Source organism: Ruegeria atlantica (assembly GCF_013032005.1).
GTDB classification, from domain to species: domain Bacteria; phylum Pseudomonadota; class Alphaproteobacteria; order Rhodobacterales; family Rhodobacteraceae; genus Ruegeria; species Ruegeria atlantica_A.
In genome coordinates, this window is the sequence record NZ_WQBE01000003.1 from 1 (window position 1) to 230686 (window position 230686).

General features: G+C 56.5%; 183 protein-coding genes and 1 tRNA gene (1 of these 184 cut by a window edge). 101 read left to right on the forward strand and 83 right to left on the reverse strand.

Annotated elements, in window-relative coordinates:
• Positions 1–191: 191 nt before the first annotated feature.
• From GOX21_RS07725 to GOX21_RS07740, 4 genes are all read left to right on the forward strand, one after another.
• Positions 192–788 carry a hypothetical protein gene (locus GOX21_RS07725; protein WP_170350128.1) on the forward strand — a complete coding sequence of 199 codons (597 nt, stop codon included), beginning with the start codon at positions 192–194 and terminating at the stop codon, positions 786–788.
• A 135-nt stretch (positions 789–923) separates the two neighbouring features.
• Positions 924–1715 (forward strand): sulfotransferase family 2 domain-containing protein, encoded by a 792-nt coding sequence (locus tag GOX21_RS07730; RefSeq protein WP_170376725.1) that lies wholly within the window; start codon positions 924–926, stop codon positions 1713–1715.
• Positions 1716–1870: 155 nt separating this feature from the next.
• Positions 1871–3202, forward strand: coding sequence for a hypothetical protein (locus tag GOX21_RS07735; protein ID WP_170376727.1), 1332 nt, complete (start codon positions 1871–1873; stop codon positions 3200–3202).
• A 223-nt stretch (positions 3203–3425) separates the two neighbouring features.
• Positions 3426–4196 carry a sulfotransferase domain-containing protein gene (locus GOX21_RS07740; protein ID WP_170376729.1) on the forward strand — a complete coding sequence of 257 codons (771 nt, stop codon included), beginning with the start codon at positions 3426–3428 and terminating at the stop codon, positions 4194–4196.
• A 7-nt stretch (positions 4197–4203) separates the two neighbouring features.
• Here the strand turns inward: GOX21_RS07740 and GOX21_RS07745 are convergent, their stop codons facing one another.
• From GOX21_RS07745 to GOX21_RS07760, 4 genes are read right to left on the reverse strand one after another with little or no spacing between them, the layout of a single operon-like run.
• Positions 4204–4884, reverse strand: a complete 681-nt coding sequence (locus GOX21_RS07745; protein ID WP_170376731.1) for a polysaccharide deacetylase family protein — start codon at positions 4882–4884, stop codon at positions 4204–4206.
• 1 nt (position 4885) lies between these two features.
• Complete coding sequence (locus tag GOX21_RS07750) at positions 4886–5905, reverse strand: lipid II:glycine glycyltransferase FemX (protein WP_170376733.1); 1020 nt, start codon at positions 5903–5905, stop codon at positions 4886–4888.
• Entirely contained in the window at positions 5902–7116 is a 1215-nt protein-coding gene (locus GOX21_RS07755; protein ID WP_170376735.1) for a GNAT family N-acetyltransferase, read from the reverse strand. The genes GOX21_RS07750 and GOX21_RS07755 overlap by 4 nt, the downstream gene beginning before the upstream one ends.
• Entirely contained in the window at positions 7116–8069 is a 954-nt protein-coding gene (locus tag GOX21_RS07760) for a glycosyltransferase family 2 protein (protein ID WP_170376737.1), read from the reverse strand. Before GOX21_RS07760 ends, GOX21_RS07755 begins: the two co-directional genes overlap by 1 nt.
• 220 nt (positions 8070–8289) lie before the next feature.
• Here GOX21_RS07760 and GOX21_RS07765 point away from each other — a divergent pair, with 220 nt between their 5' ends.
• Genes GOX21_RS07765 through GOX21_RS07775 form a run of 3 tightly spaced genes read left to right on the forward strand, consistent with a single transcriptional unit; the run spans position 8290 to position 11209 of the window.
• Positions 8290–9381, forward strand: coding sequence for a lipid II:glycine glycyltransferase FemX (locus GOX21_RS07765; protein WP_170376739.1), 1092 nt, complete (start codon positions 8290–8292; stop codon positions 9379–9381).
• A gap of 29 nt (positions 9382–9410) precedes the next feature.
• Positions 9411–10052 carry a GNAT family N-acetyltransferase gene (locus GOX21_RS21705; protein ID WP_170376741.1) on the forward strand — a complete coding sequence of 214 codons (642 nt, stop codon included), beginning with the start codon at positions 9411–9413 and terminating at the stop codon, positions 10050–10052.
• Positions 10049–11209 (forward strand): DegT/DnrJ/EryC1/StrS family aminotransferase, encoded by a 1161-nt coding sequence (locus GOX21_RS07775; protein ID WP_170376743.1) that lies wholly within the window; start codon positions 10049–10051, stop codon positions 11207–11209. Before GOX21_RS21705 ends, GOX21_RS07775 begins: the two co-directional genes overlap by 4 nt.
• A gap of 44 nt (positions 11210–11253) precedes the next feature.
• Here the strand turns inward: GOX21_RS07775 and GOX21_RS07780 are convergent, their stop codons facing one another.
• Positions 11254–12798 carry an oligosaccharide flippase family protein gene (locus GOX21_RS07780; protein ID WP_170376745.1) on the reverse strand — a complete coding sequence of 515 codons (1545 nt, stop codon included), beginning with the start codon at positions 12796–12798 and terminating at the stop codon, positions 11254–11256.
• Between the two features lie 356 nt (positions 12799–13154).
• Here GOX21_RS07780 and GOX21_RS07785 point away from each other — a divergent pair, with 356 nt between their 5' ends.
• From GOX21_RS07785 to GOX21_RS07795, 3 genes are all read left to right on the forward strand, one after another.
• On the forward strand, positions 13155–14417 hold the full coding sequence (locus GOX21_RS07785; RefSeq protein WP_170376747.1) for a nucleotide sugar dehydrogenase: 1263 nt from the start codon (positions 13155–13157) through the stop codon (positions 14415–14417).
• Positions 14404–15660 carry a glycosyltransferase family 4 protein gene (locus GOX21_RS07790; protein WP_254428488.1) on the forward strand — a complete coding sequence of 419 codons (1257 nt, stop codon included), beginning with the start codon at positions 14404–14406 and terminating at the stop codon, positions 15658–15660. Before GOX21_RS07785 ends, GOX21_RS07790 begins: the two co-directional genes overlap by 14 nt.
• Positions 15661–15803: 143 nt before the next feature.
• Positions 15804–16856, forward strand: coding sequence for an acyltransferase family protein (locus GOX21_RS07795; RefSeq protein ID WP_170376749.1), 1053 nt, complete (start codon positions 15804–15806; stop codon positions 16854–16856).
• A gap of 935 nt (positions 16857–17791) precedes the next feature.
• Here GOX21_RS07795 and GOX21_RS07800 read toward each other — a convergent pair.
• From GOX21_RS07800 to GOX21_RS07815, 4 genes are all read right to left on the reverse strand, one after another.
• A complete protein-coding gene (locus GOX21_RS07800) occupies positions 17792–19381 on the reverse strand; it encodes a hypothetical protein (RefSeq protein WP_170376751.1) in 1590 nt (529 codons plus the stop codon).
• Between the two features lie 12 nt (positions 19382–19393).
• On the reverse strand, positions 19394–20023 hold the full coding sequence (locus GOX21_RS07805; RefSeq protein WP_368039997.1) for a polysaccharide biosynthesis/export family protein: 630 nt from the start codon (positions 20021–20023) through the stop codon (positions 19394–19396).
• A 98-nt stretch (positions 20024–20121) separates the two neighbouring features.
• Positions 20122–22539: a tetratricopeptide repeat protein gene (locus GOX21_RS07810; RefSeq protein ID WP_170376753.1), complete on the reverse strand. Its 2418-nt coding sequence runs from the start codon at positions 22537–22539 to the stop codon at positions 20122–20124.
• An 87-nt stretch (positions 22540–22626) separates the two neighbouring features.
• Positions 22627–23310, reverse strand: coding sequence for a sugar transferase (locus tag GOX21_RS07815; protein WP_170350112.1), 684 nt, complete (start codon positions 23308–23310; stop codon positions 22627–22629).
• 665 nt (positions 23311–23975) lie between these two features.
• Here GOX21_RS07815 and GOX21_RS07820 point away from each other — a divergent pair.
• The 10 genes from GOX21_RS07820 to GOX21_RS07865 all read left to right on the forward strand — a co-directional run bounded on the left by GOX21_RS07820 (position 23976) and on the right by GOX21_RS07865 (position 36598).
• Positions 23976–24833: an ExeA family protein gene (locus GOX21_RS07820; protein WP_170376755.1), complete on the forward strand. Its 858-nt coding sequence runs from the start codon at positions 23976–23978 to the stop codon at positions 24831–24833.
• Between the two features lies 1 nt (position 24834).
• A complete protein-coding gene (locus GOX21_RS07825) occupies positions 24835–26376 on the forward strand; it encodes a GumC family protein (RefSeq protein ID WP_170376757.1) in 1542 nt (513 codons plus the stop codon).
• A gap of 31 nt (positions 26377–26407) precedes the next feature.
• The gene (locus tag GOX21_RS07830; RefSeq protein WP_170376759.1) at positions 26408–27232 is read left to right on the forward strand and encodes a CpsD/CapB family tyrosine-protein kinase; all 825 of its coding nucleotides are present in this window, start codon (positions 26408–26410) and stop codon (positions 27230–27232) included.
• Positions 27213–28097 carry a glycosyltransferase family 2 protein gene (locus GOX21_RS07835; RefSeq protein WP_170376761.1) on the forward strand — a complete coding sequence of 295 codons (885 nt, stop codon included), beginning with the start codon at positions 27213–27215 and terminating at the stop codon, positions 28095–28097. The genes GOX21_RS07830 and GOX21_RS07835 overlap by 20 nt, the downstream gene beginning before the upstream one ends.
• A gap of 410 nt (positions 28098–28507) precedes the next feature.
• Positions 28508–29512 carry a UDP-glucuronic acid decarboxylase family protein gene (locus tag GOX21_RS07840; RefSeq protein ID WP_438826466.1) on the forward strand — a complete coding sequence of 335 codons (1005 nt, stop codon included), beginning with the start codon at positions 28508–28510 and terminating at the stop codon, positions 29510–29512.
• Between the two features lie 77 nt (positions 29513–29589).
• Positions 29590–31002: a hypothetical protein gene (locus GOX21_RS07845; protein WP_170376763.1), complete on the forward strand. Its 1413-nt coding sequence runs from the start codon at positions 29590–29592 to the stop codon at positions 31000–31002.
• Positions 31002–32024: a glycosyltransferase family 2 protein gene (locus tag GOX21_RS07850; protein ID WP_170376765.1), complete on the forward strand. Its 1023-nt coding sequence runs from the start codon at positions 31002–31004 to the stop codon at positions 32022–32024. Before GOX21_RS07845 ends, GOX21_RS07850 begins: the two co-directional genes overlap by 1 nt.
• The gene (locus GOX21_RS07855) at positions 32008–32940 is read left to right on the forward strand and encodes a sulfotransferase domain-containing protein (RefSeq protein ID WP_170376767.1); all 933 of its coding nucleotides are present in this window, start codon (positions 32008–32010) and stop codon (positions 32938–32940) included. Before GOX21_RS07850 ends, GOX21_RS07855 begins: the two co-directional genes overlap by 17 nt.
• Positions 32941–33140: 200 nt before the next feature.
• Positions 33141–34484: a glycosyltransferase family 87 protein gene (locus GOX21_RS07860; protein ID WP_170376769.1), complete on the forward strand. Its 1344-nt coding sequence runs from the start codon at positions 33141–33143 to the stop codon at positions 34482–34484.
• Entirely contained in the window at positions 34481–36598 is a 2118-nt protein-coding gene (locus GOX21_RS07865; RefSeq protein ID WP_170376771.1) for a glycosyltransferase family 39 protein, read from the forward strand. Before GOX21_RS07860 ends, GOX21_RS07865 begins: the two co-directional genes overlap by 4 nt.
• Positions 36599–36622: 24 nt before the next feature.
• Here GOX21_RS07865 and GOX21_RS07870 read toward each other — a convergent pair whose 3' ends face one another.
• Both GOX21_RS07870 and GOX21_RS07875 read right to left on the reverse strand, forming a co-directional pair.
• Positions 36623–38590 carry a hypothetical protein gene (locus GOX21_RS07870; RefSeq protein ID WP_170376773.1) on the reverse strand — a complete coding sequence of 656 codons (1968 nt, stop codon included), beginning with the start codon at positions 38588–38590 and terminating at the stop codon, positions 36623–36625.
• A 79-nt stretch (positions 38591–38669) separates the two neighbouring features.
• Positions 38670–40163, reverse strand: coding sequence for an NAD(P)/FAD-dependent oxidoreductase (locus tag GOX21_RS07875; RefSeq protein ID WP_170376775.1), 1494 nt, complete (start codon positions 40161–40163; stop codon positions 38670–38672).
• Positions 40164–40850: 687 nt separating this feature from the next.
• Between GOX21_RS07875 and rfbF the strand changes: the two genes are divergently transcribed.
• From rfbF to GOX21_RS07900, 5 genes are read left to right on the forward strand one after another with little or no spacing between them, the layout of a single operon-like run.
• Complete coding sequence (gene rfbF, locus GOX21_RS07880) at positions 40851–41624, forward strand: glucose-1-phosphate cytidylyltransferase (protein WP_170350100.1); 774 nt, start codon at positions 40851–40853, stop codon at positions 41622–41624.
• Positions 41606–42691 carry an NAD-dependent epimerase/dehydratase family protein gene (locus GOX21_RS07885; RefSeq protein ID WP_217353358.1) on the forward strand — a complete coding sequence of 362 codons (1086 nt, stop codon included), beginning with the start codon at positions 41606–41608 and terminating at the stop codon, positions 42689–42691. Before rfbF ends, GOX21_RS07885 begins: the two co-directional genes overlap by 19 nt.
• Positions 42688–43920 carry a class I SAM-dependent methyltransferase gene (locus GOX21_RS07890; RefSeq protein WP_170376779.1) on the forward strand — a complete coding sequence of 411 codons (1233 nt, stop codon included), beginning with the start codon at positions 42688–42690 and terminating at the stop codon, positions 43918–43920. Before GOX21_RS07885 ends, GOX21_RS07890 begins: the two co-directional genes overlap by 4 nt.
• Positions 43920–44798: an NAD-dependent epimerase/dehydratase family protein gene (locus tag GOX21_RS07895; protein ID WP_170376781.1), complete on the forward strand. Its 879-nt coding sequence runs from the start codon at positions 43920–43922 to the stop codon at positions 44796–44798. The genes GOX21_RS07890 and GOX21_RS07895 overlap by 1 nt, the downstream gene beginning before the upstream one ends.
• A complete protein-coding gene (locus tag GOX21_RS07900) occupies positions 44795–45196 on the forward strand; it encodes a GtrA family protein (protein ID WP_170376783.1) in 402 nt (133 codons plus the stop codon). Before GOX21_RS07895 ends, GOX21_RS07900 begins: the two co-directional genes overlap by 4 nt.
• 714 nt (positions 45197–45910) lie before the next feature.
• Here the strand turns inward: GOX21_RS07900 and GOX21_RS07905 are convergent.
• On the reverse strand, positions 45911–46894 hold the full coding sequence (locus GOX21_RS07905; RefSeq protein WP_170376785.1) for a glycosyltransferase: 984 nt from the start codon (positions 46892–46894) through the stop codon (positions 45911–45913).
• A gap of 214 nt (positions 46895–47108) precedes the next feature.
• Here GOX21_RS07905 and GOX21_RS07910 point away from each other — a divergent pair, with 214 nt between their 5' ends.
• Positions 47109–47288, forward strand: coding sequence for a hypothetical protein (locus GOX21_RS07910; RefSeq protein WP_170350094.1), 180 nt, complete (start codon positions 47109–47111; stop codon positions 47286–47288).
• A 305-nt stretch (positions 47289–47593) separates the two neighbouring features.
• Positions 47594–49099: a PepSY-associated TM helix domain-containing protein gene (locus GOX21_RS07915; RefSeq protein ID WP_170376787.1), complete on the forward strand. Its 1506-nt coding sequence runs from the start codon at positions 47594–47596 to the stop codon at positions 49097–49099.
• A gap of 2 nt (positions 49100–49101) precedes the next feature.
• On the opposite strand, the gene GOX21_RS07920 is transcribed toward GOX21_RS07915, so the two are convergent.
• Positions 49102–50535, reverse strand: coding sequence for a lipopolysaccharide biosynthesis protein (locus GOX21_RS07920; protein ID WP_170376789.1), 1434 nt, complete (start codon positions 50533–50535; stop codon positions 49102–49104).
• 595 nt (positions 50536–51130) lie between these two features.
• On the opposite strand from GOX21_RS07920, the gene GOX21_RS07925 reads away from it, so the two are divergent.
• From GOX21_RS07925 to GOX21_RS07950, 6 genes are all read left to right on the forward strand, one after another.
• Positions 51131–52048, forward strand: coding sequence for a glycosyltransferase family 2 protein (locus tag GOX21_RS07925; RefSeq protein WP_170376792.1), 918 nt, complete (start codon positions 51131–51133; stop codon positions 52046–52048).
• Between the two features lies 1 nt (position 52049).
• On the forward strand, positions 52050–53024 hold the full coding sequence (locus GOX21_RS07930; protein WP_170376794.1) for a lysylphosphatidylglycerol synthase transmembrane domain-containing protein: 975 nt from the start codon (positions 52050–52052) through the stop codon (positions 53022–53024).
• On the forward strand, positions 53021–54460 hold the full coding sequence (locus GOX21_RS07935) for a protoporphyrinogen/coproporphyrinogen oxidase (RefSeq protein ID WP_170376796.1): 1440 nt from the start codon (positions 53021–53023) through the stop codon (positions 54458–54460). The genes GOX21_RS07930 and GOX21_RS07935 overlap by 4 nt, the downstream gene beginning before the upstream one ends.
• Positions 54461–54462: 2 nt before the next feature.
• On the forward strand, positions 54463–55206 hold the full coding sequence (locus GOX21_RS07940; RefSeq protein ID WP_170376798.1) for a polysaccharide deacetylase family protein: 744 nt from the start codon (positions 54463–54465) through the stop codon (positions 55204–55206).
• A gap of 94 nt (positions 55207–55300) precedes the next feature.
• Positions 55301–56272, forward strand: coding sequence for an NAD-dependent epimerase/dehydratase family protein (locus GOX21_RS07945; RefSeq protein WP_170376800.1), 972 nt, complete (start codon positions 55301–55303; stop codon positions 56270–56272).
• 18 nt (positions 56273–56290) lie between these two features.
• Complete coding sequence (locus GOX21_RS07950; protein WP_170376802.1) at positions 56291–57820, forward strand: GMC oxidoreductase; 1530 nt, start codon at positions 56291–56293, stop codon at positions 57818–57820.
• An 8-nt stretch (positions 57821–57828) separates the two neighbouring features.
• Here GOX21_RS07950 and GOX21_RS07955 read toward each other — a convergent pair whose 3' ends face one another.
• Positions 57829–59109: a glycosyltransferase family 4 protein gene (locus GOX21_RS07955; RefSeq protein WP_170376804.1), complete on the reverse strand. Its 1281-nt coding sequence runs from the start codon at positions 59107–59109 to the stop codon at positions 57829–57831.
• Positions 59110–59370: 261 nt separating this feature from the next.
• Between GOX21_RS07955 and GOX21_RS07960 the strand changes: the two genes are divergently transcribed.
• Complete coding sequence (locus GOX21_RS07960; protein ID WP_170376806.1) at positions 59371–60471, forward strand: glycosyltransferase family 4 protein; 1101 nt, start codon at positions 59371–59373, stop codon at positions 60469–60471.
• Between the two features lie 7 nt (positions 60472–60478).
• Here the strand turns inward: GOX21_RS07960 and GOX21_RS07965 are convergent, their stop codons facing one another.
• Together GOX21_RS07965 and GOX21_RS07970 are read right to left on the reverse strand one after the other, a co-directional pair.
• On the reverse strand, positions 60479–61399 hold the full coding sequence (locus GOX21_RS07965) for a glycosyltransferase (RefSeq protein WP_170350083.1): 921 nt from the start codon (positions 61397–61399) through the stop codon (positions 60479–60481).
• Positions 61396–62451, reverse strand: a complete 1056-nt coding sequence (locus GOX21_RS07970; RefSeq protein WP_170376808.1) for a Gfo/Idh/MocA family protein — start codon at positions 62449–62451, stop codon at positions 61396–61398. Before GOX21_RS07970 ends, GOX21_RS07965 begins: the two co-directional genes overlap by 4 nt.
• Positions 62452–62609: 158 nt before the next feature.
• Between GOX21_RS07970 and GOX21_RS07975 the strand changes: the two genes are divergently transcribed.
• From GOX21_RS07975 to GOX21_RS08000, 6 genes are all read left to right on the forward strand, one after another.
• Entirely contained in the window at positions 62610–63695 is a 1086-nt protein-coding gene (locus tag GOX21_RS07975) for an NAD-dependent epimerase/dehydratase family protein (RefSeq protein ID WP_170376810.1), read from the forward strand.
• Between the two features lie 44 nt (positions 63696–63739).
• Complete coding sequence (locus tag GOX21_RS07980; RefSeq protein ID WP_170376811.1) at positions 63740–64915, forward strand: glycosyltransferase family 4 protein; 1176 nt, start codon at positions 63740–63742, stop codon at positions 64913–64915.
• A gap of 221 nt (positions 64916–65136) precedes the next feature.
• Positions 65137–66507, forward strand: a complete 1371-nt coding sequence (locus GOX21_RS07985; RefSeq protein ID WP_170350079.1) for a nucleotide sugar dehydrogenase — start codon at positions 65137–65139, stop codon at positions 66505–66507.
• A 104-nt stretch (positions 66508–66611) separates the two neighbouring features.
• The gene (locus GOX21_RS07990; RefSeq protein ID WP_170376814.1) at positions 66612–68048 is read left to right on the forward strand and encodes a UbiA family prenyltransferase; all 1437 of its coding nucleotides are present in this window, start codon (positions 66612–66614) and stop codon (positions 68046–68048) included.
• 29 nt (positions 68049–68077) lie between these two features.
• Positions 68078–68434 carry a DMT family transporter gene (locus GOX21_RS07995; protein ID WP_170376816.1) on the forward strand — a complete coding sequence of 119 codons (357 nt, stop codon included), beginning with the start codon at positions 68078–68080 and terminating at the stop codon, positions 68432–68434.
• Between the two features lie 349 nt (positions 68435–68783).
• On the forward strand, positions 68784–68987 hold the full coding sequence (locus GOX21_RS08000) for a hypothetical protein (protein WP_170350076.1): 204 nt from the start codon (positions 68784–68786) through the stop codon (positions 68985–68987).
• Positions 68988–69122: 135 nt separating this feature from the next.
• Here the strand turns inward: GOX21_RS08000 and GOX21_RS08005 are convergent, their stop codons facing one another.
• Together GOX21_RS08005 and GOX21_RS08010 are read right to left on the reverse strand one after the other, a co-directional pair.
• Positions 69123–70055, reverse strand: coding sequence for a DMT family transporter (locus tag GOX21_RS08005; RefSeq protein ID WP_254428489.1), 933 nt, complete (start codon positions 70053–70055; stop codon positions 69123–69125).
• 308 nt (positions 70056–70363) lie between these two features.
• Positions 70364–71467, reverse strand: coding sequence for a Hint domain-containing protein (locus GOX21_RS08010; RefSeq protein ID WP_170376818.1), 1104 nt, complete (start codon positions 71465–71467; stop codon positions 70364–70366).
• A 434-nt stretch (positions 71468–71901) separates the two neighbouring features.
• On the opposite strand from GOX21_RS08010, the gene GOX21_RS08015 reads away from it, so the two are divergent.
• From GOX21_RS08015 to GOX21_RS08045, 7 genes are all read left to right on the forward strand, one after another.
• Positions 71902–72837: an ABC transporter substrate-binding protein gene (locus tag GOX21_RS08015; RefSeq protein ID WP_170361707.1), complete on the forward strand. Its 936-nt coding sequence runs from the start codon at positions 71902–71904 to the stop codon at positions 72835–72837.
• 60 nt (positions 72838–72897) lie between these two features.
• Complete coding sequence (locus tag GOX21_RS08020) at positions 72898–73977, forward strand: quaternary amine ABC transporter ATP-binding protein (RefSeq protein ID WP_170376820.1); 1080 nt, start codon at positions 72898–72900, stop codon at positions 73975–73977.
• 4 nt (positions 73978–73981) lie between these two features.
• Complete coding sequence (locus GOX21_RS08025) at positions 73982–76045, forward strand: ABC transporter permease (protein WP_170376822.1); 2064 nt, start codon at positions 73982–73984, stop codon at positions 76043–76045.
• A gap of 177 nt (positions 76046–76222) precedes the next feature.
• Positions 76223–77428 (forward strand): YcaO-like family protein, encoded by a 1206-nt coding sequence (locus GOX21_RS08030; protein WP_170376824.1) that lies wholly within the window; start codon positions 76223–76225, stop codon positions 77426–77428.
• Positions 77425–78735 carry a TfuA-like protein gene (locus tag GOX21_RS08035; protein WP_170376826.1) on the forward strand — a complete coding sequence of 437 codons (1311 nt, stop codon included), beginning with the start codon at positions 77425–77427 and terminating at the stop codon, positions 78733–78735. The genes GOX21_RS08030 and GOX21_RS08035 overlap by 4 nt, the downstream gene beginning before the upstream one ends.
• Before the next feature lie 44 nt (positions 78736–78779).
• Positions 78780–80075, forward strand: a complete 1296-nt coding sequence (locus GOX21_RS08040; protein WP_170376828.1) for a hypothetical protein — start codon at positions 78780–78782, stop codon at positions 80073–80075.
• 153 nt (positions 80076–80228) lie between these two features.
• A complete protein-coding gene (locus tag GOX21_RS08045) occupies positions 80229–81122 on the forward strand; it encodes a hypothetical protein (protein ID WP_170376830.1) in 894 nt (297 codons plus the stop codon).
• 71 nt (positions 81123–81193) lie between these two features.
• Here the strand turns inward: GOX21_RS08045 and GOX21_RS08050 are convergent, their stop codons facing one another.
• On the reverse strand, positions 81194–82912 hold the full coding sequence (locus tag GOX21_RS08050; protein ID WP_254428490.1) for an adenylate/guanylate cyclase domain-containing protein: 1719 nt from the start codon (positions 82910–82912) through the stop codon (positions 81194–81196).
• 143 nt (positions 82913–83055) lie between these two features.
• Positions 83056–83700 (reverse strand): GNAT family N-acetyltransferase, encoded by a 645-nt coding sequence (locus GOX21_RS08055; RefSeq protein WP_170350067.1) that lies wholly within the window; start codon positions 83698–83700, stop codon positions 83056–83058.
• 288 nt (positions 83701–83988) lie between these two features.
• Between GOX21_RS08055 and GOX21_RS08060 the strand changes: the two genes are divergently transcribed.
• Entirely contained in the window at positions 83989–84831 is an 843-nt protein-coding gene (locus GOX21_RS08060) for a fumarylacetoacetate hydrolase family protein (protein WP_170376832.1), read from the forward strand.
• A gap of 6 nt (positions 84832–84837) precedes the next feature.
• Here the strand turns inward: GOX21_RS08060 and phnY are convergent, their stop codons facing one another.
• Positions 84838–86286: a phosphonoacetaldehyde dehydrogenase gene (gene phnY / locus GOX21_RS08065; protein WP_170376834.1), complete on the reverse strand. Its 1449-nt coding sequence runs from the start codon at positions 86284–86286 to the stop codon at positions 84838–84840.
• 231 nt (positions 86287–86517) lie between these two features.
• Here phnY and GOX21_RS08070 point away from each other — a divergent pair, with 231 nt between their 5' ends.
• Positions 86518–87192, forward strand: coding sequence for a GntR family transcriptional regulator (locus tag GOX21_RS08070; RefSeq protein ID WP_170350064.1), 675 nt, complete (start codon positions 86518–86520; stop codon positions 87190–87192).
• Between the two features lie 6 nt (positions 87193–87198).
• On the opposite strand, the gene GOX21_RS08075 is transcribed toward GOX21_RS08070, so the two are convergent.
• The 7 genes from GOX21_RS08075 to GOX21_RS08105 all read right to left on the reverse strand — a co-directional run bounded on the left by GOX21_RS08075 (position 87199) and on the right by GOX21_RS08105 (position 95014).
• Positions 87199–88155, reverse strand: coding sequence for an ABC transporter ATP-binding protein (locus tag GOX21_RS08075; RefSeq protein WP_170376836.1), 957 nt, complete (start codon positions 88153–88155; stop codon positions 87199–87201).
• On the reverse strand, positions 88152–89129 hold the full coding sequence (locus tag GOX21_RS08080) for an ABC transporter ATP-binding protein (RefSeq protein ID WP_170350062.1): 978 nt from the start codon (positions 89127–89129) through the stop codon (positions 88152–88154). The genes GOX21_RS08075 and GOX21_RS08080 overlap by 4 nt, the downstream gene beginning before the upstream one ends.
• A gap of 4 nt (positions 89130–89133) precedes the next feature.
• A complete protein-coding gene (locus tag GOX21_RS08085) occupies positions 89134–90036 on the reverse strand; it encodes an ABC transporter permease subunit (protein WP_170350061.1) in 903 nt (300 codons plus the stop codon).
• The gene (locus GOX21_RS08090) at positions 90036–91043 is read right to left on the reverse strand and encodes an ABC transporter permease subunit (RefSeq protein WP_170376837.1); all 1008 of its coding nucleotides are present in this window, start codon (positions 91041–91043) and stop codon (positions 90036–90038) included. The genes GOX21_RS08085 and GOX21_RS08090 overlap by 1 nt, the downstream gene beginning before the upstream one ends.
• Positions 91043–92137 carry a M24 family metallopeptidase gene (locus GOX21_RS08095; RefSeq protein WP_170376839.1) on the reverse strand — a complete coding sequence of 365 codons (1095 nt, stop codon included), beginning with the start codon at positions 92135–92137 and terminating at the stop codon, positions 91043–91045. The genes GOX21_RS08090 and GOX21_RS08095 overlap by 1 nt, the downstream gene beginning before the upstream one ends.
• Before the next feature lie 69 nt (positions 92138–92206).
• The gene (locus GOX21_RS08100) at positions 92207–93790 is read right to left on the reverse strand and encodes an ABC transporter substrate-binding protein (RefSeq protein WP_170350058.1); all 1584 of its coding nucleotides are present in this window, start codon (positions 93788–93790) and stop codon (positions 92207–92209) included.
• Between the two features lie 303 nt (positions 93791–94093).
• Positions 94094–95014, reverse strand: coding sequence for a LysR family transcriptional regulator (locus tag GOX21_RS08105; RefSeq protein ID WP_170350057.1), 921 nt, complete (start codon positions 95012–95014; stop codon positions 94094–94096).
• Between the two features lie 339 nt (positions 95015–95353).
• On the opposite strand from GOX21_RS08105, the gene GOX21_RS08110 reads away from it, so the two are divergent.
• The 3 genes from GOX21_RS08110 to GOX21_RS08120 all read left to right on the forward strand — a co-directional run bounded on the left by GOX21_RS08110 (position 95354) and on the right by GOX21_RS08120 (position 101728).
• The gene (locus GOX21_RS08110) at positions 95354–98557 is read left to right on the forward strand and encodes a beta strand repeat-containing protein (protein ID WP_170376841.1); all 3204 of its coding nucleotides are present in this window, start codon (positions 95354–95356) and stop codon (positions 98555–98557) included.
• A 61-nt stretch (positions 98558–98618) separates the two neighbouring features.
• Complete coding sequence (locus tag GOX21_RS08115; protein ID WP_170376843.1) at positions 98619–100361, forward strand: type I secretion system permease/ATPase; 1743 nt, start codon at positions 98619–98621, stop codon at positions 100359–100361.
• Entirely contained in the window at positions 100358–101728 is a 1371-nt protein-coding gene (locus tag GOX21_RS08120; RefSeq protein ID WP_170376845.1) for an HlyD family type I secretion periplasmic adaptor subunit, read from the forward strand. The genes GOX21_RS08115 and GOX21_RS08120 overlap by 4 nt, the downstream gene beginning before the upstream one ends.
• Positions 101729–101814: 86 nt before the next feature.
• Here the strand turns inward: GOX21_RS08120 and GOX21_RS08125 are convergent, their stop codons facing one another.
• Positions 101815–102432, reverse strand: a complete 618-nt coding sequence (locus GOX21_RS08125; RefSeq protein WP_170350053.1) for a TetR/AcrR family transcriptional regulator — start codon at positions 102430–102432, stop codon at positions 101815–101817.
• Positions 102433–102614: 182 nt separating this feature from the next.
• On the opposite strand from GOX21_RS08125, the gene GOX21_RS08130 reads away from it, so the two are divergent.
• The 5 genes from GOX21_RS08130 (at position 102615) to GOX21_RS08150 (ending at position 107158) form a co-directional block, all read left to right on the forward strand.
• Entirely contained in the window at positions 102615–103544 is a 930-nt protein-coding gene (locus GOX21_RS08130; protein ID WP_170376847.1) for an AEC family transporter, read from the forward strand.
• 101 nt (positions 103545–103645) lie between these two features.
• Positions 103646–104479, forward strand: a complete 834-nt coding sequence (gene fghA, locus GOX21_RS08135) for an S-formylglutathione hydrolase (RefSeq protein WP_170376849.1) — start codon at positions 103646–103648, stop codon at positions 104477–104479.
• 3 nt (positions 104480–104482) lie between these two features.
• A complete protein-coding gene (sthA, locus tag GOX21_RS08140) occupies positions 104483–105940 on the forward strand; it encodes a Si-specific NAD(P)(+) transhydrogenase (protein ID WP_170376851.1) in 1458 nt (485 codons plus the stop codon).
• Positions 105937–106392, forward strand: coding sequence for a YaiI/YqxD family protein (locus GOX21_RS08145; protein ID WP_170376853.1), 456 nt, complete (start codon positions 105937–105939; stop codon positions 106390–106392). Before sthA ends, GOX21_RS08145 begins: the two co-directional genes overlap by 4 nt.
• Before the next feature lie 145 nt (positions 106393–106537).
• Positions 106538–107158 (forward strand): HAD family hydrolase, encoded by a 621-nt coding sequence (locus GOX21_RS08150; protein WP_170376855.1) that lies wholly within the window; start codon positions 106538–106540, stop codon positions 107156–107158.
• 1 nt (position 107159) lies between these two features.
• On the opposite strand, the gene GOX21_RS08155 is transcribed toward GOX21_RS08150, so the two are convergent.
• The gene (locus GOX21_RS08155; protein ID WP_170376857.1) at positions 107160–108401 is read right to left on the reverse strand and encodes an MFS transporter; all 1242 of its coding nucleotides are present in this window, start codon (positions 108399–108401) and stop codon (positions 107160–107162) included.
• Between the two features lie 150 nt (positions 108402–108551).
• Here GOX21_RS08155 and zapE point away from each other — a divergent pair, with 150 nt between their 5' ends.
• Entirely contained in the window at positions 108552–109610 is a 1059-nt protein-coding gene (gene zapE / locus GOX21_RS08160) for a cell division protein ZapE (protein ID WP_170376859.1), read from the forward strand.
• A 78-nt stretch (positions 109611–109688) separates the two neighbouring features.
• Here the strand turns inward: zapE and GOX21_RS08165 are convergent, their stop codons facing one another.
• From GOX21_RS08165 to GOX21_RS08180, 4 genes are read right to left on the reverse strand one after another with little or no spacing between them, the layout of a single operon-like run.
• Positions 109689–110963 carry a bifunctional folylpolyglutamate synthase/dihydrofolate synthase gene (locus GOX21_RS08165; protein WP_170376860.1) on the reverse strand — a complete coding sequence of 425 codons (1275 nt, stop codon included), beginning with the start codon at positions 110961–110963 and terminating at the stop codon, positions 109689–109691.
• Entirely contained in the window at positions 110960–111892 is a 933-nt protein-coding gene (accD, locus tag GOX21_RS08170) for an acetyl-CoA carboxylase, carboxyltransferase subunit beta (protein ID WP_170361659.1), read from the reverse strand. The genes GOX21_RS08165 and accD overlap by 4 nt, the downstream gene beginning before the upstream one ends.
• Positions 111893–111950: 58 nt before the next feature.
• A complete protein-coding gene (locus GOX21_RS08175) occupies positions 111951–112841 on the reverse strand; it encodes a CPBP family intramembrane glutamic endopeptidase (protein WP_170376862.1) in 891 nt (296 codons plus the stop codon).
• Entirely contained in the window at positions 112834–115941 is a 3108-nt protein-coding gene (locus GOX21_RS08180; RefSeq protein WP_170376864.1) for an ABC transporter transmembrane domain-containing protein, read from the reverse strand. Before GOX21_RS08180 ends, GOX21_RS08175 begins: the two co-directional genes overlap by 8 nt.
• A 241-nt stretch (positions 115942–116182) precedes the next feature.
• Between GOX21_RS08180 and GOX21_RS08185 the strand changes: the two genes are divergently transcribed.
• The 3 genes from GOX21_RS08185 (at position 116183) to GOX21_RS08195 (ending at position 118915) form a co-directional block, all read left to right on the forward strand.
• On the forward strand, positions 116183–116944 hold the full coding sequence (locus GOX21_RS08185) for a DUF6478 family protein (protein ID WP_170376866.1): 762 nt from the start codon (positions 116183–116185) through the stop codon (positions 116942–116944).
• 11 nt (positions 116945–116955) lie between these two features.
• On the forward strand, positions 116956–117309 hold the full coding sequence (locus tag GOX21_RS08190; RefSeq protein WP_170376868.1) for a hypothetical protein: 354 nt from the start codon (positions 116956–116958) through the stop codon (positions 117307–117309).
• 79 nt (positions 117310–117388) lie between these two features.
• Positions 117389–118915: an MFS transporter gene (locus GOX21_RS08195; RefSeq protein ID WP_170376870.1), complete on the forward strand. Its 1527-nt coding sequence runs from the start codon at positions 117389–117391 to the stop codon at positions 118913–118915.
• Between the two features lie 43 nt (positions 118916–118958).
• On the opposite strand, the gene GOX21_RS08200 is transcribed toward GOX21_RS08195, so the two are convergent.
• From GOX21_RS08200 to GOX21_RS08230, 7 genes are all read right to left on the reverse strand, one after another.
• Positions 118959–120299 (reverse strand): S41 family peptidase, encoded by a 1341-nt coding sequence (locus tag GOX21_RS08200; RefSeq protein WP_170350038.1) that lies wholly within the window; start codon positions 120297–120299, stop codon positions 118959–118961.
• 6 nt (positions 120300–120305) lie between these two features.
• On the reverse strand, positions 120306–121436 hold the full coding sequence (locus GOX21_RS08205) for a murein hydrolase activator EnvC family protein (protein WP_170376872.1): 1131 nt from the start codon (positions 121434–121436) through the stop codon (positions 120306–120308).
• Complete coding sequence (gene gpmI, locus GOX21_RS08210) at positions 121433–122950, reverse strand: 2,3-bisphosphoglycerate-independent phosphoglycerate mutase (RefSeq protein ID WP_170376874.1); 1518 nt, start codon at positions 122948–122950, stop codon at positions 121433–121435. The genes GOX21_RS08205 and gpmI overlap by 4 nt, the downstream gene beginning before the upstream one ends.
• Before the next feature lie 88 nt (positions 122951–123038).
• Positions 123039–124727, reverse strand: coding sequence for a sulfatase-like hydrolase/transferase (locus tag GOX21_RS08215; protein ID WP_170376876.1), 1689 nt, complete (start codon positions 124725–124727; stop codon positions 123039–123041).
• A 64-nt stretch (positions 124728–124791) separates the two neighbouring features.
• Complete coding sequence (nqrM, locus tag GOX21_RS08220) at positions 124792–125034, reverse strand: (Na+)-NQR maturation NqrM (RefSeq protein WP_170350034.1); 243 nt, start codon at positions 125032–125034, stop codon at positions 124792–124794.
• Positions 125035–125049: 15 nt separating this feature from the next.
• Positions 125050–126075, reverse strand: a complete 1026-nt coding sequence (locus GOX21_RS08225; protein ID WP_170376877.1) for an FAD:protein FMN transferase — start codon at positions 126073–126075, stop codon at positions 125050–125052.
• Positions 126076–126141: 66 nt separating this feature from the next.
• Positions 126142–126327, reverse strand: a complete 186-nt coding sequence (locus GOX21_RS08230; protein ID WP_170361640.1) for a hypothetical protein — start codon at positions 126325–126327, stop codon at positions 126142–126144.
• A 125-nt stretch (positions 126328–126452) separates the two neighbouring features.
• Here GOX21_RS08230 and GOX21_RS08235 point away from each other — a divergent pair, with 125 nt between their 5' ends.
• Entirely contained in the window at positions 126453–126977 is a 525-nt protein-coding gene (locus tag GOX21_RS08235; RefSeq protein WP_170350031.1) for a CBS domain-containing protein, read from the forward strand.
• 74 nt (positions 126978–127051) lie between these two features.
• Here the strand turns inward: GOX21_RS08235 and nqrF are convergent, their stop codons facing one another.
• Genes nqrF through GOX21_RS08265 form a run of 6 tightly spaced genes read right to left on the reverse strand, consistent with a single transcriptional unit; the run spans position 127052 to position 132924 of the window.
• Entirely contained in the window at positions 127052–128275 is a 1224-nt protein-coding gene (nqrF, locus tag GOX21_RS08240) for an NADH:ubiquinone reductase (Na(+)-transporting) subunit F (protein WP_170350030.1), read from the reverse strand.
• Between the two features lie 10 nt (positions 128276–128285).
• Positions 128286–128894, reverse strand: coding sequence for an NADH:ubiquinone reductase (Na(+)-transporting) subunit E (gene nqrE / locus GOX21_RS08245; protein ID WP_170350029.1), 609 nt, complete (start codon positions 128892–128894; stop codon positions 128286–128288).
• Positions 128894–129547: an NADH:ubiquinone reductase (Na(+)-transporting) subunit D gene (locus tag GOX21_RS08250; RefSeq protein WP_170350028.1), complete on the reverse strand. Its 654-nt coding sequence runs from the start codon at positions 129545–129547 to the stop codon at positions 128894–128896. The genes nqrE and GOX21_RS08250 overlap by 1 nt, the downstream gene beginning before the upstream one ends.
• The gene (locus GOX21_RS08255) at positions 129547–130374 is read right to left on the reverse strand and encodes a Na(+)-translocating NADH-quinone reductase subunit C (RefSeq protein WP_170376879.1); all 828 of its coding nucleotides are present in this window, start codon (positions 130372–130374) and stop codon (positions 129547–129549) included. The genes GOX21_RS08250 and GOX21_RS08255 overlap by 1 nt, the downstream gene beginning before the upstream one ends.
• Complete coding sequence (locus tag GOX21_RS08260) at positions 130367–131575, reverse strand: NADH:ubiquinone reductase (Na(+)-transporting) subunit B (protein WP_170350026.1); 1209 nt, start codon at positions 131573–131575, stop codon at positions 130367–130369. Before GOX21_RS08260 ends, GOX21_RS08255 begins: the two co-directional genes overlap by 8 nt.
• A gap of 5 nt (positions 131576–131580) precedes the next feature.
• Positions 131581–132924: a Na(+)-translocating NADH-quinone reductase subunit A gene (locus tag GOX21_RS08265; protein ID WP_170376882.1), complete on the reverse strand. Its 1344-nt coding sequence runs from the start codon at positions 132922–132924 to the stop codon at positions 131581–131583.
• A 288-nt stretch (positions 132925–133212) separates the two neighbouring features.
• Between GOX21_RS08265 and GOX21_RS08270 the strand changes: the two genes are divergently transcribed.
• Both GOX21_RS08270 and GOX21_RS08275 read left to right on the forward strand, forming a co-directional pair.
• Positions 133213–134328, forward strand: a complete 1116-nt coding sequence (locus tag GOX21_RS08270; RefSeq protein WP_170376884.1) for a THUMP domain-containing class I SAM-dependent RNA methyltransferase — start codon at positions 133213–133215, stop codon at positions 134326–134328.
• 114 nt (positions 134329–134442) lie between these two features.
• A tRNA-Pro gene (locus GOX21_RS08275) sits at positions 134443–134519 on the forward strand.
• Between the two features lie 818 nt (positions 134520–135337).
• On the opposite strand, the gene GOX21_RS08280 is transcribed toward GOX21_RS08275, so the two are convergent.
• The 3 genes from GOX21_RS08280 to GOX21_RS08290 form a co-directional block, all read right to left on the reverse strand.
• Positions 135338–136234, reverse strand: coding sequence for an EamA family transporter (locus GOX21_RS08280; RefSeq protein WP_170376885.1), 897 nt, complete (start codon positions 136232–136234; stop codon positions 135338–135340).
• A gap of 58 nt (positions 136235–136292) precedes the next feature.
• On the reverse strand, positions 136293–136916 hold the full coding sequence (gene wrbA / locus GOX21_RS08285) for an NAD(P)H:quinone oxidoreductase (RefSeq protein WP_170376888.1): 624 nt from the start codon (positions 136914–136916) through the stop codon (positions 136293–136295).
• Between the two features lie 106 nt (positions 136917–137022).
• Positions 137023–137910, reverse strand: coding sequence for a LysR family transcriptional regulator (locus GOX21_RS08290; RefSeq protein ID WP_170376890.1), 888 nt, complete (start codon positions 137908–137910; stop codon positions 137023–137025).
• An 817-nt stretch (positions 137911–138727) separates the two neighbouring features.
• Here GOX21_RS08290 and GOX21_RS08295 point away from each other — a divergent pair.
• A complete protein-coding gene (locus GOX21_RS08295) occupies positions 138728–143845 on the forward strand; it encodes a RecQ family ATP-dependent DNA helicase (RefSeq protein WP_170376892.1) in 5118 nt (1705 codons plus the stop codon).
• Positions 143846–144086: 241 nt separating this feature from the next.
• Here the strand turns inward: GOX21_RS08295 and GOX21_RS08300 are convergent, their stop codons facing one another.
• Positions 144087–144488, reverse strand: a complete 402-nt coding sequence (locus GOX21_RS08300) for an XRE family transcriptional regulator (RefSeq protein ID WP_170376894.1) — start codon at positions 144486–144488, stop codon at positions 144087–144089.
• A 141-nt stretch (positions 144489–144629) separates the two neighbouring features.
• Positions 144630–145118: an Lrp/AsnC family transcriptional regulator gene (locus GOX21_RS08305; RefSeq protein WP_174818857.1), complete on the reverse strand. Its 489-nt coding sequence runs from the start codon at positions 145116–145118 to the stop codon at positions 144630–144632.
• Positions 145119–145200: 82 nt separating this feature from the next.
• On the opposite strand from GOX21_RS08305, the gene GOX21_RS08310 reads away from it, so the two are divergent.
• Complete coding sequence (locus GOX21_RS08310; RefSeq protein WP_170376897.1) at positions 145201–146400, forward strand: methionine gamma-lyase; 1200 nt, start codon at positions 145201–145203, stop codon at positions 146398–146400.
• A 14-nt stretch (positions 146401–146414) separates the two neighbouring features.
• Positions 146415–148787, forward strand: coding sequence for a 1-deoxy-D-xylulose-5-phosphate synthase N-terminal domain-containing protein (locus GOX21_RS08315; RefSeq protein WP_170376899.1), 2373 nt, complete (start codon positions 146415–146417; stop codon positions 148785–148787).
• A gap of 291 nt (positions 148788–149078) precedes the next feature.
• Here GOX21_RS08315 and GOX21_RS08320 read toward each other — a convergent pair whose 3' ends face one another.
• The 4 genes from GOX21_RS08320 to GOX21_RS08335 form a co-directional block, all read right to left on the reverse strand.
• Complete coding sequence (locus GOX21_RS08320) at positions 149079–150185, reverse strand: lyase family protein (protein WP_170376901.1); 1107 nt, start codon at positions 150183–150185, stop codon at positions 149079–149081.
• Positions 150178–151692, reverse strand: coding sequence for a tripartite tricarboxylate transporter permease (locus GOX21_RS08325; RefSeq protein ID WP_170376903.1), 1515 nt, complete (start codon positions 151690–151692; stop codon positions 150178–150180). The genes GOX21_RS08320 and GOX21_RS08325 overlap by 8 nt, the downstream gene beginning before the upstream one ends.
• Before the next feature lie 6 nt (positions 151693–151698).
• Positions 151699–152166: a tripartite tricarboxylate transporter TctB family protein gene (locus GOX21_RS08330; RefSeq protein WP_170376906.1), complete on the reverse strand. Its 468-nt coding sequence runs from the start codon at positions 152164–152166 to the stop codon at positions 151699–151701.
• 65 nt (positions 152167–152231) lie between these two features.
• A complete protein-coding gene (locus GOX21_RS08335) occupies positions 152232–153191 on the reverse strand; it encodes a tripartite tricarboxylate transporter substrate binding protein (RefSeq protein WP_170376908.1) in 960 nt (319 codons plus the stop codon).
• 103 nt (positions 153192–153294) lie between these two features.
• On the opposite strand from GOX21_RS08335, the gene GOX21_RS08340 reads away from it, so the two are divergent.
• The 3 genes from GOX21_RS08340 to GOX21_RS08350 all read left to right on the forward strand — a co-directional run bounded on the left by GOX21_RS08340 (position 153295) and on the right by GOX21_RS08350 (position 157573).
• Entirely contained in the window at positions 153295–154212 is a 918-nt protein-coding gene (locus GOX21_RS08340) for a LysR family transcriptional regulator (protein WP_170376910.1), read from the forward strand.
• 324 nt (positions 154213–154536) lie between these two features.
• Positions 154537–156267 carry a type I secretion system permease/ATPase gene (locus tag GOX21_RS08345; RefSeq protein ID WP_170350011.1) on the forward strand — a complete coding sequence of 577 codons (1731 nt, stop codon included), beginning with the start codon at positions 154537–154539 and terminating at the stop codon, positions 156265–156267.
• The gene (locus tag GOX21_RS08350; RefSeq protein ID WP_170376912.1) at positions 156257–157573 is read left to right on the forward strand and encodes an HlyD family type I secretion periplasmic adaptor subunit; all 1317 of its coding nucleotides are present in this window, start codon (positions 156257–156259) and stop codon (positions 157571–157573) included. The genes GOX21_RS08345 and GOX21_RS08350 overlap by 11 nt, the downstream gene beginning before the upstream one ends.
• Positions 157574–157585: 12 nt before the next feature.
• On the opposite strand, the gene GOX21_RS08355 is transcribed toward GOX21_RS08350, so the two are convergent.
• Positions 157586–159625, reverse strand: a complete 2040-nt coding sequence (locus GOX21_RS08355) for a beta-propeller fold lactonase family protein (protein WP_170376914.1) — start codon at positions 159623–159625, stop codon at positions 157586–157588.
• A 156-nt stretch (positions 159626–159781) separates the two neighbouring features.
• Here GOX21_RS08355 and GOX21_RS08360 point away from each other — a divergent pair, with 156 nt between their 5' ends.
• The 5 genes from GOX21_RS08360 to GOX21_RS08380 all read left to right on the forward strand — a co-directional run bounded on the left by GOX21_RS08360 (position 159782) and on the right by GOX21_RS08380 (position 169342).
• The gene (locus tag GOX21_RS08360; RefSeq protein ID WP_170376916.1) at positions 159782–163678 is read left to right on the forward strand and encodes a beta strand repeat-containing protein; all 3897 of its coding nucleotides are present in this window, start codon (positions 159782–159784) and stop codon (positions 163676–163678) included.
• Positions 163679–163734: 56 nt separating this feature from the next.
• Complete coding sequence (locus GOX21_RS08365; RefSeq protein ID WP_170376918.1) at positions 163735–164553, forward strand: SapC family protein; 819 nt, start codon at positions 163735–163737, stop codon at positions 164551–164553.
• Between the two features lie 106 nt (positions 164554–164659).
• The gene (locus tag GOX21_RS08370; protein WP_170376920.1) at positions 164660–165904 is read left to right on the forward strand and encodes a TolC family protein; all 1245 of its coding nucleotides are present in this window, start codon (positions 164660–164662) and stop codon (positions 165902–165904) included.
• Positions 165901–168048, forward strand: a complete 2148-nt coding sequence (locus GOX21_RS08375) for a type I secretion system permease/ATPase (RefSeq protein ID WP_170376922.1) — start codon at positions 165901–165903, stop codon at positions 168046–168048. The genes GOX21_RS08370 and GOX21_RS08375 overlap by 4 nt, the downstream gene beginning before the upstream one ends.
• Complete coding sequence (locus tag GOX21_RS08380; RefSeq protein WP_170376924.1) at positions 168032–169342, forward strand: HlyD family type I secretion periplasmic adaptor subunit; 1311 nt, start codon at positions 168032–168034, stop codon at positions 169340–169342. The genes GOX21_RS08375 and GOX21_RS08380 overlap by 17 nt, the downstream gene beginning before the upstream one ends.
• 66 nt (positions 169343–169408) lie before the next feature.
• On the opposite strand, the gene GOX21_RS08385 is transcribed toward GOX21_RS08380, so the two are convergent.
• The 4 genes from GOX21_RS08385 to GOX21_RS08400 form a co-directional block, all read right to left on the reverse strand.
• Positions 169409–171175: an ABC transporter ATP-binding protein gene (locus GOX21_RS08385; protein WP_170376926.1), complete on the reverse strand. Its 1767-nt coding sequence runs from the start codon at positions 171173–171175 to the stop codon at positions 169409–169411.
• A 270-nt stretch (positions 171176–171445) separates the two neighbouring features.
• Positions 171446–172147 carry a response regulator transcription factor gene (locus GOX21_RS08390; protein WP_170376928.1) on the reverse strand — a complete coding sequence of 234 codons (702 nt, stop codon included), beginning with the start codon at positions 172145–172147 and terminating at the stop codon, positions 171446–171448.
• Complete coding sequence (locus tag GOX21_RS08395) at positions 172147–174012, reverse strand: hybrid sensor histidine kinase/response regulator (RefSeq protein WP_254428491.1); 1866 nt, start codon at positions 174010–174012, stop codon at positions 172147–172149. The genes GOX21_RS08390 and GOX21_RS08395 overlap by 1 nt, the downstream gene beginning before the upstream one ends.
• Positions 174013–174106: 94 nt before the next feature.
• A complete protein-coding gene (locus GOX21_RS08400; protein WP_170376932.1) occupies positions 174107–175639 on the reverse strand; it encodes a sulfatase-like hydrolase/transferase in 1533 nt (510 codons plus the stop codon).
• A gap of 274 nt (positions 175640–175913) precedes the next feature.
• Here GOX21_RS08400 and GOX21_RS08405 point away from each other — a divergent pair, with 274 nt between their 5' ends.
• The 4 genes from GOX21_RS08405 to GOX21_RS08420 all read left to right on the forward strand — a co-directional run bounded on the left by GOX21_RS08405 (position 175914) and on the right by GOX21_RS08420 (position 179812).
• On the forward strand, positions 175914–177026 hold the full coding sequence (locus tag GOX21_RS08405) for an ABC transporter permease (protein ID WP_254428492.1): 1113 nt from the start codon (positions 175914–175916) through the stop codon (positions 177024–177026).
• A gap of 1 nt (position 177027) precedes the next feature.
• Positions 177028–177843 carry an ABC transporter ATP-binding protein gene (locus GOX21_RS08410; protein WP_170349998.1) on the forward strand — a complete coding sequence of 272 codons (816 nt, stop codon included), beginning with the start codon at positions 177028–177030 and terminating at the stop codon, positions 177841–177843.
• Between the two features lie 5 nt (positions 177844–177848).
• Complete coding sequence (locus tag GOX21_RS08415; RefSeq protein WP_170349997.1) at positions 177849–179165, forward strand: MlaD family protein; 1317 nt, start codon at positions 177849–177851, stop codon at positions 179163–179165.
• Positions 179166–179260: 95 nt separating this feature from the next.
• Positions 179261–179812: an ABC-type transport auxiliary lipoprotein family protein gene (locus tag GOX21_RS08420; protein WP_254428493.1), complete on the forward strand. Its 552-nt coding sequence runs from the start codon at positions 179261–179263 to the stop codon at positions 179810–179812.
• A gap of 46 nt (positions 179813–179858) precedes the next feature.
• Here the strand turns inward: GOX21_RS08420 and GOX21_RS08425 are convergent, their stop codons facing one another.
• The 3 genes from GOX21_RS08425 to GOX21_RS08435 form a co-directional block, all read right to left on the reverse strand.
• Positions 179859–181808 carry a vWA domain-containing protein gene (locus GOX21_RS08425; RefSeq protein ID WP_170376934.1) on the reverse strand — a complete coding sequence of 650 codons (1950 nt, stop codon included), beginning with the start codon at positions 181806–181808 and terminating at the stop codon, positions 179859–179861.
• Positions 181805–182344, reverse strand: coding sequence for an RNA polymerase sigma factor (locus GOX21_RS08430; protein ID WP_170349994.1), 540 nt, complete (start codon positions 182342–182344; stop codon positions 181805–181807). The genes GOX21_RS08425 and GOX21_RS08430 overlap by 4 nt, the downstream gene beginning before the upstream one ends.
• 61 nt (positions 182345–182405) lie before the next feature.
• Positions 182406–183986, reverse strand: coding sequence for an FMN-binding glutamate synthase family protein (locus GOX21_RS08435; protein WP_170376936.1), 1581 nt, complete (start codon positions 183984–183986; stop codon positions 182406–182408).
• Between the two features lie 197 nt (positions 183987–184183).
• Here GOX21_RS08435 and GOX21_RS08440 point away from each other — a divergent pair, with 197 nt between their 5' ends.
• Positions 184184–184591, forward strand: coding sequence for a CrcB family protein (locus GOX21_RS08440; protein WP_368039999.1), 408 nt, complete (start codon positions 184184–184186; stop codon positions 184589–184591).
• Positions 184588–184950, forward strand: coding sequence for a fluoride efflux transporter FluC (locus GOX21_RS08445; RefSeq protein ID WP_170349992.1), 363 nt, complete (start codon positions 184588–184590; stop codon positions 184948–184950). The genes GOX21_RS08440 and GOX21_RS08445 overlap by 4 nt, the downstream gene beginning before the upstream one ends.
• Here GOX21_RS08445 and GOX21_RS08450 read toward each other — a convergent pair.
• Genes GOX21_RS08450 through GOX21_RS08475 form a run of 6 tightly spaced genes read right to left on the reverse strand, consistent with a single transcriptional unit; the run spans position 184947 to position 191452 of the window.
• A complete protein-coding gene (locus tag GOX21_RS08450; RefSeq protein WP_170376938.1) occupies positions 184947–186470 on the reverse strand; it encodes a DHA2 family efflux MFS transporter permease subunit in 1524 nt (507 codons plus the stop codon). The two genes, GOX21_RS08445 and GOX21_RS08450, sit on opposite strands and share 4 nt — an antisense overlap.
• On the reverse strand, positions 186467–187450 hold the full coding sequence (locus tag GOX21_RS08455) for an HlyD family secretion protein (protein WP_170376940.1): 984 nt from the start codon (positions 187448–187450) through the stop codon (positions 186467–186469). The genes GOX21_RS08450 and GOX21_RS08455 overlap by 4 nt, the downstream gene beginning before the upstream one ends.
• A gap of 22 nt (positions 187451–187472) precedes the next feature.
• Complete coding sequence (locus GOX21_RS08460) at positions 187473–187799, reverse strand: cytochrome o ubiquinol oxidase subunit IV (RefSeq protein WP_170376942.1); 327 nt, start codon at positions 187797–187799, stop codon at positions 187473–187475.
• Positions 187792–188424, reverse strand: a complete 633-nt coding sequence (locus GOX21_RS08465) for a cytochrome c oxidase subunit 3 (RefSeq protein WP_170349988.1) — start codon at positions 188422–188424, stop codon at positions 187792–187794. Before GOX21_RS08465 ends, GOX21_RS08460 begins: the two co-directional genes overlap by 8 nt.
• On the reverse strand, positions 188421–190505 hold the full coding sequence (locus GOX21_RS08470; protein ID WP_170376944.1) for a cbb3-type cytochrome c oxidase subunit I: 2085 nt from the start codon (positions 190503–190505) through the stop codon (positions 188421–188423). Before GOX21_RS08470 ends, GOX21_RS08465 begins: the two co-directional genes overlap by 4 nt.
• Entirely contained in the window at positions 190502–191452 is a 951-nt protein-coding gene (locus GOX21_RS08475) for a cytochrome ubiquinol oxidase subunit II (RefSeq protein WP_368040000.1), read from the reverse strand. The genes GOX21_RS08470 and GOX21_RS08475 overlap by 4 nt, the downstream gene beginning before the upstream one ends.
• A gap of 186 nt (positions 191453–191638) precedes the next feature.
• Between GOX21_RS08475 and GOX21_RS08480 the strand changes: the two genes are divergently transcribed.
• From GOX21_RS08480 to GOX21_RS08510, 7 genes are all read left to right on the forward strand, one after another.
• Positions 191639–192874, forward strand: a complete 1236-nt coding sequence (locus GOX21_RS08480; protein ID WP_170376946.1) for a lytic murein transglycosylase — start codon at positions 191639–191641, stop codon at positions 192872–192874.
• 391 nt (positions 192875–193265) lie between these two features.
• A complete protein-coding gene (locus tag GOX21_RS08485; protein WP_170376949.1) occupies positions 193266–194894 on the forward strand; it encodes a peptide ABC transporter substrate-binding protein in 1629 nt (542 codons plus the stop codon).
• Between the two features lie 66 nt (positions 194895–194960).
• A complete protein-coding gene (gene oppB, locus GOX21_RS08490; RefSeq protein ID WP_170349984.1) occupies positions 194961–195884 on the forward strand; it encodes an oligopeptide ABC transporter permease OppB in 924 nt (307 codons plus the stop codon).
• A gap of 10 nt (positions 195885–195894) precedes the next feature.
• A complete protein-coding gene (locus tag GOX21_RS08495; RefSeq protein WP_170376951.1) occupies positions 195895–196824 on the forward strand; it encodes an ABC transporter permease subunit in 930 nt (309 codons plus the stop codon).
• Between the two features lies 1 nt (position 196825).
• Positions 196826–198631: an ABC transporter ATP-binding protein gene (locus tag GOX21_RS08500; RefSeq protein WP_170376953.1), complete on the forward strand. Its 1806-nt coding sequence runs from the start codon at positions 196826–196828 to the stop codon at positions 198629–198631.
• A 305-nt stretch (positions 198632–198936) separates the two neighbouring features.
• Complete coding sequence (gene galU, locus GOX21_RS08505; protein ID WP_170349981.1) at positions 198937–199830, forward strand: UTP--glucose-1-phosphate uridylyltransferase GalU; 894 nt, start codon at positions 198937–198939, stop codon at positions 199828–199830.
• Between the two features lie 206 nt (positions 199831–200036).
• Complete coding sequence (locus GOX21_RS08510; protein WP_170376955.1) at positions 200037–201113, forward strand: DUF2793 domain-containing protein; 1077 nt, start codon at positions 200037–200039, stop codon at positions 201111–201113.
• A 33-nt stretch (positions 201114–201146) separates the two neighbouring features.
• Here the strand turns inward: GOX21_RS08510 and fcl are convergent, their stop codons facing one another.
• The 3 genes from fcl to GOX21_RS08525 form a co-directional block, all read right to left on the reverse strand.
• Positions 201147–202124, reverse strand: coding sequence for a GDP-L-fucose synthase (gene fcl, locus GOX21_RS08515; RefSeq protein WP_170376957.1), 978 nt, complete (start codon positions 202122–202124; stop codon positions 201147–201149).
• A gap of 10 nt (positions 202125–202134) precedes the next feature.
• A complete protein-coding gene (gene gmd, locus GOX21_RS08520) occupies positions 202135–203259 on the reverse strand; it encodes a GDP-mannose 4,6-dehydratase (RefSeq protein WP_170376959.1) in 1125 nt (374 codons plus the stop codon).
• A 141-nt stretch (positions 203260–203400) separates the two neighbouring features.
• Positions 203401–204282, reverse strand: a complete 882-nt coding sequence (locus tag GOX21_RS08525; protein ID WP_170376961.1) for a phytanoyl-CoA dioxygenase family protein — start codon at positions 204280–204282, stop codon at positions 203401–203403.
• 103 nt (positions 204283–204385) lie between these two features.
• Between GOX21_RS08525 and GOX21_RS08530 the strand changes: the two genes are divergently transcribed.
• Entirely contained in the window at positions 204386–205276 is an 891-nt protein-coding gene (locus GOX21_RS08530) for a LysR family transcriptional regulator (protein WP_170376963.1), read from the forward strand.
• Here GOX21_RS08530 and GOX21_RS08535 read toward each other — a convergent pair.
• The 3 genes from GOX21_RS08535 to GOX21_RS08545 form a co-directional block, all read right to left on the reverse strand.
• Positions 205249–206310: a helix-turn-helix domain-containing protein gene (locus GOX21_RS08535; protein WP_254428495.1), complete on the reverse strand. Its 1062-nt coding sequence runs from the start codon at positions 206308–206310 to the stop codon at positions 205249–205251. The genes GOX21_RS08530 and GOX21_RS08535 overlap by 28 nt on opposite strands.
• Positions 206311–206386: 76 nt before the next feature.
• A complete protein-coding gene (locus GOX21_RS08540; RefSeq protein WP_170376965.1) occupies positions 206387–207127 on the reverse strand; it encodes a hypothetical protein in 741 nt (246 codons plus the stop codon).
• The gene (locus GOX21_RS08545; protein WP_226689425.1) at positions 207124–207696 is read right to left on the reverse strand and encodes an RNA polymerase sigma factor; all 573 of its coding nucleotides are present in this window, start codon (positions 207694–207696) and stop codon (positions 207124–207126) included. Before GOX21_RS08545 ends, GOX21_RS08540 begins: the two co-directional genes overlap by 4 nt.
• Before the next feature lie 48 nt (positions 207697–207744).
• On the opposite strand from GOX21_RS08545, the gene GOX21_RS08550 reads away from it, so the two are divergent.
• The 3 genes from GOX21_RS08550 (at position 207745) to GOX21_RS08560 (ending at position 212171) form a co-directional block, all read left to right on the forward strand.
• Entirely contained in the window at positions 207745–208683 is a 939-nt protein-coding gene (locus tag GOX21_RS08550; protein WP_170376967.1) for a c-type cytochrome, read from the forward strand.
• An 85-nt stretch (positions 208684–208768) separates the two neighbouring features.
• Positions 208769–209800, forward strand: a complete 1032-nt coding sequence (locus GOX21_RS08555; protein WP_170376969.1) for an Ldh family oxidoreductase — start codon at positions 208769–208771, stop codon at positions 209798–209800.
• Positions 209801–209864: 64 nt separating this feature from the next.
• Positions 209865–212171, forward strand: coding sequence for a Tex family protein (locus GOX21_RS08560; RefSeq protein WP_254428496.1), 2307 nt, complete (start codon positions 209865–209867; stop codon positions 212169–212171).
• Between the two features lie 38 nt (positions 212172–212209).
• On the opposite strand, the gene GOX21_RS08565 is transcribed toward GOX21_RS08560, so the two are convergent.
• Entirely contained in the window at positions 212210–213469 is a 1260-nt protein-coding gene (locus GOX21_RS08565; protein ID WP_170376973.1) for a replication initiation protein, read from the reverse strand.
• Positions 213470–214049: 580 nt separating this feature from the next.
• On the opposite strand from GOX21_RS08565, the gene GOX21_RS08570 reads away from it, so the two are divergent.
• Both GOX21_RS08570 and GOX21_RS08575 read left to right on the forward strand, forming a co-directional pair.
• Complete coding sequence (locus GOX21_RS08570; protein ID WP_170349970.1) at positions 214050–215435, forward strand: AAA family ATPase; 1386 nt, start codon at positions 214050–214052, stop codon at positions 215433–215435.
• Entirely contained in the window at positions 215428–216513 is a 1086-nt protein-coding gene (locus tag GOX21_RS08575; RefSeq protein ID WP_170376975.1) for a ParB/RepB/Spo0J family partition protein, read from the forward strand. Before GOX21_RS08570 ends, GOX21_RS08575 begins: the two co-directional genes overlap by 8 nt.
• Positions 216514–216688: 175 nt before the next feature.
• On the opposite strand, the gene GOX21_RS08580 is transcribed toward GOX21_RS08575, so the two are convergent.
• The gene (locus GOX21_RS08580; protein WP_170349968.1) at positions 216689–217672 is read right to left on the reverse strand and encodes a LacI family DNA-binding transcriptional regulator; all 984 of its coding nucleotides are present in this window, start codon (positions 217670–217672) and stop codon (positions 216689–216691) included.
• Positions 217673–217824: 152 nt separating this feature from the next.
• Between GOX21_RS08580 and GOX21_RS08585 the strand changes: the two genes are divergently transcribed.
• The 4 genes from GOX21_RS08585 to GOX21_RS08600 all read left to right on the forward strand — a co-directional run bounded on the left by GOX21_RS08585 (position 217825) and on the right by GOX21_RS08600 (position 223791).
• Complete coding sequence (locus GOX21_RS08585; protein ID WP_170376977.1) at positions 217825–220146, forward strand: DUF1989 domain-containing protein; 2322 nt, start codon at positions 217825–217827, stop codon at positions 220144–220146.
• A gap of 35 nt (positions 220147–220181) precedes the next feature.
• Positions 220182–221150, forward strand: coding sequence for an ABC transporter substrate-binding protein (locus GOX21_RS08590; RefSeq protein ID WP_170376978.1), 969 nt, complete (start codon positions 220182–220184; stop codon positions 221148–221150).
• A gap of 63 nt (positions 221151–221213) precedes the next feature.
• Positions 221214–222263 carry a quaternary amine ABC transporter ATP-binding protein gene (locus tag GOX21_RS08595; protein WP_170349965.1) on the forward strand — a complete coding sequence of 350 codons (1050 nt, stop codon included), beginning with the start codon at positions 221214–221216 and terminating at the stop codon, positions 222261–222263.
• 10 nt (positions 222264–222273) lie between these two features.
• Positions 222274–223791: an ABC transporter permease gene (locus GOX21_RS08600; RefSeq protein WP_170376980.1), complete on the forward strand. Its 1518-nt coding sequence runs from the start codon at positions 222274–222276 to the stop codon at positions 223789–223791.
• A 59-nt stretch (positions 223792–223850) separates the two neighbouring features.
• Here the strand turns inward: GOX21_RS08600 and GOX21_RS08605 are convergent, their stop codons facing one another.
• From GOX21_RS08605 to GOX21_RS08625, 5 genes are all read right to left on the reverse strand, one after another.
• On the reverse strand, positions 223851–224357 hold the full coding sequence (locus GOX21_RS08605; RefSeq protein ID WP_254428497.1) for a hypothetical protein: 507 nt from the start codon (positions 224355–224357) through the stop codon (positions 223851–223853).
• A gap of 162 nt (positions 224358–224519) precedes the next feature.
• Positions 224520–225083: a TetR/AcrR family transcriptional regulator gene (locus GOX21_RS08610; RefSeq protein WP_170376982.1), complete on the reverse strand. Its 564-nt coding sequence runs from the start codon at positions 225081–225083 to the stop codon at positions 224520–224522.
• A gap of 116 nt (positions 225084–225199) precedes the next feature.
• Positions 225200–225868: a cupin domain-containing protein gene (locus GOX21_RS08615; RefSeq protein ID WP_170376984.1), complete on the reverse strand. Its 669-nt coding sequence runs from the start codon at positions 225866–225868 to the stop codon at positions 225200–225202.
• A 38-nt stretch (positions 225869–225906) separates the two neighbouring features.
• Positions 225907–226527, reverse strand: a complete 621-nt coding sequence (locus GOX21_RS08620) for a glutathione S-transferase family protein (RefSeq protein ID WP_170361783.1) — start codon at positions 226525–226527, stop codon at positions 225907–225909.
• Positions 226528–226647: 120 nt separating this feature from the next.
• Positions 226648–227535, reverse strand: a complete 888-nt coding sequence (locus GOX21_RS08625) for a LysR family transcriptional regulator (protein ID WP_170376986.1) — start codon at positions 227533–227535, stop codon at positions 226648–226650.
• A 126-nt stretch (positions 227536–227661) separates the two neighbouring features.
• Between GOX21_RS08625 and GOX21_RS08630 the strand changes: the two genes are divergently transcribed.
• From GOX21_RS08630 to GOX21_RS08640, 3 genes are all read left to right on the forward strand, one after another.
• Positions 227662–228285 (forward strand): glutathione S-transferase family protein, encoded by a 624-nt coding sequence (locus tag GOX21_RS08630; protein WP_170376988.1) that lies wholly within the window; start codon positions 227662–227664, stop codon positions 228283–228285.
• A 64-nt stretch (positions 228286–228349) separates the two neighbouring features.
• Positions 228350–230407 carry an FAD-binding oxidoreductase gene (locus tag GOX21_RS08635; protein ID WP_170376991.1) on the forward strand — a complete coding sequence of 686 codons (2058 nt, stop codon included), beginning with the start codon at positions 228350–228352 and terminating at the stop codon, positions 230405–230407.
• A 79-nt stretch (positions 230408–230486) separates the two neighbouring features.
• Positions 230487–230686: the 5' portion of a PLP-dependent cysteine synthase family protein gene (locus tag GOX21_RS08640; RefSeq protein WP_170376994.1), read on the forward strand. It continues 880 nt past the right edge of the window; 200 of the gene's 1080 nt are visible here — the first part of the coding sequence; the start codon lies at positions 230487–230489; the stop codon falls past the right edge of the window.

The following is a 230686-nucleotide window of genomic DNA, read 5'->3' on the forward strand; positions in this document are numbered from 1 at the left end:
CCGATAGCGGGACGACCCAACCTGACAGTGGTACAACCCAGCCTGACAGTGGGACAACTCAACCTGACAGCGGGAAGACCCAGCCTGACAGCGGGACGACTCTGCCTGACAGCGGTACAACTCAACCTGATAGCGGGACAACCCAACCTGACAACGGGGTCACGCAACCAGATTCAAGCCAATCGTCTCAGATGATGTTCGATGACTTTGTTCTCGATATTGGAGGTTTGCTGAATCAAGACGACATCGGACTGAAGGGTGACACGACCGTCGTGAATACCGGATCCGGCCCCGTTGTAGAATTCGATGGAAAGGACGACTACATAAACTTGGGTCGACTCGAAGAATTCAGTGGTTCAAGTGAGCTTGGGTTTACGGTCGAATTTGCCCGGGACGAAGCCGATGGAAGCGCGCAGCGCCTTGTTTGGAATCACCAGAAAATTGGCTTGATTCTCAAAGACGATGGGTTGGTCGTGAAAGTCGCCAATAATGACGCCAAATTCCACAAAGGCTTCAAAGCAAAGGACATTGGCCTGAACGATCTCGAAAAACATGAGATCACCGTTCTGGTGGATGAAGACGAGGACCGTTTGCAGGTTCTTGTTGATGATCAGGTTGTCATTGATGAAACCGGCGTGGACTTCGACTTTAGCGATGTAAACAACCGGAATTGGACGATTGGATCACAATGGCGGGCCGATATCGATGGTGAGGTCAGCTCCTTTGCGATCGATGATGAGGTCGAGTTTGTTGATACCACTGTTTTCGACAACGCGCTGATTGCCTGACGCCGCTATATTCAGCCAGCAGGCAAAGTGAAACATCTTGGACGGGGCGCAAAATTGCGCCCCGTCGCTGATTGCGATACCTGTATTTTCACATAACGCTATGTAAGTTCTGTATTCTGTCTATGATCGTGATTTATGATTTTGTCTGATCGCTATCGTTTCATTTTCATTCATGTTCCCAAATGCGCGGGAACATCGGTTCGAAACGCTGTCTTACCATTTCATGACGCCGACAGCCGGTTCTTGAAAGCTGTAGAGAACCATCCGAAACTGGGTGAGATTGATTTTCGCCACTTGCCGTTGCTCTTATTGCGAGACCTGGACCCCGAAGCGTTCAGCAAGCTTGAGACCTATGAAAGCTACGCGCTTTTGCGCGATCCGTTTCAACGGTTCCGGTCTGCCATGGCCCAACGTGCGAAGATGTATCTGGGCAAAGAGTTCGCGCAGCTTGAGGATCGAGAGATACGCGACGAGATCGGCAAGGTTGTCACCTATCTACAATCAGAACCTGCCGTGATTGCGCCGGAATATATCCATTTCAGCCGGCAATCGGGCTTCATCGAGGTCGAAGGAAAACGGCTGGTCAGGAACCTATACCCTGTCGAACGGATGGATTGTTTCGTTTCTGATCTAGCCCGCCATATCGGGACAGACGCGCTGGAAATTGGTCATATCAACCAGACTACGGTGTTTCGTTACCAGGGGTTGAGCCGCGTCATGTACGCAGGCAGCGCAGTTGCCAAGCGAGTATTGCCCGACCCGATACATGAGAAGCTGCGCGTTTCAGCCCGAAAAATATTAATGAAGCCAAGTGGTTCCGTCTTGCCTTCTGTTTTTGAGGAACCCGAATTGCGTAATTTCGTGAAAGACTATTATGCGGCAGATTTTGCTTTTCACCAAAAAGCGCTCGAGGATGTTGCAGCATAACTAAATCCAACGCTGCTATGATTTAAACCGGGTGAAAGCCACTGCCTTTGTGATATTCATCAAGAAATGGATTTTTTTCTGCGTTCTGTAGTGGGGATAACAGACAGGTCAGAGGTATTTCTGGTATCATAAGAGCAAAGTGGTGGTGAGTTTCATTGGTAGCATCGACAGGTACAAGAGGGGCTTTGCAGGCGACGGGTGACAGTACCGGCCGCTCGTCTGGGTCGTTTATCCTACCATTGCTATTTCTAAGCTTCATTTTACCGCTGTATTTTCAGGTTGCGGGGCTGCAACTCAGCGGCTATCGCATGGTTTTGTTGATTTTCTTTGTACCGGCAATGATCCGTTGGTTTGATGGGTCCGGAGGGTACTATGCGCCGGACTACCTGATTTTAGGATTTGCATTCTGGACAGTGTTGGCGATCGTGTTCCACCACGGGTTTTCGAGATGGGAATATAACGGTATCGCATTTGTCGAGGCGACGGGTCCGTATTTCATAGCGCGCTGGTTGATACGGGACGAGCATGCATTCCGTGCCTTTGTGCGCTGGATGTTCATTGCGGTACTGCTCATGCTGCCGTTTAGCCTCAATCAGTTCATTTCGAACAATTCTGTGCTTCTCGATTTGTTCAGCAAGGTGGGGAACGTATATCCTACAATTCCACTCGAACCGCGCTTGGGCTTTTTCCGGGCACAGGGGCCGATGCCGCACCCGATCCTTTACGGTGTTTTCTGCAGCGTAGCCTTTTCTTTGGTTTGGTACGTCCTGGGGAATGACAGGGGTTTCACATACAAAGTTAGCAGGTCAGGAGGCGTCTTTCTGGCCACTTTTGTGTCTTTGTCAGCAGGGGCATGGCTTGCGATCATGGTGCAGCTTGGTTTGATGACCTGGAAGAACGTATTCGCTTTTTTACAGAAAAAGTGGAACATGTTGTTGTATATGCTTGGCGGGCTGTACTTGTTCCTCGAAATCGCCGCGGATCGACCTCCTGCCCAGCTGTTTGCAGCCTACCTGACGTTTAAGAAGTCAACAGCTTTTAACCGGATTAATATTTTTATTTATGCGTCAGATGATGTGATGAGAAATCCAATATTCGGGCTTGGGTTCAATCCCTGGACACGTCCGCGATGGATGCTTGGAAGCGTTGACAATTTTTGGCTCGTTATCGCCTTGCGCTATGGGTTGCCAGCACTCATATTTTTGGTGTCTGCCATAATTGTGATCTATGTGATTTTAGGCCGAGCCCAATTGCCCAGCAGGTTGGAAAATTTCCGACTGGGGTACCTTTTTTCTCTGACCGGGTTTTGCATTGCAGCCGTTACCGTGCACGTCTGGGATGCAACATTGTGTCTTTTGATGTTTTTGCTGGGCGCAGGTCTTTGGATGGTCAATGCCAAAGAAGAAAGCGATCAGCCACAATCTGAGATGAAACAAAGCGGAAGGCGGCGAATAAGATATACTCGATTTGGGTCGGAAGACACGTGAATGGGCCAATGTTGGCGGCGGCACAGACGCGTGTTCGGTGAACGATGCAAGAGGATTTCGACAAGTGTCAGTTCAGCAAAGTAAAATTACGACGGATGCCGGAATTGGCCGAAAGCCGAAGCGATCGGCGCTGCAAAAGAAACTGACACAGGTTCCCATCTCGTTTCGCAAAAACTATGGGCTTTTGAAAAACCCTGAGTTTTGGCAAATTCTGCCACTTTTAATGTCCAACAAGTGGCGCGCGCGCGTTGGCGAAAAAGATCAACCCAGAATTTTTGTCGCGACTCACCACAAAGCCATGACCACCTATTTCAAAGCTGTGCTAAAGCTTCTGGCTTTTGGTTTGGATGCCCGATTTGAGGAGCTTTCGAAACTGGCGCCTCAGCCTGAAACCAGGGTCTTTCTATCGGCCCATAGCCGGACGCCTTGGTCTGAAGTTGGCCCCTATCGGGGGATACATATCATGCGTGATCCGCGCGACATAATCGTATCCTCTTATCACTATCATCTGTGGACCAATGAGCTTTGGGCCCATATCCCGGATGAAAACGGGCAGACATATCAGGAAAAGCTACAGGCCGTGGACAAAACCGAAGGCCTGTTCATGACAATCCGTCATTTCATCTTTTTTAACCGCGAAATTCTTGAGACCTGGGATTTGGATGATCCGAATATTCTTGAGGTGTCATACGACGATCTGATGGGGGATCAGCGTGATGCAGTCTATTCCGAGATGTTCAATTTCTTGGGGTTGCAGGGGCAAGAGCATGAATTGGGCGTCCGCCTGATGCGTCTGTTTGAGGCCGGAAAGCGCAGTAAGGTCTCTGCCACGAAAACCAATGAGGGCGCGCATATCCGCAGCAGCCGCAGCGGGCAGTGGAAAGACGAGTTGGAGCCCGAGCATGTGGCATATATTGAACAGGAACTGGGCCATGTTCTGGAAAAATTCGGATATGCCCGAACCCCTGTCACAGGTTCGTCGGGCGCTATCTAAGGGTTGTCTATCGCAGGGGTAGAAACTGTTTTCCAACCATGCCCACCGCGCGGCGCATTCGTCTGCTGACAGGCATCCGGCCGGCGAGGATCGCATCAATCTCAGCCGGTGTCATATCCCCGCGCAGGGATGTGCGCGGGCGCAGAAAGGCTGTGTCGCTCATATATCCCGCATCGCTGGAAAACGCGGTTTTGTAACCAGTGCGGCGCAGGGCACGCAGGACGCGGGCGTTGTATCTGCCAAAGGGTATTCCCGCCTTGGTCACCGCAGCACCGCTTAGTTCTTGCAGCACTTCGCGAGAGCCGGTCAGCTCTTGCTCAAGTGCGGCTGTTCCTAACATATTCCAGGCGACATGCGCGATCCCGTGGCTGCCAACACTCATTCCGGCAGACATCAGTGCTTTGACGTGATCGCGGGTCAGGGAGCCGGGCTCGTCCAATCGTCCCGTCAAAACAAAGAACGTCGCAGTTAGCCCCCGCTGCTTTAGGGCGGGCAGGGCGATCTTGTAATCCGAGAGGTTGCCGTCATCAAAAGTCAAGCAGTAGGTCGACGGGGTGAGGCTGTCTGCAACCCGGTCTAGAACGTCAAAAAACTGTGCCTCAGACAGCCAGTAGGGTGCCTCGCCTTCTTCAAGGTCGTGGGCCGGTGTGCCTATGCCGTGGAAGTTGAGACCAATCAATCGGGCCATGTCAGGATTTCAGCTTTCTGTGCAGTGTTTCAGCAAGATTGATTAGACCTGTGCCAAGCCCACTTTGTCGGGCCTCAAACGGACCCGCCGCCATAGTGTCCACACCACCGGTGCGGAGTTTGAAGCGGGTGACACTTGGATTGGTGTCCTGATCAATGCCCCCCAGATCAAACCACTTGAGTCCTCGGTCCTGGCAATAAAGCACGGCCTGCCACATTAAAAAATGCCCTGTATTAAGCCTCCGTCCTGCATCCGATGTCGCCCCGAACAGATAAGTGGCGTTGTGGCGGGTATATCCGATCGTCATCGCGCCGATATCCACGTTGTCTTTGCGTGCAATTAAAATGTCATGCTCGAAATCCGACCCAGACAGGGCGTAATAGAATTCCGGTGGGATGTCCGGCTGAAACCCTTTGGCGGCCTGCACTTGTTCATAGAGCTTGGAAAAGCGCCCGAACAGGTTCGCTATCGGACCGGTTTCAAGTTCCATCCCCGCCTTGAGCGCATTGCGCAGAGGATTGCGCCATTTGCCGTGCAAAGCGCGCATCAAGGTGTCTTCATCCTGCTCACAATCGACGATCACCGTCCTGTAGTGAGACGCCCGATCCGTTGGCACAAAGCCAGCCCCAGCGGCAACCTGATCTACCGACGGGACGTTGCGCGCCGATAACGCAGATAGTCGGAACCGCAGGATATGTCCGCTTTGCTCAGCATAGGTGCGCAGGGCAGTAAACACGGCCTCTAGTGTCTGCGGCGTGGTCTCGTGATGTACAAGCGGACCAGCCGGGATCCAGACGATGCCTCGCCCCAGGCCCGGCACCAATTTCAGGCGCAGGCAGGCCGCAGCAACGGGTCTGCCTGTCTGATCTGACAGGGTGACAAATTGCGCCTGGGCCCCGATCCGCCGTGCCGCCGCTTGCGCATAGGTTAGGGTTTGCTCATAGGTCAGGTCGCGAAATTCGGCACTGATCCGGGGCCAGTCTTCGGCAGCAACGGTTTGCAGTGTCAGAGAACCGGTCATAGTCGTGTCCGTATCCAGCTGGCCCAGAGCTTGCCGGGTTTCAGCCCCAGTCGGGTTCGAATTTTCAGAAACCAGGCGCGGTAGTAAAACAGGTGCAGCGCATCCGCCCAACACAGCAAAGCCCGCGCTCTCAGCCGCGCCGCAGGACGGTTCGCGGCCAGCACGATGTTATGGATCGGCACCAGCGTACCGCCGTAACTCAGTTTGTATTCGTATTCCCCGGCTCCGGCCTCGACCAGCTGGATACCATCCGTAATCAGCCTCTCTACCCGTTCGATCAGCCCCACACGCCCCAGCCCGACTTTTGCAAATTCAGGATCTGTTTCACGGGCATTCAGCCACCAATAGGCCTTGTCGCCCTGAGTATAGCGCAGTTGGCTCGACAACAGCCTGTCGCCTTGCCATTGCTCATCAATCGTGGCCCGGCCACTGGGGGCCAGCCGGTGCAGCAGGTCGCGATAGAACCCGGCGGCTACGGACCAATCCGAGAAATGCCCGCCTTTCCCAGCGGCCCGCCATTGTTTTGTGTGCAGCGCGATGAACCGGTCCATCATTGGATCGACCATATCCGGGCTTGAGCTGGTGTTGTTTAAAGGCGCTATTTCATTCAAGCGCTTGATATCCCGCCGTACCTCGCGCCGCCGACTTTTTGATAGCGCCTTCATGAACCCATCAAAGCTGTCGGGCAGGTCCATCAAAGTGTGTCCGCGCGGGCTGTCGTCGCGCAAGAGCGACACGTTTTGCACATCCATGGAGCGGAGGATTTTCAGCGATACCGACCGCTCTGACATCGGGGAAAGACTGATGGCGGCGCAGTTCAGTTGTTGGGTCAGATGCGTGAAGACGGCGCGCAGGGCGGCCTCTTCGTGACCGGTAGCAATAGGCAAGGCCATGACCGCGAAATTGGGATCGACCCCGGCCAACCGAGCGATGCGTACGGGAACTGGTCCGGCCCAGATCGTTTCGATGCAAAAAGGCAAGGCACCGATCAACTCGGGCCCGTCCCGTAGAATGAAACACACAGGACAGCGGCTGGAAGCAAAGCTCATGCCATAGTGGTCCCACCAGGCGACCTGCCAATCGCTCAGGAAATAGATATCGGCGCCGGTTGCCGTGACCAGATCATCCCATTCAGCCTTTATGGAAAGGGCCTGGGCCGGTGCCTGTAGGCATTCGAGCGCCTCTTGTGATCTGGTGGAAACCGCATCCATCACGTGGCCGGTTCCTGCCCAAACAGATGATACCGGATTGCGGCTCCCGACAGCCGCAACCGGGCCGAGCGGTCAGGTGTGGCACGCACCAGACCCAGCAGGCCAAAGGCGGTGCCCCGCAGCAGCGCGCTGGTGACGAAGATACTGCGCGTTATCAGCTCTCCGACCCGGCCATAGTGTTTTCGTGCATAGATCGTCTTGCTCTTTTGCTTTTGCACATACATGCGGGACTTGATCTGTGCGGTGCTTTTCGATCCGCCCTCAAGATGCAGAATCCGGGCTTCGGGGGCGAAGACGCAGCGCCAGCCGGCCTCTCGGATACGTCGGCACCAGTCGGCCTCTTCCGAATAGATGAAAAAGGCGTCGTCCAGCAGCCCGACCTTTTCGAACACCGGGCGCGGGACCATCATGAACATGCCCGAGACCACATCCACGTCGCGCTGTGTGGTCCGGTCCCAACCGCCGTATTCCGGCCAGGGGAGCAGCCGTTTCAGCCCAAACTCGATCACCGCCATGCTTAGCGGTCCGGGATCGGCAAAGCAGGTCAGCTGTATGGTTTCGGGGTCTTCGAACACCTGGCATCCAACGCACCCAACATCCGGATGCGTGTCGAGCCATCCGCTCATGACGTCGATCGCATGGTCCAGGATGATCGTATCGGGATTGAGTAGCAAAAGCTTGTCGCCTTTGGCAATCTCCAACCCCTGATTGTTGGCCGCAGCAAAGCCGCGATTACTGGGGTTGGCGATCAGTTTTACGTTGGGAAAATTTTCACTGACCATTTCGGCCGAGCCATCGCCCGAGGCGTTATCCACTACAATGACTTCATGAGGCAGGCGGGTCTGATTTTCTATGGATTGAAGACAATCGCGCAAAATATCGCGCGTATTCCAGTTTACGATAACAATCGAAACAGCGCATCCCGAGCTCTCTGATTCAGATAAAACACTCATGTAACTCTCGATTCCGAGGAAACACACATCGCAACAGGCGCTTAATTCCCCAATACACAGGCCAATGATCCGCATTTCTGCGCGCGAAACCACCGAGGCGGTGAATTATTTTTACATTTCGTGGCATATACCTTCTATATTTTTGAAAAGGATGGCGATTTTAACAGGTTTTGTACTTTTGGCTGACGGTTTGTGGTCGCGCCAGGAAAGTGAGTGGTTAATGGATATCGAATGTTACGATGACCTGACCGGTGAACAAATACATGAATGGCGTGAATTTGTGGCCAGCTGCCAGCATCAGCACCCCAGACAGGACCCTCGGTTTGCCGATGTCGAGCGTGCAATCGGCGGAACTGTGGTTTTTGCGATCGCGCGTCGACAGGGGGAAATTTGCGCCGTAGGCCTGTTTTCGCTGTACCGCAGCCGAATATTGGTGGGCAGATATTCGGTAGCCCTGGCGCTGAGCGGGCCGATCTGCGACGATCCCGAGACGCTGACTGAATTTGTGGTCGCCGTGTCAGGTCACACTCGTTTTGCAAAGGTCGATGCCATCAAGGTCACGCCCTATTGGCTGGATGATGACGCCGATCAGCTGCATCAGAGATTTACGCAAGCTGGGTTGGAGATAACCGATCCAGCGCCCCATCGTGATACCGGGCTGATTGACCTCGACCGTTCTTTGGATGAGTTGCGCAGCTCGTTTTCAAGAAGTGCGCGTCGAAATCTGCGAAATATCGAGGCAACAGATGTCGAAATCCGTCACATCACGTCGCCTGATCAGATCGCGGTTTTTTTTGATTGCCTAAACGCGCTGGTGATCAAGCCCAACAACCTGACCCCGGTCACACGCCCCGAATACGAAGCCGGATTTCAAAATGTATATAACGACCCCGAGGCCGGGGTTCTGTTCACCGCTTATCACCAGGACACATTCTTGGGCGGGTTTTTGTTATATCGTAGTCGGATTACGGCCTTTGCCCGGCGTTTTGTGGCGGACCCCGCCGCGGCCAGCCTGATTGGTAATCTGCGCATTGCTCCATTGCTTTGGCTCAGGGGGATGAAGTGGGCGATGGAGCAGGGATGCACAAACTTGGATGTCGAAGGGTATCTGCCCGATATCGACCGCAGCCATCCTGATTTCAGCGTTCTTGAATATAAAACCTATTTCAAGCCACGCCCGGTCAGACGCGTGGCAGAACATACATTGGTCACTCATCGTCTGTTCCACCAGGCAAATGTGGTTCCGTCACAGTTGAAACAGGTCGCACGGCGCGGTGTCAGGGCGGCGCAGGCCCTGACCAAATCGGGGTAGGGGCCACGGCGCTGCAGGAGGTGTGACGCGTGTTTGGATTAGGACAGAGAAAAAAGCTGATCCTGCTTCGTAGTGCGGCCCATCGCGGCGCCGGCGCTTTTCTGCATCAAGCTTGGGCAACCGTTGCAGATATCGGATTGCGTCGAAGAAATCTGGTGTTTCAGCTTGATGGGGATGACTTTCTGAAAAGCCAGCCTGCGGATGATCCAACACTTGAAGTTAGCAGGGTTTCAGGCTGGCACGATCTGCCCGAGACCCTGCGGCGGCGACTGGAATCCGGCGAGGAAAACCTGGAATGGGGCGACAAGAGTTGGTTCGACAAAGATCGCTGGCTATGGGCGGCAACCCTCGACGGAGAGGTCTGTTGCCTTGCCTGGATTTTGGGTCCCGATGAAGATGAACACTTCTTCTGCGCGGTGCCGTCAGATGCAGAAATACTTTTTCAGATCGTTGTCCTGCCTGAATTCAGGGGGCGTAGCTTGCAGGTCAGGGTACATCGGACCATGATGGCCGAAAGGTTGCAGGCGGGAACGCGGCGCTTTTTTATCGCCTGTCACGAATACAATTACACGTCACGGAGAAACATAGAAAAACTTGGCTTCAGGTTGATCGGATTTCACAATGAATCGCGCTTTACGTCCCGCCAAAGCTGGAAGCCGCTGACAAGATGACGCGGAACCGAATTGCCGACGCCGTTGCGAACATGCCCATGAGGGCAGGCAGTTTTTGGAAGCAGGATGCGCAGGGTGGTATTCTCGCACTATTTGCGAACCGGAAGGTGCATTATGCATTTCAGACACGGGTCGCGATACATGCTGCGTGTGATGTGCTGGGGCTGCAGGACGGGGACGAAATTCTGGCACCGGCTTATAACTGCGGATCAGAGGTTGACCCGCTTGTGCAGGCCGGACTGAAGGTGCGGCTTTATCCGGTCGGTAAAGACCTGCGTACTGATCCAGCGCGGATCGAGCCGCTGATTTCGGATCGGACACGGGCAATCTATGTCACGCATTATTTTGGAATTCTTCAGCCTGAACTGACAGCCCTGCGCGCGCTTTGCAACAACTATGGGCTGCGGATGATCGAAGATTGTGCGCTGAGCCTTCTGAGCGGAAAAAGCCCGGCAGAAGGGCGCACCGGCGATATCTCGGTTTTTTGCTTTCACAAATTCGTACCGGTGCCGGAAGGCGGGGCGTTGGTCGTGAACGCCCCCGATCTGACCGCGGCTGCGCCGTTTCCACGCCCGGCACCGGGAAAAGTGGTCGCGAAGATAGTGGCACGGTCAACCTTGGTAAATGTGCTGGGATCTACCCGGGCCCGAATCCTGAAACGTGCTTTGTCCGGCGGGTCTGGGATGACAGAACCGGACCATGTAACAACCGACGAGATAGACGATATTCCCGGGCACTATTACTTTGATCCAGATTTGCAGAGGCGCCGTATCAGCGTCGTTGCGTCTCGGCAGCTTCGTTCGTTTTCGGTGTCTGATACCATCAAAATCCGACGAGCCAACTGGCATCGATATCGCGAGCGTCTCGAAAAGGTACAGGGCGTTGAGATGTTGAAGTCGGAACTCGAAACCGAGACTTGCCCACTGATCATGCCGCTTGTGGTGAACGGGCGCGACCGGGCAGCGCGTGATTTGCAGGCGCGTGGTATCGGTGCCACGCCTTGGTGGGCTGGGTTCCATCGAAATCTGGATTGGACCGGTCAGGATGAGGCAATAGCGCTAAAGAACCAAGTTCTGTCCTTGCCGCTGCATCAATATCTTTCAGAGGATCATATCGATCACATTGTATCCGCTCTGCAAGAAGTGCTTTCGAGCTGAGGTGCGGGACATGTCCTGAGTAAGGCGAAGTCCAATGCAGAACCTTAATGCGCCGTGACGAGTCTGGATCTTATTTTGGCCACCAACTCCAATGTCATGCTTTCGACGCCTTTGGGTTTACCGCTTAGCTTCCAAAGCAGGAAATGCGTACCGATGTAGGTCAAGATCCCGACCAGAACCTTGATCGCAAATCGAAAGCGCAGCAATGGCAGGTCTTCCTCTGTTTCATAGGCCCAACCCACCGCGTCGCCGCTGCCAAAGGCGCTGCTGACGAACAGAACAACAGAAACCATCGCCAGAGTGGACACAAATGACCGCCAGGCAACAGTTATTGGCCCAAAAAACGTGCGGGTTCCATAACGTTTCGCAATCATCAGAGTTGTAAAGATTGTGACCAAGCTGGCGATGCCTGCTGCGATCAGCGCGCCTGAGAAACCGAATTCCACCCCTTCGCGCATCAGCAGGCAGACGAACACCAAAAGGAACGTGTTCCGGATAAACAGTATCCTGGTAGAGCCTTCAATATAGGCGGCGGACCGCACGTTTTCGTGCAGCGTTTCAAGCGCCTTGAGCGGGGCCAGAATCCATATGACCTGTACGATGCCCAACCACTGCCAGCCGATCACGACCACGACGATATGATTGGCCACTAATGCCATCCCAAGGGAAACCGGTAACACGATCGCAAGAAGCAATTCGTTCAGCCGATTAAACGCCTCATCTTGGCGGTCGGTGTTGCGCGATATATCTGCAAGCCCGGGATAAAGCACACGTTGCAACGGGGCGAACAGCTGTGTTGTGACAAGTGTACTCAACCTGTTCCCAAGCCGGAATACACCCGCATCGGCCAGCCCCAGGGTGGCACCGATGATAAGTTGCGGCATGTTGTTCGAGAAAAACAATGAGACTTGGGCGCCCGTGGTCCAGACCGAAAAGGACAAACAATCGCGCCAGCGTGCCAATGACAATCGTATGGTCATGGGGGCCATGCTGTAGGTCCAGATACTGCGCGTTATCAGCGCACAGACACTGGCGACGATAATTGACCAGAAATCACCCCAAAGCCACGCCAGACTGATTGCAATGATCGAATACACGATCCGGCTTATCGTTTCTTCGGCGGCGGCGAAACTGAACCGTAGTTTGCGTTCAAAAAGGACGAAGCGGGGGCTTTTCAGAGCTATAATCAGTGAAAGGGCACAAAGAATGGGTGCCAGTTGGATCAGCTCGGGTATTTCGAGCAGGGCAAGCAATGGCTGGGTAACGTAGAAAAACAGCGCAGCGACGACGCCAAGGATTACCTGAAAGGTGAAAACGGTTTTGAGATGCTCAAGAGTGACATCGTCCAGTCGGATCAGAACTGTTGCGATCTGCCGCTGCATCATTTCCAAAAAGGCCGTGGCGACCAGGAAATAGGCGGCGATACCGAAATCTTTTGGTGCAAGCAGCCGGGCGGTTACGATCAGTGTGATCAATCCAAGCGCTTGCCGAAACAGGCTGGAGGCAAGCAATGTGGTTGCCCCCACCGCAAGAGCGGACGTGCGGGCAGACGTGCTTTTATCCACAACAGGATCGGACGGCTGCTTCAAACTGTTAACTTCCCAAACTCATAACAAACGACGCATATCTGCATTAATGTTTCCATATTCGCGATCCATTGTGAGGTCCTTAGACGTGTGAGATCGCGATTCTGGTGTTCTGACCAGACGACTGATAAGTGTCAGCATAGTGCTACTTTGTATGTGCCTCGCAACGGTTTTGTCTTATTTGTCAAATGATACTCGTATCTCGTACCCGTACGTTGAATTCTGTTTCAAAGTACATTCTCAATTGGTGTCATGAATTGGACACCAAATGCAGAAAGAAGCCAAGCACGACGGTTTACATGTCTTTTGTCGCGGCAGGATAGATAATTGGGTGCTGAGTTTTAGAGCGGTATTGCGGTATGAAAATTGCAATTTTCGGGCTGGGTTATGTGGGCTTCACGGCGGCGTGCTGTTTGACCCGCGAAGGGCACGCGGTAATCGGCATCGACGTGAACGCCGATAAGGTTGCTGAAATCAATGCTGGTCAGCCCCCGATTAAAGAACCCAAAGTGGCTGAACTGCTGACCGAAGCGCTTAGCAAGAACCTGATACATGCGGTGGTGGAAACACCGGATCTGTCTGATGCAGATTTGGCCATTGTCTGTGTTGGCACCCCTAGCGCGACTGACGGGTCGCATAACATGGATTTTGTGGCTGAGGTGACGCGCCAGATTGCCGAGACCGTGTCGCCTGATCGGGTGCGACCGTTGACGGTTGCGTATCGGTCGACCTTCCGGCCCGGCACGGTGCGCCAACTGATCGAGCCGATCTTCCGGAGCCAACTGGGGGATCAGACGGCGCAGGCCGTCGAAATCATCTACAACCCGGAATTCCTGCGCGAAGTGTCGGCGGTGGACGATTACTTCAACCCGCCCAAGATCGTCGTCGGCACAGCGAATGGAAATCGCTCTGACGTGATGGACGCCCTGCACGAAAATCTGGACGCCCCGGTGTTCTATACCGCCTTCGAAGAGGCCGAGATCACGAAATTCGTCGACAACACCTGGCACGCGACCAAGGTGGCATTCGCCAATGAGATCGGTCGCATCTGTCACCGGATGGGCGTGTCGGCGAAAACCATGCATGAGATTTTTGTCTCGGACACCAAGCTCAACATCTCGGCTTACTACACCCGTCCCGGGGGCGCGTTCGGGGGGTCTTGCCTGCCCAAAGATGTCCGTGCGCTGCAGCATATCGCCAGCGAGGTCGGGGCGCATACGCATCTGATCGATAGCCTTTTGCAGACCAATCAGGCGCACAAGACCTATCAGGCGCAGGACATCATGGCTCGCTTGCCCGAGGGGGGCAGGGTGCTGATGGCGGGGCTGGCCTTCAAGGCCGGAACCGATGATTTGCGCGAAAGTCCCAATGTCGATATCGCCCGGCGGCTGCTGGACGCAGGCTATCAACTGTCGATCTATGATCCGGCCATCGAACCTGCTGATCTGCGGGGACAGAACCTGGGCTATGCCTTCACCCATTTGCCCAATGTGGGCAGCCTGCTGGTGAACCGAGCCACGGCCGAGGCCGGGCCCTGGGATCTGGTGATTGGATCGAACCGGATTATCAATGATCTGAACCTTGGCGATACAGAGGTGGTGCGGACCTATGAATATGACTAGCCCGCCGCCTGCCGTTCAACCGATCTCGTTTGAGGAACTGCGCCAGACCCAACCCCTGAAGGGGTTGAAAGTTCTGATCGTGGTCGAAAACCTGCCCGTGCCTTTCGACCGCCGGGTCTGGATGGAGGCGCGCACGCTGGCGGCCGCCGGCGCGCTGGTGTCGGTCATCTGCCCCACCGGCAAAGGCCATGAGGCACGCGTGTGGGAAGACGAGGGGATCAAAGTCTATCGCCACCCTCTGCCTTTGGATGCCAGCGGGGCACTGGGCTACCTGCTGGAATACGGCGCGGCGCTGTTCTGGGAAAGCTGGCTGGCGTTGCGGATCAAGCTGACGCGCGGTTTCCATGTCATACATGGCTGCAACCCGCCCGATCTGATCTTTCTGGTGGCGCTGCCGTTCAAACTGTTCGGGGTGCGCTATCTGTTTGACCACCACGACATCAACCCCGAGCTGTACGAGGCCAAATTCAACAAGCGGGGTTTCTTCTGGAAACTGATGAAGAAATTCGAGAGGCTGACCTTTGCCTCGGCGCGGGTGTCGATCGCGACCAACGAAAGCTATCGTAAGATCGCCATCGAGCGCGGTGGCATGGCGCCCGAAGATGTCTTTGTTGTCCGCTCAGGCCCGGACCTCAGCCGCCTACAGCACCTGCCCCCGAACCCCGATTGGCGCAACGGGCGCAAGTATATGGTGGGTTATGTCGGCGTGATGGGCGATCAGGAGGGGATCGATCTGCTGCTGGAGTCGGTGGCGCATCTGGTGCAGGTTCAGGGGCGTGACGATATCCAGTTCTGCCTTGTGGGCGGTGGTCCCAGTCTGGACAAACTGCGCCAGCAATCGGTGGATATGGGGCTGTCGGATTATGTCACCTTCACTGGCCGTGCCCCGGATCACGATCTGTTCGAAATCCTGTCAACCGCCGATGTCTGCGTGAACCCGGACCGGGTGAACGAGATGAATGACAAATCCACCATGAACAAGATTCTGGAATACATGGCGTTCAAGAAGCCCATCGTTCAGTTCGACGTGACCGAAGGGCGCTTTTCCGCGCAGGAGGCATCGCTTTATGCAAAAGCCAACGATCCAGTGGATATGGCGGACAAGATCACTGAATTGCTGGCGGATGACGAACGTCGCGCCACCATGGGCCGGTATGGCCGTGCGCGGGTTGAGGCGGAAATGGCCTGGCCCCATCAGATACCCGCTCTGATCGCGGCGTATCAGCGTATTTGGAAAGGGTAGGGGCCGCCCTGGCTATTTAACGATTTTCAGGAAACAGTTCTCGCATGAGAAGGCATGCAAACAAGTGAATCCAGGCACTTTGCTTGACGTATTACCAATTCATGTCATAGTTTTTCTCCCTTTTCGGCAAATGGAATGTTGTATTGCTATATTCTATTCAAGCGCTCAGGGCGATTGCCGCGTCTGCCGTTGCATTGCGTCACAGTGTGTATTTTGTTGATATTTCAAGCACTGACGCTTTTCCGGTAAGCAACTACATTTCGGGCTTGGGTTCTGCCGGTGTTCATATCTTTTTTGTTGTCAGTGGCTTCATCATGATGTGGACCAACCAAGACAGCAGCAGCAACTGGCGTTCCTTTCTAAGAAAACGCTTTTCGCGCATCTACCCGTCCTACTGGTTAATTGCGGCGCTGAGCATTCCGGCAGCCCTCTATCTGGGTGCACAACTGCCTGACACCGCAGAAAAATGGTTTGGCGCCTTTTTCCTGCTGCCAGAAGGTGCAAGCTCATTGATCTTTGTGGGTTGGACACTGGCCTACGAAGTTTACTTTTATCTGCTGTTTGCCTTGGCACTGGCACTGGGTCTGCCAGCGTTTTACCGGGTTCTGTGGTTGACCGTGTTTTTTGTAGCCAGCATCTTTGTGGGAGTCTTCTTGATCCCTCCCAGCATGGGGTTCATGGGGCTTCCCAAATTGGTCACCAGTGTTTTACTTCTTGAATTTGCAGCCGGTGCTTGGATCGGGTGGATGGCAACACGTGGGTTAAAGGCGACCGTCAGCTCAGCAAGCGCCATGATCCTGATAGCTGCGGCTGGGTTTGGCCTAAGCCTTTGGTTGGGTTACAAACAATACCCTTCGGTAATTTTATGGGGTATCCCAAGTATATTGCTGGTCATTGGATGCATTTCGTTGGAGGCGCGTGGCGTTGGACAGCGATTTTTTCGTTGGCTCAGCCCGCTTGGGGATTCCTCTTACGCGCTGTATCTCATCCATGCGATTCTCATTCCGCTTCTAATGGCGTTCATCCCACAATTGGACGATTTGAGCCTTTTCGTGTTTCTCACCCTCTCATTTGCGATTTTTTTGATCAACATTCTGATCTCACATCTTTACTTCCTTTACGTAGAGCGGCGATTGGTGCGGTTGTCTAATCAGTTACTCGCCGAGAAAACGAGTGCAAGGCACAGATCACAATAGCAGAGCAGACGGGCTCTATTTGCGCGTAAGATAGTTTATTGGGCTGCTATGCGTTGATACAGCGTCCACGGTTTGGCTGCGGCCAATACCCTGAACCCATCGATCTTCTGCTGCAAAAGAATCCATCGCACAGATTACGACGGTATCCGCTATTGCTTGAGGCAAAACAGCTGAAGCTGAAGCGCCGTGCGATCAGTATCCTCGCTGATCTTTCAAGTGTAGCCTGTAAATCGCCTAGTGATCCGGCCACCCGATTGGGCTGTTGTGTGGGGTTGCCAATTGTCGGCACTGGGGTTTCGTTGAAGATCATAAGAGAAGACAAGGGTATGCAATGGGGCCATAAGACTTGGGGTCTGTGGTACTCTCCAAAAAAAGCAACGACCCCACGGGCGTTGCGATCACGGATCGCCATTAAGAGTGTTTTCAAAGACAGGATTGAAGCCAGAAGCGTTAGCAAAAAAGAAGGGGACGCGCACTTAGATGCCCGACGCCAAATAAGTTTGGGGGTGTGATCAGATCCAGCACTGCACGGAGTAATACGGCAAGCTTCTTGCGACTATCGATTCGTAAACCCTATTAGAAGACCTCTTATCGCCCCCCCCCCACAGGACAATGCCAAATCTCTGGTCTAGCGTGTGCCACGTAGAATCCGCCACCTGCAGTTGCCGTATGCAGGAATAACAAGGCGGAAACGAAGCTAAAAGAAGCTAACCATGCGTCGAATCTATTTCCCTTGAATACGATGGGCTGACGCGGGTGAACAAGTGGTCCGATCACTTGTCTTTGGCCCGGCGTTGTTGCCAGCAGGATTTAGGTGGCAAAGCACACCAATGTCTTGCCGATCCAAGGACGGATCGGGTTGCTCAAAATCCCGATGATCACGGCCACGCTCGGCCTGCGTCAAGGGGCCGGTGAGCATTCAATTTTAATGCGGCTCAGGGTTTAAGAGTGAATCGCCGCCCAAGTGTCAAAAACGCCGTGCTTGAGCTGGCAGTAAAGTTATTTTGGTCATCCCTTTCGTATTGGTAGCCAATATTCATCGCCCAGTCCTTTGTGATTGCACGACTGTAAGAGGCGCTGATCGTGCCCCGGGTGCGTGGGTTTGATGGACCTGAACCTTCTGTTTGCTGATCAAGAACATCGACACTGAAAGAGAGCGCCGAAACAGGATTAATGAAATAGTCATATGTCAGAAAGGCTAATGTCTGGCGTGTTTCCAAGCTGTCGGTACTGGTACCAACCCGTCGTTGAATCGTTGCACCGATCCGGGAACTAAGCAGCCGGTACGAATAGTTGAGCTGGCCGATCGGGGTTATCTCGTCAAAAGGCCCCCGGGTGAAACCAATATCAAAATTCAACGTTCCGTTTGTTAGCTGGTAGTTGCGTCCGGCAGTTGCATTCAGCCTAGTGCCGTTCACGCCGAATGTTTGATTGATCCGTACGTCGGCGTTTCCATCTGACAGCGCCTTGTTCCAAGCAAAGTTCCAGACGAAGCTTTCAGTGGTGTTACTCGTATTTGTCGCACGTTGCGTATCGTCGACCTGGCTGTATCCGGCATCCAACGAGACGAATGTCGTGGAAGAGAGGTTATATGCTCCACCCGCTGAAACAGTTGTAGTCTGCGTTTCAGTTCGCACGTTGTCTTCGGCCGTAAAATCTTCGTAACCGACGCTCAAATTTCCCTGTAAAACCGGAGAAATCTGGAACAACAGTGCTGAATCAAAAATATCTGATCTGTTTTCGATCAGACTCGGGTCGAATGTGTCCTTATAGCGGCGTTCGCGGTGGCTGTAGTCGAACTGGAATCCCACAGGGGCATTCAGACCCACGGCCCAGCTCAGGTTCGCAAGGGTGTTGATCTGATCTCCGGCGGTTCCGAGTACGTCGGCGGAATCGATGATGCCATCCAGGTTGGTGTCTGTCAGCGACCGGTTAAAGGCCAAATCCCGTTCGGTATAATCCAACAGCAGGTCAAGGCTGCTGTTCAATCGGGTACGCTGATAAGCCAATTGCGCGGATGGATCAGAAAACGATGATTCAGTCCCTATGATCGGTTCGTTGGCGATCCGGTATAAGCCCGATAAATCGATAGCCAAAGTGGAATCGTTTGCTTGCTTCAGGATATTCAGGGCGAGCTCGTTTTCCCACCAAGTGGTTGATCCGAGAGACGGATCTGTCAGTCTGAGATTGTTATCATGCCGCAGTGAGGACAGGTAATCTAGCGTGACAATCAAGTCAGACCCCGTACCGGCTGACTGGACAATTGTGGGTGAGCCAACCTGCCGGGCTGGGTTCTGCAGAGCCTGTTGTGCAATCAGCTGTTGGCTGGGCGTTTGCTGAACAACCGTTGATTGGGCGGTCGACTGCTGCAGCGGTGTCTGCGTTGCAGCAGTGGTCTGTGCCGTCGTCTGCTGTATCGGCGGTTGTGGGATTGGGCTTTGTTGACCAACTGCTGGCGTCAATGATGCAGCAAAAGCTACCCCGCACCCCAGCGAAGCGGACAGCCTGTTCCTAAATTTTCCCACCTGTATAAGCCCCTATTCGAACAAGCGGCGTGCTGGAACAACAACAACGTCTCCGGGTTTGAGCAAAGTATTTCCCTGGATGCCGCCGCCCGTGCCTTTGTAGTTGTAGGTGTATCTGTTCATCACGCCTGTTTTAGTGTCGGGCCGCCGCAATTCGATGCGTTTTCTGGCCGCAAAATTGGTCAAGCCGCCAGCCTGAGCCAAAATCTGAAGAATGGTCGTACCCTCTGTCGCAATATGTTTCCCAGGTGCGTTGACCTCACCCATTATGAAAACGTCGATCGTCGGACCGGTTGGAGCGAGCGCGCCCTGCAACGGGGGCGGTGCAAGCGATGCCACCGAAATAAATACAGTCGGCGGTGCATTGAAGTTGGAAGACAGCGCCGACGAGAGCGACGAGCTTAGCCCATTGGTGGATTGCCCGGCTGCGCGAAGCGAGCCAGCAAGCGGGAAGTTAATGGAGCCGTCCGGCAGAACCAATATGGTTCGGTTCAACGTGGGGTCTTCCAGAACTTCGACCTGAAGCGCATCACCCGGTTGGATTTGATACGAGCCTTGCGCCCACGATGCTGATGCTGCGACCATGGCGAAGACTAGAGAAATCAATGCTCTTATAACTGTACGCATATATAAATCTTTCACTTTTCCCTCCCTTTTTACCTTTATGTTATTTTCAAAACAATCTGTTGGTTTTTTGACAGGGGCATGGTGCGGCAGAAATGCAGCGTTCCGTCCCCGCATTATTGTCCAGCGATATTTGCTGCGTTCAATTGCTTTATTTCATCCTCTAATGTTGGAGATACATTTAATGTAACCCCAGTTTCTTGTGCGGCCCTAAAGGCGTGCAACGCCGCTTGTGGCTGGTTAATTGCAGCATAGGTTTTGCCCAGATGGTAAAGTACCAAGGGTTGGTCCGGCAAAGCCCTGGCCGCTGGCTCAAGGTATATGAGCGCTTCTTGATAGCGGCCCAGCTGATAGGCAACCCAGCCATAAGTATCCTGAAATTCGGGTATTCTTGTCCCATGCAACCGTCGCGCCAGATGGGCCGCTTGTTGCAGGCTTTCGTCGTCGTTGCGGTGACTCGTCAGAAGGCTTGCCAATTTGTTGGCCACGATCTGAGACTGGTTGCTGAGAGGGTACAGCTTTTCATAGACCGCAATCGCCAAGTCTAGTTCCCGGGCGCGTTCGTGTTCTGTCGCCTGCAGCAATAAAAGATCTGGATTCTCCGGCAGAGTTGATAGCGCTTCATCCAATATGGCTTGGGCCTGTTCAAGCTGTTCGCGCTGAATATGCAATGAAAACAAGCTGGCCCAGACACGGGCCGCGTCCGGGTGATCTTTGAGGATCGCGCGGTGAAGTTGCTCGGCCTCGTCGAGCTTACCTTCACCCGTCAGAACGCGAGCTTTCATAAAGCGCAGGTTCAGCGATCCCGGGTCTTCCGCCAGCAATTCATCAAGTCGGTTGGCGGCACCGGTCACGTCGCCCTGTATTAACATCTGCCGGATAAGCGCAATGTCGGCTGACAGGCCAAATTCAGGATCGTTTGCCAGTTCGTCCAAGAAAGCCGTCATTTCATCCTTGCGTTGCTGGGTCGACAGCATTTGTGATCTGAGGTCGTCTAACCGTTGACGCGCGCCTGGGTCGTCCAGATTGCGGAGTTTGTTCAACACCACATCGAGTCGTTCCCAGTTTTGCAGGTTTAGGTACACATTGCCGAGAGCCAATAACAGTTCAGGGTTCTCGGGAAGCCGGTACAAAGCGTCGTTCAATACGCGTTCGGCAACTACTAGATTGTCCTCTTCAAGAAGGAACCGGGCATAGTTCAGTGTCTCTTTTTGTGCATTCCGGGACGCCTCTGTCGCGAGTGCCAACATTTTACCCATCACAACCCGATCATCGTTGCGCTCGTGGGCGCGCGCCATCAAGGTCATAAGCTGTGAATCCCGAGGTGTGACATCCAGCGTTTTGCGCAACAGCACGATTGTGTCGTTGATTTTATTTTCTTCTATCAACCACGCTGCCTTCAATTTTACAGCTTCAATGTGTGTTGGGTCTTCGACAAGGACGCGCTCAATCAAAGCTCGGCCTTCCTTGGTCTCGCCGACATCCAATAGCATCCGGGCGAATTCCACTTCGCTGTCGCGGGTTTGCGTGGTCCGCTTTGCGTTCGCAAGCAACTCCCGCATCTCGCCAAGTGCGGTTTGCGTGTCCCCGATCTGGAATTTTAGCACTGCCCGTGTGGTTTTGAATCGCGGCGTATCGATTGTGTCCAAAGCAATAATCTGATCCAACTCGGCAATCGCCAGGTCAGGGCCACGGTACTCTGCCAGAAACGCGATGAGTTTTTGCGTCGAAAGGGGGTCCTGTGCCTCCTGCTCTGATTGTTCCCGCAGAAGGCCTTCGGCGGCATCCAGTTTCTTATAGCTAATATAATGTTCGAAAAGACTTTGCTGAATGCTTGTGTCCTCGGGGAAGACCTGCTGCATCTGCCTCAGCTGTTTTTCGATTTCCTCGGGCTTTTGCAGTTCCTGCAACGCGCCGAGCCGAATGGTATGCAACTTGGCCTGCTGCGGCGCAAAGCTTAGAGCAATATCGGTTTCGCTTAACACAGTTTCCCAATCCTGAGAGCGGACCAGATCGTCGATGACGATCTGTCGCGCGGACAACAGGTCGGGGCGGTCCTTTAGGAAATCATGGGCGATGGCGACGGTGAGTTCTGCCTCGGCTGTTTTCTTGGTGTTGACGGCCTCGGTATAGGTCAGCGAGTTGTTGAGGGATTTGATCTCGATGTCATCGGGGGCAAGTTCTTTTGCAACACCCGCATAGCGGCGCAGATCTTCCCAGTTCTCAGTTTCCAAAGCCATCTCAGCCAACGCGCGATGTCCTTCGAGGTTGTCCGGGTATTGCTCGACCAGTAACAGAAACTGGCTGTAAGCGATCGAGGCATTGCCGCGTTCACGTTCCAGCCGGGCATAGATCAGGCGGGCTTCTTTGTGTTTGCTATTCAGTTTGAAGACGTTTTTGAATTCGTACAGCGCGCTCTCGACATCATCCTTTTCAAGGAGGGCTAGACCAGCCTGAAAATGTGCCTCGGCCCGTTCTTCGGCTGTGTCACATGCGCTCAACACCAGAACTGCCGCCAAAAAAACAGCCGCCAATCTGTTGCCAAAGGATAAAAAAGTTACACGCAACGCTATACTCCCGCAGAATCTACGAAAGGTGCCCACCTTGTGGCGTGCCCTGCCTCAGCAGCCGGTGCCGCGCAAAACAACGGAAACCGTCCTGATCAGGATGGAAAGATCAGTGCCGAACGACATACTCTTCCAATACTCAGTATCATGAAATGCACGCTCGGCAAAAGTAGACTGGTTGCGTTTGGAAACCTGCCACGGCCCAGAGATGCCCGGCCGCATGGAATTGTAGAAATCGCCAGGATACAGTTTTTGCTGGTTCACCATCATAGGGCGGGGGCCGACCATGGACATCTCGCCTGTGAAAACGTTCCAGAACTGCGGTAGCTCATCCATCGAGGATTTGCGCAGAAACGACCCGAACTTGATGATGCGCGGATCATTGAGGAGCTTTTGATTGCGATCCCACTCTTCCCGTGCGCCCGGGTTGTTTGCCAGATGCTTTTTGAGAACTGTCTCGGCGTCATGCACCATGGTGCGCAGCTTGAGCATTTTGAAAATCTTGCCGTCTTTGCCGACCCGTTCCTGCCGATAAAAAGGCGTCACACCCTGGCAGGCCAGAAATACGGCCAAGAACAAAACCATGGGCACAACAAACGGCGCTGCAAGCAGCACAAAGACGATATCAAAGATGCGTTTTCCTACACTTCTGTAAATCCCTGGGTAGGTCGCCAGGGCAGGTGCAACAGAAATATTAGAGTAGCCAGTATCGGCTACGTCCTTCGAATGACTTGTCACTATTTAAACCCCCAGCACAAACAAAAAACCAAGAACCACTTACCCAACTCAGAAACTGACTACGCTCAACCTCGTCACGTATTTAAGAAATATTGTTTTATTATATTTCAGAGCATTGCCGTTTACACACACGATACCAGCCTGCTCCACTCGCAAAGATTAACAAATTCTGGTCATCTTGCAAAACATTAATCATGACAGCTTTGTGCGCAGAACCTGAAAAGAGTGGGTATTTCAGGGTTGTTTGGAGCTGGGATGCGCCAGACCTGATTGAGGGTCTTGTGAGATTCTGTATCCAATACTGCAACAATTTGCATAAAACTTAGTTTTTGGTGCTTAATACTGCATTGTGCGGCGGGGCGGGAATTTTCTTTGTGAGGCTAGTCTTTGGTCTCTTTGCCGCTTTTCTGCACAGTCTTCTCAAGTGTTTGATGGGCATTACGACGGATACCACCAGGGATTGAGGTGGGCGAGCGCCAAATCACCAAGTGTGAAATTTAGTGCTGATTGCTAGTGTGATTTTGTGGCAGAGTAGTCCCCAGCTGCATTTGATTTATGTAATATGTGTATCGTGTAAGAGGTTTCTGGTGGTTCAGGGTATGAGTGTGGGTAATCTCCGGGGGGCCAGTACGAGGTTTGACAAGGCGGAAGGCAACCGTGGTGCAATGGCGTCCAGTGACGGGTTTTATTTAGAATTCTTCGGGCTGGACCGGCGCCCCTTTACGCTGCTTCCGGACCCTGGGTTCATGTATTGGTCACCGCTGCATAAACGCGGTTATTCGGTGCTGCAATTTGGGATCATGAGCTGCGCACCGATTACGCTGTTGACTGGTGAGATCGGGGCCGGCAAGACGACCCTGGTTCAGCAACTTCTGAGCGAAATGGAGCAGCAGATCACCGTCGGGCTGATCTCCAACGCACAGGGCGGGCGAGGAGAGCTGCTGCAATGGGTGCTTCATGCGCTGGGTTTGCCGATTAATAAAGACGCCACCTACGTGCAGCTGTTCAGGGCGCTGCAGGATTTTCTGGTCTCGGAATATGCCGCTGGGCGGCGGGTGGCTCTGATTTTCGATGAAGCGCAGAACCTGACAGTCGAAGGGCTTGAAGAAATCCGCATGCTGACAAACATCAATGCCAACACGGATGAGTTGATCCAGCTTGTTCTGGTCGGACAGCCCGAACTACGTGATTTGGTTCTGGACCCGAAAATGCGCCAGTTGACGCAAAGGGTGGCTGCAAGTTTCCATCTGGAGCGGATGGATGAAGCTTCGGTCGAAGCCTACATCCGGCACCGGATGAAGACGGCGGGTGGCTCAGGCGAGGAGTTCACGGATGACGCCTGCGCACTGATTTTTCAGCAGACCCGCGGCGTTCCGCGCCTGGTGAATCAGTTTTGCGATTTCGCCCTGATGTACGCTTGGACCAACGAAGCTGACAAAGTTGATGAAGATGTTGTCAATCAAGTGGTCGAAGATGGTGTATTCTTCGGGGGGAATTCACTAGAAAAGGAGGCAATAGTCTGAAATGGGCCCGGTTCGTTACTATTCTTCCATTTTTCTGAGGCGGCTCCCGTATTTCCTTGCTGTGTCTTTGGTTGTTTCGGTGGCTTCCGTCATCATAGCGATAACGTTGCCTCCGTCATACGAGGCTCAAATGCGGCTAATCGTTGAATCTCCTCAGATTTCTGGGCACCTGGCGTCCAGTACTGTCAATACTCCTGCTTTCGAACAGATGCAGATCGTTGAGCAGCGCCTGCTCACACGGCCGGTTCTTCTGGAAATAGCGCGAAAGCAGTTGGTTCTGGAAAACATAGACAATGCAAGCCCCGATCAGATTGTTGGTGTCATGCGCAACAACACGACGATTCAAATCAGCTCTGGTCAGGGCCAAGCCAACCTAATGACAATTTTCTTCAATGCGCGATCGGGTCAGATCGCTGCCGGGGTGTTGAATGAATACCTGACCGAGATTCAGAAGCTCGACGTGACCTATCGCAAGAACCGCGCGTCAGATACGCTTAGTTTTTTTGAAAAAGAAGTCGAGCGTCTTGGGAAGGAGCTTGATATACGAAGTTCCCGGATATTGGAATTCGAGAGAGAAAATTCCGACGCATTGCCAAGTAACCTTCAGTTCCGAACCGCGCAGCAAGCGGCATTGCAGACCAATCTAGAACAAACGGATCAGCAGATTTTCTCGCTTAAAAGCCAACGCGAGAAACTTTTGGAGATTTATGGTTCAACCGGCCAGATCGTGGGCGTAGCACAGCAAAACAGAACACCTGCGCAGGCGCAGCTGGATCAGTTGCTGAACGAACTCGACTCTAAGCTCGCGATCTATTCGGAAACCAATCCGCAGATAAGGCTTCTGCGTGCCAGAATTTCCAAATTGGAAGAAACTGTAGTTGCCGAACAGGCAGCCAATACAGCAGCGACTAACCCTCAGACGGGCAACTCGACGCTGGATCTACAACTGGCCCAATTTGATTCTCAGATTTCGGCCCTTGAGGATCAAAGGATTTCAATTGTGGACCGCTTGGCCAAGCTGACGCTGACGATTGATCAAACCCCGGCCAACGCGATTGCGCTTGCAGAGCTGCAGCGGGATCATGACAACATCCAGGCCCAGTATAACAGTGTGGTCGATCGATTGGCGGCGGCATCGACCGGTGAACGGATTGAAGTGACAGCACAGGGTCAGCGCATATCGGTAATCGAATATCCTGTCGCGCCAGCTGCGCCGACAAAACCCGACCGCATGATGGTAGCGGCAGGGGGAACTGCCTTTGGCATTTCGCTTGGCCTGGCTTTGGTTGTTCTGCTGGAACTTCTCAACCGTACGGTGCGTCGTCCAGAGGATTTGATCAACAAGCTCGAAGTGTGGCCGATCGCAACCATTCCCTATTTGCCCTCACGAGGAGAGATGATTAGGCGCCGGATTGGCTGGAGCATGGTTGTCCTGGCTATTCTGATTGGTGTGCCCGCGGCAGTTTGGGCTTTTCATACGTATTACTTGCCGCTGGATTTGATTGCAGAACAAGTGATCGAAAAGTTGGAGGTCTATTGGTGACTTTTGTATCTACAAGATTGGACAGGGTGTGATGGACCGTCTTCAACAGGCAATTCGCAAAGCTCGCAATGAACGCGAAAGCCGCCAAGCGGAACCTATTCTGCAACCCGAGGCTCCGCAGCCTGTTCCAGCTGATGACAGCCAAGATGCCTGGAGTTCTCTGCCCGAGTTGCAGATTGATCAGAACTTGATCGCTCGTAATCGTCTGATTGCCTATCACGGCGGGCCTGAAGCTGCCCCCTACGATATGTTGCGGACAAAGATGATTCAGCAACTTCAGTCCAACGGCTGGCGGCGCATCGCCCTGACATCCCCGTACAGCGGATGTGGTAAAAGCACGGCGGCCGCAAATCTTGCCTTTAGTCTGAGCCGACAGAAGGACCTGCGTACAATCGTCATTGATTTTGATATGCGACGCAGAGGGTTGGCCGAAATCCTGCGGCAGACCGGCAATCACAGCATGTCCGATGTTATTAATGGAAACATTTCGTTTGAACAGCATGCGCTGCGCCATGGTGAAAATGTAATCTTTGGATTGAACTATTCGTCAACACGCAATCCAGCCGAGATTCTGCAAAGCCGGGCCATGATTGAAACACTGGAACAAATCGAAGCAGAGTACCAGCCGGATATCATGCTGTTCGATACTCCGCCGTTGATGGCCAGCGACGACAGCCACGGGTTCCTGAAGAACGTTGACTGTGCCCTGCTATTGGGTGCCGCCGAAGAAACCAGCGTGGACCATGTTGACCTGGCCGAACAGCAACTGGCAGAGCTGACGAAGGTCATGGGCATCGTGCTGAACAAATGTCGCTATATCAGCGAGGCTTTCGGCTATGAGTACGGCTCGTACTGATCCGGCTCCGACGGATGCGGTCATTATTCCCCATTACAACGACCCTGATAGACTGGAACGATGCCTGCGGGCGTTGATGGAGAACGACACCACCGATACAGAAATCGTGGTTGTAGATAACGCGTCTCCGGTCTCGTTGGACGAGGTGAAGCTGGCCTTTCCTGATGTGCGGTTCATCACTGAAACCCAGAAGGGCGCAGCGCATGCACGAAACAAGGGTATTGCCGCAACCACAGCGCCAAGGTTGTTTTTCATAGATGCCGATTGCGTTCCAGCGCCTGACTGGCTGACGGTCGGCCGCGCAATCGCCAACCGGGCTGACCTTGTCGGGGGCCGAGTTGACGTGTTTGACGAAACCCCACCGCCGCGCAGTGGGGCCGAGGCATTCGAGGCCGTTTTTGCATTCAATTTCCGCAGATATATCGAGGTTCAGGGGTTTTCCGGTGCAGGCAATCTGCTGACGCGCCGCGACGTGTTCGACGCGATCGGCGGGTTTATAAACGGTATATCGGAAGATCAGGAATGGACCATGCGTGCTGTCGCGCGAGGTTATAGTCTGGTGTACGAGGATCGGTTTCGTGTCAAACATCCGTCAAGACAAGATTGGTCCGCGCTCAGGACGAAATGGCGACGCATGACGCAGGAAGCGTATCAGTTGAACGGAACCGGAGGCAAAGCACGCCTGAGATGGGCAATCCGGGGATTGGCAATGCCTGCCAGTGCCATGGTACATACGCCCAAGGTTCTGGCCAGCAGCAGACTGAATTCAACCGGTGAAACCTTGCGAGCTATTGCCACTCTTATCCGGCTCAGGTGTACACGAATGGTCTGGATGCTGCGCCAGGCCGCCGGTGGCTCCATCTGAACGAGGTCCGGTAAGTAAGCACGGCTTAAATTTACCATAACATTGATTCCACGTCTTGAAGCATGCGTTACACCCGCATTTGGTCCCCGCTTGGCTCCAAAAGGCTTAACGTGATTTTTTTTGACGTACTCGGAACAGTCTCGGTCTGAGCGCACAATTGTTTAGCCCAGCTTTGGTAACTGGTTCTGAAACATGGCTCATACAACCGGAAACCACAAAAACTGCAGAGCGCGCATATTTATCCTTCGTCCCCCTCCAAATTTCGTGTAGCCTCAACCGCGATGTACATACTGAGTGCAGGCGCTCAAATTTGCAGCCGAATTATTTGTTTTATTCGTTTGTAGTGCCTGATCGTTTTAGAAAACCGACGCGAAGCAATACCGGTCGGATTATAACTGCAGAGAGCGCTGATGAACGCGTCTGATTTTGATCCCAACGACATGCATCTAACCGCCAAGCGGATTCTGGTTACGGGTGGCGCAGGCTTTCTCGGCTCGCACCTGTGCGAGGCCCTGCTGAAACAAGGGCACGAGGTTTTGTGTGTCGACAATTTTTTCACGGGTCGGCGCGGGAACCTGCACCACCTGCTACAAAACCCCCGCTTCGAGGTCATGCGCCATGACGTGACCTTTCCGCTGTATGTTGAAGTGGATGAGATTTACAATCTGGCCTGCCCGGCCTCTCCGTTCCATTACCAGCACGATCCGGTCCAGACGACCAAGACGGCTGTGCATGGTGCGATCAATATGCTGGGGCTGGCCAAGCGGGTCGGCGCACGAATTCTGCAGGCTTCGACATCCGAGATCTACGGCGATCCGCAAATTCACCCGCAAACCGAAGATTACGTCGGCCACGTCAATCCGATCGGACCGCGTTCATGTTATGACGAGGGCAAACGCTGTGCCGAGACGTTGTTCTTTGACTATTACCGCCAGCACAACCTGCCGATCAAAGTGGCGCGGATCTTCAACACCTACGGGCCGAACATGCATCCCGATGATGGGCGTGTCGTATCCAATTTTATCATGCAAGCCCTGAATGGAGAGCCTATCACCATTTACGGTGACGGCAGTCAGACCCGGTCCTTCTGCTATGTATCCGATCTGATTGACGGGCTGATTAAGCTGATGGAATCCTCTGATGATGTCACCGGGCCGATTAACCTGGGCAACCCGGTGGAATTGAGCATTCGTGAGCTGGCCGAGTCCGTGATCCGCCAGACCGGCTCGAACTCTGAACTGGTGCAACGCCCGTTGCCGCCAGACGACCCAATCCAACGCCAGCCGGATATCACGCGAGCCCAGGAACAGCTGGCGTGGTCACCTCACGTACCGCTGGAAGAAGGGCTGGAAGCAACAATCGCCTATTTCCGGCGCATAGCTGTGGCGGCGGAGAGCGCTGTAGAACGGATATGAACGTATCGGTTTCCTCTAATAGGCCATCTTGGCGAATTGGAGGATTTCTGCTGCTTGCCGCAGCGGTGCTTGCCTGTTTGTCCGTGCTTTTAATCAATGGCGGGCCTCTCTACTACTTCGACACCGGCAGTTATATTCGACAGGGCAACGTGGCGCTGAACAGTTTGCTGCCAACAATAAGCGAGAGCGGCAGCGCAGGTGGAAGTAGCGCTGCGGATCAGGACAATACCGCAACCGGATCCCGGTCACTGATCTATGGCATTGTCATGGCCCTCTTTTTTCGCGCGGGCGCCCTTATTGCCGTTCCAATCTTTCATATGGCTGGCATATTTCTGGTTGTTTGGCTTCTGGCACGAACGACAAACCGGACTCTGGAAGAGGCCCGCAGCACATCTTTGCTGACCACAGTGCCGCTTCTGGCCGCAGCTCTTTCCTCATTGCCGTTTTACATCGCCTATATGATGCCGGACATATTTGCTCCGGTTTTGCTGATCGTGATTGCTGCGCTGACGGCGGTCGGTCGCACAATGCGAGGCTGGGAACTTTTTGTGATGTCAGGTCTGGCTGTGTTTTCCGTCATTTCACACCCGTCACATCTGGCAATCGCTGGGCTTATGGTGCCTTTTGTGATCCTGGCCGCCCTATTCATGAAAGCACGGGGGCGATGGCGGGCAGTGATATTGCTTGTGATCGTGCTTGCGATTGCAGTGGCCGAGCGCAAAGCCTTTCAGATCGCGGTGGAAACCAAAACAAACAAAGAAGTCGTCTATACACCCCACATCACCGCGCGGCTGATTGTAGATGGGCCGGGCATGGACTACCTGAACGACGCCTGCCCCGACACAAACATACCGACATGCGCCCTGCACGAGGCCCTTTCATGGTCTGATGATCCCTATCGGTTGACTGTGTCGCATATCATTTTCGAGCGCTCGCCCAAGCTTGGATCATTCCGGCTTATGTCAGCAGAAGACCAGAAGAAGGTTGCACGTTCCCAGCGTGACTTCGCCAAGGCTGTGTTTCTTTCCCGGCCCATTGCCACATCTTGGGCCCTGGCCAAGAATGGTTATCGCCAAATTTTGCGTGACAGCATTTGGATGACAATCCCGACAGAGCAGGCGCTAGACAACGCTCGCCATCTTGCACGGTTAGACGACTCTCAACTGCATCTGATTCAAGGCGGCCTGCTGTCCAAGGATCGCGGTTGGCTTGCGCCGGTTAATGCGCTGCACGGCTTTATCTATGCCATTTCGTTTGCTGTTATCGTGGTCTTTTTGCTGACCCCGCGCAGCGTGCCGCGCGATATCAAGCTATTTGCCCTATTCATCCTGATAGGAATTGCGGTCAATGCGCTGGTTTGTGGTGGGGTGTCACAGCCAGCGGACCGATATGGCGCTCGCGTGATGTGGTTGCTTCCGTTCACTGCAGCCTTTCTTCTTATCATAAGTTGGCCCCCTGCCCTGCGCGCCGCCACCAAAAGGGATTTGTGATGTCGGATCATTCATTGTCCATTAGTGTCGTTATGCCCGCCTACAATGCCGAGCATATGTTGCCCCGCGTTCTGACCCCGCTGATTGAATTGCTGAATACCGGACAGGTGCAGCAGGTTCTGGTTGTGGATGACCAGTCCCCAGACGGCACGGCCGCGCTTGCGCGCGAGATGGGAGCGTCGGTCCTGACAACGCCCGTCAATGGTGGGCCGGGCGCGGCACGCAACCTAGCCGCGCAGCACGCCACGGGCGACATACTATGGTTCGTCGATTCCGACGTCATCGCCTGGCCTGACGGTCCGGAACATATCCGCCGTGCCATGTCCGAGGATAATGTCGCGGCCGTCTTCGGCTCGTATGACGATGCGCCGGACGGGCAGTCGTGGTTTTCACGCTACAAAAACCTTTTGCACCGCTATCACCATCAGCGCGCGCGACGCGAGGCTCGAACCTTCTGGGCTGGATGCGGCGCAATCCGGCGCGACGTTTTCCTTGAGGTCGGCGGGTTCGACGTCAAAACCTATGAGGTCCCGTCGATTGAAGATATCGAGCTGGGGTATCGGATTGCCAATGCCGGATACCGTATTCTTGTTGAGCCGCAATTGCAGGGCAAGCATTTGAAGGTCTGGACCATGCGCAACAGCCTCAGCACGGACATCTATTGCCGCGCCCTGCCCTGGGCCCGGCTGATGATCTCGCGGGAAGGGCTGATAGACGATCTGAACACCTCGATGGCCGAACGGGCCCGAGCCGCGATTGCGGGTTTGCTGCTGCTGTCGGTTTTGGCCCTGCCCGCCTGGCCGGGCACTTGGCCCCTGCCCTTGCTGTTGCTTGCGGCCGCTTTGGTCGCCAATTTCGATCTGGTGCGCACGATGGCCGGGCATGGCGGGGCGTGGTTTGCCTTTAAATGCCTGCTGTATCACCAAGTCTACTACGTCTATTCGGCCGCGGTTTATGTCTGGTGCCTGTTCGAATATCACGTTCTGGGTCAAAAGCAGAAACTCCATGTCACCCGAAACTGAAACTTCGGGCCCTGCGGCACGGATGCCGGATTTCCTGATCCTTGGCGCCGCGCGGGCCGGTACAACGGCGCTGTACAGCCATCTGCGGCAAAACCCGAGTATCTTCATGCCGTCCGCCAAAGAGCCCAATTTCTTTGCTTTCGAGGGCGAAGCCTTGAATTTCTCTGGGCCGGGCGCGGACTATGTCAACAACTCGGTCACGCAGATCGCCGACTATCATTCCCTGTTTTCCGATGCGCCAGTGGGCGCGGTCTGCGGCGAAGCTTCTCCGCTTTATCTTTACGCACCCAAAGCGCCCGAACGCATACACCAGCGTATTCCCCGGGTGCGCATGGTGGTTATTCTGCGCAATCCAATTGACCAGGCCTTGTCCCATTACCTTTATGCGGTAAAGCAACGGATCGAACCGCTCGAAGATTTTTCCACCGCATTGGACGCCGAAGACGAACGGCTTGCCGCAGGTTGGCAGCCCCTGTTCGGATATTCGCGCTTTCCCCTATATGCACAGCAATTGTCGCGCTATTTCAAGCTGTTCGATCGCAATCAATTCCTGATCCGCACCTACGAAGAATTCCAAGACGCCCCCAAAGACGTCATCGACAGCATCACCAGTTTCATCGGTGCCGATACAAGTTTCCAACCCGATCTGTCATCGCGGGTAAATGCAGGTGGTGTGCCGCGCAGCCGCCTGTTTCAGGATTTTCTGATGAAACCCAACCCGATCACCGGAATGATCGCCCGGGTCATGTCACAGGAACTGCGCTGGAAAATCAGGGACCGCCTGTCCCAATTCAACCTCAAACGCGAGGTGGAAATGCCAGACCGGGCACGCGCGATCCTGCGTGAAAGGTTGCTGCCGGAAATCGAAGATTTGGAACATCTGTTGGACCGCGATCTAAGCTCCTGGCGAGCCTGATCGCACTTCTGCCAACAATTCCCCAAAATCCAACAGAATGTGCATGCCGTACTTGTCGTTTTGCATTTCTGCCAAGGTGCAACCATCAATACTTTGATTTTGAGCAGCATGCTTTAGAATAGCCCTGTGTTTTATGGGCCTGTTGTCTGGTTGATCGCAATTAACATCGGGCGACGGTGATTTAATGGTGACAATTTTTTATGGACGACATTGACAGAGCAACAGCTTCGTCGCGAATAACGCCGAACGGCAATGCGCGACGATTGTTCATCAGCCCCGTTATTGCACGGCGCGCTACTCTTTGTCTTTCGCTGCTTATGTGTGCCTTGGCGTTGGCTTATCTGCTGCTGAAGATCACGCAACTATCTGCCCTTCCCGCAGGGTATGATTTCCGGTTCATCTGGGTGGCGGGTGACATGTGGCACGGTGGCATAAACCCCTACGGCCCGACGTTTTTGGCGCATGGCGAAGCAAATATTGAGGTCGGACATGTCCCGGTTCTGTGGCCTTACCCACCGACTTGGTGGATTTTTGCCGCGCCTTTGGGGGCGCTGGATCTGAACACTGCGAGTGTCGTCTGGAATATCTTCGGTCTGGTGATCGTCATCGCAACTTGCGGCATGTTGACCAGCGCCTTTACCACCGCATTTCCGAGGCGCGCCCAGATGATCGACGAGTTCACGGGAGGTCAGGTTTTTTTCCCGCTTTTCAGTGTGGTGTTCTTTCTTTTGGCGATCCTCGAAGCTACCGCGATCCTGTTTTCCGTTGGTCAGACGACTCTGATCGCAGGGCTTGGCATTGCCGTTATGCTGTGGAGCCGCGTCGGCGGACGCCTCTTTTTCGAAGCCGTCGGATTAACGCTGGTACTGCTCAAACCGCAGATCGGAGCGCCATTTGTGGTCCTGTACCTGTTGTTTGATGCGCACTCTCGGAAAGTGGTTTTGATGGCCGTGCTTCTTTCCGCCCTGCTGACAGTGCCATCGCTTTTGGTCGCTCCAAGTACCATTTTGGATTTCTTTCGAAATCTGGCCGCTTATGACGGTTTTACAATTGCCAACCTTCCACAATCCATGACGGGTCTGCGGCTGATCATTTGGGAGGTTACGGATCGTGATATTGGTAGCTCTGTGGCCACGATCATCACGCTCGTGATCATTGTGGTGCTGTGTCATGGCTCTACCCGGCTGACGCGCGCCTGCGACGCCAACAAACATACCTGGCAGGTCTTCGGGTTGGCCTGCGCAGCTATCGTCGCGCTGGCGCCGCTGCATATTTATGATTTTGTGCTGTTGGCCGCCCCGCTGACGCTGCTGTTCAGGGGGCGGATCGTCAGCACTCTGTTCGCCGGGCTTGGCGCAATGCTGATCTGGCGATCGGAAAACCTTGTCGATATCTGGGCCTTCCATGTGGACGGGGTCGAGATCTTTCCAAGCTCGCGTTTGGCAACCATTGGCGCCCTGCTGTTTTTAATAGCGGTCGTTGATACAGTTCTGCAGCTGAACAGACAGAAGGCCAGCGCTTCAAACCAGTCTTCGCGCGCATGACTGTTTTTCTAAAATCATCGCCTGCGCCGTCTCGTCCGTGGCGCATTGCGCTTGCTGGGTTTGCCGGGCTGGTCGCAGTGCTGATACTTGTTTTTTCAGTACAGAGTGCCTTGCCCGGCATCCGCGATCTGGCGCAATGGTGGATGCTGATGGTCGCGCTGGCGCTGACCCTCTTTTCCGTTTTTGTTTTGTGGGATCTGACGCTATCGGGTTTGATGCTGCTGCTTTTGTTTGTGGGCGGGGCATCGCAGCTTTATGTGACCCAACCGCTTTGGTACCCGGCGCTACGCCTCCCGCCCAGAACGACCATCGAAATGGCGATGTATGCCATAATTTTCGGACAGGGCGCCCTTTCGGCTTTTGTGTTGTTTAGAAATTCTAGTGACAGCAAACTCTCTCAGGTTATCAGCGATTTGGGCGTAAAACGCACTGCTCTATTCCTTTTGCTCAGCGGTGCGTTCACCATACCGATCCTCGACCATCTTCGCCAAAACGAAATCGACGTCTATTTCATTCAGCTTGCGGCGGGGCTGATCCTTGTGGTCATCAACCTGGTGACGGTGATCGCATTGGCTGCCACCTTGCCCAGAGGGGTTACTCTGCCCGCGGGCTGGCGATGGGCAGGCTGCATGGCCACTGTTTTTCTGATTGCGACATTGGTGCTGGAATGGTTGGCCTTTGAACGGGTGCCGCATGTTCAGGATGAGCTTGCCTATATGTTTCAGGCCAAGACCTATGCGAGTGGCGCCCTTTATGTGCCGGCACTGCCGGAAGGTCCCCGCGCAGCTTTTGAGTTTTATCTGCTAGATCATCATGACGGGCGCTGGATATCGGTCTTCACGCCCGGATGGCCTGCATTTCTGGCGGTGGGAGTTTTTTTTGGAGTGCCCTGGTTGGTGAACCCAATTCTGGGCACCGCGTCCATCTTTCTGGCGCAGGGGGTGATGCAACGGTTAACAAATGCCCGTACGGCCAGCATCAGCACTCTGATCCTGGCGACCTCCCCCTGGTTCATCGCGATGTCGGCGTCACTGATGTCCCATACCTTCGCCCTGTTTCTTGTCTTGCTGGCCTGGCTTTTGATCCTTCGCGCCGAAGAAGGTGAATTGAAACGGGCCGTTCTACTGGTGTTTGTGGCCGGCTTGGCACTGGGTTGGTTGTTCCTGACCCGCAACCTTGACGGCCTGTTGCTTGGAATTCTGACGGGTCTGTTTCTGTTGTGGCGCGGAGGTGCCTTACGCCATCCCCTGACTGTACTCAGCTACAGCGTGGGATGCGTGGCAACCGGAAGCCTGATCTTTTTCTATAACTACTACTTCACTGGCGACCCGCTGTTGACAACATTATCAGACTATTATCAACGAATCTGGGTTGATGGATCCAACGCCTTTGGGTTTGGCCAAAACATAGGCTCCCCAGAAGGCTGGGGCCACATGGAACTGCGCCCGCATGAACATTCCCCGTTTGAAGGTCTGGTCAACACGCTGACCAATATCAGCGCGCTTCATACCGATTTCATGGGTTGGGGGATCGGGTCGCTCGTATTTGTCTGGATCTTGCTGATCTATGGCCGCATCAACGCCACGGACCGGATGATGCTTGCGATCATTATCGTCGTAGCGGGTGCACACGCCCTTTATTGGTTCGTAGCCAGCTTCTACGTGGGCCCACGATATTGGTTCATGATGATCGCTCCCCTGGTGTTCCTGAGTGCCAGAGGAGTTCTGGAAACTGGCATCCGATTGGAAACCATTGGCCTTTCGTCAGCTTCGGACAAACTTAACGCCGTGCTTCTTATTCTGTGTTTGTTTTCAGTGACAGTATTTTTGTCCTACCGAGGCGTCACAAGATATCACGAGCATCGTACCTATGATGACCACTATCGCTATCTGTCGCTGCCTGACACGGAAGGTGTTGTCCAACCGCTGGTCTTAATCAATCCGAAAAGCCAAATTGCTTCGGCACTGTTCTTCAATGATCCTTCGTTTCCCTTGGACGAGCCGGTTTTCGCAAAGGATCTGGGAGGCACAGCGAATGACGCCGTGACTAAGGCTTTTCCGGGACGCCCCGCCCTGTATTACGACGAGCGCGAAGAGACGTTTTCTCGGAAATAGACATTTCGCATGGGGCCGATTTGATTATCTTAGGCCCAATAGCTTTGCAATATCCCAGACCTGACGTGGAGAAGTTTGTGCTCCGCGACCGAAGATTGTTTCCCGAGGCACTTTGTAAATGGGTGCAATGCTCACCGGGACGTCTGCATTGCTAAAATCTTCTTCATAGGTGGGCAAATGATCAGTCACCAAAACCCTACCTTCCACGGCTTCGCCCAATCGAATTTCATCGGGCGCCAAAGCCTCAGTTTCCAAACGGACAAAATAAGTAGGCGTGACATTGGCTGGAACCGGCATCTGTGCATACACATAGACCGAGACAGTTCCCGCTAAGTATTGGTCCTGCAATTCGACATCTGACCAACCAGGGGGAAAGGCCTTCCTTATCAGAGCTGGCGTAATCCGGATCTCCTCAAGGTCAAAAAACGGGTCAGCGTCGATTTCAATCGCGATACGCTGCCCCAAATCGCGGGTCACTGTAAATGGGCGCAAAGTCGTAGGCCAACTCAGCCAAGTACTGACAGCAAGCCCTGCCAACGCCATCGCAAAGGCTGAGGCCGGCGCTGCCTGAACCGGGCGCAACCGCCAAAAGACAATCAGCGGCAACAGAACAGCCGGTGCAAAATGGTGCGGCAGAATACGATAAGCCTGAACATAGAAGAACAGAACGTACCCTACAGTCATGAGTGTCAGCGTTCTGGAAAACGTATCCTGCCAGCGCCAGGCCAAAAGCGCTAGTCCAGGCAAAAGCCCGCCGGGCAGAAGCCAGAACAGAAACCGCTGCGTATCGAATATAGTCACATAGCGCAGACGACGCAGAATTGACCCCGTGCTGAATTCACCGGATACCCCCGTCACACCCGTTTTTGCCAGTATGGCCAAAGAGAAAGAACCTAGGATCACAATCGCCAGGGCTATCAACACTCCTACGATCACCTGCTTAATGGGTTGAAACCAGTTCAAAAGCAGGTGCGCCAATAGAAAGAACCCTATCAGCAGAATACCGTTTGGTGCGGAGCAAAGAGCTAGCGTTGACACAACCGCCATCCAACCGAAATTCTGGTCGCGGAAGAACAAGATGTACCCCAGAACTCCCAATAAAATGGGCGGTTCGCGCGTCATTGGCATGGCAATATCGGCAAAATATGGATTGTAGGATGGATTAAACGCCATCACGAAAGAAAACAGAACCAAGGCTGCGCCCAATCCTAAAACAGACCAAACATCGGTGCGGTTATTTGGTGAACGGATAAAAGCCAGCATCACCCCGAATAAAATCGACACGCCAGGCAGGTAAGCAAACCGAAGAGCCGCTTCGGACGACCCAAAAACACGAAGGAAGCTGGTTTGCAGAAATACCTCGGTCATCATTTTCGGATTTGGGTAACCGGTCATTGAACCAGCATCCAAAGGCCAAAACGGCAGTCCCCGAGAAATGAACAGAATAGCGCTCAGCAAGCTGTGCGCCCCATCGTCATTGAGAGCTTCCCAATAGAATTTGGGTGACAGCAACAGCAGAACAAATAAGGGAAGCAGAACCATACCGGCCACGTCCCATCCCCGGCCCCGGAAGATGTCCTGCGCAGGCCGTTTGATGGTTAAGGCAGCCCCGGGCAGGCAAAGCAGAACGATCAGCACGAGGAAAGCTGTTCCTGTCATCGGGATACCGCTGACAGCCTGCACAATAGCCGCAATCGTAGGTACGCCAAAAAGGGAAAGCGTAAAACCTTTCAACAGAAAATGTTCAAAACGGTCTTCGGGTCGAGCAATACCCAGCGCTAATAGCAGACCGGGGGTGACAATAAGTATCGACGCCGACAATGCCACCAGAGGCGCCCAGACATACAAAAAAAACGCATCCTTGGCGATAAAATAGGGGGACGGCCCCTCTGCGAATGCAACTTTTGCTGCAATCTGACCTGCTATGTTCTGTCCCATCCAGACGATGCCGACCAGAATTGCCAGCAAACCAAGATAAAAAAATTGCTTCATAGTTCTGGTCATTCAATCATTTCGAACTCTAAGAATTGTTGGTCCAAAAAGTCCGGCACAAACCAAGCGGGCTCGAAGCTCATCCGCTCATTCGAGTGCGGTTTCCTTTCTCAAACGCGGTTTCAGACCCTTTATTTCGAGGCTTTGACTCGAATTCTTCGTGGTAGGACCGTTCGACATTAACATCCCAAACGTCGTTTTCCTCGCCCAAAATATTGCGCGCGGCATACATGGCGGACAACATCGAATGGTCCTGATTGTTGTAACGATGCAGGCCATTGCGGCCGACGGTCTGAAAATTCTCAAACGTCTTCAGCCAATCACTGACAATATCCAGCGCTTCTTTGTAGTCGCCATCATAAACCGGATAGGCCTTAGGTTGCCTGATCACTGTAAAATCGATGACATCGCTTGCCTTGGCCAAACCCAACTGTTCCAGTTCCTGACCGGCCAATTCTTTGAGGTCCGCGTCTGACGACGACCACAGCCCGTCACCCTTCTGGCAGAAATACTCCATTCCGATGGACGAAGTGTCCTGGTTGGGCAGCATTTCCTTGGACCAGGCGCGGAAATTCTGGATGCGCCCGACCTTTACCTTGGGACTATGGATATAAATCCAGTTGTCCGGGAAAGGATCGGCGTGATCGAGCATCAAAGTCACGATCAGGAAATCGCGGTATCTCAGGCGATCGGCGGCCTCGACAACCTCTGGCGGCGGCGGCGGATCAAATGCATGGATCAGATCGCGCACGGCCATCGAGTTGATGAACTCTTCGCCCTCTACCCGTTCGGTCGTTTTGTCGCCATTTTCGTCCCAATGACGCACATCAATCGACGTCACGCGGTTGCCGTCGCGATTGACCTGCACCACTTCGGAATGTGTCTCAACACTGCCGCCCCTTTCCCGGATCAGATCGCGGGTTTTTTCCCACATCATACCGGGGCCAAGGCGGGGATACTGAAATTCTTCAATCAAGCTGGCGGTGTCATTGGCACCGGAAATCGCGTTCCAGACCGCCTTGGGCAAAGACAGGTTCTTGATCCGCTGTGCAGCCCAGTCCGCCCGAATTTCTGACGGCGGAATTCCCCAGACCTTTTTGGTGTAGCTGTGGAAGAAATGTAAATATAACCGCCCGCCAAAGCGGTTGATGACCCATTCTTCAAAGGTATCTTCTTGTTTTTTAGGCCGGATTTTCCATTTCACGAAGCTGCCGATGATCTTATAGGTCTCATAGGGGCCTATATTGCCAAGGGCGTTGAAGATACGCAGCGGGTAATCATAAAACTTGCCGCGATAGAAAATGCGGCTCAGGCGTTGCACGGTGATGAAATCATCTCCCATCACATCGTGCCACATATCTTCAACCTCGCGCACCTTGGTAAAAAACCGGTGCCCTCCGATATCAAAACGGTAACCATTGAAAGTTTCAGTGCGTGAAATGCCGCCAACCATGTCCGAGGCCTCAAAGACCTGTGGAACATGCGTGTCACTAAGTTTCTGAAGCTCGTGGGCTGCAGTCAACCCGGCAGGCCCGCCACCGATAATTACGACAGGAACGGTATCTTTTTGCAAATGACTAACACCCGTATACTCGAAAAAAACTGACTACAAACTACTAGAGGTTATCACCATTTCATAACAAATTCCTAATGACTGGTCCAAATAATATGCCCAGGCCTTTCACGTACCCAATCCGTATCCGGCAAAATGCAATCTGTGCTGCCATGACTTTGGGCTGCCGATCCCACAGGCAGGCACTGCGCCAGATCGCGTGCATTAACAGCAGACCTCTCGGAAAAATGCTGCCCGATGTCGGGATGGACGTCGCAAAAAAAAGTTTCGACGCCACCAGCCAACAGGTTGAGTTACATGAACTATTTCGTCAGGCCCTGATCGGCACATGAATTTCTTTCGCCTGTGCTGGGAAAACTTTAGGTCTGGTCGCAATTAAGCGCGCCATCCTACGGCATCAAAAGAACAGCCCGAACGAAGAAAAGGACAAGAGTGGTGTTGTCGCAACTTCGCTTCCGTCCAAAATTCCGAATCAACAATACACCCCGTTTTCCTTCATTGTGTGCTTTTGAGGGTCAGTTGTGCTGCGATGGCCAAGTGCCGAACCTGACTATCCACTGAATCTTGACACGGGCAACGTGCTCCCGCCTACTGCATGTAGGTGTTTATTGAGAACAAGGTCGTCGCTGGCTGACGTTCGTGGTTAACGATTGATGGCTGACCCCTTATTGGAGAGGGAGCAATTTTATGAAGTGCGTTATTCTGGCTGGTGGTTTCGGAACAAGGCTCAGCGAAGAGACCGTCAGGATACCAAAGCCTATGGTCGAGATCGGAGACAAACCGATCATCTGGCATATCATGAAGATCTACGCTGCCCACGGGGTCACGGATTTCATCGTCTGTCTTGGCTACAAGGGTTATGTGATCAAGGAGTACTTTGCGAATTTCTTTCTGCACAGTTCGGACGTCACCATTGATCTGGCTAATGGCGGCCTTGAAATCGCGAACAGCAGATCGGAACCCTGGCGCGTGACGCTGGTCAATACCGGTCAGGACAGCCAGACCGGCGGGCGGCTTCGCCGGGTCATGCATCTGCTCAAGGATGAAGAGGCCTTTTGCATGACCTACGGGGACGGGGTCGGAAATGTCGATATTAGCGCACTGATCGCGTTCCACAAAAACCACGGCAGACGCGCAACGCTGACTGCGGTGGTCCCACCGGGACGCTTTGGGGCATTGGAACTGGACGGCGACCGGATCGACCGTTTCGCCGAAAAGCCGGGGGGCGATGGCGGGTTTATCAACGGCGGGTTCTTCGTATTGAATCCATCGGTCGGTGAATTGCTGCATGGAGATAGTGAGATTTGGGAGCGCGCCCCGCTTGAGTCCTTGGCTGCAGACGGTGATCTGATGGCGTTCCGCCACAGAGGGTTCTGGCAACCGATGGATACACTCCGCGATCGCCGCCAGCTTGAAGAGCGTTGGCAGGAAAACAACGCCCCATGGAAGGTCTGGGAATGAATCTGAGGTCTTCTCCGAAAATCATCCTGCTGGGCAATCTTGGCTATATCGGTCCGATTGTTGCTGCCACTTTGCGGAAATCCTGGCCCAACGCCAACTTAGTCGGGGTCGATCCCGGGTTTTTCTCGGACCGGCTGACCACACATAATGCGTGGCCCGAACGGTTTCTGAACCAGCAGATCATTGCTGATATCCGCGACATCGATTCCTCGTTGTTCCAAGGGGCCGACGCAGTTGTTGCATTGGCGGCGGTTTCAAATGATCCGATGGGTGCGCGGTTTGAAACCGTTACTACGGAAATCAATCAGGACGCCATTGTACAGGCCGCACATCTGGCTGCCGAAGCCGGGGTATCGCGGTTTGTCTTTGCCTCCAGCTGTTCCGTGTATGGGTTAGCCGAGGGCGATGCACGGTCCGAGGATGCGCCATTGAACCCACTGACCGCCTATGCCCGCAGTAAAATCGGAACCGAGCGGGCGCTAGAGGCCATGAACACGCCGGGAATGCTGCGCACTGCGCTGCGCTTTGCCACCGCTTGCGGGCCGTCGCCCCGGTTGCGGCTTGATTTGGTATTGAACGATTTTGCCGCCTGCGCTGTCACCGCTGGCAAGATCACTGTGCTAAGTGATGGCAGCCCATGGCGGCCGCTCATCGACGTGCGCGACATGGCCCGAGCCATCGAATGGGCAATCACCCGAACCGAAGATGCCGGGGGCCAATGGTTGGCAGTCAATGCGGGATCGGATGCGTGGAACTATCAGATCCGCGATCTGGCGCAGGCCGTGGCTGAAGCGGTGCCGGGCGCCAGCTATTCGATCAATCCCGATGCCGCCCCTGACAACCGTTCGTATAAGGTCGACTTTTCGCTGTATAAGCAACTGGCGCCTGAACATCAGCCCGTCCAAACGCTTACAGATACAATCGCTGATCTGCTGCATTTGCTGAATGAGATCCATTTCAAAGACCCCGATTTCAGATCCTCACCGCTGATGCGACTGAAAGCGCTGGAAGAACATATTCGCAATGGCGTGCTGAGCGAGGACCTGCGCTGGAGGATTCCGCAATGACACAACCTGCTTGCAGACACTGCGGCGCACCGCTGAGCCAAACACTCGTTGATCTCGGGCTGTCGCCACTGGCCAATTCCTATGTTCCGCCCGAACGCGCGAACATGGCCTGCCCGCGTTACCCGCTGCATGCCTGGGTTTGCAACGATTGCTATCTTGTGCAGGTTGAAGATGCGGTGCCCGCAGACGAGATATTTAATGGCGATTACGCGTATTTCTCTAGCTATTCAGACAGTTGGCTGGCCCATGCCAAATCTTATGTCGACAAAATGGTCGACCGCTTTCACATTGGAGCGGATGATCTGGTGATCGAAATCGCCTCGAATGACGGGTACCTGCTGCAGTATTTTGTCGAAAAGGGCATTCCGGTGCTGGGCATCGAACCTTCGGGCAGCGTGGCAGCCGCCGCCGAACAGAAAGGCGTGCGCACATTGGTCGATTATTTCGGCGAAACACTGGCCCAGAAGGTCGCCGCAGCCGAGAAACCGCCGTCGCTGATCGCCTCGGCCAATGTTCTGGCCCATGTGCCCGATATCAATGATTTTGTCGCCGGAATTGCCACTTTGCTAACCGGTGAGGCGGTTTATACGGTCGAATTTCCGCATCTTCTAAACCTGATCAACGAAGTGCAGTTCGACACGATCTATCACGAACACTATTCCTATCTGTCGCTGTTGGCGGTCGAAAAGATCTTCACCGAAGCCGGTCTGCGCGTGTTCGATGTCGAGGAACTGCCTACTCATGGAGGCTCGTTGCGGGTATTTGCCTGTCTTGAAGGGGCCAACCACCCTGAAGGACCGGGCCTTGCCAAGGTCCGCGCCGATGAGGCGGCGGCGCAGTTCGACCGCCCCGAAGGCTATATGAACTTTACCGGCCAGGTCGAGGCGGTGCGCGACGGGCTGCTTGCCTTCCTGCGCGAGGTCGCGGCCCGCGGTGATACCATCGCCGCGTATGGGGCGGCTGCCAAAGGCAATACATTACTGAACTATGCCGAGATCGGGCCCGACCTGATTTCATATTGTGTGGATCGCAACCCGGCCAAGCAGAACACGCTTTTGCCCGGCAGCCACATTCCTGTACACGGGGTCGAGGCGCTGCGCGAGACACCACCCAATTATGTTTTGATCCTGCCCTGGAACATCCGGGACGAAGTCATCGATCAATTGGCCGATCTCAAGGCCTGCGGCACCCGGTTCGCAACAGCCGTGCCAGAGGTCAGGATCAGCTAATGGCACGGGTTCTGCTGAGCGGAGCAACCGGTTTGATCGGCCGTGCGACAGCATCGGCTTTGGCAGGGGCAGGCCATGAAGTCGTGACACTGGGCCGGAACCCGGGCAGCGACATCATCTGCAATCTGCTGAACCCCATCGCCACAACAACAGCCCTTGAAACAGCCCAAGCCAGCCATCTGGTTCATCTGGCATGGCATGACGGGCCGCGCGATCGCTGGGTTTCTTCGGCCAATCTGAATTGGATGGCGGCCACGTTGCATCTTGTGCAGGAATTTGCACGCATAGGCGGCCAACGCGCGGTCTGCGCAGGAAGCTGTGCCGAATATGACTGGTCTGAGGCGACCCTGACAGAAACAAGCCCCTTGCGACCCCGCACGCTTTACGGGGCGGCCAAGGCCGGGACCAGTCTGGCGTTGTGCAAAGGGCAAGACGCGCTTGGCCTTTCGCTGGCCTGGGCCCGCATCTTTTTCGTTTACGGGCCGGGCGAGCCGCCAGGGCGGCTGCTTGGGGATCTGATTTCAAACCTTCGTGCGGGTCAGCCGGTGAAGTGTACCGATGGGCTGCAAAAGCGTGACTTTCTGCATGTCGACGATCTGGCCCGCGCGTTGTCGCGCCTATTGGACACCGATGAGGTCGGTGCGGTCAATGTTGCCAGCGGCACCGCAATCGCGGTGCGGGACCTGATTGCAGAGGTCGCAACCCAGATGCATCACACCGATCTGGTCCAATTGGGCGCAATTGCGCGAGCCCCGGACGATCCGGACCTGTTGGAGGCGGACGTGACCCGGTTGCGCAACAAGGTCGGTTTTATACCGCAGCATAACTTGAATTCGGGGGTGGCAGATATTCTGCGCGCCGAAGGGAGGGCATTGTGAAAAAATTGCTTGCCCCCCGACGAAATTCCTTCATGCGCTTTGTGTTGGTCGGAATATTGAACACCGCGTTCGGCTATATACTTTTTGCCATCCTCAGCCTGTCCGGCCTGCCGCCGCAGATCGCGCTGGTAATCTCATTTTCTGTTGGGGTTCTATGGAACTTCATTACCCATGCTCGGCTTGTATTCGACTCTAAGGGCCTGAATCGATTGCCTCACTATATTCTGTCCTATGTGATGGTTTACGCTTTCAATGCATTTTCGTTGGAAGGCCTGTTGTCACTTGGTTTGCAGCCGATCATAGCGCAGGGGCTGATTGTGTTGCCTGCGGCCGTTCTGGCATTCATAGCCATTTCTCGAGCGCTGACAGATCGCTTTCCTTGGCAACAGAAAGCCTGACAAATCCGCCCTGCGCCAGAGTTCCCAGCCTATAGCGAACGCTCCTTGTGAGCGCACCTAGGCCTAGTTGGCATCCCTCAGATAGATAAACTTCACGTCCGGCGAAGGTTTCGATCACAGCCGCGTTCTGCTTAGCCACAAATCTCGCAGGAAAATCGGTTTATCCAATGATCAATGAAACAAAGGATAGACCCTATGTTGTGTTGTGCGGACACAAGTACCAGCGCACTTCCAATATCTTCGGCCTGCGCCATCCACCTTATGTCGCAAGAATAATTGACATAATTCTCGTATTTCGAGACCCTACGCCAGCGGGCGAAACTGACAACTGAAATTGCGCCCAAAAACAGAAAAACATTACCAATGTTAGACTTTGTCAAACCGTTGCACCAGAGCAATGTCCCGCAGCGTCAACCCCGAGCCTGTTCGGAGCAAGCACCACAGGCCAGCTGGAACCATGAAAACCGTCGCGGAATACGCTATCAAGAATGCGCCGACAGCCAGAATCCAAAAAAGAGGTTGCCGTAAGCAAGACAATCAAATCGGCACGTTCCAGACTGACGGAACGCTGCAGAATGTCATGGGTCAGACAAACCGATGCCGTAGTCATAGCGGTATAACAGATACGCATCTTGGCTAGCGTGGTATTCGTAATCGCAGGCCCGCAACTCAAAGCGCGGCCCCAGCTCAGAAGACCAACCCGGAATGGACCCCTTATGCTCGATCTACATCATTGAGCATTGCTGGGTCCCTGGCAGGGCCTTCGATGTTGATACGTTCCTGTTCGGTAACAATAGGACCACCTCGGACCTGGTTGTGTATTGAAGTGATGTATTCTCCCAGCATACCGATAAACAGCATCTGTACACCCGAAAGAAAAAACAACGCCACGATAATAGTCGTGGTTCCGCGCGGTGCTTGATCCGGGTCGACGAAATAAAGCAGCGTAGAAATGATCGAGAACAGGATACAACTGATCGCGATCACCAGCCCGCTGAGCGTACAGAACCGCATTGGTGCCCGTGTAAATGAGAAGATCGCATTCAGCGCCTGATCGGTCAGTGCCATCAGGCTGTGTTTGGACATTCCTCTTTTCCGAGCCTTCCAAACGTATGGAAGGATAATCCTGCGGAAGCCGCAGCTTGCAATGATACCACGGATATAAGGGTAGTGATCGTTATGAGACAGCACGGCCTTCAAAACCTTGCGATCGATCAACTGAAACTCTCCTACCGAAGGTTCCAACCATACATCTGATAACCTATTGACAACAGAATAAAAAATTCCACGCGCGCTGCGCATGAGGAACCCTTCTTCTCGGGTACTGCGCGCGCCGGCCACCACGTCATAGCCACTTTCCCAAAGCTCGACAAATTCGGGGATCATTTCGGGCGGATCCTGTAGATCGACCGGCAGCATGACAACGATACCGTCGCCGCTGGCGTAACGCAGACCGTTGAACGTTGACCTAAACACCCCGAAATTGCGGGCATTCACAACGACCTTCACATCTTGATCTTTTTCGGCAATTTCCCGCAAAATTTCCACGGTTCGGTCACTTGAAGCATTGTCGATGAAAATGTGCTCTCGCTTGTAGCCAGGCAAATCCTTATCGAAAATCGCTTTAACGGTTTTGTAGCAATCCGCCACATTGCTTTCTTCATTAAAGCACGGTGAGATAATAGAAATGGTTTTCATATCATATCTTTGCTTGACAACTACAAACACCGGTTACCGACCGCCGGTTCGGTCACAATTATATCATCGTGCGCCCTTGCAGATTCGCGCAACAGGCAATCAGCGAAAATGTTTTAGAATGCAGTGTGTTTAGCGCCACAGCCCTAATTCCAACTCCTGGACCCAAGAAGGGGTAGATCCGGAAATCACGCATCCCTTTTCTTGGCCCAATTAGATGCTCGACTGTGAACTACGCTGGCACACACGCAAGGTTCAGGCCTGGCGCATCCCGAACACGACAGAGACCGACTTCTTCGTCGATGTGATGAAAGAAGCAATCCACCACTTCGGCCCTCCTGAGATCATGAACACCGATCAGGGCAGCCAGCCCCCCAAGTCGTGGTCCACCGGCTGAGAAAAGACGATACGCAACCCGATCAGCAGGCGCAGTTAGTGGTTTAAACTTGGCGTCGACCTGACCAATAATTGTAGAGCAACTCGACTAGCCCAGGCCATAGCAGATCACCTTGCTTTGGGACGCGGTCACGGTACTTCGTGGGTCCGGCCGAAGTTGCTGGGTTTTCAATAGAATATTATGTATCTCTGTTGATCAATGTCGCCAATGCTGGCGCTTTATAACGTGATATCAGAAGCTTGTATGCTGTTCAGAGCAGACCTATTGATCTATTATGATCGGGACTCATTGGAGTTTGACCTCATATGGCTCGTAAAATTCGTAACCGATTATTCAGGCTTCACACTTGGATTGGATTATATCTTTCCGCCTTTTTCACCTTCATGTTTCTGACAGGCACATTGCTTGTGGCCGGGTTGGAGATTGAATCCATAGGTCGGCCCGCGATCTGGACGACCCTAGAAGAAGACAAGCGCACAGCAAGTTTTGGCCAAATCTATGACGGGATCAAATCCGCCCATCCTGAAGGCGATGTTTTCGTGATCCTCAAGCAGCCAACCTCGTGGTTCGTGGACCGCACATACGGGCGCACAGGGTGGGGTGAGAACATCAATTACTGGACAAATCCCACTACGGGCACCGTCATTCATGAGACAAGGGACATAGGGTTCAACACCATTCTTGGTGGGCTTCACGATACGTTTCTGATCGATAAAAGAATTGTGTTCATTCTCATTAGTGCGATGTCCATCCCATTACTTTTCCAGATGGTCAGCGGGCTGATCACCTACCGGCGTTTCTGGAAAGGATTTTTCAGATGGCCCAGCAGCTCGGGCGGCTTCAGATCATGGGCAGGCGGCGCCCATCGGCTAGCAGCTCTTTGGGCGGCACCGCTGGTCTTTTTGATTGCTATAACAAGCTTCTTTTTTCTGCTGGGTGGACTTGGGATTGAGGGGGGAAAACTAAAGTTCCAACCCCCTGCACCGCGTGAAGCCGCGCTGCCGGACGGGTTTGACGGGTCCGTCATCGATGCAGCCGAAGCACACGCTCGGGCTGCGCTTCCAGGCTTTCAACCGGTCAACCTGGCAATCCCCGGTGGAAAGGCTGGCAGTCTGCGTTTCTTTGGGCTGCATCAGGATTTTTCGTATCTACGCGGAGAGATCACCGTAGCTGTTGATCCCCTCACATTAGAGGTTCTCAACATCTACACACCAGCTGACTTCAGGGGGCTTGCGCGCCTGAACCATTTGATGGAGCTGCTTCATTACGGAGTTTGGGGTGGAGCATATTCAATGGTGCTGTGGATTATTCTGGGGCTCGTGGCCACAGCTCTCGCTTTTACCGGCTCGCTTGTTTATGCTGCCCGTCTGGCACCGACTGTCTCAACCGGCAGTTCTAACCTGCGTTTCTGGCGTAGGATGGGGCCATTGCGTTGGGTATACCTGCTGGTGCTGCTGGCCACTCTTTTCGCCGTATCATGGCGCTTGCACTCGGATGCCTATATACCGTCCCGCGTGCATCCGGTTGATGCCAAAGGCGCTGTGGCACAGCTGGTCCTGCATGAACCGTTACGGCGCGGTACCCTGATCGAGATTGAATTGCGGATCGGCGCACCGGATGTCAGTGCGGCTTTGGTCGAAGTTAACGGAACTGCAGCACAGTCGGTTAATCTGGTCCGAGACGGAGACAAGGCTTTGGGCCGTTTTAGATTTGAGCCCCTCGAGACAGAAAACGAGGTCATCGCCTACTTGAAGAAACCCGATGGTACGGAACAGAAAGTCACCTTCCGAATGGGCAGCCCTATCTGGTGATCTCAGACCCGAGCGGCCAAATCCTTCAGCACCGCAAACCGGTCACGCATCGTTACAAATGCAAGGCAGGTGTAGATCGCCACACCTGTCACGACACCCACAATCAGACGCAAGATGTTTGCCTGATCCCCCAAAACCGCCTGACATCCCGCGACCCCCGCTGCCATGATCCCCGCCGAGACCAAAGGCAGGATATGCAGTGATGCCAATCTGGAAACAGGCTGGCCTGAGATCGCTGCCAGGTTGGCGAATTTGAACGGCCACATGATCAGAAAGACAGAGATAAAGGCGGCTGTTACGACTGGCACGCCATACGGGGCAGCGACCGTGATCGCAATGGCCGCAAGCACCACCTCGATCCATGACAGCACGGCTAACCTGCCTGGTTGGCCTGATGCCAGGCAAAATGTCTGCTGTACCCTTTCAGTACAGAGATACATTCCGAAAACGGACATCAGACTTAGAACCGGGGCTGCGGGGCTCCATTTCTCACCAAACAAAAGCACCAGTACCGGCTCGGACAGAACCGCCAATCCGGCAAAGGCCGGAAAGGTCACAAACCCGGTCAGGCGCATGACGTCCAAAAGCATCTCAGACGCGCGCCCTCCGCCGCGCGTTACCGCCGCAAAAGCGGGCTGCGAGACCATGCGCAGTGGCGTGATGGTCAGAAATGAGGCCGTCTCCACGACCCGCCAGGCAATCGCATAGTACCCGGCTGCAACCGGGCCCAGCATCGCGCCGATCAAAACCGCAGGTGACTGTACCGCCGCCAGTTCAGCCGCGCGCAGCCCGATGACCCGGTGACTGAAATGAAGAACCTGCCGCATCTGGTGACCCGACACGTGAAAGGTAGGTCTCCACGATACCGCACCCCAGGCCATCAGGATATTCGTGGCGGTCATCGCCACCCGCTGACCAACCAGGCTCCAGACTCCGTATCCCGCAAGGGCCATACCGATGCCGATAACCCCGCCAACTATTGCGCCAAGCACTGCGCGCAAGGCGAGAACCCGAAACCGCATTTCTCGCCGCAATAGCGCCACTGGCACCGCCGTGAGCGATATCATCAGCACCGTTGGCGACAAACCGATTAGCAATTGACCCGCGATCGCTTCGTCATAAAAGGTCGATACTGGCCCCGCGCCCAGAACAATCAACGCGGTCAGGCAAGCGCCCAGAAGCCCCAAAAGCCAAAAGACCGAATTCAGCCGTTCAGGTGTCAGCGTGTCCTGAGTCAGCAAAATCTCGGATATGGTTTCGCGCACCAGAAACTCGGAAAACAAAACAAAGGCAGCAGCCATTGCCAACAGGCCGAAGGCCTCGGCCCCAAGCAACCGCGCCAGAATGGCTATTATAATGAAATTGAATGCCTGTTCTGCCCAGACGCCGAAGGACATCCAAGCAACGCCGCTGGTGAAACGTCGCCCCCGCGACATCAAAACCCTTCCCACTGACTTATTGCCACGCGAAACCGCGGGCATTCTGAATCAAAGCGTAACGGTTTGGAAACACTGCTGTCGAGATCACCCGTCGCTTCTTGGTGCTGCGGCCAGCCTGCTTCCATTCTCAAAACCCCTCGGACAATAGTCGTGGACACTGGGCATATCCTGCCAACGTCTCAACATTCCGCCAAGGACGCATGTGTTGCATTGCATGAGTTTCCAAGCATTCTGAGATCAAAGCGCCGCATAGCTTTGCATAGGTTCCTATTTGGAAACACTCCAGACATTATGCCCCTCATCAAAAATGACCGAATATCATGGTAAACTTACACCGAGGCCTAAGGGCTCATCGGGGTATAATTGAAACCATCACTGGCTTTTTTACGTTACTGGGTAAGCGCATGCATAGGTGAATTCCGGCAACCAGACCCCGGAAAGACCGAAATTTGTCAAAATTATTGTCTATATCCAGCCTGTCTGTGTTTGAATACAATAAGCAGCGATGGGAATTGAGCCCGTCGCGCTCTGAACGGCATGCATGCCAAGCGGGGCAGAATATATATTAAGTACGCAAAGGGATTTCATTTTCATGAACAAGGTTGCCGAGCAGATCACCCCGGACAACATCCCAACCGGCACGCCGGACACTTCTGGCATGAGCCTGAGTGTGGTCATTCCTGCCTATAACGAAGAGAACGCCGTCCGTGGCACTGTCGAGGACGTGCGCACCCACCTTGAACCGCTGGGCATTCCGTACGAAATCATCGTGGTCGACGATGCCAGTCAGGACAACACCCGCGCCGAGGCCGAAGCCAGCGGTGCGACCGTCACCTTCAACGATGTCAATTCCGGATACGGTGCCAGCCTAAAACGGGGCGTGCGGATGGCACAGTATGAATATGTGGCCATCCTTGATGCTGACAGCACCTATCCGGCGCGTTACCTGCCGGGCATGCTGGCCATGTGCCGCGATCAGGACATGGTGGTGGGCGATCGGGGCGCCGCAATGAAGAACGTGCCGCTGCTGCGGCGGCCGGCCAAGAAGTTCCTGTTCGCCTTTGCCTCATTCCTGGCCGAGCGCAAGATTAACGACCTCAATTCCGGGCTGCGTGTGTTCCGCAAATCCGAGCTGATCCCGTTCCTGCCACTGCTGCCACAGAATTTCTCGTTCACCACCACGATCACGCTGTGCATGACCTCGAATGGCAAGCGGATGATCTATACGCCGATCGAGTACGGCAAACGGGTGGGCAAATCGAAAATCCGACCGATCGATTTTCTGAACTTCATCATCCTGATCCTGCGCATCAGCACGTTGTTTAACCCGCTGCGGGTGTTCATCCCGCTGGGTCTGGCGTTTTTCACTTTGGGCACGGTTAAGTTCATTATCGACATGTTCTACTGGAACCTCAGTGAAACGGCGGTGTTCTCATTCCTGGCGGCGATCATGATCTGGTCGTTGGGGTTGATTGCCGACATGATTTCGCGGCTGCATCTCAGACCTTGATATGAGCGGCAGCATGCTTTCCGATCCAACTCAACGGCGCTGGCTGATCCGGCTGGCCGGGTCGGCTTTGATGCTGGCGATCCTGTTCTGGATCCTTCCGGCCGAGGCCATCGTGGCGGCATTCAAGGCAATCCCGATCTGGGTGTTCCTGAGCGTACTGGTCCTGTTCCTGTTGGCCCATGTGGGTGCAGCGCTGAAATGGTGGCTGCTGCTGGGCCGCGGGCTTTCGCCCCTGCTGGCTGTCCGGGCGCATTTTGCCGGTCTGGCTGCCAATCTGTGCCTGCCGGGCGCGATTGGGGGCGATACGGTGCGCGCCGGGATGGCACAAGCGGCGATGAAAGACGGGGCACGGGTCGTCGCAGGTGCAACCGTGGATCGGCTGATCGACATGGTGGCCTTGTTGACCTTGTCCTGCCTTGGGCTTGTCCTGACATGGGAACGGGCCGAGGGCGGACATATGATCTGGCCTGTGGCGCTGGTCCTGCTTGCGGCGCTGGCGGGTATGGTCGCATTGCCGCGCCTGCTGCCCCTGCCCTGGCGCTATGTCCCGTCTCTGCCTGGTAAGGGCTTTGCGCATCGTCTGGCCGATGCGCTGACCGGGTTGGGCCGCAAGCCCGGCACACTGGCGGCGGCCTTTATCGCGTCGGTTTTGATCCAGTTGTTGCTGGTCATGCTGGCCTGGTGGCTGGCCATCGCAGCGGGTGTCAATGTGGCGGCTGGACCGTGGATATTTGCCTGGCCGCTGGCCAAGATTATCGCAGTTCTGCCGGTGTCGTTGAACGGGCTGGGCCTGCGCGAGGCCACGCTGGCGGGCTTTCTGGCCCCCTTTGGTGCCAGCGCGCCTGCCGTCGTGGCAGCGGGACTGGTCTGGCAGGTTGTTCTGTTTACAGCGGGCGGGTTTGGCGCGCTGGTTCTGACAATGTCCGGGATGCGGTTTAGCGCTCCGGCGAATTCCCAAAAGGAAGAGTGCAAGTGACGGATGTTTCCCGGCCAACAGGCGAGGATAAGCCTGAAATCATCATACTCGGTGCCGGACCCGCTGGTCTGGCCGCAGCATACGCCCTGACCGGGCAGGCAAAGGTGACCGTGATCGAACGCGCACCCATTGCAGGCGGCAATTCGGCCTCGTTCCCGGTCGAAGGCGTGATTTGCGATTATGGCTCGCACCGGTTTCACCCTGCGGCAGAGCCTGAGGTGCTGCAGGATGTGAAAACGCTGTTGGGTGACGATCTGCTGCTGCGCCCGCGCCATGGGCGCATCCGGCTGGGCGGCAAATGGATTCACTTCCCGCTGAAACTGACCGACGCGCTTATGCGCCTGCCCAAGCCCTTTGCCGCGTCACTGATCGGGGACATGGTGCTGAAACCCTTTCGCAAGAAAAGCACGGGCCCCGAGACATTCTCGACCGTGCTTTATGACGGGTTGGGGCCAACGATTTCGGACAATTTCTATTTCCCCTACGTGCGCAAACTCTGGGGGCTGGATCCGGAAAAGCTGGCCGTCAAGCTGGCCGAACGCCGGGTCGGCAGCGGATCGGTCGGCAAGATCCTGATGAAGATGCTGCGCCTGGTGCCGGGGCTGCGCAGCGAAACCGCCGGGCGGTTTTTCTATCCGCGCAAAGGGTTCGGACAAATCTCGGACGCAATGCTTGAAAGCGCGCGCATAAATGGCGCCACCTTCATGTTCAACACCGAAATCACTGGGATTGACCGCGACGGCGACCGTATCACCGGGTTGACGATCCGCGACGGCGACAGCGAGCGGCATGTGACCGGCGATCTGATCCTGTCGACCATTCCTCTGACCGGGTTGACGCGCCTGATCGACGCCCCTCCGCCGGAAGTGGTCGATGCCGCCCGCGCCATCCGATTTAGGGGCATGATCCTGCTTTATCTGGTACTCGAGACAGACCAGTTCACCGAGTTCGACGCGCATTACTTTCCGGAATTGTCGATCCCGATCAGCCGGATGTCAGAACCCAAGAACTATAACGCCAGTGGCGCGCCGAAGGGCGTGACCGTGCTGTGCGCCGAACTGCCCTGCGACCCGGATGAAAAGTGGTGGTCCATGTCCGACGAAGAACTGGGGCAGGAGTTCACCAAATGGCTGGACCAGTTGGGTCTGCCGGTTACAGTTCCCGTCCGCTGCTGCGAAACTCGGCGGCTAAGCCACGCCTATCCGGTTTACGACGTAGGGTACGAGGCGCGGTTTGATACGGTTGATCAGTGGCTTTCAAATCTGGACGGATTGCTTGTATTCGGGCGGCAGGGTTTGTTCGCCCATGACAACACGCATCACGCCTTTGCCATGGCCTATGGCGCGGCGGATTGCATCAACGGCAAAGGTCAGGTCGACCGCGCGAAATGGAATAAATATCGCGAAGTCTTTGCCACCCATGTGGTGGAAGACTGACCATGACCGCCTGGCAGGCCGATATCCTGATGTATCATTCGATCTCGGATGCGCCTGGACCGACCTCAATCGCGCCCGAAGTGTTCAAGGCTCAGGTGCAAGCGTTGGCGGACTCGGGCCTGCCGGTGGTCACACCCGATGCGCTGGTCAACCCGTCGGCCCCCCGCGTAGTCATCATCAGTTTCGACGACGGGTTTGAAGATTTCGCTGATACCGCCTGGCCCATTCTGCGCGATCATGGCTTCTGCCCCATCGTCTATCTGCCCTCGGGCCTGATGGGAGGGATGGACTACTGGGTCGGAGGCAACATCCCCCCCCGCCCCCTGATGGATTGGGACAGGATCGAAGCCCTGGCAGGGGAAGGGGTCTGTTTTGGCGCGCATAGTGTCAACCATCCCGATCTCACCACGCTGGATACGCTCATGCTGGAAGAGGAAGTAAGTGGCTCCGGTCAGGACATTGCCGCGCGGCTGGGCCAGCCTGTCCGGCATTTCGCACCGCCTTACGGCGCGTCGAACAACAGCGTACTCAGACAGATCGCTCAGCATTACGACACTTCGGTCGGCACCAGGCTGGGCGTGGCCAAGGCGGGGGACGATATCCACGATCTGCCCCGGCTCGAGATGTTTTACTTTACCGACATCGCCCGTTGGAAAGCGCATTTGGAAGGGCGCGGCAAAGCCTATCTGACGGCGCGCAAGACAATGCGAGGGGTGCGCGCGGCAATACGCGGGCAACCGTGGTGAACAGATATTTTCCGCCTGCGGCTATAGCCGGATACGCAGCGCGGGTTGTACGATCCGGGTATATTGGTTTTGAACAAGTAACAGGTACGAACAAATGCATATTCTGGTTACCGGTGGCGCCGGGTTTATTGGCTCTCATCTGACGGAACGGCTGATCCGGGATGGCCACACGGTCACGGTCTTTGATGATCTTTCGACCGGACGGCTGGCAAATCTGGCCTCGGTTGCGGACCACCCAAATTTCACATTCACGGAAGGCTCAATTCTGGATCGCCAGATGGTCACCGATCTAGTTCGCCCGGCTGACGTCGTTTTTCATCTGGCCGCCGCCGTTGGTGTCAAACTGATCATGGATGAACCCAGCCGCTCGATCCTGACCAATGTCGCCGGCACCGAGAATGTTCTGGATGCGGCCTTGCCGAGCAAGACCTATACATTTGTCGCCTCCACTTCCGAGGTTTACGGGAAAAGTACAAAATTCCCATTTCAGGAAGACGACGATCTGACCATCGGTGCCACGCGCAACCTGCGCTGGTCCTATGCCTGTGCCAAAACGCTGGATGAGTTTCTGGCGCTGGCCCATGCCCGTGAATCCGGCTTGCCAGTCACGGTTCTGCGGTTCTTCAACACCACCGGGCCGCGACAGACAGGGCGCTATGGCATGGTGTTGCCAAATTTCGTGAAAGCCGCGCTGGAGGGTGCGCCCCTGATGGTGCATGGCAGCGGCGAGCAGTCGCGTTGCTTCGGTCATGTGGCCGATGTCGTCAAGGCGTTGGGGTTGCTGATGAACGCACCACAGGCAAAAGGCGAGGTGTTTAATATCGGCTCGAACGAAGAAGTCACAATCCGCGCTTTGGCTGAAAAGGTCATTGAACTCACCGGGTCCAACTCGGAAATCCGCTATGTTCCCTATGACGCGGTATATCCCGAAGGGTTCGAGGATATGCAGCGCCGGCTGCCCGATGTGTCAAAGCTGGAGCGCGTCACTGGATTCCGCCCGATGCGCACGCTGCAGCAGACTATCGAAGATATCATAACCGAAATGCAGTCCCCGGTTTCCGCATGAGCCGTCAGGTTCCCATCTGTGACTGATCTGGTGATCGGCTCCGGGCCGTCCGGCGTGTCTGTGGCCATGGCTCTTCTGAACCGGGGGCGTCAGGTTCTGATGCTGGATCCGGGCGGCAGGCTGGAGGCCCCGGCGCAAGACCGCCGTGACAAGCTTGCGGCTTCGGATCCCGACACCTGGTCTGTTGATGACCAAAAAAAATGGCAGGCCCCTCAATTCGACACACCGCCCGGGCAGGTGCGCCGGTTCGGGTCGGATTTCGCCATGGTGCCGGGGGCCGACACGCTGGTGTCGCCCGAACGGATCGGGTTGCGGGCCTCACATGCGGTGGGCGGGCTGTCCAATCTCTGGGGTTCGGCGGTTCTGCCCAACCGCGCCGAGGACATCGCGGACTGGCCGATTGGAATTGACGATCTGGCTCCGCATTACCGCGCCGTCGCCGAATTTCTTCCCGTAAGCGGCCAGCAGGATGCATTGCAGACCCTGTTCCCCGCCCTTTCGATGCAGGACCGGGTGCCGCTGACCCCGTCCCCACAGGCGCAGCAGTTGTTGCAGCGTCTGGAGCATCAGAAAACCAGCCTGTCAGAACTGGGCGCCCATGCCGGACTGGCGCGTCTGGCCGTTGACCCCGGATGCCAATATTGCGGCCAGTGCCTACATGGATGCCCTTGGGGGTACATCTATTCAGCCCAAAAGACGTTCGATGATTTGCGCCATCACTCTGCGTTTCAGTACCGCACCGGTCTGGCCCGCCGGTTCGAGGAACATGCCGACCATGTCGCGGTGACGCTGGATAATGGGGAAACCCTGCAAGCGACTCGTGTCTTTGTCGCCGCCGGGGTTCTGGAAACAGCGCGTCTGTTCCTGGCCTCATCGCCGGACCCAACCACCGGTTTGCAATTGCAGGACAGTCAGCATTTCTTTCTACCCAGCCTGCACCGCTGGCTCGCTCCGCGCCGTCCGGATCAAAGGCCCTACCACACCTTGCCACAGATTTTCATCGAGCTCGACGATCCCGAAATCTCGCCCCATCTGGTCCATGCCCAGATTTATACCTGGAACGAATTTTTTGCGCATGATCTGATCAACAGCTACAGCTCTAAACTGCCCAGATCGGCCCCTTTGTGGCGGCGGCTGGCGCGGCGGCTGATCGTGGCACAGGCCTTTCTGCATTCCGCCCATTCCGCCTGGATCAATCTGACGCTGGCCGCTGACGGGCGGCTTGTCCCGACTGTGAAATCCAATGACGAAACCGCAACGGTCATGGAGCAGGCAACATCCCGGTTGGCACAGGTCATGAAGCTGGCGGGGCTTATCCCGCTGAGGTTCGCCCGCCGTCCGGGCGATGTGGGATCAAGCTTTCACGTCGGCGGCTCGGTTCCCATGGCCAAAGCGCCCAGTGCGGGGCAATCCGACATCCTCGGGCGACCCAAAGGGTTGTCACGGGTACATCTTGTTGACGCCTCAAGCCTGCCCAGCATCCCGGCCACAACCATCACCTTCTCGGTCATGGCCAATGCCCATCGCATCGGAACGCTGACACCCTAGCGCTCAATTCATGCAAGTGATGCTGCACGCGCTCCGTTCTCGAACGCACCGGACTCCAGAGCCGCAGAAAGCGCCCGATCACCTTTTCCATGCGCCGCACGCGCCAGCGCCGCACCATAGGCTTCAAGCACAGAGGTCTCATGCCAAATGTCCAGAAAGGCATTGCGCGCCGCAGTTACCTGCACCCCGCGCTGGTCCGGCTGGTGCTGCAATTCACGCATCGCCGCGATCAAATCATCCTCGGTTTCAAACAGCGACCCACCCCCGGCCCGCTCCACGATCTCGGGGAATGGGCCCAACCGACGGGCAATCACCGGCGTGCCCAGACGGAAGCTTTCAATCAGGATGATGCCGAACGTCTCATAGCAAACCGACGGAACGATTAACCCGATCGCACCGCGGTAATAGGCGTTAAGCTCCTCAAGGGTTTTGCGGCCCAGGAATTTAATCCGGTCATTGCCTGCGGCTTGGCTCTTTAACTCATCCGCATAGTCACCGTCGCCCAGGATCAGCAGATCGGCATCCGAATAGCGGTCAAAGGCCGGAAACACATCTTGCAACCCTTTAATCTTTTCCAGACGTCCGACGAACAGGAAATAGGGGCGCTCATGGGCCGCTGGTTCTGGCAGGTCGCTCTGATCGAGATCGGGCAGGAAATAGGGCAGCACCTGCATGTCTTGCCGCAGACCGAATTCGCGATGTTTGGCGCGGCTGAATTCGCTTTTTGCAATGATCAGATCCATATGATCCAGCGCCCGGTCCAGCGCGCCGGTATAGCGCCACAGCTGCGGCGGACGTTTGTGATTCAGCACGCAGCGTAGGCATTGGCGCGCGTCGCACAGCTCGCGCCCGTACCGCCACAGAACATGGGTGGGGCAGACCAGCCAATGCTCGTGCGCCTCATAAACTTTTAGCCCCTCACCCATCGGCAACAGGCCGGGTCCTCCGATCAGGGATGTATTGTTGTGCCAGATGATATCCGGTTTCCGTTCGGCCAGTATCTCGCGGATGCGGGCTGCGTGTACAACAGGTCGGCCCAGCTGCTGGGTCAGCAGGTTCGACATCATACCATTGCGGCTGCGCAGCCCGATCCGCCGCACCCCATCGGGGTCGCCCTCGGCCTGCGGCTTGCCGCCCAAGATCAAATAGCTGTCTTCGTCATGCACCACCGTCACATCGTGACCGCGCGCCACAAGCGCCCGGGCCATGCGCTGAATCCCTATGGCGTCACCGCCAAAGGAATAGGGCGGGTAAAATGTGGTGAACATCAGAATGCGCAGCGACTGCATGTGAATTGTACCAAACAACCAATAACTTTCAGGTATGAAACACGATCCCTGCGACAATCGAAAGGATCAAGCCATATGGACACTCAGATAGCCACCGGTGTTGCGGACATGCTGCAAACATACGCAGGCTGTCACGGGCCATGACCACAGCATGTGCAAATGCTGTGCGCATGCTATGATCGGGGAATAGTTCAGAAAATTGGCTCGATCCCGCTTCAGATGCAGACCTCTTCCTCTTCAGACCCCCTTCATGTTGTCGAAATGGGCACCCAGTTCGGTATGGGCGGCATCACCCGGCATATCCTAGGGCTGAGCGATTGGCTGCAGGCACACGATCATCGTGTCACGCTGGCCGGCACCGCCGATATCTGGGCCGGGCCTGACCAGCAGCCGGATTTTCTTGACCTGCCGACCCGCTATGTCGCGGGCGATGGCGGCAGCATCGCGAACCGGCTGCGTCATACGGCAGTCGCGGCCTGGCGGTTGCGGCGCTGGCTGGCGGACAATCCGGTCGATCTGATCCACTGCCATGAATCTGCCCCAGCCCTGGTCGCCAATCTGGCCCGCACTGGACGACGCATTCCGGTGGCCGTCACCTATCACGGGTCCGAGCCCGAGCGGATCGCCGCATTCGGCGGGATTGCCGCGAAATGCGATCTGGTGATCACGCCCAGTCATCGGTCCGCCGAGGATCTGGCCACCATCGGCAATGTGCCGCAGGACAAGCTGAAAGTCATCGGTCTGGGAGTCTCCCCTCCGCCTGAGGACAGCGCAGAAGACATTGCCAGCCTGCGCGCCGAGTTGCTTGGCGATGGTGACCGGGTGATCGTCACACTGGCCCGTCTGCTGCCGCAAAAGGGGATCGACATTCTGATCGACTGCGTCGCACGGATGAAAGACATCCATCCGGGCTATCGTTTCATCGTTGCAGGTGACGGACCGGATGAGGCGCAACTGCATGCGCTGGCGCAGGAAAAAGGGTTGGGTAAGCACCTGCGCTTCATTGGTCGCACCGACAAGCCGATCCGGCTCCTGCGGGCGGCGGATCTGTTCCTGTTGACCTCGCGATGGGAGGCGCTGCCCTTCACCATTGCCGAGGCGTTCCAGGCCGGAACCCCGGCGGTGGCCACCGCCTGTTCCGGCGTGGTCGAACTGATTGATGACAGTGTTGGCGCGGTCGTGCCCATCGCCGATATCGATGCGATCTGCGCTGCCGTGGCGGATGTCTTGTCAGACGAAGACCGCCGCCGAACCCTTGCGGAAAATGCTTTGAAACGCAGCCGCGAAGACCGGTTCGATCCGGATTGGGTGCACCAGCAATTCGAAAAGACTTATTACGATCTAGCAGGCCGCCAAAAGTGACCGCAGATCAGGGGCGTTTGGTGATGTAGCCCCAGACCTCGCCCAGCGTCCACGCCGTCGACAGCAGCATGACATAAGGCAGCGTCTTGAGGTACCGCATCCCCCGCCCCTTACTGGCTTGCAGCTTATAGTGACGCACCCAAAGCAGTGGCGGAATCAGTGGCCCCGCAAGGATCAACATCAGGCGCTTTGCGTTGCTTTGATTGCGCACCCGGATTTCACCGAACAGGCGGCCCCAATCGAACCGCTCGGGCAGCAATTCCCGAAATGTCGCCCTGGGCCGGTGGTGATGCACGACCACCTCGTTTGAGAGCCACAGCTCCTCGCCCTGTTCGATCAGGTGCCAGTGCACGATCGGCTCGTGATAGCGGTCTTTCCACAGGTGCTGCGTCTCATCCAGCGCCTTGCGGCTATAGGTCAGGTTCACGTCCGACACCCAATCCGCCGGGCCGGTCTCAAACGGTCGCCCATAGCGGCCGAAATCGGTGACGTAAAAGGCCCAGTTCAGCGGGCTGACCGGCTCCATGCATTCAATTGCACCGCCAATCACGTTCTTTCCGGTCTCTGCATACAACCGCACGATGGTGCGCGCCCAGTCGGATTGCGGCAGACCCCGGTCTTCGAGAATACCGATGATATCGCCCGTGGCCGCGGCCAGCCCGGCTGACCGGCGACGATCATAAAGCTCGTGCTTACCCGCCTCCGAGGTGATCGGGCGGATGGGGTCGATCACGCCAAGGTCCAGAAACCGCACCTCGGGGTAATCATCGGCGTATTGGGCGACATCGGCAACGCTGGCGTCATAGGGAATGATCACATCCAGCGGCGGCGGATCGTCGAAACTGCGCACCGCTTCAAGGAAATCCCGTACATAGCTGCCGCCTTGCACGATGGTCAGAACGATAGAAAGGGTCGGATCGCTGCTCATCGGATTGTCATGTCCCCAAGATTGTCCAGTTCAACCGGCTGACCGCTATGCGTGCTTTCCGGCACAGCGGCGGCGATTTCGACCGCGCGCAGGCCCGCATGACCGTCGGCGCAGTTCAGGCCGGTTTCACCGCGGGTCAGGCGGATGAAATCGGCCAGTTCGTCGCCAAAGGACAGGATCGCGGTCGATTTCCAGGATTTCAATTTCTCGCGCACCATGATTTCCGGATAAAACTTACGCACCCGTTTGGGCGCCCCACCGGGCTTGTCCATGGTGATGACAAGGTTCTGCATCGGCGCATAGGCCCCGCGCACCACACCGCGCGAGCCGTACACCTCGATCACGCTTTGATAGCCTTTCCAATCGTTCCAGCAGGCCTGATAGATCGCCGGAATACCATCGGGGTTCTTGAAGATTGCCACAGCGTTGTCCTCGGACCCCGGCACGTTCCAGACCGTGTTGGTGGCCACTCCATAAACGCTGGTAATCTCGCCCAGAATGAAACGCGCCATGTCGGTCATGTGAATACCCACATCCCACAACGCACCGCCGCCGGAAAATTCAGCCTGATATTCCCAATCATGAGTGAAATGGCCCAGCCCGTCATGGCCGCCATATACGCGGACATGGTCGATCTCTCCGATCTCGCCCGAGGATGCGACCTCTTTCACATGAGCGAAGGACGGGTAATAGCGCATGTTGAACCCGGCCCCCAAAGCCTTGCCCGCCTTTTTCGCCGCATCGACGATCCGCCTTGCCCCTTCCACGGTCGGAGACAGCGGCTTTTCGGTCAGCACATTCAGGCCTTCGGCAAAGGCCCGCAGGCAGAGCGGTTCACGTATATGCGCCGGGGTCGAGATCACCACCGCATCCATCTGTGTGGCAAAAAACCGGTCAAGATCGGTAAAGGCAGGCGCGCCATCCGCCACAGCCACAGCGCGATGAAATTCAAGATCCAGAACCGCCGCCAATTCAGCGTCAGGAGACTCAAGAATGTTCTGAACCCGCATTTGGCCGATCTTTCCGGCCGCACCGATCACACCGATCTTCATTCAATTCCTCATTAACAACCACGGGTGCGCAACAGCGCTACACCCGGCATCTTTAACAACAATTCACCTATGAGCGGAGTAGCACAGACGCTGCCTCCACGCTAGGTTTCTGAAGGATGACATTTGCCGACAAAACGAGATCACAGAGGATTTGAAGTGTGAGCATTACCGGATTGGACCGCCTGAATGGCAAATCGGTCTTCGTGACCGGGGCGACCGGTTTTGTCGGCAAACGGCTTGTGCCGGCCCTCCTGGACACCGGTGCCAAGGTCACCGTTCTGCTGCGCAGCCGCCATGGCGTGCGCGCGCTTGAGGCGATGGGGGCACATGTCGTAACCGGTGCGCTTGGCGACAGGGCCGCCATGGAAAACGCGCTACGCGATCAGGACGTACTGTTTCATCTGGCCTATGACATGCGCGCACCTGCAGCCGAAAACCTTGATACCTTCGACACCCTCAGACAGGCCGCTGACGCCGCCGGGGTCGGGCGGATCATCCATATCAGCTCGATCGTCGTCTATGACGGCTGGCCGCAGGAGGATCTGACTGAGGATAGCCCGTTATCCCAAGCCGGAGGCACACCGTACCGGCAGGCCAAAATGGCGATGGAACAGGCTCTGATACAGGGAAATTGTCCGATTGCGATCCTGCAACCCACGTTGGTTTATGGCCCGGGCAGCATGCTCTGGACGGACCGGTTGGCCGACTGGATGGCCGCAGGCAGTGTGGTGCTGCCCGAACCCGAGGGGCTGTGCAACGCAGTGTTCGTCGACGATCTGGTTCAGGCCATGCTGCGCGCCGCAGTGCTGGTGGGGCTTGGGCAAGAACGGTTCATCATTTCAGGCGCGCGTCCTTTTTCATGGTCCTCTCTGCTGACCGGCTATGCCAACATCATCGGTCGGGGCAGCATTCATTATGTTCCGCTGGCCGATCTCGCAGAACGGTTGCCACCCGAGGAACCCGGCACAATCCCGGACACACCGCCGCTGGCTGCCCGGATCAGCGCCGCTGCCCGAGGCTGGATCGGTCGCGAGAGGTTTGAGGGGATAGTGCAAATGGTGAAACAACGGTTGCCGCAACAGGGCGAGGTTTACCCGGACCGTTATATGTTGGAACTGTTCTCGACCAAGGGGCATTGCCAGATCGACCATGCGCGGGCCAGACTAGGTTATGCACCGGAATACGACCTCGACTCTGGGTTGGAGGCCACGCAGGATTATCTGCGCAACAGGTATGGAAAATAGTTTAATTGCAACCAGTTACTGCATGTTATCAGGGACCAAGACCTTTGACCCACATCGCCATTGACGCAACACCCTGGGATAACGAACGAGGCTTTGGCCGGTTCACCCGGAATCTGGTCGCTGCTCTGGCCGCCCGCGATACCGGCTTTCGATATACGCTCCTGTTTGATCAGGAACCGACACGACCCGTGCCGGAAGGTGTCGAAACCCGCATTGCAGGCTCTGAATTTTCGATGTCCGAGGCCTCATCGGGAGCCAAAGCCCGGGGCGGGGCCGATTTGTTGACAATGGCCAAGGCGGCCCGACGCATCGACTGCGACGTGTTCTTTTACCCGGCGGTTTATTCCTATTTTCCGCTGCCGGCCCGGCGCCCCACAGTAGTCTGCTATCACGACACGATCCCTGAACGCTTTCCCGAACTGATCTTTCCAAAGCGTCTGAATTTCCGACTTTGGCAGGCCAAATGCTGGTTGGCCAAAATGCAAGCGACACGGGTGATGACGATCTCGGACGCCTCGGCAAACGACCTGACACGTATTCTGCGCATTCCCCGCGCGCGAATTGACACGATCACCGAAGGGGCCGAGGACGTCTTTCAGCCTATTCAAGACAATCGGGTTTTGGTGAAAGCCCGAGAGGCCTATGGCATCCCCCCTGATGCACCGCTTTTGGTCTATCTGGGCGGGTTCAACCGACATAAAAACGTGCTGCGCCTAATTGAAGCCATGCCTCAGATTCTTCAGAAAGCACCGGACACACGCCTAGCTATTGTCGGGCGCACTACAGGGGCGCGGTTCTGGGACAATGTCGAGGACCTCAAGGCCAGTGCTGCCGCTGATGCCACCCGCTCCGAGCGCATCATTTTCACCGGTGAGATTGATGACCCCGAACTTGCCGCTTTGCTCAATTCGGCCAATGCGCTGGTCTTTCCCTCGCTTTGGGAGGGGTTCGGTCTGCCCGCGCTCGAGGCGATGTCATGCGGCACGCCCGTTCTGTCCTCGGATCGCGGCAGTCTGCCCGAGGTGGTGGGTGATGGCGGGCTTTATTTCGACCCCCTATCCAGCCAGGCCCTTGCGGATCAAACCATCCGCTTACTGACAGAACCCGGACTACGAAGTGACCTGTCGCAAAAAGCCATGGCGCAAGCCTCAAACTTTAGCTGGGACAAAGGTGCAGAACTGGCCGAGGCATCGTTTCGAACGGCGCTAAGCCCGAAGTAAAGAAATTTTTCCCAGGCGCGCCTTTTTCAAACTTCCCGCAACAATTCTGTGTCCGTCCAAGAATTGAACCCTTTTTGGAAACGCGGTACGGCAGTCTGGAACCAGGCTGACAAATTTGTTGGATTCGCACCCCCTTCCTCCTATCCGTGGAAAAGGTTAGAATTTCCGACAGCCATACCGTGAATTGATTTCAGTCTGACTTTGTAAGATCAGGGTAAATTATGAACTACGAAACCTCGCACCATCAGTCCCTCGGGCAGCTTATCGCGGCGCGCGACGCGCGGGTCGCGGTGGTGGGGTTGGGCTACGTCGGCCTGCCGCTGGCGCTGACCGCCTATGATGAGGGGTTCGACACGACCGGTGTTGACCTCAACCCCGATCGGGTGGCGCGGATCAATCAGGGCGATCAGGTCATCTCGTATCTGGCGTCGGATCGGATCGCGCAGGCTGTGGACAGTGGGCGTTTCCGCGCCACGCAGGACCCTGCCGCACTGGCCGAGGCCGATATCGTGCTGATCTGCGTTCCGACCCCGCTGACCGATGCGCAGGACCCGGACATGCGCTTTGTTGCTGCCGCAGCCCAAACCATCGCGCAGCATCTGCGCCCCGGTCAGATGGTGGTACTGGAAAGCAGCGTCTGGCCCGGAGCCACGACAACTCTGGTCCAGCCCATTCTTGAGGCCGGCGGTCTGCGTGCAGGTTCTGATTTCTTTCTGGCCTTCTCGCCGGAACGCGAAGACCCCGGCAATGACAAGTTCGACACGCACAGTATTCCCAAAGTGGTAGGTGCCGACGATCCGCTGTCGCGGCAACTGGTCGAGGATTTCTATCGCGCCATCGTCACCAGCGCGGTGCCGGTCAGCTCGGCCGCCACAGCCGAAGCGGTGAAACTGGTCGAAAACAGCTTTCGCACCGTCAATATTGCCTTGGTCAACGAGTTGAAAACTGCGCTTGAGGCGATGGATGTGGACGTCTGGGAGGTAATCGAGGCAGCGGCCACCAAGCCCTTTGGCTTTATGCCCTTCTATCCCGGCCCCGGCATTGGCGGGGCCTGCATTCCGGTGTCCCCCGCCTATCTGGCGTGGCGCGCCGCAGATGCGGGGTCGGATACGCCGATCATCAATCTGGCACGCTCCAGCAACGACGCCGTCCCGCAGATGCTGGCTGCGCGCATGGCTGCAGAGCTGACGGCACGCAACGGCTCGGCGCTGGCGGAAACCGGGCAGCCGCTGACCGGGCAGAATATTTTGCTGATGGGCATCGCCTATAAGCGCGATGTCGAAGACACCCGCCGCAGCCCGGCGTTGGTGCTGCTGGATGAGTTGGAGAAGCTGGGGGCCGAGGTGGATTATCACGACCCGTATTTCCCCCGACTGCCGGAAGGCGGTGAATACCCGCAGCTTGCGGGCCGGGAGTCTGTGCCGCTGGCGGCCGAGAACCTGAGACAATATGCGGCGGTGGCCGTCATCACCGATCACAGCGCCCCGGATTACGATCTGGTCGCGCGCACGGCGACGCTGATCTTCGACACACGCAACGTCTTTGAAAAAGCAGAAATTACCGTGACAAGCGGCAAGCTCGTCAAACTCTGAACACATCAGCCCTGTGCAACGCGTCCGGCAATTTTGAAACAGAAAAAAGGTTACTAAAATTACGTACTTTCAATGAGGTAAAAATCAAAAGTAGAATTCTTGTAATGAGTGAAAAGCCCGAGAAAATTTTTGTTGATCTGGACGGGACGCTGATCAGAACTGATCTTTTTGTCGAGGCCATTCTTCAATTCCTGAAAAGGAACCCGCTTAATATCTTTCCCCTCCTTTTATGGCTGTTCAAAGGTATTCCCTACGCCAAGGAACGCATTGCCCAGGAGGTCACCCTCAGAGCCGAGACGCTGCCATACGAAACCCCGCTTCTTGAATACCTGGAACAGCAGAAAGCGGATGGCAGGCAGTTGGTTCTCGCGACAGCTTCGCACCGCATATATGCCGATAAGGTTGCCGCACATCTGGGGATATTCGAGTCCGTGCTGGCAACGGATGCAGATCACAACCTGAAAGGCGCCAACAAGCTGACCGCGATACGCGCCGCCGCCCATGGTGATGCATTTGCATATGCCGGAGACAGCGCTGCCGACAACCCAATCTGGGCCGCCTCTGCGTCGGACATATTCGTAAATGCTCCTGAATCCGAGGTGGCAACGGCGCAGGCGGCGGGCACAGCCGAGAAAGTCATCACATCACGCCCGCCGCTGTGGCGCGCCTTTCTCAAATCAATGCGGCCGCATCAATATGCAAAGAACGCCCTGATCTTTGCGCCGATCTTCACCTCTCAGCAGTATCTGCCTTTTACATCGGTTCTTGCCTCTCTTCTGGCCTTTATCTGCTTCAGCCTCTGTGCGTCGGGTGTGTATTTCCTGAACGATCTGGTTGATCTGGCCGCTGATCGCCAGCACACAAGCAAACGGCACCGCCCTCTGCCATCGGGCGATCTGTCCCTGCATACAGGCATTGCCGGGGCCATCGCGCTGCCCGTTATCGCCTTTGCCCTCTCACTGACTTTCCTTCCACCCGTCTTTACGGTTGTGCTGATTGCCTATCTGATCATCACCATGGCCTATTCCTTCTGGCTCAAACAGATTGCAACAGCGGATGTCATGGTGCTGGCGTCGCTTTACACGCTGCGTGTCATCGCGGGGTCTGCGGCCACCGGAATTGTCCTGTCATCCTGGTTTCTGGCATTCTCGATGTTTGTCTTTGTCAGCCTCGGCTATCTGAAACGCTACATCGAAGTGGCCGCGGCACCTGAAGATGACGGCAATGTCCATGGCCGGGATTATTCCTATGCCGACAGCGAAACCATGTTCAGCCTGGGCGTGGCCAATATCACCGCAGCCGTTGTCATTCTGGCGCTTTATATCAACAGCCCCGAAGTGCAGGAGATTTACCGGACACCCGAAATCCTTTGGCTGCTGTGTCTGCTACTGCTGTACTGGGGCAACCGCATCTGGGTCGGTGCCCGGCGCGGACGGGTCGCGGACGATCCGGTCCTGTTTGCCCTGCGCGACAGGATCAGTCTTATGGTCGGTGGCGCGTTTGTTCTTGTGACCCTGGCTGCGAAATACCTGACCCTTTGATGATGGCCGCGAAAACGAAGGAGAATACTATGTCGTTATACTGGTCTGCGTTGCTATTTGCGGTCTGCGCGAACATTTGCACAAACGTCTCGTTCAAACTGGCTATGCAACAGCTTTCAGGACCTTTCGATATTCGTGCCCTTGTGGTTTCGCCCTGGGCCTGGGCCGGGTTGATCAGTGGTTTGCTGTTGCTGAGCAGCTTTATTGTCGCCATCCGCGGCCTTGAACTGAGTATCGCCTACCCGGCCGTCACCGGATTGGCGATGGTCGGCATTCTTGTCGTCGGATATTTCTTGTTTTCCGAGACACTGAACCTGCAAAAAATCGTTGGCATCGGGCTGGTCATCGCTGGTGTTTTTGTCCTGTCACAGGTGAAACAAGCCTGAGGCCTGGTCTAAACAAGCCCGGTGCGACTGGTCCAATCCCGCAACAGATCTATATGTTGGCAAGCAGACCTTCGCACATTTTTCCAAGTCTTTTTCAGAAAGCATTGCCGCAGGTCGGAATTTAAGGAATACTTGGGTCAGGCTTCTTTAGGCCTCAAAAAATACGCAGTGTCGAACGAGTAGTGGGGCGTTGCCCCGTCAGGTAACAATAATCAAATTTTAACCCAAGGTGGTTCACAGTTTTGCCATGATTTAGGCGCGGAATCATCGTGGGCGCTCGCTCCAAGGCATCACTCTTGCCAGTTTGGAGAGGGACACGACCAAGGTCACAGCCGGAGGGCCGAAAGAAATGATGGGAATTTTCGGAATAGCCATCCTTGTTGGCCTATGTGCTGGCGGTTTTGCCTTATATTCCGGTTCTTCTATCCTGATGGCATTGGGGGCCTATATTCTGTTTGGCTGGCTGTTCATTCTGGCAGCTCTCATCGTGATTGGGGTGGCCAAATTGTTGCACAATCGACTCCGCAAACACGATCACGCCTATTCCGGCTAAGCGCCGCTGGGCGGTTTCCATGTTGCTTAGTGTCCTGGTGCACTGAAACGTCCCTCATTCCATGTAAAAGTTATCCATATTCGAACTTCGTGTTGCTCGCGCCTGCCATTATGCCGTGAAATTCAAAGATGCGTCTCATTCCGCTTGTCTGGGCTTGCCTTTAGCGATGCGTGAAAAAAGTCGACCGTCGGTCACGGCAAAGCCCAAAGCAATGATGGCGAACCCAATCCACGCGCTCGGCTCCATCCTCTCACCAAGGAATGTCACGCCAAGACCGATAGCAAACGGTGGGATCAGCAGCGTCACCAAAAGAAGATTGGCCGCACCCGCACGCGCAAGAATTGCAAAGTAAAGAACATAGGCCAATGCCGTTGACAACGCGGCCATCCCAAGAAGCGCAGACCAAACGCCTAAAGACAAAGCAAAATTGGGGGCGCCATCCATCACAAGAACAATTGGGATCATAAGTACGGTGCTGCCAATCAGCATACCGAGCGCATTCACAAGCGGCGGTTGGCCTGAAAGGGCAGTTCTGCCCCAGACGCCGGCAAAAGCATAGGAAAGTGTGGCCCCAAGGATAGCCAACTGTGCCAGGTTGCTGGGATTGAACTCAGTCAACGCACTTGGCCCCATGATGAAGGCCACACCCAATATACCTAGCGCAGCACCTGCTATCTTCTTTGGCGTCAACGGCTCATCCTTGAGAAGCAAACCAGCCACAACTGCTGCGAACATTGCCGTCGTTGCGTTTAAAATTGACGCAAGTCCACTGTCGATCTGCGTTTGCCCCCAGAAGATCAGCGAGAATGGGATGGCATTGTTGAGCGCGCCCATAACAAGATAAGCGCCCCATATCCGAGGGGTGCGTGGCACGCTCAATCCTTTGAATATGACGATCAGGGCAAGAATAGGAACCGCCCAGATCACCCTGTGCAGCGTAATTGTCAGTGGCGGCACTTCGGTCAGGGCAACCTCACCGAAGAAAAACGAACCGCCCCAAACGGCCGCAAGCAACAGCAGCATGGCAGTGGCCTTCAAATCCATCGATGGCATGGGCTGCGGAGTCATTTGTTGCCGGTTCCTCGTTAATGCTTCTCCCAAAAAACTAGTCCGCGCGCCCCCAACACCGCGACCCGTTTCTTGCGGAAAGCTCTCTAATAATGGTCACTCGAACAACACCGCGACTGCCAAAAAGGCGATGGATCACCTTGTTGCGCATAGCCAGGCATTTGCGAGATATCGCACGTTCGCGCTTCTACTTCTCTACACGCCTGAAATTGAGAGATATTTCGGGGGTTTTTATCCTGATCCGCAAGACGCAGAGGCTTAAATTCCCCGATCCGTGCCATTCTAAAACAGGAAATTATTCCGCCGCCTCAAGCAATCTTTCTAAGGGCACCTGGATTTTCCGTTGAACGCCCTGCGGCCATCAACGACGCCTCATAAGATCTCAAAACCGGGCGCGCAGCCTCAAGACCCCGCCCTGATGGCAAATCAAGTTCTGGAAACAACGTCTGGATTTCCGAAACATCCTCTTCATCCAGCGCGGCTGTCCCCGCTTTGCCAAGAAGAAGGCTTTCTGACGCGACGCCATTGGCCCAGACAATCTGGTGATCATCAAGAAGCAGATGGAAATATTCGACTTCGCCACCGATGCGCACAGATATTCCGTCACCGTCAACCAGATACTTTGCTGCTGCCAAAACCTGTGGGCTGGCAAACTGCAACTCGATATCGGCGCCTTGTAACAGCAGGCGATGTTGCGGGCTGACCTCGAATGTGTCCTCAGCGCCCAAAACACCCGCGCGGATTCGGATGGGTGCGAATTTTCCAATAGCCGCCATTGTGCGTCGACCGATCCAACGAATTGGTTGTGCGCCGCTATCCATGGTCAGCACCTGATCTCCCGCTTTCAGGAACTCGATGGGCCTGGGCCCGTCCGGGCAGGCAATCAACGCCCCCCGCACAAAACACAACGGATCGGAATCGGCCCTGTCCCCGAACAGCGAGTATCCGGTATTGAAGCCGTTCGCATAGATCGGCGAGACCAATTGAATCGACTCGATCGCGCTTGCGTCGATCGCGTCCTGATCCGCGTTATCCTGAAATTCCGGTGCCCAATAGGTGTTGCCGTTGGTATCTTGAAAAACAACAGCTGTAATACTTACGGTCGAGCCATCGGTATATGTAATTACAGCATCGAATTGCATTGCTGCATCAAACGACTGCGGCGACCCACCGTCGATGCTGAACTGATCGTTCGAGACGTTGTTGTCCAGATCATAGGCCGTAGAATCCCCGCCGCTGAAACCAGACCCTGCCTCGGCGAAAGTCTGTCTACTGTCAAACAGAGGATTTCCCGCAGACCCATAGGTGCCAAGGGACGAATTCACTGCGCCGGTTGAAAGGGTTTGGTTGCCTTCAGCCGTGTCCCAGATTTGCTGGTTGCCAAGGGAAAAGACGGTAAATGTTGTCGGCATGGAAAACTCGTAAAAAACAAACAACGAACGTACAGCAGTCAAATAACCTTCGACTTCTTAACAATTCAAGAATTTTTATTTGTGGATCGGGTTTGGTGGTCAAAACAAATACCGAAACGTGTCTTATTGGTATCTGGGTCGGGCTGGTCAATCATCAGCAAAGTACAGATCTTTATCGTGTAGTGATGCGCAAAAGAACCGAACCCGTGTTGCGCATCAATTACTTAGGGTGCAAATCCTTGATGGTCTGTTTTCTCATGTTAGGATCGCGTTCATGCTCAACTTGGTGCAAGTGAAGATCGCATTCGAAAGAGCTAATAAAAACACTGTTGATAGAAAGCAGTCTGTTGGGCCAAATACCTGCAACTGTACTGTTTTTCGATACAGCAAACAATAAAGGCCAAAATGGCCAGTCCACCAACGGAGGTCACACTATGACTATTTCAAACTCTCTGAAGCCTGCTTTGCTGGCTTCAGCCGCGCTGCTTTTAAGCCAAGGCGCTGCTCTGGCCGATCCCATCAAGATTGCTGTCAACGAATGGACCGGTCAGCATATCTCGGCCCATTTTGCAGGGGCGCTGTTCGAACAGCTGGGCCACGAGGTCGAGTACGTGACCGCCGGTGCCGTGCCGCAGCTGGCCGCCATTGCCGAAGGCAGCCTGCATTATCAGCCGGAACTTTGGACCAACAATGTCGGCGACATCTACCCCAAGGCCGTTGAGGCCGGGGATATCATTGTTGTTGGCGGCCTTGGGCTTGAGCCGCAGGAAGGCTGGATTTATCCGCCATACATGGCCGAAAAATGCCCGGGCCTACCGGCCTATGAGGCGCTGTATGACTGCGCGCAGGCTTTTGCCGCCGCGGATACCTTCCCGGATGGTCGTCTGATCACCTACCCGGCAGACTGGGGAACCCGGTCAGCCGATCTGGTTGAGCTGATCGATCTGCCGTTCAAGCCGGTTCCGGGCGGTTCCGAAGGAGCGATGCTGGCCGAACTGAAAAGCGCCGTGGCCGCCGAGCAGCCTATCCTGATGATGATGTGGCAGCCGCACTGGGTCTTTGCCGAGACCGATGTGAACTGGGTCGAATGGGACACGCCGCATGGCACCTGCGACGAGGCCAGCCAGAAACGCGGCGAGGCGTGCGGCTTCCAGCAGGCGACTGTCGATAAGATCGTCTCGAAAGATTTCGCGTCGACCTATCCGGATGCGATGAAGATGGTTGAGCAGATGAACCTGACCAACGACGTACAGAACGTACTGATCCTGGAAGTGGATCAGAACGGGCGCGAAGTCAAAGAAGTCGTGGCCGAGTGGATGGGCGCAAACGAAGACGTGTGGCAGCCTTGGGTTGCAGCGGCAAAACAGTAACCCGTCTCTGACCATGGTGGAGCGCGACATTTGCGCTCCACCCTTTGTAAGGCTGCTAAAATGACTGCATCTTCCCCAACCAGCACCCCGAAACTGTCCTGCAAACATGTTTGGAAACTTTACGGTAAAGGGGCGGATCAACATCTGCGCAACATCGGTGTGGCAGGTCAGGACCCAAACGAGGCCAAGGCCCTGGCTCAACACATTCGCGATGACGGCGGCATTGTTGCCTCGACCGATGTCAGCTTTGATGTCATGCCGGGCGAGATTTTTGTGATCATGGGGCTTTCAGGTTCGGGTAAGTCCACCATTGTGCGCTGCCTGTCCCGTCTGGTCGAACCCACCGCCGGGGAAATATTGCTGGATGGTGAGGATCTGCTGAAGGTCTCGGCGAAGGAACTGATAGACATTCGCCGTCACAAGATGGGGATGGTGTTCCAAAGCTTTGGCCTGATGCCGCACCTGAACGTTCTGGAAAACGTGGCCTTTCCCCTGAAGTTGCAAGGGTTGGACGACAAAGAGCGTCTGGAGCGCGCCGAGCGCGTGATCTCATTGGTCGGCCTAGAAGGGCGCGAAAGCAGCTTTCCCAGCCAATTGTCGGGCGGGCAGCAACAGCGTGTCGGCATTGCACGGTCGCTGGCTGTAGAACCAGAGGTCTGGTTTCTGGACGAACCCTTCAGCGCGCTGGACCCATTGATCCGACGCCAGATGCAGGACGAGTTCCTGCGGCTACAGCAAGAGCTGCACAAATCTATCGTCTTCATAACCCATGATTTTCTTGAAGCACTGCGCATTGCCGATCGAATGGCAATCATGAAGGATGGCGCAGTGGTTCAGATCGGGCGCCCAGTCGATCTGATCCTGAACCCCGTCGACGATTATGTGCGTGAATTCACCAATGACGTCCCGTGGGAGCTGATCCTGACGGCGGGCGATGTGGCTTCGGACAACGTCCCGCCGAGCGGGATCAAAGAGGTTCCGGCCTCAACCAATGTGGCCGATCTGCTGCCCTATCTGGCCTCACACGACAACGGGGTGGCCGTGCGCAAGGACGACAATGCGCTGGTACACATGACCAGTCAGAACGTGATTGCCGCTTTGGCCAGCGGTGTATCAGACGCCTCAGCGGTCAAGGACTGACCTAATGGATGCAGTTTCGAACAGATCGCTGGTGGTCTGGCTTGCGGTCACAGTGCTTGTGGCCATTTGCGTCGTCTTTGCCAAAAGCCTTGGGCCACTGGTTACCTATCCTGATGCACTGGTTCTGCCGGTAACCGACCCGATGAATATCGCGATGCGGTGGTTTGTGGTGACCTTCGGCTGGTTTTTCAAAGCCATTTCTTGGCTGTTGGATTGGCCCATCCTTTTGGCCAAGACGGTTCTGCATGCGGTGCCATGGGTGGCGTGGTTTATGCTGTGGGTCTATCTGGCCCTTCGTGCAGGGGGTCGGGGGCTGGCGATCTTTACCGCCGTCAGCCTTTTATACATGGTCACGTTTGGGTTCTGGACACAGTCCATGAACTCTTTCGCGCTTGTGGTTGTTTCGATTCCAATGGCGGTGGCACTGGGCTTTGCGCTGGGAACCTGGGGGTTTCTGTCTGACCGAGCCTATCGGATCATCATGCCAGTCCTGGATCTGATGCAAACCGTTCCGGCCTTTGCCTATCTGCTGCCGATCCTGCTGTTGTTCGGATTTGGCACTACGGTCGGTTTGGTAGCTTCCATCCTGTTCGCCTTTCCTCCAATGGTGCGCAATACCATCGTTGGCCTGCGCGGTGTTCCGGACGAAGTGATCGAGTCCGGCCTGATGAGCGGTGCCACCCCATCCCAGCTTTTCTGGCGCGTGCGAGTTCCAACGGCGCAGCGGCAAGTCCTGCTGGGGGTTAACCAAACGACGATGGCATCATTGTCCATGGTGATCATTGCATCGATCATCGGCGGCACCAACGATATCGGCTGGGAGGTGCTATCGACCATGCGCAAAGCGCAGTTCGGTGAAAGCCTATTGGCAGGGATCGTGATCGCGTTGATGGCCATGGTGCTGGATCGGATCACCTGGGGGTTCGCGGTGCAGTCCAGTTCAGCTAAACGCGGGACTAAGGGCTGGATCATCTGCGCTGCGCTGTTTGGCGTTGCTTGGCTGCTGGCCATGGTTTTCCCACCCCTCAAAGACTGGCCCGAAGCGTGGGTGTTAAACCCCGCCCCGGCTATGAACGCGGGGCTTGAGTGGATCTTTGTCGAATTCCGCACCACGCTTGAAGCAATCAAACGTGTCGCGCTGTTCTACCTGATGCTGCCAATCAAGATCGGGCTGTCTCAGGCCGTCAGCCCGTTTACCTGGGGTTTTGCCATGACACCCGCCGTGACCACGGGGTATGCACTGATCGTCGCGGCAATAGCTGGGTATTTCGCGTTCAAAGGCAAGCAGTTGCAAGCTCTTTGGGTGATCCTGTTCGGGCTGGTTCTGTATTCCGGCCTGACCGGGCTGGCCTGGATTGCGCTTTGCGCCGTTATCTTGGCCCTGGCCTGGCAGGCCGGAGGGAAGAACCTTGCACTCTGGGCGCTGGCCGGGGTCGCTTTTTTGCTTCTGACCGGAATTTGGGAACCGTCAGTCATTTCTTTGTACCTCTGCGGCGTAGGCGTTCTGCTGTCATTTCTGTTCGGCAGCGCCATCGGCATCTGGGCGTCCGAGAATGACACTGTGTCCCGCATAGTAAGGCCCGTTATCGACACGTTGCAGACCATGCCGCTATTCGTGATCCTCATCCCCTTTGTGATGGTGTTCAAGATTGGTGAATTCACGGCTCTTCTGGCCATTATCGTCTATGCGATTGTTCCGGCGATCCGATACACCGAACATGGGCTTCGCAACCTGCCGCATGACGTGATCGAGGCGGCAACAGCCATCGGAACGACGCCCCGGCAGTTGCTGTGGCAGGTGAAATTGCCACTTGCGGTGCCATCAATCATGCTGGGCCTAAACCAGACAATCATGTTCGGGATTTCAATGTTGGTGATTACCGCCCTGGTGGGCACTGACGATCTGGGCCAGCAGATTTATATCGGCCTCGGAGATGGCGATTTCGGGGTTGGGATGACTGCCGGGATAGGCATGGCCATCATCGCAATGATCGCCGACCGCATCACGCAGGGGTTCAGCCAGCAAATTCAGGCGCGTCTGGGGGTGAAACTCAACGACGCCCTTTAATCTCCAACGGTACGACATACTGGACACACGGCCTGACAATATTACGAGACAGCTCCCGAAAGGTCCAAAGGCCGCAACGGTTGACCGATAGGGTATGATCCATCATCCTGCCCCGTAACGGACTGGCCCGGCGCAATTATTTTACGTTGAGCGAAAATTTCAAATAAGGCTCTCAACATGCCCGATGGATCGCAGAAGCAATATGTGCTGGACACGCATCGGCTGCGCGATCCTGAACACACTCTGCAAATTGTTAATCCTCATCTAAAGGACATGGGCATCACCCGGATTGCAAATCTGACCGGCCTGGACCGGATCGGATTGCCCACGGTGATGGTTGCCCGACCAAATTCCAGGTCGGTTGCGGTATCACTGGGCAAAGGGTTGTCACTGCGCGCAGCCGAAGCATCAGGCGTCATGGAGGCGATTGAATCCTGGCATGCTGAACGGGTGCATTTGCCTCAGCGTCTGGCCAGATATGCCGAATTGGTCCAGAACGCGACCGTTGTTGAAGTGGCGGAACTGCCGCGCGTGACCGGCGGGCATTTCGACCCGCATGCCAACATGCTGTGGGTTTTGGGTCGTGATCTGGGCACGGACAACGCATGCTGGGTCCCACTTGAGATGGTCGATACCGACTATACCACCGCGCCGGTTGGCGGTCAGGCTGCCTTTCCTCGCACGACCAACGGTCTGGCGTCGGGAAACAACGTGGCCGAGGCCAGCTGTCACGCCATCTGCGAGTTGATCGAACGGGACGCCACAACATTGTGGCATCACCGTGCGAGCGCCCCCCGCCTTGATACAGACACTGTGGATGACCCGCGCTGTAGTCAGGCCATCGAAATGATTGCCACCGCCGGGCTTGAGATCGGGTTGTGGAACACGACTTCAGATATAGGAATTGCCAGTTTCCGCTGTGTGATTTGCGAAGGCGGCGGACAGCCCGGCCATATCGGTATTGGTGATGGTTGCCACCCAGACCGTGCGATCGCCTTGCTGCGGGCCCTGACCGAGGCGGCACAGACGCGACTTACCTATATCTCTGGCGCGCGGGATGATCTGGATCCAGTGGAATTCACCGATCAGGCCAAGATGGATCGGGGGTGCTATGTGCGTGACCTAATTGATAGTACCGCAGCGGATCAAAGATTTGACGATTGTCCGTCTCATGTGACCGGGTCCTTTGACGAAGACCTGGAATTGCTGCTGCAACGGCTTGCCGCCGTGGGCATTTCACAGGTGGTGACGGTTGATCTGTCGCGGCCTGAAATTGATATCGCCGTGATCCGGGCTGTGATCCCCGGGCTTGAGGCTCCGCATGACGATCCAGATTACGTGCCCGGCCCCCGGGCACAGCGCATAGTGGATGGTTTGGCATGACGGCAGTTGTTTTTGTGGGACCTACCCTGACGTCTGACGCAGTGGCCGAACATCTGGATGCGACCATTCTGCCACCCGTTCGACAAGGCGACGTCTATCGCGTCGCGCGCGAAAAACCGACCGCAATCGGGATCATAGACGGATTTTTCGAAGGAGTTCCATCGGTATGGCACAAGGAAATCCTATGGGCGATCGAACAGGGTATTCCGGTCTTTGGCAGCGCCAGCATGGGCGCGTTGCGCGCGGCCGAGCTGGCTGATTTCGGAATGATCGGGGTTGGTCAGATCTTTCAGGACTATTACACCGATGTCCTGCAGGATGACGATGAGGTTGCCGTGCTACACAGCCCGGCCGAACTGGGGTTCCAACCTCTCAGCGAGCCGATGGTGTCGATCCGCGCAACTGTGGAGCAAGCGCAGGCTGAGGGTGTCCTGCCTACGGACACGGCGTCTGAGATGCTACATCTCGCCAAGGTCATGCACTATCGCCAGCGAATTTGGGCGGATATTATCTCTGCCGTGCAGGACTTGCCAGGAGTGGACGGTTTCGCGGATTGGCTGCCGACGGGTCGGGTCGACGCCAAGGCGGTTGACGCATACGCCATGCTGACCCGCATGTCGGACCACTTGAATGGTACACCTTTGCCCGCGACCGAGGTGACACGTACCGAACCAACCCTGATGTGGAAAGCTTTATGCGCAAGGGTAGATGGCGGTGAGCCGAAAGCTGATCGCGCCATTGTCGACGAATTGCGTCTGAACCCTGACTTATACGCGCAATTGAAAGATCGCGCCGCGTTGGCGCTGCTGTCGCGCGAAGATGCCTCTAGACGGGATCGTACCCCTGCACGCGCTGATCTGGTCCGGAAGATGGACGATCATAGGGCGGCAACAGGCTTGTCACGGCGGTCTGACCTGATGGCGTGGATTGAGGCGAACGATCTGAACCCCGAAAGCTATGAGGCTATGCTGGCAGACGCTGCGCGGATCGACGCCGCCGTTGCATCCCGCGCGAGCTATTTGGACACACAACTGCTGTCAGAATTGCGTCGCACGGGTCAATACACCCAGTTGCGGGATCGGGCCGCCAGCAAGGGACAGAACGCCATTCCGGCGGGCTCATCCGGAGTGGATCGTTTGCGGGTGCTGATGTGGTATTTTGAATCTCGTCTTGACCAAGAGGTGCCTGATGATCTTGACTCCTACGCAGTGGCGCTTGGTTTGGCCGGGCGCGACGCGTTTTATGACCTGATAGAAGCCGAGTTTTTATACTGCCATAAAAGTGCCGACACCGGAGCCGCCGAATAGCAGGTCACCGGAATTTACCGGGCACAACACGGGAGGGCATTCTTGTGAACTACCCCGAACAGATCGAAGACGAAGAACCCGGCACCCGATTCCTGCTGTACCCACAGTCGCCCTTTCTTGAGCCTGACGCCCCGCTGGAACTGGTCGAAATCTCTGCCCCTCAGGGTAGTGTTGGCCCGGGACCGTCTGGGCCGCGCATGTACACGGTAAACCCGGTGGGCAAAACCACGCCTTATGGGGCGATTGTACCGGGGCCGAACGGGCCCGGCATGTACCTGCCCCCTTGGGATGGCTATATCCAACCGCCCGCCATGCCGGATGAATTCGGAAATTTCATCCATATCGATCCTACCGACCCCTCCTTCGAAGCAGCGCATCTTTATGGTTCGGCCCATTTCACCATGGATGTTTGGCAGGGGTATTTCGACCGTCCGATCCCATGGCACTTTGCCCGCGACTTCGAACGTCTGGAACTGTCACTTCTGCCCAGCCTCGACAATGCGCATATCGGTTGGGGTTTTCTGGAAACTGGCGGCACCCATGAACACGGAGATGAATACCGTCCCTACAGCCTGAATTTCGACGTGGTCGCGCATGAAATCGGCCATGCCATTATCTATAGTGTGATCGGGATGCCGTCGGATGGAGATGCTTCAGGCGAGTATTACGGGTTTCATGAATCTGCCGCCGATCTGGTGGCCTTGTTGGCGTCACTGCATTTCGGTTCGGTGGTGGACACGTTACTCGAAAACACCCGGGGTAATCTCTATACTTTCAACCGTCTCAGCCGATTTGCAGAACTGTCGGACAACGCACAAATCCGGATCGCCGCCAATGACCGCTCTTTGTCGGAATTCGCTGCCGGTTGGTCCAGCGAGCATGCCCTGTCGGAACCCCTGACCGGCGCGATGTTTGATGTCTTTGTCGATATCTATCACGAGAGGTTGCTGATACACGGCCTGATCTCAGCCGAAGAGGAAAACCTGTCAGATCAACTGGAAGGCACACCCGAGTACAGCCGGGTGATGCAGGGAGTTTTTGACAAACGATACGCCCTAAACCCCGAAGGGTTCCGCATCGCCCTGATTGAGGCGCGCGATTATCTGGGCACCTATCTGGCCGACGCATGGGAGAGGCTGGACGCAGATATGCTGAGCTATTTTGGAGTGGAAAAGGCGCTCTTGGCCGTCGACCAAGAGATTACCGGTGGCGCCTTCCGCCGTATCATCGAAGGCAATTTCCGCATGCGCGATATCGGCCTGACAACGGCCGGTCCTCGCATGCCGGACCCCGATGAAGACAGTCATTCCCATTCAGTTCGCACGCAGGTGCCGGGTTAGCGCCTAAAATCCTTTATTTTTAAACGGTTTTATGGCATGCAATCTTGGGGTGATTATTGGAATGTATTTGCTCGAATTATTTGTTCGAGTCTAATTTAAAGGGGGGAGATGAGGGTTCAGACTCCGTCGATCCCATAGTTGGGAGAAAATGAGATGTCCGAATCTTTGCTCAGTTTTTCAGAAGTGTTGTTGTTTGGCCGTTTGTTGAATGATCTGAAGGTCGCAGCTTCGAAGAATGTGACGCCGGCTAAAACCGTAAAGCTTGTTGCGAAGAAAAAGGTCAAAGTGAACAAGACTTTGTCCGTCGCGGATGACACTATCGACGGTGAAGAAGTTGCAAATAACGACAAGGTTCTGATTACCGGAAATCGCCCCAAAAAGAACGGTATCTACACGGTTAAAGTAACGAGCCCTAACTATACACTAGAGAGTCAGACACGGGTGAAAGAGGGCGCTCTTGTTAAGGTCACCGATGGGGATAAATACGCAGACAGCTATTGGGAACAGACTTTGCCCACGCCGACTGGCTTCAATAAGCAAGAGTTTGTATTCCGTAAGGAACTTTCAGAAAAACTTGGAGCCAATCAGCAGCTCAAAGATCAATATGGCGATGACGCCAGATTGGCGCGTATCTATGGGTTCTCTTACGAGGGCACCTATTATGAGTTGCCGGAGCCCACTATTTTCCTGGTTCACGGTAAAGGTGAAAGCCCAACTGAAGGTAACAAACCCGGTAACCTTGCGTCCAGAGCCCCGAGTGATCCAACCCTCTCTGGCGTTGCCTCAGCTGATTATCAGATCGCCAATGACATTAAGGTTTGGGACTATGACAAGGCCGATTACACCGTCCGGATGGATGTAATGACTGGTCAGTTTGAACAGGTTCTGCTGGACATCTATTTCGGCTTCGACAGCCCAGCAATCAGCGGCGCACGCGTAAGTGGTGCTAGGGTTAGCGGCGCACGCGTGAGCGGAGCCAGAGTCAGCGGCGCACGCGTGAGTGGTGCCAGAGTCAGTGGCGCACGTGCACGGGGTTCAGAAGACTGACGCGGAATCGAACCCAAGGTTCACATCACTAAAGATTGCGACAGGTCCTGGTTCAACAGGGCCTGTCTTCTTTAGAAACCTGCCTTTTTCAAGCCCCCAACAAAATGTTGCGTGTCTTCTTCCAACTTGTCCGGCTGCACTGTTTCCCAACGTGCCAGTGAAAAATTAGGATGCGCGACACGGTGCTTATCCGCGATCTGACGCGCAATGTCGGTTTCACCTAGTTGTGCATAGCTTGCTGCCAGCAAACGTTGCCCTTCTGTAGGGTTGTTCATCTTGTTTACGGCGTCGATGGCGTCTTGATACTGCCTGAGATTGAAATAAGCCCCACCCAGATGCCATAAGTATTGGTCCGGGAAGTATGGATTCAACCGCATCGCCTGCTGCAGATGAGTGATTGCCGTTTCGTTGTCACCGTAGTGAGCCAGCGCGTCGGCATAATCTGAATGCATATCGGCGTCGTTGGGATTCAATGCCAACGCCCGCCTATACGACTGTAGGGCCGCATCATGTTCCTTGCGGTATAGGTGGACATACCCCAATTCACCAAAACCGCGCGCGTCCGTGGGATCCAGTTCAATCGCCCGCTGTGCGAAAGTCAGCGCCTGATCCAGTGCTTGCGTAGGATCTTCGGACCAGGAATAGCGCCAGTCGATATTCAGCGTTCGTGACAGGGCAGCCGCAGCGCGGGCATAACCCCCATCCCGGTCAAGCGCACTCTGATAGAAGTTTTGCGCCTTCCGGTTGTCATTCCTGGTGTATTTGAAGATGTGATACTGGCCCTGCAAAACAGAGCCATAAGCCTCGAGGTCGGATGGGACCGACTGGATCATCCGCTGCTTTTCATGCGACTCGATCATCACCGCGGTTGCGGCCACGATGCACTCGGTCACCTCATCCAGAATGTCGAAAATATCGTCGATATTACGATCAAACCGCTCACCCCAGATGGTGCGTTCGGTTGAGGCATCGATCAGTTCCGCCGTGATCCGAATGCGGCTGGCCGAGCGACGCACGCTGCCCCGCGCGATATACCGCACGTTGAGCTTTTGCGCGGCCTCTTTCGGTGGCATCCCCTGCGTCTTGAAGAAAAAGGACGAATTCCGCGCGATTACGAACAGATTGCGGAACTTGGACAGGTTCATGATGATGTCGTCGGTCAACCCTTCCGCAATCCAGCTGTCGGATTCGTCACCGCCATTACTGCTGAAGGGCAAAACCGCCACCGAGGGCGTATCGGGACGTTCCAGAATATTCCCGGGCATATCCGGTCGCATCGTTCCGGCCATTGTGGCGCCAGCGACTTCGCTGCGGACACAATAGGTCGAGACAGGCGCAAGGATGTTCTTCAGGTGTTGCGGACCGAGAAATTCATAGCCATAGCGCAGCCGGTTACAGACCTGATCATAAACGGCGGAACTGACGTAAACCCTTTCTGGTTCAGCAATTTCCTGAAGACGCGCCGCGATATTCACATTGTCGCCATGAATGCCGCGATCGTCGATCAGGATTTCGCCCAGATGGACGCCCGCGCGAAAGTTGATTCGTTGATTTTCGGCGCGATCCTGATTGTGCTGGCTGGCAATGCGGTGCAGTTCGACGCCGAACTCCACGGCACTGGTGGCAGTTTCGAACAAAGCCAGAATACCATCGCCGCGCACCTCGACCACCCGGCCCTGAAAACGGGCGCAGGTCTCTTCAAGATGAGAAATCAACGATTTCAATGCGTTATAGGTGTCCAGCTCGTTCTCACTCATCAGGCGGGAATACCCGACGACATCGGCAAACAAGACTGCACCCAGCTTCTGCGTTATGGAAGAGTTTGGACTCTTGGTGTTCACATTCATAACTCGTATTAGGGGCTGCGTTCGAACCCTATGGTCACCTTATAGCAAAATGTGCCTCTGCGCTTGCAGAGCAATTGCACACCCCGTTAGTCACACTTATCAACCTGTGGTGGCCAAGACCAGCTTGGGCACCCGTTCTCTCCGAAAGTCACAACTGTTTCTGAGCTAATGCTTTTTGCCAGGGTCGGACGAGTATTCATCCAATCCTGACGGAGAAGTCCAACAACAATCATGTCATGAAACGTTCCGTCTGCATACCAGGCTTGCCGCATGGTACCTTCGACCTGACATCCCAGTCTTTCCACAAGGTCGCGGCTGATATGATTATCCTGCCTGTAATACGAGGTCAGCCTGTTCAAACCCAGTTGACGGAATGCAAAATCCGCCACCAGTGCCGTCGCTCTGATGGCAAGGCCCAAACGCCGAACCGATTTTTCGACAAACATGGCGATGACCGCGTCCCGGTTTACCGGGGAAATCGCCTCGAGCCCAACAATCCCCACCACTTGTCCGCTATTGGAGACGACAACGAACCAGCACTTTCCGCTGCCGCCTGACGCGCTAAATGCATCGCGCCAGACGTCTTCGGTTTGCGCAAGGTTGAACGGAATCCGCGATGTACGATCAAATCGGCCGAGGTCCTCGATATCCTGAAACCAGGGTGTGATTACCTCCAGATCTGCTTTTTCAAGTGGGCGCAGTTTGAATACGCTGTCGGACTTGTCTGACAATGGACCAACTACCTTTAACTAATATCAGAAAATATACACCCCAGAGCCTAACATACATAGGCAGCAAATACGAAATGAGAAAAAAGCGGCCCGGCGATTATATACCTATGGTTGCGAAGATCAGACCCCGACGTGCCGAAGATCAACATGCCCTTGGTCGCACGACCCTGAAGTATGCACCGCTCCGGTTTGTCTATTGCACGCCCAAGGCGGCGGTGATTTGGTCACATCGAACAGCTTATTGCCGTCGTCGGCGGCTGGACCAACTGAGTTGAAAGGGAACAGGATATGAAGCTGTTACGCTATGGGCCGGTTGGCGCGGAAAAGCCCGGTATTCTGGATGAGGCCGGTAAAATCCGCGATCTGTCGGGGATTGTTGACGATGTAACTGGTGCGATGCTTGGCGATGAAAGCATGGCGCGGCTGCGTGGGCTCGACCTTGGAACATTGCCTGTCGTCGACGGTGATCCGCGGATTGGGGCGTGTGTCGGGAATGTTGGTAAATTCGCCTGCATCGGCCTGAACTATGCCGATCACGCAGCCGAAAGCGGTCTGGACCTGCCCGACGAGCCGGTGGTTTTCTTCAAGGCGACCTCTGCCATCGTAGGTCCGAATGACACTGTCGAAATCCCGCGCGGTTCGGTCAAGACCGATTGGGAGGTTGAACTGGGCGTCGTCATCGGCAAGCACACCAAATATATTTCCGAGGCCGAGGCGCTTGACCACGTAGCCGGATATTGTGTGATCAACGATTTGTCCGAACGGGATTTTCAACTCCACCGCTCGGGCCAGTGGGTCAAAGGTAAATCGGCCGACACGTTCGGCCCGATCGGACCCTGGCTGGTCACCCGGGACGAGATCGCCGATCCACAGAATCTGCAGATGTATCTTGAGGTGAACGGGCATCGCTATCAGGATGGTTCGACCAATACGATGCATTTCAGTGTGGCCACAGTCATTTCGCACCTGTCGCAGTTCATGTCACTGCAGCCGGGGGATGTGATTTCAACCGGAACACCACCGGGTGTGGGTATGGGACGGACCCCTCAGATCTATCTGAAACCCGGTGACAAGATGGAACTGGGCGTCCAAGGGCTGGGCGTACAACGACAGGACGTGGTGCAGGGCTGAACACCCTTACTCTGGCCAGGGCAAGGAGTAGGTCTTGACGTTGGTGAAGAATTTCATCGCCTCGATGACCCCTTCTTTGACCCCGTTGCCGCTGTCCTTGATGCCCCCAAAAGGCGACATTTCGATCCGGTACCCGGGCTGTTCCCAGATATTGCAGGTTCCGACATTCAGACCATTGATATAGGCAATCGCGCGGTTCAGATCGTTGGTGCAGACGCCCGAGGACAGGCCAAACGCAGTTCCGTTTGAGATTTCCATGACCTTGGCGTCATCATCCGGCACGCGGACGATGGGTATGATGGGACCGAAGGTTTCCTCCATCACCAGCTCGCTGGTGTGGGGAACCTTGTCGACGACAATCGGCGGCAAAAGCGCGCCCTGACGACCGGGGTGATAGAGAATCACCGCGCCCTCACCTTCAGCCATGTAAACACGTTTTTCGAACAGTTCCGCAGCCTCGGAATGGATCACGCAGCCCAGTTGCGTTTCAGGATCCTGCGGATCGCCAAAGCGAATGGCCTTGGCCTTTTCCAGAACCAACGGCACAAATCTATCCGCCACGCTGTCCTGTACGAGAATACGTTTGATTGCCGTGCATCGCTGCCCGGAATTGCCAGTGGCCCCGGCCACGGCGATGGCTGCGGCCCGGTCCAGATCGGCCTCGCTCAGATCGTTCAAGACGATCAGGGGATCGTTGCCGCCCAACTCTAGCGCTTGCCGTTTAAACCCCGCTTTTTCAGCAATCATTTTGCCCACCGGCACCCCACCCGTGAAGGTGATGATGTCGATGTTTTCATTGGTGACCATCTCATCACCAATGTCCTGTGGCCAGCCAGTGACCACCTGGAACATCTCGGGCGGCAACCCTGCCTCGTACAGGATGTCAGCCAGTGTCAGCGCTGTCAGCGGGGTCAATTCGGTCGGTTTGCAGACCATGCAATTGTTGGTGGCAATCGACGGGGCAACCTTGTGGCTGACCATGTTCAGGGGGTGGTTGAAGGGCGTGATCGCGCTGATGGCTTTGACCGGTTCGCGTTTAGTGAAAATCTTCCGCTGCTTGCCATTATGGGTCAGATCGCACGAGAACACCTCACCATCATCCTTCAGCGCTTCGGCTGCGGCGAACTGAAATACATCCTGCGCCCGCTTGGTTTCGTAAATCGCATGCTGGTGGCAGATGCCAAGTTCCAGCGTCAGCCACTTCGCCAGATCGTCGCGTTTTTCACCGATCAATTCACCTGCGCGCTGCAGAATCTGGCTGCGTTCGTACCGGGTAAGCTTGGGGGTATAACTTGCAGCGACCTCAAAAGCCTTGCGTGCGTGTTCGGCGGTGCCTGCTGGCACCGTGCCAATAACCTCGTTGGTATAGGGGTAGTGAACGGGAACCGTAGCCTCGGTAAAAACGATCTGCCCCCCGATGCGCATGCCTTCGTTGCGAATGTCGGATGTATTCATGATCCCGTCCATTTTTCTTAAGCGCCGCTTTTGTTTCATAGATAAATACGTCAATTATCCTGTAATTCGTCTCGTACCGTCAGAACGCCATTTTCGTACCAGAGAAATCCCTGCTCATGGTCCGTCAGAATCCGTGCGACACCTAATTGTTATCCTTAATGCAAAGGGCTTGGAAATTGTTCAGGCATTTTGTATTTTGGATACAAGTTTCCAGTACCCGAGACGAAGTGAATGCCCAGAACGCGTGCGATCCCCCGACAAAGCCTGCCCGACGTCATCACCAACGATCTGCGCGAGCGGATTCTGAGCGGTGAAATCGCCGAAGGTGAAACCATTCGTCAAGAGGCACTGGCTGAGGATTACGACGTCTCGCGCATGCCGATCCGCGAGGCGCTGAAACGGCTGGATGCCGAGGGCCTCGTGCAGCTAACCAACAACCGAGGTGCTGCGGTCACATCGCATTCCCTGTCCGAAATCGGAGAGATTTTCGACCTGCGGGTCTTGCTTGAGGTGGATCTTTTCAAACGCGCCATTCAGCAGATGACTGCCGCCGATTTCAACGAATGCGATCGGATTCTGGATGCGATGGAAAAGTCCTATGATGCATATGATGTGGGCCGCTGGGGCAGCTTGAACAATGAATATCACATGGCGCTTTACGCCGCTGCCGGTCGCGGGCTGAGCAACGAAATCCTTCAGCGGGTAAACGTGCAGTCCGACCGCTATGTTCGCATGCATCTGAGTGTCATGGAGCAACGCGAACCCGCCAAGAAAGACCACCGCGAGCTATTGTCGCTGGCCCGTGCGGGTCGGGTCGATGACGCCTGTGACCTGCTGACCCGGCATATCCAGCGCACCAAGGAACAATTGCTAGCCATGATTACGGCGACGCGTAAAACCGAATAAGCGGGTTTAGTCCAACGGGTGCAGGCAAGCGACCTGATGCCTGTCTCCGCTCAGCTCGGGCGGTGCGGCGCGGCATTCTTCGGTGGCCAGCCAGCACCGCTGCGCAAAGGCACAGCCCTTGGGAATATTCATCGGGGACGGCAATTCACCTTCCAGCTTGATCCGCTCTTTCCGGGCCTCAGGGTCAGCGCGGGGGGTAGTTGACAGCAGTGCCTTGGAATAGGGATGTCGAGGCGCGGCGAACAGCAGCTCTTTTGGGGCTTTTTCAACCGCGCGGCCCAAATACATGACGATCACATCATCTGCGAAATGTTTTACCACCGACAAGTCGTGCGAAATGAACAGATAGGCAAGGTTCAAACGCTCCTGCAACTCGACCAGCAGGTTCAGAATCTGCGATTGGATCGACACGTCCAGCGCCGAGACCGGTTCGTCCAACACCAGTACTTTGGGGTTCAGCATCAGCGCGCGGGCAATGGCGATGCGCTGGCGCTGCCCGCCTGAGAACATGTGCGGATAGCGGTCGTAGTGCTCGGGGCGCAAGCCGACAAGGTCTATCATCTCACGCGCACGGGCCTCGCGGTCGGCGGCGGACATGTCGGGGCGGTTGATGATCAGCGGTTCCTGCAGGATCTGCCCGATCCGCTGACGCGGGTTGAGCGAACCATAGGGGTCTTGAAACACGATCTGCACCGTCTCGCGCATTTGCGCCCATTTCGACGGGGTAATATCGACCCCATCAATGGTCAAGCTGCCCGAGGTCGGTTCTTCGATCATCGTTACCACGCGCGCCAGCGTGGATTTTCCGCAGCCGGATTCTCCGACAATCGCCAGTGTTTTGCCGGGTTGCAGGTCAAAATCCACACCTGACAGCGCCTTGACCGTTGCCGGTTTCGACAGCAATCCGCCTTTGACAGAATAGAATCTGGCCAATGCGCTGGCCTGAACGATGGGGGCGGTCATGCCAGTTCTCCGGCGGTTATCTTTTCAACATAGTGGCAACGGGCCTTGCCGAAATCCGCGCTGTGCGGGGTTGGCGGCAGAGATCGGCAGAGGTCGTCCGCATATTGGCATCTGGGACTGAACAGGCAGCCTTTGGGCCGGTCGAACTGACCGGGCACGACACCAGGAATAGTCGGCAACAGTTTCGAGGTCGCCCGTTCTGGCAACGCGCTCAGCAAGGCAGCCGTATAGGGGTGGCGCGGGGTGCGGAACAAGTCCTTGACTGGCTGCTCCTCGACCTTTTGACCGGCATATTGCACCTGAACCCGTTCAGCGGTTTCAGCGACCACACCCATATCGTGCGTGATCAGTACCAGCCCCATCCCTTGTTCGTCCCGCAGCCGAACCAACAGGTCCAAAATTTGCGCCTGAATGGTCACGTCCAGCGCTGTTGTCGGCTCATCCGCGATCAGCAGCTTGGGATTGCAGGCAATGGCCATGGCGATCATGACACGCTGGTTCATCCCGCCCGACATCTGGTGCGGAAAAGTGTTCAGGCGGCTTTCGGGGGCCGGGATACCGACCTGATCAAACAGCTCGATGGCGCGCTGGTGGCGATCCCTGCGATTCAGGCCGAGGTGAATCCGCAAGGCTTCCTTGATCTGGAAGCCGACTGTGAAACAGGGGTTCAGTGACGACATCGGCTCTTGAAAGATCATGGCGATGTCTTTGCCGATGATCTTACGGCGGTCACGAGCCGAAATTTTGGTGAGGTCGATGCCTTCAAAACTCAGTTGATCGGCCGTGATCGTAGCCGTCCATGGCAGCAGGCCCATCAACGCCAGCATCGACACGGATTTACCCGAGCCGCTTTCGCCGACGATGGCCATAAGCTCACCCTTGTCGACGGACAGATCGACGCCATCCACGGCGCGAAATTTCCCCGAAGCGGTGGCGAACTCGACGGTGAGGTTTCGGATGTCCAACAGGCTCATGTCGTCAGCTCCGCTTTAGTTTCGGGTCCAGCGCGTCGCGCAGACCGTCGCCCATCAGGTTGATGGCCAGCACGGTGACCAGGATGGCCAGGCCGGGGAATGTCACAACCCACCATGCACGCAGAATGAACTCTCGCGCTTCGGCCAGCATGGTGCCCCATTCTGGCGTGGGCGGCTGCGCGCCCATGCCTAAGAAGCCAAGGGCTGCGGCGTCCAGAATGGCGGTCGAGAAGGACAGCGCCGCCTGCACGATGATCGGGGCCAGGCAATTGGGCAGCACGGTCTTAAACATCAGCCGCGCTTTGCTGGCACCGGCCACGCGGGCCGAGGTGACATAATCCTTCTGCCGTTCAGACAAGACCGAGGCACGGGTCAGACGCACGTAGTGCGGCTGAAAAACGATGGCGATGGCGATCATGGCGTTGGTCAGCGAGGGCCCGAGTATGGCGACCAGAACCAATGCCAGCAATAGCGACGGGAAGGACAGAATGATATCCATCACCCGCATGATCATCGTATCAACCCATTTGGGTGCAAAGCCGGACAACAGACCAATGATCACACCGCCTGTCACGGCCACACAGACCACAACGATGCCGACAAAGAAGGAATAGCGGGATCCCATGATCAGGCGCGACAGCATATCCCGGCCCAGTGGGTCAGTGCCCAGCGGAAAGGCCCAGCTGCCACCCTCTTGCCACGCCGGGGGCTGCAGGATGTGATTGCGGAACTGTTCCGTCGGATCGTAAGGCGCCAGCAGCGGAGCGAATGCGGCGCACAAGACAAACGCGGCAAAAACCCAAAGCCCCATGACCGCGCCGCGGTTTTCGCTGAAGTAATACCAGAACTCGCGCAATGCGCTGGGGCGGTCTTCGGTTTTGGGTGGGGTTGCGGATAGTTCAGCCATCACCGCCTCCGGATTTTGGGGTTGATGATGCCGTAGAGGACATCGACCAGCAGGTTCACCAGCATGACGATCACCGCGATCATCAACAGGCCACCCTGGACCACCGGATAGTCACGGCGGAAAATGCTATCGACCATCCACTTGCCGATACCCGGCCAGCTAAAGATCGTCTCGGTCAGGATCGCCCCGGCAAGCAAGGTACCGACCGATAGGCCGATCACAGTAATCACAGGGATCAACGCATTCCGTAGCGCATGCAGCCCGTTGATCCGTGTCGGCGCAAGACCCTTAGCCCGGGCAGTGCGGATGTAATCCTCGCCCAAAACCTCAAGCATGGCCGAGCGTGTCTGACGTGCAATCACCGCCAGCGGGATGGTGCCCAGTACGATCGTCGGCAGGATCAGGTGCCGGACGGCCGAACCAAACGCCCCCGCCTGGCCTGACAACAGACTGTCGATCAGCATGAAACCGGTGACACTGGGGAAATAATACAGCAGGTCAATCCGACCCGAGACTGGCGTCCAGCCCAGATTGCCAGAGAACACGATGATCAGCAGCAGCGCCCACCAGAAGATCGGCATCGAATACCCGACCAAGGCTGACGACATCAGCGCCCGGTCGAAAAACTTGCCCCGGTTAACCGCCGCGATCACGCCGGCAGGCAATCCCAGTGCCACCGCAAAGATCATTGCACAAAGCGACAGCTCCAGCGTGGCAGGGAACAAGGCGAAGAACTCATCCCAGACCGGCTTTTTGGTGACAAAGCTCTCGCCCAGATCGCCATGCAGGACGCCGACAAGGTAATCCCAGTATTGTTGCAGGACCGGTTTGTCGAAGCCCAGCTTCTCGACCATCTCCTGATAGCGTTCCTCGGTCATGCCACGTTCGCCAGCCATGACGATGATGGGATCACCGGGCAGGACCCGGATGAACATGAAGGAAATCAGCGTCACGCCCAGAAATGTCGGAACGAACATGCCAAGGCGTGTGAGTAAGTAGCCAAACATCAGCGACCTATGATTGTGAGATCTTTGGGAAAGCGGGTCAGCGACCGGCAGCCATCCCGTGTAACAAGCACGTCATCTTCTATGCGAACGCCGAAATTGTCCAGATCATAAAGGCCCGGTTCGTTGGTCCAAACCATTCCGGGCAAGATTTTCTGGTCATTCCCGCGCATGATATACGGTGCTTCGTGGACGTCCCGGCCCAGACCATGTCCGGTCTTGGTGCGGATGCGGTCGGCAAAAGGCGAGGCCTCAAGCACGCTGATGACCGCGTCGTCGATATCGTGCGCGGTCACGTCGGGGCGGCAGGCCTCGAAACCGGCGAGATTGGCGCGCAGGACTGTATCGTAGACCGCCCTGCCCTCGTCCGAGACCTCTTTGACGAAAAAGGTCCGGGTAATATCGGCGGCAAAACCGTGTTTGCGGGCACCGAAATCGAACAACAGCGCGTCGCCAGGTTTGATCCTGTAATCCGCTCGCGCCTTGCCATGCGGTTGAGCCGAGTTATCGCCCGCGGCGACAATCGGCGCAAAAGCCAAGGCGGCAGCGCCTTCGGCAAACAACGCCTGGATCAGGGCCTGTTCGATCTGAACCTCGGTCTGACCGATACGCACATTTTCGATGACGCGCGCCAGCGCTCGCTCCGAGATATCAATTGCCGCCTGTAGCGCCGCGATGTCCTCATCGGTCTTGATGATACGCAGACCGGAAATCTCACGCTCGCCGTCTACAATGCGCAAGTTGGGCATCGCGCGGGTCAGCGCCTTTGATACGAAAACCCGCATCACCTGACCTTCGACCGCCAGTGACGACAGAGGCATATGCGCGGCCAGCGCGGCAAAGGCTTCGTCATAGCCTGCTTGATCGCGCCAGTCAAAGACAGCGCCGTCAAACCCGACCAGCGCCCATGACCCCAGCTCAAGATTTGGCACAATCGCGGCCGGGGCACCTTCGGCTGGGATCACAACCACGAAAGGCCGTTCGTGGCTCATGAAGGGTTTTCCCAAAGCGCGGGTGAAATTCGGGCCAGGCACCAGCGCCACGGCGTCTACTGACATGTCCTTTGCCAGTTGACGGTACTCGGACAAATCCGGCATTCGCGCCGACCTCCAGAAATAGAAAACCGGAGCCGCCAATTTGGGCGGCTCCGGTCAGTGAGTGGTGATTTATTCGACGCTCACGCCATAGAAGATGTGGCCACCCAGCGGGTGCACCTTGTAGCCCTGCACCTTATTGCTCATCGGCATGTAAACGACCGAGTGTGCGATGGTGGCCCATGGCGCCTGCTCTTTGAAGACGACCTGAGCATCCTCATACAGCTTGGTGCGTTCAGCCTGATCGGTGGTTTGCTTGGCTTTCAGGATCAGATCTTCGAACGGTTCGTGGCACCATTGTGCACGGTTCGATGCTTCGCGACCGTCACAGCCCAGAAGTACGGCCAGGAAGTTGTCTGGATCGCCGTTGTCACCGGTCCAGCCCAGCAGAACGGCGCCATCGCGGTTCAGTTCTTTCGAGCGCGACAGATACTCGCCCCATTCATAGGACACGATCTCAACATCCACACCGACCTTAGCAAAATCCGCCTGGATCAACTCCGCCATGCGGCGTGCGTTCGGGTTGTACGGACGCTGTACCGGCATCGCCCAGATCTTCATCGACAGATCGGAAACACCTTCGGCTTCCAGCATCGCCTTGGCCGCTTCGGGGTCATAGGCATCGTCGGTGATGGCGTCGTTATAGCCCCACATGGTCGGCGGGATCGGGTTCTTGGCCACCTGGCCCGAGCCCTGGAACACAACGTCGATGATGGCGTTCTTGTCGATCGCCATGTTCAACGCCTTGCGGACGTTCGGATTGTCGAACGGCTCCATAGTGGTGTTATACGCCAGATAACCGACGTTTAGGCCTTCCTGCTCCATCATGTTGATGTCGCCGTCATCCTTCATCGCCTGAATGTCAGCCGGGTTCGGATACGGCATGATGTGGCATTCGCCGGCCTTCAGCTTTTGGTACCGAACCGAAGCGTCTGGAGTGATCGCAAAGATCAGGTTTTCCACGTCCGCCGGGTCTTTCCAGTAGTCGGCATTCTGCGCATAGCGGATCACGGCGTCTTTCTGATAGGCCACGAACGAGAACGGACCAGTGCCGATGGGCGCGGTGTTCAGCTTTTCAGGTGTACCTGCCGCCATCATCGCATCGGCATATTCAGCCGACAGGATCGAGGCGAAATCCATCGCCATGTTGGCCACAAACGGCGCTTCGGGCTTGGTCAGAGTGAATTTGACCGTATAGTCATCGACCTTTTCGATGGACTCGACCAGATCTGGCATGCCCATACCTTGGAAGTATTCCCAGGTGCCGCCGGACACCTGATTGAACGGGTGACCTTCGTCCTTCTGACGCATGAACGAGAAGATCACGTCATCGGCGTTAAAGTCACGGGTCGGGGTGAATTCGTCGTTGGAATGGAACTTGACGCCCTGACGCAGTTTGAACGTGTACTCCAGACCGTCATCGCTGGCTTCGACGCTTTCGGCCAGACCGGGAATGACGTTGGTCGTTCCGGTTTCGAATTCCAGCAGGCGGTTGTAGATCGGGTGCGAAGACGCATCAAAAGTCGTCCCGGCGGTGAACAGGGCCGGATCGAACCCTTCGGGCGATCCTTCAGAGCAATACACCAGAGTGTTTGCCTGTGCCGCGGCAGCCGACAAGGCGATCGCAGCAGTTGCGGCCATCAATTTCAGTTTCATGTGGGTCTCCCAGAAATGAATTTATTCAGACATTCGCGTTGCTCTTTGTGGTCAGAGCATTCCTAGACGACTCGTGTCATCGCGATATCTCTGCCCAATGTATCCAAAATACAAAATCCATTGTCAACTGACTTGCACACGCTAATTTGAGCAACCCGTTAACAAGGCGGATACCCCCACACGTTCGGCCTTTTGGGTCGTTCGGGCAAGAGGATAATCACCATGACCTAACGGCCCATGTCTTGCTACGTGACAGCGTGACGGTCGCCATCGCAGGTCAAGATACAAGAGATCAGTTGACGGTCAGTGTGAAAAAGTGGGCGTAACCCCGACAGGTGGCCGTTCATTGATATAGGCACCGATACGGTCCAATAGCGGTCGGCGGGGACACCCCGGACGCGTTGCAGCGCCCAGGTTTCGCAGATTGCCGGGGCCTTCGAACGGGACAAAGCACAAAGGCCACTTGTCCCGTTTGAACTGTTCCGCCGCCAATGCCGAGACGATGGTGCAATCATCCGAGTGGCAGATATGGCGGCAGATCGTCTCGAACCGAAGCGCACTTAGATCAAACCGCTTGCTGGCCCGGTTCGAGGGGTCTGATTCAGGCAACCGGTCTTCCAGTTCATAGCCAAAACTATGGGGAAGCCGGATAAAATCATGCACCGGCACATCTTCTGGCGCGATAGATGGCAACATGCACAGCGGGTGGCCCTCGCGTACGGCCAGAAACAGGGGTTCAGACCAGATCGAGGTGAAATCCAGCGCTTCGCTGTTGTTGACCTTTGCCACCAGGGCGACGTCCAGCGTGTGATCTTCAACCATTTGCAACATGTTCTGTGGCAGATCTTCAACCATGGTGACACGCATGTTGGGAAAAAGCGCGCTGAACAGCTCGGAAAAATACTGCGTCAGATAGGGGGCCAGTGTCGGGGTCATACCGATATTGAAAGGCACTGCCTCGGGGTTTCGAAACTGAGTCGCGGTATCTCGGATGTTCTGGGCGTCTTTCAGGATGCGCTCGGCAATGGCGATCACGCGATTGCCACAAGCAGTGGGGCGCACTTCGCTATTCAGGCGCAGGAACAGATCCGTTCCCAATTCCTGTTCCAGCTTCTTTACCTGATTAGACAAAGCGGGCTGCGAGACATTGCAGGCCACAGCCGCCTGACTGAACTGGCCGTGTCTGGCAATGGCAAGCACATATTCCAGGTCTCTGAAGTTCATGGTTTTGAGTCCGTGATCCGTTTCCGATCCCGCTGGGGATGCCCTTTACATACGCCAACCGGCGCGCCGCTGCAGGAAATCGGCATCACAATCACTGACAAAACCGTCAATCCGCGCCATTGAATAGAAGGGCACTGCGGAGACATGCCACGTAACCAATTGAAAAGAAACGAGGCACGGTGGCCAGATATCACGCCATCCGTGACTATTTGCATTGGTTATACCGCCAATTCGAAGGATGAATTTTAGCTGCGCCGTGGAGGTGACTACCCCTTTGCTACGTGGAATGCCCAGACCAGCGGGCGGACCGCATTACGCAAACCCATGATGGAGTCCCCCATGCTGTCCCAACTTATGGAAAGCTTACGCGCACGTCTTTTAACCACGTCCACATTGGCACAAGAGACCAGCCGCGATGGCCAAACCCTTTTGAACAACTTTTTCCAAAGCACGGTTGTCGATGACACTCCGGCCTTTGTGCTGGCCAATGATTTCTCGCGCCTGCTGAACTTTGGTGAGATAGTCACCAACAACGCCGTGGCCGCTGTGCAGGCGCAGGGTGAAGATGTCGACATCTTCAACTTTGCCTCGGGCCGGATCGAAGCAAATAACGGTCCCGAAGTTCTGGCCACCGGCGTTCAGGTGACCGGCAGCGCCGCAGTCCGAAACTTCGGAGAGATAGCCGGGGAATTTAACGGAGTGCAGTTTGCCGGGCCTGACAGCTCTGGCAGCCTGGATAATTTCCGCGGCGGCGTGATCAGTTCGGACAGTCGTGCGGTTGATATTCAGGGTCAGGGCATTGATGTGCGCAACTTTGGCGACATCATCGGCACCGGCGATCAGCGCAACGGCACGATTTATACCAACAGCACCGCCGAGGATGTTTCGATCTCGAACTTCTCAGGCGCCACGATTGATGCCGGTGACGGCAATCAGGGCGCCGGTATTTCGCTGCAAGTCGGTGATGAGGTCGGAGACCGCGTGGAGACCGACGTGTTCAACGGCTTTGGCGCGACCATTCAAGGCCGCGGTCAGGCGGCGGCAAATACAGGTCTGGCCGGAGACGGCATCCGCATCGATGATGGTGCCGAAGGTGCCATTCTTGAAACCGAGATCATCAATAGCGGTCTGATTTCGACCGAAAGCAATCAGGGCACCGCCGCCGGTATTCGCATTGCCAATGGCGCAAATGCCGAAGGTGAGATTCTGAACACCTCGACCGGTGTGATCGAAGGGCCTCGCAACGGTCTCTATATCGGTGAAGGCGAACATGATCTGGATGTGCTGAACCTTGGCACCATCCAATCAGGCAGCCGCGCGGTTAATATCGACGGCTCCGGCGTTGATCTGGTCAATGGCGGTTACATTCTGGGCTCTGGCGATCAGCGCAACGGCACGATCTACGCCGACGACACCGCGTCTGATTTCTCGATCAACAATCTGGCAACCGGCTCAATCGATGCAGGCGAAGGCAACCAAGGCGCTGGCGTTTCACTTTCCCTGTCTGCCGAAGGCAATGGTGAGGTCGAAGTGACCAACGCAGGCTCCGTCGCCGGTCGCGGCAATGCAGGCGCTGGTCTGGGCACCGCCGGAGATGGCATCCGTCTGGAAGGCGCCCGGCTGGAAGGCGGCGGCTTTGGCCCTGCTCTGTTCACCGGAACGATCACCAACACAGGTTCGGTCTCGTCCGAAGGTGCAAATGGCACTGTCGGCGCGTTCCGCGCTGTAAACAACGTCAATTTCCAAGGCCAACTGGTCAACGAGGAAACCGGCGTCTTTGCGGGTGGTCAGAACGGTGTCTACTTTGGCACAGGCGATCATTCGGGCGGGTCCTTCGTCAACCGGGGTATTGTCACCTCGGACAGCCGCGCGCTGAATATTGACGGAGAAGGGCTCGAGGTCATCAACGAAGGTGACATTCTGGGCACCGGCAACCAGCGCAACGGTACGGTTTATGCCGATGGTACCGCCGACAACTATACCTTTACCAACACCGGTCTGGTTGACGCGGGCGAAGGCAATAACGGCTCAGCCGTCTCGTTGCAAACCGGCGATGTTTCTGGGGATGTGGTCTCGGCCGCTGTCGTCAACGAAGGCACGCTGCAAGGCCGCGGAGACGCCGCGGAGGGCAACCAGGTGGGCGATGGCTTGCGCCTGTTCACCAGCCAGGATGACGCGTCCTTTGCCGGAGTTGTCGTCAACGAAGGTCTGATCGCGGGATCCGAGGACTCGGACGCTGCAGCGGGCTTGCGCGTTGATGGCGGTCTGAACCTTGTTGGTGCCGTCCTGAACGAGGGCGAAATCCGCGGCACGGTCAACGCAATCGACGCCTCGGACGCAGGCACCGTCACCATCGTTAACGACGACGAAGGCGTGATCAACGGTGACATTCTGCTGAGCGATGGCGACGATATCTTTGTCGATCTGGGCACTACCAATGGTGACATCGACGGCGGCGCAGGTGATGACGTTCTGATTGCCGGCGATGCCGACAATGTTCTGACCGGTGGTCTGGGCAATGACTTCATCGACGGTGGAGACGGCATCGACACGGCCGACTTCTCGGATCTGGACGTCGCGGTCGAGGTTCGTCTGGACGCCAACGGCAATGGCACCGCCACCCGCGATACCGGGTTCAACATCTCGGTCACCGATGCGGTTATCGCGGCACCGGATCAGTTCGGGTCCAACATTGCCGATGGTGCCGGTTTTGTTGAGCAGGCGGTTCAAGGCAACCTCTACTACAACATCCACACCAACCAGTTCCCGGCGGGTGAAATCCGCGGGCAGCTATCGGTCGACAGCGACGTGACCGAAAACGGTATCCGCACCGTTAGCCTGAGTGGCGGTTTGGACGCGGCGCAAGAGCCAGGGCCGCTGTCAAACAGCGAAGCGACCGGTGAGGCCACCGTTGTCATCACGCAGAACCTGAACACTGGTGAGGTCACCTATTCCAGCGAGCTGAGCGTTGTTGGCATCAGCGAAGCAGAGCTGGGCACCCCAATCCCCGGCACTGTTTCGGCGATCCATCTGCACAATGCTCCGGCGGGCGTGAACGGCCCGGTGGTGCAGGACACTCTGGTCGACGCAGGTGCAACGCTGGATGTGAATGCGACCGGGGGCACCGGTGTCATCGGTCAGGACGTTGTCGAAAACCAGTTCGAGACCGACGTGCTGCAGTCCATTGAAAACGTCATCGGGTCCGATGATGGCGATGTGATCGTCGGCAGCGATCTGTCCAACGTGCTGAATGGCGGCGCGGGCGGAGACCTGATCTCGGGTGAAGGCGGTGATGACATCCTCATCGGCGGGCTGGGACGAGACACGTTCTCGTTCGGTGAAGACTTCGGCAATGACGTGATCCAGGACTTTGAGATCGGTCGCGATCAGCTGCAGTTCGGCGACCTCGGACCCGATTTCGGCGGCGCGGTGAATGTTGCGCAGGATGGCAATGACACCCTGATCACCTTTGGCAACGAAGGCTCGGTCCGTCTGGCTGGGATCAACAGCGCAGACCTAACCGAAGACGACTTCGTCGCCTAAGCGATCCACAACGGGGCGGTCTTGTGGCCGCCCCGCTTGCCAAACCGGAAAGGGCTATCCGATGTTCCAGAATTCCAATCCCGTCAAAACCGCCTGGGGATCGCTGCGCAAAGGCTTTGTTGCGGTTGCGATCTTCAGCCTGTTCCTGAACCTCTTGATGCTGGCCGGGCCGCTATACATGCTGCAGGTCTATGACCGGGTTTTGACCAGCCAGAACATAGACACATTGATCGCCTTGTCCGTGCTGCTGGCGGGGGTATTCATCGTCATTGCGTGCCTCGACCTGATGCGGATGCGCATTCTGGGCCGCCTGGCCGCCCGGTTCGAACTCAGCGTCGGCGCGCCCGTCCTGAGTGCCGCCATGCGCCGCCGGGTTCAAGGAGAAGCTGAGGCAGGCGAAAACCTGGTCGAGGATGTGAACGGGTTCCGCGAATTCATTTCCGGCACCACCCTGACCGCCTTTTTCGATGCTCCGTGGATACCCATCTATCTGATGGTTCTTTATGTGCTGCACCCGTTTCTGGGTCTGTTGGGTCTGGCCGGAGCGCTGACCTTGACATTCATGGCGCTGATCAACAACGCCCGATCCCGAGGCCCGATGCAGCAGGCCGCGCAGGCACGAGGGCGGTCGGATGCGCTGTTCAAGATCAGCGACAGGAATGCCGAACTGGTCCATGCGCTGGGTATGAAATCCGATCTGGTACGCCGCTGGACCGCGCTGCAAACTGACGCGCATCAACACAAAACCCGCGCCGCTGATCGGGTGGCCAGCTTTTCCGTATTGTCCAAGACCATACGTATGGGCCTGCAATCAGCGGTTCTGGGGATGGGTGCGGCACTGGCCGTGATCGGCGAGTCCACCGCAGGCGTCATGATTGCCGCCACGATTGTTCTGGCTCGTGCACTTGCGCCGATTGATCAGTTGATCGGGCAGTGGCGCACTTTTCTGGCTGCACGCGGGTCCTATAGCAAAATCAAACAATTGACCGAAGATTTTGCCGAGGCGCCTCCAAACCTGAACTTGCCGCGTGCGTTCAAATCGATGGACGTCCGCATCGCTCAGGCAGGCCCTCCGCTTGCGATCAATGCCACCATCCGGGCGATTGATTTCAGCCTCACGGCCGGGGACGTTCTGGCATTGATTGGCCAGAGCGGTTCGGGCAAGACCACGCTGGGCAAGATGCTTGCGGGCATCTGGCATCCGCAACGGGGCGAGGTTCTGCTGGACGGCAGCCCGATGTCGAAATGGAACCCCGAAGACTTGGGCAAACAGATCGGATACCTGCCACAGGATGTCGAGCTGTTCGATGGCACAATCCGCGAAAACATTGCCCGGTTCTCCACCGCGATCGACGATGCCGAGGTCCTGCGTGCCGCGCGCGAAGCAGGGGTTCACGAACTGGTCAGCGGTTTGCCCGACGGGTACGAAACCAGGCTTGGCCGCGGTTTTTTCCTGTCCGGCGGTCAGCGTCAGAGGCTGGCTCTGGCACGTGCGCTATACGGTGATCCGTTTGTTCTGGTTTTGGATGAACCCAACTCGGATCTGGACGCCGAGGGCGAACAGGCCCTGCGCGATGCTTTGCTGGCCGTGCAGGAACGCGGCGGGATTGCCATTGTCATGACGCATCGCCCAGCCACGCTGCAGGCGGCGAACAAGGTGATGGTGTTGCGCAATGGCAATCAAACCCAGTTCGGCGACAAGCAGGACGTTCTGAAAGTCAATCGCCGCAACGTTCTGGACAAACCAACACAACCGGCACCCAGCCGGGTGGATGAAACTCAGATCACAGGAGCGGCCCAATGACTGACCTGGTCAAATACTCAGCCCCTCGCACTGCCATGGGATTTCACGAGGCACAGCTGAAAGAGATATCGGAAAGCTCCTCCGGTATTGCCCGTTATGTTCTGTTTGGGCTTTTCACCCTGGCGGCATTCGTCGGCGGCAGCGCCTATTGGGCCTTTGCCTTGAAACTCGATGGTGCCGTGGTTGCACCCGCATCCTTTGTGGTAGAGGGCCAACGCAAAACGGTCGAACATCTGGACGGCGGCATAATTCAGTCGATCCTGGTCACAGACGGCCAATTTGTGCAGGCAGGGCAGCCTCTGGTTCAGCTCGACAGCACCGAGATTAACGTGGATCTTAGCGTTCAGGGTAGCCAGTTGGGTGAGCTGTCGGTTCGCCGCGCGCGCCTGCTGGCGCAAATGAGCGGGCAGAGCCAATTTGAAGAAACCACCGCCCTGGCGGGATTCCGCGAAGGAATGGACCGCCTGCATTGGGTGTCGCCTTACCTGACCCAGAAACAACTATTTGACGCCGAAGCCCGTGCCCGCCGGACCGAAGCGCAGATCAACGCGCAACGTATCGCGGGCCTACGCAACCAGGTCACGGGTCTGGATGAACAGCGCCGCGCGGCCCGGAACCAGATCAAGATCACGCGGGTTGAGTTGTCCAACTTAGAGACGCTGTTGAATAAGGGGCTGGTCGCCGTCACGCGGGTCAGCGCACGGCAGATCGAGTTGGAACGGCTGGCTGGCGTTGACGCATCATTGCGCACCCAGATCGCCCAGGCCGAAGATCAGGTGCAAGAGTTGGAGCTGTCCCTGCTCAGCCAGCAAAAACTACGCGATGAGGTCCTCGCCGGAGAGTTGGCTGTTGTTGAGGCCCAGCTTGATCTGGTTCGACCGCAATTCGCGGGCACGCTGGCACGCCTGAAGCGAACACAGGTTCTGGCCCCGACCAGCGGACGCGTCGTGAATTTGGAAGTGTCAACCAATGGCGGGGTGATCCGCCCGGGTGCGCCAATCATGGATATCGTCCCAGCCGATCAGGCCCTGATCGTCGAGGCACGGGTCAAGACCGGCGACATTGACAAGCTGCGGATCGGTCAATCTACGCGCATCCGCCTGTCGGCCTTTGCGCAAGCGGACGTGCCCGAAGCTGTGGGGCATATCTTCGACATCTCAGCCGATGCGCTTGAGGATGAACGCACCGGCGAAGCCTATTACAAGGCGCGGGTAAAGCTGAATGCCGAACAACCGCGAGACGTGGCCGCATTGGAACTGGTGCCCGGCATGCCCGCAGATTTGTTCGTCAATACCGGCGAACGCGCCGTCATAAGCTATCTGTCGCAACCCATAAGCGACCGGTTGGCCAAGACCTTTATCGAGTGATTTTAGCCGCCTGCGTCCGAGACTTGGGCGCAGGCATTTCTGAGATCGTTGTCCCGATCCAACCAGTATCAATGCGTGCTTAAGTGTCAGACGCCGTAACGCGCCATGAACATGTCCACTGCGTGCAACGCGATCTCATCAATCTCGGATTGTTTAAAATTGGTCTGGATGCCCAACGCGGCTTTGGTCCAGAAGCGAACCTTGCACAGTTCTGAGAACTGTTCGGCTGCAATCTGAACATCTTCGATAACCAATTCGCCTTTTTGAACGGCCTTTTCCAAATATTCGACCATATGACGCTGGCCATTCTGAGGTCCGGATTCGTAAAACGCCTGGCCCAATTCAGGGAACCGATCCCGCTCGGCCACGCAGATACGAAATACCTGCTGCGCGAAATCGGACACTAGAAATGCGGTTAGCTGCGTCGCCGTGATCGTCAACACTTCGCGCGCAGGTTTGGAGTCGTCGATCATCGAAATGACTCTTTCAGCCATACGCTTGCATTCGGTCTGGGCGACTTCCATGAACAGCAGACGCTTGTCGGGGAAATAGCTGTAGAGCGTCGCCTTGGACACGCCCGCCGCCCGCGCGATGTCATCGACGCTGGCACCTTCGAACCCATCCGCCATGAAAACTTCTCGGGCTCCGCGCAAAACCTGATCGAATTTGCGGCCCGTTCGAAGGATGGCGGCTGTCTGAGTCATGAGCTCTCCTAGGGTTAGTGTTCTCCTCAAACTATAAACCGATCAGTACAGATACAACGATTCGCGTCGTCCCGTTGCGTAACGGAATGTGAATTCTGAATGTTTTGCCCCGCAAACCCGCGGCTTTCGGTCGTTGTCGTTCAAGGCTTGCTGCGCGGTCAAACGATGCTAACACTTTGGGCATGGTCGAAATATTTCTGCGCACGCTTCCGTTTTTTGCAATCATCGGCCTGGGATACTGGGCCGGGCGTAGCCGCTTTTTCACCGAAGACGCGACAGCCTATCTGACAAAGTTCGTGTTCTATTTCGCACTGTCGGCGATGCTGTTTCGCTTTGCCGCCACCCTGCCCTTTGCCGACATTTTCAACGGGCGGCTGATGGCGGGCTATCTGCTGGGAACTCTCGCCGTGTATGGTCTGGCAACTGGAGTGGCCTGGGTTCGCAGGCTTGATATTCCTACCGCGGCGGTCGAGGCCCAATGTGCCGCCATCGGAAATGTCGGCTTTCTGGGACTACCGATGCTGGCGCTGTTGTTGTCCGAGGCCGCCATTGGGCCGGTCATGCTGGTTCTGACCGTTGATCTGGTGGTGTTTTCGTCCTTGATCGTGATTTTGATCAACGCGGGGCGCGACGGACGGCTGACCCCGGCAACGTTGCGCCTGATTGGGTTGGGATTGTTGAAGAACCCAATGATCGTTTCGATTTCCGCAGGGCTTCTGTGGTCGGCTTTGGAAATGCCGGTTCCGGCGGCACTCAATGATTTTCTGACCATTCTGGGCGGGGCGGCCACACCGGGGGCTTTGTTTGCAATTGGGGCCTCTTTGGCGTCCAAGTCCGCCGAACGCATTCAGGTTGCGGCATGGCTGAGTTTTTGCAAGTTGGTCATTCACCCGGCTTGTGTGGCCGTGGTGCTGCTGTGGTTGATGCCCGTCGATGCCTTTTCCGCCACGGTCGCAATTGCGGCAGCGGCGCTACCGGTGGCCGGAAATGTTTACATGCTGGCAGCCCACTACCGTGTGGCCCCGCACCGGGCCTCAGCAGCGATCTTGCTGTCGACTGCGGTCAGTATCCTGACCGTGCCGGTGGTCATCGCCTGGGTTGGGACGCTATGAGCCAAAGCATTCAAAAAAACGCGCGCCGAAGTCGTGCGGCCTTTACGTGGCGTCCTTGGATCGTTAGCCATAACGCGATCTAAATTTAAGGACTCTGCCAGATGGAAACCCTTTCGGAAAACGCCTGTTTCGGTGGCGTGCAGGGCGTCTACCGCCATGCGTCGCCAGCCTGCCAATGCGACATGACCTTTGGTCTGTTTCTACCTGCCGAAGCAAAGGACGGCCCGGTTCCCGTCCTGTGGTATTTGTCTGGCCTGACCTGCACACACGAAAACGCCATGACCAAGGCTGGTGCGCAGGCCTGGGCAGCCGAACAAGGCATTGCCGTCGTGTTCCCCGACACCTCTCCGCGGGGTGAAGGCGTGGCCGATCACGATGACTATGATCTGGGCCAGGGCGCTGGATTCTATGTGAATGCAACACAAACCCCATGGGCACCGCATTTCAATATGTGGGATTATGTAGCTGAGGAACTGCCGAACCTGCTGGCGGAAAACTTCGCCATCGACATGGATCGTCAAGCGATCACTGGTCATTCAATGGGTGGCCACGGGGCGCTGACCCTGGCGATGAACCTGCCGAGTCGGTTCCGGTCGGTTTCGGCCTTCGCGCCGATTTCGAACCCGACCGGCGCGGATTGGGGACGCAAACAGCTGAGCGCCTATCTGGGCGATGACGAAACAGCCTGGGCCAAGCACGATGCCTCGTTGATGATGAAAGAGGTTGGCTTTGACGGCCCAATCCTGATCGACACAGGTGCCAGTGATCAGTTCATCGACCTTTTACGCCCCGAGGCGCTGGCGACAGCCATCGCGGAACGACGCCAGCAGGCAACCTATCGTTTACAGCCGGGCTATGATCACTCGTATTTCTTTGTATCGACCTTCATGGAAGACCACATCACCTTCCACGCCGAAGCGCTGTACGGGGACTGACGGATGAGCAAATTTGACTATGACCTGATCATCATCGGGTCAGGGCCATCAGGGCGTTCCGCGGCAATCCAGGCGGGCAAACTGAAACGTCGTGTGCTGGTGATTGACCGCAAAGACCGATTTGGCGGCGTGTCGGTTCATACCGGCACAATCCCCTCGAAAACCTTGCGCGAAACGGTGCTAAACCTGTCCGGCTGGCGCGAGCGCAGTTTTTATGGCCGGTCTTACCGGGTCAAGGATCAAATCCGCGCCGAAGACCTCAAGGCGCGTCTGCACATGACGCTGGATCACGAGGTTGACGTGCTGGAACATCAGTTCAACCGCAACCACGTGGAAACCCTGAACGGTCTGGCCAGGTTCGTCGGCCCGCATGAGATAGAGGTCGCCACCGATGCCGGTGAAACCACGCGCCTGACTGCGGCTAAATTCCTGATCGCCACCGGGACCAAAACCTACCGCCCGGATTACGTGCCCTTCAACGGCAAGACCGTGGTCGACGGCGATGACTTTCTGGAAATGGCCGAGATTCCGCGCTCGCTTGTCGTGATCGGTGCTGGCGTGATCGGCGTCGAATACGCCACAATGTTCTCTGCGCTGGATGTGCGGGTGACCCTGATCGAGCCGCGCGAGACATTCCTGGATTTCATCGACAAGCGGCTGATCCATGATTTTACTCATCAGATCCGTGAAAACGGCGTTGATCTGCGGTTGGGATCTGCGGTGGAAAAGATCGAGGACGCGGGCGACCATGTCGAAGTCACGCTGGACAACGGTCGTCATGTCCGTGGCGAGATGCTACTGTTTGCGGCCGGGCGGATGGGGGCAACGTCAGCATTGAATCTGGATGCGGTCGGGCTGGAGACAGATCATCGCAACCGGATCAAGGTGGATCGTAAGACCTATCAGACCACCGTGCCGCATATCTACGCCACCGGTGATGTGATCGGGCACCCGTCGCTGGCCTCAACTTCGCTGCAACAGGGGCGCGTGGCGGCCTGTCATGCGCTGGATACCCCCACCCTGCCGGAAAGCCCATGGTACCCGTATGGCATCTATTCGGTACCCGAGATCTCCACTTGTGGTATGTCCGAGGAAGAATTGCAGGAACGCGGCATCCCTTATGAAGTCGGCGTGGCGCGGTTCCGCGAGACCTCGCGCGGGCATATCATGGGGTTGGAGCATGGCATGCTGAAAATGCTGTTCTCGCTGAAAACCCGCCGGGTGCTGGGCGTGCAGATCGTGGGCGAAGGGGCGACTGAGTTAATCCATATCGCGCAGGCGGTGCTGAACCTGAAAGGCACGGTGGACTACTTCGTGCAGAACACGTTCAATTATCCGACCTTGGCTGAAGCCTACAAGATCGCCGGTCTGGACGCGTTCAACCGGATGCCGATCCCCGAAGAGTTCAAGGTGCGCAAGAAACCCGCAGAACCCGCCAAGAAACAGGCCAAGAAGGCGTGACCACCCTGTATGTCGATGGCGATGCCTGTCCTGTGAAGGCCGAGGCCGAGCGAGTGGCGACTCGCCACAAGGTGCCGATGGCGTTGGTCTCGAATGGTGGGTTGCGGCCATCGGCCAATCCCCTAGTGCAGGTCGTCATCGTTGCGGAAGGCGCGGACGAGGCGGACAAGTGGATCGCTGAGCGTTGTGGGCCTGGGGATGTGGTGGTGACCTCGGATATCCCTTTGGCCGCCAAATGCGTTGAAGCCGGGGCACGCGTGCTGCGCCCAAATGGTGAAGCGTTTACGGCAGCCAATATCGGCCAGCAGCTAGCCATGCGCGATCTGATGGCCGACCTGCGGGCAGCCAATCCGCTGGGGGCTGGTGGCGGAGGCAAACCTTTTGGCAAGGCGGACCGATCGCGGTTTCTGGATGCGTTGGAACGTGAACTGCGCGCAGCGCAGCGCCGGTAACTCTCCCGCCCGTCGGCGACGCATCAATGATGCGCCTTCTCCCGTTGGGCCGGGCAGCGCTGCGCGCTGCGGTTCCGACTTGAAAGTCCTGTCCGGGATTGGTTCAGTCGGGCGCAAGCAGAGATTGATTTGACAGGGGCGTAATATGCCGATTGAAGCCGTAATTTTCGACATTGGAAATGTTCTGATCGAATGGCAGCCAGAGCGTTACTATGACAAGGCCATCGGAGAAGACCGCCGCCGCGCCATGTTTGCCGAGGTTGACCTGCACGGGATGAACGATCTGGTTGATCAGGGCCACCATTTTACCGATACGATCTATGATTGGGCAGAGAAATACCCCGAATGGCGCGACGAAATCCGCTTGTGGCATGACAAGTGGATCGAATTGGCCACGCCGGAAATCCCGCATTCCATTCGCCTGCAACGGGCTTTGCGTGCAAAGAATATCCCGGTTTTCGCGCTCACTAATTTTGGGGTGCAGAATTTCGACTATGCCACCACGATTTATCCGTTCCTGAACGAATTTGACCGGCAATATGTCTCGGGCCGGATGAAAGCGGTCAAGCCGCACGCCCCGATTTATGAGATGGTCGAGGATGATTGTGGTCTACCGCCCAGCAGTTTGCTGTTTGCCGATGACCGGATCGACAACATCGAAACGGCACGCGCGCGGGGCTGGCAGACGCATCACTTCACTGGCCCTCAGGGCTGGGCGGAAAGGTTGGTGGCCGAAGGTCTGTTGACCCCGGACGAGGCCAAGTAGATCAGGCCGGAACCGCCGTTCCGCTGCGGTTTTCTCGAATGGGCAGGTGAACTATAGCGCTGAAGGCGCCAACGGCTACGCCAATCCACCAGACCATCGTGTAATCGCCATAAACGTCATACATGCGCCCGCCCAGCCAGACGCCCAGGAAACCGCCAATCTGGTGGCTGAGGAAGATGAAACCGTAAAGGGTACCCATATAGCGCAGCCCGTACAGATGCGCGACAAGACCCGAGGTCAGAGGCACAGTCGCCAGCCAGAGCGAGCCCATGACAATCGAAAATACGATGACCGACATTGGTGTAATCGGCATGAGGATAAAGACCGCAGCCGCCAATGTGCGGGCGGTATAGATCGACGCCAGCAGGTATTTCTTGGGGAAGTGATTACCGGCCCAACCGGCCAGTAAGGTGCCACCAATATTCGCCAGCCCCACCAGCGAGATTGCCACAGCCCCCAGGGCCGAGGTGGTGGTGATGCCCAGCGAATGCAGCACGCCACCGGGTTGGATCGGGCCGCACATCTCGGTCACGAAGGCTGGGAAATGGGCGGTGATGAACGCCAATTGATAGCCGCAGCTGAAGAACCCCAGAAAGATCATTGCATAAGAGGGGTCGCGGAACGCACGGCTCAGAATCTGGCTCATGCTCTCTTCCAGTTCGGCCTTGCTGACCGGTTGTGGTGCGCGCATGAAAGGCAGCGTCAGCACAAGGGCTAGAATCGCAGCTGCAAAGACAAGAAACACCTGTTGCCAGGGCAGGAAGCTGAGCAACCATTCTGCCGTCGGTGCGCCAATCACCTGTCCGAAACTGCCCGCCGCCGTGACAATGGCCAAAGACATCGAGCGGTTCTTGTCGGACGACGCACGCCCGACCACCGCCAGTACGACACCAAAACCCGTGCCCGCGATGCCAAATCCAACCAGCCACGCATACATTTGATGACCAAACGGCGTTACAGACCAAGCCGACAGAACCATACCAGCCGCATAGGTCAACGCACCAAGAATGATGGCTTTCCGGTCGCCAATCTTTTCAGCCATTGCAGCAAAGATCGGCTGTCCAATCCCCCAGGCCAGGTTTTGGATCGCGATGGCCAGCGAGAAATCGGTGCGTAGCCAACCAAACTCAGTGGCAATTGGAATCTGGAACACTCCGAACGACGCCCGCACGGCAAAGCTGACCGTGATGATAATACATCCTACGATCAGGATCGGATTCAGCAGGCGCGTAGAATGCGACATAGGGACCTCGGGGGTATTGGTTCGACGGACGGTAGTGGATTTGAGCAGTCGGTCAAATCAGCAGATTTGCGGTCACGGATAAGGAAATTTGATGGGTCGTGGGAAATGGCCGCTTTTCAAGGCTCAACGCGGGCGCTATGGCTCGAATCCATGACGGATCTGATTTCGATTTACAACGCCCGCATTGCCGAGGGCAGTCTGACCCGGGACGATGCGCAAGAGGCCGTCCTACCCCATTTCGAACGTATCCGAGCGGCGCTGTCCGCCCCGGTTAAACGCGGGTTGTTCCGCAAGGCTCCGCCCCCGCCCAAGGGGTTGTATCTTTGGGGCGGCGTGGGGCGCGGAAAATCCATGTTGATGGATATGTTTGTCGATGCGCTGGAGGATATTCCCGCACGTCGAGTGCATTTTCATGCGTTCATGCAGGAAATTCATGCCGGTATGCACAAAGCCCGTCAGGATGGGGTCGAGGATGCCTTGGCTCCGGTGGCGAAAGAGGTCGTGAATTCGGTCAGGCTGCTTGCTTTTGACGAGATGCAGATTATCGATATCACCGATGCCATGATCGTAGGGCGTCTGTTCGACCTGCTTTATGAAGGCGGCGTTGTGGTTGTGACCACGTCAAACCGGCACCCTGACGATTTGTACAAGGACGGGCTGAATAGGCAGTTGTTCCTGCCTTTCATCGCCCGCATCAAGGAACAGCTTCAGGTGTGGGAGCTGGTATCTCCCACAGATTACCGCCAAAACCGGCTGGAGGGCGCACCGGTGTACTTCACCCCAATCGGACCCGAGGCACGGCAGAACATTCGTGACGTCTGGACCGATTTGTCGGGCGGTGCGGCGGAACCGCTAGTCTTGCAGGTCAAAGGCCGGTCGGTCGAGCTGCCGGCCTTTCGGAACGGAGTTGCCCGGGCCACGTTCTACGATCTGTGTGGTCGCATGTTAGGCCCGGCGGATTACCTGGCAATTGCAGATGAGTTGAAGGTTCTGGTGCTAGAGGACATCCCGCGCTTGTCGCGCAACAACTTCAACGAAGCCAAACGGTTCGTCACATTGATTGACGCCTTATACGAGGCCAAGGTTCGGTTGATCTGTTCCGCCGCGGCTGAGCCCGAGATGTTGTATGTCGAAGGCGAAGGGACGTTCGAGTTTGAACGCACTGCCTCGCGACTGCGGGAAATGCAGGATCAGGACTGGGGGAAATAAGGGGCTCTGCCCCCGCCGCGCTTTGCGTGGCTCCCCCGAGGTATTTTTGGCCAGATGAAGCCCCTGCGGGCAGAGAATTTAGCCGTTTTCGCGCAAGATGTTTCCCGCCAGATACAGCGAGCCGCAGATCAGAACGCGGGCTTGTGGGTTTTCCCCGACAATTGCTTTCAGAGCGTCGGCAACACTGTCGGCGGTTGTGGCGGATAAGTTGACTTTAGCCGCGGCAGCGGCCGTGTCTTCGGCACTCAGCGTTGCGGCCTCGCCAGGGATCGATACTGCGGTCAGGCTTTGGGCCTGTTTTGCGAGCGGTGCGAGGTAACCTGTCACGTCTTTGGTGTTGAGCATTCCGCAGATCATATGCGTCGGGCGCTCTGGCAGTTTGGTCAAAACATCCGCCAGTGCTACTCCGGCGGCGGTATTGTGACCACCATCCAGCCACAGCTCAGCTTGTGGCGCAGCCTCGACCAGGGGACCGGTTTTCAGGCGCTGCATACGGGCGGGCCATTCGGCACGGGTCACTGCGGCCTCGTAGGCGTCGTCGCCCAGATCAAGGTGCCGTAGAACGGCCAGCGCAGCACCAGCGTTCTGCATCTGATGCGCACCCAGCAGGTTGGGCAATGGCAGGTCACGCAACCCGGTTTCGTCCTGATAGATCAGGCGCCCGTTTTCCTCATGCACATGCCAGTGCTGACCGTGGACCAGCAGCGGCGCACCCAGGCGTGCGGCGGTGTATTCGATGACCTCTAGCGCCTCGTCCTGTTGCGGGCCGACGATACAGGGCACACTAGGTTTGATGATGCCCGCCTTTTCGGCTGCGATCTTGCCCAGCGTATCTCCCAGAAACTGTTCGTGGTCGATCGAAACTGGCGTGATCACCGTTACGGCCGGTTCGTGTATGACATTCGTGGCATCCAGACGGCCACCCAAGCCGACCTCAAGCAGCGTGTAATCTGCCTGCGTCCGTGCAAAAGCCAGCAGGGCCGCGCAGGTCGTGATCTCAAAATAAGTGATGTTTTCGCCATCATTGGCGGCGTAGCATTCATCCAGAACGGCGGTCAAAGCGGGCTCCGAAATCAGCTCTCCGGCCAATCGGATGCGTTCGTGAAACCGCGCGAGGTGGGGCGAGGTATAGGCGTGGACAGACAGCCCCGCGCCCTCTAACCCGGCACGGATCATCGCCTGGGTCGAGCCCTTGCCATTGGTTCCGGCGATATGGATCGCCGGTGGCAGCTTGACCTGCGGATTGTCCAAAGCTGCCAGCAAACGCCAGACACGATCCAAGGTCAGGTCAATGATCTTGGGATGCAGCGCCATCATCCGGTCGAGGATGACGTCAGATGTCGGGCTGGTCATTCTTCGACCGTTTCCTCGGCTGGGGTTTCGGCCTTGGCCTCTTCGGGCTGGGGCGCGGGCAAATCGCCTTTGACTGCTGGCGGCTGGTTCATCAGCATCCGGGTAATGGTGATCAGTTCCTCTCGCATCTCGGTCCGCTTGGTCACACGGTCCAACATGCCATGATCCAGCAGGTATTCCGCGCGCTGGAACCCTTCGGGCAGTTTTTCACGGATAGTCTGTTCAATCACGCGCGGCCCTGCAAAACAGATCAGCGCATTGGGTTCCGAAATATGGACATCGCCCAGCATCGCGTAAGATGCGGTCACGCCACCGGTAGTGGGATGCGTCAGCACGACAATATAGGGCAGGTTCGCCTCTTTCAGCATCTCAACGGCCACGGTTGTACGCGGCATCTGCATCAGGCTGAGGATACCTTCTTGCATCCGTGCGCCACCTGCGGCTGAGAACAGAATCAACGGGCGCTTCAATTTCACCGCCTCCTGTGCGGCGGCGATGATGGCGTTGCCGACATACATGCCCATCGATCCACCCATGAACGAGAAGTCCTGTGCGGCAGCCACAATCGGGGTGCGCCCGATTTCGCCCCGAGCAACCAGCATTGCCTCAGACTCACCGGTCTTTTTCTGGGCTGCTTTCATGCGATCCGGGTATTTCTTCTGGTCCCGGAATTGCAGCGGGTCAGCTGTTGGTGCGGGAACTTCGACCTCGGTGAAAATACCACCGTCAAACAGGTGTGCGAAACGGTCCCGCGGGGTGATCGCCATGTGGTGATCACATTGGGTGCATACATTCTGGTTTTCCGCCAGCTCGCGGTGGAACAGCATCGTGCCGCATTCATCGCACTTGTGCCAAAGGTTTTCGGGCACTTCCCGGCGCGAGAAGATCGAATTGATCCGGGGACGGACGTAGTTTGTGATCCAGTTCATGTCGGAACCTTGTTTTGCGGCATTGACGTCAAATAAGACGCAACGGAAAGAAATGCAATCAACGCCTGAGCGCAAGACGTGCAGTTAACCAGCTGACAGTCATTACCGCAAAATCAACGAACAGCCATTGCCGTAACGAGCCGGTTTCGGACATGTCGTAAGGCAGCAGATACAATGCCAACCCGCTTAACGTTTCAGGCAGCGAAATGAACAGAAGCGCGACCGCATTGTTCAGAAAATGCAATGCAATAGCAGGTCCTAATGTTCCCGACCTTGCGGTCAAATCCGCCGCCAGCAGGCCGAAGATACACGCCCAAATGGCCACCAGAAGGGCATTCTCGCCGGTGACACCGGGCGCATAATGCCCTGCTGCGAACAGTACCGAAGGTACTCCCATCCAGATCGCCGGAGATCGGAATCTAGCCGCCAAGCATTGCTGGATATAGCCGCGAAACAGCACTTCTTCGGCGCTGGTCTGAATCAGGACCGCAATCACCGACACTGGCAGCAAAAGCAACCATGTGGACAGGGCCAGGTTTTGCGTCAGCGTCTCACCCATACCATAGGGTGGCAGGGCCGCCATGATCAGGCCCAGAATCACCAAGGCACGCAGGACCATCCAGAATTGTTGCAATAACAGGCGGCGCGGGCCAAGGATCGCGGCCAGAGACCGGTGCTGCATTTGACGGGCGGCGATAGCCACGCCCAGCGTCAGGAAACCGAAACTCAGCAGCAGAATCAGCGCGGCCGACGTTGAGGTTCCGTGCAAAAGACCCTGCGCCTGATCTGGTTGAAGCAATTGCCCGATAAAGGCAAACAACACTGCGTTCAACGTCACATAGAGAACAAGAACAATACCCAGACCCGCCGCGAGGCGCCACAGTTCAGGCCGCGCGCGCGCGTCACCCACAAGCCCCTCATGGGCGGCATATGCGTTCGGGTCAGGCATTGTTGCCAGAGCTTTCACCTTCGATGGATTGTGGGATTTCGGGGAACACCTCAGATGCGTGTTGGATGGTGTTGATCCTTGTGGACAACGTGGTCAGATACCCGGCAACGGTTTGCAGCAACTGAACCGCGACCGACGCATCGCTTTCGATCACAGCGCGCAATTCCTCTGCTCCGATGCGCAGGAACGTACAATCTGTGGCCGCTGTCAGATCCAATTGACGGACATCGCCGGTGATAATTGAAAGATCGCCGATCAACCGACCGGGTTCAATGATCGATATAGTGCGCGTGCCACCGCTTTCATCGGTCCAGTCCAGATTGGCCTGCCCCTTGATGCACAGATACGCCGCGTCGGGTGCCTGCCCACGGGAAAAGATCATCTGCCCCGACGCAGCCTCGTACCATTGTGCCGAAAAGGCCAGCAGCCGCTGATTGCGCGCATCCAGCCCCGAAAACAGCTCGGTCGAGGATATGATCTGCAGCTTGCGACTCAGATCAGCCGAGGCCCCGTCTTCGTGGTGGGTTTGGGTGCGCGAGACACCGTCAATCCGACCATCCTTGATCTCGATGAACAAGTCATAGGCCTCAGGGTGCGCAAAATGATCCTCCATGAAGATCATGATCGAGTCGGGCAACAATTCGCGCAGCCGCAGACGTGTACGCAGACGGCTTTGGGAATCGTGGCTGGCCAATGCCTTGTCGAGGATCAGGATATCGGGACGTTTGATCCCCGCGCGGGAAAACGCCGCGCGCTCTTGAAACACGGTTGGCAGGTTGTTTCCGCCCAGCCCGGTCGGTAGATCGTACAAAGTCGACGCAGCCCGACGGCGCAGACCAGCCTCGTTCACGGCCTGAGCAACGACATCTTCGATCTCATCGGCATGGGCTCCGGCCATCAGGGACACCCGGCCATAAATCGCATTCTCCATCACCGTCAGGCGCGGGATGTAGCTGTCGGGCGACAGCGGCACGAACATACCATCCAGCGCCCCACGCAGCCGTTCGGCCTGATCCTTGCGGATGGACAGAATCTTGTCCTTGTATTCCTCGGGGAAGTCCGGGCCGATCTGCTCAGCGGTCAGCAGAAACGGCAGCGTCAGCAGCAAAGCGCGCTCATCCTCTGAAATTCCGTTGTCTCCTCTCGACTTACGTCGATCCTTGATGTCGAGCAGACGGTGATACATGTCCTTGGACATCCCCAGACGCAGGAACAGCGGGTGATCGGTGCCGTCGCGACCAAAGGCCTGATCCAATGTTTCCATCACGGCGCTGGCCATGGACATAGCGTCATCGGCAAGATCATGCATCCCAAGCATGTTCTTGAACCGCCGATCATCCGCCATAGACTCGGGCGTGATATCCCGAGACGGGGTCGCATAGAGCAGGTTACCCCCCAAAGGAACAGCCGGGTTAAAACGATCCGGGTCGAACCGGTAAACGTGTTGGTCCAGCCCTTTTTCCTGCAGCTTTTCCGCAATCGTCCCCCGCAGGTTGACCACGTCCTGCGCCAGATCGGGATGCAAAATGGGATCAAATTGTGTGCGCAGGGTACGGCGCAGCATAAGTTCGTCAGTACCCATCGCTTCGACCAGTTGGAACCACCAGGCGCGAATGTCATCAACATCGTCCAGCCCGGCAAGCCCCGGATCAATCCATTCATCCGTCAGCGAATCCGTCGGATTTCCGGCGCGGGCAGCTTCGATTTGCCAGCGAGTCGGCGCCACGGCGGCATCGGCCTCATGCTGAGGATGCGGACGCAGGGGCATCAACAGATTGTCGCCCAGCGTGCCGTCGAACAGATAGGGCCGCGAATAGGCATAGCCGATCCGGGCCGCAATCACGACCTGATGCAGGTCTTTCAGATTGTGACCCGCCATGATCACGTCGCCCTGCACCGGCAGGACTTCGCGGGTCAGGACCTGCGCCAGCGCATTTCGTTCCGCGGCATGGGTCGATTGGATGGCGACCCGCGCACCCTTGGGAATGGTCAGGTCGATATCTTCCAGAATGGTCTTGCCGTCATCATCGCGCACGGTGATGTTTCGCAACTCAATATCGCCCGTCAGATGCGGAATAGTCTCGGGCTCACCCACGAACAGATTTTCAGGGATCATGTTTGAAGGCGCAAAGCGTTCGGTCACGACCTCCCACCGCAGGGACATGTCCTGTACCTGATTGTAGTAGGTCAGCAGGTCCTTCCACGGGCCGCTCAGATCCTTATAGGCCCCAAGTGCAGCAACCAGCGCCCCGACTGTCACCTCACCAGTGATCGCCAGATAGCCGCCTACCGAATAGAACAGAAACGGCGTCATCTGCGTAATCAGGTTGTTGAGGAACTTCATGAAGAACTTTTTGTTGTAGATCTTGAACCGGATCTCGAACAAAAGCCCCAAACGATGACTGAACTGCGCCTGCCGATATCGCCAGCCGCCATTGGTGCGCAGATCGCTGATCCCAGCCGCACTTTCGCCAATTTCTGAACTGAGGTTGCGGACCTCTTGAATACGTTCCTTGTTCAACAGGTTGATCTGGCGTTGCAACTTTGGAATCAGCCAGGCCTGCAGAGGGATCAGAGCCACACTGGCAAGGCCGAACCAGACGCTCTGCATGAACAGGAAAGTGACGATGGTCATCATCTGCCCGAACTGGAAAACCGGCTGCGCGATCGCGTCGCCCATCAGGCCACCCATCGGTTCGGCCTCAGAGGTGATCATCGACACCAGCTCACCCTGGCTGGTGGTGGCGAAATAGGATTTCGGAAACCGCATCGTGCGATGGATCAAAGTGAACCGCAAACGGCGCAACATGCGTTCAGCAAGGATGCCCTTCATCGTGTTGATGCGCATTTTCATCAACCCGCTGGCAATCACGGTTGCCAAAAAGGCGAAACACAGGATCAACAGATACTGCACCTGCGTTACCGAGAAGCCCAGGAAAGTCACAGTATCACTGGGCGCGCCAATGGCCCCGTTGATGATCTGCTTGGGCAACTCCAGCGAGGCATAGAGGAACGGGAATGACAGAACCGTCAGAAACAGCAGCACAAGCTGTTGTTTCTTCGAATGTTTCCATATGAAAGCGAATAGAGTGGGTTCCATGCCCCGGCCTTGCCTCAAATCTATTGGATGCGTTTTCGGATGATCCACTGCAATCAGGTATCAGACGGTACGCACTGACCTTTACGATTGCAAGAATGGCTGGGCTAACAGGTTTCAAATCGATTGCCCATCCGCCCCGTTAGTCACAAATTCGCGAGATTTGCCCCCCAGTATCGTTTATTCTCCTTTAAACCCTGCGTTGTCTTTGACTAAACAGGGTCACACTTTGAATGATGGGGCCATGGGCAGACTTCTGGATCGCTATATTCAACGCCGCGCCGTCGAACGCTGGCGTCAGGCCCTGCGTGGTGCGTCTGCTGCGCCTGAACCGCAACTGCGGCAACAGCGTGATGATGCGCGCAAGCTGCGCACGCATCTGCAGTTGCTGATTCATGAGGCCGACAGCCGTCTGGCCCGACCTCGAATTGGGTCGACCCAATTCCCAAAACCCCTTGGCACCGATTGGTGCTGGCGACCGGATCTGTGGCGCGGGCCATTGGCGCGTCCGGGTGTGGCCTCGGCCGCACGAAAGGCGCAGATGGACCGGCAGGTGACCTTGTTCCACGACTGTTCCCTAGCCGAAATAGCAATGCGGCAGACCCGGAATTCCCGCGACAAGGATCTGGCCGCATATGGGATGACAGTTGAAGTGTTCGGGTTTTCCGGTTCTTTCCTGTCCCTGTCTGTGGAATTGCCCTACGAGGCTGCTCAGGGCCTGACCAAACAGCATCTCATGCGTGTGGATACCCTGATCGAGGCCGAGCAGCCGCTTGAGATATTCGCCCGTCTCAACATCCAGCACGGACCCAACGCTGAACAGGTTCTGCGCAAGCTGGACCTGTCTGCAAGCTCCTGCTCAGTCGATTTCGATCTGGCACATTTGCCCTTGAATGAGTCGCGGATCGAGAAGATCTGGCTGGACCTGATCTTTGAAAACCCGCAGATGAATCGCGTTTCCCTGCGCGATCTGACCTTCTGCCGCCACCATCGCGCCGATTTGTAAGAGGTCCGGCCATGACGCAACCGACATTGACACCCATCCGGTTCGAGAACGGCCTCTGGCAGGGTCACCTGCAAGCCGAGGTGGCGGTTGAGGTTCTGTACTTGGGCGAACCTTTGGAAGACGTGCGCGTGACACCAGCAGATGACGGATGGGCACTGACTGTCCCTGTACCCGTGAAGGCACTGTCCGATGGCGTGCATTGCTTTGTCATCGTGGACGCAGGCACGTCCGAAAAACTTGGCGATTTTACCATTATCGCAGGCGCCCCGGCAGCGGATGATCTTCGCGCTGAGGTCGAGCTGCTACGCGCGGAACTGGATATGCTGAAACGGGCATTTCGGCGGGCGCAGAGCGTGGGCGAATAGCCCGTATAGGGCCAAGTCCCTATCTTTTCATCAGAATCCCGTGCATCCTTGAGCGACCCGCAGCAACTTGGGCAAGCTCATGGATCGCAGCAGCATCATTAATCTCATCGCCCTGATGGTGACGGGGTTCGGGATCGGCATCGACTTTACCGGCGCGTTGATCCTGATTCCGGCTATCGAAAACGGTTTCGACGCCGATATCACCAGCACCCAATGGGTTTTGAACATCTATGCCCTGTTCTTTGCCATGACGATGGTTGCCGGAGGGCGGCTTGGCGACATGTACGGGCACCGCAAGATGATGCTGATCGGCCTGTCGATCTTTCTGTTTTCCTCAGTCATGTGTTTTGTATCGCCTAGCCTGGATTTTCTGATTGTCTCACGAGCATTACAGGGGATCGGGGCGGGATGTGTCTGGCCCTGCACGCTGGCCTACGGCGCCACCAAAGTCTCGCGCCCTGAACATCGCGCCATGATCATGGGGCTTATTTTGGCAGGCGTCACATGCGGTAACGTCATCGGCCCGCTGATCAGCGGTACGGTCGTGAACCTTGGGGATTGGCGGCTGTTTTTCCTTGCAAACGTGGTGTTTGCGACCATTTCGATGGTCACCGCCCTAGTGTTGATGGAGCGCGAAACCCAGCACAAAAAAGGCGAACACATCGATGTCGCAGGTATGGGTGTACTGTCTTTGGCTGTCCTGCTGTTGCTTTATGGGTTGGACGTGGGTGCAGATTGGGGCTGGACTTCATCGCCGTTGCTGATGCTGTTCTTCGTCTGCGCTGTTCTGTTCGTCTTGTTCCCACAAGTGGAAAAACGAGTGAAAGAACCCCTGTTGCTGCCCCAGATGATGGCGAACAGAGAATTTCGCATCACACTGGGCCTGAACATGTTCAATGTCTCAGCAGCGTTCGTAGGGTTGATGTATTTCCCCCAATACATGCAAAAAGTACTGGGCTGGTCGACATTGCAATCTGCATTCGGGTTGGCCCCGCTTACTGTTCTGCTTGCCGTGGGGTCCATCTTGTCGGGCAAGCTGTACAACGATTTCGGCCCCAAACGGCTTTTGTTCTGGGGTTACCTGTGCGCCACTATCGGTGCGGCCAGTGTTGTCGTGTTGCCCGCAGGGTTGGGCTATTTTCAGATTCTGCCCGGTATGGCGATGATTGGGTTGGGGGCCACGCTGACGGTTGGCCCATCAGGCACCGCTGCGGTTTGCGCGGTGAAACCGGAACGGGCCGGGTTGGTCGGCGGGCTAAGTTTTATGACTCACCTCGTCTATGGTGCCATCTCGGTGGCCTGCGCGACCGCGATCATGTATCTGGCCAGTCTTCGTAGCCTGGGCGAACGTCTGGCGACCGCCGGGATTGATATGTCGGAATCCGATCAGCGGGCCATCAACGGCGGGACGCTGACCACATCCTCTGCACGCGCGATCATGGACAAACTGGGCACGGCCGAAGCCGAAAAGGTCAAAACCGCCATCACCGCAGCGTTTGACACCGGCATGAACATGGCGTTCATTTTCGCCACTGTGTCAGTATCTGTCGGCGTCTTATTGGCGATGTTGCTGGATGAGGAAAAGCTGCACAAAGTGGAAAGCTGATCCACCAAAGAAAAAGGGCCGCCTGATTGGCGGCCCCGTTGGTTTACTGCGACGGCCCGTTCGGGTTGAAGGCCGACAAACCTTTGAGGATATCAATGGCATAGGCCATTTGGTAATCCTCTTCCCGAAGCTCGGCTGTGGCTTCGGCCCGGGCGCGGTCTTCCTCGATCTGACGAATCTCATCTTCGCTGAGGCTGTCATTGTTCAGGCTGCCTCGCAGGTCGGCTTCAGACCGGGCGGGACGGTTCGAATCTTCCTCTTCCGAATCCGGCACCGGGCGCGGTTGCTCGACAATGATGTCGGGGCTAACGCCAAGCGCCTGGATCGAACGACCCGACGGTGTGTAATACCGCGACGTAGTCAGGCGCATGGCCCCGTCGCCACGCAGCGGCATGACCGTCTGAACAGAACCTTTGCCAAAGCTTTTGGTGCCGACCACGATGGCGCGGCGGTGATCCTGCAAGGCCCCGGCAACAATCTCGGACGCCGAGGCCGAACCCCCATTGATCAGAACCACAATCGGCTTGCCTTCGGCCAGATCGCCTGGGGTTGCGTTGAACCGCTCACCCTCGCCCGGATCGCGGCCACGTGTAGACACGATCTCACCCTCGTTCAGGAAGGCATCGGAAACCTTGATCGCCTGCGTCAGCAGACCGCCCGGGTTGTTGCGCAGGTCCAGAACAAAGCCATTGACCTTTTCGATGCCACCAGCCTCTTCGATCTGTTCGTTCAGCCCTTCCTGCAGGTTGGGGAAGGTCTGGTCGTTAAAGGTGGTCACTCGCAGCACGACGCTGGTGCCTTCGGTGCGGGCACGCACAGCGGTCAGCTTGATCGTGTCGCGAATGATCGTGACGTCAAAGGGTTCCTGTTCCCCTTCGCGCACGACCGTAATCACGATTTCCGAACCCACAGGTCCGCGCATCAGATCCACCGCCTTGTCCAGCGTCAGGCCCAGAATGCTTTCGCCATCGACATGGGTTATGAAATCCCCAGCTTCGATCCCAGCCGCATCCGCCGGGGTGTCATCGATCGGAGAGACGACTTTCACAAAGCCCTCTTCCTGCGTGACTTCGATACCCAGCCCGCCAAATTCGCCGCGTGTCTGCACGCGCATCTGTTCGGCATCGTCAGGCGACAGATAGCTGGAATGCGGGTCCAGCGATGTCAGCATGCCATCAATCGCGGCTTCGATCAGCTCCTCGGGCTCAACCTCTTCAACATATTGCGCACGTATGCGTTCGAAAATGTCCCCGAACAGATCAAGCTGCTCATAGACGCTGGCCTTGTTCTCAGCCTCTTGTGCCAACAGGGGTCCTGCGATCTGAGTAGTTGCGAGTATGCCTGCCACGGTTCCGGCCAAACCGGCCATCACAAATTTCTTCATATGTATTTATCCATCCTTGCTGGTCCGAAACCACGATTCCGGGTCCACGGGGCTGTTATCCTGTCTTACCTCTATATAGAGCGTTTCTGACCGGTCAGTTCCAGTGCCATCACTGCTTGTTGACAAAATAGCGCCGATTTCGGGCGTTTCACCAGGCATCAAGCCGACCGGAGTGCCCTCGGGGATCACCTGACCGGGGTTGCCGTAGACCTCTTGCAGCCCCGAAAATACGAATAAAAGACCGGGTTGAGGCTCTAAGATGACCAGATTCCCCAAATCCAGCAGCGGCCCGCGATAACGTATCGTAGCCGCAGTCGGCGATGTCACAATCGCGCGTGGACGTGTGCCCAGCACCACACCCGGGCGCTTGACCCCTGCTGCATCCGTGTCACCAGCGCGGTGCAGCACAACACCCTGAGCGGGCAAGGCAACTTCACCCTTGCGCTGGGAAATATCCGCGTTGGTTTCAGCAATCTCCCCTTCTGAGATTTCCGACAGTCCACTGGCAAACCCTTCCAGCGTTTCTGTGGACGAGATCAGGATCGCCGTTCGAACCGGATCTTCGACAAAACGCACCGGCAAATCGGTCCGATCTGCTATGGCGGTACTGAGCTTCGTGCGCGCGGTTTGCACGCCGGTCAGACCTTCGGTCAGAGTATCAGCGGCGCTTTGTTGTAGCTGCCGCAGGGTCTGAACCTCTTGCAGGTCGTGGGCCAGTTCTTGCGCGCGAGCGTTCAAACCTGGCGTGACCTCGGACAGCATCATACCTGCGCGGGCCGATCCCAACGGGCCAGAGGGGTGCAGCATCAGAACCGGTGGCGCGGTTGTTTCGATGGTTTGCAACACGCCCAGCAACTGCGCGATTTCATCCTCGCGGCTGCGCAATTCAGTGGTCAACTGTGCCTCGCGCGTGGCGGCGCGGCGCAGGCCCTCGCGCATGGCGGTCAGACCGGCCTCATAGGCCTGAATGGTTTCGGTCAGGGCACGCACGCGGTCACGGGCGCTGTCGGCCTCGGTCAAAGCGACGGATGCATCTTCCAGCATTTGCGCCGCATTCAGCGCCGCTGTGGACGGGTCGGTCTGGGCGTGGACCGGCGTCGCAAACAGCACTGCCCAAAGAAGCGCGCGCAAGGTCATAACAACAGACTCTTGCCGGTCATTTCGGGTGGCTGTTCAAGGCCCATCAACTGCAACAGGGTCGGTGCCAGATCGGACAGACGCCCATTGCGCAACGTGGAACCTTCCGGCCCACCCACCAGCGCCACGGGCACGGGATTCAAGGTATGCGCGGTGTGCGGTCCGCCGGTTTCGGGATCCACCATCATTTCACAATTGCCGTGGTCGGCAGTGATGATCATCGCACCACCTGCCTTTTTCAGCGCGGCAACCACCTGTGCCAGGCCCTGGTCCACCGCCTCGCAGGCTTTGATTGCGGCTTGAAGATCACCGGTGTGACCCACCATATCGGGGTTGGCATAATTGGTGACGATCAAGTCGTACCCGGCCTCGATCGCCTCGACAAACTTGGCGGTAACCTCGGCCGAGGACATTTCGGGCTGCAAATCATATGTCGCCACTTTTGGTGACTTCGGCATATAACGATCTTCACCCACTTCGGGCGTTTCTTTTCCACCGTTGAGGAAAAACGTAACATGCGGGTATTTCTCGGTCTCGGCCAGGCGGAACTGACGCAGCCCCTGTTTGGCGACCCATTCGCCCAGCGTGTTCACGATATCGCGCTTTGGGAACACGGTTGTCATATAGGCATTGTGACCGTCCGAGTATTCCACCATCCCCAATAGCGCAGACAGGTGCGGGCGCGGACCGGTGTCGAAATCAGAAAAATCCGGCTCGCCAATCGCGCGTAGAATCTCGCGCGCCCGATCAGCGCGGAAGTTGAGGCAGAAAACACCATCGCCATCACTTACGCCGTCATAGCCTTGTAGAACCGTCGGCACAATGAACTCGTCGGTTTCCGACTGGTTGTAGGCGTGATCAATCGCGCCATGCGCTGTGGCCGCAGTCCGCCCCTGCCCCTTGATCATCGCCTCAAAGGCCTCACTGACGCGTTCCCAGCGGTTGTCGCGGTCCATCGCGAAATAGCGCCCGCTGACAGTCACAACGCGCGCATCTTCGGGCAGTCGGTCCTCAAGCTCGGCAATGTAGGTGAAAGCCGATTTCGGGGCCACATCGCGCCCATCCGTGATCGCGTGCAGCGCGACAGGAACGCCCGCATCGGTGATGGCTTTGACCGCTGCGATAATGTGGTTCAGATGCCCATGCACCCCGCCATCCGAAACCAGCCCCATCAGATGCGCTGTACCACTCGCGGCCTTCACCTTGGCGATGAAATCCTGCATGGCGTTGTTGTCGAAGAATGAGCCATCTTCGATCGCCAGATCAATCTGACCCAGATCCATGGCCACGATGCGGCCCGCGCCAATATTGGTATGACCGACCTCGGAATTGCCCATCTGACCGCTGGGCAGGCCAACATCGGGCCCGTGCGTTATCAAAGTGGCATGCGGCCCGTTGGCCATGATTGCGTCGAACGTAGGGGTATTGGCCAGATACGGCGCGTTGGCTTTGGTGTCCTCGGACAGGCCCCACCCATCGAGAATGCACAGGACAACGGGTTTGGGGGCGGTCATTATAGCTCTCCGGATTTCTGCTCTTGGTCGATCTTTTACCGCCTGACCATCGGCGGGTGAACCGCCTTTTGGCCTGTGGTGGGCAGATTTAATGCCGGGGCGGTTTTTCCTTGCCGATATATTCGGTGAATGGCCGAGCCTTGCGCCCCCGGTACTTGACGGTCAGATCCAGCGGAGCATCGTTTTCGTCATAGACCCCGACAACAACACCCCTGCCGCGGCTTTTGGTCCGCATATCGATCAGTTGTTGTTCCGAGCGCGTGGTCCGTTGCGATGCGCGGCGCGTCCACGCGAAAAGGTAATCGTACATACGGTCGATAATTTCGGCATGATCCGCGCTTTCACCAAGATCGATCAACTCGTCCGGGTCGTTTTCCAGATCAAACAGGATCGGCCGGTGGCCACCTTCACAATGGATCAGCTTCCACTTTTTGTCGGCAACCATGAACATCACCGCATCCCGGACCGAGGCGTTCAGCATATCGGCAATCGGTGAGGCCGAATAATCATATTCACAGATTACCACATCGCGCGCGGTCTCTTCCTGCTGCCCGTATAGGATCGGCAGCAAGGAATGCCCTTCGAGGATGTGCAAAGGCGCATCGCCCCCCGCAACCTCCACAAAAGTCGGGGCAAGGTCGATGGATTCGACCAGCGCATCACTGACAGTGCCGCGCGTGGCGTCGGCCTCGGCTGACGGGTCGTAGATGATCAGGGGCACTTTGGTCGAGGCGTCGTGGAAGAAGGTCTTCTCCCCCATCCAGTGATCGCCCAGAAAATCCCCATGGTCCGAGGTCAACACGATCATCGTATCGTCCATCCGGCCGGTTTTCTCCATCCAGTCGAACAGACGGCCTATCTGGTCATCGGCCTGTTTGATCAGGCCCATATAAGCGGGGATCACCGCCTCACGCACATCCTGACGCGAGAATGCCTGGCCGATCTTCGTGTCCATAAAGGCCCGCAGCACCGGGTGGGCTTTTTGGCGCTCGACCTCGGATCGAACCACAGGCAGCACATGTTCGGGACCATACATCGAGGCATAGGGCTCGGGCACGATATAAGGCCAATGCGGCTTGATGAAGCTCAGGTGACAACACCATGGGCCGTCCTGCGATTGCATAAAGTCTATTCCGCGACCCGTCAGATACGGGGTTTCGCTGTCTTCTTCGGCTATATTGGCGGGTTCGGGGGAATTCTTCAGGAACCAGCCCGACAGGACGTTGCCATCCGCATCCAGCCCCGAGTTGGCAAAGTCGTGCCAGGGGTTGTCGCTCTCATATCCTTTGGCACTGAGGTATTTGTTGTATTCCCTGGCCCCGTCCGGATCGTAAAACCCGTCGGGCCCCTCGGGACGCATCCCATCATCGCGTTCAAACACGTCAAAGCCGCATTCTGCCACGCGGGCACCGATCAGGCTGTCGGGTTCCAGCCCCAGCCGTGCCATGCCTTCGGCATCCGCACGCATATGGGTTTTGCCGACCAGCCAGCACCCCATCCCGGCCTTGCGAAGATGATCGCCCATCGTCATCTCGCCCACTTTCAACGGGATGCCATTCCAGGACGCACCATGCGAATGCACATAGCGCCCGGTATAGGTCGACATGCGTGAACTACCGCAAATGGGGGACTGGATAAAAGCCCGGTCAAACCGCACACCCCGCGCGGCCAAACGATCAATGTTCGGAGTGTGCAGATGCGGATGGCCGTAGCAACTCAGATAATCCCAGCGCAGCTGGTCGAACATGATGAACAGAATGTTTTTGGCTTTGGCCAACGCGGCACCTCCCCGATAGTCAGGGACTTAGTTAGCCAATTCCCGGCCCGCAGCGAAGCGTAATTTATGCTTCGGCCTGCCGCTCCATCTGTTCCAGCATCTTCTTGGCGCGTTTGCACTGCAACTGATCACGCAGCGGGCTGTCAGGATCAATGTCTTTGTGGCAGACCACACATTTGTCCGCGCCGGAGATCGCGTTCAGGCCACCACAACTGCCTTTGATGGTTTTGCCCATCAGCATAACACCCAACGACATACCTACCATCACAAGGGCAAGCAGAATAAAGGCCAGAATAAAGGTGCTCATTGTGGTACCTACCAGTCAGTTGGTCTCAAGCGCGTCTTTGAACGCGGTGCTGTGTACCGTGATATAGGCATCTTCGCCACCCGTCACATCCCGCGAGATGAAATACACAGCAAGTTTATGTTCTTCGGCCAGCTCAAGGCCCTTTTTCTGCCCCAGCGCAAGCATTGCGGTTGCCCATGCATCCGCCATCATAGCGTTTTCAGCCAGAACAGTCACCGATGTTGTCCGATGCGTGATCGGGCGCCCGGTTGTTGGATCGATGATATGCGAATACCGCACACCGTCTTGTTCAAAGAAATTCTTGTAATCGCCCGAGCTGGCCATGCCCAGATCGCTCACCGACACAATCAGCTGATAGGTCTGCGCTCCCGCTTGTGGTTTTTCGATACCGATGCGCCAGGCCTCGCCCTTGTCGTTCTGCCCCATGGTGACCAGATCGCCACCGATCTCGACCAGATAATCTTCAATCCCGGCGTTGCGCAGGGTCTTGGCCACCGCGTCGATACCATAACCCTTGGCAATAGCGGACAGGTTGATCCCAACACCGGGTTCAGATTTGGTCAGCGTTCCCGCCTCGGCATCCAGAGTTAGCAAACGCCCCTGCCCCACGCCGTCGAGTGCTTTCAGAATTTCGACATCCGAAGGCACCGGGTCTTCCGGCTTGCGGGGCCCAAAGCCCCACAGTTCGATCAATGGTCCAAGGGTGACATCAAAGGTGCCGCCGGTTTTCTCATGCACATCATTCGCGGCGGCCATCACCTGTGCGAAATCTGCGGAAACCTGCACCGGTTCGGTGCTTGTCGCGGCGGAAAAGGTCGAGACCTCGGAATTTGGGTCCCAGTTGGACATCTTGGCGTTAACGTCTGCAAGAGTTTCTTCGACCGCCACAGCCAGCGCGTTTTCGTCCAGGTCCTGGCCAATTGCGGTGATGTTGAAGGTTGTTCCCATCGTTTCACCCGATAGGCGAACCACCTCTGGCTCTTTGTCGAACAGACAGCCGGACAGCAAAGTGACGAAGGCCAAAACTGGCACAAGACGCATGGGGCGATCTCCTGGAAAATCAGTGTCCGGCATATGCCAGCCACCCCCGCCAGAGTCAAATCGACTTCACAGTTTCAGCGGCAAAAAGCCCAGTACCAAAAGGCCAATTCCCGCCGGCACACCAAACAGCCAGGCCCGTTTCTGCCATCCCGGCGGCTGCTGTTTCCACGTCTTGCGGAAATTATGGCCGCACACGACCACCACAAAGAAAATCAAGGCAGCCACCGGCGGGGTAAGATACAGGTCGTTCAAAGGCTTAAGCGTCCTTTTTTTGATGGGGGTTTCTGCCGATCAGCGCAATTGCACCCTATACAGGTCGTTTAGCTGCGCTAAGGTAAAAGGGAAAGACTTTGCAAGAACCATGAAGGAGATTGCCCATGGCCCCGACCTCTTACCAAGCCCCCAAGCGCGGTGACAAGGCTGACAAGACCACGTACAGCCAATCGACGGAATCGAACTTGTCGCATGCGCAGACAACTGTGGCCAAGCTGATGGATGGTAAAGGGGATGCGGTGTTTTCGGTCCGCCCGAACGATACGATCCATTCGGTGGTCAATACGCTGAAGGAAAAGCGGATTGGGGCGGTGCTGGTGACCGACCAGAACGGCACATTGCAAGGCATCCTGTCCGAGCGCGACATCGTACGGCGCATGGCGGATACGCCCGGCCAGACGTTGCCTCAAGCGGTCGAGGATCTGATGACCCGCGAGGTCAAGACTTGTTCGCCGGACGATCTGCTGGATGATGTTCTTAAAACCATGACCGACGGTCGGTTCCGCCACATGCCAGTGCTTCGCGATGGCAACCTGTGCGGCGTGATCACCATTGGCGATGTGGTGCATTTCCGCCTGAAAGAGCTGGAATACGAGGCGCTTCGCATGAAGCAGATGATCGTCGGCTAATGGCTTTGATCTAGAAGGCCAGCAACCTTGCGGCTTAAAAAAAACCGGCGCTGAATGCGCCGGTTTTTCGTTTCCTACCCGCCGAAATCGTCGAGCATAATGTCTTCGCGGTCCACACCCAGATCCAGCAGCATGTTGATGACCGACTGGTTCATGATTGGCGGGCCACACATGTAAAACTCACAATCTTCGGGCGCGGGGTGGTTTTTGAGGTATTCCTCGAACAGCACATTGTGGATGAAGCCGGTATAGCCTTTCCAGTCATCCTCGGGCTGCGCATCGGACAGGGCCACGTGCCATTCGAAATTGTCGAACTCTTCGGCCAGCGTGTCGAAATCCTCGACAAAGAACATCTCTTTCTTGGACCGCGCACCGTACCAGAAACTGATCTTGCGGTTACGGTTCTCAAGACGCTTGAGTTGATCAAAGATGTGGCTGCGCATCGGGGCCATACCGGCACCACCACCGATGAAAACCATTTCTTTTTCGGTCTCACGTGCGAAGAATTCGCCGAACGGACCCGAAATGGTGACTTTGTCGCCTGGTTTCAGATTGAAGATGTACGACGACATCTGACCCGCCGGAATACCTTCGGAACCCGGAGGCGGTGAAGCAACCCGAACGTTCAGCATGATCATGCCTTTCTCATCCGGATAGTTGGCCATCGAGTAGGCGCGTTCGATCGGTTCATTTACCACAGATTCGTACTGCCACAGATTGAAGCGATCCCAATCCTCGCGGTATTCCTCTTCGACGTCGAAATCGGTGTATTTCAACTGGTGCGCGGGGGCTTCGATCTGGATGTAACCACCGGCCCGGAAATTTACATCCTCACCCTCGGGCAGGTCCAGCGTCAGCGCCTTGATGAAGGTCGCCACGTTCTCGTTCGACCGAACGGTGCATTCCCATTTCTTGACGCCAAAGACCTCTTCGGGGACTTCGATATCCATGTCCTGTTTGACCGCAACCTGACAGGACAAACGATCGCCGCATGCGGCCTCACGCTTGGTGATGTGACTTTCTTCGGTCGGCAGGATCGACCCGCCACCCGAATGCACCTTGACCCGGCATTGCGCGCAGGTGCCGCCACCGCCGCAGGCTGATGGGACAAAGAGCTTCTCAGCCGCCAGCGTTTGCAGCAACTTGCCGCCTGCGGGCACCGAGATGGTTTTTTCGCCATTGATAGTGATGTTCACATCACCGGTGGATACAAGTCTGGAGCGTGCTGCCAGAATGATCGTTACCAGCGCGATAACGATCAGGGTAAAGAGGACGACGCCAAGGCTAAAAGTTTCCATTCGTCCCTCCTTACAGTTTCACGCCCGAGAAGGACATAAAGGCCAGCGCCATCAGTCCTGCGGTGATGAAGGTGATCCCCAGACCCTGCAGGCCGTCAGGAATATCCGAATATTTCAGCTTTTCCCGAACCCCTGCCATCGCGGTGATCGCCAGCGCCCAGCCAAAGCCCGAAGACAGACCATAGGTCGCGGCTTCGGCAAAGTTATAATCGCGTTCCACCATGAACAGCGAACCACCCAGAATTGCGCAGTTCACCGTGATCAGCGGCAGGAAGATCCCTAGCGCGTTGTAGAGCGGCGGAAAGTACTTATCCAGGATCATCTCTAGGATCTGCACCATCGCCGCGATCACACCGATATACGAGATAAGGCCAAGAAAGGTCAGGTCCACATCCGGGAACCCGGCCCAAGCCAGCGCGCCCGGTTTCAGCAGATAAGTCAGCAGCAGGTTGTTGGTGGGCACGGTGATCGCCTGAACCAGCATCACCGAAATGCCCAGACCCAGCGCGGTCGAAATCTTCTTGGAAACGGCGATGAAGGTACACATCCCCAGGAAGAAGCTTAGCGCAAGGTTTTCGACAAATATGGCCTTTACGGCCAGTGAAATCAGACCTTCCATTAGTGGGCCTCTACCTGCTGAATTTTGTATTCACGTTCTTCAACCTGGCTCGGCTTCCACGTGCGGAAGGCCCAGATGATCAGACCGATGATGAAGAACGCCGATGGCGGCAGCAGCAGCATGCCGTTGGGCACGTACCAGCCACCATTGTTGACGGTTTGCAGAATGGTCACGCCAAACAGCGACCCCGCCCCGAACAATTCGCGGAAGAAACCGACCAGCAGCAGGATCAGGCCATAGCCCATCCCGTTGCCCAATCCATCGATGAACGATGCGACCGGAGGGTTCTTCATCGCAAACGCCTCGGCGCGGCCCATCACGATACAGTTGGTGATGATCAGACCGACAAACACCGACAGGGTTTTCGAAATCTCAAAGGCATAGGCCTTGAGAACCTGATCCACCAAGATCACCAGCGAGGCGATGATCACCATCTGCACGATGATCCGGATCGAGCTGGGGATCTGGTTGCGCAGGCACGAGATAAAGAAGGACGAGAACGATGTCACGAAGGTCACCGCCAGTGCCATCACGAACGACACCTGCAGTGACGAGGTCACCGCCAAAGCCGAACAGATGCCAAGCACCTGCAGGGTGATCGGGTTATTGTCGACAAGCGGGTCGACCAGCATTTCTTTCTTGGTCTGGGACATCAAATCTCTCCTGCTTGCAGTTTGGCCAGGAACGGAGCGAAGCCCGCATCACCCATCCAGAATTTCACCAGGTTATCGACACCAACCGAAGTCAGTGTGGCACCGGCCAGCGCGTCGACGTAAAAGTCGGGGCCAGCTGCTGGTTGCGATTTCGCAACGGTAATCTGCAGATCACCCGCGTCATCACGCAGCTTCTTGCCGCTCCACAACGCTTTCCAGCGGGGGTTGTCCACCTCGGCCCCAAGGCCCGGCGTTTCACCATGCTGATAGAATTGCAGGCCGTAGATATCGTTGCCGTTGTTTTCCAGCGCGATAAAACCATAGAGCGTGGACCACAGACCATAGCCGTGCAGCGGCAGGATCACCTTATCCAGATCACCCGCATTATCTCGCAGCAGGTAAATCACACGATACTTAGCTTTGCGGCCGATCCCGGCCGGGTCGTCGTCCAGCGCAACGCTCAACTCAGGATCACTTGCGGCTGCGATGTCGTCAAAGGTGGCCGGATCAAACTGGTCATCGACGAATTCGCCAGTGGACAGTTCCACAACATGCGGCTCAAACGCGGCGAAGGCTTCGGTCACGTCGGCGCCGGGTTCATAAACACCCGCGACCTGCAGGACATTGATCTGCTTGTCCTTCAGCTTGTTCGCTTCTTGCACGGGGCGCAGACTTACAGCAGCCGAGGACACGACCATCGAGGCGACAAGGCAGACAGCGACGGCGATAAAGATCGTCTTGCCGACCGAATCCGGCGAGGCTGCCAGGAACTTGGCAATCGCCCCCTTGGGTGCCTCGTTATTGTCTGGGGATTGCGTATCAGACATGGCGACGCGCCCTCCGTTTGATGTTGGCCTGAACGACGAAATAGTCGATCAGCGGTGCAAAGACGTTGCCGAACAGAATGGCCAGCATCATGCCTTCGGGGAAAGCCGGGTTAATCACACGGATCATCACAACCATGACACCGATCAGCGCGCCATAGATGTAGCGGCCCAGATTGGTGTGGCTGGCCGAAACCGGTTCGGTGACCATGAAGGCCAGACCAAAGGCATAGCCACCAACGACCAGGTGCCAGTACCACGGCATTGCAAACATCGGGTTAGTGTCCGAACCGATCAGGTTCAGCAGCAGGGAAAAGACGATCATGCCCCCCAGACAGCCAACGATCAGGCGGAAGTTCGCAATACGTGTCACCAACAGGAAACCCAGGCCAATCAGACAGGCCAATGTGGAAGTTTCGCCAAAGCTGCCCTGCATGAAGCCCATGAAGGCATTCCACCAGGTCAGACCCTCAGCCGCCAGTGCCTGATAGCCTTCGGACGCCGAAACCGACAGCGCCGTTGCACCGGAAAATCCGTCAACCGGGGTCCAGACTGTATCGCCCGACATATTCGCCGGATAGGCAAAATACAGGAAAGCACGCCCGACCAGAGCGGGGTTAAGAAAGTTCTTACCGGTACCGCCAAACACCTCTTTGCCGATAACCACACCGAAGATGATGCCCAATGCCACCTGCCACAGCGGGGCGGATGCGGGCATGATCAGCGTGTAAAGCATTGAGGTTACGAGGAAACCTTCATTGACCTCGTGCCCACGCACGGTGGCGAAGATCACCTCGAAAATACCGCCCGCAACCAGTGTGACAATGTAGATCGGCAGGAAATACATCAATCCGTGCATCACGTTGGCGAAGATGCTGGACGGGTCCAGCGAAATGCCAAATGCCTGCAGGATGGCGATACGCCAGCCAGTTGCTGCATCCGGGCCAAGGGCTGCAATTGCACTGTTGGCTTGATAGCCAGTATTCCACATCCCCCACAGGATACAGGGGATCGTCGCGATCACGACATAAGTCATGATCCGCTTCATATCTATGTAGGACCGCGCGTGCGGTGCGACGGTGGTAACGGTTTTCGGAGTGTAGATAAAGCTTTCTACCATCTCGTAGATGGGGAAATACTTCTCGTACTTGCCGCCTTTGGTAAAGTTCGGCTCGATCCGATCGAAGAAGCTGCGCAAACCCATTTGGATCAGCCCTCCTTTTCAATCTTGGTCAGGCAGTCGCGCAGCGCCAGCCCGTATTCATATTTTGCCGGACAGGCAAAGCCGACAAGGCCCAGATCCTCTTCGTCCAACTCCATCGCACCCAACGCTTGGGCGCTGTCAGTATCCATCACTAGCAGCGCGCGCAGCAGTTGTGTTGGCAGATAATCCTGCGGCATCAGCCGCTCAAACACACCGGTCGGCACCATCGCGCGGCGACCGCCGTTCAGGTTGCTGGTGAACTTATAAAGTTTGTGCGAAAATGCCGAGCCCAGCACCGGTTGAACTGAGTATTTCGACGGCATCGGACGAATCCAGCCCATCGGAATTTGGTCGTGATCTTCGCGGATGATGCTGATCTGACGCGCGAAACGTCCCAGATATGCGGTTGGTCCTTCAGCCTGAGTACCCGACAGGATCGACCCCGAAATGATGCGCGGAGTGCCATCCACGTCGATCTCGTCGTTGGTCAAATCGTCGGTCGAAGCACCCATGACGGTGCGGATCAGACGCGGTTGACGCGCGCCCGGGCCGCTGAGTGCGATCACGATGTTCGGATCCAGATGACCGGACTGCATCAAGCGACCAATGGCGATCACGTCCTGATAACCGATGGTCCAGACCTGCTTGTCCCCCGCCAGGGGTTCAAGGAAATGAATATGCGTCCCGGCCAATCCGGCGGGATGCGGGCCCGAGAAAGCCGCAGCTTCGACCCCCGGCACTTCCGCGCCCGGAATGGCGTCGCCTTCCTTGTGGCACAGATAGGTCTTGCCTTCGGTCAGCTTGGTTATTGCGGCCAAACCGGCTGCAAAGGCCTCACCGGCATCGGCAATGATTACGGCCGCGTCTGCCGCCAACGGTTCACTGTCCATGGCGGTGACGAAAATCGCGGCCGGAGTGGTACCCGGCATCGGCAATTTCGAATAGGGCCGGGTACGGAAGGCGGTCCAAAGACCGGCCGCGCACAGCTTTTCCGTCACGCCTTCGGCACTGTCCGCATTGCCCACACCCGAGAAATCAATCCCTGTATCGTTCGGGTCCGAAACCTCGATCACGACGCTTTGCAATACACGGCGCGCACCGCGATTGATTGCCACGATCTTACCACTCAGCGGGGCGACCATCATCGCCTCGGGCGCATCCTTGTGGCAGAACAACGGCGTACCGCGCTGAACCGCGTCACCTTCCTGCACCAGCATGCGCGGTTTCAGGCCCAGGTAATCCCCGCCCAACACCCCAACGGATTTAAATTCAGGTCCCGGCTGGATGGTTTGATCCGGCGCGCCTTGCACCGGCAGCTCCAACCCTTTTTTCAGTTTGAAAGTTTGCATGTTGCTACTGTCTTCCAAGCCTCTTTATCTGCGCCGGTTAGACCAACACTTTAACAGTGTCGGACAATAACGCAGGATTTTTTAACAGTCGTCGCAAAAGCGTCGAAATGCGTCCAAATTCCGCGGGCGTAACTCCGATTTGGGCTCCTTTACGCGGGGATGATGCTAAAAGCAAACCCGTTGCCGCCAAAATCACACAATGATTTTCACTTTCCTTTGAAATGTTTCCATTTTAGCGCCCAAAAATTGCTGGTCGCGCCCAGTGCCCTTCCAGTGTAAGCACGCCCAATGGAACAGACGCGCGAATTTGAGATTTTTCTGGTGGCCACCCCCGGGCTTGAGGCGCCTTTGCAGGCCGAAGCCGTCGAAAAGGGATTCGCAGATGCCAAAATTGTACCCGGCGGGATAAGCTGCCATGGCGGTTGGCCCGAGGTTTGGCGAGCAAACCTGTGTCTGCGCGGCGCCAACAAAGTACTGGTCCGGATGGGCACATTTCCGGCAGTACATTTGGCGCAGCTCGACAAGCGGGCGCGCAAGTTCCCCTGGTCCGATTTTCTGCGCACCGACATCCCGGTCAAGGTTGAGGCGACAAGCCGGAAGTCCCGCATCTATCATGCCGGGGCCGCCCGCCAAAGGGTCGAGCGGGCGATCTCCGAAACGCTGGGTGCGCCCATTTCATCCGACGCCGGGCTCCGCGTGTTGCTGCGCATCGAAAAAGACATTTGCACCTTCTCGGTCGACACCTCAGGTGAACCCTTGCACAAACGTGGCCACAAACCGGCGGTGGCAAAAGCCCCGATGCGCGAAACCATGGCTGCAATGTTTCTGCGAGAATGTGGTTTTGATGGATCTGAGCCTGTTTTGGACCCAATGTGTGGCTCAGGCACGTTCGTCATAGAAGCAGCCGAGATCGCAGCCGGGCTGAATCCAGGCCGATCCCGCCGTTTTGCCTTCGAAGACCTGCACGGATTCGATTCGCGCGCTTGGGCCGAACTGCGCAAAGACGGACCGTCGGTAAACTTGGACACTGTCTTTTACGGCTCGGACCGGAATGCCGGGGCCGCCGAGGCCGCCGCCACCAATGCCGATCGAGCTGGGGTTGCCGCACACACCCGGTTTCAGTGCCGGTCGGTCAGTGACATCAAGCCGCCACCGGGCTCCACGGGTCTGGTCATCGTCAACCCGCCCTATGGTGCAAGAATCGGGGACGAGAAACGCCTGCGCTCTCTGTACGGCAGCCTGGGCAAGGTTCTGATGTCGCGGTTCAGCGGCTGGCGGGTGGGTATCGTGACCAGCAATCAATCACTAGCCCGGGCCACGCGCTTGCCTTTGCTCCCTGCCGGGCCAGTCGTCGATCACGGTGGCACGAAAATCCGGCTGTACCGCACAGATCCCCTACCCTAATTGCTAATGCAGCGGTGGCGCAAAGGACAGTTTCTGCTGGGCACGAAATCCTGCATTTGGTCCCATAATCCCCTTGCACATCCGATTCCTCGGGTATAGATCACCCGCCACGGTCGGAGTGTAGCTCAGCCTGGTAGAGCACTGTCTTCGGGAGGCAGGGGTCGGAGGTTCGAATCCTCTCACTCCGACCAATAAAACAAGGCGCCCAAGGGCGCTTTTGTTGTTTGTAAGACAGTGATCCGAGGTTCGTTGAACCTGAGCGTTAATCGAACTCCAACGCACTGGCAGCCTTTCGTAGATCTAAGCGCGATGCACATTGCAACCGTCTTTCTGTGCCATTTCGTCATACGGCTGGCGGTAACCACTTGGGGCGTCCGATGCTTTCCACCAGGGAGCGATCCAAAGTGATCTTTCCTGCACCTTCCAGATAGGTGACTCGCTGCCCGGTCATTTTCCCGGCGCCGGTGTTTCTTGTTGGTCTGGTATGAGATGTCAAAGAACATAGGCATCGAAGCGCGTTGTTCTTGGCAGACTGCTTGCTGCTGCCGTAACGACTTCTTAAAAATACCAAAATTTAGCCTCGCCCACAAGGTGATTTCCAGGGCGAAATGCACTTTTATCTTGAGCGCGAGAGTTTTGCGTTTGGCAACGGGGCCAGTAGATATGTATAGAACACGCGCGCAATGCCGTAGCCTCCTATGCACATCAACAGGCCGGCTGGGACGTTCACTGGCAGCGTCCAACGCAGTTTTCGACGCAAGACAGCACTGATGTTATAACGCACGCCCTGAGCGCCCTCAGCACTTAGCGAGTTCGGCCACAATGTGACCATTGCTACAGGAGGTTTGGACCGTCCAGATGCTGCGGACCCAGAACCCATCCCCTTATCATGCGTGGGGAAACCTAGGACTTCGATATTCTAGGGATCTGGCGAACGGGCTTAAGCGAGGCGCTGAGCCATTCCTCGCCCACTTGCGTGATCGGGCCCATTGTTTGCGACTCAAACCCATCAGACAGATCCAGCTGTTGCTGGTCTCCATTTTTTCAAACACGAATTTTCCCTTCGACTCACGCTCTGGCCGACCACAACAGATCCAATAACTATGGCTGCTCCTATAGACTGAGTTAGGCTAAGCGTTTGTCCCAAGTATACCCAGCCGAGCACGACAGCTGTAACAGGACTCATCATGCCGAGCATCGAGACTGCACTGGGGTCCAGGCGTGCTATGCCGCGAAACCAAAGAGCATAGGTTGCTGCAGCACCAATCAACCCAAGCCAAATAAGGCCGGCGACATTTGTCGCGCTGAGCGCAGGTAGAGGCGGCTCAAGGAACAGTGCGACTGGCAGCAGTATCAAACCACCGGCTGTCAATTGCCACGCTGTGAAACTCAGCGCCGAGACCGGAGGTTGCCATTTCCGGCTTAGAACAGTGCCAGCAGCCATTGACGCGGCTCCTCCCAAACCCGCTGCTATACCGATCCAATCAAGTTGTGCTTCTGGCCCGATCAGCAGCAGAGACACACCCATTACGCCAGTCACGGCGGCGCCGAGTGCACCAAGTCGGATTGGTGTTCCCAGCCATCCCCACGCCATCAAAATCACGATCATTGCTTGCAACGACCCTAGGGTAGCGGCCACACCACCAGGTAACCTATACGCAGCAACGAAGAGGAGCACCCAGAACAGAGCAAAATTGAGGCTGCCTAAGACGAAAGTTCGACCGAGCCATTCGCGTGGTGGAACGCAGCGTGTCACTGCAAGCAACAACAAGCCAGCAGGCAGAGCTCGCAAAGCAGCCAGGGTAATAGGATAGCCAGCCGGGAGCGCTTCCGTAGTTACCAGATAAGTGCTTCCCCATACCGCTGGAGCGAGGGAAGTGAGAAGAATATCGGTTGAGCGTGACATAGTATGTCTCCCGACTGAGGCGTTTGAGAATTTGACTGAGACTTCAGAGGCGCGCGGGTTAAGCTGCTTCCGCTTGCAGGTTTGATCCAGCGAGGCACGCTGCAATCCTTGCAACATGAGCGCCCTGGAACCGCGCTCCGGCTAGGTCAGTTTCGGTTGGCGTGCGGGAACCATCAGCACCGGCGATCGTTCCGGCACCATATGGTGCGCCGCCAATGATTTCTTTTGATGTGGTCTGTCCAGCAAATGTGTAGGGCATTCCGGCAATCAGCATCCCAAAGTGTTGAAGCGGGACTTGCGTTGTCAGAAGGGTCGCCTCGTGCCCGCCATGTTGCGAACCCGTAGATGCAAAGACCGCCCCGACTTTACCAACCAGAGCATTCCTGGCCCAAAGCCCGCCAGCCTGATCCAGGAACGATTTCATTTGACCGGCCATCATGCCAAATCGGGTCGGCGTTCCCAGAATTATTGCATCATAGCTTTCCAGATCCGTCGGCAAGGCAGTAGGTGTATCATCGACGACATAGCCGGCCTTTTGGCGGACTTCTTCAGGGACGGTTTCGGGCACACGCCGAACGTCAACTTCGGTGCCGGGAACAGTTCTGGCGCCTTCAGCTTCGGCATCGGCCAATGTGCGGACGTGGCCATAGCTTGAATAATAGAGAACGAGAATACGTGACATAGGATACCTCTCAGGGCTGTGACTTGTTCCCTGAGAGAATGGAATTTGTTGCGCCGCCAATTAAGTCGCGCTCTTTGACATCACTCTTTACCTGTATTGAACAATGTCACGACCTGAGAGCCAAGCGCAGATGATCAAGAAAGGCTGTGACCTTTGCATCCATTCCCAAGCGAGATGCTGTAACGGCGAATACTTCTGGCGCAGGCAGTTCGTGGTCAGGAAGAACTCTCACCAAGGCTCCGCTGGCTTCGGGAGCATCAGAGACGAACTCGGGCAGTGTTCCGATACCTTGCCCCGCTATCAGCAGATCGCACAAAACGAGGCTGTTGCCGACCCGCACGCGCGGATCAAGTTCCAATGATGTAACGCCGTTGGCGGCCGACAGCTTCCAGCTCGTCAAATGATCGGCAAGCAAAAAGCCGATGATCTCGTGGTTTTTCAGATCCGCCGGCTGGGTCGGCGTCCCGCATCGCTCCAAATAGTCAGGAGACGCAAATATTCTTTGCCGCATCACGCCAATCCGTCGGGCAACAAGTGCCGAATCCGGCATGGCAGCACGGATACGTATCGATAGATCGAACCCGCCCTCGACCATATCGATCACCTTGTCGTCCATCGAAAGAGTAAATCGCAGATCTGGATAGGCTTCTAAGAATTCTGGAAGCATCGGTGCGATAACGGTTTGGCCGAATGAACTTGACGCATTCACCCGAAGGTGCCCACGCACCGCTTTTGAACCTTCCCTGATGGTCTGTTCCGTTTTTTCGACCGCGTCGAGAATTCCAATTGCATCTTGGTAATAGAGACTGCCGGTGTCAGTCAGTGACATGGATCGGGTCGTTCTGGTGAGGAGGACGGTTCCCAGACTTTCTTCCAGAAGCTTGATTTCTCTGCTGAGAAGCGCAGGAGAAACACCAAGGTCTTCCGCCGCACGGGCAAAGCTACTGCGTTCAACGATACGGCGAAAAGCTTGCATGACTGACAGTTTGTCCAAGATATCACCCTTCGAAAAAGCTGCTTTTTACGTGTTACGCGATAGATCGGGTCTATGACATGCCCAAAATCACATTCTTTCAGGTTGAGCTGAGCCAGTTCAATTCTGTTTGCGGAGCATCCATCACACCTGTGAACTAGAGCTCGGGAACATTTTTCGGTTCTGAGAGCTCCTCGCTACGATCTCCCCATCACCAGCCTCTTGTTTAGACAACCAGCTTTTAGGACGAAACTAGCACTACTTTGTATATCTAGACCCAGTCAGCCTCTACGCGGTGCAGCTTACTATTCACGACTATTCCCCCACTATTAGCAATCGTCGGTTTCCTCTCTCTGGAGTAGCTCAGGACACTGCCTGGCATAGACCTGTGCTTACGCTCTCAATGTGTTCATCTCTCAGGAGCGTTGTGAGCAGGCCTGAGTTACGTCCGTTCTCTTATGTGTGTCTGGGTCGTCTGGTCTGTGTTTCGTCGCTGAACGCGCTTTTCTGGCCTGTCTTCAGATATGTGTTTTCCAAGATCCGTTGTTTTTTGGGTTTGTCTGGATCAAAGGTTTACATTTTGGTCTGAAAAACTGGTTTTGAGCCGAAATCTGTCAACTTAGTGTAAACCTTTGGCCTGATTTTGGGGTGTTTTTGAGGTCGAAAAGTTTACATTCCGTCGATCCCGAGAGTTCGGATGTAAACTTTTTTCAACCTTTTGCAACCATTGAGGTTGCGAGGAATCCACATTGCGAAGAGCAATTTGAAACGCACCTTTTCTTTTGTCTGTAATCCGGTAGCTATCAAGAAGACACTGAAAGAGAAAATTTGGCGAGCAATGATAACGAACGGTCACGTGGACATTTCGCGCTTTCTTGAGCGCTGTGTTTCGATTGACCTGGAAGTGGATCCTAAGTCCGCTCGGATATTCGCATTCGCTGCCACAACGAACGATGATTCCCGACCCGCTCTAGTTGAAAAAAGCAGCTCCGCCTCAACACTGTCGCACCTCGACACATATTGTAAAGGTTTCGACAGTGTCATCGGCCACAACATCTTGCACCACGACCTGCCTCACCTGGCCGCTGCTGCGCCTCGCTTTGCCGCCTTGGCAGAGGCACCAATCGACACACTCTGGCTCAATCCTTTGGCCTTCCCGCGCAACCCCTATCACCATTTAGTCAAACACTATCACGACGGACGGTTGCAATCGGGTCATGTCAACGATCCCGAAAAGGATGCACGTCTAGCCTTCGACGTTCTGCAAAACCAGATCGAGGCGTTCGCCAAGCTAAACACCGCGACCCCAGATGCGCTGGCAGCCTATCATTTCCTTGCCACACGCCCCCCACGCAGCGGAGGGTTTGACGCACTTTTTACTGCTGTGCGTGGCATTAGCAGACCCAATGAACAAGAGGCTTTTGACGCCGTTCGCCGCCTTTTGGCTGGACAGGTCTGTTTGCATCGGCTTGAACAGACTCTTAGTCGGATGGAAAATCCTAACCTCGCCTGGCCCATGGCCTATGCCTTGTCGTGGATTTCGGTGGCTGGCGGCGACAGTGTCATGCCACCCTGGGTCCGAATGCAGTTCCGCGAGGCTTCACTGATTGTGCGCCACTTGCGAGAGGCCGCCTGTAACGATGCCGCCTGCCAGTGGTGTGTCGAAAACAACGATCCTAAACGCGCGCTTGATCGCTGGTTTGGCTTTCCTTCTTTCAGACCCGAACCCGTGGACGAATTCGGTCAACCCTTGCAGGAACGCATTGTGGCTGAGGCGATGGCAGGAAAAAGCGTTCTGGGCATTCTTCCGACCGGAACTGGCAAGTCAGTCTGCTATCAGATTCCAGCCCTTTCGCGGTTCGACAAGACCGGTGCGCTGACCGTCGTCATCTCGCCGCTTGTCGCACTCATGGCCGATCAGCTGCAGGGTCTGGCGAGAGCCGGGATATCCTCGGCCGTCACTATCAACGGTCTGCTGTCGCTGCCGGAAAGGCATGAGGCACTGGACAAAGTGCGCATGGGCGATGCTGCGATCCTGCTGATTTCACCCGAACAGCTCCGCAGTACAGCGGTTCGAAGTGTGCTGACTCAACGAGAGATCGGCCTCTGGGTGCTGGACGAGGCACATTGCATTTCAAAATGGGGCCACGATTTTCGACCAGACTACCGTTATGTGAGCCGGTTCATAAAGGAAAACTCAGGCGATGCCCCAGCTCCGATCCTTTGCTTGACAGCCACCGCCAAGCCAGAAGTCGTGCGCGACATAAGGGAGCATTTCAAAACTCGATTGGGCCTGGACTTGGCCCTGCTTGATGGGGGTGCGTCGCGCTCGAACCTTTCCTTCGAGGTGCGCGAAACGCAACGCGACACTAAACTGGCCGATATTTTGAACGCAATCGAACAGGGATTGCCGGCCTCAGGTGCCTCGGGTGCCGTAGTCTATTGCGCGACCCGCGGCGCGACGGAACGCGTGGCTGAATTTCTCAAGCAACAAGGCGTGAGCGCAGAGCGGTTCCACGCCGGCCTATCGCCTGAAAAAAAGCGCGAGATTCAGGAAGAGTTCCGCGTGGGCGAATTGCGGGTGATTGCAGCCACCAACGCCTTTGGCATGGGGATCGACAAGCCCGACATCCGCCTTGTGGTGCACGGTGATGTGCCAGGTTCGTTGGAAAACTACCTGCAAGAGGCAGGCCGTGCCGGACGCGACCGAGACCCGGCCAACTGTGTGCTGTTGTTCAACACCGAAGATGTCGAGCGTCAATTCAGCCTTTCGGCCCGTTCCCGCCTTGCCCGGCATGAGATCGGAGCAATCCTAAATGCTCTCCGGCGGTTGGATGGGCGCACCCGGGACGAAGGAAAGATAGTCGCGACGCCCGGCGAGATCGTCCGCGAGGAAAAGGACCACGAATTTGTGCGCGACAGCGCGACCGATGATACACGCGTCAAAACCGCCATCGCCTGGCTTGAAGAGGCGAGCCTTCTACGGCGCGAAGAAAACAACGTGCAGGTTTTCCCCGCCTCGCTGCGTGTGCGCAGTCTGGAAGCGGCAGCCGCGATATTGGATGGTCCTGATATCACCGGCACGCGGCGTAAGCAGCTTCTGGATATCGTGCGCCACATCGTCAACTCTCCGGCGGACAAGGGCGTTTCCACCGACGAATTGGCCGGGGTAAGCGGGCTTTCGACCACCGCGTTGCGCAAAGCGCTGTCTGATCTTGAAGCATTTGGCATTGCCAGCGATGATACCAATATCACCATCTTCGTTCATTGCGGTGTCGCTGATGCCTCGCAGGCGCGACTAGAACAGGCCGCGCGGCTCGAGGAGAATCTTGTCGCTCTGATGCGCGAAATGGCCCCCGATGCCGAGCATGCAGAGCCAATCCCATTCAACCCTTCTGATGCCTGTAATGAACTGCGACAGCTGGGCCATGGCGAGGTGCGTCCGGATCTGGTCGAGACCCTGCTGCGCGGCATGGCACAGGATGGACGCGACATGGAGGGGGGGCGCGGCAACATCTCTTTACGCAAATCAGCACATGGTAGCATCCTTGTGCGGTTGCAGCGGTCTTGGGACGTGACAGCTCAAACCGCCGAGTTGCGCCGTCAGGGTGCACAGCGCTTGCTGACACATCTTCTGACCCTTGTGCCCAAAGGCATACGTGGCAAGGACCTTCAGGTCGAAACCACGCTGGGTGCAATGCTGTCCTCTATCACCGGCGATAGCCTTTTACGGAACGCCGTGAAGGACCCAAATCGCCTAATGGATCGCGCCTTGCTGTGGCAACATGAACAACAGGTTCTGACGCTAGGCCGAGGGCTGTCCGTTTTCCGCCCCGCCATGACAATGCATCTCAGACCCAAGGGTGGTGGTTTTACTGTCAAGCACTTCGCTCCGCTTGAGGAGCACTATACCGAACAAACGATCCAGACCCATGTAATGGCTGCTTACGCGGAAAAGGGGCTGGAGAACATCGAAACAGCGCATCGGCTGGCCGACGACTATTTCGTGCTGGAACAGGACGCATTCATGCGCCGATGGATGCCTGGGCGCGGGACAGAATTTCGACGTCAGGCAACTGGGGCCACCTACAAAGCCATCGTCGAAGATCTGGGAAACCCGGTGCAGCAACAGATTGTGCGCGACGACCGCGAAAAAACCAACGTGCTGGTGCTGGCAGGGCCGGGCTCGGGCAAAACGCGTGTTTTGGTCCACCGCATAGCCTATCTTCTTCGTATCAAACGTGAGGACCCGCGCGGCATTCTTGTGCTGGCTTACAACCGCCACGCGGCAGCAGAAATACGTGAACGCTTGCGTCGATTGGTTGGCGATGATGCGGCAGTTGTTACCATCTCGACAGTTCACTCGTTAGCTATGCGGCTGGTCGGCGCCAGTTTTGTGGGCGCGCAAACAACCGACACGCCTGATTTCAAGGGCCTTTTGACACAGGCTGCGGCCCTGCTGCGCGGCGATGGTTTGAGCAGGCATGAAGCCGAGGCGCTGCGTGACACGCTGATTCAGGGCTATCGCTGGATTCTGGTCGATGAATATCAGGATATCGGCCCCGATGAATACGCGCTGATTGCTGCCGTGGCAGGGCGCACTCTGGACGATCCGGATCTGCGGCTCAGTCTCTTCGCGGTGGGCGATGACGACCAGAATATTTATGCCTTTTCCGGCGCCTCGATCCGCTACATTCGTCAATTTGAGCAGGACTACAACGCAAAACCGGTTTTCCTGACTGAAAACTATCGTTCTACCGGCCACATTATCAGCACCGCCAACGCAGTGATCGCGGGGGCCGTCGCGCGTATGAAACTGGGCCATGATATCAGCGTAGATCATGCTCGGACAAAGGCTGACCCAGGTGGGCCGCTGACCAAATTGGACCCAGTCGCGCAAGGTCGCGTGCAAATCCTGGAATGTCCCTCAGGGAATGACTCGCAGGCCATGGCCGCATTGGAGGAACTAATCCGGCTGTCTCGACTGGACCCTGATTGGACGTGGTCACGCGCCGCTATTATCTCGCGCGATTGGCGTAAGCTGATACCCGTGCGCGATTTTGCCGAAAACTTCGGTATACCGGTTGAAATGGCAAACGAAAACATGCCCAGTCTCTGGCGCATGCGCGAGATGCAGTCGTTTGTCAAAGCCCTGCGCGAGACACCTACTGAGCTATATACTCTGGAACGGCTGACCAACCTTCTCAACACCATTTCCACTTCACGCTGGACAGATCGGATTGGCGAGGGGCTGGGTCTTCTGGCACGCGAAGTGGGCGCGCGTAGCCTGCCCGTTCCCGACATCATCGAATGGTTCGCGGAATGGGCACGCGACAGTTGGGGCGAACAGCGGGGGTTGAAACTGCTGACCGCACACCGCGCAAAAGGATTGGAATTTGACGATGTGGTCATTCTGGATGGCGGATGGGAACGCCCATCGCGATCCGAGGATCAGGACGCCCCCCGCCGCCTGTTCTATGTTGCCATGACCCGTGCCCGCCGCAGCCTTGTAGTAATGAGCAACGACAATCATGAATACTTGCCAACAGGAGCACCTTCGGTTCTGACCCGTCGCGTTACGCCTGACATGATAGCATTGCCCGGTCCCCGCCGCTTTTTTCGGGCAGCTGAGGCGAGGATGGTTGATCTGTCCTATGCTGGACGCCAGCGCCCGGGTCACGCCTCTCTCATCGCTATCCAAGAGGCCCGCGTCGGCGATACTGTAACGTTGGTAAAGGATGGCGACTTTTGGTTGCTACGCGACGAAAAAGGGCGTGTGCTTGGCCGTATGTCCAAATCCTTTTCTGCACCTCCAAACTCCAAATTTGAGCGCGGAGAAATCGCAGCTATCCTTTCATGGCGAAAAGAAGACTCTGGGGAAGCATTCCACCACACGCTCCGCCGCGATGCATGGGAGGTGGTTTTGCCGGAGCTCGTGTTTGTGTCCGTCAACTAGGACTTCACCCAAAAATTTTCACGTCTTCAGAGGGATCCGGCGAAGCTCAGAACTTCAACCATTCCTCACCGCCGTCACGCCATGCATTTTTATCAAGCTCTCCGAGGCTCGCGTATGCGCCGCAATAGCTGCACTCGCCGTAGGGTCGGCTCAGGATCACTTCCGTTGCTCACGTCACGGAGGAACCGCAACCAGGCGCGCTCATTCAATGTCAGGACATCTTTCTGGTCATACATGGCTCCTACCTCCCGAAGATAGTCTTGATCGCCGTCTCTAACCGGCTGGTCAGCCGAGGATCGGTGTTGTTGGAGGCCTTGCGAATTGCTTTTAACCAGCCAAGTTCATTCGACGTGACAGGTTCTCCGAACACCTCGACAACTGCCTCAGCTGCAGTCAGGCCGATCGACTGCTCAATTGCGAGGCGCATAAGGTAGGCAGCGTCGCATTCCAAAGCTTTCGCCAAGGCCGGGACGCGATCCAGTGCCACCTTGAAACTACCCTGTTTGAACATTGTGATCATGTTCGGGTTGACGTATCCCACCTGCGCCGCGATCTCGGCTTGGTTCTTGGTTGGTTTCAGTTCGAGCACCCTCCGTTCGACATACGTCGCCATCCGGGTGTATCCATACGGTTTATTCGTCATCGCTATCCTCTCAAAAGTGATGCAGCAAGCACTGCATGCCTTTGATATAGCGACGGTGAGAATGGGAAATTGCGGAGGGAAAAAAATAATTCAACTAAAATGTTTAGCCGATTGGCAACAACTCATTCTAACTGGGTCCATCTATCCGGGCGGAAAAACAGAAGTCTTTTTTACTGTTCCATAGACAAAGCTGGTATCGATCGAGGCTATCCCACCGATCGGATGAATTCGGTGACGAATAAATTCCTCGTAGGCCTCGAGATCCGATACCAAAACCCGCAATTGGTAGTCCATTGCCCCGGTCAGCACATGGCATTCAAGAACTTCATCGATCATCCGAACGCGTTTCTCGAAGTTCTGAACGTCCGTTTCGTTGTGTCGTTCCAACCTGATACGCACGAAGACAGTAATGGCCATCCCATACGCGGCAGTGTCAACGTCGGCGCTGTATCCCTTTATCACTCCGTTGGCTTCTAGGTTTTTGACCCGGCGCAAACACGGTGAGGGAGACAAGTTCACCTCATCGGCAAGATCCTGGTTCGTCATGCGCCCGTCTCGTTGCAGCGCTCGAATGATTTGCCTGTCCTTAGCGTCCACTTCGCCCTCATCCTTAGCAGAATCTGCCAACATTTACCCTTATGTTGGCATACTTTGAAATCATTAGCCCAAACTCAAGGCGCAAACTAGCTTCAAAATGATTCAGGAGCTTGTAATGACTCGTTCAACCGGATTTGCAACCCGCGCCATTCACCACGCTTATAACCCTCTGGAAAATGATGGTGCGCTGACACCACCGCTGCATTTGACGTCCACGTTTACCTTTGAAACCGCAGAGGCTGGGGGAGAGATGTTCGCCGGCGAGCGTGAAGGTCATATCTACAGCCGTATTTCAAACCCCACATGCGACCTTCTTGAACAACGTATTGCCGTGCTTGAAGGAGCCGAGGCCGGGCTAGCTCTCTCAAGCGGCATGGGGGCGATCACGGCAGTGCTTTGGACCCTGCTGTCGCCAGGTGACGAAGTCATCGTGGACAAAACGCTCTATGGCTGCACCTTCGCCTTCATGCGTCACGGTTTGGCAAAATGGGGAGTCACGATCACACACGTCGACATGACAGACCCTGAGAACCTGCAAGCTGCCGTTTCTGACAAAACCCGCGTTGTCTATTTCGAAACTCCGGCCAATCCGAACATGCGCTTGGTGGACATCGCCGCGAGCGCCGAAATTGCGCATTCGGTCGGTGCAACGGTCGTCGTCGATAATACCTACGCTAGCCCGTATTTGACCCGCCCGATCGAGCACGGGGCAGATATCGTTCTGCACTCCGCCACCAAATACCTCGGTGGGCATGGCGATGTGGTTGCCGGTCTGGTTGTCGGGTCCGCCGAACAGATTGCTGAGATCCGCCTTGTTGGGATGAAGGACATGACCGGCGCGGTAATGGCCCCTTTCAACGCGATGCTGATCTTGCGTGGTCTGAAGACACTGAACCTGCGTTTGGATCGCCACTGTGCGTCCGCCAAGGTCGTCGCAGATTTCCTCGAAGCACATCCCGCTGTCGGCGAAGTTTGTTTTCCCGGTCTTGAGAGTTTCACCCAGCATGATGTCGCGCAGCGACAGATGTCCCAACCCGGCGCTATGATAGCGTTTGAAATCAAGTCCGGCCTGTCCGGCGGGATTGGGTTCATGAACCGCCTGAACATGATCCAGCGTGCGGTGTCCTTGGGCGACGCGGAAACCCTGATCCAGCACCCCGCATCCATGACGCATTCGACGTATACCCCGGAAGAGCGTGCCGAGCATGGGATCAGCGATGGCCTGATCCGCCTGTCCGTCGGGCTGGAGGATGTCGAGGACATCCTTGCAGACCTAGAGCAAGCTTTGCCTTACCCTGCTCGCAGCGCCGCCTAAACCCGGAGACCAACATGCACATCGATCCCACCCAACTGAAGATCGTCGAACAGCGCCTGTTGTGGTTGTCTCATTGGATGATCCACCATGCCAACCATGTCCGACCAAAGGTGGATGGGATCAAAATCGGCGGCCATCAGGCTTCGTCTGCTTCGATGGTATCGATCATGACCGCGCTCTACTTCTCGGCCCTACGCCCTGAGGACCGGGTCGCAGTCAAACCCCATGCGTCGCCGGTATTTCACGCGATGCAGTATCTCATGGGTAATCAGACCCGTGAGAAGATGGAGAATTTCCGCGGATTTGGCGGTGTGCAAAGTTATCCAAGCCGGACAAAGGATATTGATGATGTTGATTTCTCGACCGGGTCGGTGGGTTTAGGTGTCGCGATCACCTCGTTTGCCTCGATCCTTCAAGACTACATCAAGGCCAAAAGCTGGGGTTCAGACGCGCCAATGGGTCGTATGGTAGCCTTGGTAGGCGATGCCGAACTGGATGAAGGCAACGTCTATGAGGCACTACAAGAAGGCTGGAAAAACGACCTACGAAACACGTGGTGGATCATCGATTACAACCGACAGTCGCTGGACGGTATCGTCCGGGAAGGACTGTTTGAACGGATCGAGAAAATCTTCGATGCATTCAGTTGGGATGTCGTGCGTGTTAAATATGGGGTTCTTCAACGCGCGGCCTTTGAAGAGCCCGGCGGCGACCGCCTGCGTGATTGGATCGACGCTTGCCCCAACCAGGATTACTCCGCTTTGACTTTCATGGGTGGTGCGAATTGGCGACAGCGCCTCATGGACGATCTGGGGGATCAGGGCGATGTGACTGCTTTGATCGAACGGCGCACGGATGCAGAGCTCGCAGCCCTTATGGAGAACCTCGGCGGCAACTGCGTCGAGACCATGGCCCAAACATTTGCCGACATCGATCATGATCGCCCAACATGTTTCCTGGCCTACACAGTCAAAGGATGGGGCACCCCCATTGCAGGCCACAAGGACAATCACGGCGGGCTGATGAACAATAGCCAGTTCGCCGCGTGGCAATCGCATATGGGTGTGCCGAAGGGCGAAGAATGGGAGCCGCTTGCGACAGTGCAGGAACCAAAAAAGCTGAAGGATTTCCTTGCGAATACACCTTTCTTTGCCAAAGGTCCGCGCCGCTATTTTGATGACAAGCTGGATGTGCCGACAATCGAGATCGACACCAGTCGCGAAATCTCGACACAGATGGCGTTTGGCAAGATTCTTGACGATCTATCAAAAGGCGACAGCCCATTGGCCGAACGCATAGTGACGACCTCCCCAGATGTGACAGGCACAACAAGCCTTGGTCCTTGGGTGAATAGGCGCAAGCTATTTGCCCGATCCGAACAATCCGACGCCTTTATAGAACACCGAATCCCTTCGACGGCGAAATGGGAATTCACTCCGGAAGGGCAGCATATCGAGCTTGGTATCGCCGAAATGAACCTCATGTTGCTTCTGGGAGCAGCGGGTCTGTCGCATTCCCTGTTCGGTAAGCGCCTTATCCCAATTGGCACCGTCTATGATCCATTTGTCAGCCGCGGCCTCGATGCGCTGAATTACGCCTGTTATCAGGACGCGCGTTTCATGCTGGTTGGCACACCTTCGGGCGTCACACTCGCCCCCGAAGGTGGAGCACATCAATCCGTTGGAACACCGCTCATCGGGATGAGCCAAGACGGGCTGGCGGCTTTTGAACCCGCCTTCGCCGACGAGCTGGCAGTAATCATGGAGTGGGCCTTTGACTACATGCAACGCGACGGCGAAGGGCAACCGGATGAGCGCACCTGGCTGCGCGATGAAACCGGAGGGTCGGTCTACCTGCGCCTGACCACCAACCCGATTGAACAGCCCGGCAAACGTGTTGACGACGAGTTCCGCCAAGGTGCCATTGATGGAGCCTATTGGTTACGAAAACCCGGGCCCAATTGCGAAGTTGTAATCGCCTATCAAGGAGCAGTCGCGCCAGAGGCAATCAAAGCCGCCGGTATGATTGGTGAAGGTCGTCGCGACATAGGTGTATTGGCCGTGACATCCGCAGATCGCCTGAATGCCGGATGGACCGCCGCGCAACGAGCGCGTTCTCGCGGTAACCAAGCGGCGCGCTCCCACATCGAAACCCTGATGTCCGACCTTCCGCCACACTGCAAACTTGTCACCGTTATCGATGGTCATCCTGCAACTCTATCCTGGCTCGGGGCAGTGCTTGGACATCAGACTATCCCAATGGGTGTCGAGCATTTTGGTCAGACCGGAACAATCGGCGATCTCTATCGCCACCACTGCATTGACGCAGACGCTATCTTGGAGAAAGTGAACGGCCTGACTCATGGCAGGACTCTTCACCGTGCATAGGTGGGCTGGATCTGGGCAACAATGTAGAGAACAAACTAGCACTGAACATAAACCAAGATAATTATCGGACCATGTAGACAGTGCTCTTAGGTTCAATGAACCTGGCGGACCTGAACTTGACTGGTTTGATTGGAGATGACGCCTGAAAAACAGGGCTCCTTTGACTAAAAATCAATAACTTGGCCCTTTGCACCGGTCTTCGGGAGGCAGGGGTCGGAGGTTCGAATCCTCTCACTCCGACCAATATCACCTAACAGACTAACAAATCTAAACGGTGCAACCGCGTCTCTATTAATGATGCGTTTGCTGTTCGGCAATAAGTTTGGCCGAGAGCGATCTGCTCATCGCGTCCGTATCAAAAACCAAGTTTTTTAACATCCGTTCCAACCACTGCAATGCGCCCGAGGTCAGAAGAAACGTCTCGGGCACCGTCACCCATTCAGCAATCCAAACGCCACCGGATCGTTCGTGTTCATGCAGGGTCAGTTCGCCTATTTGCTCGGCGCGTTGGCGCCCAAGGCGGGCTACGGCTTCGCCGAATTCCGATGCACGTTGGTTTCGTTTGTGGGCCATCGCGGAAGACGCGCCTTGACCAGGTTCCTGCACCTCAAGAAATTCTCCGATGTCAGAAGACGACAACTGATTGACGTTATGTGCAATTTTACAAAGCGTCCCGCACAGCGCACCTAGGGCAGTGATGATGTCAGCCACCCCGTCCCGCGCATTCTGCCAATGAGGCTCGACCGTATTCAGTCCAAGAGATGCGGCGATACCTTGTTTGATGCGCTGACCGGTCCCGTTTTCATAGCCACGCAAATCGCCAACAGGTCCACCAATCTGGACATTCAACCCACGTCCTGACGCATCTTTCAGCGCCTGTGAACGACGTTCAAGTTCCGATCTCCAAACCAAAAACTTTGTGGCCAGCTGAATCGGCACTGCGAATTGCCCGTTTGTGCGACCCATCATCATTGTGTCGGGATGAGAATAAATATGATGATCAATGGCCGCGATAACGCCATCCAGAGCGTCTTGAACAAACTCTAGCCCCAGCTTCATCTGCAAAGCCATCGCAGTATCCATAATGTCCTGCGTGGTAGCACGGAAATGCACATAGGCGGCGTATTCCGGAAGGAGGGTGCGCATCTGTTTAACCAATCCGACAATCGGGCGACCGACAAACATCATTTCCTCTTGCAGATCGGGCTTGTTAAGATCGCAGATTGACAGGGAATTTATTGCCTTCGCCGCCTCAGCTGGGATCACGTTGGCCATTGCCTGATGCTCGGCTAGCACCTGCTCCACGCGCAACCAGGCCGAGATGACTGTATGTTCCGACCAGATGGACCGCATGTCGGCGCTGGAAAAACAATCCCGGTAGATACCATAATCAAGCATCTCCAAGCCCTCCTTGTGCGATCCGGCGTTCCTTGACGATACCGCGAATTCGGAATGCCATCGCCGCAAGCCCGACCAGCAGGAACGCAAGCGCGATGGGGCGTTCCACAAAGACCAACGCCCCACCTTCGGACATCAGCAACGACTGGCGAAAGGTTTCTTCCGCGCCTTTGGCCAACACAAAAGAGATGACGAATGCGGCAACATTGAAATCAAATTTGCGCATCAGCCAACCGGCGAAACCTGCAACTGTCATGACGGTCACATCAAACATCGACCCACGTGCGGAATAGGCAGCCACAAACGAGGTCAGAAAGATCAGCGGATAAAGAACATTGGTCGGTATCTTCAGGATCAACCGCGCAACCTGCGTAGCCCCGAAATAGCCGATCAGACCGTAGGCAAGAATGCCAAGCATTCCACAGGCGAACAGTTTATAGACCAGTTCCTTATCCGTCAGGAACAGGGTCGGGCCAACCTGAATGCCGTGGATCAGGAATACACCCAGCAGGATTGCACCGATAGTTGAACCCGGAATACCAAGCGTCAACAGAGGTGCCATTGATGGGCCGGAAACCGCGTTATTGGCGGCCTCGGGCGCGGCCACACCTTCCAGCGCGCCCTTGCCCCACATTTCCGGGTTTTTGGCGCGGCGCTTGCCTTCACCGTATGAGATGAACGCGGCAATGGCTGAACCCAGTCCAGGCAGAACACCGATGCCCGCACCGATGAACCCGCCTCGGAAAGCGTGCGGCAGGCAGGGTTTGTACTCTTCCCATGTCAGAGTGTTTCCGTCCGCCGTGCTTTCGTTCTCTTTGGTGTCACCCGTGGCTTTGCGCCGGGTTTCAAGCTGTGCAAAGACCTCACCCAGAACGAATACGCCGATCATCAGCGGCACAAGACCGATGCCGTTGGACAGCTCGAATGAGCCGAACGTATAGCGTTCTTCGCTTGAGATCGGGTCCAGTCCGACCATTGCAATCAGGATACCCATCAGCGCCGACGCCAACCCTTTGACGATCGAGTTTCCGATGACCGATCCAATCACCACAAAGGCTGCAAAATAGATGGCGAAGGTTTCCGGCGGGCCCAGTTTCAGGGCAATGGCCGCAATGAAACCGACGCCAATGACCAAAAGAATGTCACCCATCAAATCCCCGATGATCGATGAGATTGTCGCCACCTTCATCGCTTTGCCCGCCTTGCCGGCGCGTGCCAGCGGATAGCCGTCAATCTGGGTCGCCGCGCTGGCCGCAGTACCGGGCGTATTGAAAAGGATCGCCGCAATCGACCCGCCATAGCGGCCGGATTTTCCGATCACATACAGAAAGGCGAGTGCAAAAATCGGCGACATGTAAAAGGTAATGGGCAACAGCATGGCAATCGCAGCCGATGCCGTGAGGCCGGGCGTGGCACCCACGATCATGCCAACAACCGCAGCAAGGACAATTGCAAACAGCAGCGTGGGGTCTGTGATAACCGAAAGAAGTGCGGGAAAGATTTCCATGGTGGATTACCCCTGAATCCAGCTCAGCAGATCGAAAACCTCGCCATAGGGAGGGTAGACGCCGAGCAGGACAAAAAAGATGAGATGGAAGATCAGCGGGCAAAGGATGACAGACACGGCCAGCCCGATCCGGCTGCGCACACCGAAAAAGTAGAGGACAAGTGGTGCGACAATGGCCGTTGGCAGTAAGTAGCCGAACCAGCGGAAGGATTGTTGATAAATCAGAGCAATGATGAACAAGCCAATGATCTGCAAGGCCGCGCTATTATCTTGTGCGTGGCTCGCTCCACCCGTCGTCTGACGTGCTGCACCCGTCAGCATAAGACTCGAGAGAAACAGCAGGGCAACTGCGGCAGAGAACGGCACAATCCCGGCCCATGTATCCCCTGGAGATGCCGTAGGCACCTGCCAGGCGCCCCAGATGGCAAAAATCGAAATGAGGGCAAGCACCAGACCTTCTGCATAGGCACGCATGACGATCCTCTCTATTTTCCGTCGTTAGAATTGGGCCGGGGGATGATCCGCCGGCCCCAGGAGCTTTAGTTGGTCAGGCTTTCAACCAAGGGGGTGGCGTCTTCTTTCATCGCCGAAAGCGCCGCCTTGGCCTCCGCACCGCTCTGATAGACCGGGCCGGTCCCGCGTGAGGCGAGAAGTTCGGCAAATTCCGGCTTGGCAGCGATCTGTTCGAGCGCGGCCTCCATCGCGGCGACCACCTCTGCAGGCGTCCCTTTCGGAGCAAACACGATTACTGGCGAGGATACTGCAGCAAATGGAATACCCAGCTCCCCAAAAGCGGGCACCTCATTCATAATGCCGTCACGGTCCTGACTGTTGACCGCCAGCGCGCGCAGTTGTTCTTCAAAACCTGCCAGTTGCTGAACTCCAAGGAAGCCGAAATCAGCCTGTTCACCGATCAGCGCGGCACGAGTCGGCCCGCCCCCTTTGAACGGCACATCCTGAGCTTCGATACCGTTATTGGCCAAAAAACCCATGCCGCCAACGTGATGGAAACCACCGCGGCCCGAATGAGCCCACCGCAATTGGCCGGGGTTGGCCTTGGCGGCATCGATCACGTCCTGAACGGATTGAAAGGGGCTGTTGACCGGAACCATCAATGAGGTCTGCAACTGGCCAACCTGTGCCACGAAGTCAAAGCTTTCCAGCGCGTCGATCTCAGTATCGCGGGTCATGGTCGACAGCAGGAACGACCCCCCCGACGTCATCATCATAGTGTACCCGTCAGGACGCGCGCCAACGACTGCATTGGCACCGTTCAAACCACCCGAACCGGGTTTATTCACAACTACCACAGGCACGTCCAGAATACCTTCGGCAGCGGCCGAGATAGCGCGCGCATAAGCATCTGTGCCGCCACCCGCCTTGTAGGGAACAACAAGGTTGATCGGGCGTTTCGGCCAATCCGCGGCAAAGCTTGCTGTAGCTGTGGCGGTGACAGCAACTGCCGCGATGGCAACACCAAGAAGAGTTCTGCGTTTCATGAGTAACCTCCCAATTTCACTTGGGATCAAATTACGCGATTTCTTCAATTGTAAAAAATGCAAAGGTGTTATCTACTCTTGCAAATTGTGAAAGAGTAGAAGGATGAATATCAAAGCCCTACGCGCGTTTCGCGCTACTTTGTCCGAAGGATCCCTTGTCGCCGCCTCTGAGATCCTCCATCTCAGCCAACCTGCTGTCAGCCGTTTGATCACCGGGCTTGAGGCCGAACTGAAATTGACGCTTTTTGATCGCAGTGGCCGCAACCTGACGCCGACGCCGGAAGGGTTGGCCTTTTACAAAGAGGCCGGCAGGATTCTGGACAATCTTGACGAAGTTCCGCGCATCGCAGCCGAGATCAAAGCGGGGCGCACCGAAACGCTCCGCATTGTGACGATGCCCCGGATTGCACAATCCCTGTCCGCGCCTGCGGTGGCACGGTTCATGCAAGAGAACCCCAGCACCAATGTAAACCTGGATGTCCGGGCAAGACGCGAGGCGGGAAAATGGCTGGCCGGGCGGGAATACGATATTGGAATTGGGGCGTTGCCCGTCGATCATCCCGGCATCGTCTCCAAACCCCTCTTCCGAGTAAAAGCGCAGGCGGTTTTGCCCGCAGGCCATCCGCTTTCATCCCGAAGTCATTTGACGGCGGACGATCTTGCCGGGGAACCCGTTATACGTCTGATGCATGGTCTGCTGTTGCGGGATCAACTGGACGACTTCTTTCGTTCCGCCGGTGTGACGCCCAGACAAACCTGCGAAGTCGCCGCCTCGCAGCTGGCTTGCGCGCTGGTGGCAGAGGGCGCGGGTATCACGATCGCGGATGAATTGGTGGCCGCTCAGGTCGCGTCCGCAAACCTTACGCTTGTTCCCGTGGCCCCAGAGCGGTGGATGACCTTTGGGCTGCTCTATCCGGTTTCCGAAACAGGGTCTAAAACTCTGCCGCTGTTCGAAAAGGCCTTGTTCGACGTCGTCAACGAATTGGCACAGCAGAGTGAGACGCTTGAACCCACCAATTAGAGCAACCTCAGGAACCGGACATTGGCGACAAAGGGTCGTCCGATATGCGAAATGCGCGGCGGTATCTTGACGGTCCGATTGCCGCGGGGTCTCAAGTAGCTCGGTCCTTTAGCGGCGCGGCAACTGAACCCAGTATGGTATCGGCATGAGCGTATGCGCGCCCACCAGCGTTCCTTTGCCTTGACTGCAAGTAGCTTTTCGCCGATCCACCAATTCTCGCATTTTCTCCGTTGTGCCATAGTTTAAGATGCGGCCCATCGCCACCACTCTGGTCCGGCAGAGAATCAGTTACTAAAGGCCCTGTACGTGAATATTGAAAACCGCATGACACTGCCGCCTCGCCATGAGTTGCGAAATGTGCGCAATCGGGGCATTACTTTCCTGGCCCTGGCGTTTCTGTTCAGCATCTTCGTTAACCTTCTGATGCTGACCGGGCCTTTGTTCATGCTGCAGGTTTACGATCGGGTCCTGGGCTCGCGCGCTGTGGAAACGCTGACAGCACTGTTTTTGCTGGTAGCCCTGCTATATGGCCTTATGGCGATGCTGGATTTTGCCCGCGGCAGAATCGTGGCTAGATTCGGTGCCCGGTTCCAGTCTGAACTGGATGAACGTGTGTTCGACGCCACCCTGCGCCGATCACTTTTTCCACAAGCACGGTCCGCTCCGGCCACGGCATTGCGCGATCTTGAGTCGATTCAGAACCTGTGTGCCTCGCCCGTTCTATTGGCGGTGATGGATATTCCGTGGACACCAGTATTTCTGGCAGCAATCTTCTTGTTTCACCCGTTGCTAGGCTGGTTGGCCGTGGCGGGCGGGAGTTTGCTTATCCTGATCGCCTTGTTGAACCAGTGGCTAACCCACAGCAAGGTGGCTTCAGCACAAAGGGCGTCGGCCCAGGCCAACGCGTTTTCCGAACACGCAAGACAAGCGGCCGAAGTGGTGCGATCGCAAGGCATGCAAGAGGACATAACCCAACGCTGGCAGCGGCAGCGCACCAATGCCCTGCGTCAGACCATTGCCGCCAGTGACTGGACAGGCAGCTTTACCTCGCTGACCAAATCACTGCGGTTGTTTTTGCAATCGGCCATGCTGGCGCTTGGCGCTTGGCTGGTGCTACGCAACGAACTCACGCCAGGGGCGATGATTGCCGGCTCTATCTTGTTGGGGCGGGCGCTGGCACCCGTTGAGCAGGCGGTTGGCCAATGGGGTATGGTTGAACGGGCCCGCACGGCCTGGAGTTCGCTTAACCGGTTTCTGGATGCGACCCCACCTGAAAAACCTCGCACCAAACTGCCTGTGCCCGAGGCCCGGCTGACCGCAAAAAGCCTAACTGTCATTCCTCCGGGTGCAGACAAGCCGACGCTGCGCAATGTCGCTTTGCGGCTAGAACCAGGTAAAGCGCTTGGCGTCATCGGTAAAAGCGGCTCGGGGAAATCGACGCTGGCCAAAGCCCTTTTGGGCCTGTGGCAACCTGCCGCCGGGGAAATACGGTTGGGTGGTGCAACACTGGATCAATATGATCCCGACGATCTGGGCCAGCATATTGGTTACCTGCCGCAGGAAGTTACTCTGTTCAACGGATCCGTGGCTGAAAACATTGCCCGCATGTCGGAAAATCCCGACCCTGACGCGGTTGTAGCCGCAGCAAAAATGGCCAACGCGCATGATCTGATCCTGTCATTGAGCAAAGGATATGACACATTTCTGGAAGGCAATGACAGCCAATTGTCGGGCGGGCAAAAGCAACGTATCGCACTGGCCCGCGCCCTTTACGGCAACCCGGTTCTGTTGATTCTGGATGAGCCGAACTCGGCCCTGGATGCCGATGGGACCGAGGCGCTGAACGCCGCTGTTCGAGGTCTGAAAGAGGCCGGAAAATCAACCATCATCATGACCCACCGCCCTCAGGCAATTTCGGAATGTGACGATCTGGCCGTTGTCGAAAACGGGCAAGTTGTGAAATCCGGCACTCGGGATGAGGTGCTGGGTGCAATGGTACAAAACGCTGGCGCCATCAAACGCGGCCTCAGTCAGGTGAAAAAAGATGCAGGATAAGACGGGTAAAGACACGCGCCCGGTGTGGCACATCACGATACCAGCCTTGGTCGGTTTTGTGGCCTTGCTGATTTTGGTTGGCGGGCTTGGCATCTGGTCCGTGCAGACCCGACTGGCCGGGGCGATCATATCGCAAGGAACCATCGAGGTTCAAAGTAGCCGACAGGTAGTGGAACATCCTGATGGTGGCGTTGTGGGCGAGATTTTCGTACGCGACGGTGACGAAGTCGCTGACGGAGATATGCTGGTCCGATTAGATGATACGTTTTTGTCTTCGGAGAGAACCATAGTTGAATCTCAGCTTTTCGAACTGTTGGCGCGTAGAGCCCGATTGGTGGCAGAACGCGACGGTGGCGATGCCCCAGCCTTGGCAGCTCTGCTTGAAGAGATTCAAAAGCAGGACGATATCGACGCTGAACTGATTGCCGGTCAGCAACGCCTGTTCGAGGCCCGTCTGGAAACACTGGACCAACAGACCCAACAATTGGGCAAACAGCGGGTTCAAATCGACAGTGAAATCGAAGGAACCGAGGCACAGCTAGTGTCCTTGCGTCGCCAGGTGGAACTGATTCAAAACGAGCTGAAGGACCAACAAGACCTGTTACAACGCGGTTTGACTCAGGCCAGCCGCGTGTCCGCCTTGCAGCGGGAAGAGGCCAGCCTGACGGGTGAGATTGGTAGGCTCGAAGCTGCTGTGGCTCGCCTGAAAGGTCAGATTTCAGCAACCGAGATTGAGATTGTCGAATTGACGGCCACGCGGCGAGAGGAGGCTATTACCGAACTGCGGGACGTTCAGACGCAGATCGCTGAATTGGCTGAGCGTCGTCTCTCTCTGGAAGAACGGCTGTCGAGATTGGACATTCGCGCACCCGTTGCGGGTACGGTCTATGGCAGTCAGGTTTTCGCCCTGCAATCGGTGATCCAACCCGCCGAGCCGATGATGTATGTTGTACCCCAAGACACGCCCTTGCTGGTGGCAGCGCGCGTTGATGCCATCCACGTAGATCAATTGCATATTGGGCAACCAGTGGCGTTACGGTTCCCCGCATTTAATCAACGTGAGACGCCTGAGATTGACGGGCGGGTAGTCACCATCTCGGCGGATACATTCACTGATGATGCAACTGGTCAGACATTCTACCGCGCCGAAGTCGCCCCCGAAGACAATCAGATCGAACGGCTGAACGGGCAGGCCCTTTTGCCGGGCATGCCGGTGGAAACCATGATCAAGACCGACGAAAGAACCCCTTTGTCCTATATGGTCAAACCCATGGCCGACTATTTCAACCGGGCTTTCCGTGAATAATGGGCTGCGGTTTCAGACCGGTTCGAGGTTGCCCAGAAGGATCGAAGTCATATCGGTGCTAATCACATTGTCGACCACAGTGACATCGACACCGGTTTCATAACTGACATTGATCTCGGTAATCCCGGACAGGTCTGCGTCATCATCAAGGAAAACCCATTCCGCTTCATGCGCGGTGGGCAGACCTACGGCAATTTGCAAAATAGCCAGCGCATCCAACGCATTGACCATTCCGTCCTGTGTAATATCGGCCGCGATCAAGTTCTCGGGCGTGGCCGGACCCCAGGTCGGGTCCAACCCGACCGACATGCGCAAGACCTGCAACGCATCCAACGCTGTGATCTCATAGCTGGCCGTCGAATAGGTCTTGATGATATCCAACTCCCCCTCGAATGTGCCTGACGGCAAATCCAGATCGAACCGCCCCTCGTCATCCGCCCTGAAGCTGATGGTTCCGCCGCCATCCGGTGTAAATCGAATCTCAGCATCCGACAGGCCAGGATTCGCGGTTTCGGAGTTGACAGTCACAGTGCCCTGCACCCCATCCGAGCTGCCAGGATCCAACCCACCAAAATCGCCAAAATCGACAGGGATATGATCCGGCCCGCCAAAGCCCGCACCAAAGACTTCGGCGATGGTCAGGGGCCCTCCGGTTGAAGAGTTGATCACAATGACCTCATCGAGAAATTCAATCTGCGCCCCCTGCGCCGTGGCTGTGAACATCAGTTGCCCTGGAGTGCGCAGCAGCGGATAGTCGAATAAATCCAACCGGTCGGTTCCGGCCTGAAAACCGTTAATTGTTGTGGGGTCACTGCCGTATTGCATAACAAAGATATCCGCGCCGGCACCCCCATGCATGGTTGTTGCGCCGATACCTGCGATCAGAATGTCGTCACCTGCGCCACCCATCAGGGTTGTTTCGAGGATACTGCCACTGAGCATGTCATTCTGCGCAGTTCCCGTCACCGTACCAAAGCCATCGCGCACGATGCCCAAATCCGCAATCGAAACGCTGAGTTGCGTCAAGCCTTCATCCTGTTGAGCGCCGACAAGAATCTGAAGCTCGTCCCCGACATGGGCAACACTCAATGTTTCGACATTCTGCAACCCGCTGTGAATAGTGTCGGCAAAGCTGTCCTGATGCACCAATTGCCCGCCGGGTGTCAGCGTGAAAAGGGAAACGCCATCATCGCCGCCACCAGCAACAACAAACACATGCCCGTCAGCCTCGATCACGGCTAAATCCTGAACCGTTTCGAACCGTGTATGCAAGGAATCCAAAACATGATCCGTGGGGATCAATCGCCCGTCACCCGCTAACTCCATAACGCTCAGCGAGTTGCTGCCTGCCCCCGCCACAACGACCCAGGATTGGCCATAGGCTTGCACCACTTCGACCGCCGTCGGTGAAGCAATCCCTAAAGTCGCTAGCGCGTCGCTGTTGTCGACCACTGTCAGCACACCGGTGTTTTGATCGACATTGTAGGTGCTGATCGTGCCAGTGGTCGCGTCGGCTGCAATCACGAAATGATCCGCCCCGGCTTGCAGAACTTGCATCGAATCAGCCTGCCCCGCGATCGACGCCGACAGGCTCAATGTGCCGTCCCCGTTCACGGTATAGGTTGCAATCTGCCCTGACGATTCGTGCGCGATGGTCAGAATATCGCCGAACTGCATTAGGGCCGATATATCTCCGCCGCCGGTCAGTGTCCCCGTTTCCTGAAGCGGGCCTACGGTTCCATCTGGGTTCAGGTCATACCCGATCAATCCAGTCGCCGTACGTACATCCAGAACAAGCTGATCGTCTCCGGCCAGCGTTACAGGCATACCGATATCGCCAACCTGAAACGTGATCGTTCCACTGAAAAATTCGGTGTCTTGCAATTGCGGCAGCGCACCTTCGACCAGCTTCCAAACCGCGATACCGCCGCCCGGACCGGTCACGCTGTACAGATACGTGACGTCATTAAGCGTTTTTAAAGCCGTATGGCCGATACCTGAATCGAGCGCTGCGCTCCCCGTTGCAACCACTCCTTCGAACTGAAGCATCATATCCAATCACCCCACGCCACACCCGGCACCGATTACAGGATGATCCAATGCCCAGTCCGAAACCAAAGCTGAAATGTGGAGAAAACGAGGAGTTCGGCTTCAGTTTAACTCAATTTTTTCTGGTCCGACCGCATGAGTCACCGAAGAGAAAGACAGATGAACAAAACCTGGATCCTTCGAGCGGATGCGGAAACCACATGTGAGGGCAAGATGACCAAAGAACCTGAATCCAAGATCAACCCGACCGATGCTCAGCCTGATACCGAACGCAAGCGACACATCCGCCAGTGGATTGACGGCAAGATGCGCCGTTGGGCCGGACGTGGCATTGTTGGCGGGCTCGGGTCAACGATCCTCGCGCTGCCCGCCCTGGCGCAGGCCACAATCGAAGAGCTTTATGCGTTCCAATTCGCGGAAACGATTCCTGGCGTAAGATCCGTCAAGCTGTTGGACAATGGCGACGTTCTTTTGAAATTGGCCGATGGTCGCAAGATGGTTGTCGCCGCTGAAAACGTACAGGTGCTTGATAGTGGCGCAATCATGATCGCCGAAGACGCCGTGTCCGAGATTGCCCAGTTCAGCCTGGCAGAGGCCGGAGGCGCCGCAGCGGCAGGAGGTCTTAGCGGCGCAACCGCGGCGCTGGGTGGTCTTGGTTTGGCGGGTGCTGCAGCGGCTGCCGGGGGTGGCGGCGGCGGTGGCGGAGACGACGATACCGAACCGTCACCTGCACCTGCGCCTGCACCGACACCCAGCTATCCGGTTCTCAACTTGGCAGGTTCGCAGGGCGATATGCTAAGCACGGCACGCACTGGACTGACTGCACCAGAGGGTACTGAAACTGTCGAAGTGACGATCGGATCGCTCACCAAAACAGTAACCCCCGAAGATGACGGAAGCTGGAGCCTTTCGCTGACTCCTGCCGAAGCCGCAACCTTGCCACAGGGCGTGCAAACCGTAACGGTCCGCAATCTCAACGCCGAGGGCACGGAATTGTCAGCAGAAACAGTGACATTTGCCGTGGATACCATCCCACCGACCCTGACCATTACAGGGTTTTCGGACGGGGCGGTGATGAATGCCTCGGAACAGACCACCGATCTCAACGTAGTCGGGACAACGAACGCCCAGGACGGGCAAACCGTAGTCGTCTCGATCAACGGACAACCCTTCACCGGTACTGTTGCTGGCGGACAATGGAGCGTATCGGTCCCTGCCGCCAATCTGGCGACCCTGCCGGACGGTGCCACGATTGCGGTCACCGCAGATGTCAACGATCAGGCAGGCAACTCGGCAACACAAGCCGATGCCAGCTTTGATACAGACTTTACCGCTCCGGCGATTACTCTGGACCCTGTTGCCGGCGGGTCTATCGAATTGATCGATGTCACCGCCGACCTGACTCTGACAGGGTCAACCACAGCCGTCGACGGTCAGACGGTTTCCGTCACATTTGACGGTCAAACATATTCAACCACGGCCACGGGCGGCGCATGGAGCGTAACAGTCCCAAGCGCCGATCTGACCGGGCTATCGACGGGTGTTCCGGCAACCGTCAATGTCACGGTCAACGATGCCGCCGGCAACATTTCGGTCCCGGCTTCGGCTTCTGTTCCTGTTGATTTGACGGGCCCGTCTATCTCCGTTTCTCCACTATCCGTTGGCGGGGTTCTCAACGCGGTGGAGGTTGGGTCCGATCTGACAATCTCGGGATCGACGGCCAATGTTGAAGACGGCCAGCAGGTCACCGTTACCTTGAACGGCCAAACCTATACTGACACGGTCTCGGGCGGGAGTTGGAGCGTGACAGTTCCGGCCGCTGACCTGGCATCCCTGGCTGATGGAGGAAGCTTTGCGGTGACTGCTGACGTTTCCGATACCGATGGGCTGGCAGCACCTCAAGCCAGTGTACCGCTTACCAAAGATGCAACCGCCCCGACCCTGTCCATTGACAGTTTTTCGGATGGCGCTGTTCTGAACGCGACCGAGCAGGGAACAGACTTGACCATCACCGGTTCGACCACGGCCGAAGATGGGCAACTCGTGACGGTTTCAATAAACGGTCAAACCTATACCGGGGCGGCCTCGGGTGGCGCATGGTCTGTCACTGTTCCTGCGGCGGATCTTGCCGCCTTGTCTAACGGTGTCACCGTTCCGGTCACGGCAGACGTGTCCGACACGGCGGGAAATCCGGCGATCCAGGCCAGCAACAGCTTTGATACAGACTTTACCGCCCCTTCGATCAGCGTCACAGGCCTGTCGGATGGCGCCGTCATGAATGCCGTGGAACAAGGCACAGACCTGACTGTCAGCGGTACCTCTGACGCCGCAGACGGCACGGTTGTCACGGTCGAAATCGCCCGACCCGACGGAACCGTGGATGTCACGGGCACCGCTACGGTCAATAGCGGCAGTTGGAGCTATACAGCCTCGGCTGCAGATCTTAGCGCATTGCAGGATGGCGTATCATATGATGTCGATGCTTCGGTAACCGACGCGGCAGGCAACAGCGCGCAGGACACCACAAGCTTTGCCACTGATTTCACTGTTCCGACAGTGACTCTCGACCCCTTGCCGGTTGGAACCGAATTGGACGTGACCGAGCAAGGCAGCGACCTCACGATCTCGGGCACGACCAGTGCCGAGGATGGGCAAACCGTTTCCGTCAGCCTGAATGGCCAAACATATACCGGCACCGCGTCGGGTGGTTCCTGGACCGCAACCGTCCCTTCCGTTGATCTGGCGGCCCTTGCAGACAGTACGGGCTATCCGATCTCAGCCAGTGTAGCCGATCAGGCGGGAAACCCGACCACCTCGGCGACCATCACATTGACCACTGACCTTCGGCCCGTGTTGGCCATAAACCCCGTCGGTTCAAACGGCGCTGTGTCGTTGGCCGACGCGCAGGCGTCAGGTGTAACCGTATCGGGCACATCTGCCGGACTAAGTGCAGGTCAGGCGGTGGACGTCACCCTGAACGGCAGCCCCATCGGTTCTGCAACGGTCGCCGCAGATGGAAGCTGGTCTCTGGCAGTACCTGCCTCGGATTTCTCGGGGATTAACGCAGGTGACGACCTTGATTTCGCCGCCGACGCAACTGTTACCGGCGGTCCGGACCCCCTGACCGCAAACGATGACAATACGGCCCATGAACCAGCCGCCTATGTCGTCACACAGGCCGGAATCAGTGGAAACACTGTGACTTTCGAGATCTACGCAGATGCGGATCGGGATATCTCAAGCGGTCTTGCAATGACGGCAGAGCTGGGCTTTGACCCATCCGTCGTAACCTTCGACACTGGGTCGGATGTGGGCAACGGGGCATTCGATTTCTTCGTGTCCAACCCGATCGGAGGGAACGTGATCCGCTTTGCCGGTGCAGCAACCACCTTCACGGATCTGAACCAGCCTCTGGTTACATTCGAGATGACCATAGTTGACCCAAATCAGCCCATCGAGTTGACGATTACGACCCCGGATGGCGGTCCAAGCGTCTACCAGATTGGCACCAGCGGTGACGACACATTGGTAGCCTCTGATGTGGATAATTTTATCCGTGGTCAAGACGGTGATGATGCGATTGACGTTTCGGACGCTGGGCGCGACGTCATCATCTTCGAAGCTGATCCAGCCGCAAACGGCGTCGATACAGTGACAGGCTTTACAATTGGCACCGCGGCCGAAGTGTCTGATGCCGTGATGTTCAGCGGCCTAAGCTTCGGAACACTTCGCGGAGATGGCACCGATGTCGAGACACTGGCCGTCGGTGACGCCATCGGCGCAGATACCGGGGTAGTCGGTCTGACTACGGTATTGGGCGACCTGTCTGATAACACGATCGAAACTGCAGTTGAAAGCCTGACAGGGATTCAAACTGGCGACGAGATATACGTGATGGCGACGGATGGGACCGACAGTGTGCTGGTCAAAGTCGACTATACCGCCCCGAACTCTGCAACGGTTGAAACCGTGGCGCAATTCTCCGGATTGGATGACCTAAGCGGTTTGAGTGCGGACAACATCCTGCACACCGACCCCACCGGGGCCACAGCCTGATCAGAAATTCGGCTGCCGCCGTTTCTGGCGGCAGTCATTCAAATCACGGGGTAAAAATGGCGCAAAATGGCCTGGTTCCAGTCACCTTTTCCCGGCATGGGCGGCGTTACTGGACACGTTTCATGTCTTACCAATTCGCGGCCAATCGCGCTGAATGCGCAATTGTCTTTCAAGAAGCTCAACAAGCGGCCGCCACTTTTCCCATTTTGTTCAAGAAAACAGCCAGAGGTTATGAGCCAACCGGTATATTGTCCGTTCTCAAAGATAGGCCTACCCCATTTGTATCGCAGGCGGGCCGGTGGCTTGCCGCCTATGTGCCCTCAGCTTTACGTTGCTATCCTTTTCAGGCCGCACCTACCGGTCGCAAAAAGGCAGATCAGGCACCTCTGTTTCAATTAAATGTGGATGAATCCTCTGGGTTGCTAAGCGAAGACCCAAAGGACGAAGCATTTTTTGACAATACCGGAGCCGTTTCACCTGCCTTGCGTGAGGTGAAAATCTTTCTTCAAGCCCGCGCTGCGGCCTGTGAGGCAACCCTGGCCCTGTGTCAGATCATCAATAGTCTTAGGTTGTTCGAACCAATTGCGTCACATGATGGGATACCGCTGCCGCCCGACAAGTTTGGGGTGTCAGTCCAGCGGCTCAAGACTTTGTCGCAGGTTGAAAAGCTGAAACTGGTCGATTCGGGTGCTCTTTTCTTAATCCACGCGCATCAGATTTCACTGTCACATTGCGGGTGGTTATCCCGGGCTCATCAACAGCTTGCACAGCAAAACCCGCAAGAAAAATACACGGAAAATTCAGATATTTCCGGTTTCCTCTATGCCATGGCCAACGCTCAGAATGACGACTTTCTTGGAACCAATGGGGTGTGAAACACCTATGCCAATACATGATCGCAGAGTAAAATTTGTAGCTTTAATCTGTCTCGCCGCGTTGTCTTCGGCTTGCACGCCCGCACCCGATCTGACGGGCGTTGAAATGTCGCTTTCCCGCGGCTCAGTGGGCGCGGGCGCGAACGCTCCTTCACCGCGGCTTGCGCAAAGTGCATTTGGTCAAAAGGTTCGGGTCGCTGTCGAATCCAACCCCGACTTGGCGCAGAGCGCAACTCGACTTGAAGTCGCTGCTGCCAATGAGGACGCCGCCAAAGGGGCGTTCTTGCCGCAAGTGTCCATCGGCGTAAACGCACGATCCGAGCGCATTGAAGCGAATATTGCTGACGTTACCCCCTATTTGCGAATTTCGCAGCTAGTCTATGACGGCGGCGCGGCCTCGAATGACCTGGCTGCCGCAAAAGCCCGCGTGCTTCAAAGCCGGGGCGACCAGTTGCAAACCGCAGCGGCAATCGCGCTTTCGGCAATCGAGGCCTATGTTGTGGTTCTTGATAGGCGAAAAATCCTGGGCATATCGGAACAGAACGTGTCGGCTCACGAAGAAATGCTTCGCCAAATAGCCGAGCGAACCGCGCAGGGTGTAGGTTCAAATGCGGATGTTCTGGCGGCCCGCTCTCGCATGGCGGACGCGCAGACAAGATTGGCGGATGCTGAGGCCAGACTAGATCGTGCGGATGCTCAGTTTCGCGAATTTTTCGGCTCTGCCCCCGGGGTATTGCCCCCTCCGGTTGCGGCCCCAAAACTGTCGAGAACTGATGCTCAGATCGTGATGGACAGCCCACAGGTTCGGCGGGCGGATGCAGCGCTGCTATCCGCAAAGGCCGAGCAGGCTGCTGCTCAATCCCGGCGTCAGCCTGGCGTTCAGGTTGCAGCCTTTGCTGATCGGGATGATAGCAATGACGCGAATTTCGGCGTCGACCTGTCATTCAATTTCGAGATCGACAGCACAGGACAGCGCCGCGCTGCAATTGCGGCGGCAGAGGCACAGGTCAAAGAGGCTGAATTCACACGAGAATCCGTAATCCGAGACATACGGCGAGAATTGGAATTTGTTCGCTCGGATCAGCAAGCTGGCGCAGTGCGGCTGCAGGCCGCCCGCATCGCAGTGCAGGCCAACGCCGACAGTGTCTCAGCAGCACGCGAGCAATTCACAGTAGGACGGCGTAGTCTGATCGAAATCCTGGACGCGCAACGAGATTATGTGAACGCTCAGGAAAGATTGATCCTGGCTGAGCAGAATTTCTTCCTGACCAACTATGCCGCGCTCAGCCTCACTGGTGACATTCTGGACCTTCTGGGGATTTCATCGGCCAAGTGGGGTGAGGGTCTATGACACAACTGCTGCCAATTTCACGAGACCCCGAGCTTGCGCCTTTGGAAAAATGCCTGTTGCACGTCGCGGCTCAACTGGATCGGCCGATGACAAGCGCCACTTTGTATGCCGCGCAATCAGGAACGACCGGGGAACTTACCCTCCGTGACGCTATCGAAGTGGCACAAAGGGCTGGTTTGCAGGCCGGATACGGCAAACGAAAGCTGCGGGATTTCGACACCCAACTGGCACCAGCACTTTTGCTGTTGCAAGACAATAAAGCCGTTGTTTACCACGGTCGTTCGCCCGATGGGCATCTTTTGATTTTCGACCCTGAGCTTGGGGCTGGTATCGGTGAAGTGTCAGAAGATAAATTGAGGCACATTTACACCGGATATGCCATTCTGTTTCGCCGCAATTATCGCGACGAAGTATCAAACAGAGATTCCTCATATTCCGGGCACTGGTTCTGGTCGGCAATGGTCGCAAACCGATGGTCTTACACACAGGTTATTCTGGCCGCAGCGCTCGCCAATCTGCTTGGCCTTTCAACGTCGATCTTCATCATGGTGGTTTATGACCGCGTTCTACCCAACGAAGCGACTGAATCCCTGATTGCGCTGACCGCTGGCGTCGGCCTCGCACTAGGCTTCGATTTCATCCTAAAGCTGTTGCGCGCCGGGTTCATTGATCGCGCCGGGCAAAAGGCCGACATGCTGATGGGGCGTCGTGTGTTTGACCAGGTTCTGAACATCCGAATGAAATCGCGTACAGGCTCGACTGGCGCCATGGCCAGCACAGTTCGTGAGTTCGAAACTCTACGCGAGTTCTTTACTTCGGCCACGCTGGTTGCGCTGGTTGATCTGCCGTTTATAGCGCTGTTCATCTTTGTCATTCATCTGGTGGGTGGACCGCTGGCGCTTATCCCGGCCCTCGCGGTTCCAATTGTGTTGCTTGCGGGAATTGCCGTTCAACCAGTTTTGGCACGCCTGGCAGAGAAAAGCTTTTCAGACGGGCAATCCAAGCAATCCGTTCTGGTAGAAACGGTTTCAGGGCTTGAGACCATCAAAACCACCGCAGCGGCCAGGCAAATGCGAACCCGTTGGGAAAATGCGATTGAACGACAATCGTCACACGGCGCGCGAAGCCGCACGGTGACGCAATTTGCCCTGAATCTGACCGGTTTCACCCAACAGGCTGCACAGGTTTTGATCGTCTTCTATGGCGTGTTTCTGATCACCGACGGTCAGGCCAGCATGGGGGCGCTGGTTGCCTCGGTCATGCTAACGGCGCGCGCTTTGGCCCCGTTGGGACAGCTTGCCCAAACCTTGACCCGCGTCAACCAGGCCCGAAGCGCTTACCGCAGTCTGGATGCCTTGATGCAGGCCGAAAGCGAAAGGCCACTAGGGCGCAATTGGGTAAGCCAAAACGGCTTCGAAGGTCGGATCTGCTTCAAGGATGTTCACTTCGCCTATCCCGATCAGCCCGAGGACACTTTGGCCGGCGTGTCATTTTCAATTGAACCGGGTGAGAAGGTCGCGATTTTGGGGCCAATCGGCTCGGGTAAAAGTACTGTGGCCCGGCTGTTGCTTGGACTTTACCAGCCGCGCTCGGGGTCGGTTCTGCTGGACGGGGCAGATATCCGGCAGATCGACCCTGGTGATCTGCGTCGAAACGTCGGGTCGATCCTACAAGATATCTGGCTGTTTTCTGGCACGGTACGCGAGAACATAAACAGCGGCACCGTCAGGCCACGCGATCAGGACTTGATCCATGCTGGGAAGGTGGCGGGGGTCGAGGATTTTATTGCCCATACCCCCAATGGGTATGACCTGAAATTGGCGGAGCGGGGTGAAGGTTTGTCCGGCGGTCAGCGGCAAGCCATTGCTTTGGCCAGGGCACTGGTCGGACGACCTCCGGTCCTGTTGCTGGATGAACCGACCAGCGCGATGGATGTAAAAACCGAGGCCGAAGTGATCCGTCGCCTGAAACAGGCAACGCAGGACACAACGATGGTCATCGTCACGCATCGCACCAGCCTTCTGGAGCTGGTGGATCGGGTCATTGTGATCGAAGGCGGGCGCGTGGGCGCAGACGGCCCGAAAAGCTTGCTGGCCCAACACGTCCGCAAAACACGGAGGCACCTGAATGTCGCGGCATCCTGATCTGGCCACACTCGCGCGTGAAATACGTGGACGCTCACCTCTACGTGGATCTCTGCTTTTGTTGGTGATTACGTCCTGTCTCATCGTGCTTGGACTGTGGGCGCATCTCACCGTATTGGACGACGTGACGCGCGTTGACGGTCGGATCGTGCCTTCGGCTGACATTCAGGTGATCGAAGCCACTGAACCCGGCGTATTGCAATCCCTGAAAATTCGGGAAGGGCAAGTGGTTGAAAAAGGAACGCTGCTGATGGAGTTCGAAACCACCCAGATCGACAGTCAGCTAAACCAGGAACAACAGCGTGCATTCGGGCTGATGGCGCGCACCCAACGTTTGCAGGCAGAAATTGACGGGACCGAACTGAGGTTTTCGCCGAACCTGATCAAAGGGTCCCCCGAGGTCGTGCATTCGGAAACCGCGCTGTATCAGGGGCGCCAATCCGAATTGCGTGCTGAAATCGCAATTCTTGAAAGGCAGCGCCAGCAACGCCAACAGGAATACGAGGAAGGGCTGGTGGATCGTGTGACAGCAGATCAGACGCTTAAGTTGCTGGCCGAAGAACGCTCGATGATGCAGCCATTGGTGGAAAAGAAAATGGAGCCAGCCACAACGCTTTTAACGCTCCGCCGTGGTGAGGCCGAATGGGAAGGCCGCAGAACGCGGGCCGTGGCCGCGACCAACAGGCTGAAAACTGGTCTAGACGAAATAGAAGACCGCATCCGTGCAACGCGCAGCCGGTTTCGCAGCGCCGCGCTGACTGATCTGGCGTTGGCGACCACAGAGCTTGCGGCGTTGCAGCCCATTCTGCCAGCACTGCGCAACCGGGCCGATAGAGCACAGGTGCGATCGCCAGTTCGGGGTATCGTGAACCGGGTGCATCGCAGCACAATTGGGGGATTGGCCCGCAGTGGAGAGGAATTGATTGAAATTGTGCCCTTGAACGACACCTTGCTTGTCGAAGCCTATGTGCGGCCAGAAGACATTGCCTTTCTTCACTCAGGGCAGCCGGTCAAGGTCAAGATCACAGCCTATGACTTTGCCCGTTATGGGGCTTTGAACGGTCAAATCACGCGCATCGGTGCAGACACGATCACGCGGTCCGAACGCAATGACGAAGAAGTTTTTGTCGTAGAAATTGAGACCAGCAACTCGATGCTGGATGCCAATGGTCTGGCCGTTGAAATCATCCCCGGCATGATTGCTGAGGTTGACATTCTGTCGGGCAAAAAGACGGTAATGGAATACCTTCTGCAACCTGTGGTCAAAGTCAAAGACAGGGCACTGCGCGAATAGGTCAAAACGGGCTAAGCCCGGTTATAGGTCCACGTTACTGACCAGATCTTACAGAATGGGCGGCTGTCAGGACACCGGTTGTTTGAACTGCTTGTCAAACAATTTCCGGAACACCCCATCGTTCTCGACCAAAGTTTCCAAGTTGCCTTCCTCAATAACCTCACCGTCCTGAATGACAATGATCTTGTCCGCTTCCAACACGGTAGACAGCCTGTGGGCGATTACAATCGTTGTGACATTCTCTGTCAGCTTGTCCAGCGCGGTTTTCACAAGGGTTTCAGATTCTGCATCAAGGGCACTGGTGGCTTCGTCCAGCAACAAGATTTCAGACTTTCGCAGAATTGCTCGTGCAATGGCCAACCTCTGTTTTTGCCCGCCAGACAAAAACGCGCCGTTCTCACCCACTTGCGTGTCATAGCCGAATTGCATCTTGCTGATAAATTCATGTGCATGGGCGGCCCGCGCGGCTTCGGTCACCTCTTCGTCGGTGGCCTCGGGACGCGCAAATCTGAGGTTCTCCATAATCGAAGCGGAAAACAGGAACGTTTCCTGACCAACATACGAGATCTTTTGGCGCAACGAGGCAAAGCTTGCCCCCTGTAGATCCTGCCCGTCTATTTCAACCGTTCCGCTATCAGGATCATAAAAACGCATGATCAGGCCAAATATAGTAGATTTTCCGCCACCGGACTGACCAACAAGAGCCGTTGTCTTTCCAGCCTCAAATGTCACGTTCATATCCGAAATGACATTGGGGTTTCCCTTGTACCCAAAACTGAGATCCCTTAGCCGAATTTCACCCGGTCCAGATTCCAGCGGTTTGGCATCGGGGCTTTCCCGCATGGGCTCTTCTTCGTCCAGCAAATCAAACATCAGGCCGATCGGAACCAGCGCCGTTTCAATGACAACGCGCATCTTCGACAAACGTTTTGCCGGCTCGTATGCCATCAACAGCGCCGTGATGAACGACATCAGCTGACCTGCGGTGGTTGGGCCGCTTCCTGCGATACCTATGGTGCTGATCACCAGAACCCCGGCTATGGCCAGGCCCGCCAGAAATTCCATCAACGGGCTAGCGACCGATTGCAGTTTCGAAATCGAGTTCGCCCGTTTTTCAACCGATCTGATCGCCCCATTCATCCGTCCGACCATATGATCTTCGAGAGCAAAGACCTTGATGATCGTAATACCCCCGGACGTTTCTTGAAGAACCTTGATGATCTCGGACAGGGCCGCCATCTCGGACTGCATGATCGAGCGAACGCGCTTGAGCAGGAAACGAACACTCACCAATGCAACCGGGCCCACAACAAAGAACAGCACGGACAATAAAGGCTGCTGATAGACCATTACGAAAACCAGACCGATCAATGTCAGTAAGTCTCGCACAAAGCTGGTGACAACGACGTTGACCAGCCGTCTGGCCGCCTGAGCCCCCTGCGTCACGCGCATCAAAAGGCCCGAGGATTCGTTTCTGGAGAAAAAGCCCACACCGCGCTTGATCAGCTTGGCATAAAGACGTTCTTGTTGAACGGCAATGATGCGGTTCCCAGCCCGCGCCAAAAACACTGCCTGTACGTAAGATGCAGCCGCCTTGCCGAAAAACAGCGCAATTACAGCCCCGGCAACCAGAAAGACCTGCGAGCGCATCTCAGGCTCGGTCATGGTGTTGACGATGTTTTCCATCATCCACGCGGTACCGGCAGTGGTTGCAGCAACCACAACCATGGCCATCATCGCGATCCCATACAACCAGCCCTGGCTGCGCAGGCTTTCGCCCAGCAAACGGCCGATATGACCGGATTGCCATTTGGCCAAGGTTTTTTTGATCATTCTACTCTCCAAAACCCTTAGCTGTTCCGATACCCGGCAGCGTCATGGTCTTAACCCGCATTGCACCGGCAACCCCCGGACAGGATGGTGTTAGTTATGCGCGACTGCGCCAAGAATCCATAGCCCGCGCGCAGATAATAAAAGCGATGTGTTCCAGCTGACATCAGGTTTAGGATTTTGTCCTATATTTCGTGTAACGAAGTGGTTTTGCTAAATTATTCACAACATGAGCTCTAGTATAAGACCGCCTTCCAGCTATTGATAGGCGCTTTACCGCCACTCGACGTCCCCCAGAAAAATGTAACCTGCGCCATAGATGGTCTTTATCAGGCGCGGGTTTTTCGGATCTTCGCCCAGCTTGGTGCGCAACCGAGAGATGCGCACATCCATTGCCCGGTCAAAGCTGTCGCCAGCCGCGCCGCCCAGTGCCTCTTGCATCTGAGATCGGCTGATCAGGCGTTTCGGGCTGTCCAAAAACAATCGCAGAACTTCCCCCTCCGCATGGCTGAACGGTGTCTCTGCGCCACTGGCATCGATCAGTACATAGCGGTCAAAATACGCAGTCCAACCATTGAACATCGCCACATCCGACTGCGAGGTCTGCTGGCGAGGGGACCGCAATCTGGCCCGAATGCGGGCCACAACCTCGGCCGGGTCGAACGGCTTGGTAATGTAATCATCCGCCCCAAGCTCTAGCCCGGTCACACGATCTTGCACCTGCGCCCGACCTGAGATGATGATCACCGCTGCCCCCTGTTCCAGTGCCAGCCGATGCACCAACGCCAATCCGTCCGTATCGGGTAGAGACAGATCAACCAAGCACACATCCGGCGTCACACGTTTCAGCGCAGCCTCGAATTCCCGCGCCCGGGCAAAGCTTTGGGTGCGGAATCCGGCCTCTTCCAGCGCGTCGGTCAGAACAAGTCGGATTTCGGGTTCATCATCGACAATGGTGACCAGCGGTTGAGTCATCAGGTGCCCTCGGTTCGGATCAGGGCGGACAGCTGTGCCCGCGTAAATGGTTTACTCAGGACCGGCGCCAGTGTCAGCGCTTGCCGGTGCAGCGGGTCAGAATAGGGCAACGAGGTCATCAAAATACACGCCAAGCCTGGCTTCAACTGCGCCAACAGGTCAAGACCCGTCCCCTGCCCTTCCAGTCGGATGTCTGACAGTACCAGCGCGATATCGTCAATATCCGCCGTCAAAGCCAAGGCTTCATCGACCGAGGTTGCCTCGATCACCGAACATCCAAGATCGACCAGCATATCGCGGAACTGCCCGCGCAGATCATCATTGTCTTCGACAAGCAGGACCAGCCCATCCTGCACCGGCGGGGCTGGACGATAGGGCAAACGCATGGCCACCGCTGCGCCCGAAGGCGTGTTGCGCAGGTTCAGGTCTCCGCCTGCCAGTTTTACAGTATCATAGACCATCGGCAGACCCAGCCCCGATCCTTTGCTGCCCTTGGTCGTAAAGAAAGGGTTCAGGGCTTTCTCCAAACCTTCCTCGGAAAAACCCGGTCCGGTATCGGTGACCGCAATTTCAATCCAGATCTCTCCGATCTTATGCGCGCTGATCGTCACCTGACCAAATCCACCACAGGCATCGCGCGCGTTCAGAACAAGGTTCAACAAAGCGTCCTGCACCATGCCCGGGTCCAGCATCAGCGCCTCATCCGGCAGAGTGTTGACTACCGACAGGCCGACGCCGCGTGGTAGGGATGGCGAGGCGAGGATGCGTAAGTCTTCCAACAAGCCGCGCATGTCGGTTGCTTTTGGTTGAAATGTTCGGTTGCCGGTCATATCCGCAATCCGGTTCAGCAATTGCCCGCCCCTCAGCGCGGTTTGCTGGGTCGCGGCCACAAGCTCTCGCGCGGCTTCGGACAAATCCATCTTTTCCAACCGGGACTGCATACCCAGAATGATGGTCAACAGGTTCGAGAAATCATGCGCCAACCCGCTAGTCATCTGCGCCGCCATGGCCCGGCGACGTGTCTGTTGCAAGGCCACACGCGCCTGCGTTTCCTCGGTAATATCGACAGACATCACATAGACGCCCCCCTCACCATCTGGTGAAAACGACACGCGGATGCGGCGGGAATCCTGATCCTCTGTGAACTCGAACACCGACGTTTCACCGCCATAGGCTTTGAGCAGGTAAGGTTCTACACGGGTAAAGGCCGCAGCACCCAACGCGTCAGATATGTGCATATCCAGAATTTCAGAAGGTCGGCCCGGCATGACCGAGCTGAGCCGTCGGTTGGAGTAATCATACCGCCCGTCCGGATTCAGATGGGCAATATGGGCCGGCATCATCTCGGTTGTCATGCGTGTGCGGGCTTCGATCTCGGTTAGCTGACGTTTGGCCTCTTCCAGCGCAGAGTTGGTCGCCGCGAGTTTCCGGTTGGCTGCCAAAAGCTCCTCGGCACGGTCCAGCAATTGATCCGACAGTTCCTCGGACCGGGCACGCAGCAGGGCCTCGGCCTGTTTGGTGTTGGTGATATCGGTGTAGACGGATACCCAACCGCCTGTGGGCAAAGGCGCACCTTCGACCGAAATCACGCAGCCGTTGGCGCGCACACGTTCCATGTAATGAGGCTCGAACGCCAGCGCCTGTTGAACCCGCTGTGCGACGGCATCCTCGACATCAGTAACTTCACCATATTCACCGTGCGCAACCAGATAGCGGATCGTGTCGGCGAACAGCGCTCCGGGCTGCACAAGTTCATCCGGCAGGTCGAACATATCCTGAAAACGGTGGTTGCTGACCACAAGCCGCAATTTGCTGTCGTAGATCGACAGGGCCTGACCGATCAGGTTCAGACCCGCACTGGTCATCGACTTTATCTGTTGTTCAGTTATGTCCAAATTCGCCCTCTCCGCGAACCATGCGTAGCATCGGTTTCGTCACAGGTGTATAGGACAGATTGGATCAGTACCGCGGTTTGGACTTTGCCCCATCCGGCGTGATGGAATGCAGCGACAGCGTATGGTCCATGTTTCGCATCCGATGCCGCAACATTTGCCGCCCCAAACGCGCCAGGTCCACCGCATGATCGGGGTTGCTTGCAACATCCTCCAGCTCGCCCTTGCCGTCGTGATCGAAAAGCAACGGCGGCAAATCAGCAGCAAATTCGACCAAAGTGAACCGGTCGTCGCGCAGAATGCCCAAACACGAGTCGCTGTTGCCCGTGCCCAATTGCTGTTGCCACAACGTAGGGTTTTCGGGCTCCGAGAAATCAAGCTCGCTAAAAGAATAGCCGCGCCAATCCTCAGGTACTTCGCCACGCAAAAGCGGCAACAAGGACCGGCCATCCATCGCATTCGGAACCGTCTGACCAACCCATTCAAGGATCGTCGGGGTTATATCGACCGACTCGGTTGGCGCAGACACTACCTTGCCCGCCTGAGATTCATTACCCGGCACCCGGATCATCAGCGGCGTATGATAGGCCGCGTCATAGACTGTCATCTTGCCCCAGCTGTGCCGATCACCCAGCATCTCGCCGTGATCGGCGGTGATCACCAGCAGCGTATCGTCGTATTGCCCGCTGTCTTTCAGGTACTGGATAACGCGACCGACATGATGATCCACTTCGGTTGCCAGCCCCAGATAGACCGAGCGCAGCGTCTGGATATTCTCAACCGTGGGGTCAACGTGATCGAAACCAAGCACGAAATCCGCAGCCGTCTGCTTGTCCATCGTTGGACCAAAGAAAGGATGCATCGCCCGCTCTTCAGTTGCATCAGAGCTACCCGCAGGCAGTGGCAATGACGCCGGATCGTACATGTCATTGTACGGCGCGGGGGCAACCAGCGGTGGGTGTGGTCGGATATAGGTCAAATGGGCAAACCAGTTCTGGCCCTTGAGCGGGGCAAGACTGTTCAGGAATGTGTCGGTCAAAAAGGCCGTGTCGCTGTCTTCGGCCCGGTACAGGGCCGGATCATTCAGGCGCGGTGCATCTCCGGTCGGTGACACCGGTTTGTGAACGTCCCAGTAATCGTCAAAGCAGTATCCTTTCTGCATCAGGTGGGATCGCCACGGGTAGGATTCCTCCAACCGCATCTCGACGATTTCATCAAACCCGGCCATCGGGTTCTCATAGGATTTCAGAACCGGGTCACCTGCGTCATGCACACGCGGATCGGCCGAGGTATCGGTATAGCCGAACAGCATGGGCAGGTAACCGGCCTTACGCATCTCGGTCGCGATATTGGGTGTGTCGTGCCGCAGCGGTGTGCCATTGCGGACCGAGCGGTGATTCATCGCATACTGCCCAGTCAGGATCGAGGCCCGCGAAGGCCCGCAAGGATTGGTGACCGAAAAGTGGCGGTCAAATGTCACGGCCTCATCCATGAAAGCCCGCATGTTCGGTAGATCGACGTGATCCGCAAGGGCACCGTTCAGGCAATCTGCCCGCAACTGATCAATAATGATGAACAGGACATTTCCCGTGTGCTTCATGACACTTACCTTGATTCCAACGAGGCGTTTCCGCTGCAGACTGTGACTTGGTTCCGTGGTCGCGGCAAGCCGTTCATCGCGCTGATATTTGAGCACGCTTTTTTTCGTATCACGTACAAAAAACAGTCATTTAAGGGGATGGCGCACATGGCTAGCGTCAGGCGGACCCAAATTGTCACACCCCTGCTATGGTATGGCGGCAAATCTGGTCACAGCGTAAAAATCCGTTGCAGCACAAAGTGGTTTCACATCACATACGACCATGACGCAGCCCATGATACATTCGGAACATGACGCCGACGGCGTCTGCCTGCGTATTTCGGGTGAAATGCTCACCAAATCTCTGGCGTCAGTAGAACAGGCTTTTGCCTCAACTCAACCCCAGGGTGGCAACGTCACGTTTGATCTGTCTCAGGTCGAGGCGCTGGATACCGGTGGCGCATGGCTGGTTGCCGATTTGGCCCGGCGAAACCGGGCCGTAGGCGCCGAGGTTCGGTTCGAAGGGTTAAGCCCGGCTCAGTCCGCCCTGTTGGACACTGTAGCCAAGAACTTACCTGACGATCCCGGTATCGAAGCGGAACACCGCAGTTTTGTTGATTGGGTCGCCAGCGTTGGTCAAGGCACAGCCGGTGCCTGGAAAGACACCCTTTCGATGCTGGGCTTTCTGGGCCTGACCCTGCATCGGTTGGCCCGCACCATTATTATGCCATGGCGGTTGCGACAGGCAGCGCTGGTATCTCAGATGGAGGAAACGGGTTTTAGGGCCATCCCGATTGTTGCCCTGATGGGGTTTTTGATCGGCGTTGTACTGGCCTTTCAGGGGGCCACTCAGCTGAAACAATTCGGGGCCGAGATTTTCGTGGTCGAACTGATCTCGATCTCGGTGCTGCGCGAGCTGGGCATCCTGCTGACGGCCATCATAGTTGCGGGCCGGTCCGGGTCGGCTTTCACCGCGTCAATCGGATCGATGAAAGTGCAGGAAGAGATCGACGCCATGCGAACGCTGGGCCTCGACCCGATCGAAGTGCTGGTGATCCCGCGCGTCGTCGCTTTGTTGATCATGTTGCCGATCCTGGGTTTTATTGCGGATATGGCCGCCCTGATCGGTGGGGGTTTGATGAGCTGGATTGATCTTGGCATCAGCCCCGGCATGTTCGTGACGCGGCTGAAGGAAAGCACCGGCATCTGGCATTTTGCCATCGGCATGATCAAAGCCCCGTTTTTTGCCGTGGTCATCGGCGTTATCGCCTGTTGGCAGGCAATGCAGGTGAAGGGATCGGCTCAGAGCGTCGGCCAAAGAACAACAGCCTCCGTTGTGCAGTCGATCTTTATGGTAATTGCACTGGACGCGCTGTTTTCGATCTTCTTCTCGGTGTTGGAGGTCTGACATGGACGGGAGCGTGCTTGAAAAGACCTCGGAAACCGGCGCTCAGCGCGAGGCAGTGATCCGCGTTCGCAATCTGACCAACCAGTTTGGAACGCAGGTGGTGCATCAGAACCTTAACCTGGACGTCTGGCGCGGTGAAGTATTGGGCATCGTTGGCGGATCGGGCACCGGCAAGTCGGTGCTGTTGCGCACGATTGTTGGGTTGAACAGACCCGCCGCAGGCAGCATCGAAGTATTGGGTGTCGACGTCCTGAACGGGCCCGAACAGGAACGTCGCCGCATCGAACGGCATTGGGGCGTGGCCTTTCAGGATGGCGCGCTGTTTTCGTCTCTGACAGTTTTGCAGAACGTCATGGCCCCGCTGCGCGAACACACCGGGTTAAGTGAAAAGCTGATGTGTGCCCTTGGCAGCCTGAAGATCAGCCTTGTAGGTCTGCCACAACTGAGCTGCGGCAAGTTTCCGTCAGAACTGTCCGGGGGTATGCGCAAACGCGCAGCCTTGGCCCGCGCACTGGCACTGGACCCCGAGATCGTGTTTCTGGACGAACCCACTGCGGGGTTGGACCCGATCGGGGCGGCGGCTTATGACGAGTTGATCGGCGAGTTGCAACACGCGCTGGGGCTGACCGTGTTTATGGTTACGCATGATCTCGATAGCCTCTATGCCATTTGCGATCGTGTCGCAGTGCTGGCCGAAAAACGCGTTCTGGTTGAAGGACGGATTGAAGAAATGACCAAAGTCGACCATCCTTGGGTGCAGGAATACTTCACCGGCCCCCGGGCGCGCGCGGCGCAAAAGAAGGGGCAGGACAGGTAGAGGCCATGGAAACCCGAGCGAATTATATCCTGATCGGCGCCTTCACCCTTGCGGGTATCCTTGGCGCATTCGGCTTTTTCCTATGGTTGGCGAAATTCGAGGTGTCGCGGCAATACGCCTATTATGATGTACTGTTCGACAACGTATCTGGCCTGTCTGCGGCAGGCGGCGTCAGCTACAATGGTCTGCCGGTCGGTCAGGTTATTTCGCTGAATCTGGACGAGGACGACCCGTCCAAGGTACGGGTCAGGCTTGAGGTCGACGCAGACATCCCCGTAACCGAAGACACAATTGCGCAGTTGCAATCACTGGGTGTCACGGGCGTTAGTTACGTGGAACTGACCGGCGGGTCCGCCAGCGGCACAAAACTGCCACAAGACAGTGTGATTAAAAGCAAGCGCAGCGCCATTCAATCGTTGTTTGAAGGCGCCCCGAAGGTGCTGGACGAGGCCGTTACCCTGCTGGAAAACCTCAATGCCGTAGTCGATGACAAGAACCGCAAATACGTCAGCGACATTCTCGACAATTTGGCTTCCGCTTCAGGCAAGTTGGAAAAGACGCTTTCGGATTTCGAAAACCTGTCGACGGACCTTGGGGGCGCCGCCAAAAAGCTTGGCGATTTCACAGATCGACTGGATCAGTTGGCCGACACCGCCGAAACGACCCTGACAACCGGCACGGATACGCTGAAAAGCGTGAAAACCGCATCGGACTCGGCAACCGCAACTCTCGACAGCGCCAAGGTCACAATCGAAACAGCGGATCGCATAATTCAGGAAGATATCCGTCCCTTCATCGAACGCGCCACAAACCTGGCCGAGAACCTGAACGGTCTGACGAGCGAGGCCGAAGTCTCGCTGGCGACTATCACCGAGACATTCTTGAATGCAAATAAAACGCTGGGGTCAATCACGGGTGCGATGGACACGGCAAAAGGCACGCTGACCTCGGCAGAACGTGCCTTTGACTCGGCCAACAAAGTCATAACCGAAGACGTCGGCACTGTAATGAACGACATCCGTACAGCCGCAAATGAGGTATCCGCGACTGTGAAGAACGTCACCCAACGTCTAGACGACATATCCGCCGATATCCTGAGCGCATCGAAATCAGCCTCGGAACTGCTGGGCACCATCGACGGTATCGTCCAGGACAACCGCCGTCAGCTATCCGATTTCCTGCGGGTCGGTCTGCCGCAGTTCACCCGCTTTATCGAAGAATCGCAACGACTGGTCATCAGCCTGGATCGTCTGGTGGATAAGGTCGAACGTGATCCCGCGCGTTTCCTTCTTGGAACCCAAGCATCGGAGTTTCGCCAATGATTAGGCATTTACTTGTGGTTCTCGCCCTGGTGTCGTTGGGGGGATGCGCGGGGCTGGGAACGCTCAGGCAGGCATCAAAGCCTAATGATTTGTACTTGTTGACACCAAAAAGCACGTTTTCGTCTTCGTTGCCGCGCATTCAAAAACAGGTCGTGGTGCAGGAACCAACGGCCACCGCAGCCGTCAACACCGATCAGATTGCAATTCAACCCACACCGTTGCAGGTCCAGTATCTGCCTCGGGCGCGTTGGGTGGACCGCGCGCCGCTGATCGTTCAGGCGCTGCTGGTGGAAAGCTATGAAAACAGCGGCAAGGTGGCTGCCGTTGGTCGTTCGACCGTTGGGTTGCGCGCGGACTATGTCATCGTTCCGGACTTGCGGGAATTTCAGGGCCTTGTGATTGCCGAAGACGACGGATCGTCAACTGTACGGGTCGAAGTTCGAATGAACATCAAGATCATCGACGAGTTCGAAGACAAGATCATCGCGTCAGATTCCTTCCGGGAATATGTGGTCGCCGCCAGCGATAAAACTCCTGATCTGGTCCGAGCGTTCGATGATGCGTTGGGCAAGACCATGCGGGATGCGGTGGAATGGAGTGTGCGCAAGATCAACACCCACGCCGCGAATAATTCTGATCGATTTTAGGGTAGGTAAACGGGCGCTCTTAGGTTTCAGCGCCCGCATACCGGTTTCATTGAGACAATGTCTGGGCCAAACGCATCAATGTGATGGCTTCGGCACGATACCCGAACGGGTCCTCACCCTTTGCCTCATTTGCAAGCGCAATCGCATCCGCATAGGACCACGAGCCCAAATATTCTCCGCCGCGCAACAACTGGCCAAAGCCCGCAATGGCGTATGAGAATTCCACATCTTCGGTCACGGCCCCTTGCCCCGGCAGGATTGGATGCTGGATCAATTGGCTTTCCGCAACACCAGGGGATTTGTAACGCAGTTTGAAAAACCCTATTTCGTCCGATCCCTCGGACACCGCTTGTTCCGCATAGCGCAAGGGACCATTTCGGATGGCGTCCGACCCCACAGGTGTCACTTCGTAAATCGCAGTCACCGTATGACCAGCCCCGATATCGCCCGCGTCCACCTTATCGTTCGCGAAATCTTCGCGCTGCAAAGCACGGGTTTCATACCCGATCAGACGGTATTCGGCGATCTGCGCCGGGTTGAATTCAACCTGTATTTTGACGTCATTGGCAATCGGAAACAGCACGCCGGTCAGCTGATCGACCAGAACCTTGCGTGCCTCGCTTAATGTATCGATATAGGCCGCCTGCCCGTTCCCATTCTGCGCCAGCGCCTGCATGGTCGCATCGTCCAGATTTCCCCGACCAAAGCCCAGAACGCTTAGAAACGTGCCGCTGTCGCGTTTTTGGGCTATGAAATCTCTCAAATCGTCCGGGTCCGACAGGCCAACATTGAAATCACCATCCGTGGCCAGGATAACGCGGGTGACCTCGCCATCCTCAACCATGCTTTCCGCCACCCGATAGGCCTGCTGCAACCCGGCCTGCCCGGCGGTCGAACCTCCGGCCTCCAACTGGTCCAGCGCGTTCAGGATTTTGGACCGTTCCGACGCCGCCGTCGGCTCCAGCACTTGCCCGGCGCTGCCCGCGTAAGTGACGATTGACACCTGATCTTCGGGCCGCAATTCCGATAGCATCAGGCGGAAAGATTGTTTCAGCAGCGGCAGTTTGTCGGTATTTTGCATCGAACCCGACGTGTCGATCAGAAACACCAGGTTCAGCGGTGGGCGATCTTCGATCTGCGGAAGCGCACCCTGAATGCCGATATGAACCAGCTGCGTGCCTTCGTTCCAGGGTGTTGGGGTCACCGAAATCGAAGGCCGGAACGGCACATCACTTTCGGGCGCGGGATAGCTGTAGGGGAAGTAATTCACCATCTCTTCAACCCGCACCGCATCTTTCGGCGGCAACTGACCACGCATCAGCGACGACCGGACAATCGAATACGAGGCCGTGTCGACATCAATCGAGAAAGTCGAAACGGGATCTTCGGCTGTGACATTTAGAGGGTTGGTGGCAGTGTTGGAGAAGGCCTCGGTGTTTTGATTATCACCGATGGCACCTAGTACTCTACCTCCAAGAAATGGCTCAGCGGTATTAGGTGCAATCTCAAACAAAACTGGACCATCGCTTTCGGCAGTAAACCCTTCCTGCCGTTTCGCTGTCCGTGAGACCACCACAGGGACATCTACAACCGGCTTTTCCAGCGGAGCTGCAGCTGTTTCCTCTAAAGAATCCGCTTCGAGCTCAGTAACCGAATGGGGAGCCTGCGACGTCGTGGATCGACTCTCGATTCTCGAATTCGGCTCCAGAACATAATCCCGCGTCTGCGGTAGAATCGCCACCAAGGCCACAGCAGCAATTGCGGTTGTCGCGGTCAATGCGCCGCGATGCGTCAAGACATTCAACATGGACTTCGCTCCTTCTGTCAGGCGGGCTATTGGGCCTCGCTTGACAGTCGGACGCGCGCCAGACTGCAATCCTTGGGCGCGGGCGAAACTTTTCTGCGCCTGCTGCAGATTTTCCACCCGACGCTGCGCATCCGGCGCGGGGGTGGCGGCATTCATCAAGGTTTTGAAATCTTCAAGATCGTCTGTCATTGAGCCAGCTCCTCTTGCCGCAAGGCCCGCAGGCGTTTGCGGATATCCGACATGCGCCAAGACACTGTGCCTTCAGATACGCCCAGCACATCAGCAGCCTGGGAATGGGTCATCTCTTCCTCAAGCGTCAGGGCCAAAGTGTCCTGCAATTCTTGCGGTAAGGCGCGCATGGCCCGTTGCAACCAATCAACCGCTTCGGCGGTCTCCGCCGCTTCGGCCCGGCGCATTTGCTCGACATCGCCCCACCCCACCGCCGCGCGGCTATGGCTGGCCTGACGTCGGCGCGCATCTTCGGCGGCGTTGACGACAACACGATACAGCCAAGTGGTGAATTTGGCCTGCGCCCGAAACCCAACAATCTTGGTTGGTAAGGCGGCGCAGATATCCTGTGTCAAATCTTCGGCCTGATCACCGCGCCCACTCAACCGAAAAGCCAAACGAAATATTCGGTCGTAATGGCGCGCAAGAAGGGCAGCGAACGCATCCGCGTCCCCCTTCGCGGCAGCTTTGGCCAGATCCTCATCCGAAGTTGTCATACGCATCACGATGAGTAAGACGGACCAGAAAGGTCAATCCTTGGCGGCGGGTCGAAAAAAATTAAAAATGACTTGCCGATGCCATTTTCCAATCCGCAGCAAAGGCTTCGGGGGGCGTATCGGTCAGCAAGGTGCCTTCATCAATAAAAGTGTACATTTCGGCATAGGACCGCTCGTGTTCATCCGCGTTGCGACAGCGGATATCGCTTGGATGCAGGTCAGAGACTTTTTCTTTACCCATAGCTCCCAAAAGCTCTCGAAAGCTTTCCAGCGTGGCGTCATGAAAGCGCTTCACCCGAACGCGTTTTTGCGGCACGTTCACTGCCCGTCCCCGGACCGGGTCTTGTGTGGCGACACCCGAAGGGCAGCGGTTCGTATTGCAATGCAACGCCTGTATGCAGCCAACCGCAAACATCATCGCCCGCGCCGCGTTGCACATATCAGCCCCAAGCGCAAATTTCTCGACCATGTCATAGCCCGTGGCCACTTTGCCCGAGCAGATGATCCGCATCTTGTCGCGCAAACCAGCGCCACGCAGGCAGTTGTTAACAAAGATCAACGCCTCGTTCAGGGGCACGCCGAGGCGGTTGGTGAATTCAACCGGAGCCGCCCCGGTGCCCCCTTCGGCACCGTCAATGGTAATAAAGTCGGGCAAAATTCCAGTTTCCAACATCGCTTTGCAGATCGCCATAAACTCGGAAGGACGTCCAATGCACAGCTTGAAACCGACGGGTTTTCCGCCTGACAATTCACGCAGGTGCTGAACGAAATGCATCAAACCCGTCGGGCCTTCAAAAGCCGAATGGATGGGAGGAGATATGACGTCCTGACGCTCGGGTACGTGGCGGATTTTGGCGATTTCCTTATCCACCTTGGCCGCAGGCAGAACCCCGCCATGGGATGGTTTCGCGCCCTGCGACAGTTTGATTTCAATCGCCTTGACCACATCTTTTTGGGCTTTTTCAGCGAATTTATCCTCATCGAATGTACCTTCGAGCGTACGGCATCCAAAATAGCCCGTACCGATCTGCCAGATGATATCACCGCCCTCGGCCAGATGGTGCGGAGACAACCCACCCTCACCCGTGTTATGCGCAAACCCGCCATCTTTGGCACCGCCATTTAACGCCCGGATCGCATTGGCGCTGAGTGCGCCGAAACTCATGGCGGATACGTTCAGACGCGAGGCATTATAGGGTTTGGTACACTGGGGTCCGCCCAGCGTTACCCGTTCCTCACTTTCGGCCACCTCTTTGGGTGCAAGTGAATGGTTGGCCCGGTGATACCCTACGGTCATGATGTCGAATTGTGTGCCAAAAGCCTGTGTATCCATCTGCCCCTTGGCGCGGGAATAGACCAGGCTGCGGATGATACGGTTATAGGGGCGCCCGCTTTCGTTGGTCTCAACAAAGTATTGGCGGATTTCCGGGCTGACAAATTCCAGCATGTACCGGAAATGCCCCAGAACCGGATAATTGTTCAGAACGTTATGCTTTGTGGTCAGCATGTCATACAGGCCTACCACTGCGTAGGGGATCAGCAGGACCAGTAACCAATGCGCCGGTGGCCAGTACAGCCCCCACAACACAGTCAGCGGCAAACACACGTAGCTGAGGAAGTAATAGAGTTGACGTACAATCATTTTGCGCTCTCCCAAGGTGTTGCCAAACCGGCTAATGGCAAGCGTGGATCAATTCGGCTTTTGATTGCAAGCGTTTGAACCAAACATCACGCGGTCAGGTTAGATTACGAAACAGGCAGAATACAGAGCCACTGTTGATCCCCCTTGCCCCAATAGGTATGCCAAAACAAAGGTGAAATTGGGCAGGAATCCAGGCCGTGACACAGACCCGACCCGCCGTCCGGACCACGGCCATCATGTTCGCTGCCGTTTTCGTAGGGGGCGCTGCGGGGTCGTTGCTGCGCGAGGCGCTCTCGGCCCAGATCCCCGGCGCTCCGATTCTGACGGCCACGTTTGGGATCAATATTGTAGCCTGTTTCATACTCGGTTGGCTTTATGCAGTGCGGCATCGCATGCATGCTCATGTATTGCATCTAGGCGCCGTCGGGTTTTGCGGTGGTCTGTCTACGTTTTCCTCATTTGTGGCTGAGCTGGAGCGTATGGCGGCAACGCATCTTTGGGGCGCTATTTCGGCTGCTGGTCTGGAAATAGCGGTTGGCCTCGCGGCAGCCGTTCTGGGTGAGGCTATCGGACGGCGTCTCCTAGGGCAGAGGTCAGCAAAATGACCGAGCTGTACCTGCACGCCATGTTCGGGCTGGGCGGCGGTCTGGGCGCAGTGCTGCGCCATTGGGTCGCCCTGCGGGTTCGCCACGACCTGCCGTTTGCAACACTGATTGTAAATGTTCTGGGCAGCCTGCTTCTTGGTCTGTGGATCGGTTTCCTGGGTGGGCCAGTCGATTTGGGCGAAGAAGAAAAACGGCTGGTCTTCGGGTTCTGCGGCGGGTTCACCACTTTCTCAAGCTTTGCTTATCAGTCGCTGGAGTTGCGGCGGCAACGCACGATTGCGCTGGCGGCGGGGAATATTCTACTTAGCCTGATCTTGTGTTGGCTTGCCTTGTTGCTGGGTTTGTTCCTGACACACTAGTGCGCAGGAACAGCAGACTGTGTGCCTAGCTTAGGAGCGCGGCAGAAAAACAGCAAAGGAATCGTCGCCAGGGCCAGCAAACCCAGGTTATTGAAAACGGTCAGATATGAAATCAGTTCAGCCTGCTGGCTGATCGCTTGCCCCAGTATGGCAGCGCCTTGCGCACTGTCGGGCGTCAGGCCAAGCGGTTGCAGATAAGCCTGCGCAGCCGGGTTGTAGGGGGTCACATTCTGGCCAAGCACAGCGGTATTCGTCTGCAACCCGCGCACCACCCAAGTACCAACAAGCGAAATTCCAACCGACGAGCCCAACTGACGGGTTACGTTGAACAATCCAGACGCTTCGTCCTGCCGGGTTTTCGAAATACTCTCGAACGCCAGAATCGACATGGGCACAAAGACCAACCCCATACCCAGACCGCTGACGGCACCCGGCCAGGCCAGCTCCCAAAACCCCGCATTCATATTCAGCGCGCCCATCATGAAGTTGCTTACCGCCGTCAACGCCATGCCCAGCCCGGCCAGAATACGCGGATCAAAACGATGCACCAGCACAGCGCCAGTCACCACCATGGACAGACCCGCCGTAATACCGCGCGGAATGAACAAATGGCCTGATGCGATGACCGGATAGTCCAGCAGGTTCTGCACAAAAGTTGGCAGGATCGCGATGCCTCCGAACAGCGAGATCGCAAACCCTGCGATGACCAGATTGCACAGGGCAAAATTCCGGTCCGCGAAAAGGCGTAGATCAACGACCGGGCGTTTCGAACTGAGCGCATGAACAACAAATCCCAACGCGCCCAGGACCGACGCGATCAGCGCCACCTGTATCACACGAGAGGTCAACCAATCCTTGGTTTCCCCCTCATCCAGTATGTATTGCAGGCACCCAATGCCGATGGCCAGCAAGGCCAGACCGATCCAGTCGATCTTGACCTCTTCGGTTTCATCATCCGGCAGCTCTCCGGCCAACAACAGCAGGGCCATGGCCGCCACCGGCAGGTTTACGAAAAACACCATCCGCCACGAGAAATACTCAGTCAGGATGGCCCCGACTGTCGGCCCCAAGACGGGGGCAACCACGACGCCCAGACCAAAAACAGCCATCGCCTGCCCGCGTTTTTCGCGGGGATAGGCATCAAACAGGATGGATTGCGACAACGGGATCAGGAACGCACCGAACATACCCTGCGCCAGGCGGAAAAAAACGATTGTCTCAAGACTCCACGAGAGGCCGCACATGACGGACATAGCGGTAAAGCCCGTGATGGAGGTCAGGATCAGCCGCCGCCGTCCGACCCGGCGGGCAACAAACCCAGTCAGCGGCATGACCACGACAGCCGAGACGATATAGCTGGTCAATATCCACGTTGCTTGATCGGTCGTGGCCCCGAAAGCGGCCTGAATATGCGGTAGTGCCACATTGACAATGGTGCTGTCCAACACCTCAAGTATAGAGCTGAGAACAACGGCGATCACAATCACCGGATTGACGCCGCTGGCCGCCGATCCCGTCATTTTTCTGCCAGATCGACGGTCGTGTCCACAGTCACTTTGCTGCTGCCACCCACACGCAGGGGCACATCGGTCGGATCAAGTTCAACGCGCACCGCAAAGCGGCGGGTGACCTTGACCCAATTGCCGCTGGCATTCTCGGACGGCAAAAGCGAGAAAGTATCCCCCGAGCCGCGCCCGATCGAGGCGACCTTGCCCGTCAGCGTCACACCCGGCAGCATGTCGATCTGAACCGTAACCGGTTGGCCCGGACGAACGCGCGGCAGAGCGGTTTCCTTGAAATTCGCATCCACCCACCAGTCCGAAGACTCGACAATCGAAAACTGTGGCGCATTGGCGGCCACCGCTGAACCTGGCCGCAAGGTCAGGTTAGCAATCCAACCATCCGCCGCTGCATAGACCTTGGTCCAATCCAAATCCGCTTTTGCAATCTCAAGCTGCGCGCGTGCAGAAAGGACGTTGTCCTGCTTTGCGGCCACACTGCTTTGCAGGGCCAACAGGCCGGACTGGCTGGCGGTCAGTCTGGCCGAGGCCTGCGCGAATTCTGTCGTTGCCTGGTCCAATGTGACCTGCGCCACATCTCCATCCGCAAAAAGCGCCTTGTTGCGTTCAAAATTATTGTTGGCCGTGTTGAAGGCGGACTGAGCTGAATCGACCGCTGCCTTGGCCGCTGCGATCTGGGTCGAAAACGTTTGAACCTGCTGTATGGCTCTGTCCAGATCGGCCTGCGCCTGATCGACGGTTGCCTTGAATTGCGTATCGTCGATGGTGAACAGCAGGTCCCCTGCCTTGATTGGCTGATTGTCATTGATCGGCACCTCAGCAACCTTCCCGGTTACCTGCGCCGCCACGTTGATGATATTAGCAACAACATAGGCGTCTTTGGTCGAGGGGTACCTTTCCTCATGGCGCCAATACAGCAACAGACCAGCGGTGATAGCAATCAGCATGGCGGAAACGGCGACGACTTTAATCGATTTCATGCGTCAGACCCTATACAATTCGCTACATCGGATAGGTGTGCATCCGAACCGCCAGATTGCCCATGATCCAAACAGTTCCAAGGATGATGATCAGTAACACCAGCGTAGAGAAAAGGATTAGATCCAGGTCTTCGCGGCTGCTGCGGCGGCGGTCGATATGCAAGAAATAGACCAGTTGTACGATCAATTGCGCCAACCCCAATAACGCGATTGAAAGGTAAACCCCCTTGGTCTCGATGCCGTATTTATAGGCTATCGCGAACACCGCCCCTGTCAGCAAAAGCGAGCCACCATAGCCAATTATGTAGCGCCGACGCTCGCGCCGGTGCATCTCGCTGCGCTTATCCATAGGTCAGCCCTCCGAAATAAACGATGGTGATAATCCCGATCCAGATCAGGTCGAGAAAGTGCCAGAACAACGCCAACCGCACCACGCGCGACATCAGCAGATCGGTCAAGCCAAACAGGCGCAGCTGAATGCCCAACACGATCAACCACAGACACCCGGCAGCCACGTGCAACCCATGCAGCGGCACCAGACCGTAGAAGGCCGATAGAAACCCGCTGCGTTGAGGGACACCGCCTTTTTCGGTCATCGCCACGAAGTCGCGGATTTCCAGCACCAGAAAGCTGAGACCCAATACCAGCGTCACGCAGAACCAGAACACGATCCGCCATCTGGGCAGGTTGTATTTCAGCGCCAGCATTGCCAGCCCCACGGTAAGGCTGCTGGTCAAAAGGATTATCGTCTGGGCAAAGATGCTTCTCAGATCGAACAGCTCGTGCGGACCGGGCCCGCCAGCCTGTGCATCGATCATGGTGATGTAAATGGCGAACATCAGGCCGAAATAGACCAGATCGCTCATCAGAAAGACCCAGAATCCAAAAGTGACAACCTCGGCGGCCTGGTCCGCGCTGGCATGCCGCCGACCGAGGTTTAACCCCGGATAGCTGTGCGTCGGCGCGCGCTTCATGTCACTGCCTCCAGGTCAGGGCGGGCAAGGCCGCAATTTTCCGGAGCAATTTCATGATCGCGATCCACCGGTGCAGAGCTGCGCACCAAATCAAGCCAGGCTTCGTGTTGTTTGCGAACCTCCTCGGCGGGGATGACCTCTTCGGTGTCCAGCCGGAAGGTCCACAGGACGAAGGACAGCAACATCAGAGCAGTTACCAGTGCGGCCAGCCACCAGATCCACCAGACCAATGCGAACATCCAGACTCCGCTGAGTACACACAGGATGAACCCGATCCCAGTGTTGCGCGGCATCGAGATATCTTCGTAATCATCAGGTGTCGGATAGGCCTCACCCCGTTCCTTTGCGGCGGCAAAGTTATCCCGATCCGTCACCTGAGGGATGACGGCAAAATTGTAGGGCGGCGGCGGCGACGGGATCGACCATTCCAGCGTGCGCGCATCCCACGGATCGCCGACTGGCACGCGGGTGTTTTCCCGGTCGCGGATACTGACCCACAATTGCATAACCACCGCCAACAGCGCCGACAAGATCACCAGCGCGCCGATGACGGCGATGATCATATAGGGGTGGAAACTGGGGTCTTCCCAACTGAACGACCGGCGCGGCATCCCCATGAGGCCAACGAAATAAAGCGGCAGGAAAGTCAGCATGAACCCAACCGTCCACAATACCACTGTGATGCGCCCCCAACGCTCGTTCAGCCGGAACCCAAAAGCTTTGGGGAACCAGTAATTGTATCCGGCCAGCAGGCCGAACAGTACGCCCGGCAACAGAACATTGTGGAAATGCGCCACAAGGAACAGAGTGTTATGCACCTGATAATCGACCGTCGGGTTGGCAAGGATTACACCCGACAAGCCACCAATCACAAACAACATCAGAAAGGACAGACCGTACAGCATCGGCACCGAAAACCTGATACGGCCACGATACAAAGTCGCCATCCAGTCATAGACCTTCACCCCGGTTGGAATGGCGATCAGCATGGTGGCGATGCCGAACACAGCATTGATCAGAGCGCTTTGGCCCATAGTAAAGAAATGGTGCAGCCAGACGGTAAAGGACAGCACCGCGATGCACATTGTGGCAATCACCAGCGAGTTGTATCCGTAAAGCCGTTTGGCCGAGAATGTGGCGAAAACCTCGGAATAGATACCATAGGCGGGCAGAACCAGCAGATAGACCTCGGGGTGGCCGAACAGCCAGAACAGGTTGGCATAGTTCATCATGTTGCCGCCAAGGTCGTTGGTGAAAAAATGGAAATCCAGATACCGATCCGCCGCCAGCATCAGTGCGGCCACGCCGAGCGGCGGCATGGCAAAGATGATCAGGATCGAGCTGCTGATGATTGTCCAGCAATACATTGGCAGCCGCATGAACTTCATCCCCGGCGCCCGCAGCTTATAGATCGTGACTGCAAAGTTGATCCCCGTCAGCGTGGTACCGATGCCTGAGACAACAATGGCCCATATCCAGTAATCCGGCCCCACGCCGGGGTTAAAGGCGGCCCCGGTATAAGGCGGATAAGCCGTCCACCCCCCGGTTGAGAAATTGCCAACCACCAGCGACACCATCAACATCATGCCCGCCGAGACGGTCAGGCCCAGACTGATCTGGTTCATTACCGGAAAGGCCACATCCCGCGCACCGATCATCAGCGGGATCAGGTAATTCGCGAGCCCGAAGACAAAGGGCACGGCGACAAAGAACACCATGATCGTGCCATGGGTGCTGAACAACTCGGCAAAGTGTTCGGCCTCAAGGAACCCATCGCCCGGCCCGGCTGCTTGTTGGGCGCGCATGACAACGCCTTCAAGCACGCCGCGCGCCAGCATGACGATGGCAAAGACGATGTACATAATGCCGATTTTCTTGTGATCTGCGCTGGTTAGCCAGTCGCGCCACAAAGGCCCCCACAGGCGGAACCATGTCAGTGATCCGACCACGACAATGACGCCTACGATCACCACGGCCGCCGCCGCGTTGGCCACGATTTCATTTGCGTTAGGGTTTTGGATCAGACCCGTGATCGGGAAGGCATCCCAGTTCAGACGGCCAAAGAATCCTGTTTCGGTCATTGCGCGCCCTCTTGCCCGTATTCAGCGGTTCCCGGTTGTTGATCGCGTGGCAACGGTTGCCCACCGTGATAGCGGTGCAAAATGGACTGGAACAGATCACCGTCTTCCAGTGTAAAATAGAGCGCATTGAGTGGCATCAGTGAGGTCCCCAATGCTGCCTGTACCTCATCCCGATCCGTGCGCATGGCCAGCGTTTTGTACGTGTCTTCGGTCAGAGGGATCCCATGGGTGCGAACACTTTCAACCCAGGCATTGAAGTCTTCGGGCTGCATCGCCTGAGTCAGAAACTTCTGCTTGGTAAAACCCCGCCCATTATACTGCGTGTTTTCGCCCTGCATCGTCTCAGGCGTATCGGCGACCAGATGCAGCTGAGTCGTCATCCCCGGCATCGCGTAGATCTGCCCCGCCAGGGCAGGGATCATAAAGGATTGCATCACCGTATCCGTCGTCAGCGTCATCGCCACTTGCTGTTTGACAGGAATGCCGAACTCTCCGACGGTGGCGATACCAAGATCGGGGTAAATGAACAGCCATTTCCAATCGAGGCCAACAACCTGCACGTTCAGCGCGGGTGTTTCACCGAACGGAGCTGCGTAAGGGTCCAGCCGGTGGGTGGCTTTCCACAAGTAAAACGACAGCAGCGCCACGATCACGACCGGCACGCCCCACATGGCAAATTCCAGCTTGCCCGAGAAATCCCATTTGGGCCGGTACTCTGCCGCGCTGCCCTCGCGCCGCCGGTACCGCAAGGCGATCAGCGGCACCAATACCAAAACCGGCAACACGGCGATCATGATCAGAACAGTCGCCCGCAGCAGGTGGGTTTTCTGAAACGCCGCAATAGGGCCTTGCGGGTCCATGAAGCTGTTGCTTGCCCACGCCATCTGTGCCGAGGTCACAACAACCGCGATCACCAATGCCATTGCTGAAGGTTTGAGTAAGGCCACGCCTGATCGTCCTCTTAAGCCTTCGTTTCGGCCAACTATCGACAGAGTCACAGATTTTCTCAAGGTTTTTTCCAAAACCGTCGATTGTTTCACACCCTGCCTGAACAACCACAGCATTAGGATCGTGCAAATCGCCTTCGATGATGCGGTTGACTTGGCATCGCAGCCGGGTGAGACATTTTGGTGATGCGTTGGATTATTCTCGCCCTCGGCCTTTGGTGCCTTACGACAAGTGCAAGCGCACAGGATCGCGCGACGGTGGAACGCCAGTTTCAAGTATGGCTGCAAGATACGGTCTGGCCGCGGGCCAAGGCCCAAGGTGTTTCGCGCGCAACCATGCAGCGGGCCTTTGATGGGGTAACGCTCAACTGGAAGTTGCCCGATCTGGTGCCGCCGGGCAGTTCTGCTCAGACACCCAAACAGCAAAAACAGGCTGAATTTGGATCACCTGGCCGATACTTAAATGCCGGTTCCGTTCAGGGTGCAACTGCCAAAGGGCGGCAGATGGCTCGGCGTCACGCCAGGACCCTGGCGCGGGTCGAAGCGGAAACCGGGGTTCCCGGACGGATCATCCTGGCCATTTGGGGCCGGGAAAGCGGGTATGGCCAAGTACCCATCCGCCACGATGCCTTTCAGGTGTTGGGGACAAAAGGGTTCATGAGTACCCGGGCCGCGTATTTCACCGACGAGTTGATCGCCGCGCTGCAAATTGCCGAGGCCGGCCACGCCCCAACGGGCACGTTGAAAAGCAGCTGGGCGGGCGCGTTGGGTCAACCGCAATTCATGCCTTCGAACTTCCTGACCTTTGCCGCGGATGGAAATGGCGACGGGCGGTCCGACATCTGGGGCTCGGCCGAAGATACAATCGCCTCCATCGGGCATTTTCTGTCGCAACATGGCTGGGTCACCGGGCGCGACTGGGGGTTCGAGGTCACGGTTCCACCCCAGATAACCTGTGCGTTGGAAGGACCGGATCAGGGGCGACCTATTCAGGACTGGGCTGCCTTGGGGATCACCCGCGTATCTGGCAAGCCATTTCCACCACACGAACTGCCGGGTGAGGGGTTTCTGATGATGCCAGCTGGACGCAAGGGACCCGCCTTTATCGTCACGCCGAATTTCTACGTTCTCAAGGATTACAACAAAAGCGATCTCTACGCTCTGTTCGTGGGCCATGTCGGAGACCGCATTCAGTATGGCGTTGGGGACTTCAAAGCCCGCTGGGGCAAGGTTGATACCTTGTACCGGTCAGATATCGCAGCCATGCAACGGGCGTTGGAATACCAGGGCCATGATGTCGGTGGTGCGGATGGATTGCCGGGGTTCAAGACTCGCCGCTCGATTGGGCGCTGGCAACAAGTGACTGGACGCAGCCCGACCTGCTTCCCAGAAACCAGCATGAAATCCGCTCTGGCGCAGTAGCGATTCGCTGCAAATTTGATGTGATTCGAGCTTCCTTGGCGTCAAGTTTGCGGGGCGACCTTCACGAAAATGTCAAGAAACGATGAAGTTTCATTATTAAATTTCCCAACCTACGTCCATTTCGTTCACGATCCACCTGTAGTTGCTTAAATTGTGGGCACCATCTTTATCCCGATTTGAAATAATGCCACCTTCACCGGCAGTGAAAGGCGACTTTCGCAAACACGTTCCCGACTGCAAACCGAAAGACTGCGACGCGGTGTTCCTTGCGATCTAAAAAAGCAAAATTCGAACCCGTCCCGGTCTTGTTCAGGGTCGGACAAACAAGGTGGCCTGTACCCATCCTGAAAGGATGCGCGTGCCGGACCCCTAAAAACGGGAGTAGAAAAACATGAACAAGTATATGCGTACATCTCTGGCGGGGCTATTGACCTCGACCATGATCACCGGTGCCGCCTTTGCTGCGGGCACCCATCCCACAACCGGCGAGGCGCTGGCGGATGACCAGACCTTTATCTACCGCCTTGGCGATGAGCACAGCTCGGTCGATCCGCAGGTTGTTGAGGATACCTATGGCGCTGAGATTACCCGCGACCTGTTCGAAGGTCTGATGAACCAGGACGAAGACGGCAATCTGGTTCCGGGTGTCGCCACCGGCTATACCACCAACGACACCAAAGACGTTTATACCTTTACCCTGCGCGACAACGCCAAGTGGTCGAATGGCGACCCGGTGACAGCAGGTGATTTTGTTTATGCCTGGAAACGCGCTGTCGATCCCGCCCTGTCCTCGCCCTACGCCTGGTTCATGGAGCTGATGTCGATCGAGAATGCTGCTGAAATTATTGCAGGGAACAAGCCTATTGACGAGTTGGGCGTCAAAGCCCTCGACGATCACACCTTGGAAGTCACCCTGAGCGCGCCCCTGCCCTATTTCCCGCAGATGACCACGCACTCCACCACCTTCCCAGCCCCGCAGAAAGTGATCGAGGAACATGGTGACGCCTGGACCCGGCCCGAAAACATCGTCTCGAACGGTGCCTATATCTGGACCGAACATCTGCCGCAGGAACGCTCAGTTCGTGAGCGTAACGAGATGTACTGGGACAATGAGAACACGATTCTAGACAAAGTCGTAACGCTGGTCATCAACGACGAAAACGTCGCTTTGACCCGCTATCTGGCTGGTGAACTGGACCGCACCGAAGTTCCCGCAGGACAGTTTCCCCGCATGAGCCAGGAACACCCGGATCAGGCCATCAGCTTCCCGCGCCTGTGTAACTACTATTACACATTCAACCTGACGGAAGACGGTCCCGAAGCGTTCAAGGACCCTAATGTCCGCCAGGCACTGTCACTGGCCGTTGATCGCGAGATCATCACCGAAAAAGTCATGGCTGGTGGCCAGCCGCAGGCTTACACTTTCGCTCCCGAAGCGACCGCTGGATTCACGGTCCCCGAGGTCGAGATGGCCTCGATGACTCAGCCCGAGCGGGATGAACTGGCTAAAGAACTGCTGGCCGGTGCCGGTTACGGCCCCGACAATCCGCTGAGCTTTGAGATGGTCTACAACACTAACGAAGATCACAAGAAAGTCGCCGTGGCGCTGAGCCAGATGTGGAAACAGAAACTGGGCGTGAATGTCGAGCTGGCCAACATGGAATGGAAAGTCTTCCTGGAAGAGCGCGGCAACCAGAACTTCGATCTGGCCCGCGGCGCATGGTGTGGCGACTATAACGAGGCCTCCACCTTCCTGGACCTGCTGCAATCGCAATCGGGCTATAACGACGGCAAGTACAACAACGCCCGCGTTGACGAGCTACTGGCCGAAGCCAAAACCTCGGACGATCCTGCACCTCTGTACACCGAGGTAGAGCGGATCATTGCACAGGAAACGCCTGTGATCCCGATTTACCACTATGCCGGCGTCTACATGATGGACACCGACGTAGGGAACTGGCCGATCAACAACGTCGAGCAGAACTGGTACTCGAAGAACCTCTACAAACGCGCCGAGTAATCGTCTTTGAACCTCGCCCTGTCCCGGATGCAACCGGGGCAGGGCCAATAAACATGGGGGCATGAAATGCTTGCCTATAGTCTACGGCGACTGCTGGTCGCCATACCGACGATCCTGTTGCTGATCGTCGCCTGTTTCTTTCTTATGCACTTCGCGCCCGGTGGGCCCTTTACCTCGGAACGGCCTCTGCCACCGGCGGTTCTGGCCAATATCGAGGCCCGCTATGGGCTGGATCAACCGCTGTGGAAACAGTTGTGGGATTACCTCTATAACATCGTCGTGCATTTCGATTTCGGCCCGTCCTTCAAGTTCAAGGACCGCGATGTGAACGACATCATCGCACAGGGTTTTCCAATCTCGCTGACCTATGGGTCGCTGTCGTTCCTGGTTGCTACCACCGTTGGTGTGGGCCTCGGGATCGCCGCCGCAATCAAGCACAACAGCTGGATCGACTACTTCGCCGTGGGTCTGGGCATTGCTGCGCAGGCGCTACCGAACTTCATCATGGGCCCGATCCTAATCCTGACTTTCACCCTGTGGCTGGGGCTGCTGCCCGGCGGTGGTTGGAATGGTGGTCAGTGGCAATATCTGATCATGCCGGTCATTGCGTTGGCGACCTCGTACATGGGGTCGATTGCGCGGATCACGCGGTCGTCCATGCTTGAGGTTCTGAACTCGAACTTCATACGCACCGCGCGCGCCAAGGGCCTGCCGACCAGAACCGTGATCTGGCGCCATGCGTTGAAGCCGACCCTTCTGCCTGTTGTGTCCTATCTTGGGCCGGTCTTTGTCTACGTGCTGACCGGTTCTGTCTTTGTCGACATCTATTTCTCGACCGGTGGATTAGGTCAGGCCTATGTCGGCTCGGCCCTGTCGCGGGACTATGCCGTGCTGTTGGGCGTCACGATCCTTTATGGCGCGCTGACCGTTGTCGTGAACTTGCTGACCGACCTGGCCTATGCCTGGTTCGATCCGAAAATCCGGTACTGAGGGGCTGGCAATGCTTGGAAAATCACAAAAAGCCGCTCAGCTGGCCGGAGACGTAACCGACTACACGGTTATTCAGGGACGTTCGCTGTGGCAAGACGCACGGATGCGTTTTGTTCGAAACAAAGCCGCAATGGCCAGCGTCTTCATTCTGACCATGATCGTCCTGTTCACAATCTTTGGCCCATATTTCGCCGTCTGGAGCAACGAGGAGATTGACTGGAACGTTATGGGGGACGTGGCTGGCATGGGCATGCCCTCAATCGAAACCGGGCACTATTTCGGCGTCGACGATCTGGGACGCGACCTTTACAGCCGCGTCATTCAGGCCACTACAACATCGCTGCTGGTCGGGCTTATCGGGGCGGCAACCGCACTGATTGTCGGAACCTGCTACGGTATCGCCGCCGGATATATCGGCGGGCGCACCGACGGTATCATGATGCGGTTTGTCGACATCCTGCTGGCGATCCCGGCCACATTGATCGTCATCTTGCTGCTGGTCGTGGCGGGGCGGTCGTTCTTCATGTTGTTCATCGCACTTGGCGCGGTGGGCTGGTTAACCATGGCGCGGATCGTTCGGGGGCAAACCCTGACCCTGAAAAACCGCGAGTTCATCGAGGCCGCCCGTGCAGCTGGTGTCAGCGAGTTCACCATCATGTATCGCCATATCCTGCCAAACCTTTTGGGTGTGGTAATCGTCTATGCCTCGTTGTTGGTGCCGGAAATGATCCTGATGGAAAGCTTCATCTCGTTTCTTGGATTGGGCATTTCGGAACCCTACACGTCCTTGGGTCGTTTGATTGCCGAAGGCGCAGGAACGATGGCTTACGGGACGCTGTGGCAGTTGATGTACCCGCTGACAATTTATGTCGCCATCATCATCTCGATGTTCTTCATCGGCGATGGTTTGCGTGACGCTCTGGACCCGAAGGATCGCTGATATGAGCCTGTTCTCTGTTAAGGACCTGAGCGTCCAGTTCAATACGCCCGATGGTGTGGTCGAGGCCGTCAAAGGCATCAGTTTCGACATCAATCCGGGCGAATGCCTTGGCATCGTGGGTGAAAGCGGGTCAGGCAAAAGCCAGACCTTCATGGCCGCGATGGGATTGTTGCCGCCTGCCGGACGGGCCATGGGGTCCGCTACTCTAAACGGCAAGGAAATCCTGAACCTGCCTATCAACAAGCTGAACAAGATCCGTGGCGATGATGTCGGCATGATCTTTCAGGACCCACTGACCGCGCTGACACCGCATCTGCGGATCGGTCAGCAAATGCGAGAGGTTCTGCAGGTACATGAAGGGCTGCAAGGGTCCGCAGCTCGGGCTCGCTGTCTGGAATGGCTGGATCGCGTCCGCATCCCCGAGGCAAAACGGCGGCTGGATCAATACCCACACGAATTGTCGGGTGGTATGCGTCAGCGCGTGATGATTGCAATGTCGATGCTGTGCAATCCCAAGCTGCTGATCGCGGATGAACCGACCACGGCGCTGGACGTCACCGTGCAGGCCGACATTCTCGACCTGATGGTGCGCCTGCAAAAGGACGAAGGCACGGCGATTGCCCTGATCACCCATGACATGGGCGTTGTTGCGCGGATGTGCGATCGCATTCAGGTCATGCGTCTGGGTCAGTTTGTCGAGGCCGGAGACACGCGCGAAATCTTCCGCGCACCGCAGCACGAATACACCCGTACTCTGCTAGAGGCGATGCCGCGGATCGATGCTGGCGATGCGCCGAAGGCTTTGGACAAGGTCGAAGACCCGCTGTTAAAAGTTGATGACGTCAAGGTCCATTTCCCGATCCACGTGCCGGGTGGCATATTTGGACGCAAGGTGCCATTGAAGGCGGTCGATGGCGTCAGTTTTGACATCCGCAAAGGTGAAACACTGGGTGTTGTAGGCGAATCTGGCTGTGGAAAATCCACTCTAGCAAGGGCGGTTCTTCAACTGATCGAGCCCAGCGGTGGCAATGTCAGCTGGCTGGGCCATCCCATTGTCGGGTTAAAACGGGCCGAGCTGAACAAATACCGCAAAGACTTGCAGATCGTGTTTCAGGACCCGCTGGCCAGCCTCGACCCGCGGATGACTATCTCGGCGTCTATCGCGGAACCGCTCAAGACCTACCGCCCCGATCTGACGGATCGGGAACGCAAGGAAATGGTCGCCGACATGATGGAACGGGTTGGTCTGAAGGCCAACATGATCAACCGTTATCCGCATGAGCTGTCCGGCGGGCAAAACCAGCGGGTCGGCATTGCACGGGCGATGATCAATAAACCCAAGTTGATCATCTGTGATGAGGCGGTTTCCGCGCTGGATGTGTCCATTCAAGCGCAAATCGTGGAATTGTTGCGCGAACTGCAACAGGAGTTTGGCCTGTCGATGATCTTCATCAGCCACGACCTGTCTGTGGTACGTGCGGTCTCAAACCGGATCATGGTTCTGTATCTTGGCCGAATAGTCGAGCTGGGGGATGGAGAGGTGATCTGTTCTGATCCAATCCACCCTTACACGAAATCCCTGATCTCGGCGGTGCCGATCCCGGACCCGGATGTGGAACGCAGCCGACAGCGGTTGAAGCTGCCTGGTGAACTGCCCTCACCCATGGATCCCAAAGCCGCATTGCGGTTTCTTCCCAGCCGGTTGGCCGAAGGTCAGACCGATTATGTGCCGCAGCTGAGTGAGGTGACGCCGGATCATTTCGTGGCCGAACACGACCCGCTGGAAATCATCATGAACGGGGCCTGACCCTGCTGCCCCTAAGCCGTTCACCCGGCTTCGGGGTTTGCATTGGACCCAGTGACTACGGCAACTGTCGGCAAGGCGGATCTATGGCAGGCAGATATCCGTTTCTGCTGCAGATAAGGGCAGAAATCCGCAATGTCGCGCAGGGTAAATCCCGATCGTTTTGACTTCTACCGCACCGGGTGGCACCATCCTTTGCAAATGATACGTTGGTTGTTACAGAGCGTTGATTGTTGGGACCACAGCGCCTAAGAGACCCGCGTAGTACGCTAAAAGTCAGACATTGTTTTAGTAACTTGAGAGGTCAAATGACACGTAAGGTCACAAAGGCGATCTTCCCCGTCGCAGGGCTTGGTACGCGGTTCCTGCCCGCGACAAAGTCGGTCCCGAAAGAGATCATGACGTTGGTCGACCGCCCGTTGGTACAATACGCCATCGACGAAGCGCGTGCCGCCGGCATCACTGAATTCATTTTCGTGACCTCTCGCGGCAAATCTGCACTAGAAGACTATTTCGACCACAACTTGGTGCTTGAGCAGGAGCTGAAAGCCAAAGGCAAGGAAGACCTGCTGGAAACGCTGAACGCCACCAATATGGAAAGTGGCGCGATTGCCTATATCCGTCAGCACAAAGCGTTGGGTCTGGGTCACGCGGTCTGGTGCGCCCGTCGCCTGATCGGCGACGAGCCTTTCGCGGTAATGTTGCCCGACGACGTGATTGCTGCCGACAAGCCTTGCCTGCAGCAAATGATCGAAGCCTATGAAGAAACCGGTGGCAACATGGTGGCAGCCATGGAGGTTCCCGAAGACAAGACCAGCGCTTACGGTGTGTTGGACGTAGGTGAAAATATCGGAACGGTCGTACGCGCCCGCGGCATGGTCGAAAAACCCAAGCCCGAGGATGCGCCCTCGAATCTGGCCGTTATCGGCCGCTATGTGTTGGGGCCGTCGGTTTTGTACAATCTGAACCAACTGAAAAGAGGCAGCGGTGGTGAGATTCAACTGACCGACGCGATCGCCGAAGATATTGGCAATGGCGTGCCGGTCTTTGGGTACAAATTCAACGGACAGCGGTTCGACTGCGGCTCAAAATCAGGGTTCCTGCAGGCCACGGTAGCCTTTGCGCTGGCCCGCCAGGACTTGCGCGAGGATCTGAGCCAGTATCTGCGTGACGTTGTGGCGACGGATCAGGCTGCTCAGTAACAACATCTGACGACACATCGACCGGGGTTTTCTTCGGCACGGCATTTCCACAAGCCGGGGCGCTTAGCGCCTCGGCTTTTTTGATGCTTCTGAAAAGTAAGCAATTGGTTTTTCGGGCGTCCGGCACGGTCAGACGGAATTCATCCATCAAAAGGCAATGTGGCGCGCAATGCAATTGTCGGACCGACAGCCACAGGAGGACGCCCGTGCCACAAAATTCACCCCGATTGAGCCTTCCATTTCTGCAACCCTCACAGGCCCAGAAACACGTCACCCATAACGAGGCGCTGCGACAGCTGGATGTTGTTACCCAGCTGAGCCTGACCTCGACAAACGCGTCGACTCCACCTGCCGTTCCAGACCAGGGCGAGGTTCACGCATTGGGCAACGCACCAACAGGGGATTGGACGGGTCAGGCCGGAATGTTGGCTACTTGGCAGGACAACGCCTGGTATTTCGCCGCGCCCGGCACAGGCTGGCGTGCATGGGATGAAAGCACCGGTCAAATGAAAGTCTGGGACGGTGGGGCCTGGATCGACCCCCCGGTGGCGACGCACAATTTGGACGGAGTGGGTATCGCCACAAGCTATGACAGCACGAACCGCCTGTCGGTAAGATCTCCGGCCACATTGCTCAGCCACGAAGGCGGTGGGCACCAGCTGAAAATCAACAAGGCCGGTGCAGGCGACACCGCGTCCTTACTGTTTCAGTCCAATTGGACCGGCCATGCCGAGATGGGTTTGTCGGGCACTACAGGCTTTTCCATCAAAGTCTCTCCCGATGGCAGCAACTGGACTGACGCACTAAGCTTTGACCCCACGACCGGCATTGCAGATGGCGCGGCAATTCAGGCCAGCCCTGATGACATCACACCCGGGCGCCTGATGCGGGCTGACTACGGTTATGGCCCTGGCAACCTGTTAGGGTCCGTTTCCGAAAATGGCGGTGTACCAGACGGAGCGGTGATCGAGCGGGGCTCAACCCCCAATGGCGACTACGTGCGTTTTGCGGATGGAACGCAGATTTGCACCGTCACCCTGCCCGCAACGGGCTGTATACATGCTGATGGCGCGCTTTTCGCAAGCGGCGCGGCGGTTTGGTATTTCCCGATTACTTTTGCAACCGGTTCAGCCATTTCGGTCAGTGGCAGCGGAGGGGCCAGCAATCGGTTCATCGGCTTTGAAGCCCTGACCGAAACGCAGGTAGGTTTCAAGATTTTGGCCACCAACAGCGATGTGACGGCGCTGACACCAACGGCCATTGCCATTGGCCGCTGGTTCTGACGGAACGAACTGCCCGGGTCCCGACTTGGGCAGTTACTTAGCCCTCAAATCCGCCGCTGCCTGATCCAAGAACCAGGCATAGGTTTCGCGAATGCCGTCTTCCAGCCCAACGCGCGCGCGCCAGCCCATGTCGGCCAGACGGGACACATCCATCAGCTTGCGCATGGTGCCGTCCGGTTTGCTTACATCCTGAGTTATCCGCCCAGTGTAGCCGGTTGTTTTGGCCACCAACGCCGCCAGTTCCGCGATCGAAATATCCTCGCCACAGCCCACGTTGATGTGGCTCAACATCGGTTGGGTGTTCGCCTCATAGACATCGCGCGGCAGGTCGAGCACGAACAGCGATGCCTCGGCCATATCGTCCACATGCAGAAATTCGCGGCGGGGTTTGCCGGTACCCCAGATCACAACTTCGTCCAAACCATCGCGCTGCGCCTCGTGGAACCGGCGGATCAGGGCGGGCAGGACATGGCTGTTTTCGGGGTGGAAATTGTCACCCGGCCCATACAGATTCGTCGGCATGACCGAGCGGTAATCGACCCCGTGTTGCCGATTATAGCTTTCGCACAATTTGATCCCGGCGATCTTGGCAACGGCGTAAGGCTCGTTTGTGGGCTCCAGCACGCCTGTCAGCAACGCATCCTCGCGCATCGGCTGTGGCACGGCACGCGGGTAGATGCACGAACTGCCCAATTGCAGAAGATGTTTCACCCCAGCGGCAAAGGCCTGATGGATCACATTACATTCGATCATCAGGTTGTCGTAGATGAAATCCGCCGGATAGGTATTGTTGGCGTGGATGCCCCCCACCTTGGCAGCAGCAAGGATCACGACATCCGGGCGTTCAGCCTGCATAAAGTCGCGCACGGCGGCCTGATCGGTCAGATCTACTTCGGAATGTGTACGCGTGATCAGCTCAAGCGCTTCGCCGGCTGCCTGACGATCCTGCAAACGGCGCAGAATTGCGCCACCTACCATGCCGCGGTGACCTGCTACGTAAATCTTGCGCATGTCGTGTTCCTCAGCCGTTTTCCAGACTTACCGGCAGTTCGTAACCATGCTCTTTCAACAGCGCATGACGTTTCGCGGTTTTCAGGTCTTCGACAACCATTTCGGCGCACATTTCCTGCACAGTCAGTTCGGGCTCCCAGCCTAGCTTGGTTTTCGCATTCGACGGATCGCCCAACAGCGTTTCCACCTCGGCCGGGCGGAAATATTGCGGGTCGATGCGCATGATCACGTCGCCAGGTTTCAAAGCTGGCGCGTTGTCCCCTTCGATCTTCGTGACGGTTGCGATTTCATCCACGCCGTCGCCCGAGAATTCCAACGTGATACCCAACTCGGCAGCGGACCATTCGATGAATTGGCGGACCGAATATTGCACGCCTGTAGCAATTACGAAATCTTCGGGATTGTCCTGCTGTAGCATCAACCACTGCATCCGCACGTAGTCTTTCGCGTGGCCCCAATCCCGCAGGCTGTCGATATTGCCCATGTAAAGGCAATCTTCGAGACCTTGCGCGATATTGGCCAGACCGCGGGTGATCTTGCGGGTCACAAAGGTTTCGCCACGGCGCGGGCTTTCATGATTGAACAGGATACCGTTGCAGGCATACATGCCATAGGCTTCGCGGTAGTTGACGGTGATCCAGTAAGAATACAGCTTGGCCACCGCGTATGGCGAACGGGGGTGGAACGGGGTCGTCTCACGTTGCGGCGTTTCCTGGACCAGACCATACAGCTCGGACGTGGACGCCTGATAGAAACGCGTTTTTTTCTCCAGCCCCAGAAAACGGATCGCTTCCAGCAGGCGCAGGGTTCCGATGGCGTCTACATCTGCCGTGTATTCCGGAGATTCAAAGCTGACCGCCACATGCGACTGCGCACCCAGGTTGTAAACTTCGTCCGGCTGCACCTCCTGAATGATTCTCGTCAGGTTCGACGTGTCGCTCAGATCGCCGTAATGCAGGTGCAATTTGGGGTTGGGGTCATGAGGATCTTGATAAATGTGGTCGATCCGCTGCGTGTTAAAGGACGACGCCCGGCGCTTAATCCCATGAACTTCATACCCTTTTTCCAGCAGGAATTCGGCCAGATAGGACCCATCCTGCCCGGTAATACCTGTAATCAACGCCTTTTTCGTCATCTTATTTTCCCACGAAATACTGTGTGCATCTTTTCCACCTCAGAAACAGCAAGAACTCGCGGAATGCAACCCAACGCATTAAATCACTGAAAATACTGACGGCTATTAACCGCCAGCCTGCGTATACGTCACTATTTAACGTCAGGACGTCCCGTAGAGCGGCACATCGCTCTTAGCACCATCCGCCAGCGCTTTGCTCTGATCCCGGCGTACTTGTTCATATAGAGCCAGCGATTGTTCAGAGAACGCCGCGCTCGGGGGGGCGACATGAACAAAGTTTGACCGTTCGTCCTGACCGCGCACCAACATGGCATAGTCTCGGTCCGCAACCAGTTGCCGGGCGTTAGGGTTGAGATAGCGGATCGCCAGACCAATTCTGCGATCACCGGATCGGTTCGGACCCGAGCCATGAATAGTCAGCCCGTGATGCAGCGACATTTGCCCAGGGGCAAGTTCGATATGGGTTTTGTCTTCGTCTGCGACATCAACGGCGACTTCCTGCCCGCGCGACAACAGGTTGGTGTCGGAATAGGTGTCGTTATGCGGCAGGATCGGGTTTTTATGACTGCCCTGTACGAAATCCATACAACCGCTTTCGACCGTGGCCGGGGACAGCGCGATCCAGGCGGTCACTTGATCCGGTGTCTCACCCATGCCCCAATAGGTCAGATCCTGATGCATGCCCACCGTGTGTTCGGTATGGGCCTCTTTGACGAAAAACTCGGCGGACCAGACCATGATATCCGGCCCCAATACGCCTTCGACCACATCCAATACCCGTGGGTCCTGTGCCACCCTCGCGGCCAAAGGTATGACCAGATGTGCGTTTACACGCTTGTAGGTGTTCAATGGCAAAGGCAGATCTGCGGATAGCCAGTCGGTCTCGAGTTGTTCGAATTTCGCGCGGATTTCGGCGATCTCATCGGGAGAAAAAACCGTCAGAGGGAACAGAAATCCGTCTTCCCAATATTTCTCGGACTGGTTCACCGTCAGGGCGTGGGGTGAGTTAGCTGATTGCGGCATGAGGCACCTCTAGAATGCTGGTTCACGCAGGATAGGCCGGCACGCCACAAGGTCAGCGCGCAACCTCTTGCCCGTTAGGCTAAGTTCAGCTTAGTCTATTCTCATGTCGTCCCGTATCCCGTCCCTCAACTGGCTGCGCGTGTTCGAGGCCGCCGCCCGCACCGAAAGCTTTGCCCGCGCGGCCACGCAGTTGAACATGTCGGCTGCAGCCGTCAGCCAGCAGGTGAAAGCGCTGGAAACGCGATTGGGCACGCCGCTGTTTCACCGCCACGCCCATGCCGTAACCCTGACCGAGGCAGGGCGGGCCTATCTGCCGTCGGTTCAACAATCGCTGCTGATGTTGGAAACCGCCACCACGGGGCTGTTCGGTGAAACGCGGGAACAGAGGTTGTTTGTGCAATCCATTCTGCTTTATGCGCACGGCATTCTGGCCGGTGGGCTGCCAGACTTTCACGCATCGCATCCGCAGATCAGCCTGTCCTTGACCACCGGCAATCTGGTTTCAGATTTCGCCAACCAGTTCACCGATTTGCAGATCGTATTCGGCAATCCGACCCTCTATGGCGCGGACAGTGATGTGTTGTTGCATGAACGCCTGTATCCCGTAGCCCCGCCAGATATCGCCAATCAGATTCACCACCCCCAAGATCTGTTCCGTTTCCCTTTGATCGAGGTTTCGACTCACCGCGCCAGTTGGCTGCATCTTTTCGAGACCTTATGTCTGCCGACAGGTCAGGCGCGGTTTTTCTTTGCGGATAACTCCCTGATAGCGGCCGAGATATCGGCCAGCGGCGGTGGCATCGCATTGGCCCGCGCGCCCGCATCAGATCGGATCATGGAAATGTCGGGCCTTGTCCCCTGCATGCCCGACATTCAAGTGGCAGGTCACGAAACCTACCATCTGGTCTATCCATCCCGCGCAGCCCTGCGGCCACCGGCGCGTGCCTTTCGCGAATGGCTGCTGGATCACAATGCGGCGGTCCAGACCCGGTAACGCCCCTGCCCTGTCACCTCGCGGATCAGGCCGCGCCGGGTGAACCGGTCGATATTGCGCTGTACGGCTGCACGTGACGCTTTTGTCAGTTCCTCGGCCAGTGGGGCCGAAACCATGGGCCAGGCAGTCAGAACGTCGATCAACAAAGGCGGTGTCCGCCCGCTCAGCCCGCTGGTTGCCTCGCGCGCGCGTTGTTCCCAAGCGCTGACCCGATCAAGATGCATCAGCGCGGCTAAGGTTGCCTGCCCTGCCCCTCTGATCCAGGCCGAAAGCTTTTCGTCTACCTCGCCAACCCCGCGCAGCGCCCCGGGACCGGACAGCGCCAAAGGCATGAACGTCGCCCCGCCCCGCCCCATCGTTGCCGCGTGGCGGGCCGCGATAATTGCGGCTTCGGTATCCTGCCCGATCCCCTGAGACAGCGCGCGCCAGGCATGGAACCCCATGGCCGCCTGTGTCACCGGATGCAAGCCTTCGGCATTGCGCATCACTTCGGCCAGATCGGCCACTGCCTCGGGGATGTCTTCGATACCTTGCGCCATGCGATCCAAAAAGGCGGTCAGGCCAATTTCCCATCCATCCGAAGACGGGCCCGGTCCGGAAGTTAAACGCCGTACCGCCCAACCGGCCCGAAACAAAGCCTGAACGTCATCACCGGTTGCACCGATCCGCAGACCGGTCCACAACGCCAGCCGGTCAACACTGATCCGGTCCCCGGTCCACCAGCCCAGATCGGATACATCCATCAGCGCCAGCCGATGCGTCCATCCATCCGGTCCGGCCCGCAACCTCTCATCCAAAGCACCGAAAATTGCCGCTAGGTCGGCAAGTTCAAAAGACAGCTCGGCCTGAGCCGCACGCCAATCGCGCGGATCGAACAGCAAACGGCGATCCACTTTCGGGCCTGGGGGCAAAAAATCCTCGACCGCCTCTTCATCCTCGGGCGGCAGAAACCACAAGTCATCGTCTTCGGGCGGGTCCACATCATAGATACTGGGAGGGCCTACCGCATCGGCGTCCTCATCCGGATCAGGCATGACAGGCTTTTTCTTCATACCCATTATATTTCGAGGATTTGCCCCGCTTCACAAGGCGTTTTTGCGCACTACGCGTTTAACCCGCAAATCTTTCAGTAAGAAAATCCAGCTGACCGCTCAGATCGGTCTGATCGTTGCTGCCGATCAGCATGTAGCCATATCCGTCCTGCGCCCAGTTGGCTGTGACCAATCCGCTCAGCACGGCCTGTTGCACGTCCTTGTTCGGCGCGCCCTCACCCTGTCGGATGACACAAAAGGCAAAGGGCCGACCTTCCGCATCGGCAAACACCACCTGAACCAACGGCTTGCCCTTAAATGACAGGACCTGCGCGCGTTTCAGCTCCATCCCCGGCAGGGTTTCAAGCTCTTCGCGGTTCAACGACCGACCCAGCTGTGCCTCAGCCTGCGCGAACTGCTCGTCTAAAGCCTGAGAGGAACTGTCCAGCGACGCAATCGTCTCAGGCACATACAACGACTGATAAATCGCTGCCTGTTGAACCCAGCCCAGCGGCTCGGGACGGGTCGCCCAAAAGGTCGCCGACGCGGCAATGATCGCGACCGAAGCCGCAACGGCAAGCAGACGCAGCCCACCACCGGCTCGCACGACCGGGACCACCGGCTGGGGCAAATCAACCTGGGGCGTTTCCACTGGCACACGTTCGAAAACCGCCTGCACCACAGGTGCGAACGGGTCCAGCGCCATCAGGCGCTGTTCCAATGCGGGATCCGCCTCAACCGCGCTTTCGATCGCGGCGGCTTCGGCCTCATCCAGTTTGCCTTCCAGATACGCCAACAGCGTCTCGTCGGAAAACTTCATTTGCCACTCCGTCGAACGGTGTCTGCCGCCTCATGCTGCATCACAGTTTTCAGTTTCTGCCGGGCATTAGACAACCGGCTCATGATAGTTCCTATCGGCACCTCCAGCAACGCGGCAGCTTCGCGGTAGCTATAGCCCTCGACAAACACAAGCACGACCGTCTCCCGCTGCGCCTCTGGCAGCTGCATCACTTGTGTAAACACTTCAGTGGCGAAAATATTCGTTTCTGAATCGTTTCCGGGTGCAATTAAGTCTGCTTCGGGTGTCACGGACAGCGCCTGCGCCTTGCGAACCGAACGCGCCCGTACCTCATTCAACCAGATCGAGCGGCAGATCGTCATCAGCCAGCTATCCAGCCGGTCATGTGACGTGACCTGGTGGTGTCGCTCCAACGCGCGCAGACATGTGGATTGTAGCAGATCGTCGGCCACGTCGGATGCGCCGGACAGTGCCAACCCAAACCGCCAGACGCGTTTCGAATGCATCTGGATCGCGCCGCGCACGGCCTGTTCCGAACTAATCTCACCACCCATCGAATAAATCGCGACCTGTGTGTGTTTGCTTTCCACGGACCGGGCCCGCGGGGTCAGGACTGACATAACCCGAGGAGGAAAGAAATGAAACTTCTGTTGAAGGCAGTCACGATTGCGTCGGCAATTGTTGCAACCCCGGCGCTGGCGGACGGCTGGACCCTTGTCCCCGAAGGATCGCATCTGGCCTATGGGACCATCAAGAAAGACACCGTGGGCGAGGTCAATTCCTTCACCAACCTCAGCGGTCATGTCAGCCCGGACGGCAAGGCCGAGATTCAAATCGACCTGTCCTCGGTCGAGACCAATATCGACATCCGTAACGAACGTATGATTGAGTACGTGTTTCGCAAAGCAGGTACTGCGGCGCTGACGGTCACGTTTGACATGGCCGAAGTCTCAAGTCTGGGTATTGGCGAAACCACCACCGTCGATACCGAGGCCGTGTTGTCCCTGGCTGGAACGGATGTGGCCTTCAATGCCGAGATGTTTGTGGCCCGCCTTTCTGAGTCCTCGGTGATGGTGTCGACCAACGACATGGTGTTCATCAGCGCCGAAGACGCAGGCGTGAATGCTGGGGTCGACAAACTGATGGAGTTGGCCAGCCTGCCCGGCATCACTCGCACGGTTCCGGTGACGGCCCGGCTGATCTTCAACTTGGATGGCGAACAGGCTGCGGTTGCCCCTGCTGCCCCGGTTGCCGTCGCCGCAGTGGAAGGAGACATCAAGGCGGGTAAGAAAGTGTTCCGCAAATGCAGCGCCTGCCACAAGCTTGAGCAAGACCGCCACACTGTCGGTCCGTCACTGCACGGGGTTATCGGCGCTACAGCCGGTCAGGCGGACGGGTTCCGGTATTCGGCCCAATTGCAAGAGTCTGGCATCGTCTGGACCGCTGACACCCTGACCGCGTTCCTGTCTGACCCGCGCGGCACGATCCCCGGTAACAAGATGCAGTTTCCCGGCCTGAAAAAGGACGAGGATATCACCAACCTGATCGCCTATCTGCAGGCCGAAGCGCAGGGCTGATCCCGAACCCGGCGAAAACCGGGTTTCCTTTGCCCGCTCTGCCACGCTATCCCTTGTCTCAGTCACGATGAGGGAGACGCAGGGCATGAGCGAAACGGTCAAACTGTCATTGGACGAAGTCCGAGACCTCAGCCTTTCTATTTTGACCACGTCTGGTTTCGGGCCGGATCATGCCGCAGCGATCGCCGATACGCTAACCACCTGTCAAATCGATGATTGCCAATCACATGGATTGTTCCGCCTGTTCATGTGCGCCGACACGATAAATGCGGGTCAGATCGACGGGCATGCAGAGCCAGTCCTTGAACCGTCGGATAACGCAGTCGTTCGGGTTGATGCGCAGGGCGGGATGTCCCTGCTGGCGTTCGAAAAAGCGCTGCCGGTTTTGATCGAGAAAACCCGCACCCACGGCATCGCCGCCATGGCGATCAACCGGTGTTTCCATTTCTCGGCACTCTGGCCCGAGGTGGAGCGTCTGTCCGCGGTCGGTCTGGCGGCGATGGCGATGGGCCCCAGTCACGCTTGGGTTGCCCCGGCCGGCGGCACGCGTGGTAGCCTTGGCACCAACCCGCTGGCTTTCAGTTGGCCTCGCCAGAATAAAGACCCGTTTACCTTCGATTTCGCCACCAGCGCCTTTGCCCGGGGCGAGATCGAACTGTACCACCGCGCAGGCAAGCCCCTGCCCGAAGGTGTCGCCATCGACAAACACGGCAACCCGACCACCGATCCACAGGCCGCGATGGACGGTGCGATGCTGACCTTTGGCAGCTACAAGGGCTCGGCCCTGTCGATTATGATCGAACTGCTGGCCGGTCCGCTAATCGATGATCTAACCAGTCTGGAAAGCATGGAATTCGCCGATGGTGCCGGCGGCGCACCTTATCACGGGGAAATCCTGCTGGCCTTCGATCCTGCGCAATTCAGCGGCGGTCGAGTCGATGAGAATGACGCGCGGGCCGAGCGTTTGTTCGCCGATATCACCGATCAGGGAGCGCGTCTGCCGTCGCAACGGCGCTTTGCCGCGCGGGCCCGCAACACCGAACGTGGCTATGTCGAGGTTGCCAAGACCCTGCACGACGACCTGCAGGCTTTGGCCGAACAGGCGCAGGCACGCTAAAGCCTCTTTCCCTTGGCGATGTGGCTGGCTAAGAAGTCCCTCCAGACATATTCAGGAGGCCCCCTTGGACCGCATCGCCCGCACCATCGCCACCGAAATCAATGCCCGCCCCGAACAGGTGGGGGCCGCGGTGAAATTGCTGGACGAAGGGGCCACCGTGCCTTTTGTCGCCCGCTACCGCAAAGAGGTGACGGGTGGGCTGGACGACACCCAACTGCGCACCCTGTCTGACCGCCTGACCTATCTGCGAGAACTGGAAGCGCGGCGCGAGACGATCCTGGGCTCGATCAAAGATCAGGGCAAGCTGACCGACGATCTGGTCAAATCCATCGCGCAGGCCGATACCAAGGCGCAGCTGGAAGACATTTACCTGCCCTACAAACCCAAGCGCCGCACCAAGGCGATGATTGCCCGCGAGAATGGGTTGGAACCGCTGGCGGATGCCATTCTGGCGGATCGGTCGGCTTACCCAGAAATTCTGGCGCAGGGCTATGTCACCGAAGCAGTGGCAACCGTCAAGGACGCGCTGAACGGCGCGCGGGACATCATCACCGAACGGCTGACGGAAAACGCCGCCCTACTGGGTGAGCTGCGCAATTTCATGCAGCATGAGGCCCTGCTGACTTCCAAGGTGATTGACGGCAAGGAGCAGGAAGGCGCGAAGTTCAGCGACTATTTCAATCATTCGGAGCTGTGGGCCAAAACCCCGTCACACCGTGCATTGGCAATGCTGCGCGCTTCGAAAGAAGGGATCGTGACGCTGGACATCGCGCCGGAACCCGAAACCGGCGCCGCCCGTGCCGAAGCGATTGTCGCCGCGCACCTTCACACACGTGGAGACGGCCCCGGAGACAAATGGCTGCGCAAAGTGGCGGGCTGGACGTGGCGTGTGAAACTGTCGCTATCGATGATGGTAGAGCTGATGGCAGATCTGCGCAGCCGGGCGCAGGACGAGGCAATCAATGTTTTCTCACGCAATCTCAAAGACTTATTGTTCTCAGCACCCGCGGGGGCAAAGGCAACACTGGGTCTTGACCCTGGCATTCGAACTGGCGTCAAGGCTGCGGTGGTTGATGCCACGGGCAAGGTGGTCGCGACGGACACGCTCTATCCGTTTCAGCCCAAGAATGATGTGCGCGGCGCGCAGGCCGCAATCTTGAACCTGATCGCCAACCACCAGATCGAACTGATCGCCATCGGGAATGGCACCGCCAGCCGCGAGACCGAGAAACTGGTGGGTGATACGCTGAAACTGTTGCCCAAAACCGTTTCGGCCCCGACCAAGGTTGTTGTGTCCGAGGCTGGCGCGTCGGTCTATTCAGCCTCAGAACTGGCCGCGCGTGAGTTTCCCGATCTTGACGTATCGCTGCGCGGCGCGGTGTCTATCGCCCGTCGCCTGCAGGACCCGTTGGCCGAACTGGTGAAGATCGAACCCAAATCCATTGGCGTCGGTCAATACCAACATGACGTGGACCAGCACAGGTTGTCTCAATCTCTGGCCTCGGTGATCGAAGATGTGGTGAACGCGGTGGGGGTTGATCTGAATACCGCCTCGGCCCCCCTGCTCTCTCATGTTTCGGGATTGGGGCCCGGACTGGCCGAAGCAATCGTCATGCATCGTGACCTGAATGGTGCATTTCTGTCGCGCAAGGAGCTGCTGAAAGTCGCCCGCTTAGGCCCGCGCGCTTATGAGCAATGTGCTGGCTTTTTGCGCATTCAGGATGGGGCGGAACCATTGGACGCGTCGTCGGTTCACCCCGAAGCCTATGACGTGGCCCGCCGTGTTGTCTCGGCCTGCGGGCGCGACATCCGCCAGATCATGGGCCATGACGGTGCACTGAAAGGATTGCGCGCCGAGCAATTTGTTAACGAAACCTTCGGCCTGCCGACTGTACAGGACATATTTGCGGAACTTGAAAAACCCGGTCGTGACCCCCGCCCCAGCTTCGTTACCGCCTCATTTGCCGATGGTGTTGAAGAGATCACCGACCTAAAACCGGGCATGGTTCTGGAAGGCACGGTGACTAACGTCGCCGCCTTCGGTGCTTTTGTGGATATCGGTGTGCATCAGGACGGGCTTGTCCATGTCAGCCAACTGGCCGACCGCTTCGTCAAGGACCCACATGAGGTGGTCAAAACAGGACAGGTGGTCCGGGTCACGGTGGTTGAAGTGGATGTACCCCGCAAACGGATTGGCCTGACCATGCGCAATGACGGCGGCACGTCTGCACGTGAAGATCGGGCCAGCAGGGGTCCGAAAAAGAGTTCTGGTCCAGCAAAAGCCAAGGGATCACAACGCGCAAAATCTGAGGGTAATGCGCACAACAACGCATTCGCTGATGCGTTGAAGTCTGCAATGAAGAATCGTTAATGGTGTAGTGCGTCGCCGAAAGCGCCAACAATTGACGCTTAGGCGAATGCGTCCGGCTCAAGCTCTTCCCAGAAATCAAAGATGGCGTTGGCGTTCAGACCAGAGCGCCAACCATGCGCGCGGAAGTGTTCCCGGTCCAGATCATTGTCGAGCCCGGCCATAAACAACCGTTTGTCCGCGTCCCTCTGTGTTGGGTTTCGCCGCGAAACCAGTTCTTCAACGATAGACAACTTCCGCGACCGTTCGGTACGTTCCGCCGCCCGGGCAGCGTAAGCCTGGTCTTCCTGTGCTTTCTCGGCGTCCCGCACTCGCGCTGATTCGATGGCTTCGGGGCTGGGTTCAGGCGGAGAATCGTTTTCCTGCGGTTGATAGTCGTCGCGCAAGGCGGCGGACAAATATCCAACCGTTGATTTCACATCCCCCTGCCCGCTTACATAATCCAATTTTTGCTGCACATAGTCTTCACCATGTTCCGCAATCCACTGTCGCGCCAACCGGTCGGACACCCCTTGCTTACGGAGCGTCTTGTAAACTTGCAGATTGCGGACGCCATCGCTGTCATCGATTTCGAACATCGCCTTCTGTGGATTGCCTTTAATCAGAAACCGGATATCCGTGACCGTGCGGCCCTTTTTTTGAAACTGTGGCTCTATCAGTATGTCCGAACTTTTGTTCACCTCAGCCACAGCGGGTTTGATGATCTTGGCGTTGAGGTGTTTGAAGCTGCCGTAATAGTCGCTGCCGTCTACCCCCATGAGTTTGCGGAACACGTCCAGCGCCCACCAACCCGTAGAACCGGTTCTGACGAACCTATAACAATTCTCATACAGCGCCAGGCCATGCCCAGAGCTAAAGTTCCTTTGGATCTGCACATTGATCAGGGCATAGATTTTCGGATCATAGAGCTTTTGGGCCAGCGCCGGGGAGTAGGCGTATTCACAGACCCCGTTCTTCAGCTTGGCAAAGCTGAGCAATGAGGACACGCCCCACTCTTGTCTGCCCTGCTCATCCAACATGTCCCATTCCGCGACGGTTTCGGCCAGCGCTCGCAAACTCGCCCGCAGCGTATCGAAGTCGTTTGAATTATAGCCGACCATCATCGCAAGCGTCCGCGCGTCGATAGTATGTGTCTGCGCCGAGGTTAGTGCGTCATACGCGTTTAACAACAGGACATTCGAGAGCTTACGCTGCAAAAGCGTAAGCTTGCCGCTGATGTGAATCGCGGCGACGTTTTTCTTGACCGTCTCCCGGCGCAATGCACCAGAGAGCTGATCCATATCCAATTGTGTATCCGGCATGATTCTGCCTGGCTGCTCGTTTTGGTATTTCTTGCACAAAAAGTACCCATGGATCAATTCTATTTGGGTACCCAAATACAGGAAAGAGGGAATCCTGTATCTGGGTACCTGACCTGAAAATCCTCGCAGTTATCCACAGAACCGGATCGAGGGTCGCCCAATTAGAGGGTTTTACATGTTCTGCGACCCGGCGAAAAACGAAAATTTAGGGTCTAATCTGGTCGAAATTTCAGCGTCCTGCGAATCGGCCCCCTTCTTCCTGAAACTCGGCACTCGGCAACCTGTAGACGGGTACCTTTGATACCGGAATCTGGTCCCTTTCATACCGTAAACAGGTGCTGAAGTGAATTTAAGTTGTTGGCTTTAAACATTATTTTTCTCGTAAAGATTCTAAAACATCTAAAATAAATAAACTCTTTGTTGGCTCTGGTGTTGCCTATTTTACTGGTTTCGTGGCGAAACCCACTCAGAGAGGCTTATTCTGTGGAAAACTCTCACTCTGAGGATAGCGTCATTGGAAAATGTTCGCTATGTTGGGCAATATACGCCGCTAAGGCGAACATTACCCGAGGCATCGACAGTGAATAAATCTAACCAACCTCCTCTGCCGCCCTATTTGAATCTGGATCCAGAGCTAGCAGCGCAAAAGTTGCCTGATCCTATCGGAACTTCTCGATTCGCCAAAGCGGCTACATTCTGCGCAAAAGGGCGCGAAGACCTGGCGCGACGTGGGTATGCTCCGGACGGGGAAAAAAGACTGCGTAGATTTTCCATCTGGGAGATCACCAAATACCTGATCCCGGTTGCACCTGCGCATCTGCGACGTGTGCTCAAAGCCAATCCCGAATTGCCGCAGGGTGAAGGCGAGGCTGGCTCCAAGTGGTTTTCGCTGGAGGAAGTACTGACCCTCCGACAACACTTTGCAGCCGAGGGTGTGAGCACCAAGGAATATCTGCCGTACCGACCAGATGGCCTTCCTGCAAAGGTGGTTGCTGTGGCCAATTTCAAAGGGGGTGTAGGTAAGACATCTACTGCCGCGCATCTGGCAATGTCAGCTGCGCTGGACGGATATAAAGTATTGGTTATAGATCTGGACAGCCAGGGATCGATGACCTCAATTCTAGGTGGGAGTGTTGCAGATGAATGGCAAACGGTTTTTCCACTTATAGCCAAAGATTACGCGCGTGCCGTACAAGAGGAAAACCGGGTCCGCAATGCGGCTGGGCAGCCTGAAATCCCCCTGGATGAAACGCTGCAAGAAGCGCTCAATACCCTGCCCCGCGATGTTATTCAGAAAACGCATTGGCCCAATATCGACCTGATTGGCGCCCAGTTGAACCTGTATTGGGCCGAGTTTCAGATACCCGTTTGGCGCATGGGTTTGCGCAGTTGGCCGCTTTGGGATGGTTTGACCAACTTTCTGCAGGATGAAGGAGTGTTGAACGACTACGACATTGTTTTCCTCGATACGCCTCCTGCACTTGGGTACCTAACGATCAACGCGCTGGCTGCAGCTGATATTTTGCTTGTGCCGTTGGGGGCCTCGTTTCTTGAATTTGATTCAACGGGCCGGTTCTTTGACATGCTCTACACGACTTTTGCCAGCATCGAGGACGGTGAGAACGCGGCGCAAAGGGCGGCTGGTTTACCCGAGCTCAAGTTTGAATGGGACGTGGTCAGGGCCATAATCACTCGGTTTGATGCCAGCCAGCAAACCGATATGGCAAATGTGATTCAGGCCTATTTCGGGGACTTCATGAATGCATACCGTCAGGACTATACCGCTCTGGTTGGCCAGGCGGGTGAGCAGGTCAACGGTATCTACGAAGCGGATTACAGGGACTTCAATCGCGATACGTATGTACGAGGTCGGGAAACATTCGACCGGACCTATGCCGAATTCAAGCAGGTCTTGATCGGCTGCTGGTGGCGCGACGCTCAGATGGAAGGAAACGCAGATGGCTAAACGCAGAAGACTGACCGCTCCGGACACGTCAGAATTGGAACAGCTTGAGGCTGGTTTCGCGGCGAAACCGTCGATCAGCCCGTTTGAAACCAAGTCATCGACGCCTCCGATTGCACAGGTCGCGGCTGAGGCTGCAACGCTCAACGGCATGGCAGCGGTGACCGATCGCCTTGCTCTGGCGCAGGATCAAGGTGATGCAGCTCGATGGCGCGATGCGCAGGATGCCGGACTCGTGGCGGAAATGCTATCGCTGGATCAGATTGATGCCGATTTCATTCGTCGCGACCGGATGGTTGAAGATGAAGAAGCCATGGCAGAACTTTTGGAGTCCTTGCGCGTTCACGGGTTGCGCACACCAATTGAGGTCACGCGTGACGGCGAAGGTTACGGGTTGATTTCTGGCTTCCGACGATTGAATGCCTTCCGGCGCCTGGCCGAGACCGATCCGCGGTTTTCTGAAATCCCAGCCTTTGTCCGAGAGGCTGGTTCGGGGCAGGGCGCCTATGTCTCAATGGTCGAGGAAAACGAACTTAGGGCAAATCTCAGCCCTTATGAACGTGGACGCATTGCGGTTTTAGCCGCGGGACAGGGGGTATTTGCATCGACCGAAGCCGCTGTTGACGTTTTGTTTGCTGCTGCGTCCAAGGCAAAACGATCCAAGGTTCGTAGTTTTGCGGTGGTACACGAAGCACTTGGTGACTTGTTGCAGCACCCGGTCGCCCTGTCCGAAAAAGCAGGACTGAAACTAGCGGCCGCATTGCGGGAGGGGGCACAACCCCAATTGCGTCAGGCTTTGGCCGAGGTGGGCGAGCTGGACCAAAAATCGGAATGGGCGTTGCTGGAAGCCGCCCTAAAGACGTCACCTGCCCCTGTGAAAGACAAGGCGAGGGGAGGGCGTCCGCAACAGGTTCAGCGCCTGGCTCCGGTGGCGTTGACCGGAGGCAGCGACATTCTGGCCGAAGTGTCCGCAGGCGAATTACGCCTTCGTATTCGTGGAATGGATATCCCTGCCGAAGACGCGCAGAACATCGTTGAACGGTTGGCCGATTACCTGCGTGAGTTTCGCGGCAAAACATAAAGCGGGAAGGTGAGATAGGACCGCAAAATCAGACCCGCTATGTGGTGCGCAAAATGACATATTTTTGCGCACCAATTGGGTCGACCGTTTGACACCATAGGACGCTGGGATTCCACGTAATGTGCCAACGGTTATGAGGATCATGCCGTACCTGTATGAAACGGGAACTTGGTTTTCAGGACGTCAAATGGGACGGGTTCGGAATGGCTGACCGCCGTTCGATCAGCTGACCGTCAAGCCGTTCGGCACTGGGTCTTTCTTGATCCGAAATCCAGCGTGCGAGGGCAACGGCGGCTTTCTCGCCCATTTGAGACACCGGCAAATGCACTGTGGTGATGGCAGGCACTGCGACAGCAGAACTGGGCAGATCGTCGACCCCAACCAGAGAGATATCGTCGGGCACGCGGACATCCTCGGCCTGAAGACCGAACAAAACCCCCAAGGCAACGACATCTGACAGGCACAAAATGGCGTCCGGTTTTTGAGCCTGTCCGCAGATGAGTTTGGCACTTTCCGCGCCGCCACGATGGCTGATCTGGGTCTCGTAGCAGGTTAGCTTTCCGTCCCAGGGCAGGTCCTGCAGCCCGGAAAGTCGTGCGCGTGTTCGGTCATTATCATGCACCGGGCCGTGTACGACAGCTATGTGGCGATGCCCAAGGTCGGCAAGATGCTGCAGGGCAAGCTGAGCCACCGCTTCGTTGTCATACCCGATGGTCGGCAGAGGGTTTGTTGCGTCATAAAAGGATGTGATGATCGTCGGCAGCATCGTCCGATCGATCAAGTCGTGCAGTGCGTCGCTGTGGGTGGCACCTGTGATAATCAGACCTTCGGCTCCGATATCAACAAGGCTTTGCGCTTTCTCGGCTTCGATTTCGAGGTCCGAGTTCGTTGTCGCAACGACAAGGGACAATTGGTGTTCGGACAGCTCACGCTCTAGCGCGGCAAGGAACCGGGCAAAGATCGCGTTGTCCAGCGTTGGCACCAAAGCTCCGACAAATCGGGTGCGGCCGGAATTGATCGCCCGTGCGGCGGCGCTGGGTACGAATTTCAACGCGTCAATGGCAGCCTGGACTTTCTCAAGCGTGTCTTTCTTCACCACGCCTGGTTCATTGAGAACCCGAGACACCGTTGCGACCGATACACCCGCCGCTTTGGCCACGTCTCTGAGATTTGCGCGTTTTTTGGGTTCAGGGCTTCTTGGCTTCACCGTTTTCTGGGTCCGTTTCTGCGGTCGTATAAGAAAGTGTTGACATATGTAACTAGTTTCAGCAACCTCTGTAACTAGTTACATTTTGGCTATCTGGCTGCACCATGCACGGATCTTCAGTCTTACATACGTTCGCGAATACGGGGTTTAACGGCCTTGGCCGGCGGTTTCCGGGCTTTCCGAAAATCTCAGATGCGCGTACGCATATCCTGGCCCCGCGCGAGGCGTTGCAACTGAAAATGTCCGCTGGGGATTTGCTGTCGATAGAAGGGGTTGGCCCGGCGCAACCTCTGGATTTGACGGCATTTGACGAAGTTGGGCAACCAATGTTGGCAACCTTGGGGCTTACTGCAAACGGACAGATCGCAGCGGGCGACTTTGATAGTGCCCAATTTTCAGGATGGATTGCTGCACAGGGCGGGGGGGAACCGGTTCCCGGACACAGGTTGGATCAAGTGACCGATCCGGTGATTCTGCGCGCCGACACGTCCGTTACGGTCTGGGTGATCCGTCCCATTGAGCGTTCGGGGTTGATCGAAGGTGCAGGGGCCGGATGCGTTACGGTTCAACACAAATCATCCGCTGCGCAAGACCCGCACCTGCCACCTTTGCTGGGTGATACACGGGATGAATTCACAGTACCGCGGGGCAGGGCAGTTGCCTATGAACTGAAGGCAGGAGAATTTGTTCAGATCATCGACGTCGAAGGCCAGCAGTGTTCAGATTTCATGGCGCTGCGCGCTGATGGGTTGGATTGTGGTGACGAATGGATGATCGACTCGACCGCCACCCGCTCGATGGTGCGTCGTGCATTCCCGGGGCCCGGGTTGCTGGACAAATTTTTTGATCGCGAGATGCGTCCGCTGTTGAATGTCATACAGGATACCTGCGGGCGGCATGACACTTTCGGTCTGGCTTGCACCGCACGCGGGTATGAGGAGCGGGGGTTTCCCGGTCATCTGAATTGTTCCGACAACATGTCGAATGCCTTGGCCCCGTATGGCGTCGCACGGCGTGCGGCCTGGCCGGCCATCAATTTCTTTTGGAACACATGGATCGATCCGGCGACCCATCACATCCAGACCGAAGAATCCCATTCTCGTCCTGGGGACTATGTCGCGATGCGCGCGATCGAGGATCTGGTCTGTGTCTCAACCGCCTGCCCGGATGACATTGATCCGATTAATGGTTGGAATCCGACAGATGTGCATGTGCGCATCTATCGCCCCGAAACACCGATCCGCCGCGCGGTGGCCTATCGCGAAAAGGAAGATGCCCCGATGTCGATCAGTCAGGAATCCGCGTTTCACGACCGGCTCGCTCCGCTGACCCAGCATTTCGCACCGGCGCGCGATCTGTGGGCGCCGGTCAGCTATCCCGCCCATGGCACGCTGGGAGAATATTGGGCCTGCCGTCAGGCGGTGACGGTTCAGGATATGAGCGGGCTGCGCAAATTCGACATTATCGGCCCGGATGCCGAGGCGTTGTTGCAGTTGGCGACCACGCGAAACGTGGCCAAGTTGCCGGTGTGGCGTGGGTCTTACACTTTGATGTGTGACGAAAGCGGGGCCGTCATTGATGACGGCACCTTGTTCCGCCTTGCGCCCGAGATTTTCCGCTGGTGTTGTGGCTCGGAAGAAAGCGGGCGCGTGTTGCAGACGCTGGCGGATAAACGCGGTTTGCAAGTGCGCGTGCATGCATTGCGCGGTGCGATGCCGAACCTGGCAATCCAGGGTCCGAAATCGCGCGACCTGTTGCGCAAGATCGCCTTTACGCAACCTCATGTGCCCGGGCTGGATCACCTGAAATGGTTTGGCGTCACCGTCGCCCGTCTGCGCGATCGCGAGGGCGCGCCGTTCATGCTGTCGCGCTCAGGCTATACCGGAGAACTGGGGTATGAGGTCTTCTGCTCCAAATCCGATGCAGTCGCAATCTGGGACGCGGTGATGGAAGCGGGTGAGGAATTCGGGATCACGCCAATGGGTTCGGCCGCGCTGGACGTTATCCGGATCGAGGCCGGTCTGGCCGCCGCCAACGCCGAATTCGCGCCGGGCGTCGATGCGTTCGAAGCCGGGTTGGGTTTTGCCGTCGACCTGACCAAATCCGACTTTACCGGCAAGGCTGCGCTGGAACGCAATGCGCGCGAACCGCGCCGGGTACTCAAGGGGTTGCTGATTGGCTGCGATGATGTACCCGCCCACGGTGCCCCTGTCTTTGCAGGTGAGCGGCAGGTGGGTGTGGTCACTTCGGCCACCCGCTCACCGATGTTGGAACACGCCATCGCGATGGCGCGGCTGTCGGTCGAACACGCAGAAAATGGCACCGAACTTGAGATCGGACAGCTTGATGGGCGGATGAAGCGCCTGTGTGCCACCGTCTCGGACATTCCATTCATAGACCCGCAACGCAAGCGGGCGCGCGCTTGATGGCGCATGCAACTCAACGCAACGGGAGAAGACATATGAGGAATCTAACATTCACGGCAACCTTGACCATGATCTTGGGCGCAACAACGGCAATGGCGCAGGAGAAGGTCATGGTAGGTGAACCCAGCTGGCCCGGTGCCAAAATCATGAGCCGGGTGATCGGTCAGGTCATCGAAACCCGTTTGGGCGGCGAAGTCGGTTATGCTCCTGGTGCCAACGCGGTGATCTTTGCCGCCATGGATGGCGGGCGCGGCGATATCGACGTACACCCGGACGTCTGGTTGCCGAACCAGTCTTCGTTCACCGACGAGTACGTTGATCAGAAGGGTACTGTTGGACTGTCTTCGGGCAGCTACGAAGGCCGCGCCGGGATTTGCGTGCCGAACTACATGGTCGAAGATCACAACATCAAATCCATCTACGATCTGGCCACCCCAATGGCGCAGGAACTGTTCGATTCAGACGGTGACGGGCTGGGCGAGGTCTGGGTCGGCGCGTCCGGCTGGGCGTCGACCAACACGTTCAAGGTGCGGGTACGGGACTACGGCATCGAAACCTTCCTGACACCCACCACCGAAGACGAAACCGTGTTTTATTCGCGTCTGAAGGATCAGATCGACCAGCAGAAAGGGGCCGCGTTTTACTGCTATGCGCCGCATTATGTGCATGCCCTCTATGACGTAACCATTCTGGAAGAGCCCGAGCATGACGCGGCCACCTACAAGATGGTGCAGCCGGATCAGGATGCCGACTGGTACAACAAATCCCATGTCAGCACCGGCGAGCCGGTTAAAACCGTGACCGTGGCGCATTCCAAGTCTTTGGAACAGCGCAATCCGGCGGCTGCCTCTTTTCTGGCCAATATCGACATGGACGCAGCTCAGCTTAGCGGATTGACCTACGAGGTCGTGGTCAAGGGCCGCGAGATTGACGAGGTCGTGGCCGAATGGATCGCCGGAAATGGCGATACCGTTGATGGTTGGCTTGGTCTGAAAACAAACTAAAGCCGTCGCGCCCCCGGTGTTTCGGGGGCGCCCTGTAACACTCTCAACAGCGGTGGGGTCAGTATGACAGCGGATATCGCAATTGACGCAAAAGGCGTGTGGAAAGTATTCGGCGCGCGCTCGCAGGAGGCTTTGAAAGCCATCCACAGCGAAGGGCTGAGCAAGGCCGAAGTGCTGGACCGCTTCAACTGCGTTGTTGGCGTGGCCGATGCCAGTTTCGAAATTGAGCGTGGGGAGCTGTTCTGTGTCATGGGCCTGTCTGGTTCGGGCAAATCGACCCTCGTGCGCCATGTAAACCGACTGCTCGAGCCAACGGATGGTCATATCTATCTGGATGGCGATGACGTGATGGGCCTGAATGACGAAGGATTGCGCGATTTACGCAACCGGCGTGTTGCCATGGTGTTCCAAAACTTCGGCCTGATGCCGCACCGCACCGTGCGTGACAACGTAGCGATGCCGTTGGAAATACGTGGCACCGGCAAAGCCCGCCGCTGGGAAGAGGCGGACCGGGTGTTGGAGCTGGTCGAACTAAACGGATGGGAAGACAAATACGCCCATGAGCTTTCGGGTGGCATGCAGCAGCGCGTGGGCCTTGCCCGCGCCATTGCAGCCGATCCGGAAATCCTGTTGATGGATGAGCCATTCTCGGCCCTCGATCCGCTGATCCGAAAACAGTTGCAGGATCAGTTCATGGACCTCAGCCACAAGCTGAATAAAACGACGATGTTTATCACCCACGATCTGGACGAGGCCATTCGCATCGGCCACCGCATCGCGATTATGAAAGACGGGCGTATCGTGCAGATTGGTACGCCGGAAGAGATCATCCTCAACCCCGCCGACGACTATGTTGCCGATTTCGTTGCCGGTATATCCAAGCTCAACATGATCTTCGCCCATTCGGTGATGAAACCGGTGGACGAATTCGAGGCCCATCATGGCGAAGTGCCGGAGGATGCAAAGGAAGCGCATCCCGAGATGGATTTGTCCGATCTGATGAACCTTTGCGTCGACGGCCACGGTGTCGTCGCGGTCACGCAGGATGGCAACACGGTCGGGGTGATCAACCGCGCGGGTCTGATCCGCGCCATTCAGGACAGCCAGGCATAAGGGGACCGATATGAAACATGTTGATGTGCAACAGATCCAACCGGAAACCGCTGATCGGCTGAACGGGCTGATCGCCGATTTCGTGGGGCAGGGGCAGGAATACTACCAAAAAACCTTTGCCTATATGATGCAGGCGCCCGGTTATCGGTTCACGCTGAACAAGGCCGCAGCGATCCTGGGGCCGATCTGGTTTGGCGCGCGTGGGTTGTGGTCGTGGTTTCTGGGCTTTCTGGTGCTGGAAACACTGGCCTATATCCAGATCGGGCTGGGGCTGTTCGGTGATCTTGGTCGCGAGTTCCGTGAACGCGCAGCCCAGATCGAACAGACGCTGGAACTGCGCCGCCAACAGATTGCCGCTGCCGAACAATCCGGTTCCGCCACGTTGGAGTCGTTGAAACGTGCGGCGGAATCGCTTGAGGGCGCGTTGGTCGGGGCCCGAGAGGCCGCGCGCAGTGCGGATTCCACCGGTGTCGCTTATCTGATGGTTGGAATTGTGCTGTTGCTGGCGGTCAAGTTTCTGGCAGCGTCGCTGGCAAACTGGACGCTTGAGGGTCAGTTTGCGCGCTGGCGCTCGGACACAAGTGTCGCAAATGGCTGGTCGACCCCGCGGATGGTTGTGGCCGCGGCATTGACGGGCATTGTCGTTGTGCTGTCGATGATAAAATTTGCGCAGCCTGACGCTTTGGCGGTGCTGAAAACCTTCCCGACCAATCGCGACTGGCGGCTGAATGTGGGCGACGGGGTGCAGGCGGTTTTTGAATGGACCAAGACCGCCGGGCGCGGCTTCTTTGACGGCCTGACCTATGGCATGCGCACCTTGCTGGACTGGATTGAGGTGGTGCTTGTTGATACGCCCTGGCCGGTGGTGGCTCTGGTGATCATCATGCTGGCCTACCTGTCCGCCGGTGCGCGCGTGGCAATCTTTACCGGCGCGGCGCTTGCCTATCTTGGGCTTTTGGATTTCTGGGAAAAGGCGATGACCACGATTGCCTTGCTGGGTGCAGCGGCGTTGATTTCGATCACGCTGGGCATCCCGCTGGGTATTTATTGCGCCCGCCGCCCACGTGCCTTTGCCATCGTGCGGCCCATTCTGGATTTCATGCAGTCGATGCCATCCTTTGTCTACCTGATTCCCGTGGTGGCATTCATCGGGTCAGGCAAACCAGCAGGCGTCGTGGCCACGATGATTTTCGGTAGTCCCCCGGTGATCCGCTTCACCGTTCTGGGTTTGCAGCAGGTGCCGGAAACGGTGCGCGAGGCTGCGCTCGCTTTTGGGGCCACGCCGCGTTACCTGCTGTGGCGAGTGGATCTGCCGCTGGCTCATAAGACCATCATGGCAGGCGTCAATCAGACCATTCTGATGTCGCTGGCTATGGTGGTTGTTGCCTCACTGATTGGCGCCAAGGGTCTGGGTGAGGACGTGCTGGAAGCGTTGCAGTACGCGGCGGCAGGTCAGGGTATTCTGGCCGGTCTGGCGATCCTGTTCTGTGCGCTGATCCTGGATCGGATCGTGGCCGGTAAGAAGTAGAGATCTACCGCGATCCAAAGCTGTCTGGCCGGGGGCTGCCCCCGGCCAACGCATTCCGGTTACGACCAGCGTTCGATCAGGCGAATGGCCCAGACCAGCACGATGCCATAGATCACATGCCCGACTAGCGCGACCCATGTGATACCAGTGAAATTCAAGAAGAACGGCAAACCGGCGATGTTCGTGATGCCACCGATGGCGAAAACCCAAAGCCCAAAACCATAGACTGCTGATCCCACAAATATGTGGCGGCCTTTGAACAGCGTCGCCCAAACCGGGTTGAAGACGTAGAGCCAGCCAATCGGATAGCCGATCAGGCCAACCAGATAAAAGTGAACGAAATACCCGGCGAAATCGCCATTGGGCAGGCCCAGTGTTCCGAGCAGGCTGCGCGCAAGCCCGTGCGGAGACAAATTGGCAAACCCCAATGACGGGCTGATCAGCTGCCCCCACAGGTCAAACGCATTGGACGCGAAGAAACCTGAAATGAACATCATACCCAAAAGCGGGATGTTGAATCGTGGGAACAGACCCGTCGAAGAATGCGCAGTTTCTGACATCGCCATGGGATGACCTTTCATGCCGGTTGCGTTGCTTTGTGCCTTTAAAATTGTGAAACGGCGGCTGAATTCAACGAATTGAAAGAGCTTTCACGCACAGGTGACAAAGCGAAGAATTTTGAAACAAACCTGTGGGGATGGCCAGCTATCCGCGGCGTGCGGCTCGCATCAGCAGCGGGATTTCAAAACGTCTACGACCGCATCAAAGGCCTGTACATCCTGTTCGGCGCGGGCGGTCAAAAGCGCCCCCTCAAGTACGGCCAGGGTGGCGCAGGCCTCGGCCGCTGGATTTGTCACGCCTGTGATTGACTTGTCATGCAGGCCCAGTTCAAAGATCGCTTCGATCTGCTTGATCACCATGGCGCGGAAGGCTTTGATCTTTTCAATCACCTCGTCTGACAGGCTTTCAAGGCTGCTGATCAGCGAAACGCACAGGCACAGGGTTTTGCCATCTTTGAGTGCATTTCGGTACAGCCCGATCAAGGCCAGCAATCGTTGCGACGCGGTGTCATGGGCGGCCTCGGCTTTGCGGCATTCGGCCTCAAAGGTCGAGTGGTAGCGATCCATCAAAGCAGCCGACAGGGCGGCCTTGGTGGGAAAGTGATAATGGATCGAAGCCTTGCGAATACCCACCGCATCAGCCAGATCGGCATAGCTGAACCCATCGAACCCGCGCGCGCGGGCGGCATGTTCGGCAACATCCAGCAAGGCGGTTTTGGTATCGGTCGCCATCTGTGTTCAATCCCTTTCCGAGCTATTCAAAGGCAGCGGTGTTCCCCCTGCCTTTGACACCCTCAAAGCAGTACCGGCCCGGCCCCTAAAATGCCAGAGGGATCGCGTTTCACGTGCTAGACCGCCGGAGCCTTGGCAAAGGGCAAATGCCCGGTTTTCATCCAGACTTTTGCGCCATGGGAACCCGCGGTGGCTGAAAGGGCCTGGCCTTCGGGCAGGCGCAACCAGCCATCTTTGGTCAGGTCATCACCGCCGGTGGTGATGGACCCGTCAATGACCAAAAGTTCGATGCCGCCAGCGGCGTCAGAGTTGAGAACCGCGCCCGGATCAAGATGACTGTAGGTGACGATCTCACGGTCATCCTTGTGCAGCGTGGCGGTTGACACGCCATTTACCGGGGCAGCCAGTTCATCCGCCATGGTCTTGCGGAACTGGGTGCGGTCGTCCAGGTCGAACTGCCATAGCTTGACGAAGATGGTGCAACCGGGTTCCGATCCGGGCGTATGCGCCGAGGTTGGCGGATTGCGCACATAGGTTCCTGCGGGGAAGTCACCGTGTTCGTCCTGAAATACACCATCGAGTACGATGAACTCTTCACCGCCAGTGTGAGTATGAGCTGAAAACTTGCTGCCCGGCGCGTACCGCACGATGGTGGTGGCGCGGGCAACTTCGCCGCCGATCCGGTCCAGCATGCGCCGGTCCACACCCTTCATGGGCGAGGCCTGCCACTCAAGTTGATCAGAGTGAACGACGACGCGGGATGAGAAATCCGAGTTGAGTTCCATTGATAGTATTCCTTTCGACTTCAGTGGCAGGGGCTGGTTCAGGCCGCGATGGACGGGCGCGTCGCCATTTTTGCACGCCATGCCTTTAGATGGGTCAGGTTTTCCGGGATGTCGACCTTGGCGAAGTCGGCAAAGGCCAATCCGGCGAAGGCCGTGATGTCGGCCACCGAGAAAGTGTCGCCAGCAAGATATTCATTCTCGGCGAGAACTGAATCCAGATAAGCCATGGTTTGCCCGGCCACCTCTTTCTGTTTCAAGCCCCATTCAGCACATTGATAGGTTTCAAGATCCGGTCCAAGGCCGGGGGTGGCGTGGTGGAAATATGTGCCGACCGCGTTCAGCAGACCGTTTTCCGCCCGCAGGTTCATCATCGAGATTTGTGCGCGTTCCTTGGCTGTTTCCCCAGTCAGCGATGGGCCGTCGAATGTCGCATCAATGTATTCGGTGATCGCGTTGCACTGCGCGATATGTGTGCCATCGGGCAACTCCAGGCAGGGAACTGCGGCGTCAGGGTTTTTAGCTTTGAATTCAGGGGTGCGGTGCTCACCGCCCATCACGTCCACCGGGATAAACTCAACTTTGTCAGATGCGCCCTTTTCAGCCAAGGCGATGCGGATGCGGGTTGGGTTTGGAAACCCTTCGATATCATGGATTTTCATAGGTGCGATTCCTTTGGAAGTATTATCAATGAGAGCCTACCTATCAGAAGGTAGATAATTTTGCAACCATGATTCAGCCCCCACATCTTGCGGTTAGAAATATTCGAAGGCGTTGAGGCTCTAAGCCCTGCGTAACTGTTTCACCAGAAAGTCGATTAACGCTCGAATCCGAGCGGTCAGGTGGCGGTTTTGCGGATAGGCTGCGTAGAGTCCCAGCGATATTGCCTCTTGTGCTTCAAACAGCAATTGCAGACGGCCCGTGTCCAAAAAAGGCTGTGCCGTGTACAAGGGAATCCGGCCAATCCCCAGCCCGTCCGCTGCCATATGCGCCACAGCGCGAGGGGAATTTGCGCGAAAGTTTCCGGATACAGAAACTACGTATTCGCCGTCCGATCCCTTGAAAGCCCAATTGTCGATCATGTTGCCGGTGGTCTGTAGTAGACAGTTGTGGGTGGATAAGGCGGCGGGCTCTTGCGGCGTCCCATGTTGCGCCAGATATTCGGGCGACACACAGCAGACAATACGCATGTCCGTCAGCTTGCGCGCCACAAGGTTGGAATCCTTCAGTGCGCCAAAGCGAATGGCAAGGTCATACCCTTCTTCGACCATCGAGACGTGATGGTCAGACAGGTGCAATTCGATCGTGACTTTCGGATGTTCGGTTTGGAACGGTTTCAGCAGATGTATCAGTTCGGCCGAGCCAAACCCGGTTGGCGCGGTGATCCGTATACGCCCCGCCAATTCGGTCTGGCGTTTCTGGACCAGCCCTTCCAATTCATCAAACTGGTCCAGCAGTGAAAGGCAACGCTCGTAATAGGACCGTCCGGTATCGGTCAGGGTGACGCTGCGGGTGGTGCGGTTGAACAATTGCGCGTTCAGGCGGTCCTCAAGCTGACCGACATATTTGCTGGCCAGCTTGGTGCTGATGCCGATCTGTTTTGCGCCTTCGGTAAACGAAGAATGCGCCGCCACCGCCGCAAAGGTGCGCATGCCTTGGATCGTGTCCATTGTCTACACTGCGTTCATAGTAATTCTCTGAATGCGTATATTATCGCCTCTGATAAAGCAATCTAAGTTTGGCGCGTAGATGCTGACCCTCAGCCGAACCCCTTCAATCAGAGAAAGAGCTTTCAAATGTCCAACGCAATCCGAATTCACAGTTTCCCCTTGTCCGGCCATGCCCATCGTGCCGTCCTGTTTGCCAGCATTGCCGGTATTAATCATGACGTCATCGATGTGGACCTGGCTGGTGGTGAGCATAAGCGCGAGCCGTTTTTGGCGATGAACCCCGCGGGGCAGGTACCGGTGCTTGAAGATGGTGACGTGGTCGTCACTGACAGCAACGCCATTCTGGTCTATCTGGCGCGCAAATATGCACCGTCCTATCTGCCTGCGGACCCAGTGCATGAGGCCGAAGTGCAGAAGTTTCTGACCCTCGCAGCTGGTGAGATCGCCTTTGGCCCTGCCGCTGCGCGTTTGATCAATGTTTTCAATGCACCCTTGAACAAAGACTTTACCCACGCCACCGCGGCAAAGGTTCTTGCCAAGCTGGATGCGCATCTTGAAGGCCGCGAGTGGCTGGTTGGGGATGCCCCAACAATCGCGGATGTCGCCATCTACAGCTACACCGCGCATGCGCCTGAAGGTGACGTTTCGCTTGAACCTTACGCAAACGTGCGCCGCCTTCTGGCCAATGTCGAGGCGCTGGACGGCTTTGTCCCGATGCCTCGCACCGCGGTTGGTCTGAACGCGGCCTGATCCACCCCTTGGCCAGCTGCGCATTTGTGGCTGGTCAACCCGTCCCTGACATATGAGGTCTGCCATGAACGCCCCGACCGCATCAGATACATCGCCTTTCCACGCAGGTGAACGGGATATGCAATCCCGCATCGGTAAACGGGAAAAGATGGAGGCAGTTGGCCGGAACTACATCCGCCCCTACATGCCCGATCAGCATCGAGAGTTCTTTGGCAAGCTGCCTTTTCTTGTAGTGGGCAGCGTCGATCCTGATGGTTGGCCCTGGGCGTCGATGATCTCGGGTCGGCCGGGGTTTATCCATTCACCGCATGACCGTCGGCTTGATGTTGACGTCCAGCCTCTGCCAGACGACCCACTGCGAACGGCGCTGAAGCCCGGCGCGCCCATCGGTGTCGTCGGGGTCGAACTTTCCACGCGGCGCCGCAACCGTATGAATGCCACCGTTGGGCGGATCGAAAATGGCGGTTTCTCTCTGGATGTGGTGCAGTCTTTCGGGAATTGTCCGCAGTACATCCAGACCCATGATGTTACCTTTGTCCGAGAGCCGGACGCCAACGTCGCCCGCTCTGTCGATCGGCTACTTGAGCTGGACCCAAGAGCCCGGGACATGATAGCGACGGCCAATTCGTTTTATGTCGCCAGCCACGCCAACACCCCCGACCATACGGGCGTTGACGTTTCACATCGGGGCGGGCGGTCGGGGTTTGTGCGGGTTGAGGGCAACAGCCTGTTGGTTCCTGATTTTGCAGGCAATAATTTCTTCAACACGCTGGGCAACTTCCTCGTAAATCCGAGGGCGGGCCTAGTATTTCCGGATTATCAGACCGGCGATGTGCTGATGCTGACTGGGACGGTTGAGGTGCTGTCAGAAGACCATCCCGATATCGCGGGCTTCCATGGTGCAAGCCGGGGTTGGTGGTTTCATCTGGATCACGGCCTACGCTTTCATGACGCGCTGCCGTTCCGAGCTGAATTTCTGGAGTTTTCGCCCAACAGTCTGATGGCGGATGACTGGCAAACAGCCGAGGCCAGGCGAGAGGCTGAAGCACTGCGCCGTCAGTGGCGAACCCTGCGGGTGGCTGCTGTTCAGGATGAAAGCGACGTGATCCGGTCATTCATCTTCGAGGCCACGGATGACCTGCCTCTGTTGCCGTTTGAAGCAGGTCAGTTTCTGACACTTCGCACTAGCCCCGATGGCACGGCGCCGGCAACGCGGACCTACACGGTATCCTCAGCGCCCGGCGATGCCGGGTATCGGATTTCCGTCAAGCGCGAACCGGGTGGTGTGATGTCAAACCATTTGCACGAAACACTGTCGGTCGGTGATCTGGTCGAGGTCAAAGCCCCGAAAGGTCAGTTTTTTCTGGATGCGGCTGAAACCCGGCCTGCTGTGCTGTTTGCGGGCGGGGTCGGTATCACGCCGATGATGTCGATGACCCGCCACGTGATGCACGAAGGCGCGCGAACCCGCCACACGCGCAACCTGACCATTTTTCACGCCGCGCAAACCGTGGGACAGCGGGCTTTTCACAGTGACCTGCAACAGGCTGCGGCCGAGGGCGGCGGAAAGATCCGTTATGTCTCGGTTGTCTCACAACCCGAAGAAGGCACCCGCGTGGGGGCGGATTTTGACGCCGAAGGCTACATCACGCCCGAACTGATCCAAGATACGCTGCCTCTGGATGACTACGACTTCTTTCTTTGTGGCCCGGCCCCTTTCATGCAAGCGATCTATGACATGCTGCGCGGTCTTGGCGTGCGGGATGACCGTATTTATGCCGAAGCCTTTGGCCCTGCCGCATTGGCGCGGCGCGTCGACGAGAACGCCGTCGCGATCCAGCCCGAGCCTGAGGCTGAGGCGGCCAGTGTGGAATTCAAAGCCAGCAATCAAAAGGTGCAATGGGCACAAGGCGATCCGACCTTACTGGAGGTGGCCGAGGCGCAGGGATTGACACCAACCTTTTCCTGCCGTTCAGGATCATGCGGCAGCTGTCTAACCCGCAAGATTGCCGGTCAAGTCGCCTATCGCATCGAACCATCAGCGGATCATTCAGAAGACGAGGTGCTGATCTGTTGTGCCGTGCCCGCCAAGGGGTCGGACACGGTTGTGCTGGATATCTGAGGTGAAAGGTTTTCGGGACATTGTCGTAAGCGCCGGGTAAACAGGTCTGATGAAACGCGCGACCATGTAAGGAAACCCAATGACTGATGCCAAACTCAGAACCACATCGGGCAATGGCCGGATCTTTGACAGTGTACTCGACACGATCGGAAACACCCCCACGATCCGCATCAACAATCTGGGACCCGAAGCCGTCAACCTGTTCGTTAAATTCGAGGCGTTCAACCCCGCCGGATCGGTCAAGGATCGTCTTGCCGTCAATATCATCGAAGCCGCAGA

Excerpts from the sequence above, each read along its gene's own strand:
- GOX21_RS08495 (WP_170376951.1), top strand. The coding sequence starts at position 195,895 with ATGCTTGGAAAATCACAAAAAGCCGCTCAGCTGGCCGGAGACGTAACC.
- GOX21_RS07870 (WP_170376773.1), bottom strand. The coding sequence starts at position 38,590 with ATGAAGCAATTTTTTTATCTTGGTTTGCTGGCAATTCTGGTCGGCATC.
- GOX21_RS08345 (WP_170350011.1), top strand. The coding sequence starts at position 154,537 with ATGACACTGCCGCCTCGCCATGAGTTGCGAAATGTGCGCAATCGGGGC.
- GOX21_RS08265 (WP_170376882.1), bottom strand. The coding sequence starts at position 132,924 with ATGCAAACTTTCAAACTGAAAAAAGGGTTGGAGCTGCCGGTGCAAGGC.
- GOX21_RS08595 (WP_170349965.1), top strand. The coding sequence starts at position 221,214 with ATGACAGCGGATATCGCAATTGACGCAAAAGGCGTGTGGAAAGTATTC.
- GOX21_RS07890 (WP_170376779.1), top strand. The coding sequence starts at position 42,688 with ATGACACAACCTGCTTGCAGACACTGCGGCGCACCGCTGAGCCAAACA.
- GOX21_RS07835 (WP_170376761.1), top strand. The coding sequence starts at position 27,213 with ATGAGTACGGCTCGTACTGATCCGGCTCCGACGGATGCGGTCATTATT.
- GOX21_RS08455 (WP_170376940.1), bottom strand. The coding sequence starts at position 187,450 with ATGAAATCGATTAAAGTCGTCGCCGTTTCCGCCATGCTGATTGCTATC.
- GOX21_RS08610 (WP_170376982.1), bottom strand. The coding sequence starts at position 225,083 with ATGGCGACCGATACCAAAACCGCCTTGCTGGATGTTGCCGAACATGCC.
- GOX21_RS08565 (WP_170376973.1), bottom strand. The coding sequence starts at position 213,469 with ATGCCGGATACACAATTGGATATGGATCAGCTCTCTGGTGCATTGCGC.
- GOX21_RS07825 (WP_170376757.1), top strand. The coding sequence starts at position 24,835 with ATGGGCCCGGTTCGTTACTATTCTTCCATTTTTCTGAGGCGGCTCCCG.
- GOX21_RS07925 (WP_170376792.1), top strand. The coding sequence starts at position 51,131 with ATGAACAAGGTTGCCGAGCAGATCACCCCGGACAACATCCCAACCGGC.
- GOX21_RS08035 (WP_170376826.1), top strand. The coding sequence starts at position 77,425 with ATGACGGCAGTTGTTTTTGTGGGACCTACCCTGACGTCTGACGCAGTG.
- GOX21_RS07830 (WP_170376759.1), top strand. The coding sequence starts at position 26,408 with ATGGACCGTCTTCAACAGGCAATTCGCAAAGCTCGCAATGAACGCGAA.
- GOX21_RS08090 (WP_170376837.1), bottom strand. The coding sequence starts at position 91,043 with ATGTTTGGCTACTTACTCACACGCCTTGGCATGTTCGTTCCGACATTT.
- GOX21_RS07865 (WP_170376771.1), top strand. The coding sequence starts at position 34,481 with ATGACTGTTTTTCTAAAATCATCGCCTGCGCCGTCTCGTCCGTGGCGC.
- GOX21_RS08295 (WP_170376892.1), top strand. The coding sequence starts at position 138,728 with ATGATAACGAACGGTCACGTGGACATTTCGCGCTTTCTTGAGCGCTGT.
- GOX21_RS08555 (WP_170376969.1), top strand. The coding sequence starts at position 208,769 with ATGAGCGAAACGGTCAAACTGTCATTGGACGAAGTCCGAGACCTCAGC.
- GOX21_RS08330 (WP_170376906.1), bottom strand. The coding sequence starts at position 152,166 with ATGCGTGCCTATGCAGAAGGTCTGGTGCTTGCCCTCATTTCGATTTTT.
- GOX21_RS08485 (WP_170376949.1), top strand. The coding sequence starts at position 193,266 with ATGAACAAGTATATGCGTACATCTCTGGCGGGGCTATTGACCTCGACC.
- GOX21_RS08085 (WP_170350061.1), bottom strand. The coding sequence starts at position 90,036 with ATGGCTGAACTATCCGCAACCCCACCCAAAACCGAAGACCGCCCCAGC.
- GOX21_RS07740 (WP_170376729.1), top strand. The coding sequence starts at position 3,426 with ATGTCCAACAAGTGGCGCGCGCGCGTTGGCGAAAAAGATCAACCCAGA.
- GOX21_RS08315 (WP_170376899.1), top strand. The coding sequence starts at position 146,415 with ATGCACATCGATCCCACCCAACTGAAGATCGTCGAACAGCGCCTGTTG.
- GOX21_RS08185 (WP_170376866.1), top strand. The coding sequence starts at position 116,183 with ATGGGCAGACTTCTGGATCGCTATATTCAACGCCGCGCCGTCGAACGC.
- nqrM (WP_170350034.1), bottom strand. The coding sequence starts at position 125,034 with ATGAGCACCTTTATTCTGGCCTTTATTCTGCTTGCCCTTGTGATGGTA.
- GOX21_RS07755 (WP_170376735.1), bottom strand. The coding sequence starts at position 7,116 with ATGGATGCGGTTTCCACCAGATCACAAGAGGCGCTCGAATGCCTACAG.
- GOX21_RS08280 (WP_170376885.1), bottom strand. The coding sequence starts at position 136,234 with ATGTCACGCTCAACCGATATTCTTCTCACTTCCCTCGCTCCAGCGGTA.
- GOX21_RS08350 (WP_170376912.1), top strand. The coding sequence starts at position 156,257 with ATGCAGGATAAGACGGGTAAAGACACGCGCCCGGTGTGGCACATCACG.
- GOX21_RS08320 (WP_170376901.1), bottom strand. The coding sequence starts at position 150,185 with ATGCTTGATTATGGTATCTACCGGGATTGTTTTTCCAGCGCCGACATG.
- GOX21_RS08025 (WP_170376822.1), top strand. The coding sequence starts at position 73,982 with ATGGATGCAGTTTCGAACAGATCGCTGGTGGTCTGGCTTGCGGTCACA.
- GOX21_RS07820 (WP_170376755.1), top strand. The coding sequence starts at position 23,976 with ATGGCGTCCAGTGACGGGTTTTATTTAGAATTCTTCGGGCTGGACCGG.
- rfbF (WP_170350100.1), top strand. The coding sequence starts at position 40,851 with ATGAAGTGCGTTATTCTGGCTGGTGGTTTCGGAACAAGGCTCAGCGAA.
- GOX21_RS07750 (WP_170376733.1), bottom strand. The coding sequence starts at position 5,905 with ATGACCGGTTCTCTGACACTGCAAACCGTTGCTGCCGAAGACTGGCCC.
- GOX21_RS08380 (WP_170376924.1), top strand. The coding sequence starts at position 168,032 with ATGTCGCGGCATCCTGATCTGGCCACACTCGCGCGTGAAATACGTGGA.
- GOX21_RS07910 (WP_170350094.1), top strand. The coding sequence starts at position 47,109 with ATGCTCGACTGTGAACTACGCTGGCACACACGCAAGGTTCAGGCCTGG.
- GOX21_RS07905 (WP_170376785.1), bottom strand. The coding sequence starts at position 46,894 with ATGAAAACCATTTCTATTATCTCACCGTGCTTTAATGAAGAAAGCAAT.
- GOX21_RS07945 (WP_170376800.1), top strand. The coding sequence starts at position 55,301 with ATGCATATTCTGGTTACCGGTGGCGCCGGGTTTATTGGCTCTCATCTG.
- GOX21_RS08335 (WP_170376908.1), bottom strand. The coding sequence starts at position 153,191 with ATGAAACGCAGAACTCTTCTTGGTGTTGCCATCGCGGCAGTTGCTGTC.
- GOX21_RS08120 (WP_170376845.1), top strand. The coding sequence starts at position 100,358 with ATGACTGACCTGGTCAAATACTCAGCCCCTCGCACTGCCATGGGATTT.
- GOX21_RS08385 (WP_170376926.1), bottom strand. The coding sequence starts at position 171,175 with ATGATCAAAAAAACCTTGGCCAAATGGCAATCCGGTCATATCGGCCGT.
- GOX21_RS08165 (WP_170376860.1), bottom strand. The coding sequence starts at position 110,963 with ATGACCAGCCCGACATCTGACGTCATCCTCGACCGGATGATGGCGCTG.
- GOX21_RS07960 (WP_170376806.1), top strand. The coding sequence starts at position 59,371 with ATGGGCACCCAGTTCGGTATGGGCGGCATCACCCGGCATATCCTAGGG.
- GOX21_RS08105 (WP_170350057.1), bottom strand. The coding sequence starts at position 95,014 with ATGAACTTCAGAGACCTGGAATATGTGCTTGCCATTGCCAGACACGGC.
- GOX21_RS08010 (WP_170376818.1), bottom strand. The coding sequence starts at position 71,467 with ATGCCGACAACATTTACCGTCTTTTCCCTTGGCAACCAGCAAATCTGG.
- GOX21_RS08375 (WP_170376922.1), top strand. The coding sequence starts at position 165,901 with ATGACACAACTGCTGCCAATTTCACGAGACCCCGAGCTTGCGCCTTTG.
- GOX21_RS07940 (WP_170376798.1), top strand. The coding sequence starts at position 54,463 with ATGACCGCCTGGCAGGCCGATATCCTGATGTATCATTCGATCTCGGAT.
- GOX21_RS08625 (WP_170376986.1), bottom strand. The coding sequence starts at position 227,535 with ATGGACACGATCCAAGGCATGCGCACCTTTGCGGCGGTGGCGGCGCAT.
- GOX21_RS08590 (WP_170376978.1), top strand. The coding sequence starts at position 220,182 with ATGAGGAATCTAACATTCACGGCAACCTTGACCATGATCTTGGGCGCA.
- GOX21_RS08255 (WP_170376879.1), bottom strand. The coding sequence starts at position 130,374 with ATGTCTGATACGCAATCCCCAGACAATAACGAGGCACCCAAGGGGGCG.
- GOX21_RS07895 (WP_170376781.1), top strand. The coding sequence starts at position 43,920 with ATGGCACGGGTTCTGCTGAGCGGAGCAACCGGTTTGATCGGCCGTGCG.
- GOX21_RS08480 (WP_170376946.1), top strand. The coding sequence starts at position 191,639 with ATGCGTTGGATTATTCTCGCCCTCGGCCTTTGGTGCCTTACGACAAGT.
- GOX21_RS07930 (WP_170376794.1), top strand. The coding sequence starts at position 52,050 with ATGAGCGGCAGCATGCTTTCCGATCCAACTCAACGGCGCTGGCTGATC.
- gpmI (WP_170376874.1), bottom strand. The coding sequence starts at position 122,950 with ATGACCGCCCCCAAACCCGTTGTCCTGTGCATTCTCGATGGGTGGGGC.
- GOX21_RS08600 (WP_170376980.1), top strand. The coding sequence starts at position 222,274 with ATGAAACATGTTGATGTGCAACAGATCCAACCGGAAACCGCTGATCGG.
- nqrF (WP_170350030.1), bottom strand. The coding sequence starts at position 128,275 with ATGGAAACTTTTAGCCTTGGCGTCGTCCTCTTTACCCTGATCGTTATC.
- GOX21_RS08370 (WP_170376920.1), top strand. The coding sequence starts at position 164,660 with ATGTCGCTTTCCCGCGGCTCAGTGGGCGCGGGCGCGAACGCTCCTTCA.
- GOX21_RS07730 (WP_170376725.1), top strand. The coding sequence starts at position 924 with ATGATTTTGTCTGATCGCTATCGTTTCATTTTCATTCATGTTCCCAAA.
- GOX21_RS08060 (WP_170376832.1), top strand. The coding sequence starts at position 83,989 with ATGAAGCTGTTACGCTATGGGCCGGTTGGCGCGGAAAAGCCCGGTATT.
- GOX21_RS08030 (WP_170376824.1), top strand. The coding sequence starts at position 76,223 with ATGCCCGATGGATCGCAGAAGCAATATGTGCTGGACACGCATCGGCTG.
- GOX21_RS08620 (WP_170361783.1), bottom strand. The coding sequence starts at position 226,527 with ATGAAAATCCATGATATCGAAGGGTTTCCAAACCCAACCCGCATCCGC.
- GOX21_RS08585 (WP_170376977.1), top strand. The coding sequence starts at position 217,825 with ATGCACGGATCTTCAGTCTTACATACGTTCGCGAATACGGGGTTTAAC.
- GOX21_RS07785 (WP_170376747.1), top strand. The coding sequence starts at position 13,155 with ATGAAAATTGCAATTTTCGGGCTGGGTTATGTGGGCTTCACGGCGGCG.
- phnY (WP_170376834.1), bottom strand. The coding sequence starts at position 86,286 with ATGAATACATCCGACATTCGCAACGAAGGCATGCGCATCGGGGGGCAG.
- GOX21_RS08360 (WP_170376916.1), top strand. The coding sequence starts at position 159,782 with ATGAACAAAACCTGGATCCTTCGAGCGGATGCGGAAACCACATGTGAG.
- GOX21_RS08465 (WP_170349988.1), bottom strand. The coding sequence starts at position 188,424 with ATGAAGCGCGCGCCGACGCACAGCTATCCGGGGTTAAACCTCGGTCGG.
- GOX21_RS07970 (WP_170376808.1), bottom strand. The coding sequence starts at position 62,451 with ATGAAGATCGGTGTGATCGGTGCGGCCGGAAAGATCGGCCAAATGCGG.
- GOX21_RS08250 (WP_170350028.1), bottom strand. The coding sequence starts at position 129,547 with ATGTCCCAGACCAAGAAAGAAATGCTGGTCGACCCGCTTGTCGACAAT.
- GOX21_RS08175 (WP_170376862.1), bottom strand. The coding sequence starts at position 112,841 with ATGCCTGACCCGAACGCATATGCCGCCCATGAGGGGCTTGTGGGTGAC.
- GOX21_RS08605 (WP_254428497.1), bottom strand. The coding sequence starts at position 224,357 with ATGGCGATGTCAGAAACTGCGCATTCTTCGACGGGTCTGTTCCCACGA.
- GOX21_RS07965 (WP_170350083.1), bottom strand. The coding sequence starts at position 61,399 with ATGAGCAGCGATCCGACCCTTTCTATCGTTCTGACCATCGTGCAAGGC.
- GOX21_RS07920 (WP_170376789.1), bottom strand. The coding sequence starts at position 50,535 with ATGTCGCGGGGGCGACGTTTCACCAGCGGCGTTGCTTGGATGTCCTTC.
- GOX21_RS07775 (WP_170376743.1), top strand. The coding sequence starts at position 10,049 with ATGACGCGGAACCGAATTGCCGACGCCGTTGCGAACATGCCCATGAGG.
- GOX21_RS08180 (WP_170376864.1), bottom strand. The coding sequence starts at position 115,941 with ATGGAACCCACTCTATTCGCTTTCATATGGAAACATTCGAAGAAACAA.
- galU (WP_170349981.1), top strand. The coding sequence starts at position 198,937 with ATGACACGTAAGGTCACAAAGGCGATCTTCCCCGTCGCAGGGCTTGGT.
- GOX21_RS08615 (WP_170376984.1), bottom strand. The coding sequence starts at position 225,868 with ATGGAACTCAACTCGGATTTCTCATCCCGCGTCGTCGTTCACTCTGAT.
- oppB (WP_170349984.1), top strand. The coding sequence starts at position 194,961 with ATGCTTGCCTATAGTCTACGGCGACTGCTGGTCGCCATACCGACGATC.
- accD (WP_170361659.1), bottom strand. The coding sequence starts at position 111,892 with ATGAACTGGATCACAAACTACGTCCGTCCCCGGATCAATTCGATCTTC.
- GOX21_RS07860 (WP_170376769.1), top strand. The coding sequence starts at position 33,141 with ATGGACGACATTGACAGAGCAACAGCTTCGTCGCGAATAACGCCGAAC.
- GOX21_RS08535 (WP_254428495.1), bottom strand. The coding sequence starts at position 206,310 with ATGCCTGATCCGGATGAGGACGCCGATGCGGTAGGCCCTCCCAGTATC.
- GOX21_RS08435 (WP_170376936.1), bottom strand. The coding sequence starts at position 183,986 with ATGATTGTACGTCAACTCTATTACTTCCTCAGCTACGTGTGTTTGCCG.
- GOX21_RS08575 (WP_170376975.1), top strand. The coding sequence starts at position 215,428 with ATGGCTAAACGCAGAAGACTGACCGCTCCGGACACGTCAGAATTGGAA.
- GOX21_RS08340 (WP_170376910.1), top strand. The coding sequence starts at position 153,295 with ATGAATATCAAAGCCCTACGCGCGTTTCGCGCTACTTTGTCCGAAGGA.
- GOX21_RS08405 (WP_254428492.1), top strand. The coding sequence starts at position 175,914 with ATGATACATTCGGAACATGACGCCGACGGCGTCTGCCTGCGTATTTCG.
- GOX21_RS08365 (WP_170376918.1), top strand. The coding sequence starts at position 163,735 with ATGGCGCAAAATGGCCTGGTTCCAGTCACCTTTTCCCGGCATGGGCGG.
- GOX21_RS07995 (WP_170376816.1), top strand. The coding sequence starts at position 68,078 with ATGTCGTTATACTGGTCTGCGTTGCTATTTGCGGTCTGCGCGAACATT.
- sthA (WP_170376851.1), top strand. The coding sequence starts at position 104,483 with ATGAGCAAATTTGACTATGACCTGATCATCATCGGGTCAGGGCCATCA.
- GOX21_RS08525 (WP_170376961.1), bottom strand. The coding sequence starts at position 204,282 with ATGCCGCAATCAGCTAACTCACCCCACGCCCTGACGGTGAACCAGTCC.
- wrbA (WP_170376888.1), bottom strand. The coding sequence starts at position 136,916 with ATGTCACGTATTCTCGTTCTCTATTATTCAAGCTATGGCCACGTCCGC.
- GOX21_RS08395 (WP_254428491.1), bottom strand. The coding sequence starts at position 174,012 with ATGACCAGTGCGGGTCTGAACCTGATCGGTCAGGCCCTGTCGATCTAC.
- GOX21_RS08500 (WP_170376953.1), top strand. The coding sequence starts at position 196,826 with ATGAGCCTGTTCTCTGTTAAGGACCTGAGCGTCCAGTTCAATACGCCC.
- GOX21_RS07915 (WP_170376787.1), top strand. The coding sequence starts at position 47,594 with ATGGCTCGTAAAATTCGTAACCGATTATTCAGGCTTCACACTTGGATT.
- GOX21_RS08450 (WP_170376938.1), bottom strand. The coding sequence starts at position 186,470 with ATGACGGGATCGGCGGCCAGCGGCGTCAATCCGGTGATTGTGATCGCC.
- GOX21_RS08100 (WP_170350058.1), bottom strand. The coding sequence starts at position 93,790 with ATGAAACTGAAATTGATGGCCGCAACTGCTGCGATCGCCTTGTCGGCT.
- GOX21_RS08070 (WP_170350064.1), top strand. The coding sequence starts at position 86,518 with ATGCCCAGAACGCGTGCGATCCCCCGACAAAGCCTGCCCGACGTCATC.
- GOX21_RS08075 (WP_170376836.1), bottom strand. The coding sequence starts at position 88,155 with ATGACCGCCCCCATCGTTCAGGCCAGCGCATTGGCCAGATTCTATTCT.
- GOX21_RS08390 (WP_170376928.1), bottom strand. The coding sequence starts at position 172,147 with ATGACTCAACCGCTGGTCACCATTGTCGATGATGAACCCGAAATCCGA.
- GOX21_RS08020 (WP_170376820.1), top strand. The coding sequence starts at position 72,898 with ATGACTGCATCTTCCCCAACCAGCACCCCGAAACTGTCCTGCAAACAT.
- gmd (WP_170376959.1), bottom strand. The coding sequence starts at position 203,259 with ATGACGAAAAAGGCGTTGATTACAGGTATTACCGGGCAGGATGGGTCC.
- GOX21_RS08300 (WP_170376894.1), bottom strand. The coding sequence starts at position 144,488 with ATGACGAATAAACCGTATGGATACACCCGGATGGCGACGTATGTCGAA.
- GOX21_RS08115 (WP_170376843.1), top strand. The coding sequence starts at position 98,619 with ATGTTCCAGAATTCCAATCCCGTCAAAACCGCCTGGGGATCGCTGCGC.
- GOX21_RS08015 (WP_170361707.1), top strand. The coding sequence starts at position 71,902 with ATGACTATTTCAAACTCTCTGAAGCCTGCTTTGCTGGCTTCAGCCGCG.
- GOX21_RS08630 (WP_170376988.1), top strand. The coding sequence starts at position 227,662 with ATGTCCAACGCAATCCGAATTCACAGTTTCCCCTTGTCCGGCCATGCC.
- GOX21_RS07745 (WP_170376731.1), bottom strand. The coding sequence starts at position 4,884 with ATGGCCCGATTGATTGGTCTCAACTTCCACGGCATAGGCACACCGGCC.
- GOX21_RS08270 (WP_170376884.1), top strand. The coding sequence starts at position 133,213 with ATGGAACAGACGCGCGAATTTGAGATTTTTCTGGTGGCCACCCCCGGG.
- GOX21_RS07955 (WP_170376804.1), bottom strand. The coding sequence starts at position 59,109 with ATGCAGTCGCTGCGCATTCTGATGTTCACCACATTTTACCCGCCCTAT.
- fghA (WP_170376849.1), top strand. The coding sequence starts at position 103,646 with ATGGAAACCCTTTCGGAAAACGCCTGTTTCGGTGGCGTGCAGGGCGTC.
- GOX21_RS07850 (WP_170376765.1), top strand. The coding sequence starts at position 31,002 with ATGTCGGATCATTCATTGTCCATTAGTGTCGTTATGCCCGCCTACAAT.
- GOX21_RS08080 (WP_170350062.1), bottom strand. The coding sequence starts at position 89,129 with ATGAGCCTGTTGGACATCCGAAACCTCACCGTCGAGTTCGCCACCGCT.
- GOX21_RS08190 (WP_170376868.1), top strand. The coding sequence starts at position 116,956 with ATGACGCAACCGACATTGACACCCATCCGGTTCGAGAACGGCCTCTGG.
- GOX21_RS08155 (WP_170376857.1), bottom strand. The coding sequence starts at position 108,401 with ATGTCGCATTCTACGCGCCTGCTGAATCCGATCCTGATCGTAGGATGT.
- GOX21_RS08540 (WP_170376965.1), bottom strand. The coding sequence starts at position 207,127 with ATGAAGTTTTCCGACGAGACGCTGTTGGCGTATCTGGAAGGCAAACTG.
- GOX21_RS07840 (WP_438826466.1), top strand. The coding sequence starts at position 28,508 with ATGAACGCGTCTGATTTTGATCCCAACGACATGCATCTAACCGCCAAG.
- GOX21_RS08400 (WP_170376932.1), bottom strand. The coding sequence starts at position 175,639 with ATGAAGCACACGGGAAATGTCCTGTTCATCATTATTGATCAGTTGCGG.
- GOX21_RS07985 (WP_170350079.1), top strand. The coding sequence starts at position 65,137 with ATGAACTACGAAACCTCGCACCATCAGTCCCTCGGGCAGCTTATCGCG.
- GOX21_RS07855 (WP_170376767.1), top strand. The coding sequence starts at position 32,008 with ATGTCACCCGAAACTGAAACTTCGGGCCCTGCGGCACGGATGCCGGAT.
- GOX21_RS08200 (WP_170350038.1), bottom strand. The coding sequence starts at position 120,299 with ATGAAGAAATTTGTGATGGCCGGTTTGGCCGGAACCGTGGCAGGCATA.
- GOX21_RS07765 (WP_170376739.1), top strand. The coding sequence starts at position 8,290 with ATGGATATCGAATGTTACGATGACCTGACCGGTGAACAAATACATGAA.
- GOX21_RS08445 (WP_170349992.1), top strand. The coding sequence starts at position 184,588 with ATGACCGAGCTGTACCTGCACGCCATGTTCGGGCTGGGCGGCGGTCTG.
- GOX21_RS07725 (WP_170350128.1), top strand. The coding sequence starts at position 192 with ATGATGTTCGATGACTTTGTTCTCGATATTGGAGGTTTGCTGAATCAA.
- GOX21_RS08355 (WP_170376914.1), bottom strand. The coding sequence starts at position 159,625 with ATGATGCTTCAGTTCGAAGGAGTGGTTGCAACGGGGAGCGCAGCGCTC.
- GOX21_RS07990 (WP_170376814.1), top strand. The coding sequence starts at position 66,612 with ATGAGTGAAAAGCCCGAGAAAATTTTTGTTGATCTGGACGGGACGCTG.
- GOX21_RS08260 (WP_170350026.1), bottom strand. The coding sequence starts at position 131,575 with ATGGGTTTGCGCAGCTTCTTCGATCGGATCGAGCCGAACTTTACCAAA.
- nqrE (WP_170350029.1), bottom strand. The coding sequence starts at position 128,894 with ATGGAAGGTCTGATTTCACTGGCCGTAAAGGCCATATTTGTCGAAAAC.
- GOX21_RS08195 (WP_170376870.1), top strand. The coding sequence starts at position 117,389 with ATGGATCGCAGCAGCATCATTAATCTCATCGCCCTGATGGTGACGGGG.
- GOX21_RS08635 (WP_170376991.1), top strand. The coding sequence starts at position 228,350 with ATGAACGCCCCGACCGCATCAGATACATCGCCTTTCCACGCAGGTGAA.
- GOX21_RS08000 (WP_170350076.1), top strand. The coding sequence starts at position 68,784 with ATGATGGGAATTTTCGGAATAGCCATCCTTGTTGGCCTATGTGCTGGC.
- GOX21_RS08125 (WP_170350053.1), bottom strand. The coding sequence starts at position 102,432 with ATGACTCAGACAGCCGCCATCCTTCGAACGGGCCGCAAATTCGATCAG.
- GOX21_RS08205 (WP_170376872.1), bottom strand. The coding sequence starts at position 121,436 with ATGACCTTGCGCGCGCTTCTTTGGGCAGTGCTGTTTGCGACGCCGGTC.
- GOX21_RS07760 (WP_170376737.1), bottom strand. The coding sequence starts at position 8,069 with ATGAGTGTTTTATCTGAATCAGAGAGCTCGGGATGCGCTGTTTCGATT.
- GOX21_RS08110 (WP_170376841.1), top strand. The coding sequence starts at position 95,354 with ATGCTGTCCCAACTTATGGAAAGCTTACGCGCACGTCTTTTAACCACG.
- GOX21_RS07885 (WP_217353358.1), top strand. The coding sequence starts at position 41,606 with ATGGAAGGTCTGGGAATGAATCTGAGGTCTTCTCCGAAAATCATCCTG.
- GOX21_RS08550 (WP_170376967.1), top strand. The coding sequence starts at position 207,745 with ATGAAACTTCTGTTGAAGGCAGTCACGATTGCGTCGGCAATTGTTGCA.
- GOX21_RS08235 (WP_170350031.1), top strand. The coding sequence starts at position 126,453 with ATGGCCCCGACCTCTTACCAAGCCCCCAAGCGCGGTGACAAGGCTGAC.
- GOX21_RS08310 (WP_170376897.1), top strand. The coding sequence starts at position 145,201 with ATGACTCGTTCAACCGGATTTGCAACCCGCGCCATTCACCACGCTTAT.
- GOX21_RS08225 (WP_170376877.1), bottom strand. The coding sequence starts at position 126,075 with ATGCGTCTTGTGCCAGTTTTGGCCTTCGTCACTTTGCTGTCCGGCTGT.
- fcl (WP_170376957.1), bottom strand. The coding sequence starts at position 202,124 with ATGCGCAAGATTTACGTAGCAGGTCACCGCGGCATGGTAGGTGGCGCA.
- GOX21_RS07790 (WP_254428488.1), top strand. The coding sequence starts at position 14,404 with ATGAATATGACTAGCCCGCCGCCTGCCGTTCAACCGATCTCGTTTGAG.
- GOX21_RS08415 (WP_170349997.1), top strand. The coding sequence starts at position 177,849 with ATGGAAACCCGAGCGAATTATATCCTGATCGGCGCCTTCACCCTTGCG.
- GOX21_RS08095 (WP_170376839.1), bottom strand. The coding sequence starts at position 92,137 with ATGCCGGATTTGTCCGAGTACCGTCAACTGGCAAAGGACATGTCAGTA.
- zapE (WP_170376859.1), top strand. The coding sequence starts at position 108,552 with ATGACGGATCTGATTTCGATTTACAACGCCCGCATTGCCGAGGGCAGT.
- GOX21_RS08460 (WP_170376942.1), bottom strand. The coding sequence starts at position 187,799 with ATGGATAAGCGCAGCGAGATGCACCGGCGCGAGCGTCGGCGCTACATA.
- GOX21_RS08530 (WP_170376963.1), top strand. The coding sequence starts at position 204,386 with ATGTCGTCCCGTATCCCGTCCCTCAACTGGCTGCGCGTGTTCGAGGCC.
- GOX21_RS08410 (WP_170349998.1), top strand. The coding sequence starts at position 177,028 with ATGGACGGGAGCGTGCTTGAAAAGACCTCGGAAACCGGCGCTCAGCGC.
- GOX21_RS08005 (WP_254428489.1), bottom strand. The coding sequence starts at position 70,055 with ATGACTCCGCAGCCCATGCCATCGATGGATTTGAAGGCCACTGCCATG.
- GOX21_RS08045 (WP_170376830.1), top strand. The coding sequence starts at position 80,229 with ATGTCCGAATCTTTGCTCAGTTTTTCAGAAGTGTTGTTGTTTGGCCGT.
- GOX21_RS08470 (WP_170376944.1), bottom strand. The coding sequence starts at position 190,505 with ATGACCGAAACAGGATTCTTTGGCCGTCTGAACTGGGATGCCTTCCCG.
- GOX21_RS08425 (WP_170376934.1), bottom strand. The coding sequence starts at position 181,808 with ATGACAGACGATCTTGAAGATTTCAAAACCTTGATGAATGCCGCCACC.
- GOX21_RS08150 (WP_170376855.1), top strand. The coding sequence starts at position 106,538 with ATGCCGATTGAAGCCGTAATTTTCGACATTGGAAATGTTCTGATCGAA.
- GOX21_RS08130 (WP_170376847.1), top strand. The coding sequence starts at position 102,615 with ATGGTCGAAATATTTCTGCGCACGCTTCCGTTTTTTGCAATCATCGGC.
- GOX21_RS08430 (WP_170349994.1), bottom strand. The coding sequence starts at position 182,344 with ATGACAACTTCGGATGAGGATCTGGCCAAAGCTGCCGCGAAGGGGGAC.
- GOX21_RS08305 (WP_174818857.1), bottom strand. The coding sequence starts at position 145,118 with ATGTTGGCAGATTCTGCTAAGGATGAGGGCGAAGTGGACGCTAAGGAC.
- GOX21_RS08325 (WP_170376903.1), bottom strand. The coding sequence starts at position 151,692 with ATGGAAATCTTTCCCGCACTTCTTTCGGTTATCACAGACCCCACGCTG.